We start from the raw sequence: 227,855 nt of genomic DNA on the forward strand, positions 1-227,855 counted from the left end.
CTGCTGCCCCGCCAGCAGACGCTGCGGGCCGTCGTCGACTGGTCCTGGGAGCTGCTGGACGAGGCCGAACGGGAGGTGCTGCGGCGGCTGTCGGTGTTCGCCGGCGGCTGCGACCTCGCCGCCGCCGAGGCCGTGTGCGGTCCGGCCGCGCTGGACGCGCTCGGCTCGCTCGTCGACAAGTCCCTTGTGGTGGCCGCCCCTTCGGACGGCGGGGAGATGCGCTACCGGCTCCTGGAGACCGTCGCCGAGTATGCGAGCGAGCGGCTCGACGAGAGCGGGCGACGGGCCGAGGCCGGACGCGCGCACCTCACGTACTACCGCGAACTCGCCCGCACCACCGACCAGTTGCTCCGCGGCCCGGGCCAACTCGCTGCCGTAGGACTGCTGGAGCGCGAGTACGAGAACCTGCGCACCGCCCTGCGGCTCGCCGTCGCCGAACGCGACGAGCAGGAGGGGCTCTGCCTGGTGCTGTCGCTGGGCTGGTACTGGCAGATGCGCGATCTGAAGATCGAGGCCCGCAACTGGTCCCGGGAGTTCATGGCCCTCGGCCCCGACCCGTTCCCCGAGCCCGCCCGCCCCGCACGGCCGGTGTGGCAGCGCTGCACGGACACGCCGCCGCCCTGGACCGGAGAGGTGCTCGAAGAGGCCCGGCGCGGTCTGCATCTGACCCATCTCGCCTGCATGGACACCGAGTTGGAGGCCTGGCAGAACCCGGCGGCGCAGGCGAAACTCCGGTCCATCGCCCAGACCTACGAGCCCGGCATGCCGCAGACCTGCCGCATCCCCGGCTCCCTGTGGCTCTTCGCGGTCATGCTCACCGGGGACATGGAGCGGCTGCGGCTGATCCTCGACGAGACCGTGCGCACCTCCCGCGGGACACCCGGATACGACTGGGAGCTCGCCGCGAGCCTGCAGTGGCGGGCCAACCTGTTCGCCCACCGCGTCGACTGGGAGGGCGACGCCCTCGCGGACGCCGACGAGGCCCTGGCGATCTACGAGCGCCTCGGTGACCTGTGGGGCACCGCCGAGGCGCTCGCCGCGCGGGCCGAGTCCCATGAGCGCAAGGGCCGTTGGGGCGAGGCAGCGGCCGACTACGAGGCCGGGATCGACCTCGCCGCCCGGCTCGGCGCCCGCGCCCAGCAGGCCGTGCTCAAGGCCCGGCTCGGCAGCGTCCTGATGGAGTCGGAGCCCGAGCGGGGGGAGCTGCTGCTGCGCGAGGTGCTCGCCTCCCACGACGGCGGCCACAACGAAGCGCTGCCCGCCGCCCGGCTCTTCCTCTCCGCCCGGCTCGCCCAGACCGGCCGGGTGGCCGAGGCACGCGAGCAGGTCCGGCTGCTGCGCGAGGAGTTCGGCATCTCCCACTTCATCATCTTCGACGCCTTCATCCTCGGCGCGGAGGCCCACGTGGAAGCGGCCGCCGGCTCCTTCGAAACCTGCCTCGACAAGATCCGCCAGGCCCTTGGCCGGGCCGAGGACCCGCTGTCCCAGGCCATCGCCCCGCACATGCGCGCCCAGTACCTGCACATCGCCGCGCTCGGCCTGGCCGGTGTCGGCGGCCGCGCCGCGGACGGAGCCCGCTGTCTCGCGGCCGGCGACGCGCTGCTACCGGCCGGCCGTGTCATGCCGACCTACGAGCGGGAGCCCCGCGAGCGGGCCGAGCGGCAGCTGCGTACCCTGCTCGGCGACGCGGCCTACGCCGCGGCGTACGACGAGGGCGCCGGTCTCTCCCCCGGGGAAGCCGCCGCCCTCGTCTGACTCTCGCCGCCGGCCGATGTCAGCTCTTCGTACGGAACTTGTGGATCGCCACCGGCGCCATCACCGCGGTGATCGCCACCGACCAGCCGATCGTCACCCACAGGTCGTGGGCGACGGGACCGCCCACCATCAGTCCGCGCGCGGCGTCCGCCAGCGTGGACAGCGGGTTGTAGTCGGTGAAGGTCTGCAGCCAGCCCGGCATCGAGGTCGTCGGCGCGAAGATCGACGAGCCGAACTGGAGCGGGAACAGCACCAGGAAGCCCATCGCCTGCACGGACTGCGCGCTCTTCATGACCACGCCCAGGGTGAGGAACACCCACATGATCGACGAGGCGAACGCGGTGGCCAGCGCGACGGTCGCGAACAGTCCCGGCCAGTTGGTGATGTCGAAGCCGACGGCCACGGAGACCAGCATCAGCACGGTCGTCGCGAACAGCATCCGCATCAGCTCGACGGAGATCTTCGCGAACAGCACCGAGCCGCGGCCGATCGGCAGCGACCGGAACCGGTCCATGACACCGGAGTTGAAGTCCTGGCTGAACCCGGTGCCGACGCCCTGGGAGAGCGTCATGCTCATCATCGCGATCATGCCGGGGATGACGTACTGGACGTACTGGTCCTGGCCGCCGCCCAGCGCCTGCCCGATCGAGCCGCCGAAGACGAACACGAACAGCAGGGTGAAGATGACCGGCATCAGCAGCGCGTCGGCCATCGACTCGGGGTCCTGGCGGATCCACAGCAGATTGCGGCGGATCAGCGCGCCGGTGTGCCGCAGATGCCCGCGCAGCGGGATCCGGACGTCGTCGGCGGACTTGGCGGAGCTGTCGGCAGTAAGGGTGGCGGCGCTCATACGGCGACCTCCTCGCGGGTCTCGGTGGGCACGGTGTCCTGCGGGGCACTGGCGCGGTGGCCGGTGAGGGACAGGAACACCTCGTCCAGGCTGGGCAGTTCGGTGGTGATGGCGGAGACCGTGATGCCGCGCGCGGTGACCGCGCCGACCACGGCGGTGAGCTGCTCGTCGCTGAGGATCGGCACCAGCAGGGAACCGGACTCCGGGTCGACGGTGGTGGTGGCCAGGCCGGTGATGCCGAGGCCGTCGAGGTGACCGGCGAGGGGCCGCAGCTGCAGCGGGTCGGCGGGGCGCACCCGCAGGGTCCGGCCGCCGACCTTCGCCTTCAGCTCCTCGATGCCGCCGCCCGCGATGACCTTGCCGCGGTCGACGACGGTCAGCTCGGAGGCGAGCTGCTCGGCCTCCTCCATGTACTGGGTGGTGAGCAGGACGGTGACCCCGTCGCCGACCATCCGCTTGACCTCGTCCCACACCTCGTTGCGGGTGCGCGGGTCGAGTCCGGTCGTCGGCTCGTCCAGGAAGAGCACCGCCGGGTGCCCGATCATGGAGGCGGCCAGGTCGAGACGGCGGCGCATACCGCCGGAGTAGGTGCTCGCCGGGCGCTTGGCGGCCTCGGTGAGCGAGAACCGCTCCAGCAGCTCGTCGGCCCGCCGACGGGCCTCCTTGCGGGGCAGGTCGAGCAGCCGGCCGATCATGTAGAGGTTCTCCCAGCCGGGGAGCTTCTCGTCGACGGAGGCGTACTGCCCGGTGAGCCCGATCACCCGGCGCAGCTGCCGCGGCTGCCGGACGACGTCGTACCCGGCGACCGTGGCGTGGCCGGAGTCGGGGGAGAGAAGGGTGGACAGGATCCGTACGAGGGTGGTCTTGCCGGCGCCGTTCGGCCCGAGCACACCCATCACGGTGCCCTCGCGCACATCCAGGTCGACGCCGTCCAGCGCCTTGGTCTCGCCGTAGTGCTTGACCAGTCCCCGCACGGACACGGCGATGTCGGCGCCGCTGCGGTGGTTGTCGATTCGCGTCATGCCGAGAACGGTGCCAGGGCCCACCGACAAACGACCTACAGGTCACCGACAGCCGCCTACAGGCCGCCTGCAAAACCGGCAGCCCGCCGATGGGGGAAGTCGGCGGGCTGCCTCTGTGCCGCTATGGCTCTAGTGGACGCTGTGCTCCTCCAGCGGGAACGTCCCGCCGACCACGTCCTCCGCGAACGCCTTCACCGCGTCGCCCATGACCGTGCGGAGGTCGGCGTACTGCTTCACGAACTTCGGCACCCGCCCGCCGGTCAGGCCGAGCATGTCGGTCCACACCAGCACCTGCGCGTCCGTCTCCGCGCCCGCGCCGATGCCGACCGTCGGGATGTGCAGCGTGCGCGTGACCTCGGCCGCGAGCTCCGCCGGGACCAGCTCCAGGACGACCGCGAAGGCACCGGCGTCCTGCACGGCCTTCGCGTCGCGCAGCAGCTGTGCCGCCGCCTCCTCGCCGCGGCCCTGGACGCGGTAGCCCATGGCGTTGACGGACTGCGGGGTGAGGCCGATGTGGGCCATCACGGGGATGCCGGACTCGACGAGGAGCCGGATCTGGTCGTACGAGCGCTCACCGCCCTCCAGCTTGACCGCGCCCACCCCGGCCTCCTTGACCATCCGGGTGGCCGAGCGCAGCGCCTGCACCGGGCCCTCCTGGTAGGTGCCGAAGGGCAGGTCGCCGACGATGAGCGCGCGGGACGTACCGCGGACGACGGCGGCCGAGAGCATGGTCATCTCGTCGAGGGTGACCGGCACGGTCGACTCGTAGCCGAGGTGGCAGTTGCCCGCGGAGTCGCCGACGAGCAGGACCGGGATGCCGGCCTCGTCGAAGACGCCGGCGGTCGCCGAGTCGTAGGCGGTGAGCATGGGCCACTTCTCGCCGCGTTCCTTGGCGAGGGCGATGTCGCGGACGGTGATGCGGCGGGTGCCCTTCCCCCCGTACAGCGCTTTGCTGCCGTCGGAGGGCTTAGTCGGGGCAGCCGGAAGCTGCGTCATGGCAACGGCTCCTTCAGTCATCTCGAGGCGCCCTGACGGCGTCCCCGGATCACCTCCATGGTGGCACCTCGTGTCACGCGCGGCCAGACCGGGTGACGGGACGTGGGTCACGCGTCGAGCGGTCCTCGTCCGCCGCCCTGGGCCGTTTCTTAAGGTCTCCGTAAAGAATTCCGATACGAGACGGTGCCGTATCGAAATAGGTCTAGTCTCGACCCTATGACTTCTCCTGCCGACCCCGCCCTGACCGGCCCCCGTATACCAGAGGCCGTGCACCGGCGCCGCTGGGCGATCCTCGGCGTGCTGATGCTGAGCCTGCTGATCGTGGTGCTCGACAACTCGATCCTGAACGTCGCGATCAAGACGATCTCGACCCCCGCCCCGACCGGCCTGGGCGCCACCCAGAGCGAGCTCGAATGGGCGATCAACGCCTACACCCTCGTCTTCGCGGGTCTGCTGTTCAGCGCCGGGCTCCTCGGTGACCGGCTCGGCCGCAAGCGGGTGCTGCTCGGCGGGCTCGCCGTCTTCGGCATCGGCTCCGCCCTCGCCGCCTCCTCCGGGTCGCCGGAGCAGCTCATCGCCTTCCGCGCGGTGATGGGGCTCGGCGCCGCCTTCGTGATGCCCGCCACCCTCGCCGTCCTCATGAACGTCTTCGAGCGCGAGGAGCAGCCCAAGGCGATCGGCATCTGGGCCGGCGGCGTCGGTCTCGCGATCGCCATCGGGCCGATCACCGGCGGTGTGCTCCTCGACCACTTCTGGTGGGGCTCGGTCTTCCTCATCAACGTGCCGATCGTGGTGCTCGCGCTCGCGCTGATGCTGTGGCTGGTGCCGGACTCCCGCGACCCCGACCCGGGACGCGTCGACCCCGTGGGCGTCGTCCTGTCGGTCGTGGGCCTGGTCCTGCTCGTCTACGGCATCATCAAGGGCGGCCAGCTCGCCGACTTCACGGACCCCAAGGTGCTGTCGACCATCGGCGCCGGTCTCGCCGTGCTCGTCGCGTTCGTGGTGTTCGAGAAGCGCAGCGACCACCCCTCCATCGACGTCACCTACTTCAAGAACAAGGTCTTCTCGGCCGCCATCGGCGCCATCGCGCTGGTCTTCTTCGCACTGATGGGCGTGACGTTCTTCTCCGTCTTCTACACCCAGAGCGTGCGCGGGTACTCGCCGCTGCAGACCGGTCTGCTGATGCTGCCGCTCGCCGCCGCGCAGATGATCTTCGCACCGCGGGCCCGGCTGGTGGTCGACCGGTTCGGCAACAAGGCCACCACCACCGCCGGGCTGCTGGTCATCGCCGCCACCCTCGCCGCGTTCGCCGCGTTCGAGGCGGACACCCCGATCTGGCTCCTGGAGGTCGTGTTCTTCCTCATGGGGGCCGGCATGGCGCACATCATGACCCCGGTCAGCGTCGTCATCATGCAGGCGCTGCCGCGCGAGAAGGCCGGTTCCGCGTCCGCGCTGAGCAACACCTTCCGGCAGCTCGGCGGCGCTCTCGGCATCGCCGTCCTCGGCTCGGTCCTCTCCACGGCCTACCGCAACGGCATCGAGGACAAGCTCGGCCTGCTCCCGGCCGGCGCCCGCCACGCCGCGGGCGAGTCCATCGAGGCCACCCTCGGCGTCGCCGAGAAGCTCGGCCCCCGGGGCGATGCGCTCATCGCCCCGGCCCACGACGCCTTCCTGCACGCCATGCACGTCACCGCTCTGTGGGGCGCGGGCGTCGCGGTGCTCGGCGCGGTCGTGTGCGCCGTGTTCCTGCCGGGCCGGCCGCCGGCCGGTGAGAAGGACGAGCAGGGGCGGGAGTTGGTGACGGCGGCGGAGTAGCCGGGCGCCCGTGTCAGTGGGGGGACAATCAGCTCGGACCACAGAAAGGGACGCAGCGACGTGACCAGCCTCGCCGAAGCCGGAGGCACCCTCCGCCCCACCACCCCCGCCCGCGGGCGCCCCCGCAGCGAAGCCGTCGAGCGGGCCATCGTCGAAGGGGTGATGAAGCTGCTGGAGGACGGGATCCCGCTCGCGGAACTGTCCATCGAGCGGATCGCCCGGACCGCCGGCGTCGGCAAGGCCGCCATCTACCGGCGGTGGAGCGGCAAGGAGGAGCTGTTCGTCGACGTCGTCCGGACCGCCGAGCCGCCGGACCCGCCGCTGCCCGGCACCTCCATGCGCGACGACATCGTCGTCCTGCTGGAGCAGCTGCGGCAGCGCGGGCTGGTCAGCCGTACCTCGGCGATCCTGCACAACGTCTACGCCCAGATGAAGCAGAGCCCGAAGATCTGGGCCTCCTACCACGACGCCGTCATCGCCCCCCGGCGCCGCGTCGGCCTCGAGGTCCTGCGCCGCGGCCGGGACAACGGCGAACTCCGCGCCGACCTCGACCTGGAACTCGTCAACGACCTGTTCGTCGGCCCGATGCTGGTGCGCGCCATCATGCGCCCGGACGACGACCTGCCCGAGGGGCTCTCCGAGCAGATAGTCGACGCCGTCCTGGAGGGTCTACGGCCCGTCAGCTCATCGTCCGTCAGTTCGCCGAGCCCGTAACCCCGATGTGCGCGTTTCGTCACAGAGGGCGCTTTCCGCTGCCGTGTCCGGAACCCCGAACGGCGACTTGTACGTCCTCGTGCGGGTACGGCCGTCATGGGACGGCAGGATCGGAACCGATCATCCCCTAGGGTCTTGAGTTACGTCGGGGGACGGACGGATGCACGGCAGGCAGTGAGGCGACGCGGTATGGCGCAGCAGGCGTACATGGAGGAGACGGACAACGGCGGCTCGGGGCCCGAGCGCCGGGGCTCCAGGTTCCGACGCCTGCTGGACAGACTGACCGGCCCCTGGCGCGGCGACCCCCGGATCTGGCGGCGCGGCCTCGTCCTCGCCGCCCTGGCCCTGGTCCTCGCGCTGATCATGCTGATGCACTCCCGCATCCCCAACGCCATCGGCAACCTCGGCAGCCTCACGGAGACCTTCCTGCCCTGGCTGGGCCTCTTCGTCCCGGTGCTGCTGGTCCTCGCCTTCGTACGGAAGTCGGCGACCGCCCTGATCGCGGTGATCCTCCCGGCGGTCGTCTGGCTCAACCTCTTCGGCGGGCTGCTCGGCGACAAGGCCGGCGCCGGCGGCGAGCTCACGGTGGCCACGCACAACGTCAACGCCGACAACCCCGACCCGTCCGACACCGCCCGTGACGTGGCGGCCTCCGGCGCGGACGTCGTCGCCCTGGAGGAGCTGACCTCCGCGGCGGTGCCGACGTACGAGAAGGCGCTGGCGGGGACGTACAAGTACCACTCGGTGCAGGGCACCGTCGGGCTGTGGAGCAAGTACCCGCTGAGCGGGGTCAAGCCGGTCGACATCAAGCTGGGCTGGACCCGGGCCATGCGGGCCACGGTGGCCACGCCCGAGGGGCGGGTCGCGTTCTACGTCGCCCATCTGCCCTCGGTCCGCGTGAAGATGGAGGCCGGGTTCACCGCCCGGCAGCGCGACAAGAGCGCCGACGCGCTGGGCGAGGCCATCGCCGACGAGCCGCTGGAGCGGATCGTGCTGCTGGGCGACCTCAACGGCACCATGAACGACCGCGCCCTCAACGCCGTCACCTCCCAGCTGCGCTCCACGCAGGGCGCGGCCGGCAGCGGGTTCGGCTTCAGCTGGCCGGCCTCGTTCCCGATGGCGCGCATCGACCAGATCCTGGTCAAGGGCGTCGAGCCGGAGAGTTCGTGGACCCTGCCGGAGACGGGCAGCGACCACCTCCCCGTGGCCGCCCGCCTGAAGGTGGACACCTCCTCGTAACCGTCTGGAATACTGGGCCTGCAAGGCTTTGTTCCGTAGGTGAACATAAGCACCCCGGAACAACCCTGAAAGGCCCTTCATGCCCCTCGCCCTGCTCGCCCTCGCCGTGGGCGCCTTCGGCATCGGCACCACCGAGTTCGTCATGATGGGCCTGCTGCCCGAGGTAGCGGACGACCTGCACGTCTCCCTCCCCACCGCCGGCCACCTGGTCTCGGCGTACGCGCTGGGCGTCGTCATCGGCGCCCCGCTGCTCGCCGCGGTCACCGCCCGCATGTCCCGCCGTACGGTCCTCATCGCGCTGATGGGGCTGTTCGTGGCCGGCAACGCGGCCTCCGCCTTCGCGCCGGACCACCACTGGCTGCTGGCCGCCCGCTTCCTCAGCGGCCTGCCGCACGGCGCCTTCTTCGGCGTCGGCGCGGTCGTCGCCACGACCATGGTCGCGCCCGAGCGCAAGGCCCGGTCGGTGTCGCTGATGTTCCTCGGGCTGACCGTCGCCAACATCGCCGGTGTGCCGGTCGCCACGCTCATGGGCCAGCACCTCGGCTGGCGGGCCACCTTCCTCGGGGTGAGCGCCATCGGCCTCGCCGCGATCGCGGCCCTGGCCGCGCTGATCCCGCACGACCGCGTGGCCCCCGCGCACGGTGGCCTGCGCGGCGAGCTCGCGGCCCTGAAGTCCCTTCCCGTCTGGCTGGCCCTCGGCACGACCGTCGCCGGGTTCGGCGCGCTCTTCGCCGCGTACAGCTACATCACGCCGATGCTCACCGACTCCGCCGGGTACGCCGACGCCAGCGTCACGCTGCTGCTCGCGCTGTTCGGCGTGGGCGCGACGGTCGGCAACCTGGTCGGCGGACGGCTGGCCGACCACGCGATGCGGGCGACCCTGTTCGGCGGCCTGGTCTCGCTGGTCGTGGTGCTCGGCGCGTTCCCGCTGCTGATGAGCACGCCGGTGAGCGCGGCCGTGGCGGTCGTCCTGCTCGGCGTCGCGGCCTTCGTCACCGGCTCGCCGCTCCAGCTGATGGTCATGGAGAAGGCCTCCTCGGCCCCCTCACTGGCCTCCTCCGCCAACCAGGCCGCCTTCAACCTGGCTAACGCCGGGGGCGCGTGGATCGGCGGCCTGGCCCTGGCCGCGGGCTTCGGGACCACCTCCCCGGCCCTGGCGGGGGCGGTGCTCGCCGTGCTCGGCCTGGGCGTGGCGGCAACAGCGGCCATGGTGGACCGCCGTCGCGCGACGGCGCCGGTGCCCGCACGGGAACGCGTCGTCGCGGGGCACGTACCCGACGGACTGGACGTGAGCCTCAGCCGCTGAGGCCCCGCGCTGGAGACGAGCCTCGGCCGCTGAGACCTCGCGGTGCCCGGCCGCGGCTCATCAGTCGTGGCGATACGCGGGCGGCACCCGCGCCCACACCTCCCGGCGCGCCGACCCACGTCAAGGGCGCTCCGTCGCCCCCGCCCTCAGTTCCCCGAAAGCTCCTCGAACCGCTCCAGATCCCGCAGCCACGCCCGTGCCGAACTGTCCGACGGCGCACGCCAGTCGCCGCGCGGCGACAGGGAGCCGCCCGCCGAGACCTTCGGGCCGTTCGGCATCGCCGAGCGCTTGAACTGGGCGAAGCCGAAGTAGCGGCGGCAGAAGACCCCCAGCCACTTGGCGATCTCCGGCAGGTCGTACGCCACCCGCTTGGCCTCCGGGAACCCCGGCGGCCACGCGCCGGCCTCCGCGTCCCGCCAGGCGTGCCAGGCGAGGAAGGCGATCTTCGACGGGCGGAAACCGTAGCGCAGGACGTGGAAGAGCGTGAAGTCGTGCAGCGCGTACGGGCCGATCTTCGACTCCGTCGACTGCATCTCCTCGCCCGGTACCAGCTCCGGGCTGATCTCCGTGTCGAGGATCGCGGTGAGCGTCTTGCCGGTCTCGTCGCCGAACTGGCCGCTGCTGACGACCCACCGGATGAGGTGCTGGATCAGGGTCTTCGGGACGCCGCCGTTGACGTTGTAGTGGCTCATCTGGTCGCCGACGCCGTACGTCGACCAGCCGAGCGCCAGCTCGGAGAGGTCACCGGTGCCGAGCACGATGCCGCCGCGCTGGTTGGCCAGCCGGAAGAGGTAGTCGGTGCGCAGGCCCGCCTGGACGTTCTCGAAGGTGACGTCGTACACCGGCTCGCCGGACGCGAACGGGTGCCCCATCTCCTGGAGCATCAGCCGCGCGGTCGGCGTGATGTCCAGCTCGGCCGCGGTGACGCCGAGGGACCGCATGAGGGCGTGCGCGTTGTCCTTCGTGTGGTCGCTGGTGGCGAAGCCGGGCAGCGTCCAGGCGAGGATGTCGCTGCGCGGGCGCCCGGCGCGGTCCATCGCGCGGGCGGCGACGATGAGCGCGTGGGTGGAGTCGAGGCCGCCGGAGACACCGATGACGACCTTCGAGCCGCCGATCGAGGCGAGCCGCTGCTGGAGGCCCTGGACCTGGATGTTGTAGGCCTCGAAGCAGTCCTGGGCGAGCCGGTCCGCGTCGGCGGGCACGAACGGGAAGCGCTCCAGACGCCGCCGCAGCCCCAGGTCGGTCAGCGGCGGGTCCAGCTCGAAGCCGACCGTGCGGAAGTCGCCGGTGCGCGCCGCGTGGGTACGGCGGTTGTCGTCGAACGTCCCCATCCGCAGCCGCTCCTGCCGCAGCAGGTCGAGGTCGACGTCGGCGACGGCGTGCTCGTCCCCGAGCGGGAACCGCTCGGTCTCGGCGAGCAGCACGCCGTTCTCGTAGATCATCGTCTGCCCGTCCCAGGACAGGTCCGTGGTCGACTCGCCCAGCCCCGCCGCGGCGTAGACGTACGCCGCGAGACAGCGCGAGGACGCCGAACGGCACAGCAGCTTGCGGTCCTCGGCCCGCCCGACCGTGATCGGGCTGCCGGACAGGTTGACCAGCACGGTCGCCCCGGCGAGGGCCGCCTCCGCGCTCGGCGGCACCGGCACCCACATGTCCTCGCAGATCTCGGCGTGCAGGACGAGACCGGGCACGTCCGACGCCTCGAAGAGCAGGTCCACGCCGAAAGGAACCCCGACCCCGCCCACCCGGATCGCACCGCCGCGCTCGTCGGCGCCGTCGCCGATCTGGCGGCGCTCGTAGAACTCGCGGTAGTTCGGCGGGTACGACTTCGGTACGACCCCGAGCACGCGGCCGCGGTGCACGATCACCGCGCAGTTGTAGACCCGGTTGCGATGCCGCAGCGGCGCCCCGACGACCAGCACCGGCAGGAGCCCCGCGGACCCCTCCACCACGGTCGCGAGCGCCGCCTCGACCTCGTCGAGCAGCGCGTCCTGGAGCAGCAGGTCCTCGATCGAGTACCCGCACAGCACCATCTCGGGAAAGACCGCGACCGCGACCCCTTCGTCCGAGCAGCGCCGCGCGTGGCGCAGCACCGCCTCGGCGTTGGCGGGCGGATCGGCGATGACGGTGTGGCCCGTACAGGCGGCGACACGCGCGAAGCCGTGCTGGTAGATCGACCGGAAGTTCAGCGGAGTCGGAGGCACGGCGTCCAGTGTAATCCGTTTAATCGTCAGAGCGACGCGATGGGGCGCGGGACGAGATCGTCCCGCGCCCCATGGGCTGCTGTGCCGGTCAGTGCAGCTTGTACGACTCCACATAGCCGTTCGCGGGCGTACCCACGCCGGTGACGGGGTCGTACCCCTTCACCGCGGCCAGCGAGCTGTCCTTGCCCAGCGACCGCACGGACGTCGCCAGACCGTCCGTCGCGTCAACGCCGTTCACGAAGTCGACGCGCGCCACCGCGAGCTCCGAACCCGTCGGGGTGTCGGTGACGTCGTGGTAGACCTTCGACCCGTACTTGGCGTAGATCGACGGGTTGGCGAAGCCGATCGCCTTGCCGCCGCGCGCCTCGGTGGCGAGCGCCTGCACGGCCGCGATGACCGGAGCCGCCAGCGACGTGCCGCCGATCCGGTACTCGCTGTACTTCTCCGAGCCGTCCGGGAAGGTCTGCGTCTGGCCGACCTTGAAACCGGTGTTCGGGTCGGCGATCGCGGAGATGTCCGGGACCACGCGGTTGCCGGTCGCGTTGTTGGCCTTCGCCAGCGCGTCCGGGACGACACCCTTCTGGTAGAAGGGCTCGGCGACCGTCTTGCTGGTGCCGCCGCCCGCACCCGAGGTGAACGCGCCGGGGAAGTTGGTCCAGCTCTTGCCGTCCGCGGACAGCGTGGCCTTCTCGGTGCCCCAGCCGGTCTCCCACAGGTACTTGTCGCCCTTGCCGACCGCCAGCGAGGTACCGCCGACCGCCGTCACCCACGCCGAGTTGGCCGGGGTGTCGACCTGCTTCGTCTGGGTGTGGGCGACCTCGTCGCCGTTGTCACCGGAGGAGAAGTAGAAGCCGATGCCCTCGACCGCGCCGAACTGGAAGACCTGGTCGTAGGCGGCCGCGAGGTCCGGCGTCTGGTTGGCCTCGATGTCGCCCCAGGAGTTGGAGACGATGTCGGCGAGGTGCTTGTCGACGACCTTGCTGAGCGCGTCCAGCAGGTCGTCGTCCATGCAGGACGCGCCGCCCACGTACGTGACCTGCGCGTCCGGCGCGACCGCGTGCACGGCCTCGACGTCGAGGGTCTCCTCGCCGTACCAGCCGGAGGCGTCGCACTCGTCGGGGCCCGTGTACCGGTAGTTCTTGGGCAGCACCTGCTTCAACTGGCCGGTCTTCCAGGCCGCGTCGCCGTGCTTCTTCGCGTAGGTGGCCGCGTCGTAGGCGATGGTCGGCGAGGCGAACGCGTCCGTGATGGCGACGCGCACCTTCTTGCCCGTGTACGTGCCGGCACCGTAGGCGGCACGCAGCTGCTTGCCGGTGTACCCCTTGACGGCGTACGGGATCTTCGTGCCGTACGCGTCCGGCAGCGTGGTCGCGATGTTGGAGCCGTAGTACGAGGAGAACGGCCCGGAGTTCTTGAACACGGCGCCGGGACCCGGCAGCTGGTCGGCCTTGGTCGCCTTGTGCGGAGCGTTGTCCAGGCCGGTGACGGTCAGGACGGCGCCGTTCAGGCTCTCCGGCGCGGACGCCGCCTTCGACGGCGCGCGGTAAGTCTTCGTGCCCTTGGCGTAGTTGTGCAGCTGGGTGCCGAACGCCTTCTCGGCGGCGGCCACGTCACCGGTGACGGAGACGTAGTGCTGCGTGACGCCGGTGACCTTCAGACCGGCCGCCGTCAGCCACGACTTGACGGCGGCGACCTGGGCCTTCGTCGCGCCGAAGCGGGACTGCGCCTGCCCGGCGCTCAGGTACTTGCCGTACGACGCCGAGGCCGGGTCGGAGACGGACTTCGCGTACGCGGCGAGGCCCGCCGCGTCCTTGCCCGCCAGATAGACGCGGGCCGAGACCCGCGAACTGTCGGCGGTGGCGCCCTTGTCCGCCTTCGCGGTGGCCCACGCGGGCTTGGTCCCGGCCAGCGTGTCACGGGCCGGGGAGTCCGAGGCGTGCGCTGCGGGTATGCCGAGCGCCAGCGCGCCGGCGATCATGGGCAGTGTCGCTGCCATGCTCACTCCGGCGCGCGTTCTGGCGCGGTTGGATCTCATGGAACCCCCTGGTTGCGGTTCGTCGCGAGTGGATCACTCGCCGGGGCAACTCTTTCGGCGAACCGTTCATGCCAGGGGAATACGAAACCCAAGAAGAACCCAATTAACCTAATGCCAAGGCCATTTGAGCGTTAACGGGCTATGAGGACCGAGGGGAAACCCTCTATGGACCGCCGCGGTTCCCCTGAAACCCCCTAGGAACGCGGCTTCGCGCCCCGCTCCTTGAGCATGTCCGTCATGAGATCGATCTCGGACTCCTGCGCGTTCACCATGCCCTGCGCGATGTCCTTCTCCACCTTCACCGTGCAGCGCGCGACACAGCCCTCGGCCATGTGGATGCCGCCCTTGTGATGGTCGGTCATCAGCTGCAGATAGAAGATCTCGGCCTGCTTGCCGCTGAGGGTGCCGAGTTTCTTCAGCTCGGTGTTGGTCGCCATGCCCGGCATCAGCGCGCCGTCCTTGCCGTCCGCCATGCCGCCCATGTCCATCCAGGTCATCGGCGGGTCCGAGGACACCTTCGGCAGCCCCCACAGATCGAGCCAGCCCAGCAGCATGCCGCGCTGGTTGGCCTGCGTCTGCGCGATGTCGAAGGCGAGCCGGCGCACCTCCTCGTCCTTGGTGCGGTCGCGCACGATGAACGACATCTCCACCGCCTGCTGGTGGTGCACCGCCATGTCCCGCGCGAAGCCCGCGTCCGCGGAGTCGGCGGTGGGCGTGGCCGCGGCGTCGTCGCCGTCCGCGACCGCGTAGGTGACCGCGCCGGCCGCGACGAGCGCGGCCGCCGCGGTCCCCGCGATCCAGCCGACCTGCCTCACTGCGCCTTACCGCCCGTGCAGACCGCGCCCTTCTCGGGCGTCTGCTCGCCCTGGACGTACTTCTCGAAGAACTTCGCCACGTTCGGGTCGTCCGCGCCGGTCACCGTCCGCTGGTGGCCCCACGCCGTCAGCATGATCGGGGCGGCCTGGCCCTCGTACGGGCTCATCAGCGTGTACGGCGTCGCCTTCACCTTCGCCGCGAGCTTGTCCACGTCGGACTTCTCGGCCTTGTCGGTGTACGTCACCCAGACCGCGCCGTGCTCCAGCGAGTGCACCGCGTTCATGTCGTCGAGCGGCTTGGTGTAGACGTCGCCGTTGCAGTTCTGCCAGACCGCGTTGTGGTCACCGCCGGCCGGGGGCGTCATCGGGTACTTCACCCGCTTGGTGACGTGCGTCTGGCTGAGCTTCGCCGACCACGTCTTCACGCCGTCCTTGCCGGTGGTCCAGTGGCCCGGGTTCTTCGAGTCGGAGGCGGTGCTGCTGTCGTCGTCCCGCGACTGCACGATGACGACGGCGCCGACGACGAGAGCGGCCACGACCGCGACGCTCGCCCCGATCGTGAGGATCCGGTTGCGGCGCTCGCGAGCCTGCTCGGCACGCCGCATCTCGGCTATGCGCGCCTGCCGCGCGGCGGATTCCTTCTTCTTGGCGGAGCCCATGGGGTTGTGTCCTTCAGGGGAAAGGGGGCCGGTCGGGTCCGCTGATCGTAATGGGGAAGGCGTGGTCTCTCGTAGGGCGGGCACAGGAATGGCCGAAGACCGGGTTCCGCCGGCGACCGGGGCGTGCCGGCTCACAGCATGCCCGGCATTACGTATACGGGTCCGAGCAGGCAAGATGGGCGGCAGAACAGTACACCTGTCGGACGTGAGGCGTTCAACCGGGCGTCGGCCTGCCGATCATGGTCCGCAACACGGATGAAATGGTGTTGTGGTGGGATGCTCAGGTGCCCAACCGTCTCTCGCGGGACCGGAGGCAGGCGGCCTGACCAGCAAGGATGGGGAAGCTAGATGGACAAGCAGCAGGAGTTCGTGCTCCGGACGTTGGAGGAGCGCGACATCCGGTTCGTACGCCTGTGGTTCACGGACGTGCTGGGCTTCCTCAAGTCCGTCGCCGTGGCTCCGGCCGAGCTGGAGCAGGCCTTCGACGAGGGCATCGGCTTCGACGGCTCCGCGATCGAGGGCTTCGCCCGGGTCTACGAGTCCGACATGATCGCCAAGCCGGACCCGTCGACGTTCCAGATCCTGCCCTGGCGCGCCGAGGCCCCCGGCACCGCCCGGATGTTCTGCGACATCCTGATGCCGGACGGCTCCCCGTCCTTCGCGGACCCCCGCTACGTCCTCAAGCGCGCCCTGGCCCGCACCTCCGACCTCGGCTTCACCTTCTACACGCACCCCGAGATCGAGTTCTTCCTCCTGAAGGACAAGCCCCTCGACGGCTCGCGCCCCACCCCGGCCGACAACTCCGGCTACTTCGACCACACCCCGCAGAACATCGGCATGGACTTCCGCCGCCAGGCGATCACCATGCTGGAGTCGATGGGCATCTCGGTCGAGTTCTCCCACCACGAGGGCGCGCCCGGCCAGCAGGAGATCGACCTCCGCTACGCCGACGCGCTCTCCACGGCCGACAACATCATGACGTTCCGCCTGGTCATGAAGCAGGTGGCGCTGGAACAGGGCGTCCAGGCGACGTTCATGCCGAAGCCGTTCTCGGAGCACCCGGGCAGCGGCATGCACACCCACCTCTCCCTCTTCGAGGGCGACCGCAACGCGTTCTACGAGTCGGGCGCCGAGTACCAGCTCTCCAAGGTCGGCCGCTCCTTCATCGCGGGCCTGCTGAAGCACTCCGCCGAGATCTCCGCGGTCACCAACCAGTGGGTGAACTCGTACAAGCGCATCTGGGGCGGCTCCGAGCGCACGGCGGGCGCCGGCGGCGAGGCCCCCTCGTACATCTGCTGGGGCCACAACAACCGCAGCGCCCTGGTCCGCGTTCCGATGTACAAGCCCGGCAAGACCGGCTCGGCCCGTATCGAGGTCCGCTCGATCGACTCCGGCGCCAACCCGTACCTGGCCTACGCCGTCCTGCTGGCGGCCGGCCTCAAGGGCATCGAGGAGGGCTACGAGCTCCCGCCGGGCGCCGAGGACGACGTCTGGGCGCTCTCGGACGCCGAGCGCCGCGCGATGGGCATCGAGCCCCTCCCGCAGAACCTCGGCGAGGCCCTGACCCTGATGGAGCGCAGCGACCTGGTCGCCGAGACCCTCGGCGAGCACGTCTTCGACTTCTTCCTGCGCAACAAGCGCCAGGAGTGGGAGGAGTACCGCTCCGAGGTCACGGCCTTCGAGCTGCGGAAGAACCTGCCGGTGCTGTAGGCGCAGGTCAGAGCGGTTTTCCTGCTGGTTCGGCGGATAGGGCCGACGGTCGCGGACCGTCGGCCCTATCGCGTCTCACTGACCCTGGGCCGTCTCTGGGCCGTCAGGCCCCGAATCGGTCCCCTCGTACAGGCCGTCCACGGCCTTCCGGGCCCGTGCGTCGCTGCTGGGCATGAGGTGCGTGTACACGCGGAGCGTGAACCCCGGATCGTTGTGTCCGAGGTAGTTGCTCAGCGCCTTGACGTTCTCGCCGACGTCCAGCAGGACCGAGGCATAGAAGTGCCTCAGGGCGTGCATGCCGTGTTCGCGGGCGGCCTGGTGGCGCTCACCCGGTTTCGGGGCGGGGATGACTCCAGCCGCGACGAGAGCGGGCTTCCAAGCGCGGTCGTTGAAGTCCGTACGCCGAACCGCACCTCTCCCATCGAGCCGGGTGAACAGCAACCGCTTCGTGACGGGCGGGCCGCCCACTCGGAGCCAGGGCAAGGTGATCTCCACTGGAGGGAACGCGTCCATGTGCTGCTTGAGGACGTGCGCCACGCGATCCGGCAGGGGGACGTCACGGAGCTTGTTGCGCTTCGGTGGGGCGAATACGAGACCCTCCTTCGTCACCTTCACCTGGTTCACGATGTGGAGCCATCCGGTGTCGAAGCTGATCTCATCGACGGGCAACCCGAAGATCTCCCCTTGCCGGAGTCCGCATCCGCCTCCGAGGTCGACGGTCGCGTGGAATCGCTCGGGCAGTGCTGCCCGCACGGCGAAGACACGCTCTGCGGTCCATGGCACGACCCGTCCACTTCCTGGTGCCGGTGGACGCACGGACTGTGCGTGACAGGGGTTCTTTGACAGGTGACCGTCGTCAACGGCTGCGTTGAAGATGGTCGCCACGCCGTTGTAGATCACGCGCCGGTACGACGACGCCTGTACGGCCCGTTCCAAAGCGCTCAGCCAGTCCCGGATGTTCTCCGGCTTGAACGAGCCGAGGGGGCGTGACCCCAGATAGGGAATTGCGTGGCCGCGGATTGCGGATTCCACGGACTCACGCGTGGTCATGTCGGTGGTCTGCGTGCTCAGCCACTTTTCGGCGTACTGGCGGAAGGTCACCCGGCTTGCGGCGGGGTCCACGTACTGGCCCCGCGACATGTCTGCTTCGATGTGAGCGAGCCACTGGTCGGCCAGTCGCTTCTGTCCGTCAGGGAACGACTTGCTCTTCTCGGTCCCGTCCGGACCGATGTAGCGGGCTCGGTAGCGGAGGCCCGCCCCGTAGCGGTCGGTTCGCACACGACGGGGTTTGCCGTTGGGGTCGGTTTCGGTCTTGTACCAGCGGTCTTGGATGTGGCCGGCCATGTGGCGGCGTTCCTCTCTCGACAGACAGCAGGGAGAGCCGTTGGTGACGGCTCTCCCTGCTATGTGCGGTGGGTGTTCAGCTACGCGGCGTTGCGGTCGGCGTCCTTGCGTCGGGTGACGTAGGCATGCACGTCGGCGGGGTCGTAGCGGAGGTGTTTGCCGATGCGGAAGCCGGGCGGGCCGGTGCGCTTCTTACGCCACTGGTAGACGGTCTCGATGGGTACCTCGAACATCTCGGCGATGTCGTCGGGGGTGAGGTACCGGTCGGGGAGGCCGCCTCGGAGAGTGGCGCGGGGGTCGTCACTGGCGGGGGCGGGCGCGCTCACTGAGTCCTCCACGGTTTGAGGCAGGGAGAGTTGGTCCCAGGGGCCGGGTGGGACCGGGCCTGTCCGAGGCTCGGATTTCTGCGTCATTGCGTCATCAACGTCATTCGCGCTTCTGACCAGCGGCTTTGTATGACGCAGCGGTTTGGGCGTGCGTCATCGGTGCGTCATGGGCTGCGTCATCGGTGACGCAGCCCATGACGCAGATGACGCAGGATGACGCAGGCGCGGCCGTCTGCGTCATGGTCGTTGCCGCAGGTCAGGGGCCGTTTTTCGGTCCGCATGACGCAGATGACGCAGCGTTTCTCTCTTAGGACAAAAAGAGGGGGTGGTTTCTGTTGCGGTGCGGCTTCAAGTGTGAAGAAGGAGCCGCTTCGCGGCGCGACCCTTGGGCGGCGTTCCGCCGAACAGCAAGAAGAGCACGCCTCGCCGGTGGTGCTCTTCTTGCTTGTCCGGGGGACGACGCTGCGGGAGCGTGGGTCAGAACATCGGCTTCTGGTCGTGCGGCGGCGGGGCCGCCGTGCGGGTCATTTCGAGGTAGCGGCCCTCAGCGGTGCGGCCGGAGTCGATGAGGACCCCGCGGGCGGCGAGCGTCGGCTGAAGCCGCTTGAGCCGGTCGGAGAGCACCTTGCCCGTGGTCGGCCACCCTCGGGGCAGCGGACGGCAGTCCTCGCCGCTGTAGAGGCCGCTGAGGAGGTGCAGCCACTCCGTGGACGTCATCCGCTGATCGGTGCCCGGATCGAGGCTGTCAGCGTGCCTGAGGACGGTCTGCGCAAGCAGGTCACCTTCGATGACGTCGTCGTTGAGGTCATCGAGACTGGCCCGGTAGGCCGTGAGCGCCCCCCAGCCGGTGGCGGCATCGAGCTGGGCGCACAGGTGCGCGAAGTCCGCCATCCGCAGATCGGTCGGGGTCTCCGCCTCCACCGCACGCACCTTGACCGTGAGGTCCAGGAGCGAGCCTAGGACCACGGGCAGCGCCTCCGCGTACTCCGCCCACAACTCCGCCTCCGTGCGCCGCACCTTGGGCCGTTCCAGCCGCAGCGGCAGCAGCCGTTCGGCGAGGTCGGGGCGGATCACGCCCACGTCGATACCGGTCAGCAGCAGCGGGCGGCGGTAGCCGACACGGAACACGTCGCCATCGGTCCACAGGGCCCGCTTGACGTTCTCCGCGCCGGTGACGATGCAGCACATGGCATCGGACAGGTCCGGGGTCATGTGGGAGAGGTTGTCCAGGGCGGTGACCCATCCGGCCGCCACCGCCGCGATCAGGTTCTCCTCATCCTTCGGAGCGCGGCGCAGGTCGCCGCTCATGCCCTCGATGATGCGGATGAGCATCCGGCCGCCGGTGGACTTGCCCGCCCCCTGCGGTCCGGTGAGGAACGGCGCAGGAACCGGCACCGATGGCCCGAGGCAGCCGATCAGCCACGCGATGGCCAGGCACTCGGCCTCCGCGTTGGCGAAGTTGCACAATCCCAGCAACAGGTCGAGGCCCTTGCCGTTGGTGCCCTTGGCCGGCAGGGGCAGCTCCCCGGTGAGCTGGGTACGCCGCCAGCACACCTCACGCGGATCGGGAACGGCGATGTCCCAGCCGGTGGGGTGGATACGGACCGACTGACCGTCGTCGCGGCCCAGGTCCAGCCACGTGGCCCCGTCGAAGCCGGGGGCCACGCGGATGTGCACGGGCTGCACGTCCTCGGTCAGCGCGAGCGCTTCGATCAAGTCCAACGCCTCCTTGAGTGCAGTTCCGTTGAACACGCCGACCCCGTCTTTGAACATGCCGACCATGAGTTCCTGGCGGTGGCTGCCGGTGGTGCCCTGGGAGCGCATCGGGCGTGCCACGGGGTGGCCGTTGCGCTGGGCGTACACGGTTCCGTCAGCGGTGCGGAAGTACCGGAAGTTGGCTTGCGCGTAGTCGGAGATGACCTTGCGTGCAGGGTCCTTCTCGTCGTCGGACATGCCTAAAGTCCCAACCTGGTACGGGCGTTGGTCCACGCGTCGGTGCAGTGCCGCGGGGTTTCGCCCTTGATCTGCGCGGCGGCGAACAGCCGGGCGATGTGGGCGTCGGTGAGGCAGCCGCAACGGCCATGGGCCGACAGCACCGCCAAGAAGGTGCGGTAGACGGTGTGGTGGATCGCGCTGCGCGCGGCCGTGATCTGCTGCTCCGCCATGGTGATGCCGCGTTCCAGGTAGGCGGGCGTGCGGTGGGGGCACGCCCCGTCCCCGCCCGGCACAGTGCCGGCGGGAGGCGTCGGCCGGATCGTCGGTGTCCTCGCGGTGAGCGCCCGGACGGCATCCGGCAGGGCCGCGATGCGGCCGGTGCCAGACCCGAGATAGCGGGCATAGGCCATGGACGACTTGATGTCCACGCCGGGCCGGACGCCGTTGCACGAGCGCATGACGCCTCGGTAGATCCAGTGCTGGCCGCGTGTGGTGGGCACGGTCCGGGTGGCGGGCAGGTTCCGCTGTGCCCATGCCACGGCGTCGGGGGTGTCGAGGTCAACGACGGTGAGGCGGGCGCCGCCCGGGTGGTAGCCCACGCCTGCCGCCTCCCGCCAGGCGCGCGCCCACACCGGGGAGGTGAGGACGTCGGGGTCGGTGGTGGCGGCGGCCCATGCGTGGCAGGGGGCCGGGCAGGTGCAAGGTCCCGCAGTCTTCATGTTCTGCCGTCCGCCGCACGCGTTGCGGATGCAGCCGGGGCAGTTGCCGACGGGCACCTTGCCGCGCCACAGCGGCAACACCGGCACGCCGGCGGAGGCGAGGTTCAGCGCGGTGCACAAGGGGGTGGTTTGGGCCGGTCGGCCCTCGCCGATGGACGCTCGTTGGGTCATGCTGGATGTCTCCTGCTCTCTTGGAGGGACGGGAGAACCGGGGCGGGCGCAGGCTTGTGGTGAGACGGCGCCCGCCTCGGGCGTATCTAGGCGATGTCGAGAGCGAGTTGGGCCGGTTCGTCATCCGCTGCTTCGGGCACGGTGGCAGCGAGCAGGGTGCGGTAGGCCAGTGTGGCCTGATGGATGACCACCCCGTTGCCGAGGATCTTGAGCTGGTCGGAGCGGGACAGGCCCAGGTCCGTGCCGGTGACCCAGCCGGGATCGGCGCCCATCATCCATTCCACGAACGCCGGGGACAGGCGGCGGTTGCCCTTAGTACCCGGCTCGGTCGGCTCCGGCGCGGGCCGTCCGAGGACGGCCTCCCACCGGTGGATGGCGGGCCCGTAGTCGGTGCCGTTGGTGGCCACCCACTGTCCGTCGAGCCGCACGGCCTGGCCGGGCAGGTAGTAGTTCCCGGCGCTGTCTCGCTGGTTGGGTCCACCGTGCGGCCCGTCCGACGCCTTCGGCGTGGGCAGCAGGTTGACCACTACCTCGTTGAGCGGGCGGGAGTTGGTGCCGATCAGGTTGGAGGCGCCCGACTTCCAGTCCCGCGCCGCCGGGGTGGGCAGCAGGGTGACGGCGGTGCGCAGGTTCATCCCGCCCTTCCGTTTGGGGGAAGTGCCGGGGCCGCCGGTGCCGTCGGCGGCGGCCGGGGTGGGCAGCAGCCTCAGGCCTCGGCCGGGGGCAGCAAGAAGACCACTTCGTCCTCCAGCGTGGGTCCGTGCCCGCCCGCCCTGCGCTTGTCCGGGTGCTGCGGTCCCCCGTTGCGGCCCAACTGGGAGGTGGGGGTCTTCAGCAGCGGGATACGCGACGGCGAACCAGCGGTCGCGGCGGTGGCAGGCTCCGACTTCGGGATCTCCAGCGCGTAGGCACATCCACCGCGCGTCATACCCGAGCGCGGCCAGGTCGGCGGCGACGACGTCGAGTCCCCGGGAGCGGAGGGCAGCGACGTTTTCCAGGAAGACGAGTCGGGGTCGAAGATGGCGAATGGCTCCGTGGGCGATGGTTTTCCACAGTCCCGAGCGGTCACCGGCGATCCCTCCCCGAGGTCCGGCGTTGGAGATGTCCTGGCAGGGAAATCCGGCCGTCAACGCCGCCGGACGGGGTACCGACGCGGCGAGCGCGGGCCAGTCGACGGCGGTGATGTCGCCCAGGTTGCGGGCGTCGGGCATGCGGGCGGCGAGCAGTCGGGAGGCGGCCGGGTCCTTCTCGCCGACCAGGGTCGTGGGTAAGCCGGTGACGGCTTCCACGGCCAGGTCCAACGCGGCGGAGCCGGTGCACAGGCTGATGTTGCCGCCCTCCGGCGGCACGGAGGGACGATGGGTCATGCTGTAGGTCTCCTGCTCTCTTGGAGGGACGGGAGAACCGGGGCGGGCGCAGGCTTGTGGTGAGACGGCGCCCGCCTCGGGCGTAGCTAGTGGTCCGGGTTGGGAAGCTCTGGCAGTCCGGCGCGTTCCAGCGCGACGGGGTCGTAGCCGGGCAGGGCGGCGCGGTGGATGAGGGCGGCGGCGAGCTGTTCGGCGTAGACGGCACCGGCTTGCGCGACCTCGACCTGTGCGGTGGCGCGGATGGTTTCCACGCGTTCGAGGTGGGCGTATTCCTCGCGTCGCTCGCTGGTCTCGCGCTGGTAGGCGACGGTTTCGCGGCGATCGGTGCGCCAGTAGCGGGCAGCGAGCCCGTAGGCGCCGGCGGTGGCCAGCGACCACAGCAGCAGCGGCAGGGGCAGGCCGTCGGCGTATCCGGCCACCCCGGCGAACGCGAGGGCGCCGGAGGCGGCGAACGCGGTGCCGACCAGGACGGTGTCGCCGGTGGCGTTGCCCGCGACCACGCCCGCGGCGGCGGCACCCATGGACAGGGCCGTCATGAGCACGGCGTTGCCGACGGAGTGTTCGGCGCCGTGGGCGTTCCAGATCCGGGCCAGGATCAGCACCGTGGAGGTGGCGAGCGCGGGCGCGGCCTTGGGCAGCGCGGCGGCCACCCAGTGCGGGGCAACGGTGTTGTCGTGCATGGGAGTTGTCCTCTCAGCCGAGCGAGGTCAGGAAGCGGGCGAAGGAGGCCACGAGGTCGCGGATGGGGCCGTAGGCGCCGGTCCCTGCGGTGAAGAACCCGAACAGGAACAGCACCACCGCAGCGCCCCCGTTGGCGGCGCGGGAGCGGACGGCGACGACGGAGGCGAGGGCGAACAGCAACACCGCGGAGAGATTCAGGGTCATCGCGACGCCTCCGAGCGCGGGGTGTCGGTGCCCGCGCGGTAGATGCGGGCCCACCGGTTGTAGAGCCAGCGGCCGATGCGTATGCGGCGGCCGGTGGCGTTGCAGCGGCGGCAGTCCTTGCCGCGCTTGAGGCGTCCCTTGCGGTCGGACTTCATGGCGAAGCCCCAGCCGGAGCACTTGCGGCAGGGGCCGAACGGCGACACCGCACACACCGACACGTAACAGAGCGTGATTCCGATGAGGAGGGTGATAGCGAGCAGGACAGGGGTCATCACGAGCCCTTCCAGGCGGTTTTCAGGGGTTTCCGCAGGTGGGCCGCTATCCGCTAGCGGCCTGATCAGAGTGGGTTTGGGGCGCTAGCGGGGCCGCTAACGTTAGCGGGGTGTGCCGCTAGCGCTAGCGGCCCCAGACGCTCAGCCCACGTCCCGGTTTCCGTCACGCTCCGCAATCGCGGCGACGATGTGGGAGCGGTCGATACCCCGCCGGTTGACCACCTTGCCGTTGACCCGGCGGCCCACCTGGATGGTGGAGATGCCGTGCGGCTTGAGCGCGGCAGCGAGAGCCTCGGGGTCCCAGCCGTCGTAGACCTCGGGCCGCAGTTCACCGAGCCGGGCGGCCACGGTCTCGGACCACACCTTGGGTTCGTCGGCCGGGACCACGGCGAGGATGTCTCGCAGCAGGTCATAGCCGCTGGTCGTCGGCTCCGGCTCGTCCCCCAGCGCGTACCCGGCGAGCGTGCCGGCGTCCTCGCGTGCCTTACGGGCTCGCAGGGCGACCCGTTCGGCGGTGGGAGCGTCCACGTACACGCTGCGGATGATGCGGGCGTCGGAGCCGTCGCCGACCAGGTAGGCGATGCCCTTGTCGGCCCAGGCGAACATGGTGGCGCGCACGCCCCGCTTGTAGGCGGAGGTGCCCAGGACCATGTCGTTCTCGGTCTGGCCCATCACCTTCATGCACACCCGCACGCCCGCGTTGGCGGAGATGCCGGTGGGCAGCGACTTGGCGTCCGGGCGCTGGGTGGCCAGCATCAGCACGATCCCGGTGGCAGGTCCCCGCTTGACCAGGTCGGTGCAGATCTCCTCGAACTCCTTGCCGTACTTGTCGTGCTCGAACCACACCTGGCACTCGTCCACGCAGATGACGATGGGGTGCAGTCCCAGACTCGGCTTGGACGCAAGCTCCGAGGTCACCTTCGACTCGGGGCAGATGTCCCGGGGCAGGGAGCGGATCACCTTGGCGCGGCGGCGCAGTTCACCGCGTACCTCGCGCATGTCGGCGATCGCGTACTCGATGTCTTCGTCTTCCTCGCCGGCGCGGTGGCGGTAGGAGACGTGCTCGCCGACCGGGTCGAGGTCGCCGGTGCCCTTCAGGTCGTAGGTGTGCAGCTCCGCGCGCGGGTCGAGGGCGGCGATGAGGGCGAACAGGCGCAGGAGGAACGTCTTGCCCATGCGCGGGATCGCACCGATGATCGCCGCGATGTACATGAACGTCAGGCCCACCCAGCGGCCCCGCTGGTCGGTGGAGAAGTCGACCGGCTTGAACAGATCCACCAGTCCCGACTTGGCCAGCGACCATGCGGGCTGGTTGGCCCGGTTCATGTCCTGATCTCCCACCCACAACACCAGGCGCCCGGTGTGCTCATCGGCCACCGCCTCCGGCCACACACAGCCCAGCGGGCGGCGCAGACCCGATGCGAGCCGCTCCCGGCGCTCGATGATGTCGGTGACGGTCACGCCGTAGGGGAGGTTGCCCTCGGCACGCCAGCCGGGGCCGTCGCGGGTGATCGGGGCGGTGAACTCGAAGCCGTCCCGGCCCTTGGCCTGCGCCTGATTGATGGCCGGGATGCCCAGCGAGCCGAGGGCCCGGAGCACGATGTCGGACGTGAGCTTGGTTGCCTTGGGGACTTCCACGGCGCGGTGGATGACCGGTGCGTCCGCCTTGCGGCCGGCGTAGCCGAGGGCGAGCACGACCGTGCCGACTGTGAACGCCTTCAGCCAGTCGGGGCCCAGCACGTACAGGGCGAGCGCGGCCCCCAGGCCGATGAACATGGCGAGCACCGTCACCAGAGTGCGCAGTCGGACGCGTCCGTCGCGCTGCCGCGACAGTTTCAGGTACTCGGCTGCGTCCTCGCGGCGCACCGCGGCGAGCCGGACCGGCTCACCCTCGCGGTCGGCGACCCACCGCATCACCCCGCCCACGAAGCGGGCGGCCCCGGTGGGTGCCTGGAAGGTGAGGCGGACGGCGTAGACCGGGGAACGCAGCGCGTGATAGCCCAGCGAATGGGCGTAGTGGCGGGCCACCCACCCGGTAGCGGTGCGTAGTTCGGAAAGCGAGCGCAGCCACACCGGCACGACCGCGCGGCGGCGGGCACCGGCGAGCCGCCCGAGGTAGCCCGGACCGGTCGCGGCCGGAGCCGACCCATCGACCATGACGCGGGCGGTCGGGTCGCCCGACTCGGCACCCGCCCCACTGTCGCGGGAGTCGGCCGACCGGTCGGCGGCGGGTCGGGCGGTCGGGTCGGCCGACTCGGTCCGGGCCGATCGTGCCTTGTCGAGGTCGACTACCTCGCCCCCCGGGTCGGGGCGGGAGTCGGCGGCCATCTCGGCTTCGAGTCGGTTGAAGAGTTCGTTGTCGTCGTCGGGGTGCTTCACTGAAGGTTCCTTCCAGATCTGCGGGAGGGGGCCCGGCCGAACGCTGTAGGAGGTGGGCGGTCGGGCCCGTAGACAGAGAATCGGTGCAGATAGGCCGTAGCTGGGCACGCAAAGTGCGTGCCTTGTAGGGCCGTTGAGGGGCGGCGGTCACCACCAACTGGACGTCTTCTTGGGCACGGGGTTGGGGCAGCCGTTGAGCATGTGGTCCACGCACGCCGGGCAGTCCTGCCGGGGCTTGAGCCTGCGGTGGATGCTGCGGTCGTGGGCGTGCTGCCAGCACTGCGGGCACTCGCCCGGCGGCGTCTGCTTGGCCGCCATGGTCACCACCAACTCGATGACTTCTTGGCGGCCTTGGCGGTGGCAAACTCGTCCACGACGCGCTGCCGCTCCTTCTCCAGCGCGCGCAGCTCCGACGTGAGCCGGTTCGTCACCGACTGCGTCAGCATCTCCAGCCTGCGTTCCGCGCGGGCGGGGCTCTTGCCCCGCGCCACCTTCAGCGAGCCTCCGGCGAGGGCGCCCATGATCTGTCGGCGCTCGGAGCCGGTCAGCGGCCACCACTCGTGCTTGCGCACCGCTTCGATCTTGTCCTGTGCGAGCCGGATGTCGCGGTCCAGGCGGCGGGTGTCGGGCTTGGGCATGGGTTCAACCCCTCTTTGAGAGTGCGGAGTTGGCGGGTGTGGTGGTGTCGGGGTAGGCGCAGAGCACGCAGCAGCCGAGGGAGGTCGGCAGGCAGTAGCTGTAGGTGATCCGGCAGATCGGGCAGGTGCGGCGGGCCAGCATCGCCAACGCGAGGGCGCCCCACTTGCGCGACGTCATCGGCCGCACCGGCTTGGCGAGGTCGACGCGGTAGAGGTAGGCGACCTGCACGCCCGTCTTGCGGCCCCGGTGGCAGCGCATCACCTGCGCGGCCACCGGCTGACCGCCGGGACGTAACCCGCGCTCGCGTAACTGGCGTCGGGTGGCGTAGCCGTCCGGGGCGAAGTGCCACGGATACGTGGGCACCCCGAACCGGGCGCCGGCGGGGTCGTAGCACTTGGCGTACGCGGCCATCAGGCTGCCTCAGCCGAGTCGTCAGACGGGCCCGCGTCGGTGACGGGGGTGTCGACCGCGTGCAGCGGGCGGCCCTCAGCACGCTCCGCCTTGAGGGTGTCGCGCAGGATGCGGGCGTTGGCCTGCGAGACGTGCACCGCAGTGCGGATACGGTCCGCGGTCAGCTCCCCGTCCGACCAGCCCTCGGTCTCCTTGCGCGCCTCGGTCAGCAGCTCCTCGAAGGTGCGCTGCGTCTTGGCCTTGCTCCTGGCGGGCCGCTTGCGCGGCGCCTTGGGCGCCTCGGCCTTCAGCTCCTGCGGGGCCTGCTCCGGCTCCGGCTCGGGGTCGACCGGCAGCGCGGTGGTGGGGGCGAGGTCGCCCATGCGCAGCATCACGCGCTCGCGCCGCGGGGTCTGCGAGCGCCACCGGCGGCCGTAGCGCTCGCGTAGGTCCGCGCGGGCCAACTGCCGCTCCTTCTCCCGCGCCAGCGCCTCGCTGTAGGAGGTGATCTCCCACAGCGTCATGCGCCGCCACAACGCGAAGGTGGAGGGGAAGGCGAGCAGCCAGCGGGAGAACCGGATCTTCTCCATGCGGCGGCCGGTGGCGGCGCCGATGCGCACGGCGTAGATGTGCGCGCCGATCTCGGAGAACACCACCCACAGCACCGGCATGGTGCCGTGCGCGACCCGGGCTGACAGGCTCTGTCCGGCGGCGATGTTCAGGCCGCAGGTGATCAGGGTGAGCACCCAGGGCACGAACCGCACCCAGGCGAGCGCCATGTCCATCCGGATCAGCAGCAGGTTGGCGACGGTGAACACCGGGATGGCCACGTCGATACCGACCGGCAGCATCCACGGCTCACCGAACCCCCACCGCAGCGCGGCAGCGGACACCGCGTCGAAGGAGGAGATCAGACCGAGCGCGCCGACCCCGGCCGCGGCGAGCGCACCGATACCGGCGAGCCCCATTTCCGGGCGGGTCAGCGGCGGCACCCCAGACGGCGCCGCCTCCGGGGTGGCGGGCGTCGTGGTCATGCCGCAACCCCCTTGCGGGCCGTGCGCCGGCGGCGGGCGGGGCGGGGCAGCGGGACAACGTCGACCAGGTCCGGGTGTTCCTCGATGACCTGCGCGGCCATCCGGATCAGGTCGTCGTACATCTCGGGGTGGTCGGCGAGGATGTCACGGGCGGCGTCCTCACGGGCCGCGCGCTCCATCTCGGTCTCGCCCTCGACCCCGAGCCAGAGTTCCGGTGGGGTGCCGAGCGCGAGTTCCGCGAAGTCCTCAGCAGTAACGGCCTGTTGACGGCCGATGTAGGCACGCATGAATGCTCCTGAAATGGGAGGGACGGAAGAGGGCCGCAGCAGACGCAGGCGTGTTGGTGAGACGGCGACTGCTGCGGAAGAACCCCAAGCCGCAGCGCGGGTGCGGAGAGTGCCCCGGCCGGGAGTCGAACCCGGCCTGCGACCATCGGGGCGGTGATACGAGGGGTCAGACGGTGGCAATGACCAGCGCGGCAACCAGCAGCCACAGGTGGTGGAAGGACTGGTCAAGGGCGTAGGCACCGGTGCCGATGTGCGGGTTGTCGTCGCGGCCGGCGCGCGGGCCCCGAGCCGGTAGAACCCGCCCAACCCGAGCACCTCAGCGAGCCGGGCCAGCGTGCTGCGCCGGTCCGCCCACCAATGCGTGAGCGCATCCACGCCCAGTCCCAGCACGGTGCCGAGGACCGACAGGCGCAGATCGAGCAGCCACGCAACCGGCAGCAGCACGGCCAGCTTGGTCAGCGTCAGGGTGGAGACGTGCCGGGCGTCGGCGAGGCGGCCGACCCAGCCGGGGCGGCCTTTGTTCGCGGACTGGTGGGAGGTCTGTACCCAGTGGTCACCCACGCTGTGAGCGACGTACAGGGCGACGAACACGGCGGCGAAGACGGCGCCTTCCATGGCGGTCACCGGCTCTCGTCGCGGGACTGGACCAGCTGGATGGCCAGACGGGCGAAGTGGGCGACCGCGTCGAAGTCAGCGAACGTCACGCCGTGCGCCTCGGCCGCCTGGATCATGTCCCGCAGCACCGATGCGGCATCCGCCTTCTGCGTGGGCGTCGGCTGGTAGCCGGGGCCGAACTCAGCGGCAGCAGACGCGATGCGCTCAGCGATGGAGTTCAGGTCGTGCTGGTCCATTACTGCTCCTCAGGTGGAGGGACGGGAAGGGCCGGAGCAGGCGCAGGCGTGGTGGTGAGACGGCGCCCGCCCCGGCAGAACCCCAGCCGCAACACGGCCAGGGGGAAGTGCCCCGGACCGGAGTCGAACCGGTCCTGCGACCATCGGGGCGGTGGCGGCTTCACCGGCCCGCCATTGGTAGCGGACCGGTCCCGAGCCGGTGAATCGGGTGCGTCATCGTCGCTGCTCTGACGCCAGCAGGCGGCCTGCACGAATCGGTGCAGGGTGGCGTGCCGCCGACGACATCACCCGGTCGTCGCGGGGGCGGTCTCACTCTTGCCGCCACGTGCGTTGGGGCCCCGCTGTACTTCCCCACACCCGAGACCGGGTGGCGCCTGCCAAGCGCGTAAGGGAGAACCGACGTCCATCACGGCGGTTTGCCCCCGGACCCTCGCCCTAGGCACCTACCGCGACCGCCGACTCTGCGTCAGCCCCGCACGATCACTATTCAGTTCTTCGTAGCGCTTGCTCCGGGCCTTGCCTCCGGGCGCTATTTGTGCAGGTCAAGCACTTACGAGTTCGGATGCCGAATCCCTTTCGGGCCTCACCTTCCGGCGTGACTTCAGATTGACCTAGGTCAATCTGACTGTCAAGAGGGTGCGGCAGAACAGCGTGAGATTGACCTAGGTCCGGTTACTCTCGGGGGCATGGATCAGAGCCTCGAAGCGCCCAAGTCCACGCCGACGGCCAAGGAGATCGCGGCGCAGTTCCGCGAGAAGATCACGGGCCCCGATCGCGAGTACGGCGCGGGGGACCGGCTCCCAGCAGCTCGCGCCCTTGCCAAGGAACTTGGCGTGCAGCTCATGACCGTTCAGAGCGCGTACGGCCAACTCCGCGACGAGGGGCTGATCCTCACTCAGCAGGGGCGCGGGACGTTCGTCCGAGACCCTGCCGCACCCCTCGGCACCGAGCCGGGCAGCAGCCCTGCTTTCGCGGCCTTGGCCGCAGAACTCAGCACGATCCATGACGCTCTCCGGTCACTCGGGGAGCGGCTTGACCGGCTTGAGAGGCTCGTGGGTAGCGAGACTCCACCGTCGCCGTGAGGTCATCCGCACGCCTCAGCAGGTCTTCGACCCTGAGGCGTGCCTCCCTCAAACTCGCTTTGATCAAAGCGAGTTCAGCAGGAGTCATGCATTCCAGCTCGCCGCTTCGCTCATTGATCCCTGGCATGGCAACGAGCATGTAGCCGTGAACGGCGGAGGACCCGGACAGAGTGTCCGGGTCCTCTTTCCTTGCAGCTCAGGAGGGTTGACGACTCGTCATTGAGTAGCTTCGTCCACGGCTTCCAGGACTGCCCCCCAGGGGAGTTCGCGCCCCGCTGGCGCCTCGCGCGGCTCGTACAACGGCCACACATCCGGGTCGTCGATGATGCGTACGCCCCCAGCTCGCAGGGTGTCGATGTGGTGCTGCCACGCGGGGTGGCGGGCGTGCGCCGCGTTCACCCGGGGGAAGACGACGACCGGCAACCCGAGGGTGCCGATTGCCTCGCCCACTTGAGTCAGAGCCTGGTTGTCCATCAGGCCCGTAGCGAGCTTGGCAACCATGTTGGCCGATGCGGGGGCTACGACGTAGCAATCAACCGGTGGGTGTGGTCGTGCCTCGCCAGGCAGGCGCGGTTCGTCGCGCACGGGCAGACCGGTCAGCTTCTCCAACCGCTCGACCTCGCCGCTCATCCGTAGCCACTGACCTGCGGTCGGCGTCAGGGTGACAGCCACCTGCCATCCGCGCTCCATCGCGGGCTCAACCAGACCAGTACGCAGCGCCTCCACGCCTCCGGCCGCCGACCCGACGACTCCGAGCACCCCACGCTTGCCTGAACTCACTGCACCGCCCTGCACCGTTGAGCCATCACGAACACCTCAGACGATCGCGAGCCGCCGGTGACAGGCGATTGCTTGATCAGGTCCCGCAGCGTCTCGCGCACCCTCGGATTGGTCCGTACGAGCTGCGGCGATGTGCGTTCGGCCGTGCGGAGTTCCGTGAACGCCTCATCGCCCTGTCCGCTGAGCGAGAGGGCGCGGGCGAAGTCGATGCGGTGCGACACGCTGCGTTCCTGCGGCATGTGGTCGACGTTGATCCGGCCGTGTTCCACCACGTACGACACGTTGTCGAGGTCCAGCTCAACCGACAGGCGGTGAAGCAGGACGTTCGTGGGACCGAAGCCGGTCTGCCAGTAGTTCTCATCCGAGCCGAGGTCATCCGCGAGTTCCTCGGCTCGGTCCAACAGGCCGGTTGCGGTGGGCCGGTCCTGGTGGCGAGCCGCTGCGACAGCCGCCCGCAGGTGGATCATCCCCAGCAGACTCAGCGCCGCAGGGTCGTTGTCGGTCACCTGAGACGAGAGCCACGCGGCGGCGGTGTTGCCCAATTCCAACGCGTCGTCGTACCGGCCGTTGGCCAGCAGGGCGTGCGTGCCGGACCGTGCGGCGGACGCCAGCACGAGAGGGTCGTCGGACTCGTCTGCGGCACGCATCGCACGCTCCGCAGCGAGCCATGAGATGTCCGACTCACCGATCTTCGCGAGGGTCGTCGCTGCGAGGTGATGGGTGCGGGCCGACACTGCCCAACAGTCGCTACGGTCTTCGCCGCGCCGTGCGGCTCGCTCCTCCAGCTCTTGCGCAGTCTGGAGGAGTGTGGGAAGCGCGGCGATGACGCTACCGAGTCGCCCACTCTGATAGTCGTTCCAGGCTTGCTCCACGCGCACGGCCACAGGCGCCGGCGTGGGGAGCTGCACCTCAGCCTCGGGGCCGAACAGCAGACGAGACAGCCGACGCGGGCTCATGAGCGCGTCGCGCACGGCCGGAACGTCGTCCTGCTGCTTCTCGTCCTCCATGAGGACGGTCTGACCGAGCAGATCCCCGAGGGGCACGCGCAGGATGCGCGACAGCTCCGCGAGCATGTCGATCCGGGGAGGCTTCCGGCGCCCCGTCTCGATCTTCGCCAACCAGTCGGTGCTACGCCCGACCAGACCGGCAAGCACCTCTTGCGTGTAACCGCGACGCTTCCGGTAGAAGGCGATACGTTCGCCGATGCTGAGGTGATCTCCAAGACCACGCATTGCGTGCTGCCTCCTGCGGGTGGTAGGGGCCTGTCTCACGGTACAGAGTCGGTGACGACGCAGGTAGTTGGCCCTGCTCGTCATCGGCCACGACAAGAATGAGCGGCTCATGGCGAAGGGACCCGGACACAGTGTCCGGGTCCCCCTGCCGTGAACTGTCGTCAAGCAGTGATCTTGCAGAACGGGTGTTCATTTTCGAGAGTCGGATCGCGAGAACTCGATACCGGCTGCCCGAATGTGCGGGATTGAGTAGGATGCCTACCTCGCTACGCGAAGGGGGCAGGCTGTTCATGGAAAATGTCACTATTCCCGAGGACCTAAGTGGTGGAGAAGCCGACCGGTTTGCACTTTCGATCGAGTCAATCACCCTCGAAAACGGTCTAACGGTCAGCCCGCCGCCGGTTGGCGTGACGGTAGTGGTTGGCGGAAATAATGTCGGCAAATCGACGCTGCTTAGGCAAGTTGCTAATCTTGCCGCACGTCAGCCTGGAAACCCTAGTGACATTGCACGCTGGCAGCTCGTTACCGACATTCGGTTTAATGCTTCCGGAGACGTCAAGGATCTGTGTGCATGGCTAATTGCGCAAGGGGGCGCGTTCACGCGAAACGGGATGCTTTGGTTCGGTGCGCCTGGACAGACTAACGTGCATGAACACAATGTGCGGCAATTCTTTGGCGATCGGCAGCGGGGGGTCGACAGACTTTCAACGCTAGCGGATACATTGCTGCTATTCTCGGACCCGTGGCAAAGAGCCGGTGTCATTCAGCCGCAAGAGATGAGAGAGAGTCTTGAAACTCCCTCGCGAAACGTAATGCATCGACTAGAGGAGTCGGTGCAAATGCTAAATGAAGTCCGGGAAATTTGTCGTGAGGTTTTCCGTATCGATTTGACGCTCGACACCTTGGCTCGAATGATTCAACTGCGCATCGGTAGAGTTACCACCCCTGCGCCGCCTGTCGATGCAGTTACTCCAGATTATCGAAAAGAGGTCGCAAGCCTTCCACCGCTAACGGAGCAGGGGGACGGGATCAAGAGCCTGATTGCTCTTATCCTGCCCCTCGTAACTGCTGAACAGCGTATTGTCATGATCGATGAGCCGGAAGCATTCTTGCATCCGCCTCAGGCCAGTGCGCTCGGTCGAATCTTGGGTCGCCTCGCCCGGGAGAAGGGAATTCAAGTAATCCTTGCGACTCACGACAAGAATCTCTTGACGGGACTCCTGGGTTCCGAGGCGGAAGTGTCTATTGTTCGCCTGGATCGGGGCATGGACGGCGGTTCACAGGCTCATCAGCTCGCGGTCGAAGATGTTCGGGACCTGTGGGGTGATCCTTTGTTGAGATATACGAACGCCCTGGATTCGCTGTTTCATCGGCTCACGATTGTTGCCGAGGCGGATCAAGACTGTCGGTTCTATGCGGCGGCGCTCAATGAATACGAGCCTCCGGCGGAGGTGCCGATTCCTCCAAGTGATGTACTGTTCATTCCCTCGTACGGTAAGGCGGCTATCTATAAGCTTGTCAGGGTGCTCAGGGCGATCTTTGTTCCCGTTGTCGCGGTACCCGATATCGATATTTTGAATGACGAATCCAACATCTCCCGGCTGGTTAGGGCGTATGGGGTGGACTGGGAGTCGCTGAAGTCTGACTATCAGGTGGCGACCCAACCCTTCAGGCAACCCCGAGGTTCGACAACTCTTGGGGATGTGATTGCGGCTGTGCAATCGGTTTTTGCAGGGAGGGAGATGGAAAATTATGATGCCGAAGCGAAGCGCGAGGTCCTCGCTCATCTTCGGGTGCAAGATAGTCCCTGGAGCCTGTTGAAGAAGTTCGGCGAGTCGGCATTCGAGGGCCAGGCGGCGGTAGCCGCAAAAAGGCTACTGGAGAATCTGGAAGAAGTCGGGATCGTGCTCGTCAGGGTTGGAGAACTGGAAAAGTTCGCTCCGGCGCTCGGCGTCGCCAAGGGGCCAGCCTGGTTGAACGCAGCGCTGGCAGCTGGGGCGCACCGCGAGCCGCCTGTGCGCGAGCACGTTAGACGCTGCCTATCCGTACTCGATGGGTCCGCAGAGTGACACCGGACTTGCCTCAGAAGTCCACACCGTCAAGCGATGGCAAGGTGGCCCTACCTCCAGATCCGGGCCGTCCGTGGGCCGTCGAAGGGTGGCCCACGGTGACCAACAACGACCAGTGACGACCCCTCGACCGCAGGTCACCGCAGCGCCGACGTCGATTGCGCGAGGTCGCCCCGACCCCCCGTCACTTCCTGCGCAACAAGCGCCAGGAGTGGGAGGAGTACCGCTCCGAGGTCACCGCGTTCGAGCTGCGGAAGAACCTGCCGGTGCTGTAGGCGCAGGCCGGCTACCCCTCTGCCAGTTGCGCCAGCACCTGGTGGAGGGGTTCCGTGGCCCTGCGGCGGTACTCCTGGATCGCCCAGCCGTTTCCGTCCGGGTCCTTGAAGTACATGAACGTGGCGCCGTCCTGGGGGCCGAAGGACTGCGGCTCGGTCACGTCCAGACCACGCGCGGTCAGCTCCTCGTACGCCGCCTTCGCGTCCGTCACGCACAGCTGCATGCCGTGGTACGTGCCCGGCTGCGGGGTTCCGGTCGGGACCTGGAGGCCGTCCACGAGCGCGATCGAACAGCCCGAGCCCGGCGGGGTCAGCTGGACGATCCGGACGCCGGGCATCACCTCGCCGTCGAGGTCCACGTGGAAACCGACCTTGTCCCGGTAGAACTCCTTGGCCCGGTCCACGTCGGTGACCGGCATGAGGATCACTTCGAGGCTCATGTTCACGGCAAGGCTCCCTCAGATGAATCGCCATCGCGTCTGACTGAACGGCTCCCCCTTACCGAAGCCGAAAACGGTGCGTGGCGCCACCGAAAAGACCAGAGCGCTCCCCCCGCCGTGGTGGAAGCTGCCGTCCCGCACGTCGAAGTGCCAGAACTCGCCGTACTTCGCCTCCCACGCGGCCGCCAGCGCGCGCAGCCGGCCGTCGTCGGCGACGCGCACCGCCTCGCCCTCCACGACCAGGTCGTACCCCTTGTCCCAGGTGTTCGTCCCGGTGGTCAGCACCACCTGCGGGTTCGCCGCGAGGTTCAGGGCCTTGCGCTCCTCGGGGCCGGTGCAGAAGTGCAGGGCGCCCTCCGACCAGACCGCGGGCAGGGGTGTCACATGCGGCCGCCCGTCCGGCCGTACCGTCGAGATCCAGAACAGCTCCGCCGACTCCAGCAGCGCCGTGGCCCGCGACCAGGGGACGGCCGTGGCGGTCGGGTCGCTGTAGCGCTCGTCCAGCCGGGTATCGGGTTCGTCGTGCGTCATGTCGTGAGTCATACAGGGCAGACCCCGTTCCGGCCCGGAACTCATCGGCGCTTCCCGCAGGCTCTGCGGTTAGGCTCGATCGCGGTAGATCACGCACATCCCGCAGATCACGCGGGTCGCGTACGACCTTGATCCGACGGGAGGGCCGGGGATGACGGCGCCGGGGCGCAGGAGCAGTACGTTCAGCAGGCTGCTCCGGCACGGATTCACCGATCCCTCCGCCGCCGAGCGGCTCCTGGACGGGCCGGAGCTGAGCGGCGTACGCAACGACCCGGTGCTGCTGGAGGCCCTCGGGGCCACCGCCGACCCCGACCTCGCGCTGCACGGCCTCGTCCGGCTTCTGGAGGCGCAGACCGACCGCGAGCTGCTCGACACGGTCATAGCGGCCAAGCCGCTGCGCGACCGGCTCCTTGGGGTGCTCGGCGCCTCCGCCGCGCTCGGCGAGCACCTCGCCCGGCACGCCGGGGACTGGCAGGCGCTCGTCATGTACGAGCCGCGCGATCTGCACCCCGGCGTGGAGGAGTTCGAACGCGGGCTCGCCGGGGCCGACGACCCGGTCTCCCTGCGCGTCGCCTACCGCCGCTGCCTGCTGTCCATCGCCGCCCGTGACGTGTGCGGCACCACCGATGTGGCCGAGACCGCCGCTGAGCTCGCCGACCTCGCCACCGCGACCCTGCGCGCCGCCCTCGCGATCGCCCGCGCCGCCGCCCCCGAGGACGCCGCCCTGTGCCGGCTCGCCGTCATCGCGATGGGCAAGTGCGGGGGCCATGAGCTCAACTACGTCTCCGACGTCGATGTCATCTTCGTGGGCGAGGCGGTCGACGGAGCCGACGAGGGCAAGGCCCTGCGCGCCGCCACCAAGCTCGCCTCGCACATGATGCGGGTCTGCTCCGAGACCACCGTCGAGGGCTCCATCTGGCCCGTCGACGCCAACCTCCGCCCCGAGGGCAGAAACGGTCCGCTGGTCCGCACGCTCTCCTCCCATCTCGCCTACTACCAGCGGTGGGCCAAGACCTGGGAGTTCCAGGCCCTCCTCAAGGCCCGCCCGGTCGCCGGGGACATCGAGCTCGGCGAGGAGTACGTCGCCGCCGTCGAACCCCTCGTCTGGAAGGCCGCCGAGCGCGAGAACTTCGTCGCCGACGTGCAGAAGATGCGCCGGAGGGTCGTCGAGAACATCCCCGTGGCGGAGATCGAGCGGGAGCTGAAACTCGGCCCCGGCGGACTCCGTGACGTCGAATTCGCCGTCCAGCTCCTCCAGTTGGTGCACGGCCGCGCCGATCCCTCGCTGCGCAGCGGCACCACCCTCGACGCCCTCCAGGCCCTCGCCGCCGGCGGCTACGTCGGCCGCGACGACGCCGTGCAACTCGACGACGCCTACCGCTTCCTGCGCTCCATGGAACACCGCATCCAGCTGTTCCGGCTGCGCCGCACCCACCTCGTCCCCGAGGACGAGGCCGACCTGCGCCGCATCGGCCGCTCCCTCGGCCTGCGCACCGACCCGGTCGCCGAGCTGAACCGCGAATGGAAGCGGCACAGCAGTGTCGTACGGCGCCTGCACGAGAAGCTCTTCTACCGCCCGCTGCTCGACGCCGCCGCCCAACTGGCGCCGGGAGAAGCCAGGTTGAGCCCGGAGGCGGCCCGGGAGCGACTGGTGGCGCTGGGGTACGCCGACCCCGCCTCCGCCCTGCGTCACCTGGAGGCCCTCGCCTCCGGCGTCACCCGCAAGGCCGCCATCCAGCGCACCCTCCTGCCCGTGCTGCTGGGCTGGTTCGCCGACTCCGCCGACCCGGACGCCGGACTGCTCAACTTCCGCAAGGTCTCGGACGCGTTGGGCAAGACCCCGTGGTACCTGCGGCTGCTCCGCGACGAGGGCGCCGCCGCGGAGAACCTCGCCCGGGTCCTGTCCGCCGGCCGCCTCGCCCCCGACCTGCTGATGCGCGCCCCCGAGGCGGTCGCGCTCCTCGGCGACGAGGAAGGGCTCGCGCCCCGCGACCGGGCCTCGCTGGAACCGGAGGTCCTCGCCGCCGTCCGCCGCGCGGACAGCGCCGAGCAGGCCGTCGCCGCGGCCCGTGGCGTACGCCGCCGCGAGCTGTTCCGCACCGCCGCCGCCGACATCGTCGGCTCCTACGGCACCGAGACCCAGCCCGTCGAGGCCGATCAGGGCGCCCTCGTCGACCGCGTCGGCGGCGCCGTCTCCGACCTCACCGCGGCGACCCTCGCGGGCACGCTCCGCGCGGTCGTCCGCGCCACCTGGGGCGACACCCTGCCCACCCGCTTCGCCGTCATCGGCATGGGACGCTTCGGCGGCCACGAACTCGGCTACGGCTCCGACGCGGACGTCCTCTTCGTCCACGAGCCGCGCAACGGCGTCCCCGAGCAGTCGGCTGCCGAGGCCGCGGGCAAGGTCGTCTCCGAGATGCGCCGCCTGCTGCAGCTCCCGAGCGCCGACCCGCCGCTGCTGATCGACGCCGACCTGCGCCCGGAGGGCAAGTCCGGGCCGCTGGTACGGACGCTGAAGTCGTACGAGGCGTACTACCGCCGGTGGTCGCTGGTCTGGGAGTCGCAGGCGCTGCTGCGGGCCGAACCCGTCGCCGGGGACGAGGAGTTGGGACGGCGCTTCATCGAGCTCATCGATCCGCTGCGGTACCCGGCGCAGGGGCTCGGGGAGGACGCCGTACGGGAGATCCGGCGGCTCAAGGCGCGGATGGAGTCCGAGCGGTTGCCCCGCGGCGCGGACCCGAAGCTGCACACGAAGCTCGGGCCGGGGGGTTTGTCCGACGTCGAATGGACCGTGCAGCTGCTTCAGCTGCAGCACGGCTGGGCCGAGCCGGGGCTCCGTACGACCCGTACGCGGGAGGCGCTGGCCGCCGCGTGTGCTGCCGGGCTCATCTCGGGTGAGGATGCCGAGATCCTGGACGAGGCCTGGGTGTTGGCCACGCGGGTGCGAAATGCCGTGATGCTGGTGCGGGGGCGGGCCGGGGACACGTTTCCCACCGAGCCGCGCGAACTGGCCGCTGTGGGGCGGTACTTGGGGTACGGGCCCGGGCATGCGGGGGACATGCTGGATGCGTATCGGAGGACCGCGCGGCGGGCTCGGGGTGTGGTGGAGACGTTGTTCTACGGGGCGTAGACCGTTTTCGGCTTGCGCGCCGTCGTGGTTGCTCGCGCAGTTCCCCGCGCCCCTGTGGGGCGCGTCATGGCGACGCCGACCAAAACCACTGCCATGCCTGCCAGCACCCTCAGCCCTACCTGCTCGTCGAGCAACAGTGCGCCCAGGCCTACCGACACGACGGGCAGCAAGTAGCCGACCGTCGCGGCTGTCGTCGGCCCTTCGTCCGCGATCAAGCGGTAGTTGAGGTAGAAGGTGACCCCCGTTCCCAGCACGCCCAGTGCCGTGACCGCGCCCAGCCCCACCAGGTCCGCGTCCACCGGCCCGGCCACCGGCGCCGACAGTGTCGCCCACCCCGTCGCCATCAGCATCTGCGCCGCCGACATCGCCATCGGCGCCCGTTTGTCGGTCAGTTTGCGGGCCATGTACGCGAACGCCACCGCGTAGCTCGCCGCCGCGCCCAGCAGGGCCAGCGCGGCCCAGCTCAGCAGGCCCGAGCGCTGCCAGGGCGCGAAGATCAGCACTGTACCGGCGAAGCCGGCGACCAGCCCGGTCAGGCGCAGCGGACGCAGTCCTCGGTCGGTGCCCAGCAGCACGCCGATCAGGAGCGACCACAGCGGGGTCGTGGCGTTCAGGACGCCCGCGATGCCCGAGTCGAGGTGCTGCTCGCCCACCGCGAACAGGGCGAACGGGATCGCGTTGCAGAACAGCGCGGCGATCACCAGATGCCCCCAGGTGGCGCGGGAGCGGGGGAGTCGCTGGCCGGCCGAGCGGGCCAGCACCAACAGGGTGACCGTCCCCAGGGCGCAGCGGACGATGGTGATCTGGGCGGGGGAGAGGCCGTGGTCCAGGGCCAGCTTGATCCAGAGGAACCCGGAGCCCCACAGGAGGGCCAGGGCGGCCATGCGCAGGGTGGAGGTGGGAGACATGGCTCTACGGTCGGGGAGCGGACGCGTGAGGACAAGTGAAGAGTTCTGCATGAGTCGTTAAGCTGTGCTACATGCTGGATGTGCGTCGCATGCAGGTGCTGCGGGCCGTGGTGAGCAGCGGGTCGGTGACGGGGGCCGCGGCGGTCCTCGGGTACACGCCGTCGGCCGTGAGTCAGCAGATCGCCGCGCTGGAGAAGGAGGCCCGGACCGAGCTGCTGGAGCGGGTCGGGCGCGGGGTGCGGCCGACGGCGGCCGGGCTGCTGCTGACCGAGTACGCCGACACCATCAGCCGCCAGGTCGCCGAGGCGGAGACGGCGCTGGCCGACCTGCTCGCGGGCCGTACCGGGCGGCTGGCGGTGCGGTACTTCGCCACCGCGGGTGCCTCACTCGTCGCCCCGGCGGTGGCGCGGCTGCGGGAGGAACACCCCGGGGTGCAGATCGAGCTGAAGCTGATCGACCCCGAGGACCCGCTGCCGGACGTCCGGGAGGGCCGGGCGGACCTGGCGCTGGTGGTGGGGCCGCGGAACCCCGCCCACGACGGCGTACGGCTGCTGCATCTGCTGGACGATCCGTACCTGGCCGTGCTGCCCGCCGGGCACCGGCTCGCGGACGTTTCCGACCTGGCGCTGTCCGACCTCGCGGCCGAGGCCTGGGTCGGCAGCGAATGGCCCGGCCCCTGTCTCGACGCCCAGCTGGCCGCCTGCGAGGCCGCCGGCTTCCGGCCGGGGTTCGTCGTCGAGAGCGAGGACTACGTCACCGCGCAGGGGTTCGTCGCGGCGGGGATGGGGGTGAGCCTGATCCCGAGACTGGGGCTGGGAGTGGGCGTCCGGCCCGGTGTGGTAGTACGCGAGCTGCGCGGCCCCCAGCCCTCACGCTCGATCCACGCGGCCGTACGCGAGACCGCGCCACCACAGCCCGCACTGCGGGCGTTCATCACGGCGATGCGGGCTGCCGCCGGGGCTGCTTGACGGGCGCCGGGACCAGCTGCGGCAGGCGGTACGGCAGTGCTCCGTACCAGAGCCGTGCCACCGTGAAACCGAAGGCCAGGCAGAGCATGCCGCCGACCGCGTCCAGCCAGAAGTGGTTGGCGGTGGCGACGATGACGACCAGGGTGGCCGCGGGGTACAGCAGGCCCAGGACCCGCACCCACGGCACCGACGCCAGCGCGAAGATCGTCAGACCGCACCACAACGACCAGCCGATGTGCATCGACGGCATCGCGGCGTACTGGTTGGACATGCTCTTGAGGTCGCCGGACGCCATCGAACCCCAGGTCTGGTGGACCACGACGGTGTCGACGAAGTCGCCGCCGTTCATCAGCCGGGGCGGGGCCAGCGGATACAGGTAGTAACCGACGAGGGCGACGGCGGTGGTGGCGAACAGGACCGTGCGGGTCGCCGCGTAGCGGCCGGGGTGGTAACGGAACAGCCACACCAGCACACCCAGCGTCACCACGAAGTGCAGCGTCGCGTAGTAGTAGTTCATGCCCACGATCAGCCAAGTCACCGAGTTCACGGCGTGGTTGACCGACTCCTCGACCGCGATCCCCAGGTCGTGCTCAACCCGCCAGATCCAGTCGGCGTTGCGCAGCGCCTCGGCCTTCTGCTCCGGGACCGCGTTGCGGATCAGTGAGTACGTCCAGTAACTCACCGCGATCAGCAGGATCTCGAACCAGAGGCGGGGGCGGCGCGGGGTGCGCAGGCGGCGAAGGAGGCTCCTGCCCGAATCGTCCGAGACAGGGTGCAGAACGGCCTCTTCGCGGCCTTCCACTGTTGTCACGGTCGAATCACCCATGGACACAGAGTCTGCCAGAAAAGCCCTTGCCCCCAGATCATCCCTCGGGCGGGTTCAGGACGCATGTTCTACGGCGGGACGAGACCCTCGTCTCCTCCCCGCGCAGGGCCCGGAACCCCGTTTTCTCCACCTCAGGAACGAGAACGCTCCCCACGGGACGAAACAGGCGCCGAAGCCGTCGAACCGCGCACCACCAGCTCGGGCATGAACACGAACTCACTGTGCGGCGCGGGCGTCCCGCCGATCTCCTCCAGCAGCGTCCGCACCGCGGCCTGGCCCATCGCCGGAACCGGCTTGCGGACCGTCGTCAGCGGCGGATCGGTGAACGCGATCAGGGGGGAGTCGTCGAAGCCCACCACCGAGACGTCCTGCGGCACTTCGAGGCCGAGCTGCCGGGCGGCCCGTATGGCACCCAGCGCCATCATGTCGCTCGCGCACACCACCGCCGTACAGCCCCGGCCGATCAACGCGGTGGCCGCGGCCTGACCGCCCTCCAGGGTGTAGAGCGAGTGCTGGACCAGCTCCGCCTCGACGGCCTCCGCCGACAGCCCCAACTGGTCCTGCATCGCCCGTACGAAGCCCTCGATCTTGCGCTGTACCGGCACGAACCGCTTCGGGCCGAGCGCGAGACCGATCCGGGTGTGACCGAGCGAGGCGAGATGCGTGACCGCCAGCGTCATCGCGGCGCGGTCGTCGGGGGAGATGAACGGCGCCTGCACCTTCGGCGAGAAACCGTCCACCAGCACGAACGGCACGCCCTGGCCGCGCAGCTGCTCGTAGCGCTGCATGTCGGCGGAGGTGTCCGCGTGCAGTCCGGAGACGAAGATGATGCCCGCCACGCCCCGGTCGACGAGCATCTCCGTGAGCTCGTCCTCCGTGGAACCGCCCGGGGTCTGGGTGGCCAGCACCGGGGTGTACCCCTGCCGCGTCAGCGCCTGCCCGATCACCTGGGCCAGCGCCGGGAATATCGGGTTCTCCAGCTCCGGGGTTATCAGGCCCACCAGGCCCTCACTGCGCTGCCGCAGGCGCACCGGGCGCTCGTAGCCCAGGACGTCGAGAGCGGCCAGCACGGACTGGCGGGTGGTGGCGGCGACGCCCGGCTTCCCGTTGAGGACGCGGCTGACGGTCGCTTCGCTGACCCCCGCTTGAGCAGCGATGTCGGCAAGCCGTGTGGTCACAGGGTTGGACTGTACCGGCCGACCCTCGCCTTGCACACCAATCGGACGCCGTGGGCGACCTGTTGACCGTCCCGGTCCGAGTTGCTGGGTCATCGCGCTCCCTCGTGAAAGTGATGGCAAGAGCTTGCAGAGTCTTGCACAGGGCGCTCTTTCCCGCTCCACCCCTGGAAACAAGCGTCTCACGGCGGTAGCCACGAGGTCACGCCCGGATAACGTCGATGACGTCTTGCACTTTTTTGCTGCAAGGTCTTTCGCAACGCTTACATCGCTGTTACGTTCGGCGACGCCCGGCGGCGGCAACGGCGCGGTCGGCAAGACGGTGAGGGCGGCTGACGGGGCCGGCCCTCACATCACGCGGGGAGCGGGCGGGACCGCCCCTCGCACCACACGGGCTTTCACCCTCAAGGAGAACTCATGCGGCGTGGCATAGCGGCCACCGCGCTGGTGGCGTCCCTCGCCCTCGCAGCGACGGCGTGCAACGGAGACGACAGCGGCAGCGACTCGAGCGGTCCGGTCACCATCACCTGGTGGGACACCTCCAACGCCACCAACGAGGCGCCGACGTACAAGGCCCTCATCAAGGAGTTCGAGGCCGCGAACAAGGACGTCAAGGTCAAGTACGTCAACGTCCAGTTCGACCAGGCGCAGAACAAGTTCGACACCGCCGCCGGCTCCAAGGGCGCCCCGGACGTGCTGCGCTCCGAGGTCGGCTGGACCCCCGCCTTCGCCAAGAAGAGCTACCTGCTGCCCCTCGACGGCACCGAGGCCCTCGCCGACCAGGCCAAGTTCAAGCCGAACCTGATCGAGCAGGCCAAGTACGAGGGCAAGACCTACGGCGTCCCGCTGGTCACCGACACCCTCGCCCTCGTCTACAACAAGGCCCTCTTCGAGAAGGCCGGCGTCGAGGCCCCCAAGACCTGGGACGACCTGAAGAAGGCCGCCGCCACCATCAAGGCCAAGACCGGCGTCGACGGCTACTGGGGCTCCACCCAGGCCTACTACGCCCAGTCCTTCCTCTACGGCGAGGGCACCGACACCGTCGACGCCGCCGCCAAGAAGATCACGGTCAACTCCGACGCCGCGAAGAAGGCGTACGGCACCTGGCTGAGCCTCTTCTCCGGCAAGGGCCTGCACAAGGCCGACACCACCGCCGACGCCTACGCCCACATCCAGGACGCGTTCGTCAACGGCAAGGTCGCCGCGATCATCCAGGGCCCGTGGGAGATCACCAACTTCTACAAGGGCTCCGCGTTCAAGGACAAGAACAACCTCGGCATCGCCACCGTCCCGGCCGGCTCCACCGGCAAGGCGGGCGCCCCGACCGGCGGCCACAACCTCTCGGTCTACGCCGGCTCCGACGCCGCCCACCAGAAGGCCGCGCTGAAGTTCGTCAACTTCATGACCTCCGCGAAGTCCCAGTCGACCATCGCGCTGAAGAACTCCACGCTGCCCACCCGTGACGACGCCTACACCGCCGAGGTCAAGGCCGACCCGGGCATCGCCGGCTACCAGGGCGTCCTCGCCGCCGCCCAGCCGCGCCCGGCGCTGCCCGAGTACAGCTCCCTGTGGGGCCCGCTGGACACCGAGCTGCCGAAGATCGCCGGCGGCAAGGAGTCCCTCGACAAGGGGCTGAGCAACGCCGAGACCGCCATCGCCAAGCTGGTCCCGGACTTCAGCAAGTAAGCCCCGAGCGGCCGCCGGATCCCCCGAAGCATGGGGGGAGGGATCCGGCGGCCATCGGCCTGTGAGCCGTACACGAGCCGTACACCCCTTGAACCTCCCAGAAGGTGTCGAACCATGACAGTCGCCATCGACCGCGCGACCGGCAAGCGCCGCGGTGACCGCGGGCCCCGGCCCGGGCTGGGCCAGCGCCTGAAGCGCGGATACCAGAAGCACTGGTACGCCTACGCGATGATCGCCCCCGTGGCGATCGTCCTCGGCGTCCTCGTGCTGTACCCGCTGGTGTACGGCCTCTACCTCACGCTCACCGACGCCAACAGCCTCAACACGGCGCGGACGATCGGCGTCAACCACATCGACGCCACCTACAAGTTCATCGGCCTCGACAACTACGCCGACATCCTCTGGGGCGACACCGCCTACGACCGCTTCTGGTCGCACTTCATCTGGACGATCGTGTGGACGGCCGCCTGTGTGGCCCTGCACTACGGCATCGGACTCGGCCTCGCCCTGCTGCTCAACCAGAAGCTGCGCGGCCGCACCTTCTACCGGCTGATCCTCATCCTGCCGTGGGCCGTGCCGACCTTCGTCACCGTCTTCGGCTGGCGGTTCATGCTCGCCGACAGCGGCATCATCAACAGCTTCCTGGGCAGCCTCCACCTGCCGGAACCGTCCTGGCTCGAGGACACCTTCTGGCAGCGGTTCGCCGCGATCATGGTCAACACCTGGTGCGGTGTGCCGTTCATGATGGTCTCGCTCCTCGGCGGACTGCAGTCCATCGACTCCTCGCTCTACGAGGCCGCCGAGATGGACGGCGCGAACGCCTGGCAGCGCTTCCGGTACGTCACCCTGCCGGGCCTCAGGTCCGTCAGCTCCACCGTCGTACTCCTCGGCGTGATCTGGACCTTCAACCAGTTCGCCATCATCTTCCTGCTGTTCGGCAACACCGCCCCCGACGCGCAGATCCTCGTCACCTGGGCCTACTACCTCGGCTTCGGACAGCAGCCACGTGACTTCGCCCAGTCGGCGGCCTACGGCATCCTGCTGCTGGCCATCCTGATCGTCTTCACCTCCTTCTACCGCCGCTGGCTGAACCGCAATGACCAGCAGCTCGCGATCTGAGGCAGGAGTCACCATGAGCACCTCAACCCCCTCCGAGATCAAGGCGGACCGCCCGGTGACCCCCCAGGTCCTCGAAGCCTCCCGGCCGCGCAAGGTCCGCGGCCGTGAGCAGCGCGGCCGCGCCGCCGCCCTCGCCTCCCACGGCATCCTGATCGTCGCGAGCCTGATCGCGCTGTTCCCGATCGCCTGGCTGGTCTATCTCTCCCTCGGCCCGGACAAGGACGACTACCTCCACCCCGGCGGCATCTGGGACAAGATGACGCTGGACAACTACTCGTTCGTCCTTCAGCACACCAGCTTCTTCGACTGGCTGAAGAGTTCGCTGATCGTCTCCCTCGGCACCACCGTCATCGGCGTGTTCGCTGCGGCCACCACCGGCTACGCGGTCTCCCGCATGCGGTTCCCCGGCTACAAGAAGCTCATGTGGGTGCTCCTGGTCACCCAGATGTTCCCGATCGCCGTCCTCATCGTGCCGATGTACCAGATCCTCGTCGACCTTCAGCTCGTCGACAGCTACCTCGGCCTCGTCCTCGTCTACTGCGCGACCGCGGTCCCCTACAGCGCCTGGCTGCTCAAGGGCTACTTCGACACGATCCCCTTCGAGATCGACGAGGCCGGCCGCGTCGACGGACTGACCCCCTTCGGCACGTTCTTCCGGCTGATCCTGCCGCTCGCCAAGCCGGGCCTCGCGGTCGCCGCCTTCTACAACTTCATCACCGCCTTCGGCGAGGTCGCCTTCGCCTCGACCTTCATGCTCAGCGACGACAAGTACACCTTCGCCGTGGGCCTGCAGAGCTTCGTCAGCGAACACGACGCCCAGCGCAACCTGATGGCCGCGACCGCGGTACTCATCGCCATACCGGTGTCCGCGTTCTTCTACCTCGTGCAGAAGAACCTCGTGGCCGGCCTCACGGCCGGCGGCACGAAGGGCTGACCGTCGGCCGGGGGTATCGCCCCCTCCAGACCCGAGGCGGCCGTGGTGTCCATCCGACCCCGCTGTCACCGCGGCCGCCTCGCATCACCTTCGTCTGCACACCTGACCCCATGACCCCGTTACGTATCAAGGACGCCATGAGCCAGCAGCACTCCGCCCTCGCCTCGGCCCCGACCCCCGCCCAAGTCAAGCGCGGCGACTGGTGGCGGGACGCGGTGATCTACCAGGTCTATCCGCGCAGCTTCGCCGACAGCAACGGCGACGGCATGGGCGACCTGGAGGGCATCCGCTCCCGACTTCCGTACCTGCGCGACCTGGGCGTGGACGCCGTGTGGCTCAGCCCCTTCTACGCCTCCCCGCAGGCCGACGCCGGCTACGACGTCGCCGACTACCGGGCCGTGGACCCGATGTTCGGCAACCTGCTGGACGCGGACGCGCTGATCCGCGACGCGCATGAACTGAGCCTGCGGATCATCGTCGACCTGGTCCCCAACCACTCCTCCGACCAGCACGAGTGGTTCAAGCGCGCCCTGCGCGAAGGCCCCGGGTCCCCCCTCCGCGACCGCTACCACTTCCGCCCCGGCAAGGGTGAGCACGGCGAACTCCCCCCGAACAACTGGGAGTCCATCTTCGGCGGCCCGGCGTGGACCCGGGTCACCGAACCCGACGGCACCCCCGGCGAGTGGTACCTCCACCTCTTCGCCCCCGAGCAGCCCGACTTCAACTGGGAACACCCCGCGGTCGGCGACGAGTTCCGCTCCATCCTGCGCTTCTGGCTGGACATGGGCGTGGACGGCTTCCGCATCGACGTGGCCCACGGCATGGTGAAGGCGGAGGGGCTGCCGGACATCGGCGGCGACGGCGACCAGCTGAAGTTGCTGGGCAACGATGTCATGCCGTTCTTCGACCAGGACGGCGTGCACGACATCTACCGTCAGTGGCGGCTCATCCTCGACGAGTACGCCGGCGAGCGCATCTTCGTCGCCGAGGCCTGGACCCCGACGGTCGCCCGCACCGCGAACTACGTCCGCCCCGACGAACTCCACCAGGCCTTCAACTTCCAGTACCTGGGCACTTATTGGGACGCGGAGGAGCTCCGCAAGGTGGTGGACCTCACCCTGGAGGCGATGCGCCCGGTCGGCGCCCCGGCCACATGGGTCCTCTCCAACCACGACGTCACCCGCCACGCGACCCGCTTCGCGAACCCGGCGGGCCTCGGCACCCAGATCCGCACGGCGGGCGACCGCGCCCTCGGCCTGCGCCGCGCCCGGGCGGCCACCCTCCTCATGCTGGCCCTCCCCGGTTCGGCGTACATCTACCAGGGCGAGGAACTGGGCCTGCCGGACGTCGTCGACCTCGCGGACGAGGTCCGCCAGGACCCCGCCTACTTCCGCGGCGCGGGCCAGGACGGCTTCCGCGACGGCTGCCGCGTCCCGATCCCGTGGACGCGCGAGGGTTCGTCGTACGGCTTCGGCACCGGCGGCAGCTGGCTTCCGCAGCCGGCGGAGTGGGCGGACCTGAGCGTGGAGGCCCAGACGGGCGTCGCGGGCTCCACCCTGGAGCTCTACCGCACGGCCCTCGCCGTCCGCCGCGCCGAACCCGACCTGGGCGCGGGCGACTCGGTGGAATGGCTCCGCGCCCCGGAGGGCGTACTGGCCTTCCGCCGCGGCGAGTTCGTCTGCGTGGCGAACACCACCGGCGAAGCGGTGACGACTCCGTCGTACGGCCGTGTGCTGCTCGCGAGCGGCGAGGTGACGGAGGCCGACGGCGAGACGAAGGTCCCGGCGGACACCACCGTGTGGTGGACGACGGCCTGAGCGGGAACACGGACGCCGGGTCCCCGCTGCCTTCGGGCGGCGGGGACCCGGCGTCTTGCCGGAGCTACTTCCAGGTGTCGACGGCCGTGTAGCCCGACGAACTGCCCGTGGTGTACGAGCGGTTGGTCCCGGACTCCCAGGTCACGTTCCCGGAGGCGTCCTTCTTGATGTACTTGTACGTGAAGGCCGTGCTCTTCGGCACGATCACCAGCTTGCTCCACGTCGGGTAGGACGCCGACGACAGCGGGATCGCCGCGCTCGTGTCCCATGAACCCAGGGAGGGGACGGAGCCGACGACGTAGACGTCGGTGCCCCAGTCGGTCGTGGCCGTGACGTCGAAGGTGACGTCGGTGGCGCTGGCGGTGGCCACGTTCCAGGAGCTGTTGACGGACAGGGCCGAAGTCGTGGTGGTGGCCGTTCTGTTGGCGTTGGACTCCCACGTCACGTTGCCGGCGCTGTCGCGCTTGATGAACTTGAACTCGAACGACGTGTTGATCGGGACGTCCACCGCGCCGGACCAGATCGGATACCCGGACGACGACAGCTTCACCGCCTTCGACGTGTCCCAGCCGCCCAGCGCCGCGATCGAGCCGACCACGTACACGTCCTGACCGGACGTCGTCGCCGCGTACTCGCCGAAGGTGGCCGTCACGGTCGGCGTGGAGCCGCCGTCGTCCTCGCAGGACGCCGTGCACGGTGTGAACTCACCGTCGTAGAAGGCGATCGCGCTCTTCGCCGGGATCGTGAGCGTCGCGCTGCCGCCCGACACCGTCACCGTCGTCGCCCCGTTGTCGATGACGTTGGTGTACGTCCCGTCGGCCAGGCCTGTCGCGAAGGTGTAGGTCGCCGCCGACGCACCGTTGTTGATCGCGATGTAGCCGGCGGTGCCACGGGAGAAACCGATCACGCTCGACGACTTCGTCGACCAGTGGGACACCGCCTCCGAGCCCACCGCGTTGTGCCACTTGACCATGCCGGTGACGGCGGTGTCCCGGTCGAGGCAGTACCAGCCGTGGGCGCAGTCCGTGTCGGTGACGAACCCGGCGGAGTTCGGCGGGCCTGGTCGCTCTGGGTGAACTCCCAGCCGGCATAGATGGTCGGCGTCGACCACTTGTAGGCCAGCTGGAAGAGGTTGGCGAGCTTGTACGCATCGCCGTCCTTGTAGGACATGTGCAGCCCGTTGCGCTCGGTGTCGTGGTTGGTCACGAAGGACACCGAGTTGGCGGGGGTGAGGATACCCGAGGAAGACAGCGACTCCAGGTCGCTGACGTTGCCCTGGAAGGCGGACTTCAGCTTGCTCGCGTAGGTGAAGTCGAGGACGTCGCCGGAGGCGTAGTAGTCCGAGGCCGCCGGGGTCGAACCCGGGTACACCTCCTGGAAGACGTACGGGTCCGCACCTGACGTCGTGTCGGTCAGCTTGGCCTCGATCGCCTGGAGGTCGGCGGTCGGGATGTGCTTGGCCGCGTCGACGCGGAAACCGTCGACGCCGAGGGCGAGTTGCTTGTTGAGGAAGCCCGCGATGCCGCTGCGGACGCTGTCGTTCTCGGTCTCCAGGTCGGGCAGGCCGAGCAGTTCGCAGTTCTGGACCTCGGTGAGGTTCGACCAGTCGTCGATGACGAGGTCGGAGTCGGAGCAGTCGTCCGACTGGTGGTAGTCACCCGGGTCCCAGTCGGGGGTGTCGTACTTGTCGGTGATCGTGGTGCCGTCGTAGCCGGTGCCGGTCTGCGCGGCGGTGTGGTTGATCACCGCGTCCGTATACACCTTGACGCCGGCGGTGTGGCAGGCGGAGACCATCGCCGCGAACTCGGACGCCGTACCGAAGCGGCTGTCGAGGTTGTAGGAGTACGGCTGGTAGGCGTCCCACCAGTAGTACGAGGACTGCTTGAGGGACTCGGCGGGCGGGGCCACCTGGACCGCCCCGTAGCCGTTCGGTCCGAGGACGCCGGTGCACTCGGCGGCGACCGAGTCCCAGTTCCACTCCCACAGGTTGGCGATGACATCGCCCGAGGTGGTGGCGTCGGCGTGGGCGGTCGCGGCGGGCAGGGCGGTGACACCGGCGAGCGCCAGGGCGCCGACCGCCAAGGCCCTCGTGGTACGGCTCAGCGCACCCGGTAGACAGGTCATGTGCGGCTCCAGGAGGGGGAATCGGGGAGGGGGGAGCTGGAGTCGATCAGAGGTCGGGGATTCAACAAGTCGTGAGCGTGCGGCAGTTGAGAAGGGCACGTCAAGAGAACCGGTGAAAGTTCTTTCTGTGAGTTTCAAGCCCCTTGCTGTAAACCTTTCGTCAGCGGTACGTTCACGCCGGCACCGGGCAAAGACGCCCGGCCGTCCCGCAAGGAGCCCCACGTGATATCGAGATGGTCAGCCGGCGCGTCCCTCACCGCGCTTGCCGCAGCAGCGGCCCTCGTCGCCCCCGCCACTCCCGCCGTCGCTTCCCCGCCCGGCACCAAGGACGTGACCGCCGTCCTGTTCGAGTGGAAGTTCGCCTCGGTCGCCAAGGAGTGCACCAGCACCCTCGGCCCCGCCGGATACGGCTATGTCCAGGTCTCCCCGCCCGCCGAGCACATCCAGGGCTCGCAGTGGTGGACGTCGTACCAGCCCGTCAGCTACAAGATCGCCGGTCGCCTCGGTGACGCCACCGCCTTCAAGAGCATGGTGGACACGTGTCACGCGGCCGGGGTGAAGGTCGTCGTCGACACCGTCGTCAACCACATGTCGGCGGGCAGCGGCACCGGTACGGGCGGGTCGTCGTACACGAAGTACAACTACCCCGGCCTGTACTCCTCCTACGACTTCGACGACTGCACAGCCACCATCAGCGACTACACCAACCGCACCAACGTCCAGAACTGCGAACTCGTCGGCCTCGCCGACCTGGACACCGGTGAGGAGTACGTCCGTTCGGCCATCGCCGGGTACATGAACAGCCTCCTCGGCTACGGCGTCGACGGCTTCCGCATCGACGCGGCCAAGCACATCCCGGCGACCGACCTCGCCAACATCAAGTCGCGCCTGTCCAACCCCTCCGTGTACTGGAAGCAGGAGGTCATCTACGGCAGCGGCGAGGCCGTCCAGCCCACCGAGTACACGGGCAACGGGGACGTCCAGGAATTCCGTTACGCCTACGACCTCAAGCGCGTCTTCAACAACGAGAACCTCGCCTACCTGAAGAACTACGGCGAGGGCTGGGGCTACCTGAACAGTGGCGTCGGGGGCGTCTTCGTCGACAACCACGACACTGAGCGCAATGGCAGCACGCTCAACTACAAGGACGGCGCGAACTACACCCTCGCCAACGTCTTCATGCTCGCCTACCCGTACGGCGCCCCGGACATCAACTCCGGCTACGAGTGGTCGGACACGGACGCCGGCCCGCCCAACGGCGGCACGGTGAACGCCTGTTGGCAGGACGGCTGGAAGTGCCAGCACGCCTGGCCCGAGATCATCCGCATGGTCGCCTTCCGCAACGCCGTGCGCGGCACGGCCGTCACCAACTGGTGGGACAACGGCGGCGACGCGATCGCGTTCGGGCGGGGCAGCAAGGGGTTCGTGGCGATCAACCACGAATCGGGCTCGCTGGGTCGTACGTATCAGACGTCTTTGCCAGCGGGGACGTACTGCGACGTGCAGGGGAACAGGACCGTGACGGTGAACTCCAGCGGGCAGTTCACAGCCACTCTCGGCTCCAACACCGCCCTCGCGATCTACGTCGGCAAGTCGAGCTGCTGAGCTTCGAAGCAACGGAGCAACACGGAGGCCAGTGAGGATTCGAACCGTCGTGTGATCGAAGGCGTTGGAACGCATGCGCTCATGGCGCGCATAATTTCGACCGGATGTGATCTTGGTGCGATAGATCGATTGCGCGCCCATACGGTGATCTGCATGAAGCTCCGGTACAACGTTCGTGTGTACCCGAGCGCCTCTCAGCGCGGCAGTCTGGCGAGGGCGTTCGGGTGCGCCCGCGTCGTGTGGAACGACGCCCTTCGACTGCGTCGTGACGCGTATGCGCAGGGTGTGCCCCGCCCGACGGCGGCTGAGCTGTCGAAGCGGGTTATCACCGAGGCCAAGAAGACTCCGGAACGGGCCTGGCTCGGTCAGGTGTCCGCCGTGGTGCTCCAGCAGTCGCTGCGCGATCTGGAGACCGCGTACAGCAACTTCTTCGCCTCGAAGAACGGCACTCGCAAGGGGCCGAGGATGGGCCCGCCGAAGACGAAGAAGAAGACCGCCCGGCAGACGATTCGGTTCACCGCGAACGCCCACTCCATCACCAAGAGCGGCAAACTTCGGCTGTCGAAGATCGGCGACGTCGAGGTGCGCTGGTCACGCAAGCTGCCCTCACAGCCGTCGTCGGTGACGGTCATCCAGGACCCGTCCGGACGGTACTTCGCCTCGTTCGTGGTCGAGGTGGACGACAAGCCTCTACCCGAGCTGGACATGGAGGAGACGGACACCGGGATCGACCTGGGCCTGTCCTCCTACGCCGTGCTGCGCGGCCGGAAGATCCTGTCCCCGAAGTTCTTCCGCCGCCAGGAACGCAAGCTCAAGAGAGCGCAGCGAGCCATGTCTCGTAAACAGAAAGGATCGAACAACCGGCGCAAGGCCAAGCAGACCGTCGCGAAGATTCATGCCCGCATCGCTGACCAGCGACGCGACTTCATCGAGCAGGAGACCACCCGCATCGTCCGCGAGAGCCAAGCGGTCTATGTAGAGGACCTGAACGTGAAGGGCATGGCCGCCCGCGGTGGCTGGCTCGGCAAGAGCGTCCTTGACCAATCCCTCGGCAGATTTGCCCGCACCCTGGAGGCCAAGTGCGCACGGTACGGGCGGACCTTCGTCAGGATCGACCGGTGGTTCCCCTCCACCCAGCTGTGCTCCCGCACCGGGTGCGGGCGACTTACCGGCCCCAAGGGCCGCGGGCAGCTGAACGTCCGCGTGTGGACGTGCACGGAGTGCGGAACCCAGCACGACCGAGATGAGAACGCCGAGGCGAATCTACGCGCCGCTGGACGGAAACGTGTCGCTGAGATGCGCCACGAGGCGGAGCGTCAAAACGCCTGTGGAGAGCACGTCAGACCTCGCAAGCCGGGGCAGCGCTCGTTGAAGCAGGAACCCACCCGAAGCCCAGCCGCTGCGCGCGGCGGGGCAGGCGGGAATCGCTCACGTTCACGTGGGTGAGGACGTCAATGCAACGTGCAGAACAACTTCCCTTGTTGAGAGTCTCGCTGAAGCGGCTCCTGAAATTTCTTACCGACAGTTTCAAGCCTCTTGCTGTAATGCTTACGGCGGCGATACGGTCGCGCGGGGTCGGACCCACCGAGAGCCGTAATCGCAAGGAGCCCATCTGTGATACCGAGATGGCCGACGCCGTCGAGGCGCCGTACCGCCCATGCCGGACGGGTCGCCGCGGTCACCGTCACCGCGCTGGCCGCAGCGCTCGTCCAACCCCTCGCGGCGCGGGCGGACACCCCGCCCCCGCCACCGTCCGACGCCAAGCTCGCCGCCGAGCCCGCCCGGCACGACTCCACGCGCGAGCAGTTCTACTTCGTGCTCCCGGACCGATTCGCCAACGGTGACACCGGCAATGACCGGGGCGGTCTGACTGGCACCCGCCTCACCACCGGGTACGACCCCACCGACAAGGGCTTCTACCAGGGCGGCGACCTCAAGGGCCTGACGAAGAAGCTCGATTACATCAAGGGGCTCGGCACCACCGCCATCTGGATGGCGCCGATCTTCAAGAACCAGCCCGTGCAGGGCACCGGGGCCAACGCCTCGGCCGGCTACCACGGGTACTGGATCACCGACTTCACCCAGGTCGACCCGCACTTCGGCACCAACAAGGACCTCGAGACCCTCATCTCCAAGGCGCACGCCAAGGGCATGAAGGTCTTCTTCGACGTCATCACCAACCACACCGCCGACGTCGTCGACTATGAAGAGAAGTCCTACGACTACCTCTCCAAGGGCGCGTTCCCGTATCTGACGAAGGACGGCAAGCCGTTCGACGACGCCGACTACGCGGACGGCACCCGGGACTTCCCCGAGGTCGACGCCGGCTCCTTCCCGCGCACGCCGAAGGCCGCCAAGAACAACAAGGTCCCGTCGTGGCTCAACGACCCGACGATGTACCACAACCGCGGTGACTCGACCTACGCGGGCGAGTCCACCACCTACGGCGACTTCTCCGGCCTCGACGACCTGTGGACCGAGCGTCCCGAGGTCGTCAGCGGCATGGAGAAGATCTACGAGAAGTGGGTGCGGGACTTCGACGTCGACGGCTTCCGGATCGACACCGTGAAGCACGTCGACATGGACTTCTGGACCCAGTGGGCCACCGCCCTCGACGCATACGCCGCCCGGCACGGCCGCGACGACTTCTTCATGTTCGGCGAGGTCTACTCCGCCGACACGTCGATCACTTCGCCGTACGTCACCCAGGGCCGCCTCGACGCCACGCTCGACTTCCCCTTCCAGGAGGCGGCCCGGCAGTACGCCTCCCAGGGCGGCAGCGCGCAGAAGCTGGCCTCCGTCTTCGGCGACGACTACAAGTACACGACGGACAAGGCCAACGCGTACGAGCAGGTCACCTTCCTCGGCAACCACGACATGGGCCGCATCGGGTACTTCCTGAACCAGGACAACCCGAAGGCGACCGATGCCGAGCTGCTGAAGAAGGACAGGCTCGCCAACGAGCTGATGTTCCTCAGCCGCGGCAACCCGGTCGTCTACTACGGCGACGAGCAGGGCTTCACCGGCTCCGGCGGCGACAAGGACGCCCGCCAGACGATGTTCGCGTCGAAGACCGCCGACTACCTCGACGACGACGAGATCGGCACCGACCGCACCCACGCGAGCAGCTCCTACGACACGAGCGCCCCGCTCTACCGGCAGATCAGCGCGCTCGCCAAGCTCCGCAAGGCCGACCCGGCCCTCACCGACGGCATCCAGACCGAGCGCTACGCGGCCGACGGCCCGGGCGTGTACGCCTTCTCCCGCACCGACGCCAGGACCGGCCAGGAGTACGTGGTCGCGTTCAACAACGCCGGTGAGGCCAAGTCGGCGACGTTCGGGGTCGGTTCGGCCGCCATGGCGTACCAGGGCATCTACGGCGGCGACGCGTCCGTGACGTCCGACGCCGGCAAGAAGCTCACCGTCACCGTCCCGGCCGGCTCCGCGATCGTCCTCAAGGCGGCGGCCAGGCCCGCCAAGGCGGCCACCGCGCCGACGATCACGCTCAAGGCCCCGGCCGCCGGCGCCACCGGCACCGTCGAGCTCGGCGCAGACGTCGACGGCGGCCGGCTCGACCGGGTCGTCTTCGCCGCCCAGGTCGGCAACGGCAAGTGGAAGACGCTCGGCTCCGCCGACCACGCCCCGTACAAGGTCACGCAGGCGATCGGCAAGGACGTACCGGCCGGAACCGCCCTGCGCTACAAGGCGGTTGTCGTCGACTCCCAGGGACGCACCGCGAGCGCCCTCGCCGCGTCCACCACCGGCACCCCGCCCGCCGAGGAGGTCCCCACCGCCTCCTCCCGCGACTACGCGATCGTCCACTACAAGCGCACGGACGGCGACTACGCCGACTGGGGCCTGTACGCCTGGGGCGACCTCGCGGACGGCGAGGCCACCGACTGGCCCGCCAGCCACCCGTTCACCGGCCGGGACGCCTACGGCGCCTTCGCCTACGTCAAGTTGAAGCCCGGCGCCTCCAACGTCGGCTTCCTCGTCATCGACAAGGACGGGAACAAGGACGTCTCCGCCGACCGCACGATCGACGTCACCAGGACCGGCGAGGTCTGGATCGAGCAGGGCAAGGCGGATGTCCTGACGGAGAAGCCGGACTATCCGGCGCAGGACAAGACCAAGGCCGTACTGCACTACCACCGCGCCGACGGGAACTACGACGGCTGGGGGCTGCACGTCTGGACGGGCGCCGCGAACCCCACCGACTGGTCGAACCCGCTGAAGCCGGTGAAGACTGACACCTATGGCGCGGTTTTCGAGGTACCGCTCACCGACGGTGCCACCAGCCTCAGTTACATCATCCACAAGGGCGACGACAAGGACCTCCCGTCCGACCAGTCGCTCGACCTCACCGCCAACGGCCATGAGGTGTGGCTGTTGAACGGCCAGGAGAAGTACCTGCTCCCGCAGCCCGCCGGTTCCGCGGCCGCCCTCGACCTGACCACCTCCAAGGCGGTCTGGATCGACCGGAACACGGTCGCCTGGAACGGCTCCGACGCCGCCGCCTCCACTCAGCTCCTCTACAGCCGCGACGGCTCGATCGCGGTCAAGGACGGGGCGCTGACCAGCGACGACGAGCGCTGGCTGCGGCTGACGAAGACCACCCTGACCGACGCCCAGAAGGAGAAGTTCCCGCACCTGAAGGCGTACATCGCCTGGACCGTCGACCCCCGTGACCGCGACCGGGTCCGCCAGGCCCTCAGCGGTCAGGTCGTCGCCTCCCAGCGGGCCGCGAACGGCGCCGTCCTCGCGGCGACCGGCGTCCAGATCTCCGGCGTCCTCGACGACCTGTACGCGGACACGGCGACGAAGGCGCATCTCGGGCCGACGTTCAGCAAGGGGCGTCCCACGCTCTCGGTCTGGGCGCCGACCGCGCAGTCCGTGAAGCTGGAACTCGACGGCTCCACCGTCGCCATGAAGCGCGACGCGAGGACCGGCGTCTGGTCCGTCACCGGCCCGAAGTCCTGGAAGGGCAAGGAGTACCGGTACGTCGTCAAGGTCTGGGCGCCCAGCGTCCGGAAGGTCGTCACCAACAAGGTCACCGACCCCTACTCGGTCGCCCTGACCACCGACTCCGCGCGCAGCCTCGTCGTCGACCTCGACGACAAGTCCCTGGCCCCGTCGGGCTGGACGTCGTACACCAAGCCGAAGGCCACCCCGCTCAAGGACGCGCAGATCCAGGAGCTGCACATCCGGGACTTCTCGATCGCCGACAGAACGGCGGACCATCCCGGTACGTACCTCGCCTTCACCGACAAGAACAGCGACGGCTCCCAGCACCTCAAGGAGCTGGCCAAGTCGGGCACGTCGTACGTGCACCTGCTGCCCGCCTTCGACATCGCGACCATCCCCGAGAAGAAGTCCGACCAGGCGACCCCCGACTGCGACCTCGCCTCCTATCCGGCCGACTCCGACAAGCAGCAGGAGTGCGTCGCGAAGACCGCCGCGAAGGACGCCTTCAACTGGGGCTACGACCCGTACCACTACACGGTCCCCGAGGGTTCGTACGCCACCGACCCGGACGGCACCGGGCGCACGGTCGAGTTCCGCAAGATGGTCAAGGCGCTCAACGACGACGGTCTGCGGGTCGTCATGGACGTGGTCTACAACCACACGGCGGCGAGCGGGCAGGCGGACACCTCCGTCCTCGACCGGATCGTCCCCGGCTACTACCAGCGGCTCCTCGCCGACGGTTCGGTCGCCAACAGCACCTGCTGCGCCAACACCGCGACCGAGAACGCGATGATGGGCAAGCTGGTCGTCGACTCGATCGTCACCTGGGCCAAGGAGTACAAGGTCGACGGCTTCCGCTTCGACCTCATGGGCCACCACCCGAAGGCCAACATCCTGGCGGTCAGGCGAGCGCTCGATTCCCTGACTCTCGCCAAGGACGGCGTCGACGGCAAGAAGATCATCCTGTACGGCGAGGGCTGGAACTTCGGCGAGGTCGCCGACGACGCCCGCTTCGTGCAGGCCACCCAGAAGAACATGGCCGGAACCGGCATCGCCACCTTCTCCGACCGCGCCCGTGACGCGGTCCGCGGCGGCGGGCCCTTCGACGAGGACCCGGGCGTCCAGGGCTTCGCGTCCGGCCTCTACACCGACCCCAACTCCTCCAAGAACAACGGCACGTCCGCCGAGCAGAAGGCCCGGCTGCTGCACTACCAGGACCTGATCAAGGTCGGGCTGAGCGGCAACCTCGCCCGGTACTCCTTCACCGACACCGATGGCAAGCAGGTCACCGGCGCCCAGGTCGACTACAACGGGCAGCCCGCCGGGTACGCGGACGCGCCCGGCGACGCCCTCGCCTACGCCGACGCGCACGACAACGAGTCGCTGTTCGACGCGCTGACGTACAAACTGCCCGCCACGACCAGCGCCGACGACCGCGCCCGGATGCAGGTCCTCGCCCTGGCGACGGCCACCCTCTCGCAGGGCCCGGCCCTCTCCCAGGCGGGCACCGACCTGCTGCGCTCCAAGTCCCTGGACCGCAACTCCTACGACAGCGGCGACTGGTTCAACGCCATCCACTGGAACTGCGCGGACGGCAACGGCTTCGGCCGGGGTCTGCCGATGGCCGCCGACAACGAGTCCAAGTGGTCGTACGCCAAGCCCCTGTTGGGCCAGGTGAAGGTCGGCTGCGAGCAGATCCAGGGGGCCTCGGCGGCCTACCAGGACCTGTTGAGGATCCGTACGACGGAGAACGTGTTCTCCCTCGGCACGGCCGCTCAGGTGCAGTCCACGCTGTCCTTCCCGCTGTCGGGGAAGGACGAGACGCCCGGGGTGATCACCATGGAACTCGGTGACCTGGTCGTGGTGTTCAACGCGACGCCACAGGCGCAGGAGCAGCGGGTGGCCGCGCTGGCCGGCACGGCGTACGCGCTGCACGAGGTCCAGGCGACGGGTGCGGACCCTACCGTCAAGCGGTCGTCCTACGAGCGGGTTTCGGGCACCTTCGCCGTTCCGGGGCGCACGGTGGCGGTGTTCTCCCGCAAGTCCTGACAACGGCATAACCTTGGTGGGGCAGACCCGGTCCGGGTCTGCCCCGCTGTGTGTCCAAGGGCTCTGAACACATGGATGTCGACGCAAACCCCACAGGCACGACCGTCATGGTCGTGGACGATACGGAAGCAAGCCGCTACGCGATGAGCACCCTGCTGAGCCGGGCGGGGCACCGCGTCGTGCCCGTCGCCAGCAGTGGCGAGGCGCTCGCCGAACTCGACGCACGGCGGCGCAAGGGCACCCTGCCGGACGTGGCCCTCGTCGACGTGGGCCTGCCCGACATGAGCGGCTTCGACCTGTGCCGCCGCTTCAAGGAGCGCCCGCACACCGCCGGGCTGCCCGTCGTGCACTTCTCCGCCGCCCAGGTGGCCCCGGTCGACTGCTGTGAGGGCCTGGACACGGGATCCGAGTCCTATCTGAAGGTGCCCGCCGAGCCCCTGGAGATCGAGGCGGTGGTCCGGGCCGCCGTGCGCAACGCACGGGTGCGGGCCGACGACCGGGCACTGGTACGACGGCTGACCCTGCTGTCGGAGACGATCGTCACCATCCAGGCGGCACGCTCCTTGCAGGAACTCACCGACGCGGCCGCCGAAGGCATCTCGCGGGTCACCGGCACCCCCGCCGTCGTCTTCGTCCTGGACCAGGAGGACCGGCTGTACCGGGGCCTGTCCCGGGACCGGGTACCGGTCGCCCTGCCGGACGACGGGTCCGACCGGACGGTGGCCGCACTGCTGCGGCGGCTCACCCGGGGGCAGGGCGGCGGGGTGCAGCTCACGACGGTGCCCGCACCGCTGTGGCCGGCCGGCTACTTCCGGCCCGGCGTCGAGCACGACGCCCGGCTGGCGCTCGTCCGCACCCAGGACGGCAGGGCCACGGTCTGCCTGGCCGCGCCCGCGCGCGGGATGCGGCGGATGGGCCCCGAGCGCGAGAGCCTGCTGGCCCAGCTGACCCAGGCGACCGCGTACGCCGCCGAACCGCTGCTCATGTACCAGGTGGAGCGGCATGTCGCCCTCACCCTCCAGCACAGCTTCCTGCCCCAGCCGCACCGGCTGCCCGAGCTGCCCGGCGTGAACGTCGTGGTCCGCTATGTGCCCGCGTCCACGGAGACCGAGATCGGCGGCGACTTCTACGCGGCGCTGAGCACCGGCGACGGTGTGCTCACCGCGGTCGGTGACGTCGTCGGGCACTCGCTGGACGCGGCGACCGTCATGGTGGAGATCCGGCACGCGCTGCGCGCCTACGCCGTCGAGGACAGCGACCCGTGCGTGCTCGCCGAGCGCCTCGACCGGATGCTCCAGCGCTACCACCCCGACCTCACGGCCACGGTCTGCATGGCCCTCGTGGACCCCGCCACCGGGCGCACCCAGGTGGCCAACTCGGGCCACATCCCGCCGCTGATCGTCCGCGACAACGGCAGCGCCGACTACGTCAAGGCGGCCGGACCGCTGCTCGGCATCGGCCTGCCCCACCCGCCCGTCACCGAGCTGTTCCTCGAACCCACCGACCGGCTCCTCATGGTCACCGACGGCCTGATCGAGACCCGCGGCACCGACCTCTCGGCCTCCATGGAACAGCTCCGCGCGGCCGCCGTCGGCTCCCTGCCCGGCCTGGACGCCCTGTGCGACACCCTCCTGGCCTCCTTCGGCCACGACCGCGAGGACGACATCGCGATGCTGGCGCTGCGGCTAGGCTGAGGCCCTCGGCCTAGAACAGGAGTACCCATGCCGCAGATCACCGTCGACTACTCCCGGACGATCACCCCCGCCTTCGACCGGGCCGGGTTCGCCCGGGCGCTGCACGAGGCGACGGTGGAGATCGCGGCGGCGAAGCCGGAGGCGTGCAAGACGCAGTTCCGGGCGAGCGAGGACACGGCCTTCGGATACGAGGACCCCGACGAGCTCGGCCACGCGGTCGTCCATGTCACCCTCGGTCTGCTCGCCGGACGCACCGAGGAGACCAAGGCGAAGCTCACCGAAGCCGTCCTGGAACTGCTGCGCAAGCACATCGAGGCCGACCCGGGCACCGTGCTGCACGCCTCCGCCGAGGTCCGTGACCTCGACGCCTCGTACCGCAAGTTCTAGGACGCCAGCGCGATCAGCCGGCCGACCAGGTCGGCGAACGGACCGTCGGTCGGCTCGTCGCGGAGCATGACGCGCATCAGCGCGCCCATCTCCTCGTCGTACGCGGCGCTGACCGCGGCGAGCGCCGCGAAGTCGTGCACCAGCTGCACCTCCAGCTCGCCGCGCGGGATGCGCCGGCCGTCCAGCCAGATCAGTGCCGTCGACTCGGCGAGCGAGATCCAGGAGCGGACGACCAGTTCCAGTCGCGCGGGCGGGTCGGTGATGCCCAGATGCGACAGGATCTGGTCGTACGCGGCCTGCCGTACGGAGTCGATGAGCGCGTTGGTCGCCGAGGAGCCGACCGCCGGGCCGCCGCGCATCAGGGCCGCGAAACCGGGCCCGTGCTCGTCCACGAAGTCGAAGAAGCGCCGCATGACCCGCAGCAGCCGCGACCCCAGCGGCCCTTCCTGCGGCTCCACGAACCGGCCCGCCAGATCGTCCGCCGCCCGCTTCAACGCGGCCTCGTACAGGCTGAGTTTGCCGGGGAAGTAGTGGTAGACCAACGGGCGCGAGATGCCCGCCGCGGCCGCTATCTCGTCGATGGACACGTCATCGGGCGAGCGCTGGCTGAACAGTTCGAGGGCGACGCCGATCAACTGCTGCCGCCGCTCCTCGACTCCCATTCTTCGCCGTACCCCGGTAGTCATGCGAACACCTTACCGATCGGATCCGGCCCGGAACGGGCCGGTCCGGCCATGGGTGTTCACATATCCAACACAAGCCGCTCACTTCGCGCCCGCGAAACGCAGATGAGCATCGAGTCATCGCGCTCGGCGTCGGTCAGCAACTCGTCCCGATGGTCCACCTCGCCCTCCAGGACCCGCTGTTGGCAGGTCCCGCAGAAGCCCTGCTCGCAGGAGTAGAGGGTGTTCGGCAGCTCCGCCCGGACGGCCGCGAGGACCGTGGAGTCCGCCGGGACCGTCAACGTCCGCCCGCTGCGGCGCAGTTCGAGCTCGAAGGCACCGCCCGGCGCGGCGGCCCGCGGCGTGAACCGCTCCGAGCGCACCTGCGGGAAACGCTCCTCGACCGCCGCCCTCAGCCCTTCCGGTCCGCAGCAGTACACGGCGGCGCCCTCGGGCACCTCCAGCGTGTCGAGGTCGGGCACCCCGGTCACGACGGTCACCCGGTCCAGCCGCTCCAGCTCCGCCAGGAACGGCATCGACTCCCGCGTCCGCCCGCAGTACAGCAGCCGCCAGTCGGCGCCCGCCGGCAGCGACCGCAGCATCGGCAGGACGGGGGTGATCCCGATGCCGCCCGCGACGAAGACGTACGACTCCGCCTCGACCAGCGGGAAACGGTTGCGCGGCCCGCGCACCTCGATCTCCATGCCCTCGGTGAGCTGCTCGTGCACCTCGCGCGAGCCGCCCCGCCCGTCCTCGACGAGCCGGGTCGCCACGGTGTACGAGGAGGTGTCCGCCGGGTCCCCGCACAGCGAGTACTGGCGCACGAGCCCCGACGGCAGCACCAGGTCGAGATGCGCACCGGGCTCCCAGCGCGGCAGGTCCCGCCCCTCCAGGCGCAGTTGGACGACTCCCTCGGCGACCTCCGCGCGCGCGGCCACCAGCAGCCGCAGCGCCCGCGACCGGGGCCGCCCGGAGACCGGCTCGTCCAGGGCGGGCATCGGCCACAGCGGCGAGACCCGGATACGGCGGCGCATGGTCCGCCGGGCGAGCAGCGCGGCCCCGGCGACGACCGCGACGGTGAGCGGCTTCGGCATCAGGCGGCACCCTTCTCGGCCGCCAGCGCAGCGGGGGACTGGGCGAGATAGGCGACCGCCTGCTCGGTGCAGCCCTCCTGGGAGGGGTGGTAGGCGCGGCTCAGATAGCGCGGTATCGACCGGAGCATGGCGCCGGTCCCGGGCAGCACACCCTGCCGCCCGCGGACGTAGAAGTCCTTGAAGCTCGCCCTGCCGTCGACGAGCGTCGGGTCGTTCTCCATGAAGAACCGCGCCCCGCGCTGCCACAGGAACACCAGCGTCGCGAAGGCCAGCGCCCAGGTGCGCACCCGGCGCCGGTAGCCGCCGTCCACGTGCATGAAGAGCTCGAAGGCGACCGACCGGTGCTCGACCTCCTCGGCGCCGTGCCAGCGCAGCAGGTCCAGCATGGTCGGATCGGCGCCCCGCCGGTCCAACTCCTCGGCGTTCAGCACCCAGTTGCCGAGGAAGGCGGTGTAGTGCTCGATGGCCGCGATGATCGCCACCCGCTCCATCAGCCACCACCGGCGCGGCCTGCCCGGCGGCAGTGTCCGGTCGCCGAGCAGCTTCTCGAAGAACCAGTCGATCTGCGCGGTGTACGGCGTCGGATCGAGGCCCAGCTCCTTCAGATGCGGCAGGACCTCGTCGTGCGCCTGGGAGTGCATGGCCTCCTGGCCGATGAACCCGATGACGTCCTCGCGCAGCCGCTCGTCCCGGATGAGCGGCAGCACCTGCCGGTAGACGTGCACGAACCAGCGCTCGCCGGCCGGCAGCAGCAGGTGGAGCACGTTGATGGTGTGGGCGGCGAAGGGATCACCGGGCACCCAGTGCAGCGGGGTGTCGTCCCAGGAGAAGGACACCTTGCGGGCCTTGAGGTGCACCCGGTCCTGCGTGTTAGACATGGCGTCAATGTACTGACGGGTAGGGCGGTCGGGAACCCCTGCGCGGCCTCTTGTTTACGTCAGTGTCAGCAAGCGGGTCTGTGAGCGGGTCTCAGCGCAGCCCGTTGATCGCCCGCCCGTCGGCCAGCGTCCCCTTCAGCCCGGCCTGCGCGCCTTCCTTCGCCTTCACGGCCAGCAGGTTCCCCTGTCCCGAGCCGCGCACCGCGCCCGTCGCGCTGATCGACGCGGTGTTCTTTCCGCCCGCCGCCAGCAGGTACCAGGAGCCCGACCCCGACTTCCACAGCACACCCGCCAGCACGTTCGGGTCGCGGGGGCCGCACGCCGGGACGTTCTCGGCCTGCGCCGCGACCGCCCCGTACGCCGAACCCGGAGTGCGGAACTGCGCCAGCGCGCGCGTCCCGCCGCCGCGCCAGGTCTCCGCGCGCGTGCACACCCAGTCCGCCGACCCGCCGGCCTCGGGCAGCTGCTGCTCGGCGTACGCCCACGCGTTCACCGTCCGTACGCCGGCCGAGCGCATCGCGCCCAGCGAGCAGGCGTACGGCGCCCAGGTGCGCAGCGCCTCCGCACCGGACGTCTCGTGCACCGCGCCGGGGCGGCCCGTGGTGAGGCGTGCCGGGACCAGTTCGCCGAGGTCGCTCATCAGGCGGGTGCCGGAGCGGTCCGTCAGCTGGAGCACGTTCCAGGACGTGCAGCCGCCGTTCTGCTGGGCCGGGCCCGCCAGCGGCGAGGTGACGCCCTTGGCCAGGGTCAGGTCCATCGCACCGGAGGCCGGCTTGAGCAGGTCGCGCTCGGCGGCCTTCTTCACCCAGGGCGCCAGCAGATAGCGGACGTTGCCGTCGGCCCGGCCCAGCACGACCGCGCTCGCCTCGGCCGGCGTGGCCCCGTCGACGCGCGCGAAGTCGAGGGCGGCGCCCTGGGTGCCGTCCTTCGGCTCGGCGTACCGGGCGATGCGCAGACCGTCGTAGAGGATCACCACGCGCGCGTTGTCGACGAGCCCCGCGTACAGCAGCTGTGGCGGGCCCGCCGGGCCGCCGGAGGGGGTGCCGGGGGTCGCGGAGACCTGGACGGTCTCGCCGGGGCGGGCCCAGACGGCGAGGGCGCGGCGCAGCAGCGCCGTGTCGTGGGCGAGTTCGCCGCGGGCGGGCCAGACGGAGAAGTCGTTGCGGGACGCGGCCTGCCAGGCGGTGGCCGGGACGCGGGTCAGGTTGGCGGGGTCGAGGGCGGCCTGCGCGGACGGGTTCTGCGCGTACGCGGGCGCGGCGGCGCCGTCGGGGCCCCAGCCGTCGCCCGGCAGACCGAGCAGCGCTCCGCACACGGCGACCGCCGCCGCGGCGGCGAGCACGGCCTTCATGTGCTGCCTGCGGCGCATCAGGTCGGTGGGGCGGGCCTGGAGCGAGCAGGGGTCGAACTCGGGGGAGTCCAGGAGGGCGTACTCGGCGGGTACTTCACCGGCCTCTTCCAGCGCCTCGTCCGGGTCCTCGACCCCGGCCTCGGTCAGCACCCGGCGGACGTCGCCGTCCGGGAGCCGCTCCAGACCGCGCAGGACGTAGGCGGCGCGGGCCTCGCCGGACAGCGCGGACAGCCGCTGGTCCAGGGCGAGTTCGTCGGCTCCGCCCGAGCGCGGGAAGAGCCTGAGACCCCACACCTGGGGGAGCAGCGGCGGGAGTTGGGAGCGCTTGGGCCAGGCCCGGAAGGTCAGTGGCAGGCCCGCCTCCAGTGCCGTACGCAGCACTTGGAGGCGGACGAAGGCGTACCCGGGATCGCCGTCGCGGCCGGTCGACTGGGCCGGGATGACCGGCGTCGAGGCCCGGCGGCGCGGCAGGGCGCGCTGGGTGAGGGCGTGCGCGGTCAGGACCCGCCGGTTGCGGCCGAGGCCCGGCGGCAGCACCAGGTAGGCCAGCCGGACCAGCCGTGGGTAGTGCTCGACGAGCGCGGCCTCGGCCTGTTCGACATCGACGAACGGCTCGGCGGAGGCGGACGGTGCGGGGCGCGGGGCGACATCCTGTGACTGCACGTTCAGCAGAACGAGCGAATCGTGCGTTGGTCACCGCCAACCGGGCGACTCAGTCGTCAGGGTCGACCAGTGCGCGCGCGTAGTTGGCCATCGAGCGCTGGTAGCGCGGCAGATGCGGGGCCAGTGCGCCAAGGACGAGCGACAGGCCCTCGCGGTCGCGGCCCAGGCTGGACAGGCACAGGGCGAGACACGCTCGTACGGCGTCGTCCAATTCGTCGGAGGGGCCGTCCAGTTCGGGCGTCAGGAGCTTGACGCCCTCCTCGGCCTGGCCGATGTTCCGCAGCGAGCTGGAGAGCTGGATCTTCGCGCGGCGCCCCTTGTAGCCGGACAGCCCCCGCGCCAGCGCCTCCCGGTACAGCGGGGCCGCCTTGTCCGAGTGACCTGTCGAGTCCCAGGCGCAGGCCTGCTCGAAGGGGCCGAGCGGGCTGTCGGCGGGGAGTTCGGCGACCAAGGCGTCGATCACCGCCCGGAAATCGGCGGCTCGCTCCTCCGGGTAGTCGTCGAAGGTGGCCCAGGCGGCCGTCACACGCTGTTCCCAGTTCTCGTTCACCGGCACACTTTCGCACAGGCGTGCCCACTGGGACAGCCGATTTGAGCGCAGCGTGCTCCCCGGCCGTATGGAAGGGGACGGGCACCCAGGCCCACGGGAAGGTTCCGGAGGAACAGATGAGGTTGACCCGACCGATGCTCGCGGCGACGGCAGCCGCGGCGGTCCTCGTGCTGGCGGGCTGCGGCTCCGGCGACGGTGACGACAAGGCCGCCGTGCCGCAGACGGCGAGCGGCAGCCTTGAGCACCTGGCCGCGGAGGTGGGCTGCAAGCCGACCATCCAGATCGACGCCGACGAACTCCGCCAGGCCTCGTGCCGCAAGAGCGCCGCCCACGGCAAGTTCCTGCTGGCCACCTTCGCCACCGACCGCGGCCAGCGCGAATGGATCGACGGGGCCAAGGACTACGGCGGTCACTACCTCGTCGGCCGCAAGTGGGTGGCCGTCGGCGAGACGAAGCAGGTGACGGCGACGCTGCGCAAGACGCTCGGCGGGGACATCGAGGAAGGCCAGGACCACAGCGCGCACTCCGGTCACTGAACCCGAAGAACACGAGAGAGCCGGCGGTGGGAATTCCACCGCCGGCTCTCTCGTGCGCTAGCTAGCTCACTGGCACCGCTGGCCGGTGTTGATGCAGTTGACCATCTTGTTCATCAGGTTCGTGGAGAAGAAGTTGATGAAGTCGTTGTGGTCGGTGATCGGCTTGTGGATGTTCTCAGGGAAGGTGTCCACCGCGTACGGCTGGATCACCTGGCCGTTCTGGAGCTTCGGGGCCGGAACGTTGTAGACCAGCCGGACCTGGAGCTGCGGGATCGCCTTGAAGCCGTTGGCGCAGGAGCCGTCGGCCTGGACGAACGCCACGTGCGTACGGTGGTTGGCGCTGTCGATGTTCTTGCCGTCCCAGCAGCTCTGGAAGTTGGTCGTGCGCACCACCTGGCTGCCCTGCGGGCAGATCGGGTACTTGTCGTGCAGCTGGACCTTGTTCTCGAAGCCGGTGCAGCTCCAGTTGACGTTGGCGTTCGCGTTGCCGTTGACGAAGGCCTTCGCGTCACCGGTGATGATGCGCAGGGCGGTCGGCATCGCGACGACGTTGCCCTTCTTGTTGCCGACGAACTTCAGCTGGGCCTTGACGGGCTGGAGGATCTTGCCGACGTTGCCCTCCTTGCCACCGCCGTCCCGGTTCTGGTCGAAGTCCTGCTGACCGTTCTGCAGGCGCAGCACCGGCCAGAAGTACGAGGACTTGTCGCCCTGGTTCTGGCACGTGGTCTGGGCCCCGGCCAGCTCCTGGTCGCTCGCGAACGCGTCGTTGCTCTGGTTGCCGACGTAGTCGTGCAGGTGGTGGGCGCCGTTGCTGACACCGGGCGCGACGATCACGTTGTCCGTGTTGTGGTTCTTGTTGCCGTTGGTGCCGCACTTCGTGATGAACACGCCGCGGGAGCCGGAACCACCGTTCGCGGGCAGGCCGTTCTGACCCACGCCGAGCTGCGCGTTGCCCTGCACCTTCGTGATGTCCACGAAGTCGGCGGCCGTCGGGCCGTTACCGCCCTGGCCGTTCTGCTGCTGGCCACCCTGCTGCTGGCCGCCTTGCTGTTGACCGCCCTGCTGCTGGCCACCGTTCTGCTGCTGGCCCCCGCCGTTCTGCTGCTGACCGCCCTGACCGGCGTTGGTCTGCGGCTGCGCGGCCGGGACTCCGGTGCAGGCGGCGAACTGCGACAGGTTCGCGACCTGTCCGCCGGCCCGCTGGATGTTGATCCGGATGCGGTCCAGCGCGGCGGACCGCTTTTCCTTCAGCGGGCCGAGGATCGCGTTCTGCACGAACCCGGGGTCGTTCGCCTGCGCCTGGCGCGTGGACGCCAGCCGGGCGTACGCCTCGGTGATCTGCTTGTCGAGGTTCGCCAGCTCCGTACTCACGCCGTTCCGGGCGCCGTTCGGGACATTCGTCAGCTTCTGACCGACGTCCGGGCACTGGATCGTGGCGATCTGCGCCCCGGCGGCCTTCACCTGGTTCTGCCCCGAGTTCGACTCGTGAGCCGATGCGTAGAAGTTCGCCCAGACAAGCCCGCCCCCACCGAGCGCTAGGGCTGCCGATCCCGCCACGACCTTGGTGGTCATCGACGTACGGCGTTTGCGATTGTTGCGTCCCATGGAACTCCTCTGACTTCCTTGCGGGGCTATCGAGGCGCCCGACAGGAGTGAAGCGGCGTCGTTCCATACGGACGTGGTCCCACGGGTGTTCACCCGTCTCTCATAAAAATCAGAGGATTACTCGACAGCCCTGCCACAACAGCCGCTTGAGCAGCGGAAGTTACAGAAAATCAGCGGCTGTTCACCGGCCCTGGTCCAGATAGGCGAGGACCGCGAGAACGCGCCGATTGTCGTCGTCCGACACCTCCAGGTCCAATTTGGCGAAGATGTTGGAGGTGTGCTTGGCAATGGCCCGTTCTGTGACGACGAGCTGTCCCGCGATCGCCGCGTTGGACCGGCCCTGCGCCATCAGGTCCAGCACCTCCAGCTCGCGCGGGGTCAGCCGGCCCAGCGGCTGGTCGGCTGCCGCGCGCCGGGTGAGCAGCTGCTGGATCACCTGCGGGTCCATCGCCGTACCGCCCGCCGCCACCCGGTGCACCGCGTCCACGAACTGCGCCGCGTCGAAGACCCGGTCCTTCAGCAGATAGCCCACCCCGCCGGTGCCGTCGGCGAGCAGCTCGCGCGCGTACAGCTGCTCGACGTGCTGCGAGAGCACCAGCACGGGCAGCCCGGGTCTGGCCCGCCGGGCCGCCAGCGCGCACTGCAGCCCCTCGTCGGTGTGCGTGGGCGGCAGCCGTACGTCGACCACGGCGACGTCCGGCTCCAGCTCGGCCAGCGCACGGGTGAGCTCGGGGCCGGACTCGACGGCGGCGGCGATCTCGAAGTCATGGGCTTCCAGCAGCCGGACCAGCCCGTCCCGCAGGAGGAACAGGTCTTCGGCTAGGACAACACGCAAGGGATCTCCATGGTGACCATGGTGGGACCGCCTGCGGGACTGCTGACGGCCAGGACGCCGTCGAATGTACCGAGCCGGCGCTCGACCCCGGCCAGCCCCGACCCGGCTCCGATCACCGCGCCGCCCTTGCCGTCGTCGGTGACGCTGATCCGCAGGGTGCCGTCCTCGTGGTGCAGGTCGATCCAGAGCCGCTGGGCGTCCGCGTGCTTCACGGCGTTGGTGAGGACCTCGCTCACCGCGAAGTACGCCGCCGACTCCACCGGCGCGTCCGCCCGCCCGGGCAGCTCCACCGTCACCTCGGCCGGCAGCGGCAGCCGCAGCGCCAACGCCCGTACGGCGTCGCCCAGTCCGCGCTCGGCGAGCACCGGCGGATGGATGCCGCGCACCAGGTCGCGCAGTTCGGCGAGGGCGTCGACGGATGACTTGCGGGCCTGCGCGAGCAACTCCTTCGCCTTCTGCGGGTCCTTGTCGAGGAGCAGCTCGATGGTGCCGAGGTCCATGCCCATGGCGACCAGCCGGGCCTGCGCCCCGTCGTGCAGGTCCCGCTCGATGCGCCGCAGTTCGGCCGCGGAGGTGTCCACGGCGTCCTGCCGGGTCTCCGTCAACACCCGTACACGTTCGGCGAGTTCGGCCTGGCTGGGGGTGAGCAGGGCGCGGGTCAGACGGAAGTGGGCGCGCAGCACGGGCGTGGAGAACTGCCGGAACAGCAGCAGGAGGACCAGCGCGAGCGCTCCGGCGCCGAACGCGGAGGCCTGCCCGGTGACCGGCACGAAGGCGTACCAGTACCCGTCCGGGAAGACCCGCCACAGCCCGGCGGCCAGCGCGAGCCCCTCCACCGGGTAGAGGACCAGCACGGCCGGCAGCAGCGCGGTCAGGAACCCCGCCGTCATGTCGACCGGCAGCCACCTCAGGTCCCGCCAGGTCGCCGGGTCACCCAGCATGCCGAAGGTGCGCCCCCAGGGGTTGGCGTTCGCCGGGAGCGGCCGGTACGCCGACGGGATCCGCACCCCGCCCCACTCGGCGGCCAGGACCCGGCGCCAGTCGGCGAACGCCCGTACCCCGGTCAGCACCCACGGGGTGGTGACGATCCCGACGCCGATCGGGATGAGCGCGATGGACACCAGCGACAGAACGAGGCACAGGACCGCACCCGGCAGCACGACCAACGCCAGCCCGAGCCCCCGCAACGCCGCCAGACCCGAGGTCCGTGCCCATGTACCGCCCCTGCCGTGCTGTGTCTCGATGCTCATGACAGCAGTCTCGCCGAGCCCCAGCACCGGGTCACGGGGCTTGGCCACCCGGTCAGGGGGTGGTGCCAGGTACACCCCCCGCCGCGCTGGCGAGCACCTTCGCCTCCACCGCCGGGGCGAGCCCCACCTCGGGCCGGTCCGGCCGCTGCGGGGCGGTGCCGCCGATCTCCCGCAGCCAGCTCCAGGTGTCGGCGACGGTCTCGGTGACCGGACGGCACTCCAGCCCCGTGCCCAGGGCCTTGGTGACGTCACCGGTGTGCAGGGCCGCATGCAGGTCGCTGCCCGGCGGCACCCACACCGGCAGCTGGGTCCAGGGCTCGATGCCCGCGTCGAGGACGACGTCCGGGTCGGTCCAGCGCAGCTCGGCGCCGGACCCGGTGACCTTCGCGCAGGCCTCCAGCAGGCCGCCCATGGTGGCGTGCCCGCTGGGCGAGACCAGGTTGTACGGCCCGCTCAACTCCCGCTCCACGGCGCCCAGTACCCACGCGGCGAGGTCACGGACGTCGATGTACTGGAGGGGCAGCTCCCGCGGCCCCGGGGCGAGCACTTGTCCGCCCCGCGCGATCCGGTTCAGCCACCACGGCAGCCGCCCGATGTTCTCGTAGGGGCCGAGGATCAGCCCCGCCCGGACGAGCAGCGAGCGGTCCGCGCCGAAGACCTCGGTCGCGGCCAGCTCGCCGCCCCGCTTGTCACGGGCGTAGTCACTCTGCCCGGCATCGGCCGAGGCGCCCTCCACCAGGGGCGCGTCCTCGGTCAGTCCGGCGGCCGGCGGCCATGCGTACACCGAGCGGCTCGACACATACACATACCGCCGGGCGCGCTCTTGCAGCAGCCGCGCCGCGTCCCGCACCGCCCGGGGGGCCGCCGACCAGGTGTCGACGACGGCGTCCCAGGTGTCCGTGCCGGCCAGGGCGGTGAGCCTGTCGGGCGCGGTGCGGTCGCCGTGCAGCGACCGCACCCCGGTCACGGGGGCGTGCCGTCCCCGGTGGAAGACGGTCACGTCCCAGCCGCGCCCGAGCGCCGCCTCGACGACGGCCCGCCCCACGAACTCCGTACCACCCAGCATCAGAAGCCTCATGGCGGAGACTCTGCCTGGTGCAAGGGGGCCGCGGAACGGGTCTCTGCCGTCAGCAGACAGCCTGCCGCGATGTCAGCGCCCGGCCGGCGGCGCGTACTTGTAGCCCACCCGGCGGATCGTCTGGATCGCCTGCCGGTGCTGGGCGCCCAGCTTGCGGCGGAGCCGGGCGATGTGGACGTCGACGGTGCGGCCGTCGCCCACGTGCCCGTAGCCCCACACGGTGGTGACCAGCTGGTCCCGGGTGTGCACCCGGTGCGGGTTGGCGACGAGGTGGGCGAGGAGCTCGAACTCCAGGTACGTGAGGTCGAGTTCGACGCCGTTCACCTCGGCGGTGCGCTGCACGGTGTCGATGCGGACGAGCGGTTCGTCGTCGCTCTCGGCATCCAGGGCGCCCAGGGCGCCGGGCGCACCGGTCACGGCCGGCTCGGTCGGCAGCAGCGGCTGCTGGTCGGCCGGGACGAGCACCAGGTAGCCGATCATCGGCGGCTGGCCCGGCAGCGTGGGCAGCGCGTGCTGTGGGGCGGGCAGCCAGGTGGCACCCGGCGGCAGGAAGTCCGCCACGTGCAGGACGTCGTCCGGGCCGACGGCCCTGAGCCGGTGCCGGGGGCCGGGCTCGGCCGGGGCGGTGCCGAGGGGGGCGGGAGACAGGGAACGAGTGGTCGCCATGAGGGTCAGCTCTTTCGCGCGAGGAGGTCGTCCGGGGGACGGGTCGTCCCAAGACGTGGATCGACTGCGCGCTGGCCGAAGGCCGGACGGGGTGTGTACGGCTTTAGAGGGCCCGCGCGTTCATCACGCGGCAACACACCCGGTCGAAGTCGTGGTGCTGACGGGAAGGCCAGAACGGCTCGAGGTCATGGCGACCTGTCGCGCTGGGGTTCTGGAAGCTGGCCATGCCCATATTGAAGCAGACACAGGCCCGCAACAGGACCCTCCTCTCACAGCTTGGACGCTTCCTTGACGCGAATCCGACGTTGCGTACGTCACCCCACCAGGCGTTTGCGCCAGTTCAGGGGCGTGACGGTGATGGCCCTGGACGGGTCACCGTCCCACTGGGTGGACAGTCCCGCGGCGTCGAGGGCGGCGACGACCGCACGGCCGACGTCGGCGGTGGTCTCGGCCGAGCCGTCGAAACCGCCGTAGAGCAGCGTCAGTCCGTGTCCGGCGGCGGCGCTCTCGGTGCACTGGGAGTGGAAGTAGACGAAGCCGCGATCGCCCTCGGCGCGCTCGGCGGCTATCTCTGCGGTGCCGCAGGTGCGGCAGCAGGTGAAGTTCTCCCGGGCGGTGATGCCGGTGGAGTTCAGGGCCTCGAAGGCCCGGGTGATGCGCTCGGGGTCGGTGGTGCCCTCCCAGGTGCGCTGTTCGGCCACCCGCTCCAGCCACAGCCGATCCACGAGCAGCCGCGCCTGCGCGGGGGAGACTGGACGGTCGTCGCCGTCGACGAGCCATTCCTCGGCGTCCTCGGTCAGCCTGCGGCGGTCGTCGTACCCGCACCGCAGCAGATCGCGCACCCGCGCCTCGACGTCCTCCCGCACCTCGTCGGGGAGTTCGGGCACGTCCTCCTGCTCCGTGTCGAAGTCGACCGGCGCCCAGGAGATCCCCGTGTCCCAGCCGTCCTCCGCACGCGCCCAGCCCGCCAGCACATCGGCGACGGGATCCGGGCCGGCGAGTTCCGCACGGAAGAAGGCGGTGCGGCTCGCCCGGTGCTCCACCTGATAGGCACCGCCGCTCTCGTGCCACACCTGCGCGAAGACGTCCGGCAGGTCCGGGACGCGCTGGATCACCAGCCAGCGGTCCCCGCTCGCCCCGATGCGGTGCACGAGCTCCCGCAACTCCCGCTCGCCCACGCCGGTGAGCGTCTCCCCGTACTCGGACATGACCTTGACGGCCAGACCCCCGTCGATCTCCATGCCCCCACCCTGACAGACCCCACTGACAACGCGCCGAGGGGCGCCCACCGCGGTCGGTGGGCGCCCCTCGGGAAGCTGCTGCGGGGATCAGATCTGGCCGGCCTTCTCCAGGGCGGTGCAGCAGGTGTCGACGATCAGGCGGGTCACGACGTACGGGTCGACGTTGGCGTTCGGGCGGCGGTCCTCGATGTAGCCCTTGCCGTCCTTCTCGACCTGCCACGGGATACGGACCGAGGCGCCACGGTTGGAGACACCGTAGGAGTACTCGTTCCACGGGGCGGTCTCGTGCAGACCGGTCAGGCGGTCGTCGATGCCGGCGCCGTAGTTCTTGACGTGGTCCAGCGGCTTGGAGCCCTCACCGAGCGACTCGCACGCGGTGATGATCGCGTCGTAGCCCTCGCGCATCGCCTTGGTGGAGAAGTTGGTGTGCGCGCCGGCGCCGTTCCAGTCGCCCTTGACCGGCTTCGGGTCCAGGGTCGCGGAGATGCCGAAGTCCTCGGCGGTGCGGTAGAGCAGCCAGCGGGCCACCCACAGGTGGTCCGAGACCTCGAGCGGGGACAGCGGGCCGACCTGGAACTCCCACTGGCCGGGCATGACCTCGGCGTTGATGCCGGAGATGCCGAGACCGGCCTTCAGGCAGTTCTCCAGGTGCGCCTCGACGACGTCACGGCCGAAGATCTCGTCGGCGCCGACACCGCAGTAGTAGCCGCCCTGCGGGGCCGGGTAGCCGCCCTTCGGGAAGCCGAGCGGGTAGCCGTCCTTGAAGAAGGTGTACTCCTGCTCGATGCCGAAGATCGGCGCCTGGGAGGCGAACTTCTCGGCGACCTCGGCCAGCGCGGCACGGGTGTTGGAGGAGTGCGGCGTGAAGTCGATGTCGAGGACCTCACACAGGACCAGGATGTCGTCGCCGCCGCGGATCGGGTCCGGGCAGGAGAAGACCGGCTTGAGCACACGGTCCGAGGAGTGCCCCTCGGCCTGGTTCGTGGACGACCCGTCGAAGCCCCAGATCGGCAGCTCCGCGCCCTTGGCGTCGTCCGCCAGGATCTTCGTCTTGGAACGGAGCTTGGCCGTCGGCTCGGTGCCGTCGATCCAGATGTACTCAGCCTTGAAGGTCACGGGCCACATCCTTCGGGGGTGGGTCTCTAGGCGCACTTGCGGGTGCTGCAGGGTGCTGCGGCGCTGCGGCACTGAAACGCCGCGCTTGATGTGCGCGAGCCTGTCAACAGGCGATTTCCCGGCCATTGCTCGAATGTGAACCCCGTGTTACCTGCTCGTTCTGTGGCGAGATTCACGCGGTGAGGGGCAGCGGCGACCGGAGACCGGCCCCGCAAGCAGGCCGCGCAGCCGGTGGCTCCGGCTCGTATGCGATGGGGTTGGCGGCTCGGTCCGTCCCTCGGGCCGACCCTCAGCCGGTCCTTCTGTCCACCCCTCAGCCGGTCCCTCAGTCCGTCCTCTCGGTCCACCCCTCAGCCGGTCCCTCAGTCCGTCCTCTCGGTCCGCCCTTCAGCCGGTCCCTCAGTCCGTCCTCTCGGTCCGCCCTTCAGCCGGTCCCTCAGTCCGGCCCCCCCGGTCCGCCCCCCGGTCCGCCCCCCGGTCCGTCCCTCAGTCCTCCTCGGCGGCCGCCTCCCGCACCCCGCTGAGGAACCCCCGGATCGCGGCCTTCTCCCGCTCGTCGTATGTCGCCAGCAGCCCCACGGTCCGGTCGATCAGCGGCCCGAAGAAGGCCCACCCGAGCTCGACCGCCGCCTCGCTCACCTCGATCACGACCCGGCGCCGGTCCCGCTCCCCGCGCACCCGCCGGACATGCCCCGCCCGCTCCAGCCGGTCGACCAGCGCGGTGGTGCCCGCCGAGTTCAGGCCGAGCGCCGCCCCGAGCCGCCCCGCCGTCATCTCCTCACGCGCGCGTCCGGCGTCCATGAGGGCGATCAGGGCCCGCACATCCGTCGGATGCATGGCATGGCGCTGCGCGAACCGGGCGCTGTGCAGGCCGAGTTCGACGGTGGCCGCGCGCAGCAGATGGACGATCTCCATCTCGGCCCCCGTAGGTGTCATGCCGCTCGTGCCGCTCATGCCACTCCTCGGCTATTGTCTCGTTCGTCGAACATCTCGCTCAACGAGATAATAGGGGAGGGCTCGATGAGCACGTACGACGACGGCGCTTTCCAGGCGGCCTACGACAAGGTCATGGCCAAGTGGCCCGCGGACCGGGAGGCGGTCCGGGTCCCCACGCCCTTCGGCACGACCCACGTCACGGTGTGCGGACCGGCCGACGCGCCCCCGCTCGTGCTGCTGCCCGGCGGGGGCGCGACCTCCGCGTCCTGGTACGCCCAGGCCGCCGAGCTGGCCCGCGGCCACCGCGTCCACGCCGTCGACCTGATCGGCGACGCGGGCCGCAGCGTCCCGGCCGCCGACCGTCACCCCCGTACGGTCGCCGACCTGGCGGCATGGCTGGACGCGGTCCTCGACGGCCTCGGCATCGAGGAGACGGACCTGGGCGGGCACTCGTACGGCGCCTTCGTCGCCCTGCACCACGCCCTGCACGCGCGCGTGCGTGAACCGGCGCGGGTGCGCAGCCTGTTCCTGCTGGACCCCACCCAGTGCTTCGCCGGATACCGCCCGGCGTATCTGCTGCACGCCCTGCCGATGCTGCTGCGGCCCGCGCCCCACCGCGTCCGGGCCTTCCTGAAGTGGGAGACCGGGGGAGTGCCGCTCGACCCCGACTGGCTCCGCCTCCAGGAGGCGGCCGCCGGCTTCCCCTCCGTCGCGAAGCCGGTGACCGGCCCGCGCCCGTCCGTCGACGCCCTGCGCGGGCTGGACATGCCGGTCCTGCTGCTCGTGGCCGCGAACAGCAGGACGCATGACACGTACAAGGTGACGGCCGGGGCGGGTGAACTGCTGCCGCGCGTCGAGACGGTGGTGGTTCCCGGTGTCTCGCATCACGCGCTGCCGCAGTCGGCACCCGCCGAACTGGGCCGCCGCCTCACGGAGTTCCTACGTCGTTGAACCTCACCCCACCTTCTCGATCACGGCGCGCCGGATCAGGAACTTGCCCGGTTCGCGGACCTGCTCGAAGGCGGCGTTGTTCAGCAGGGCACAGCTGCCCGAGACCGAAGTGACCTTCACCGTCGTGGACTTGTTGTTGTCCAGGTTGGTGACCTTCAGCGTCGTCCCCGCCGGGAACTGGTTGCTGGACGCGGCGGGCGCACCGCCCTCACCGGAGAGGGTGACGGTGGAGCCCTTGCAGACCTGCTGCCCGGAGGCGGCGGCACCGCCGTTTCCGGTGTTTCCCGCGGAAGCGGCCGGTGCGCTCGCGGCGGCACTGGGCGCCGCGCTCGGTGCGGCCGGAGCCGCCGGCTGCGCCGCCTGGGAGCCCTGAGCCGACTCCCCAACGGCGCACCCGGACGCCTTCTGCTGCACCTTGATCTGCTCGATGACCGCTTCCCGGTTGGCGATCCGGGCCGCCGACTGCGCGTCCGGATTGGCCCGTTGGCCGTCGATGAACTTCTGGTTGTTGCCGAGGGCGGTGGCGAGCCCCTGGCAGACGCCCGAGTCGGCCGCCTTGGTCTGCGGTTGCTGCGCCTGGGAGGCACTCGACGTGCTCGCCATGACGAAGGCCCCACCGCCCGCCACCGACGCCGCGCCCACGAACAGCGCGATCTTCTTGCCTGTACTGAGAGTTCTCCTACGCGACATGCGCGCCTCCTGAAGAGGTAGGGGAGCGTACGCCGCTATGTACGAGATACCGAACGAGGTTACTCAGCAGTTACAGGAGTCACCGAAGTAACGTACGTCACACCGAGTCCGGGTCCTCGTACGCGACGACGTTGTCGTCGGCGTACCGGAGAAGGTCCTCGGTCTGCTCGGTGAGCGTGGCCTCGTCCTGCTCCGAGCCGTCGCCCCACTGCCCGTTAGCGAACACGACGGACCGCACGGTCATCAGCCGCCGGAACACCCCGGCCGAGCCGGGCGGCACCGTCGGCAGCCCGGCCCCAGGCGGCGGATCGAGCGACACGACCTGATAGGTCACCGGGTCCATCGAGGCCATCGCGAACACCGACGAGGCGTCCTCGACGCGCCGGAAGCTCAGCACGGTCACCGTCACCTGCGAGCGCCGGTCGGAGTCGGTGAACAGCGCGGCGGTCAGCCGCTCGCACCCCTGGCCCTGCTCGATGAGTGCGGCCAGCTCCGGTGCCATGCCCTCGGCGCAGTCGGAGGTGGTGGCCAGGTCGACCCGCTCGTACCGGGAACCGTCGGACAGGCGCACGCTCTTCGCCGGGAAGGCCTGCTCCGGGCGGATGATCGGCCGGGAGAGCAACGAGGGCAGAGCGGACGGGGCGTCGGAGGGGAGGGAGACCGCGACGGACGGTACGGCCGGGGACGGCGCGATGGCGGACGGGGCGGTCGAGGACGAGGCGGCGGCCGCCGCGCCGTCCCCGCCGCCGTCCGTGTACAGCACGGCGCCCGCGGTGATCGCCGCGACCAGCACGAAACCCGTCCCCGCGGCCACCGCCCGCCGGGTGCGCCGGCGCCGGCGTATCCGCTCCTGTTCGATCACCCACTGGGTGTACGGGTCCGGGGCTCCGTGGGCCGCGTACGGCATTCCTTGATCACCGAAGGTCATGGCGGCGGAGGGTAACAGCGCGAAGGCCCTGAACTCCCGCCGCCGGACAAGCGGTTACCTACCGGGACAAGGCGTCCCGGACGGCCTCCTCGCTGCGGGCGACCACCGCCGTGCCGTCGTCCGCCGTGATGATCGGCCGCTGGATCAGCTTGGGGTGCTCGGCGAGCGCCTTGACCCACCGGTCCCGTGAAGTCTCGTCCCGGGCCCACTCCTTGAGCCCGAGCTCCTTGGCGACGGCCTCCTGGGTGCGGGTGATGTCCCACGGCTCGAGGCCGAGCCGGTCGAGCACGGCCCTGATCTCGTCCTCGCTCGGCACGTCCTCCAGATAGCGGCGGACGGTGTAGTCGGCCCCCTCGGCGTCGAGCAGGCTGAGCGCGCTGCGGCACTTGGAACAGGCCGGGTTGATCCAGATCTCCATGGGGTCAAAGGTACCCCTGAGGTCCCCTGAAAGCCCCTGTGGCCAGGGCCTTTTGTCAGTGCCGGGCGGTACACTAGAAGAAGTGTTCGAGGGTGTTGGGGGGCTGCCGAACCCCCCGTTTCCGACCCCCTCACCGCGACAGGAGGATGCCTGTGCCCGCTGCCGCTCTGAAGCCGTTGCCCACCCAGTCGACCGTCCAGCACCCGGTGTTGCTCGACCTGCCGTACACCCCCGTGGAGAAGCGCCCGCTGCCGCCGGGACGGCCACGCGAGTGGTACATCACGCACAACCGCCGCCTGAAGGCGATGCGGCTCGCCATCGCCCTGCTCGACTCGGGCGTCTACCTGCCGAACCAGGCGCGCAACGAGAAGATACGGAGCACGGCGGAGATGATCGGCGTACACCCGCCGTCGGACACGACGTGCCACATGGTGCGGGCGCTGATGCGTTACGCGCGGTGAGCCGTGGGGTGCCGGGTGCCGTGTCCCGCACGGCACCCGGCACCCGCCGCTCCCGGCCCCGCCGCGCCCGCGGCCCTACCCCGCCAACTCCCGCTCCAGCGGCGTCCGGAAGCGGGGTGTCACCCGGGTCGCCCCCACCCACCCGCGCAGCCGCTCCGCCTCCGCGGCGATGGCCGCCTTCGCCTCCCGCCCGACCCCGTCCTCGTCCAGCAGCCGCCAGACGATCTCGCCGTCGGGCCGCTGGGCCCAGCCGCCCACCACCCGGCCGTCCCACCACACGGTGGGTCCGACATTGCCGCTCCTGTCGAACAGCAGGGGCCGCAGACCGGGCGCGAGGAACCAGTCCCGCTGCTGCCAGCCCATGGCGGTCGGATCGAGAGCGGGCAGCAGAGCGGCCCAGGGCCGGTCGCCCCCCTCCACGGGCTCGGCGTCCCCCTGCGCCACATACCCGGTGCCCTCGTCGAGCGCCACGGCCTCCGCACCGGTCGCCGCCAGCGCCCGCCGGACGTCCGTCACCTTCCAGCCGGTCCACCACCTGAGGTCGTCCTCCGTGGCCGGTCCGCACGCCGTGAGCCAGTGCCGGAGCAGGGACGCCTGGGCCTCGGCCACGTCGAGTTCGGGATGCGGGGGAGCGGCCGCCCACCGGAACTGGCTCGAGGTCCAGGACCCCAGCGGCCGCCCCCGCACGACCTTCCCCTCCACCCCCAGCACCCTCAGCAGCCGGGTCGAGACGGTGTGGACACCCTCGTAGCTCTTCCCGGCGGCGTACACGAACTGCTCCCGCAACCGCGGCTCGTCCTGGGCGAGTTCGGCCGCGGTCGCCTGTCCGCGCCGCTCCAGCGCGGCCAGCGTGGCCGCCTCGACGTCCGCCAGCCAGACGGCGTCCGGCGCCCCCGCCCGGGCCATGTCCTTGACCAGAGAGGCCCGCTCACGCCCCGCCACGACCAGTCCGGTGGAGGCGTGCACGACCGCGGTCAGCTCCGCGGGGAACACGAACACCGTGTGCCGCATGCCGTGCATCCGCACCAGGGTCCGGTCCTCGTACAGCGCGCGCCCGGTCTCCTCGACGGTCTTGCCGGCGTCCGCCAGCCGGGCCCCGACGGCCAGGTACACGGTCGCCGGATCGGTGCCGTGCAGTGCGACGAGAGCCTCGGCGACCTCCTCGGGCCGCCCTGCTCGCGCACCCTCCGTCAGCCGGTGCCGCACGCCCAGCCGCTCCCGCCGCTCCGCCACCCCGATGTACCGCATCCGACCTGCCCTCCGCCCGCACACCACCGACGCCCCCATCCTGCCGAACCCCACTGACAACCGACCCCGGCCGCCTTGCCGCCGACGTCACTCCCCACCCCCGTCACCCGATCGCCGTACTCCACATGCGCCCGCCCCCCTCGCACGCTTCCCTGCGATCAGGAGGTGTCCGACACCAGGGACCAGCCGGCACGGCGAAATCGGGAGGCGCGATGCAGAGGCACGGCGGATGAGCGCCCCCGGCACCCCCGGAGCCCCGGGCGCCCCCGGCGTGGCCGGAACCTCCGCCGGCCCCGGCGACCGCGCGGCCCAAGGACGATCCGCCCGCAAACGCGTCCCCCGCTCCGCCCACGCCACCTGGAACCCCTCCCTCGACCGCCCCGACCCCGTCGCCGTCCTGGAACGGCAGGGCCGGGACCGCCTCCCGGAACTCCTGCCGATCAGATACGGCAGGATGTCGGCCTCCCCGTTCGCCTTCCTGCGCGGCGCCGCCGCCGTGATGGCCGCCGACCTCGCGTCCCAGCCCCACACCGGCCTCACCGTGCAGCTCTGCGGCGACGCCCACCTCCTCAACTTCGGCCTCTACGCCTCCCCGGAACGCACCCTCCTCTTCGACCTCAACGACTTCGACGAGACGTTCCCCGGTCCCTTCGAATGGGACGTCAAACGCCTCGCCGCGAGCGTCGTCGTGGCCGCCCGCGAGAACGGCCACAGCGAGGCCAAGGCACACCGGGCGGCCGTGGAGGCGACCGCCGCGTACCGCACGTCGATGCGCCGGCTCTCCCGGCTCGGGGAACTCGAGGTCTGGTACGAGCGCCTGGACGCCGACACCCTGCTCCCGCTCGTCCGCTCCACCCGCCACCGCCGCCGCGCCCAGTCGACCCTCACCCGGGCCCGCCGCCGCACCAGCCTCCAGGCCCTCGGCAAGCTGACCGAGGTCGTCGACGGGCGCCGCCGGATCATCCAGGACCCACCGCTCCTCGAACCGGCCGGCGTCCCCGACACGGCCGCCCTGCGCAAGATCTTCAGCGACTACCGCTCCACCCTCTCCGAGGAACGCCGTCTCCTCCTGGACCGCTACCGCTTCGTCGACGCCGCCCGCAAGGTCGTCGGCGTCGGCAGCGTCGGCACCCGCTGCTTCATCGTGCTGCTCGCCGGCCGGGACGCGGACGACCCGCTGTTCCTCCAGATCAAGGAGGCCCGGAAGTCCGTACTGGAGGAGCATCTGCCGAGCGGCCCGTACGACCACCCCGGGCACCGGGTCGTCGCCGGCCAGCGACTGCTCCAGGCCGCGAGCGACATCTTCCTGGGCTGGATGAGCGGACCGCAGGGGCGCGCCTACTACTGGCGGCAGCTGCGCGACATGAAGGGTTCGGCGGAGGTCGCCGGGATGAGCCCCGCGGAGCTCACCACGTACGCCCGCCTGTGCGGCACCGCCCTGGCCCGCGCCCACGCGCGTTCCGGCGACCGCATCGCCATCGCCGCCTACCTGGGCGGCGGGGACACCTTCGACCACGCGATCGCCGAGTTCGCCCGCTCCTACGCCGTCCAGACCACCACGGACCACACCACCCTGGGCGCCGCGATCGCCGCGGGCGTGGTGACGGCGGCACCGGAGGTGTGACCGCGGTCTCGGCGGCCCGTCCACCGACGGGAGCCGGGCGCACGCGTTCACGGCGGTTTCCCAGCGCAGGCCGTGGCGGCGCGGATGCTCCGGGGGAGCCGCGGATCGGTTGACGCAGGGGGGCCGGCCGGGCCGTGCGGGATGCTTCTCAGGCGTACCGCTCCAGCAACCCGCCCACATAAGCCTCCAGTCGCCCGCCCAGCACCTCCGGCGTCAGATCGCTCCGCCCCAGCTCGCGCCACGGCCCCGCCAGCTTCGCGGCGTCGGGGGCGTAACCGAGGGCGTCGAGCAGCCGCCAGTACAAGTGGTCGGCCCCGTCGGCGAGTTGCCGCCCGCCCCGCGCCTCGTACCGCTCCCGGAACGCCAGCCCGTGCTCCGGCCCGTGCAGCAGCGCGAGCGCCGTCGAGCAGTGCGCCACGTCCAGGTCGGCCGGCCCCCACGAGGTCTCCACCCAGTCGACGACCCCGCTGATCCGGCCCTCGGCGAAGAGCACGTTCCCCGGGTGGAAGTCCCGGTGCAGGAAGACCCCTTCGTACGCCGGCGGCTCGCGCCGGATGACATCCACGGCCCGCTCCCACATCGCGCCCTCCGGTACCCGCACCCGCTCGGGGGACGTCCACGCCTGATACGCCCGCGGCCGTTCCTCCGGTACGACCGCATGGACACGGGCGAGTTGTCCCGCCAGCAGGTCGAGGCGTCGTACGAGATCCTCCTCATCCTCCTCGTCCACCCGCACCCGGCCGGGCAGCCGGGTCATCAACAGGCTGGGATGATCGGCGAGTTCGGCGGTGGCGTCCACGGCGAGCAGTCCGGGCGCCGGGACGCCGTCCGCTCCGGCGAGCAGCGTGAGGATCGCCGCCTCGCGCGCGAGGAGCCCGGGTGCGTGGTGGCGGAAGAAGGGCTTCACGAAGGACCGCAGCACCAGCTCGGTGCCGTCGTCGAGGGTGAGTCCGCGCATCTGCGAGCTCCAACCGCCCGCCAGGAAACGGGTCGCGGCGACCCTGCGGCCCTCGGGGAGCTGCTCGGCCAGCCAGGCGCGGGTCGCGGTCCAGCCGTCGACCAGCAGCGCGTCGGCGAACTTCCGCAGGTCGTCCGGGTGATCGTGGAACCAGACCCCCAACCGGTGTCCGGCGTCCGGGAATTCGAGGCGGGTGAACCGCGACCGCGCGGCCAGCGCGTCCTGCACGGCCTCGGTCACCGCGGCCGGGATCACCGGATCGTGCCGCGGCACCGCCAGCACCGCCCGGCCCTCGTACGCCCGCAGCGTGTCGAGCGCGGGTGCCCCGCGCCAGCTGTCCGGGGTACGGATGATCTCGCTGAACCGCCCGTCGCCGTCCCCGAAGGGCACGTCCCACGCCTCGGCCGCGTACACCGCGGGCGAGCACAGGCCGAGCGCCGACACCCGCCGCCCGTAGTGCCGCAGAAGATCCGCGACCGTCTGCCCGCTCATGCTGAACCCGGCCAGGATCAGCGGACCGTCGGCCGGGACGCGCGCGTCGATCACCGCGGCGGCCTGCTCGAAGCGGCGGCGCAGGCTCAACTCGCCCAGCTCGCCGCTGCTTTCACCATGCCCGGAGAAGTCCAGGGCGAGCACACCGCAGCCCCGGCCGGCGAACTCCTCCAGCACCGGCGTCAGCCGCTCCGTGCTGCCGTTTCCGGCCCCGTGCAGTACGACGGCGGTGGCCCGCCCCGGACCACCGCCGCGCTGTACCCCGTTGAGCCGTTCGCCGTCATGACCGAGGGTGAAGGAGGAGAGCATGCCCTCATTCGATCACCCGCTGCCCCGTCGGCCGACTCCGGGCCGCGGGAAAAGGAGATGCACGCCGAGTTACGGACTCCCTACGCTGGACACCCGTTGCGGAGCCGTCACCTCTGCTTTCCGCAGGGCGGGCGTCACTCTGCGCGTTCGGCACTACTCTGCTGCACACCCACCCACGCACACGGAGGCCACCGATGGGCACCATCGTCATGGCCGGGACCGCAGTTCTGGTCGTCTTAGGATTCGGGAACCACCTCTACTGGCTCGCCGCCGTCGCCGTGCTGTTCCTGTACATGCAGTACGGGCGCGGGACGTCCGCCACCTCGTCCCGGGGCGGCGGCTCGTCGTCCGGCGGCGGGATGATGCCCAGCGACTACCGCGCCTACCGCGACCGCCGGGACAAGCAGGCCAAGTGGGAGCGCCGCTACCGTCGCGAGCGCCCCTTCGAGTCCCGCCGTCAGGAGCGCGAGAAGAGCAAGTGAGACCCGTACGGGTAACCCCTGGTCGGTGAGGTCACAGACCGGGGGCGCCCCACACCGGGAACCAGCGGCTCAGATCCTGTTCGAGCCGTAGATCGTCCGCGAGCGCGGCCTTCACCCGCAGCTCCAGCGCGTTGTCGCGCCGCTGCCCGCCGTCGGGCAGCGGCGCGAACGGGTAGAACGTGCCGCGCTTGTAGAGGTAGACCAGCGCGAGCGTGCGGCCCGCGTCGTCCCGGAAGCCCGCGAGCGAGCACAGCAGCTGCGGGCCGAAGCCGTTGACCTCCATCGAGGAGTTCACCGCGTGCAGATCGTTGACCAGCAGATGCAGCTGGTCGGGCGCGCGCTGTGACACCAGCCAGGAGTAGCCGTAGTCGTCCCGCCGCAGCTCGACCGGAGGGCCCTCGCGGTCGGTGTCCGCGTCCAGCAGCGCCTGCACCTCGCGGTGCGTCTGCTCGAACGCCGCGCCCTCGACGGTCGCGAAGCACACCGCACCGCTCCCGGACGGGGTGAACCCCACCGCGGCCTCCAACGTCACGGCCGCCGACGGCAGGGCGAAGAGCCGGTCGAGATCGGGCGCGACCGGCTTGGTGCGCCCGAGCAGGATGTCCAGCAGCCCCATCCGTTACTCCGGCTTCCCCGGGCGGGCCGCCTCGCCCAACTCGGCGGAGATCCGCCCCAGTTGATCGAGGCGCTGTTCCAGGGTCGGGTGGGTGGAGAAGTACCGCTCGATGCCGGGCTCCTTGCCGGTGGCCGGGGTGAAGTAGAAGGCGTTGAAGGCCTGCGCGGTCCGCAGGTCCTTGGTCGGGATCCGGGCGATGTCCCCGGACACCTTGGTCAGCGCGGAGGCGAGGGCCGAGGGCCGCCCCGTCAGCTGCGCCGCGGCCCGGTCGGCGGCCAGCTCCCGGTACCGGGACAGGGCCCTGATGAGCAGGAAGCTCAGCGCGTACACGGCCGCCGAGACGCCCATGACGGCGGCGAAGATCACGGCGGTGTTCTGGTCCTTCCGCCCGCCGAAGACCTGCGAGTAGAACGCGAACCGGACGATGAGCCCGGCGATGACCCCCAGGAACGAGGCAACCGTGATCACGGCGACGTCCTTGTGCGCCACATGCGACAGCTCGTGCGCGAGGACACCCTCCAGCTCGTCCTTCTCCAGCCGTCGCAGCAGCCCGTCCGTCACGCACACCACGGCGTGCTCGGGGTTGCGCCCGGTGGCGAACGCGTTGGGCATGTCCATGTGAGAGACGGCGACGACGGGCTTGGGCATGTCCGCGATGGCGCACAGCCGGTCGACGACCCCGTGCAGCTCGGGATACTCCTCCCGCTCCACGACCCGGCCCCGCATCGCGAACAGCGCGACCCGGTCGGAGAACCAGTACTGCGCCCCGAGCATCGCGGCGATCACGACCACGACCAGCACCCAGGACTTCAGCAGGACGATCAGCGCGCCCACGAAGACGACGTACAACAGCCCGAGCAGGAACAGCGTGACCGTCATCCGCACGGTCAGGCGCCGGTCGCTCCGGAAGCGGCTCTGCATCTGCATCACCCCGCAGTCAGGCACTCGTCCCGACTCCCAGTGTGCACCCGGCCCCACCATGAAGCGGTCGCGATCAGCCCTGGGACGGGCAAAGGCTCAAGCCGGAAGCCCCGCTTCCCACTTGCGCCGCTTCAGCACGTGGTCACTGAACAGCTCCCGACTCCGGTCCAGCAGCTCACCCACCTCGACCACCCCGTGGGGCACGTCCTCGGTCGGGTGCCAGCGCTGCACGGCCTGCCGGGCCGCGTGCCGCAGTGTGTCGTCCGGGTCGTCGATGAGCGCGACCGCGGCCCGCAGCCGTGCGAGACCGCTGTGCTCGTGAAGCAGCCGGAAGGCGGAGACCCGCACCGCCCGAGATCGTCCCGGCTCGAGCCGCCCCAGCAGCCACTCGTCGTCCAACGACCGCGCCGAGAGCACCAGCTCCCTCGTCGCCTCGCGCACCACCCCGGCGTCGGGATCGTCGAGCAGCGCCGTGAACCGCGCCACGTCCGTCACGTCCAGACTGCGCAGCCCCGCCACGGCCCGCGCCCGTACCGCCGCCACCGGGTGCGAGGTCAGCGCCCACAACACGGCCGCGTCCCCGCGCTCCCCGCACTCCGCGAGTCCGCTGACGACCCCCGGCGACACCTCCGCACCGGCACACCGCTCCCGGTACCAGGCCGCCGGATCACCCCCGTACTGCCGCACTACATACCGCGCACAGGCCCGCACCCGCCCCGCCCGGTCCCCGAGAAACCCAGCGGCCCGCTCGGGCATCCCGGCCCGCCGCAACGCGGTGACCCCGGCGGCCCGCGCCCGCGGATTGCGCGCGCCGAGCAGCGGTTCCAGTACGTCGTCCCGCGCCCCCTCCTGCGCCACGGCGGCCAGCGCGGCATCGGCGCACAGATCCTGTACGACGGTGTCGTCGTCGAGCGCGGCGGCACGGGCGAGCTCGGCGGGGGAGAGCAGACGGCTGCCGATGACGAGACGGTGGGCGTAGCGGCGTACGGCACGGTCGGTGTGCCGGCACAGCGGGTCGAGGACCTCGCGGGGCGCGGCGCCCAGCAGCGCGGTGGCCAGTTCGGCGGCGAAGCCGCCCCGCCCGCGGTGCCCCATGCGCAGGATCAGCGGTGCCAGCCGGGCCGCGCCCGCGGCGTCCAGCAGCTCCGCCAGCCGCTCCCGGGCACGCTCACGCACCTGGGGAACCCAGTCGGCACAGCGCACGACCACCAGCGGTAGCAGCGCCGGGTGCTCGCCGACCCGCTCCAGCGCGGACTGCCGGACCCGGCCGTCCCGGTGACACAGGCCGAGCGCCAGCTGCGACTCGGTGAGCCGGACGCCCCGGGGCAGCAGTCGCCGCTCCCGGCCCAGCACCTTCACGAGCAGCCGGCCGCTGTCGGTCCGCTCCCACGCGGACGTCCCCAAGCGCTCGCCCGGCGCCCGGGTCAGCGCCCGTGCCCCGGCGTCCAGCGCGGTCCAGCCGGCCGGGTCGGTCGTGTCGAACGCCTCCCGCAGGGAAGCCCCCTCCGCGAGCCGCACCGCCGCCGCGATCCCGTCCTCGATCTCCACACCCCTGCCCCTCCATGTCCGGCGAGCGTAAGCGACCGAACCGCGCAGGGGCGCGCGATTTACCTGCTCAGCGCCGCGCTCAGTACGGCGCCCGGAACCCGCTGTACCCCAGCAGCACGATGACGACCGCCACGATGCCGAACACGAGCGCCGCCGAGGCCCAGCCCGAGCGGGGGCGGGAGACGCCCTCCGGGTCGGCGCGGAACGGCTGGGGCTCCGGGGGGTTGTCCTTCCAGCGGGCGGCCAGCATCCGGGCCCTCGCCGAGGGCTCCTTGAGCTCGGCGGCGTCGGCCCAGCGGATGTCGAACTCCCGCTCCTCGTCGTCCCGTTCGGACATGTCCGTGACCCCCGTCAGCTTTCTTCGAACAGTAGTGCCCGAAACCATACGACGACGCCCCCATCCCCGGAAAACGGGGGTGGGGGCGCCGTCGTACGGACTACGCGTCGATCACACGTCGAAGTACAGCTCGAACTCGTGCGGGTGCGGACGCAGCTGCAGCGGAGCGATCTCGTTCGCGCGCTTGAAGTCGATCCACGTCTCGATCAGGTCGGACGTGAAGACGTCACCGGCGAGCAGGAACTCGTGGTCGCGCTCGAGGGAGTCGAGAACGGCCGGGAGCGAGGTCGGGACCTGCGCCACGCTCGCGTGCTCCTCGGGAGCCAGCTCGTAGAGGTCCTTGTCGATCGGCTCGGCCGGCTCGATCTTGTTCTTGATGCCGTCCAGGCCCGCGAGCAGCAGCGCCGAGAACGCCAGGTACGGGTTGCCGGAGGAGTCGGGCGCACGGAACTCGACGCGCTTGGCCTTCGGGTTGGAGCCCGTGATCGGGATACGCATGGCCGCGGAGCGGTTGCGCTGCGAGTACACCAGGTTGATCGGCGCCTCGAAGCCCGGCACCAGACGGTGGTACGAGTTCACCGTCGGGTTGGTGAAGGCGAGCAGCGACGGGGCGTGCTTGAGGATGCCGCCGATGTAGTAGCGGGCGGTGTCCGACAGGCCCGCGTAACCGGCCTCGTCGTAGAAGAGGGGCTGGCCGCCGGCCCACAGGGACTGGTGGACGTGCATGCCCGAGCCGTTGTCACCGAAGATCGGCTTCGGCATGAACGTCGCGGTCTTGCCGTTCTTCCAGGCCACGTTCTTCACGATGTACTTGAAGAGCTGGAGGTCGTCGGCCGCGGCGAGCAGCGTGTTGAACTTGTAGTTGATCTCGGCCTGGCCGGCGGTGCCCACCTCGTGGTGCTGGCGCTCGACCTGGAGGCCGGAGGCGGCGAGCTGGAGGGAGATCTCGGCGCGCAGGTCGGCGAAGTGGTCGACCGGCGGGGTCGGGAAGTAGCCGCCCTTGTAGCGGACCTTGTAACCACGGTTGTTCTCGACCGCACCGGTGTTCCAGGCGCCGGCCTCGGAGTCGATGTGGTAGAAGCTCTCGTTCGCCGAGGTGGCGAAACGGACGCTGTCGAAGACGTAGAACTCGGCCTCGGGACCGAAGTACGCGGTGTCGGCGATGCCGGTCGACGCGAGGTAGGCCTCGGCCTTCTTCGCCACGTTGCGCGGGTCACGGGAGTACTGCTCGCCCGTGATCGGGTCGTGGATGAAGAAGTTGATGTTCAGCGTCTTGTCACGGCGGAAGGGGTCGACCCGGGCGGTCGACAGGTCCGCGCGCAGCGCCATGTCGGACTCGTGGATGGCCTGGAAACCGCGGATCGACGAACCGTCGAACGCGAGCTCCTCGTCCGGGTCGAACGCCTCGACGGGCAGCGTGAAGTGCTGCATGACGCCCGGCAGGTCGCAGAATCGGACGTCGACGAACTTGACGTCCTCGTCCGCGATGAACTTCTTGGCCTCGTCGGCGTTCTGGAACATCCAGCTCCTCCTACTCCCGACGGTTCCGTGCCGGGGTGGTAGTTCGTTCGTGCGGCCAGTGCGGTGGCACACGCTGTGCCCGACCCTAGGGACGCGTGATTTCTCAGGCGTGACCCATTTGTTTCGCACAAGTTAACCGGATGCCTTCCGATCCACCCCACCTGTCCGTATCCCGAAACGCGGGCAGTACCGTGGACGCGTGGACAAGAGGGAAGCAATCGGATCGTGGCTCTCCGGCCCCCGTGCGGCCGCCGAGGAAGCCGGTGTGGACTTCGGATACCGCGGTCAGCAGCTGGGGCTGCCCGAGGAGGGGCCGGGCTCCATCGCCCGGCCGGGTCGGCGCCTGGGCGCCCTGGCCGTGGACTGGGGGATGAGCGTGTTGATTGCATCCCAATTGATCACTCAGGGCTACGAGACCCCGGCGACCTCGAACTGGGCGCTCCTGGTCTTCTTCGTGATGAGCGTCCTGACCGTCGGCACCATCGGCTTCACGCCGGGCAAGCGGCTCTTCGGCCTCCGGGTCGTCGAGGTGACCACCGGCCAGGTCAAGCCGCTGCGCGCCCTGCTGCGCTGCGTCCTGCTGTGCCTGGCGGTCCCGGCCCTGATCTGGGACCGCGACGGCCGCGGCCTGCACGACCGGCTGGCGGGCACGGTCGAGGTGCGGATCTGATTCCCGTTCTTCTACGGCTTCTTCTACGACGAAGAGGGCGCCCGGAGTGATCCGGGCGCCCTCTTTCGCGTACGACGTCGATCAGCGCGCCTTCGGGCCGCCCTTCGGCAGCTTCATGCCCTTCGGCATGGGCCCCTTCGGGAGCGGCATGTTGCTCATCAGGTCGCCCATCGCCCGCAGCCGGTCGTTGGTGGCGGTCACCTGGGGGCCGGTCAGCACGCGCGGCAGCTTGAGCATCGAGGTGCGCAGCTTCTTGAGCGGGATCTGGTCCTCGCCCGTGCCCACGATGAGGTCGTGCACCGGCACGTCCGCGACGATGCGGTTCATCTTCTTCTTCTCGGCGGCCAGCAGGGTCTTCACCCGGTTCGGGTTGCCCTCCGCGACGAGCACGATGCCGGCCTTGCCGACGGCCCGGTGCACCACGTCCTGGCTGCGGTTCATCGCCACCGCGGGGGTCGTCGTCCAGCCCCGGCCGATGTTGTCGAGGACGGCCGCGGCGGCGCCCGGCTGGCCCTCCATCTGCCCGAACGCGGCCCGCTCGGCCCGGCGCCCGAACACGATCGCCGTCCCGAGGAAGGCGAGCAGGAGGCCCAGGATGCCGAGGTAGATCGGGTGACCGATCAGGAAACCGAACGCGAGAAAGACACCGAGGATGAGGAGGAAGACGCCCGCGAGCACCAGGCCGATCTTCTTGTCGGCCCTGCGGGTCATCTTGTACGTCAGGGCGATCTGCTTCAGACGCCCGGGGTTTGCGGCATCCGCCGCGCTGTCACTTCTCGCCATGGCACGAAGTCTACGTGGCCCCGGGAGCGCCGACGACGGCAGTCTCCCGACAGCCGTCGGCGTCACGGACGGGAGGCGAGCGCCTTCTCCAGGACCTGCTGGGCCTCGACCCGGTCCTTGGCGCGGCGGCGGTCCTCCAGGACGGACGTCCAGGCGTTGCGGCGGGCGGTGCGCTGGCCGCTGCTCATGAGCAGCGACTCGACGGCACGGAGTGCATCGGTGAACGACGGGATGGCGGTGGCGCGTACGGGCGCGGCCTGCATGATGGAGGTCCCCCCTCAGGGATTGCGGCTCTGGTGAGTGGTGCACGGGCTGTACAACCAGGGTTACTGATTGGTGTTACCAGGGCGTGACCGACCGGTCAAACACCAATGAAGCCTTGATATGCGGCCCGAAAACGCTGACGCGGCCCTGATGAGGCCCCCATCTGCGGGGACATCCAGGACCGCGCCAATCGGCCACTACCGTGCGGTAGTTGCTTGTGCTCGGATTCACACGGAGTGAGTGGCACTCCGTGCCATCCAGTTGTTCTCCAGTGCGGCTCAGACGGCCTGCGAGGCGACGAACGAACCACGCTTCTCGACGGCCATCTGGTAGAGCCGGCCGGCCCGGTACGAGGACCGGACGAGCGGGCCCGACATGACACCCGAGAAGCCGATCTGCTCGGCCTCCTCCTTCAGCTCCACGAACTCGTGGGGCTTGACCCAGCGCTCCACGGGGTGGTGGCGCACGGAGGGCCGCAGGTACTGCGTGATGGTGACGAGCTCGCAGCCGGCGTCGTGCAGCTGCTGGAGCGCCTCGCTGACCTCCTCGCGGGTCTCGCCCATGCCGAGGATCAGGTTGGACTTGGTGACCAGGCCGAAGTCGCGGGCCTCGGTGATGACCTTCAGGGAGCGCTCGTAGCGGAAGCCGGGGCGGATGCGCTTGAAGATCCGCGGGACCGTCTCGACGTTGTGCGCGAAGACCTCGGGACGCGACTCGAAGACCTCCCGCAGCAGCTCCGGTACGGCGTTGAAGTCGGGGGCGAGCAGCTCGACCTTGGTGTGGCCGCCCTCGCGCTCCGCGGTCTGCTGGTGGATCTGGCGCACGGTCTCGGCGTACAGCCAGGCGCCGCCGTCCTCCAGGTCGTCGCGGGCGACGCCGGTGATGGTGGCGTAGTTCAGGTCCATGGTGACCACGGACTCGCCGACGCGGCGCGGCTCGTCGCGGTCGAGGGCCTCGGGCTTGCCGGTGTCGATCTGGCAGAAGTCACAGCGCCGGGTGCACTGGTCGCCGCCGATGAGGAAGGTCGCCTCGCGGTCCTCCCAGCACTCGTAGATGTTGGGACAGCCGGCTTCCTGGCAGACCGTGTGCAGCCCCTCGCTCTTCACGAGCTTCTGCATGGCCGTGTACTCGGGACCCATTTTCGCCCGGGTCTTGATCCACTCGGGCTTGCGCTCGATGGGGGTCTGGGCGTTCCGGACCTCCAGGCGCAGCATCTTGCGTCCGTCGGGTGTGACTGCGGACACATCGGCTCCCTGTAGCTTCGATTCTTCGGCGTACACCAGGGTACGCCCGTGTTTTGTACGGCCCTACAGCAGAGGCCAACCTCAGGACTCCGGGGGCCATTCCCCACCCTCAGGCGGTCGCCCGTTCGATCTCGCGAGGCTTCAGCTCCGCGTTCTCCAGCACGTCCCGCAGATGTCGCTCCACCACCGGCAGCACCTCGTCGATCGTCACGTCCCGGCCCAGCTCGTTCGCCAGGGAAGCGACGCCGGCGTCGCGAATGCCGCACGGGATGATCCGGTCGAACCACCGGTTGTCGGGGTTCACGTTCAGCGCGAAGCCATGCATCGTGACGCCCTTGGCGACCCGGATGCCGATCGCCGCGATCTTGCGGTCCTCGCGCCGCTGCCCGGCGTTGGACGGGGCGTACTCGGGCCCGTTCATCCGCGGGTCGAACTCGTCGTCGGTCAGCCGGGGGTCGAAGTCCAGCGACAGGCCGCCGAGCGAGGGGCGCTGCTCGACCGGGTCGCCGAGCACCCACACCCCGCTGCGCCCCTCTACCCGGCTGGTCTCCAGGCCGAACTCCGCGCAGGTGCGGATCAGGGCCTCCTCGAGACGTCGTACGTGCGCCACGACGTCCACCGGACGCGGCAGTTTCTGGATCGGGTAGCCCACCAGCTGGCCGGGACCGTGCCAGGTGATCTTGCCGCCGCGGTCCACGTCGACGACCGGCGTGCCGTCGAGCGGGCGTTCGTTGTCGGCCGTGCGCCGGCCGGCCGTGTAGACCGGCGGGTGTTCGAGCAGCAGGACGGTGTCGGGGACCTCGTCCGCGAACCGCGCCGCGTGCACCCGGCGCTGCTCGTCCCACGCCTCCTGGTACTCGACGGCGTCCGCGCCGAACCCCATACGGACGAACCGCAACTCACTCACGGCAAGCGCCTCCCTAGCACGACCGGCTGTCGTAAGGCACGAAACGTGCCTACGCCACTGTACGACTCGCCGTCGCGCGTCAGCCGTGCGGTCAATCCTCACACGATCGGATGAACGAACGTGGAAGTGTGCGATCGTCTGCTCACTCTCCGCTACATTCACGCCGTCCTATAGAGGCCAAAAGGGCTGCTCACCGGCAATCCGGGCAGGAGACACCACCGCAGATGACGGAACGACCCGCGCAGCGCACTCCCAACCGCCAGCTCGCCGCGCTCATCGCAGAAGCGGGGTTCTCCAACGCGGGACTCGCCCGTCGAGTGGACCAGCTCGGTCTGGAACACGGGCTTGATCTGAGATACGACAAGACATCGGTCACCCGGTGGCTGCGCGGCCAGCAGCCCCGCGGCACCACCCCCGCCCTCATCGCCGAGGTCTTCACCCGCCGCCTCGGTCGGCGCCTCAGCGCCCAGGACCTCGGTCTCGACGCCTGCGCGCCGGTCTACGCGGGCCTGGAGTTCGCGGCCACCCCCGAGGAGGCCGTCGACATCGTCAGCGGGCTGTGGCGCAAGGACTCCGGCAGCCACGCCGAGCTGCGCAAGATCGCCTTCACCCCGGCGGGCCTCGTCGTCCCCAGCCGCGACTGGCTGATCGGCCGGGCCGACGACAAGGTCGCCCGCGGTGAACCCCCGGCGCGCGTCCCCGCCCAGGGCCGCCCCGCCGTGCCCCGGCAGCGCGGCGCGGAACGCGGCCCCGGCCAGAAGGTCACGGGCGGCGACATCGCCGCGCTCCGCTCGGTCGGCGAGCTCTTCCGCTCCCTCGACAACATGTACGGCGGCGGCCACGCCCGCCAGGCCCTCGTGCGCTACCTGGAGCACGAGTGCGAGCCGATGCTGCGCGGCACCTACGGCGAGCAGACCGGCCGCCGGCTGTTCGCGGCCGCCGCCGATCTGACCAGGCTCGCGGGCTGGACGTCGTACGACATCGCGGCGCACGGGCTCGCGCAGCGGTACTTCGTGCAGTCGCTGCGGCTCGCGCAGGCCGCGGGGGACCGGGCGTACGGGTCGTACGTGCTGATCACGATGAGCCGGCAGGCCGTCTATCTCGGGCACGGGCGCGAGGCGGTGCAGCTGGCGCGGGTCGCCCAGCAGGGACTCGGGACCAACGCCCCGCCGGTCGTGCAGGCGCTGCTGCACGCCGTCGAGGCGCGTGGGCACGGCGTGCTCGGCGAGGTGCGCAACTGCACCGGCGCGCTCGTCCGTGCCGAGCGCGCTCTGGAGGCGGCCCGGCCCGGTGACGAAGTCCCTTACTGGGCCCGCTTCTTCGACGAGGCGCAGCTCGCCGACGAGTTCGGGCACGCGCACCGCGACCTCCAGCAGTTCCGCGCGGCGGCGCAGCACGCTGAGCGCTCGCTTCAGCTGCGGGCGCCTGCTTATGCCCGTAGTCGGCTTTTCTGCCGGGTGGTCCTTGCCTCCGCTCGTCTTGGCCTCGGTGAACTCGATCAGGCCTGCGCGCTGGGGGCGGAGGCCGCGAATGCCGCCGCCGAGATGCGGTCGGTGCGGGCGATCGAGTATGTGAGGGACTTCGAGCGGAGGCTGGAGCCGTACAAGGATGCCGCGCCGGTGAGGGGGTATCGGGACAAGGTGGCTGCGCTTGGGTAGTCGGCTGCGGGCTCGTTGTGGCTGGTCGCGCAGTTCCCCGCGCCCCTTTGCGGCGTCTAGGCGGCCCGTGTTGCCGGGAGCGGGTCCGCCCTGTGCATCGAACCCCGTGCGCCGAGATCCGTCAGGATCGCCGTCGTCGCCCGGTGCGCCGAATGCAGCGCCCCCTGGACCGTGCTCGTGTCCCGGTGGTCGCCGCAGACGTACAGGCCCGCCAGGAGGCGTACCGGCCGGCGCAGGTCGTGGGGGGCCCGCATGGTCGGTACCGCCTCCGGGGTGTGATGGACGGCGAGGGTCTCCCAGCGGGTCGTCGACATGCCGTAGAGGCGGGCCAGGTGCATGCGTACGGCGGTCTCGACGTCCGGCGGGGGCGGGCCGAGGACCGTCGAGGAGATCAGGGCGCGGCCCGCGGGGGCGCGGCTCGGATCCACCTGGCTGACCACCGCCGTGTGGGCCACCGGGCCGCCGCGGTCCGCGTCCAGCAGCAGCGCGGCGCCGGTCGCCGGCGGCTCGTCGGTGGTGTGATGGACCACCGTCACCTGGTGGAAGTCCGGTACGCGCAGCCCCGGCAGCAGCTCCGCGGCGGCGCGCGCGTCGGTCGCCAGGAGGACCGCCCGGCAGCGGAACTCGCCGTGTTCGGCGGTGGTCACCGTGTTCGTCGAGACCGAGGTGACCCGGACCCCGGTGTGCACCGTCCCCGGCGGCAGCGCGCGTGCCAGCAGCTCCGGCAGGACCTCCGCCCCGCCCTCCGGCACACACAGCCGCCCGCCCGCGAAGGAGCGCAGCGCGAGGTCCGCGCAGCGGCTGGACGTGGTCAGCTCCGGGTCGCACAGCAGGGCGGCGAGCAGCGGCCGCAGGAACCCGTCGATCGTGCGGGCGGGCAGACCGCGGGCGGCGAGACCCCGGGCGGCGGGGAGTTCGGGGCGGGCGAGGAGGCGTTCGACGGGGGCGTTCGCGATCCGGGCCAGCGCGGCGCCGAGGCGGGCCTGGTCGACGGCGGTGCCCAGCGGGGCGGTGCCGCCGCGGGGGAGCGCTGTCGGGCGCGGCGCCGGGCGGGGGGCGCTCGCCAGGGCGCGTACGGCGTGCAGTGCGCCCCGCGCGCTCCTCGTGCTCCGTACAGCGCCTCCCGTGATGCTCCCGGGGGCGCTCCTGGTGTTCGCCGGGGTGGCGCCCGCGCGATGGTGGCGTCCGTCGCTGTGCAGCAGGACACCGGGGGCGAAGGGCCGCAGCACCAGCCCGTCGAGCCCCGGTGTCAGGCGCAGTTCGGGATACGCCGTGGACAGCAGCTGCCCGATGCGGTCGAGCCGGAAGCCGTCGACCTTCTCCGTCGACATACGGCCCCCCACACCGTGGGCGGCCTCCAGGACTGCGGTCGTCACTCCTGCGCTGGTCAGCCGATGTGCCGCGGAGAGCCCGGCGACCCCGGCTCCCACGATCACGACGTCCGCCTGGTACGCGGGCTCAAGCACGTGCCCCTCCTCGAGGTTGCGCGGCCGGTGGAGACGTCATGCCCCCAACTGGCTCCGGGGATACCCGAGTTCGGCTCGAGGTTAAGGCCGTGATCGGTCAGGGACAGTCGCGCATGAACAGGGCACGGTCGCACGGCGGTCGCATACGGTCACACCGCGGCCTTCAAGGCCCCCTCGATCTCCGGGAACGCGAAGGTGAACCCCGCCTCCAACAGCCGCTTGGGCACCACCCGTTGACTCCCGAGGACGTCCCCGGCCATCTCGCCGAGCACCGTCCGCAGCACCGGCGCCGGCACTGCGAACACCGTCGGCCGGTGCAGCACGCGCCCCATCGCCTCGGTGATCTCCCGGTTGGTCAGCGGGGTCGGCGCGGTGAGGTTGAACGGCCCGGACAGCCCGTCGGTGTCGACGAGATACCGGATCGCGGCCACCTCGTCGTGCAGCGCGATGAACGACCAGTACTGCCGCCCGTCGCCCAGCCGCCCCCCGAGCCCGGCCCGGAACAACGGGAACAGCCGCCCCCAGGCCCCGCCGCCACGCGCCACCACCAGCCCGGTCCGGGTGAACACCGTCCGGACGCCGGCCTCCTGGGCCGGAGCCGCGGCGCCCTCCCACTCCACGCACACCTCGGGCAGGAAACCGTCGCCGGGCGGCGCGCTCTCGTCCACGACCCGGTCGCCGGTCTCGCCGTAATAGCCCATCGCGCTGCCGTTGACGAAGACCCGCGGCGGCACGTCGAGGGAGGCGACGGCCTTCGCGAGCGCCGCCGTGCCCTGCACCCGGCTGGACCGGATACGCGCCTTGTACGCCTCCGTCCACCGCCGGTCCCCGACCCCGGCTCCCGCGAGATTGACCACGGCGTCGCACCCGGCGAGCCCGGCCGCGTCCACCTTCCCGGCCTCGGGATCCCAGCGCACCTCGCCCTCCCCGCGCGGCTCCCGCCGCACGAGCCGCACCACCTCATGTCCGTCCGCCGTGAGGGACCGCACCAAAGCACTGCCGATGAGACCGGACGCACCGGCCACCGCGATTCGGGAAGGCTGCATGCGGCCCATTCTGCGCCCGGGGCCCCCGAAAAACCCCTCGCCGCGAGGCGGCCCCGCCCCCGTAGGCTGACCGTCATGTCCGAGCCGTACATACGCCGAGCCCTGCCCGCCGACGAAGAGGAGCTGGGGCGTCTCGACCGCGCGACCTGGTCGCCGCTGCACGCGGTGATGCCCGAACCGCAGCCGCCCTACGGGCCGTTCTTCGACGAGCGGAACAGCCCCGAGGACCACCTGGTCGCCGTACTCGACGGCCGCGTCGTCGGCTACGTCCGCCTGGCCTTCCCCACCCCGCTCGCCGCGAACGCCCACGTCCGCCAGATCCAGGGCCTGGCCGTCGCCGAGGAGGCCCGCGGCCGGGGCGTCGGCCGGGCGCTGATCCGCGCGGTCACCGAGGAGGCCCGCCGCCGCGGCGCCCGCCGCCTCACCCTCCGCGTCCTGGGCCACAACACCCCGGCTCGCAAGCTCTACGAATCCGAGGGCTTCGTCGTCGAAGGGGTGCTGCCGGAGGAGTTCCTGATCGACGGCGGGTATGTCGACGACGTGTTCATGGGCCGCAGCCTCTGAGGCTCAGCGGCACCCGGTTCAGCAGTCCCTGACCTGGTCGGCCTCGGCGGCGTCGCGGCGTCGGCGGACGACGACGTAGAGCGCGGCCCCGGCCACCAGCAGGGAGATCAGGAAGAAGACGGGCAGTGTCATGGGCCCAGGGGTACGCCCGCGCGGGCGCCCGGCCATGGCATTGGCCCGTACGAGGGCGCCGTCATCGCGTGTGGCGGAAGGCGCGTCACGACGTGATCAGCTCGCCCGTGTCCACCGGCGCCGTCGCGTTCGCCGCGCGCTCGGCGTCCGCGGCCACCTCGTCGGCGGTGAGGACGTACCCCGTCTCGTCGTCCGACGTCGACCGGGCGAAGACCACGCCGTACACCTTGCCGTCCGTGGTCAGCAGCGGTCCGCCGGAGTTGCCGGGCCGGACGGTGGACCGGATCGAGTAGATCTCGCGGGTCACGCTCGCGTCGTTGTAGATGTTCTGGCCGTGCGCCTGGACTCGGTTCGCCACCGTGGCCGCCTGGAGGTCGAGGTCGCCGTCCTGCGGATAACCGGCGACCACCGCGGAGTCCCCGCGCGAGGCGCTGTCGTCGAACTTCAGCACCGGCGCCTGCAGCCCCGGCACGTACAGCACGGCCACGTCCTTGTCCGGATCGAAGAGCACGACCTGTGCCTCGTACGACCTGCCGACCCCGCCGATCCGCACGCTCGGCTGGTCGATGCCCGCCACCACGTGCGCGTTCGTCATCACGTGCTCCGGCGCGTACACGAAGCCGCTGCCCTCGCGGCCCTGGGTGCCGGAGGCGCCCTCGATCTTCACGGTGCTGACCTTGGCGGCGGTCGTCGCGGCCTTGGTGACGCTGTCGCCGGTGGGCTTGGCGACCCGGGCCGTCGACTCGTTCTCGAACGGGTTGAAGACCTGGGGGAAGCCCGCCTCGGTCAGCGCGGACGTGGCCCGCGAGAACCAGCCCGGTGTGGTGTCCGGCATCGCGTCCTGCACCGCGCCCAGCAGCCGCGAGTCCCGGATCGACGACGTGAGCAGCGCCGACGAGGACGCGCCCAGCACGCTCGCCGCCACCCACGCCACGATCAGCACGGCCACCGAGTTGGCGGCGGCCCCGCCGATCCCGTCGGCGACCCGGAGCGGCCCCTTGTCCAGCTCCCGGCGCAGCCGCAGCGCCAGCCGCCCCGCCAGTTCATGCCCCACCACGGCCGGGACCAGCACCGTCAGCACCGCGGTCACCGTCGCCGACGTACTGCCCGGGGTCACCAGGTCCATCATCCAGGGCAGCACCCACACCCCGATGACCGCGCCGCCGACGAACCCGGCGAAGGAGACGCAGCCGGCCATGAGGCCGCGCCGGTAGCCGGATGCCGCGTAGGCCAGGACGACCAGCACCAGCACGATGTCGAGCAGATCCACGGAGCCGCCTTTCTCTCGGACCCCTTATTACGGGCGGGACGGGCCCGGTGATCAGCACGCCCGCGCGCGTGGCACCGGAACAGGCCACGCGCGCGTGCACACGATGTCCGTGCACCCGGAGAAACGCCCCGGACCTGGACGATGGTTCCACCGGGTGGCACACCACACATCGCGGGCGCGGCGGATCGGGCCGAGAGTGGGACCATGCGTGTCCGAAGAGCACGGGGGATGCGAAGAGGCCGCCGACCGGTCCGAATACGGACCGGGCCGCCGTGGCGAAGCCGCCGCGCGCTGCTCCTGCTGTCCTGCCTGCCCGGCCTCGCGGCCGTGGTGGCCCTGGTCCTGTGCGCGACCGGCGTCGAACGCCGTGCCGAGGCCCGTTCCGGGCGCGCCCTCGCGGCCCGCCCGGCCGCCTCGCACCACGCGCCGAGGCCGCACATCGTGCCGCGCTCGGTGTGGGCGACGGGCACGGGGGAGGCGAACAGCGTCGCCCGGACCCCGCCCCCCGCGCGCTACGACGACAAGGTCGTCGCCGTCTTCATCCACCACACCGACTCGCCCAACGACTACGACTGCGCGGACGCGCCCCGCATCATCCGCTATCTCGCGGCCGGCCAGACCGGCGTCCGGGACTGGGACGACATCGGCTACAACTTCCTCGTCGACCGCTGCGGCACGATCTACGAGGGCCGCGCGGGCGGCGTCGACCGCCCGGTCACCGGCGCCCACACCCAGGGCTTCAACCACCGCACCAGCGGCATCGCCGCCCTCGGCACCTTCACGGCGGGGGTCCGGGTCCCGGCGGCTATGGCGCACGCGATCGCCGCCCTGGCGGCCTGGAAACTGGGCCTGGCGGACGTCGACCCGCGCGCGCGGGTCACGCTCCGGTCGAGCAACAGCTACAGCCGCTACCCCACCGGCACCACCGCCGCGCTCCCGGCCGTCGCCGGCCACAACGAGGGCTACATGACCAGCTGCCCCGGCGCCGCCCTCACGGCCGAACTCCCCGCCATCAGGAACGAGGCGGCCCGCCTCCAGGGCAGGCGCACCCCGTCACCGACGCCCGAGCCAGACCCGCACCGCTCGCTGTAGGACGGCCCCCTGGCTGCCCACCGGCCGCTCCCACTCGCCGAGGTACTCCACGACCCGCCCACCGGCCCCGGTCTTGAACAGCAGCCGCCCCAGCAGCTTGTTCTCGGTCAGCACCGGCGTGACGGACCGCAGGTCGTACGTCTGGGCACCCGCCGCCCGCGCGTCGTTGAGCATCCGCCACAGCAGGGCGCTGCTGGGCCGGAGCTGACGCCCCTGACGCCCGGAGGCGGCGTACGAGTGCCAGCTCCTCGACCCGACGTTGATCATCAGCGCGGCGGACAGCACGACCCCGTCGTACTCGGCGAGATACAGCCGCACCTGGTCGTCGTCCAGGGCGTTGAGCGCCTTCCACAGGCCCCGGAAGTAGTCCGGCGGCCGGGCCCTGAAGCCGTCGTGGGCGGCGGTCGCGGCGTAGAGGCGGTGGAAGTCGGGCAGGTCGGCCGCCGTTCCCCAGCCCACCCGGACCCCCGCCCTCTCCGCGGTCCGCAGCGCCTGCTCCCAGTGCGGCGCGAGGCCCGCGCGCAGCTCGTCCACCGACCGCCCGGCGAGCGGCACCCGGCACCCGTACCGCGGCTGCCCCGGCCCGAACCCGTCCGCTTCCTGCGCGCACCGCCGCCATCCGAGCCGCTCCAGCCGCGCCCCGGCGTCCAGCGCGAACCCGTCCACCCCGTCCGCGGGCACCTCCCGCAGATGCCGTACCGCCGGGTCGGCGACCCCCGCCGCGACGGTGCCCGGCTCCCAGTGCCGTACCACCAGCGGCGGCCCGATCCGCAGCGAGAAGGCGCCGCGCTTCTCCACGTGCGCGACCAGCGGATCGAGCCAGGGTTCGAGACGCGACCGCCAGTCGATCGACGGCCCCTCCGGGACGTACGCGAGAGAGCGGCGGGTCCCGGGCAGCGGCCGGTACAGCACGAGCGCCGCCGCCAGGAGCACGTCGCCCTCGAACCAGCCCACGCTCTCCGCCTGCCAGTCGGGCTTCACATCGCCCCACTCGGGGATCTGGAGATGACTGACGTCAGGGTGCAGCCGCAGGTGGGCGAGATGCTCCTCGCGCGATATCTCCCGCACGTACGGGCTGGTCATGGGCAGGGCGCTCCTGTTCGGGGGCGGCCACGGTACGCCGCGTGCCACGTCACGGGTCAAGAGACCGGAGGTGAACCTTCCGGGCGGGCTCCGTGAGGCCGGTCACCGGGCCGCCGGCCGCGCGGACACCGGGCCGTTCACAGACTTCTCGCAGCCGGCTCAACGGCCACCCCGAAACAACCTCCCTACCGTCGAGGCACACGCACTGACCGGAGGTGGGGAAGATGAACAGCAGTCACAGCGGCACCAGGACGTCCCGCGGCCCCTGGGCGGCGCTCTGCGCGGCCGTGGCGGTCGTCCTCGGGCCCGCCGCCGTCACGGCCTCCGCGCTCGACCAGGCCAACGCCGCACCGATGCACCACGTGGTCCTGAAGGCGGACCAGACCCAGGCCTACATCCCGACGGACAGCACGCGCAGGCGCACCGCGGACGTCAGCCCCTGAACCGCTCCCACAGCTTCGGATACCGCTCCGCGAGCGCCGCCTCGTCCTCGAAGTCGAGCGGTGTGCCCGCCGGCTCCGGTGGCGCCGGCGGGATGCCGAGGTCGGGGGCGACCACGCCGGTGAGCTGCTCGTACGCCTCGTCCGCCGCGTAGCCGAGCTCCTCGCCGTCCCCGTCGATCTCCTCGTCGAAGTCGCCGAGCAGGTCGGCCAGCGAGTCGGGGGCGTGCACGGCACCCTCGTACACCTCACGGCCCTGCCCGATCAGCCAGCAGCGGAAGAAGTCGAAGGCGTCGTCGCTGGCCCCGTCCAGCAGCAGCCAGGCGGCGCCCCACAGATCCCAGGTGTACGCGCGGTTGTAGCGGGCCTCGAAGTGACGGGCGAAGTCGAGGACCATCTCCGGGTCCAGTTGGAGGAGTCTGTCGACGAGCAGGTCGGCCTGCTCCTCGGGGTCGCCCTCGGCGGCCTCGCGGGTGGCGTCCACCAGCTCCCAGAACTCCGTCTCGTCCATCACGGGTCCAGCATCGGCCCTGCGCGGGTGGGGCGCACGTGGAGTGCGGCGGATTGTTATGTCCCGTACAGGCGCCCCAGGCGCTGCGCGTCCGCGGCGAAGCGCGCCCGCAGGCTCTCCGGAGCCAGCACCTCCACCTCCGGCCCCAGGCTCGCGAGCTGGGAGTGCGCCACCTCCTCGGACTCCACGGGCACGGTCACCGTCACCCAGCCCTCCGCGTCCGGCGCCGCGGCCCGCGCCAGCGCCTCCCGCACGGAGAGCCGGTCCAGGACGTGCGGCAGCACGCGCACGCCGTCCGGGGACAGCCGTACGACCACTTCCGCCCGCAGGATGGCCCGCGCGAACTGGGCGGCCCGCTCCTCCCAGAACTCCGGCAGCCCGAAGCCCGCGTCGCGGTCGAAGCGATCGCCGGTGGGCTCCACCGCCGTGAACCGGTCGATCCGGTACACCCGGAACGCTCCGGAGGCTTGCGGCACCCGCGCGCACAGGTACCAGACGCCCGCCTTCAGCACGAGCCCGTACGGCTCCAGCTCCCGCTCCACCTCCGCCTCGCCCTTGCGGTAGCGCGCGACGACCCGCCGGTCGTCCCACACCGCGTCCGCGACGGCGGGCAGCAGCTCGGGCGTCTTCGGCTCGCTCCACCAGGTCGGGGCATCGAGGTGGAAGCGCTGGGCGGCCGAACGCGAGGCGTCCCGCAGGGAGGGCAGCAGCGCCGCCGACACCTTCAGCCGGGCCGCCGAGGCCGCGTCCTCCAGGCCCATCTCCCGCAGCGCCCCCGGCAGCCCGGACAGGAACAGCGCCTCCGCCTCACCGCGGTGCAGGCCCGTGAGGCGGGTCCGGTACCCGCCGATCAGCCGGTACCCGCCGGCCCGCCCCCGCTCCGCGTACACCGGCACCCCCGCCTCGGACAGCGCCTGCGCGTCCCGGGTGACGGTCCGCTCCGACACCTCCAGCTCCTCGGCGAGCTCGGCGGCGGTCATGGAGGGGCGGGACTGGAGGAGGAGCACCATCTTGATCAGGCGGGCGGCACGCATGGGGCCCATCATGCAACGAGGCCCCCGCCTCAGCGGGGGCCTCGTCACTTACCGAGCATCACTCTCCGGGCGGCTACAGCCCGTACTTCTCGCGCGCTTCCTTCACCGCCGTCGCCTTGACCTCGCCGCGGCGGGCCAGCTGGGCGAGCGCGGCCACGACGATCGACTCGGCGTCGACACCGAAGTGGCGGCGGGCCGCCTCGCGGGTGTCGGAGAGGCCGAAGCCGTCCGCGCCCAGCGACGACCAGTCCTGCTCGACCCACTGCGCGATCTGGTCCGGGACCTGGCGCATGTAGTCGGAGACGGCCAGGACCGGGCCCTCGGCGCCGTGCAGCGCCTGACGGACGTACGGCACCCGCTCCTCGCCGCGCAGCAGGGCCGCGTCGGCCTCCAGCGCGTCACGGCGCAGCTCGGTCCAGGACGTCGCCGACCAGACGTCGGCCGCCACGCCCCACTCCTCGGCCAGCAGCCGCTGCGCCTTCAGAGCCCAGTGGATCGCCGTGCCGGAGCCCAGCAGCTGGATGCGCGGGGCGTTGGCCGCGGCCGCGTTCAGGCCCGCCGACTCCGCCGTGTTGAAGCGGTACAGCCCCTTGACGATGCCCTCGTCGATGCCGAGGCCGGACGGCTTGGCCGGCTGCGGGAGCGGCTCGTTGTAGACCGTCAGGTAGTAGAAGACGTTCGGGTCCTCACCCGGGGCCGCCTCGCCGTACATCCGGCGCAGACCGTCCTTGACGATCGTGGCGACCTCGTACGCGAACGCCGGGTCGTACGTCAGGGACGCGGGGTTGGTCGCCGCGATGACCGGCGAGTGGCCGTCCGCGTGCTGGAGACCCTCACCCGTCAGCGTCGTACGACCGGCCGTCGCGCCCACCAGGAAGCCGCGGCCCAGCTGGTCGCCGAGCTGCCACATCTGGTCGGCCGTGCGCTGCCAGCCGAACATCGAGTAGAAGATGTAGAACGGGATCATCGCTTCGCCGTGCGTGGAGTACGCGGTGGACGCGGCGATGAAGTCGGCCATCGAACCGGCCTCGGTGATCCCCTCGTTGAGGATCTGGCCGTTCTTGGCCTCCTTGTAGTACATCAGCTGGTCGCGGTCGACCGGCTCGTACGTCTGGCCCTTGGGCGAGTAGATGCCCAGGGACGGGAAGAGGCTCTCCATACCGAAGGTGCGCGCCTCGTCGGGGACGATCGGCACCCAGCGCTTGCCCGTCTCCTTGTCGCGGACCAGGTCCTTGATGAGGCGGACGAAGGCCATGGTGGTGGCCACGTTCTGGGAGCCGGAGCCCTTGTCGAAGGAGGCGAAGGCCTTCTCGGCGGGGGCGGGCAGCGGGGCGAGCGCGTGCGTGCGGCGGGCCGGGGCCGGGCCGCCGAGGGCCGCGCGGCGCTCCTGGAGGTAGCGCACCTCGGGGGAGTCGGCGCCGGGGTGGCCGTAGGGCACGACACCGTCGACGAAGTCGCTGTCCGAGATGGGCAGCTCGAGAAGATCACGCATCGTCTTGAACTCGTCCACCGTCAGCTTCTTCATCTGGTGGTTGGCGTTCTTCGACGCGAAGCCCTCGCCGAGCGTGTGGCCCTTGACCGTCTGGGCCAGGATCACCGTCGGGGCGCCCTGGAACTCGACGGCGGCCTTGTAGGCGGCGTACACCTTGCGCGCCTCGTGGCCACCGCGGGAGAGGTGGAAGCACTCCAGGATCTTGTCGTCGCTCAGCAGCTTCGCCATCTCGGCGAGCGCCGGGTCCTTGCCGAAGAAGTCCTGGCGGATGTAGGCGGCGTCGCGGGTCTGGTACGTCTGGACCTGCGCGTCCGGTACCTCGCGCAGCCGGCGTACGAGCGCGCCGGTGGTGTCGAGCTGGAACAGCTCGTCCCACGCCGAGCCCCACAGCGTCTTGATGACGTTCCAGCCGGCGCCGCGGAACTGGGCCTCCAGCTCCTGCACGATCTTGAAGTTCGCGCGGACCGGGCCGTCGAGGCGCTGCAGGTTGCAGTTGATGACGAAGGTGAGGTTGTCGAGACCCTCACGCGAGGCCAGTGCGAGGGCCGCCGTCGACTCCGGCTCGTCCATCTCGCCGTCACCGAGGAACGCCCAGACGTGCGAAGCGGACACGTCCTTGATGCCGCGGTTGGTGAGGTACCGGTTGAAGCGCGCCTGGTAGATGGCGGAGAGCGGACCGAGACCCATGGAGACGGTCGGGAACTCCCACAGCCAGGGCAGGCGGCGCGGGTGCGGGTACGACGGGAGGCCGTTGCCGCCGGACTCGCGGCGGAAGTTGTCGAGGTGCGCCTCGTTCAGGCGGCCGTCGAGGAAGGCGCGGGCGTAGATGCCGGGGGAGGCGTGGCCCTGGATGTAGAGCTGGTCGCCGGAACCGTCGGCTTCCTTGCCCTTGAAGAAGTGGTTGAAGCCGGTCTCGTAGAGCCAGGCCGCGGAGGCGAAGGTGGCGATGTGGCCGCCGACGCCGTACTTGCTGCCCCGGGTCACCATGGCGGCCGCGTTCCAGCGGTTCCAGGCGGTGATCCGGGCCTCCATCTCCGGGTCACCGGGCAGGCCCGGCTCCGCGGAGGTGGGGATGGTGTTGACGTAGTCGGTCTCGAGGAGCTTCGGCAGCGCGATGCCGTTGCCCTCCGCCCTCTCCAGCGTGCGGCGCATCAGGTACGCGGCACGGTGCGGGCCGGCAGCCTTGGCGACCGCGTCCAGGGAGGCCTGCCATTCGGCGGTCTCCTCGGGGTCCCGGTCGGGGAGCTGGTCGAGCTCGCTCGGCTGGATGGCGTTGGGGTCGGTCATGTCGCCGCCTTCCTCAGTCGAAGGGGGTTCCCTCATCGGTAAGGGTTCGGGGGTGCCCTTGGTCTTTGGCAGGACAGGGCTTGAGCTTCGGTGGAAGCCCGGCGGGCCCCGGTGGAGGCCCGTCGGCGACTGTAACTCCCTGATCGATGATCGATCAAAGGGTTGAGTGGCAAAACCTCTCGAAACCGAGAAAGTAGGCACGGGGTGCCTCCGGCGGTGGCACGGGGTGACCTGTGTTGGCGCCGGTTTTCGCAGGTGAGCGGGGGTGTGCTCGGGTGGTTTCGCGGTAGGGGGTGCGGGTGTCAGTGCGTTGGCGGGTGCGGGTGCGTCGTGGTTGGTCGCGCAGTTCCCCGCGCCCCTGGGTGGGCTGCCCTACTCCCCCTCATGCCGCGGGGCGCAGCCCAGCACATGCGCCTTCACCAGCTCGGCGATACGCGGATCCCGGCGCCGAAACGCCTGCACCAGCTCCTCGTGCTCCTCCGCGTACGACTGCTGCACCGTCCCCAGCCAGCGGATCGACAGGGCCGTGAACACCTCGATGCCCAGCCCCTCCCAGGTGTGCAGCAGCACCGAGTTGCCCGCCGCTCGGACCATCTCCCGGTGGAACCCCACCGTGTGCCGCACCTGCGCCGTGCCGTCCGACTCCCGGTCCGCCTCGTACAGCGCGGCGACATGCGGCTCCAGGGCCGAGCAGTCGCTCGCCAGCCGCTCCGCCGCCAGCTCCGCCGCGATCGCCTCCAGACCGGCCCGGACCGGGTAGCTCTCCTCCAGGTCGGCCGCCGTCAGGTTCCGCACCCGCACGCCCTTGTTCGGCGCCGACTCGATCAGCCGCAGGGACTCCAGCTCGCGCAGCGCCTCCCGCACCGGCGTCTGGCTGACCTCCAGCTCGGTCGCGATCCGACGCTCGACGATGCGCTCGCCCGGCTTCCAGCGCCCGCTGACGATCCCCTCCACGATGTGCTCGCGGATCTGTTCGCGCAGCGAGTGGACGACGGGCGCGGTCATGAGTGCTCCTTAAAGAGGGGCCGCCCATCGGCCCCGGGGGCGTTTGACGTTTAGACAATAAGGCCGCAAGCGCTTCCGGGAGGGGCGCACGGGGGCGCTTTCCCGCAGGTGAGACGAGACTTACACGCTCACAGGCCGACTCGCCCTGTAAAGCCCCGTACCGGAGCGGCCCCGGAGGCGTCACCGCCGTGTCACCGGAGGAACCCCGGCAGGCCGCTTCCCCGTCGCGGTCGGCATGGGGTGCCCGTGCGGGGCGCCCTCGCACCATCGGGGGATGGCATGAACAAGCGAGGACGGCGCGGAGCGCTGCGCTGGACGGCCGCGGCGGCCGTGATCGGCGCGATCGTCGGCATCACCGGCTGCCAGCAGACGGCACCCCGGGCGAAGGCGGCGGCCACGCCCGGCAGCACCGAGGCGATCACCAACATGGCGGGCGGCGGCCAGGCCGGCGGCGCCTGCGTCTTCGTCAAGCCGGACGGGGCCCAGAAGTTCGGCCACGTCGGCTGGGGCTTCCGGGTCACCGGCACGGACCAGTGGGTCTACGGCGCCGTGGAGAACCCCACCAACAAGCTCTACACCCCGCCGGGCGGCGACATCGGCGCCTGGCACGCGCAGGGGTCGTACGACCGCATGCTCAGCGACATGTCCCGGGACGCCCACTACCCCGGCAAGTCGACGCACCCCTACAGCCGTTACCGCTGTGTCGCGTCCTCGACCAGTGACGTGAACGCGGCCTGGGCGATGATCCGCACGGTCGAGAGCCGCGGCTTCCTCGTCGGCTTCGACCGCAGGACCGGCGAGCTCACCTCGCGCGACTGCCTCGACGCCACCTACGACGTCCTGAAGGCCTACCGGACCCGGCACCTGACCTACTCGCCCCGGCTCAACGTCCCGAACGTGTGGGTCGAGACCCTGTGGGCCTGGAGCGACCGCACGCTGACGCCCCGCTGAAACGCCGGTGCCCCCGCCCGGAAAGCTCCGGACGGGGGCACCGTACTGGCACTGAAGAGCCTTACAGGCCGAGCTCGACCTCGAACTCGCCCGCCTCCAGGATCGCCTTGACCGCGGTCAGGTAACGGGCCGCGTCGGCGCCGTCCACCAGACGGTGGTCGTAGGAGAGGGTCAGGTAGGTCATGTCGCGGACGCCGATGACCGTGCCCTCCTCGGTCTCGATCACGGCGGGACGCTTGACCGTCGCGCCGATGCCGAGGATCGCGACCTGGCCCGGCGGCACGATGATCGTGTCGAAGAGCGCACCGCGCGAACCGGTGTTGGAGATGGTGAAGGTCGCGCCGGACAGCTCGTCGGGCGTGATCTTGTTGGCGCGGACCTTGCCGGCCAGCTCCGCCGTGGCCTTCGCGATGCCGGCGATGTTGAGGTCGCCCGCGTGCTTGATGACCGGGGTCATCAGGCCCTTCTCGGAGTCCACCGCGATACCGATGTTCTCGGTGTCGAAGTAGGTGATCGTGCCTTCGCCCTCGTTGATCTTGGCGTTGATCGGCGCGTGCGCCTTCAGCGCCTGGGCCGCGGCCTTGACGAAGAACGGCATCGGGGAGAGCTTGACGCCCTCACGGGCCGCGAACGCGTCCTTGGCACGGGCGCGCAGCTTCATCAGCCGCGTGACGTCGACCTCGACGACCGAGGACAGCTGCGCCTGCTCGTGCAGCGCCTTGACCATGTTGTCGCCGATGACCTTGCGGATGCGGGGCATCTTGACGGTCTGGCCGCGGAGGGGGGAGGCCTCCAGGGTCGGCGCCTTCTTGGCGGCGGGGGCGGCCGGGGCTGCGGCGGCCGGAGCCGGGGCAGCAGCGGCGGTCTTCGCGGCCTCGGCGGCGGCGATGACGTCCTGCTTGCGGATACGACCGCCGACGCCGGTGCCCTTGACGGAGGCCAGCGCGACGCCGTGCTCGGCGGCGAGCTTGCGCACCAGCGGGGTCACGTAGGCGCCGTCGTCACCGGAGGTCGCGGCCGGAGCCGGAGCCGGGGCCGCGGGGGCGACCGGAGCCGGCGCGGCCGGCGCGGGGGCCGGGGCGGCCGGAGCCGCGGGGGCGGCGGCGGCCGGAGCGGCACCCGGGGCGCCGATGACGGCGAGCTTGGCGCCGACCTCGGCGGTCTCGTCCTCGCCGACCGTGATCTCGAGGAGCACACCGGAGGTGGGCGCCGGGATCTCGGTGTCGACCTTGTCCGTGGAGACCTCGAGCAGCGGCTCGTCGGCCTCGACGGAGTCGCCGACCGACTTCAGCCAGCGGGTGACGGTGCCCTCGGTGACGGACTCGCCGAGCGCGGGCAGGACGACGTCCGTGCCCTCGGCACTGCCGCCGCCGGTGGCGGCCTCGGCGGTGGGAGCGGGCGCCGGGGCGGCCTGCTCGGTGGACGGGGCGGCAGCGGCCGGCTCCGGAGCCGCAGCGGGCTCGGGGGCGGGCTCGGCGGCCGGGGCCGGGGCGGCGGCGGGGGCGCCGGTGCCGTCGTCGATGATGGCCAGCTCGGCGCCGACCTCGACGGTCTCGTCCTCGGCGACCTTGATGGAGGACAGGACGCCGGACACGGGGGAGGGGATCTCGGTGTCGACCTTGTCGGTCGACACCTCGAGCAGCGGCTCGTCGGCCTCTACTCGCTCACCCTCGGCCTTCAGCCAGCGGGTGACAGTGCCCTCGGTGACGCTCTCGCCGAGCGCCGGAAGGGTTACGGAAACCGCCATGGTTTCGGTTGCTCCTTACGAATTGCGGAAGTCTGTGTCGTCGCGGAGTCGCGGAGTCGCGTGCGCTTCGTCGACCGAGGGTCAGTCGTGAGCGTGCAGCGGCTTGCCGGCCAGCGCCAGGTGGGCCTCGCCGAGCGCCTCGTTCTGCGTCGGGTGGGCGTGGATGAGCTGGGCGACCTCGGCCGGCAGCGCCTCCCAGTTGTAGATCAGCTGGGCCTCGCCGACCTGCTCGCCCATGCGGTCGCCGACCATGTGGACGCCGACCACGGCACCGTCCTTGACCTGGACGAGCTTGATCTCGCCCGCGGTCTGGAGGATCTTGCTCTTGCCGTTGCCCGCCAGGTTGTACTTCAGAGCGACGACCTTGTCCGCACCGTAGATCTCCTTGGCCTTGGCCTCGGTGATACCGACGGAGGCGACCTCCGGGTGGCAGTAGGTCACGCGGGGGACACCGTCGTAGTCGATCGGGACGGCCTTGAGGCCGGCCAGACGCTCCGCAACCAGGATGCCCTCGGCGAAGCCGACGTGCGCGAGCTGGAGGGTCGGGACCAGGTCACCGACGGCGGAGATGGTGGGGACGTTCGTCCGCATGTACTCGTCGACCAGGACGTAGCCGCGGTCCATCGCGACGCCCTGCTCCTCGTAGCCGAGACCGGCGGAGACCGGGCCGCGGCCGACGGCCACCAGCAGAACCTCGGCCTCGAACTCCTTGCCGTCGGCCAGGGTGACCTTGACGCCGTCGGCGGTGTACTCGGCCTTCGAGAAGAAGGTGCCCAGGTTGAACTTGATGCCGCGCTTGCGGAACGCGCGCTCGAGCAGCTTGGAGGAGTTCTCGTCCTCGACCGGGACGAGGTGCTTCAGGCCCTCGATGACCGTGACGTCGGCGCCGAAGGACTTCCACGCCGAGGCGAACTCGACGCCGATGACACCGCCGCCGAGGATGATCGCGGACTTCGGCACGCGGTCCAGGACGAGGGCGTGGTCCGAGGAGATGATGCGGTTGCCGTCGATCTCCAGGCCCGGCAGCGACTTCGGCACGGAGCCGGTCGCGAGGAGCACGTGGCGCCCCTGGATGCGCTGGCCGTTCACGTCGACGGAGGTCGGGGAGGAGAGCCGCCCCTCACCCTCGATGTACGTCACCTTCCGGGAGGCGACAAGTCCCTGGAGACCCTTGTACAGGCCGGAGATGACACCGTCCTTGTACTTGTGGACCCCGGCGATGTCGATGCCCTCGAAGGTGGCCTTGACACCGAACTGCTCGCTCTCGCGGGCCTGGTCGGCGATCTCGCCCGCGTGGAGCAGGGCCTTCGTGGGGATGCATCCCCGGTGCAGGCAGGTGCCGCCGACCTTGTCCTTCTCGATCAGGGCGACGTCCAGGCCCAGCTGCGCCCCGCGCAGGGCCGCGGCGTAACCGCCACTACCACCGCCGAGGATCACTAGGTCGAAAACGGTGCTGGCGTCGTTCGCCACGTCACGTCCTCCATGCATGTGCGCCTACGCCGGTCTGCGGTGACCGGTCGGCGGCTGGTGTCCGGCCGCTCTTTCTTCGGCCCTGTGGTGGGGCCCTGTCCTGCCGAGCCCCATCTTCGCACTTGTCCGGAGGGAACGAGACGCCGGGCCGGGGTGTGAGACACCACACGCTCACATGTGAAGAGACGGCAAGGTGAGGTGCGTAAGGGGCGCGGGGAACTGCGCGACCAGCCCCCACGCCCCTGCAGACGCCACACAACCGATGGCACCGAGCTACTGGGCGAACATCACCCCAGGTCACCCGCAGCGGTCAGCTCCGCAAGCCGCACCAACGTACGCACAGCGGTACCCGTACCCCCCTTGGGCGTGTACCCGAACGGCCCACCTTCGTTGAACGCGGGTCCGGCGATGTCGAGGTGCGCCCAGGTGATTCCCTCGCCCACGAACTCGCGCAGGAACAGCCCGGCGACCAGCCCGCCACCCATCCGCTCACCCATGTTCGCGATGTCCGCGGTCGGGGACTCCATGCCCTTGCGCAGGTGCTCCGGCAGCGGCATCGGCCACGCCGGCTCGCCGACCTCCTCCGCGGCCTCGTGCACGGCCGTACGGAACGCGTCGTCGTTGGCCATGATCCCGTACGTCCGGTTGCCCAGCGCCAGCATCATCGCCCCGGTCAGCGTCGCCACGTCGACGATCGCGTCCGGCTTCTCCTGCGACGCCGCCCACAGTGCGTCGGCCAGCACCAGCCGCCCCTCGGCGTCGGTGTTGAGGACCTCGACGGTCTTGCCGCTGTACATCCGCAGCACGTCACCCGGGCGCACCGCGGACCCCGACGGCATGTTCTCGGCGAGCGCCAGCCAGCCGGTGACGTTCACGTCGAGACCGAGCCGCGCGACCGCGACGACGGCGGCGAAAACGGCCGCCGCACCGCTCATGTCGCACTTCATCGTCTCGTTGTGACCGGCCGGCTTCAGCGAGATGCCGCCCGAGTCGTACGTGATGCCCTTGCCGACCAGCGCGAGGTGCTTCTTCGCCTTGGAGGAGGTGTACGACAGCTTCACCAGCCGCGGCTTCGCCTCGGAACCGCCGCCGACGCCCAGGATGCCGCCGTAACCGCCCTTGACCAGCGCCTTGTCGTCGAGCACCTGCACCTTCAGGCCGTGCTCCTTGCCCGCGGCCTGCACGATGGCGGCGAAGGCCTCCGGGTACAGGTCGTTCGGCGGGGTGTTGATCAGGTCTCGAGCGCGGTTCAGCTCCTCCGAGACCGCGAGGGCACGCTCGACGGCCGCCTTGTAGGCGCGGTCGCGGGGCTTGCCGCCCAGCAGGGCCACCTCGGCGAGCGGCGCCTTGCCCTTCTTCGGGTCCTTGCCGTTCTCCTTGTACGCGTCGAAGGAGTACGCGCCCAGCAGCGCGCCCTCGGCGATCGCACCGGCGTCCGCGGCGTCCGTCACCGGCAGTGCGAACGCGGCCTTCTTCGAGCCGTTCAGCGCGCGGGCGGCCGTACCGGCGGCCCGGCGCAGCGCCTCGGCGTCGAAGGAGGAGTCCTTCTCGGGCTCCGGGCCGAGACCCACGGCCACCACGAGCGGCGTCTTGAAACCGGAGGGCGCGGGCAGCTTCGTCACCTCGCCCTCGGCACCGGAGGCGCCGAGGGTCTCCAGGACGCCGGCGAGCTTGCCGTCGTAGGCCTTGTCCACGGCTTCGGCGCCGGGGGCGACGACCAGGCCCCCGGACCGGGATGCAGCGCCCTTGGCGACACCGATCACGATCGCGTCGGCCCGCAGGCCGGGCACCGCGGCGGTGCTGAGAGTGAGAGCAGTCACGGTGGTGAAATCTCGCTTCCGATGTGAAGTTCCAGTGGTCGAGCGGGTGGGTCGACCGGGCCCGACAGCCGACCCTAGATCTGACTGAGGGGGCGGCATCGACCGGGGCCTTCACCCCGTCGATGAACACCCGGAACGAGCCTACGCGCGTGGCGCGGTTTCGCTCATTCCTACGGGCGTTCACCTGTGGGTGGCGTCGTGGCCGCTTCTCGGCTCTCACACCCCGTCACCTCAGCCACACTCGCTGTGTTCCGGCGGACGCTCTGTTCGCCGCTTTGCATCATTTCCACGGATCCTCCCCGGATTGCCCGCAAAAGGGCCGCACGAGGATCTTCTGGGGGGAAGGACACCCGATGGCGCACAGTGCGCACAGATGGAAGGCCGTCGCCGCCGTCTCCACGGCGGCGGGACTGATGGCGCTGGGCCTGGGGGCGCCCGGTGCCACCGCGGCGACGACACCGCGCATCGATCTGAAGGTGCTGGTCGTGGACAACGGGGACAGCCCCGTCCAGGCCATCACCGCTCAGCTCAGGAACACCGGCATCCCGTACACCACCGTCGACCTGAACGACGCGAACCGCCCCGCCATCACGGCAGCGTTCCTCGCCGACACCGTCAACGGCACGCCCCGGGCCCGGTACCAGGGCGTCGTGCTGCCCAACGAGGCCCCGTTCGGGGCCGGTTCGGCGGAGCAGACCGCGCTGGAGACGTACGAGAAGACGTACGGCATCCCGCAGGTCGACGCCTACACCTGGGCGAACCCGGAGGTGGGCCTGGACTACAGCGCGTACTCGGGGACGCTGGACGGCCGGACGGCGGACGTCACCACGGCGGGCAGGGCGGGCTGGTTCGGCTATCTCGACGGGGCCGTCACCTTCGAGGACAACTCGGCCTCGACGCAGGAGAGTTACGGCTTCGTCGCCACTCCCCGCACCGGCTTCACCAGCTATGTCGACGTGCCCGTGCCGGGCGGCACCGGCCGCGGCAGTCTGATCGGCGAGTACGCGCACGACGGCCGCCGCGAACTCGTCGTGACCTTCGCCTACAACCAGTACCAGCAGCAGTTCCGGGTGCTGGCCCGCGGCATCGTGGAGTGGCTGACCCAGGGCGTGCACCTGGGACAGGCCCGCAACTACTTCGAGGTCCACGTCGACGACGTCTTCGCCCCCGACAGCCGCTGGGACACCGCACACAACTGCACCCCGGGCGACTTCACCTGCCCCGGCGGCGACGGCGCGGGCACCGTGCCGATCCGGATGACCGCCGCCGACGCCCAGTACGCGGCGCAGTGGCAGCAGGAGCACGGCTTCAAGCTGGACATGGTCTACAACGCCGGTTCCGGCGAGGAGTGGAAGACCGAGAACGGCGGCACCGACGCGCTCGCCGCCCAACTGCTGGCCGACAAGGCCAAGTACCGCTGGATCAACCACACCTACACGCACAAGTTCCTCGGCTGCGTCCAGGACACCACCAGCGTGCCGTGGAGCTGCGCCAAGAACGCCGACGGCAGCACCCGGTACCTGAGCCGCGCCGAGATTTCCGCGGAGATCGGCGACAACTACAACTGGGGCGTCGGCAAGGGCCTCCCGCTCAACCGCGCCGAACTCGTCACCGGCGAACACTCGGGCCTGCGCACCCTGCCCCAGCAGCCCGACGACAACCCCAACCTCGCGGGCGCGCTCTCCGCGAACGGCGTCAAGTGGACCGCCTCGGACAACTCCCGTGAACCCGAGCAGCGTTCGGTCGGCAGCGGCGCCCTCACCGTGCCGCGCTACCCGATGAACGTGTACTACAACACCGGCACCGACGCGGAGATGGCCGACGAGTACAACTGGATCTACACCTCGGCGGCCGACGGCGGCAGCGGCCTGTGCGAGAACAACCCCTCTTCCACCTGCCTGCCCGCGCCGCTCGACACGGCCACCGGCTACCGGTCGTACATCGTCCCGCAGGAGGCCCGCACCGCCCTCGGGCACGCGATCTCGGGCGACCCGCGCCCGCACTACGCCCACCAGTCCAACCTGGCCGAGGACCGCACCCTCTACCCGGTCCTGAACAAGGTGCTGGCCGACTACCAGGCCCTGTTCGCCGACGACACCCCGCTGGAGAACCTGGCCCAGGCCGCCATCGGCACCGAGCTCCAGCGCCGCGCCGCCTGGCAGGCCGCGCTGGCCTCCGGCAAGGTCACGGCGTACCGCGTCGGCAACACGGTGACGATCACGGCCCCGAGCGGGACGCAGATCCCGGTGACGGCACCGGAGGGCACGAAGCAGCAGCTTCTTCTCGGTACGACCACCTTCGGTACGGCGTATGCGGGCAGGCGCTCGGCCTGGGGGACGCCTGCGGCACTGCAGTCGGCGTTGACTCTGAAACTGCCGTAAGCGGCAACGCCCACAGGGGCGCGGGGAACTGCGCGACCGGCCACGACGAACCCGCAGTCGGGGTCCGGTCCGCAGTCCCCCACCACATCCGCATAACAGGGGGGAACACGCGCGGCTATGCGAACGGGCCGTCACGTCACCATGCTCACCGAAGGCACCTACCCTCACGTCCACGGCGGCGTCAGCACCTGGTGCGACCAGCTGGTCAAGGGCATGCCGGAGGTCGACTTCCACATCCTGTCGCTCACCGGCAGCGGCCGCGAACCCGTGACCTGGGAGTTGCCGCCGAACGTCTACCGCCACACCTCCGTCCCCACCTGGGGCCCGCGCCCTGGCCGCAGGTCGGCCCCGACGGGCAGGGCGAGGCGCCGCTTCCTCGACTCCTACGAGCGTTTCCTGCTCGCCTTCCTGGACCCGGCCACCGGGGACCACCACGACTTCGGCGACGCCCTCTACGACCTGGCCCGACTCGCCCGCGACGGACGGCTGCCGGCGGCCCTGCGCACGGAGCCGGCCCTGCGTTCCCTGATGTGGATCTGGACGATGCCGCACCTGCCCACGGCCGCCGCCCGCCCCACGGTCCACGACGCCCTCACCGCCACCGACCTCCTCGAACACGCCCTGCGCCCCCTGGGCGTGCGCATCCCGGAGGACTCGGTGGCGCACGCCGTGAGCAGCGGCCTGGCCACCCTGCCGGCCCTCGCCGCCCACGCCCTCGACGGGGTGCCGTTCCTCCTCACCGAGCACGGCATCTACCTCCGCGAGCGCTACCTCGGCTACCGCTCCGACGCCCAGCGCTGGCCCGTGAAGGCGTTCATGCTCGGCTTCTACCGCGAGCTCAACTCCCTCGGTTACCGGGCCGCCGACCTGATCACCCCCTGCAACCAGTACAACCGCCGCTGGGAGGAGCGCGGCGGCGCCGACGCCGACAAGATCCGCACCGTCTACAACGGCGTCGACCCGGCCGCCTTCCCGCACGCGGGACCCGAACCCGAGGTCCCCACCCTCACCTGGTGCGGCCGCGTGGACCCCATCAAGGACCTGGAGACCCTGATCCGCTCCTACGCCATGGTCCGCGCCGAACTCCCGGAAACCCGCCTGCGGTTGTTCGGACCGGTCCCCCCGGGCGGCGAGGACTACAGGACCCGCCTGGAGAAGCTGGCCGCCGAACTCGGCGTCACCGACGGCCTCACCTTCGAGGGCCGCATCAGCGAGGTCTGGCGCGCCTACGCCGCCGGCCACGTGGTGATGCTCTCCTCCATCTCCGAGGGCTTCCCGTTCTCCATCATCGAGGCCATGTCCTGCGGCCGTACGACGGTGTCGACGGACGTCGGCGGGGTGCGCGAGGCCGTCGGCGACACGGGCCTGGTGGTCCCCCCGAGGGAACCGGAGAAGATGGCGGCAGCGGCCCTGACCCTGCTCAAGGACGACGAACGCCGCCTGAAGCTGGGCGAGTTGTCCCGCCAGCGCGTGATCGACCGCTTCACGCTGCGCCGCTCGGTGGACGCCTTCCGCACGATCTACCAGGAACTGGCAGGCCTGCCCGAGGTGTACGAGCCCACGATCGAGACCGTCACCGACTGGACCCTCGAACTGCGCGACCCCTGGTACGCGGCGGTCGCGACGGACGGAACCGACTGGTGAGCGGCTCGATCTGGCTCCCCCCGGGCGCCCGCCCCGCCACCATCCCCGCCATCCCCGGGCAACGCACCACGCCCAGCTGGGCCGGCCCCGACCCCATCGACGAACTCGCCGCCCGCCTCGACGACTTCGTGGCGGCGGCGGTCCACCCCGACGAGATCGCCGCGCTCCTGGAGTCCGACGGCCTGTCGGACGACCAGATACGCGAGCGGTACGGCGTGAAGAACTCCTTCGCGCTGGCCGAGGAGCTCTACGAACGCGTCGCCCGCCGCCACCCCGAGCCGGCGACCCCACTCCAGGACCCGTGGCGGGTGAGCCTGCTGACCTGCCTGCTCCGGGGCGTGCTCTTCGCCCTCCCCGGCCTCGCCTACGTACTCGGCGCGGCAGCCCCGCTCCCTCTCCTGGCAAGCGCCCTGACCGGCTGGACCTGGAACCAGGGCCTGGCCCATCGGGCGTACACCTGGCTGGGGTTGGGAGACGAGAGAGCAGCGAAGCGCAGCCTGCTGCTGGGGGCGCCGACGGGGGTGGCGCTGGGTGCGCTGGTGGCGTGGCTGGTGTCGGGCCTGGCAGACGGGGCTGTGCTCTTCGCGGCGGGCCAGTCCGTGTACCTGGGGGCATCGACGATCCTGCTGGTACGGGCTCGTGAACGAGCATTGCTGCTGGCCCTGTCGCCCATGGCGGCAGGAGCAATGCTGACCCTGCTGCATCCCATCCCGAGCGCAGCGAGACTCATCCTGCTATTGGGCTCCCTGTTGGCTGTGACGATCCTGGGGCTGCTTGAAGTCATGCCTCGGGGCAACGCTGCCAAGGGGCGCGGGGAACTGCGCGACCAGCCACAACGCACCCGCAGCCGCCGCACAACATCCGGCCCCCCGCTCCTAGGGTCTTTCCCCTACGCCCTGTTCGGCCTGGCCACCGGCACTTTGGTCCTCCACGCAGCCCTCGCCGACACCCTCACCGCCCTAGTCCTCACCCTGAGCATGGGCCCCGCCGAATACCTCCTCCACCGCCTCCGAAGCACCACCCTCACCGCCCTGCGCTCCACCACCACCCCAACTGCCTTCCGCCGCACCACCACCCGCACTCTCCTGCACTGCCTCACCGCCTACCTCCTCACCCTCCTCGCCCTGGCCCTGGCCACCGGCATCAGCCCGGCACCCCTGCTGCTCCTCGGCGCAGTCCTGTGGACGGCCCTGCTGCTCCAGTCCTTCGGCGCGATCGTCACCACGACGGCGATCTGCTGCACGGCGGCCCTGACCCAGACACTCGCCCTGCTGACCGCCCTGACCGTGTACGCGACCGCCGCCACGGCCCAAGCGGCCCTGGCCTGCGCCCTGTTGGGGAAAGCGACCGCCCACCGATGACGAACCTCCTGCTCCCGTACTACGAGCACCCGTCCGTCCGCCCCCGGGAATGGGACGCGGTCATCGCAGCGGCCCCCCACCTCTACGCGGTCGTCCTCAACCCGGCGAGCGGCCCGGGCGACCACCCCGACGAGGCCTTCGCGGAGTTGGCCACCCGGCTGAAAGCCGCCGGCGTACGCACACTCGGCTACGTCGACACCGCCTACGCCCGCCGCCCCCACACCGACGTCGTCCGCGACCTCGCCCACCACCACGACTGGTATGCCACGGACGGCGTCTTCCTGGACCAAGTGGCCACAGGTGAAGCCGAGTTCCCGTACTACCGCCGCCTCGCGACAGCGGTCCCCGGCACCCTCGCCCTCAACCACGGCACCGCCCCGCACCCCTGCTACGCCCGCATCGCCGACGTCCTCGTGACGTTCGAGGGCCCCTGGACGTCGTACCTCCACCTGGGCCCACCGAAGTGGCGCGGCGGCACCGGCGTACGGCTCTGCCATCTCGTCCACGGCGTCCCGCGTGGCGCGGATCTCGCGGTGCACGGGGCGGATCTGTACTGCGGGGTGCCCGGGATGGGTGATCATCCTTGGGGTACGTTGCCCCACGCTCTGGAGCCCGCTCAGTGAAACGCCTTCTGTGGCTGTTCCCCGTCCTCCTCCTCGCCGCCTGCACCACGGCCCAGGACGGAAAGCCGAGCCCCCGTTGGCAGCCGACGCCCGGCCTGGCCTGGCAGTGGCAGCTGAGCGGCAAGACGATCGACACCTCCGTCGACGTCCCGGTCTACGACATCGACGGCTTCGACCAGCCCAAGGCGACCGTGACCGCCCTGCACCGCGAGGACCGCAAGGTGATCTGCTACCTCTCCACCGGCGCCTGGGAGGACTGGCGGCCCGATGCGAAGAAGTTCCCGAAGTCGGTGATCGGCCGCGGCAACGGCTGGGAGGGCGAGCGCTGGCTGGACGTCCGGCAGGTCGATGTCCTCGAGCCGCTGATCGCCGCCCGCATGGACATGTGCCGGGACAAGGGCTTCGACGCGGTGGAGCCGGACAACATGGACGGCTACAAGAACCGCACGGGCTTCGCCCTCAAGGCCTCCGACCAGCTCCGCTACAACCGCCTGGTCGCGAAGCTCGCCCATGACCGGGGCATGGCGGTGGGCCTGAAGAACGACCTCGACCAGATCCCGCAGCTGGTGGACGACTTCGACTTCGCGGTCAACGAACAGTGCGCCCAGTACGACGAGTGCGAGGCCAACACCCCGTTCATCAAGGCGGGGAAGGCCGTGTTCCACGTGGAGTACGAGCTGCCGACGAGCGCGTTCTGCGCACAGTCGCGCCGGCTGAAGCTGAGCTCGATGGCGAAGAAGTACGAGCTGGGGGTGTGGCGCCGGGCCTGTTAGGTACCGAGGCTGAGGACGACCAGCGCCGCCGTCGCCGCGGTCTCCGCCAGCCCCCCGAACACGTCCCCGGTGATCCCGCCGAAGCGGCGCGTGCAGTGCCGCAGCAGCAGCTCGGAGGCGGCAAGGGCGACGACCACGGCGACGACAGGGCCGTAGCTCCCCGTCAGCAGCCCACCCGCGCCCGCCGCCACCAGCACCGCCACGGCGACCCCGACCGCACCCGCCACCGGCACCACCCCCGCCACCGCCGCCCCCAGCCCCTCCGGCCGGGCGGCCGGCACCCCGGTACGGGCCGCCAGGGTCAGCGCGAGCCGCGCGACGACCGCCGCGACGACGGTGGCCACGGCGCCCCGGGCCCATGAGTCGTCGTAGGCCCGGGCCAGCGCGGCCACCTGGCCCAGCAGCACGAAGACCAGGGTGATCACCCCGAACGGCCCGATGTCCGACTGCTTCATGATCCGCAGCGCGTCCTCCGCGGGCTTGCCGCTGCCGAGTCCGTCGGCGGTGTCGGCGATGCCGTCGAGATGCAGGCCCCGGGTCAGTACGGCCGGTACCGCGGCCGAGCCGACCGCGGCGAGCAGCGCCCCCGAGCCCAGCCACAGCAGCGCGAGCCCGACGCCCGCCGCGAGCCCGCCGATCACCACACCCACCAGCGGGGCGCACAGCATGCCGCCGCGCGCCGCCTCCCGGTCCCAGCGGCTCACCCGGACGGGGAGCACACTCAGGGTGCCGAAAGCGAAACGAAGGCCATCGAGACGGCCGTGGAGCTGCGGGGACGTGGACACGCCCGGAAGACTAGCCCGACCACCACCCCCGCCCGGCAGCCCCACCCCCGGGTCCTCGTGGCCCGGCCATCGCGCCGGTCCGGCAGCTCGCCCGCGGGTCTTCGTGGCCGGTCGCCGCAAACGTCCTGCAGACCGCCCCGGGTCCTCGTGGCCCGGCCATCGCGCCCGCCCGGCAGCCCGCCCCCCGGGTCCTCGTAGCCCGGTCGCCGCACCCGCCAGGCACCCCCTCCCTCCCTGTCCGAGACTGGGCCCATGGGCCACTGGCTGCACCGCAACATCGTCGAACCCGGCAAGCTGCCCCTGCTCCTGGCCCTGACCGCGTTCGTCGTCACCTTCCTCGTCACCCGGGTCATCACCCGGCTCATCCGCGCGGGCAAGGGGCCGTTCGGCAACATCAGCTCCGGCGGGGTGCACATCCACCATGTGGTGCCCGGCGTGATCCTGACCGTTCTCGGAGGCTTCGGGGCGGTCGCGAGCGGCCGGCACGGCTTCGGGTCGGCGGCGTTCGCGGTGGTCTTCGGGGTCGGCGCCGGTCTGGTGCTGGACGAGTTCGCGCTGATCCTGCACCTGGACGACGTGTACTGGACGGAGGAGGGGCGCAAGAGCGTCGAGGTGGTCGTCCTCACGGCGGCGCTGGTGGGGCTGATGCTGTCCGGGTTCTCGCCGTTCGGGGTCAACGACATGAGCCAGGACGAGCTCAAGGACCGCGGCAGCGTCATCTCGACCGTCTTGGTCAACTTCCTCTTCGCCCTCGGTGTGCTCCTCAAGGGCAAGACCCGGATGGCGATCTTCAGCGTCGTCGTCCCGTTCGTCGGCATCATCGGGCTCGTCCGCCTCGCCCGGCCCGGCTCACCCTGGGCCCGCCGCCTCTACCGCCGCCGCCCGCGCGCCCGCGCCAAGGCCATCCTGCGTGCCTACCATCACGACCGCCGCTGGGCGGGCCCCCGCCGCCGCCTCGAGGACCTGATCGGCGGCAAACCCGACCCGGACCCCGCACTCGACGCCGGCCGCCGGTGACGGTGCCGCAGGGCCGACACCCCGCACAGCGCCAGCACCGCCACGATCGCCGCCAGATGCTCCTTGCCGGCGAGGTTGTCCTTCAGCACCACCTCGACCACCATCGCGACGATCACCACGCCCGCGGTGACGTACGCCCGGTACCGCCACCCCAGGAACACGGCCAGCCCCACCACCGCCGCCGACGGGCCGGTGTCGACGACCAGGGCGTCCGAGGCGGGCAGGCCGAACGGGCTGTCGGGGCCCAGCCAGATGCCGACGCGCGCATACAGCGTGCCGGCCAGCGTGGCGACGTACGCGATGACGAGCGTGCGCCACCAGCCCAGACAGATCTCCGCGATGCCGAAGACCAGCAGGATCTGGGCGAGCGCGCCCCAGACGGGGAGGTCGAGGGCGGGGACGAACAGCGACAGGGGAGTGCGGAGCAGGGCCAGCCAGAGCGGGTCCTCGGCCCGTACCGCCCCTACGTCCTCGACGAAACGGAAGCCCCACGACTGGTTGTGCACGAGGTGCAGCACCGCCGTCAGACACACCGCCCCGACCGTCATCGGCGCCGCCCGCCACCGCCGCCGCACCAGCGGCCCGCGCACGGCGGCGTACAGCGGCCCCCATTCGGTACGGGCCCAGCGGGCGAGTGTCGTCATCTGTGCTTCTCCAGGTGTGTCCGGTGCAGCCCCGGCAGCTCCAGGAACCCCTCCGCGCGCGCCGAGGCGAGCCCGATGCGCGGCAGGTCCGCGCTCTTCTCGAAGAGCAGGAACCGCGGCTCCCAGATGGGCCGGTACTTGGCGTTGGCGCGGTACAGGGACTCGATCTGCCACCAGCGCGAGAAGAAGCTGAGCAGCGACCTCCACAGCCGCAGCACCGGTCCCGCACCGAGCCGTCCACCACGTTCGAAGACCGACCGGAACATCGCGAAGTTGAGTGAGACCTGAGTGATCCCGATCTCGCGGGCCCGCCGCAGCAGTTCGATCACCATGAACTCGACCAGTCCGTTGTCGGAGTCCCGGTCCCGTCGCATGAGATCGAGCGACAGCCCGTGCGGCCCCCACGGCACGAACGACAGCAGCGCCCGCAACCCGCCCTCGGCGTCCGTGCATTCGAGCATCACGCAGCGCCCGTCCCGGGCGTCCCCGAGCCGCCCCAGCGCCATGCTGAAGCCGCGCTCGGTGGCCCCGTCGCGCCAGTCGTCGGCCCGCTCGACCAGCGCGGCCATCTCCGCGGCCGGAATCTCCTCGTGCCGCCGGATCCGCACCGTGTACCCGGCCCGTCGCACCCGGTTGTGGGCCTGCCGCACGGTCCGCATGGCCCGCCCCTCGAGGGTGAAGTCGGCGACCTCCACCAGCGCCTCGTCCCCGAGCTCCAGCGCGTCGAGCCCGTGCCGCGCGTACACGGTCCCCGCCTCCTCGCTCGCCCCCATCACCGCCGGGATCCACCCGTGCGCCCGGGCCTCGGCCAGCCACGGCTCAATGGCACCCGGCCAGGCCTCCGGATCGCCGAGCGGATCTCCGGAGGCCAGGGAGACACCTCCCACGACGCGATAGGCGACGGCGGCCTTGCCGCTCGGCGACCAGACGACACTCTTCTCCCGGCGCAGCGCGAAGTAGCCCAGCGAGTCCCGCTCGCCGTGCCGGTCGAGCAGCTCCCGCAGCCTCTTCTCGTCGTCGTCGGTGAGCGGGTCGACGGCACGGCGGGAGCGGAAGGCGGCGTAGAGGACGGCGAGGAGGAGAACCGTGCTGAGCCCGTTGACGGTGACGTCGACCCAGTTGGGGGTGGCGATGCCGGGGGAGCGGAAGTCGGTGATGGAGACCAGGCGCAGGGTGCCGTAGCGCCAGCAGGCGGCGAAGGTGGAGCGCCGCTCGTTGGTCACCGTCACCAGCAGCGCCGCCAGCAGTGAGGTGGCGAGCAGCCCGCCCGCGCCGACGGCGGCGGCCAGCTTCGGGTTGGTCCGGTCACCCTTGGCGTAGAACTCCCGCCGCCCGAGCACCAGCGTGCCCACGAAGGCGGCGGTCAGGCCCAGCGACACCCAGTTCTGCGGGTGCCGCCGGATCTCCGGGAACACCATGGCGAACGCCAGCAGCGCGAGGAACGCCCCGCTCAGCCCGAGGTTGAGCAGCCATGCGGCCCGCTTGCGGCGCCGCATGGTGATCGCCAGGAACGCCGTGAAGACCCCGGAGGCGAAGCCGGCGGTCAGCAGATACGGCGTGAACAGATCCTGCTGGTTGTGCCGCCGTACGTCCTGCCCCAGGGACACCCACACCGCACTGAGGAAGTTGACGAACGCGACGAGCCGGAGGTACCAGACGGCAAATCGGGCGTATCCCATGAATTGGGATCATAAAAGTATCCCCCGTCGCAACGGCGCTCAGCCACGGCGGCGGATCCCGGCGGTGCCGAACCGGCCCGGGCCTACTCCTCCTTCTCCGGCTCGTCCTCCGGCTCCTCCTCGACCGCCGGCTTCTCGGGCAGCTCGGCCGCCAACGCCGCCGCGGCCTGCACCAGCGGCAGCGCCAGCAACCCCCCGGCGCCCTCTCCCACCCGCACCCCGTGGTCGAGGAGCGGTTCAAGGGCCATCCGGTCCAGCGCCTTCGCCTGCCCCGGCTCCCCGGAGTCGTGCGCCGCCAGCCACCAGTCCGGCGCCCGGAAGGCGATCCGCTGCCCGACCAGCGCACAGGCGGCGACGACCACGCCGTCCAGGATCACCGGCAGCTTCCGCACCGCGGCCTGCAACAGGAACCCGGTGATCGCGGCGAGGTCGGCGCCGCCGACGGTCGCGAGGAGCTGCAGCTGATCGCCCAGCACCGGCCGCGCCCGCCGCAACGCGTCCCGGATCGCCGCGCACTTGCGCATCCACGTCAGGTCGTCGATCGCGAGCCCGCCCCGCCCCGTCACCACCGACGCGTCGGTCCCGCACAGCGCGGCGATGAGCACGCCCGCCGCCGTGGTCCCGCCGACGCTCACATCGCCGAGCACCACCAGATCCGTACCGGAGTCGGCCTCCTCGTCGGCCACCGCCATCCCGGCCCGGAACGCCGCCTCGGCCTCCTCCGGGGTCAGTGCGTCCTCGATGTCGATACGTCCGCTGCCGCGCCGCACCCGATGCCGTACGACGTCCTCCGGCAGCGTCTCCGGGTCGGTGTCCAGCGCCAAGTCGACGACCCGCACCGGGACCCCGAGCCGCCGGGCGAGCACCGACACCGGCCGCCCGCCCTCCAGCACCTCGCGCACCAACTCCCCGGCGCTGCCCGCCGGTCGGGCCGAGACGCCGAGCTCGGCGATGCCGTGGTCGCCGGCGAAGAGCACCACCCGCGGTCGTTCGACCGGCCGTACCGGCACGGCGGACTGCGCGGCGGCCAGCCACTCACCCAGGTCATCGAGGCGGCCCAGCGATCCGGGCGGCACGATCTGGCGCTCGCGACGCGCCTCGGCGTCGCGGCGCACCCCGCCGTCGGGGCGCTCGATCAGATCGGAGAAGTCGTCGAGATTAAGCGAGCTCATTCGCCGAACAGTACCGGCACCGGTCGAACAGGACGGCGGCACAGGGGCACCACGCACACCTCACGTCGTTGCTCCCAAGATCGAGATCCCATACGTTCCGTTTTGCAGCGGAATGTCGTATGCCTCAGGGAGCCCTCATGAAACGCCTGCGCGCCCGACTCGCCGACCTCGACCGCAGACGCCGCCACCGCTCCACGGCCCGCGCGATGCTGCGCCTGAACCCCGAACCGGAGAGCTGGCTGGACGTCGGCACCGGCGAGGCCCATTTCCCGGCCGAGGCCAAGGCGTTCTTCCCGTACACCTCCTTCGACGGCCTCGACACGACCACGGCCGTGCTGGTGGCCCGCGAGGCGGAGCGCCTGGAGGAGGCCTACCTCGGCACCCCGGCGGCCCCGCACCTCAGCAAGGCCCTGACCGCCCGCTACGACGTGATCAGCGTCCTGAAGCCGGTCGCGGAGCTCGGCGCGGTCCTGGCGTTCCTCCGCCCGGGCGGCCATGTGCTGGTGGAGACCGAGGGAGCCACCGACGCGCTCCGCGGGGAACTCGAGGCCGCGCACTGCACGATCCTCCCCAGTACCCGGCACCCCGCCCTCGACCGCCTGGCGAGGACGACGCGCGTGATCGCCCGCAGGCAGTCGCGGCCCTCAGCCCCGTAGCACCAGCGCCTGCCCCGCCACCACCAGCAGCACCTGCTCGCACTCCGCGGCGAACGCCGCGTTCAGCCGCCCGAGTTCGTCCCGGTAACGGCGTCCGGACGCGGTGGCGGGCACGATCCCCGACCCCACCTCGTTCGACACGGCGACGACGGTCCGCCGGGTCGCCCGCACCGCGTCCGTCAACTCCCGCACCCGCTTGCGCAGCGCCCGTTCCCCGCCCCCGGCCCACTCCGCGTCGTCCCACGCCCCGACGGCGTCCATCGCGTCCGTCAGCCACAGCGACAGACAGTCGATCAGCAGCGGCGGCCCCTCGCCGGCGAGCAGCGGCACCAGGTCGCAGGTCTCGGTCGTACGCCAGGAGTTCGGCCGCCGCTCCCGGTGCGCGGAGACCCGCGCCGCCCACTCGCCGTCCCCGTTCCGGGTCCCGCCGGTGGCCACGTACAGCACCTCGGGGAAGGCCTCAAGGCGCCGTTCGGCCTCCACCGACTTCCCGGACCGCGCCCCGCCCAGCACCAGCGTCCGCCGGGGCACATCCGGTACGTCCTCGTAGGCGCCGACGGTCAGCGTCGTCCCGTCGGGCACGGCCCGCGCGCCCGCCGCCGCGAGCCGGCGCCGCAACTCGCCGCCCGGCGGCACGTCGTGGTCCAGATGCACGGCGACGACATCGGTGGTCGGCCCCACGGCCCCCACCGCCCGCAGCCTGGCCAGCGCGTCCGGCCGCCCCACGACATCGGCGAGGACCATGTCGTAGACGTCCTTGCCGTTCTCCTCCAGCCCCGCCGGAGCGCCCCCGGGCGGCAGATACAGCAACCGGTGCCCGTCCGGGCCGGTCACCGCGTACCCGGTGCCGGGCGCGTCCATCGCCACCGCCCGCACCCGGTGCCCCGTCAGCAACGCCAACTCCCGCCCGTCCGGCACCCGGCCCGGCTGCGGCAGCCCCGCCGGCACCTCCACGGCGGGCCCGTCGTGCGGATGCGACAACAGCACCTGCCGTACGCCGCCGAGCGAATGCCCGGCCCGGGCGGCCGCGAAGGCGACACCGGGCGTGAGATCGAGCATGAGCGCCCCGTCGACGAGCAGCGCGGTGGCGGCACGGGCGTCGCCACCGAGCGCGACGGCACACGAGGAACAGGGGCAGGAGGGCCGGGGCAGCCCCGAGGGCCCGCCGGTACCGAGCAAAGTCACGTCCACAGGACAGATTTTCGCCGGTAACTTCTGATCATGCGCGCGCTGCATGCCCCCACGCAGCCGCGGACAACCGAATAGGCTCTGAAACGCAGTCACACCTGGGAGGCGTACATGGCGGCATGGACGTGGCGATTCGAGAAGGCCGACGGGACGGAGGTCCAGCCCGCGGTGCAGCCCGAGGAGTTCACCACGCAGGGGGATGCCGAGTCCTGGGTCGGTGAGTACTGGAAGGACCTCGCCGAGGGCGGCGCGGATCAGGTGCACCTCTTCGAGGACGACACCAAGATCTACGGTCCGATGAGCCTGCACGCCGAGGAGGCGTAGGACCTGGAAAAAGAAGGGGGGCGGCCTGCTCGGGCCGCCCCCCTTCTCACTGCTCGCCCAGCGTCACTTCCACCGTCTTCTCGTCCCCGTCCCGCGTGTACGTCACCGACGTCTTGTCACCCGGCGCATCCGACGCCAGCGCCTCGGAGAGGGACGTGATCGTGGTGATGTCGGTGTCACCCAGCTTGGTGATGATGTCGCCGGGCTCCAGGCCGGCCTTGTCCGCGGCCCCGCGGCTCTTCACCTCGACGACGGCCACGCCCGCGGCCTGGAAGCTGTCGTCGACGACCGTGCGCCCGGTGATGCCGAGCGCGGCCCGGCCCGAGTCGGTGACCTTGCCGTTCGCGACGATCTGGCCGGCGACCGTCTTCACCATGGACGCGGGGATGGCGAACCCGATCCCGGGCGCCGCGCTGTTGCCGAAGTTGGGGTCGGTCGCGGCGAGCGTCGGGATGCCGATGACCTGCGCGTCGAGGTTGACGAGCGCGCCGCCGCTGTTGCCGGGGTTGATGGCCGCGGAGGTCTGCACCATGTTGCCGATCGTCGCGCCCGTACCGCCGTCCGAGCGGCCCTCGGTGACGGTCCGCCCGGTCGCCGAGACGATGCCCTGCGTCACGCTGGACGACAGTCCGAGCGGCGAGCCCATGGCCAGCACGATCTGGCCGACCTGGACCTTCGAGGAGTCCGCGAACGTCGCCGCCTTCAGCCCGCCCGGCACCTTGTCCAGCTTGATGACGGCGAGGTCCTGCTCCGGGTAGGAGTAGACGAGCTTCGCCGACAGGGTGTTCTCGTTGTTGGCGGTGGTCACCTGGAAGGTCTTGTCGTTGCCGACGACGTGCGCGTTGGTGACGATGTGTCCCTTGTCGTCGTAGACCACCCCGGAGCCCAGGTCACCCGAGGCCTGGATCTGCACGACCGACGGCAGGACCTCCCTGATGACCCGCTGGTAGTCGTCCTGGAGATCGCTGTCGACGGCGGGGGCGGCGGCCTGGGTGGTGGGGTCCTGTCGCTCGCCGGAAGAACCGGAGGAACCGGAGCCGGAGCATCCGGCGAGCAGCGCGACGGAACAGGCGAGCGCGGCGAAGGGCGTGACAAGGCGTAGGGCACGGCGGCGGTAAGCGTCCATGCCCCGAGTCTCACTTCAGGGTGAATGTCCGGCTTGCGCTGTACACCCGAACGGGCGCCTGAGCCGCTGTACATCCGAACGGGCGCCTCGGCCGCCGTACATCCGAACGGGCTTCGTCAGCCCCGTACCCCGCACAGGTGCAGCAGCGCCGCGACCGCCCGGTACGGATCGGTCCGCCCGGCCCGCTCCTCGGCCGCCAGCAGCGACTCCAGGTCGGCCGGGATCTCCGCCCCGTCCACCGCGGTGTCCGTGAACACCCGTACGCCGTACCAGGCCTGGAGCGGCGCCCCGATCCCGGCGAGCGTCGCGGTCAGCGCGGCGAGCCGGTCGGCGCGTACGTCGAGGCCGAGACGGTTGGTGTACGAGACGGTGTCGAAGGAGGCGAGAGCCGTCGCCCAGTCACCGGACAGCCCCGGCCGCATGGCCAGCGCGTCCGCGTTGCGCACCAGCAGCGACACCAGCCCGCCCGGCGCGAGCATCCGCCCGAGGCCCGCCAGCAGGGCGTCCGGCTCCTCGACGTACATCAGCACGCCGTGGCACAGCACCACGTCGAAGCTGCCGGGCAGGAAGTGCACCCCGGTGTCCCGGCCGTCGCCCTGGACCAGCCGCACCCGCTCCCGGATGCCCTCCGGCTCACCCGCCAGGGACTCCCGGGCCGCGGCGAGCATCGTCGCGTCCTTCTCGACGCCGGTCACCTGGTGACCGGCCCGGGCCAGCCGCAGCGCCTGTGTGCCCTGGCCCATGCCCACGTCGAGCACGCGCAGCCGCTGCCCGACCGGGAAACGTCCCGCTATCTGCTCGTCGAGCTGCCGGGCCACCAGCTCCTGTCGTACGACGTCCCGCAGTCCGCCCAGCTTGTTCAGCCAGGCCTCCGCGCCCCCGGTGAACGGCGTTGTGCTCAGGGCCGCTCTCCGCGCTTGACCTGCGGCTTGGGCAGCCGGAGCCGGCGCATCTGGAGGGAGCGCATGAGGGCGTAGGCCACCGCGCCCTTCCGGTTGTGGTCCGGGAAGCGCTCGGCGAGCCGCTTCTTCAGGCGGAAGGCGGTGAGGATCGAGTCGAGCACGATCAGCACGATCACGACGAGCCACAGCAGCAGCGCGATGCTCTGCAGCGCGCCCACCTGCACCATGCTCAGCACGAGGATGATCACGGCCATGGGCAGGAAGAACTCCGCCACGTTGAACCGCGAGTCGATGGTGTCGCGCGCGAACTTGCGGACCGGGCCCTTGTCACGGGCGGGCAGATACCGCTCGTCACCGCCGGCCAGCGCCTGGCGCTGCTTCTCCATCGCGGCACGACGCTCGTCGCGCTGCCGCTTGGCGGCGTCCTTGCGCGTCATCGACGTGTTGGCGACGCTGCGGCGCTGGGACTGGGCCTCACTCCGCTTGGGAGTGGGCCGACCCTTGGGGGCCTGCGGATCGCGGGGCTGCTTGGAGTCGGTCACCGGGGCCTGGGCGGCGGTGGCCTTCTCTTCCTTGGTGGCACGGCTTCGGAACACAAAACCCAAGGGTACGGGGTGCCCGGGGTTGGACCCCAGCCCGGTGGGGAACGATCCGGCAACACCAGTCGTCATGCAGGGGGACAGAGGGGACGTCCGGTGGCCGACCGCTCACCCTGAAGGTCACCTACTCCTCACGCCGGAGCAAGGCCTGAGGCAGTCGTCCTTGGGGATGAGCGCATCCGTCCCCGAACAGTGCGTCAATGGATGCAGGGCCCGTACTGTGGGTTCTGTCGCAGAGCTGGAGCTGGAAGTCCGTCAGAAGGGGGCGCGCGAAGCCCATGAGCGGTGTCATGAAGCGTATGGGGATGATCTTCCGCGCGAAGGCGAACAAGGCCCTTGACCGGGCCGAGGACCCGCGCGAAACCCTCGATTACTCGTACCAGAAGCAGCTGGAGCTGCTCCAGAAGGTCCGCCGCGGGGTGGCCGACGTGGCCACGTCCCGCAAGCGCCTGGAACTCCAGCTCAACCAGCTGCAGTCGCAGTCCTCCAAGCTGGAGGACCAGGGCCGCAAGGCGCTCGCGCTCGGCCGTGAGGACCTCGCCCGCGAGGCGCTGTCCCGCCGGGCCGCCCTCCAGCAGCAGGTCACGGACCTGGAGACCCAGCACGCGACGCTGCAGGGCGAGGAGGAGAAGCTCACCCTGGCGGCCCAGCGGCTCCAGGCCAAGGTCGACGCCTTCCGTACGAAGAAGGAGACCATCAAGGCCACGTACACCGCGGCCCAGGCCCAGACCCGCATCGGCGAGGCCTTCTCCGGCATCTCCGAGGAGATGGGCGACGTCGGCATGGCCATCCAGCGTGCCGAGGACAAGACCGCCCAGCTGCAGGCCCGCGCGGGCGCGATCGACGAACTCCTCGCCTCCGGCGCCCTCGACGACCAGTCCGGCATGCACAAGGACGACATCCAGGCCGAGCTGGACCGGCTCTCCGGTGGTACGGATGTAGAGCTGGAACTGCAGCGCATGAAGGCCGAGCTGGCCGGAGGCTCCTCCTCCCAGCAGGCCATCGAGGGTGGCCCGAGCCAGTCGCAGTCCCAGCAGCAGCCGCAGGACACCCCGCGCTTCGACAAGCAGTGACGGACGGCGGGGCCCACGCCTAGGAGGGCGACATGATCGTACGGATCATGGGGGAGGGGCAGGTGAGGCTGGCCGACGGCCACCTCACCGAGCTGAACAAGCTGGACGACGAGCTGTTGGCCGAGATGGAGAACGGCGACGGCCCCGGCTTCCGCCGCACCTTCGACGCCCTCCTGGCCAAGGTCAGGGAGCTCGGCGAGCCGGTGCCGGACGACTCCCTGGAACCCTCGGACCTGATCCTCCCGTCGCCGGACGCGACGCTGGACGAGGTCCGGGAGATGCTCAGCGACGACGGGCTGATCCCGGGTTAGAGGGCCACTTTTCAGCCGACAGTAAACGGGTGGCGGGTGGGCACAGGCCGGGGGTCTGGGGGCGGAGCCCCCGGTGCGGGCACGACCGACGCCGGGCAAGGCGACAGCAAACCTACAGGTGGCCCCCGTTCCGCCCCCGGCACGGCACCCGTACCTTGGCAGACGTGAGCACCGTCGACCGCATCCGGCACCAGCTGAAGGCGCACCCCATGGCGCTGGACGCCCTCCTCGCGATCGGCGTCCTCGCCTGCATGGTGGCCGGCTCCTTCGTGGACCCGCACGGCCCCGACGGAGTCACCTGGGGCATCCGCACCCCGGACCCGCTCAGTCTCGTCCTCATCGGCCTCAGCGCCGCCGCGCTCGTCTTCCGCCGCCGCGCCCCCATCACGGTCCTCGCCCTCACCGGCACCTTCTCGATCGTCGAGTGCGTCACCGGCGACCCCCGCGCCCCCGTCGCCATGTCCGCGGTGATCGCCCTCTACACCGTCGCCTCCACCACCGACCGCCCCACCACCTGGCGGGTCGGCCTGCTCACGATGACCGTCCTCACCGCCGCCGCCATGCTCGGCGGCCCGCTGCCCTGGTACGCCCAGGAGAACCTCGGCATCTTCGCCTGGACCGGCATCGGCGCCACCGCGGGCGACGCGGTCCGCAGCCGCCGCGCCTTCGTGCAGGCCATCCAGGACCGCGCCGAGAAGGCGGAACGCACCCGCGAGGAGGAGGCCCGCCGCCGGGTCGCCGAGGAGCGGCTGCGGATCGCCCGCGATCTGCACGACGTCGTCGCCCACCACATCGCCCTGGTCAACGTCCAGGCGGGCGTCGCCGCGCACGTCATGGACAAGCGGCCCGACCAGGCCAAGGAGGCGCTGTCCCATGTGCGCGAGGCCAGCCGCTCCGCGCTCAACGAACTCCGCGCCACCGTCGGCCTGCTCCGGCAGTCCGGCGACCCCGAGGCCCCGACCGAGCCCGCTCCCGGCCTCGACCGCCTCGACGAACTCGTCGGCACCTTCCGCAGCGCCGGGCTGCATGTCGAGGTCGCCCGCGCCGACGCCGGCACCGTCCTGCCCGCCGCCGTGGACCTGGCCGCCTACCGGGTCATCCAGGAAGCCCTCACCAACGTCCAGAAGCACGCGGGCGGCGAGGCCAAGGCCGAGGTCAGCGTCGTCCGCGTGGGACCGAACATCGAGATCACCGTCCTCGACAACGGCGCCGGCGACGGCGACGACCCGGCGGACGGCGGCGGGCACGGGCTGCTCGGCATGCGCGAGCGCGTCACCGCCCTGCGCGGCACCCTCACCACCGGTCCCCGTTACGGCGGCGGCTTCCGGGTCCATGCGATCCTGCCCGTCAAGACCCGCGGCCGCGACGCCGCCGACCCCGTATGACCGACCCGCGGAACTCAGGCACACCCCGCGGCAGTTGTCGTAGCACCGAGCTTTCCGCCGCGACCGGGACCCCCGCCGCGATCCGGCGTCTCGCCGCAACCGAACCCCCTGCCGCAGAGGACCCCGTATGACCATCCGCGTCCTGCTCGCCGACGACCAGGCCCTGCTGCGCAGCGCCTTCCGGGTGCTCGTCGACTCCGAGCCCGACATGGAGGTCGTGGGGGAGGCCTCCGACGGGGCGGAGGCGGTGCGGCTGGCCAAGGAGGAGCGGGCCGACGTCGTGCTGATGGACATCCGGATGCCCGGCACCGACGGCCTCGCCGCCACCCGCATGATCAGCGAGGACCCGTCCCTCGCCCAGGTCCGTGTCGTCATCCTGACGACGTTCGAAGTCGACGACTACGTGGTGCAGTCGCTGCGGGCCGGCGCCTCCGGCTTCCTCGGCAAGGGCAGCGAGCCCGAGGAACTGCTCAGCGCGATCCGGATCGCGGCCGGCGGCGAGGCGCTGCTGTCCCCGGCCGCCACCAAGGGCCTCATCGCCCGCTTCCTCGCCCAGGGCGACGGCGCCGACGAGAGTGCCGACCCCGCCCGCACCGCCCGCCTGGAGGCACTGACCGTGCGGGAGCGCGAGGTGCTCGTCCAGGTCGCCGGCGGGCATTCCAACGACGAGATCGCCGAGCGGCTGGAGGTCAGCCCGCTGACCGTGAAGACGCACGTCAACCGGGCCATGGCGAAACTGGGCGCGCGGGACCGGGCGCAGCTGGTGGTGATCGCCTACGAATCGGGGCTGGTACGTCCGAGGGTGGAGTGAACTCCACCCCGGCGTACTGCGGCCGGAGTATGCGCCGGATAAGGAAATGGACCTGGGGGCTACGAAACACCCGTCCCACAGGACACAGGGTGTAGGGGCCACTTCTGCCGCTCACAGAATTGAGATCCCTGACCCATGTCCTGGCTGTCGAAGTTCAGCCTCGCCCAGCGTGCCCTGATAGGCCTGATGTCGATCATCGCGCTCGCCTTCGGCGCGATCGCGATCCCCCAGCTCAAGCAGCAGCTGCTGCCCTCCATCGAGCTGCCCATGGTGTCCGTGCTGGCCCCTTACCAGGGCGCTTCCCCGGACGTCGTCGAGAAGCAGGTCGTCGAGCCCATCGAGGACAGCCTCGAAGCCGTCGACGGCATCGAGGGCGTCACCTCGACGGCCAGTGAGGGCAACGTCGTGATCATGGCGTCCTTCGACTACGGCCCCGACACCAAGCAGCTCGTCGCCGACGTCCAGCAGGCCGTCAACCGGGCCCGCGTCCAGCTCCCGGACTCCGTGGACCCGCAGGTCATCGCCGGTTCCACGGACGACATGCCGACCGTCGTCCTCGCCGTCACCTCCGGCAAGGACCAGCAGGCCCTCGCCGACCAGCTCGACAAGACGGTCGTGCCGGAGCTGAAGTCGATCGACGGCGTCGGCCAGGTCACCGTCGACGGCGTCCGCGACCTCCAGGTCACCGTCACCCCGGACGACGCCAAGCTCGCGAAGGCCGGTCTCACCTCGGCCGCCCTCGCCCAGGCCCTCCAGGCGGGCGGCGCGACCGTCCCGGCCGGTTCCTTCGACGAGGACGGCGCGAACCGCACCGTCCAGGTCGGCGGCGGCTTCACCTCGGTCGCGCAGATCCAGGACCTGATGGTCACCGGTACGCCCGGAAGCAAGCCCGTGCGCCTCGGTGAGGTGGCCGCCGTCAAGCAGGAGGAGGCCGCCGCCGACTCGATCACCCGCACCGACGGCAAGCCCAGCCTCGCCGTCATGGTCACCATGGACAAGGACGGCAGCGCGGTCTCCATCTCCGACGCCGTCGAGGACAAGCTGCCCGCCCTGCGCAAGGACCTCGGAAGCGGCTCCGAGATCACCGTCGTCTCCGACCAGGGACCGGCGGTCGCCAAGGCCATCGAGGGCCTGACCACCGAGGGCGCGCTCGGCCTGCTCTTCGCGGTGCTCGTCATCCTGGTCTTCCTGGCGTCCGTCCGCTCCACCCTCGTCACGGCGGTGTCCATCCCGCTGTCGGTGGTGCTGGCGCTGATCGTCCTGTGGACGCGCGACCTGTCCCTGAACATGCTCACGCTGGGCGCGCTGACCATCGCCATCGGCCGGGTCGTCGACGACTCGATCGTGGTCCTGGAGAACATCAAGCGCCATCTCGGCTACGGCGAGGAACGCCAGGACGCCATCCTCAAGGCGGTCCGCGAGGTCGCCGGCGCGGTCACCTCCTCCACCCTCACCACGGTCGCCGTGTTCCTGCCGATCGGCCTGGTCGGCGGCATGGTGGGCGAGCTGTTCGGCTCCTTCAGCCTGACGGTGACGGCCGCGCTGCTCGCGTCCCTCGTGGTCTCGCTGACGGTCGTCCCCGTCCTGTCGTACTGGTTCCTGCGCGCCCCGAAGAACACCCCCGAGGACGCGGAGGAGGCCCGCCGCCTCGCCGAGGAGAAGGAGGCGAGGAGCAGGCTCCAGCGGCTCTACGTCCCCGTCCTGCGGTTCGCGACCCGGCGCCGCCTGACCAGCGTGCTGATCGCGGTCGTCATCCTCATCGGCACGTTCGGCATGTCCGGGCTGCTGAAGACGAACTTCTTCGACCAGGGCGAGCAGGAGGTCCTCACCGTCAAGCAGGAGCTGAAGCCCGGCACCAGCCTGGCCGCGACCGACGAGCAGGCGAAGAAGGTCGAGAAGCTGCTCGCCGACACCGAGGGCGTCAAGGACTACCAGGTCACCATCGGCTCGTCCGGCTTCATGGCCGCCTTCGGCGGCGGCACCGACACCAACCAGGCCTCCTACTCGGTGATGCTGGACGACTCGGCCTCCTCCGACGACGTCCAGGACAGCATCGAGGCCGGACTGAAGAAGCTCGACGGCATCGGTACGACGACCATCGCGGCCGGCGACGGCTTCGGCAGCCAGGACCTGAGCGTCGTCGTGAAGGCGGCCGACGCGAACGTCCTGCGCGAGGCGTCCGAGGAAGTGCGCAAGACCGTGGCCGGGTTGGACGACGTCACCGACGTCACCAGCAACCTCGCCGAGAGCGTCCCGCGCATCTCGGTGAAGGCCAACTCCAAGGCGGCCGCGGCCGGTTTCAACGACCAGACGCTCGGCCAGGCCGTCGCCCAGGCGGTCAAGGGCACCACCGCCGCCAAGGCGATCCTCGACGACACCGAGCGCGATGTCGTCATCCGGTCGGCGAAGCCCGCGCGGACGCTGGACGAGCTGCGGAACCTGAAGCTGGGCCCGGTGAAGCTGGGTGACATCGCCACGGTGAAGCTGGTGGACGGCCCGGTGTCGATGACCCGGATCGACGGTCAGCGCGCGGCGACCATCACCGCCAAGCCGACCGGCGACAACACGGGCGCGGTGAGCCAGGACCTCACGTCCAAGCTCGACGCGCTGAAGCTCCCGGCGGGCGCCACGGCCGAGATCGGCGGTGTCACCTCCGACCAGGACAGCGCGTTCAAGAACCTGGGCCTGGCGATGCTCGCGGCGATCGCGATCGTCTTCATGCTGCTGGTGGCGACGTTCCGGTCACTGGTCCAGCCGCTGATCCTCCTCGTCTCCATCCCGTTCGCGGCGACGGGCGCGATCGGCCTGCTGATCCTCACCGGTACCCCGATGGGCGTCCCCGCGATGATCGGCATGCTGATGCTCATCGGCATCGTGGTGACGAACGCGATCGTGCTGATCGACCTCATCAACCAGTACCGCAGGCAGGGCTATGCCACGGTCGACGCCGTCATCGAGGGCGGCCGCCACCGGCTCCGCCCGATCCTGATGACGGCCCTGGCGACGATCTTCGCCCTGCTCCCGATGGCCCTCGGGGTCACCGGCGAGGGCGGCTTCATCGCCCAGCCGCTGGCCGTCGTCGTGATCGGCGGTCTGATCACCTCGACCCTGCTGACCCTGCTCCTGGTCCCGACGCTCTACACGATGCTGGAGCTCCGCAAGGAGCGCCGCGCGAAGAAGCGGGCCCTGAAGCGGGAGAAGAAGGCGGAGGCACCGGCCCAGCCGGAACCCGCGGGAGTGTGAGCGTCCCGTAGGAGGGCGGCCGGGCGACCGGCCGCCCTCGCTGTTCCCGTGCGTATTCTGTGGCCTCGAACTGCCGTGCGCAGGAAGGGGTATGCGGTCGTGCCACTGCACAAGGACGACCCGAAGTCGGTCGGCGGGTACAAGCTGGTCGACCGGCTCGGCTCCGGCGGCATGGGCGTCGTCTACTGGGGCAGATCGCGCTCGGGCCGGGACGTCGCCGTCAAGGTGGTGCACGCCCAGTACGCGGAGGACAAGGTCTTCCGCGCCCGCTTCCGCCAGGAGATCGAGGCCGTCCGCAAGGTCAGCGGCGCCTTCACCGCACCCGTGGTGGACGCCGACCCGGAGGCGGTACGGCCCTGGATGGCGACCCAGTACGTCCCGGGCAGCTCCCTCGCCGAACGCATCCGCGACCACGGCGCCCTCAAGGGACCCCAACTGCGGCGGCTGGCCCTGGGGTTGGTGGAGGCGCTCCAGGACATCCACCGCGCCGGAGTGGTCCACCGCGACCTCAAGCCCGCCAACGTCCTGATGGCCGAGGACGGCCCCCGCGTCATCGACTTCGGTATCTCCCGCGCCGCCGAGAACCACCAGACCCTCACCGAGACCGGCCAGATGATCGGCACCCCGCCGTTCATGTCCCCGGAGCAGTTCACCGACGCCCGGACGGTCGGCCCCGCCTCGGACGTCTTCTCACTCGCCGCGCTCCTCGTCTTCTCGGCCACCGGCCGCGGCCCCTTCGACGCCGACAGCCCGTACCTGACCGCGTTCCGGGTCGTCCACGAGCCACCCGGACTGGACGGCGTCCCCGAGCAGTTGCGCGCGGTCCTGGAGCGCTGCCTGGTCAAGAACCCCGCCGAACGGCCCCCACTGGACGTCCTGGCCAAGGAGTTCGCCGAGGCCCTGCCCGAGCCGGACCTCCTGGACCCGGACACCACGACCCTGAGCCTGGGCGATCTGCGCACCGTCGAGGAGACGTACGGCGGGACCGGCTCGGCCGCCGCGACGACGAGCGGGCGTCGCCGGCGCAGGCTCCGCCCCCTGCTGGTGGCGGCCGGCGCGGTCGGCGCACTGGTCCTGGGGGCGCTCGGGTACGCGCAGTTCGGGGCCGCGGACCACGCGCCGGCGGAGAGCGACGACCCGGGTTCCCGGTGGGCGGCGCCGCCCGACGGCTGGCAGCCCTGGCGGACCACGGTGACCGAGCCGGCGCGCTGGGGCGAGATCCAGCCGCTCGGCACGGCGGGCGGTGCGGTCGGCGACGCCTCCTGCCTGCGCAGCGACGACGCCGTCTACTGCGCCGGCGCCCAAGTGCTCCCCGAGCGTCTGGACGCGCGCACCGGCAAGACACTCTGGCGCGCCTCCCTGGCCTCGACGGGCACCACGAAGACCGGCACCACGAAGACCGGCAGCACGAAGGAGACCTACGACGCCTCGATCCTCGGTGTGCACGACGGCGCGGTGCTGATCCGGCAGTCCGTGGCCGGCGTGGACTCCTCACGGGCCACGGTCCATGTCATCGCCCTCGACGTGCAGCGCGGCGACGAGCTGTGGCGGCGCGAGGTGAACGACCAGAACGCCCAGCTGATCATGGATCGCGGGATCGTCCTGACCGTCGACCCCGGCGGCAGGATCGTCACGGCCCGCGACCCGCGCACCGGCCTGGACCGCTGGACCAGCGAGCTGCCGTCCGGCAGCAACTGCGCGTTCCTGACGGTCGGCACCGCCCTGTACGAGCACTGCTTCCCGCAACGGGGCGGCACCGACGCGCAGCTCCTGCGCCTGGACCGGTCCGACGGCTCGGTGGTCAAGCGCATCGAGACGCCGTACGACAGCGGTGTGGCCGGCACGGTGGAGGGCCTGCTGGCGGTGCTGCCCGCGAACCGCAGCGGCCCGGACGCTCTGGAGGACGCGACCTTCAGCGAGGTCCTGCTGATCGAACCGGACACCGGCAAGCGCACCACGATCAAGCTGACGAAGACCTACACGGGCTCCACGGCCCTGGCGGGCGGCACTCTGTGGATCACCGAGGTCGACGGCCGGGTGTCCGCCGTGAACCCGCTGACCGGCAGACCGTCGTGGCAGACGAGCACCATCGTGGAGAACTCGGGCCCGCCCACGTACGACCCCGAGACCCGGACCGTCTTCGTGGCCAGCCCCAGCGGCCGGGTGGCCGCGCTCGACGCCCGCACCGGCGAGAACCTGTGGGAGACGGGCCCCCACGCCCAGAAGATCTCCGACAGCGGCACGACCAAGGCCCAGGTGCTGCTGTACGGCGGCGCGCTGGTCGCCGTCACCCCGGACGGCACGGTCTTCGGCCTCGACCCCTCAGACCCCTCAGACCCCGAGGAGGACTCCTCCTCGGGGTGATCACCGGGGGTTACGGCAGCGCCAGCATCCGCTCCAGCGCGAGCTTCGCGAACGTCTCGGTCTCCTTGTCGACCTCGATGCGGTTGACGAGCTTGCCCTCGGCGAGCGACTCCAGGGTCCACACCAGGTGGGGCAGGTCGATGCGGTTCATGGTCGAGCAGAAGCAGACCGTCTTGTCGAGGAAGACGATCTCCTTGCCCTCGGGCGCGAACCGGTTGGCGAGCCGGCGTACGAGGTTCAGCTCGGTGCCGATGGCCCACTTGGAACCGGCCGGGGCCGCCTCCAGCGCCTTGATGATGTACTCGGTCGAACCGACGTAGTCCGCCGCCGCCACGACCTCGTGCTTGCACTCGGGGTGGACCAGGACGTTGACACCCGGGATGCGCTCGCGCACGTCGTTGACGGAGTCGAGCGAGAACCGGCCGTGCACCGAGCAGTGGCCGCGCCACAGGATCATCTTCGCGTCCCGCAGCTGCTCGGCGGTCAGGCCGCCGTTCGGCTTGTGCGGGTTGTAGACGACACAGTCCTCCAGGGACATGCCCAGGTCCCGGACGGCGGTGTTGCGGCCGAGGTGCTGGTCGGGCAGGAAGAGCACCTTGTCGCCCTGCTCGAAGGCCCAGTCCAGCGCCCGCTTGGCGTTCGACGAGGTGCAGATCAGACCGCCGTGCTTGCCGGTGAACGCCTTGATGTCGGCCGAGGAGTTCATGTACGACACCGGCACGACCTGCTCGGCTATGCCCGCCTCGGTCAGCACGTCCCAGCACTCGGCGACCTGCTCGGCGGTGGCCATGTCGGCCATCGAGCACCCGGCCGCGAGGTCGGGCAGCACGACCTTCTGGTCGTCGCTCGTCAGGATGTCCGCCGACTCCGCCATGAAGTGCACACCGCAGAACACGATGTACTCGGCCTCCGGGCGCGCGGCCGCGTCCCGGGCCAGCTTGAAGGAGTCGCCCGTGACGTCGGCGAACTGGATGACCTCGTCGCGCTGGTAGTGGTGGCCGAGGACGAAGACCTTGTCCCCGAGCTTCTCCTTGGCCGCGCGGGCACGCTCCACCAGGTCCGGGTCGGACGGCGAGGGCAGGTCGCCGGGGCACTCCACACCCCGCTCGCTCTTCGGGTCGGCCTCACGGCCGAGGAGCAGCAGGGCGAGGGGCGTCGGCTGTACGTCGAGCTCCTGGGTCTGGGCGGTGGTCACGACACGCACCCTTTCTACTTTTCGTCGTTCTGACGTTATCTATCATAACCCGGTTCACGTCACTTTGACGATGGTCATTGCGTCGATGTGACATGAATCCCGACGCGGCATTTTCCGCCGCCTGTCAGGTGTGCGAGCATGAAGAGGACGCCGGAAAAACGGCGCCCGGCCCGGAATGAATCCGCGGCCTTGCCGGTTGCACCAGTCGGCAAGCAGTCTCCGTACAACCCGGGAGAGATGTAGATGTCCGTATCGGACGAGACCAGCACCGTCACCGACGGCATCATCCTGTCCGACGCCGCCGCGGCGAAGGTCAAGGCCCTGCTCGACCAGGAAGGCCGTGACGACCTGGCCCTGCGTGTCGCCGTCCAGCCCGGTGGCTGCTCCGGCCTGCGCTACCAGCTCTTCTTCGACGAGCGCTCGCTCGACGGTGACGTCGTCAAGGACTTCGACGGCGTGAAGGTCGTCACCGACCGCATGAGCGCCCCGTACCTGGGCGGCGCGTCCATCGACTTCGTCGACACCATCGAGAAGCAGGGCTTCACGATCGACAACCCGAACGCGACGGGCTCCTGCGCCTGCGGCGACTCCTTCAGCTAAGCCCCACGGCTGAAGAACCGAACAACGCGAAGGCGGCGGCCCCCTCCGACAGGGCCGCCGCCTTCAGCTGTTCTCCGGGACTTCGGATCTACCGTGCCCCGGACGTCCCCGGGAGCCGGGCCCCCGCCTTCTCCAGCGGGATCTGCTCGCCGCCCGAGCCGACGACCTTCCGGTCACCCAGCGGCGCGTCCAGCCGCACGCTCTGGTGGTACACCTTGGCGATCATGATGCAGACCTTGTCGGGCCAGGGTGTCTCGGTCACCGTGACGGTCACCTGGTCCGGGCCCTCGACCGCGGCCGCCTTGTAGTCGGCGCAGACACCCCCCTTGAAGCTCACCGTGAGTTCGTTGCCGTCGGCCGTGTAGCCGTCCACCTGCACGTCCTTCGTGGCCGGCGCCGCGGTCGGCTCGTCGGAACCCGGTCCGGTCGGGCGCGGGCTCGGTGGAGCGGTCGGCTCACCGCTCGGCTCCGCGGACGGTGTCGCCGCGGCGATGTACTTCGGGTCGACCGCCGGATACGTCACCGTGAACGCGTCCTGCGCCCCCGCCGCCTTCACCTCGAACAGCCAGGACGGCACCAGCGTCTGCCGAGCGTCCACATACTGCGCGGCGAGACCGAACACGGCCTTCTCGACGGTGATGGTGTCCTGCTTCGGCGTACCGGGCGTGCCGGACGAGGCCCCGCAGGGCGCCTCGAGCCGGTCCTTCAGCGGTACGGGACTGGCGCAGCCGCCGATCCCCATCCGATGGTCGGCCGCGGGCCGCGCGTTCATCAGCTCCAGCGCCTTCTCCGCACCCACGACGGGGTACGTGTCCCCCTTCACCGGCGCCTTCAGCTGCCCGCTGCCGCCGACCACCTCGCCCTGCACGTTGACCACGACGCCGGTCGTCCAGCCGTGCGTCGGCAGCCCGCCCACCACCGGATCGGCGTTCACCACCCGCTGGGCGCCCATGACCTGGCTCGCGTCGATCTTCGCGTCGTCCTGCCCGACCGCCTTCAGGACCGGTGCCGCCGCCTTCTCGGCGACGTCCTCGCTCACCGGGTCGTCGGCCGGGGCGGCGGGGTCGCTCGCGCACACCGTCTCGCTCTTGCAGTCGTCGGTGCCGGGCGCGTACCGGTGGAAGGTCCAGGTTCCCGGCGCGAACTGGTTGACCTGGAGACTCGGCCCGGCGGCGTCCTGCCCGCCGACCTTCCAGGCCTTCCCCTCCAGGACCGGCGTCCCGCTCACCCCGAGCGCCTCGGCCAGCCGGGCCACCTCGTCCTTGGTGACCTCGCCGGTCGCCCGGTACACGGGCGCGGAGTCGGGGCCGTCGGGGAGCGTGCCGGCGGCCTCGTAGGTCACGCCGTACGGGTTCGGCTCACCGGGTGCGATACCGCCGGTGCCGCCGCCGTCGGTGTAGCCGTCCAGATGCAGCGGCGGGGGAGTGTCGTCGCCGGGCGCCCCGGACGTCGTGCCACCGTCGCCCGAGCCGCTCGCGGCGCCGGTGGCGAGATACGCCCCGCCCCCGCCGACGAGCAGCACGGCGGCGGCGACGGAGGCGATGAGCACGGGGGAGCGGCGCCGGGTGGGGTGCTCGGTGTCGTCCCGATCCGCCGTGGCCGCGACGACCGGCTCATGAGGATCGCCGGCGGCCTCCTCGGCATCCGACTCCGTCGACTCCGTGGCCTCGGCAGCGGCCTCCGCGACTTCGCCGGCCTCCTCGGCGACCGACTCGGAGCCCTCGCCGGTCTCACCCGTGACCGCCTCAGAACCCTCGCCGGTCTCCTCCGTGACCGCCTCAGAACCCTCGCCAGTCTCCTCGGCGACCGCTTCAGAGGTCTCGCCGGCCTCCTCGGCAGCCTCATCGGCGCCCGTGTCCCTGTCGACGACCTCGGCGTCGTCGTTGTCGGGTCGCTCGGTGTTCACCGCATTCGCTCCTTCGGCCGCGCAGCTGTCCCTGTGACCCTGACCCGGCCCTGTCAAAACGGTGAGCCGGTGGGGTCGTATCCCGCATCCCCTTTACGGGGGACAGCGATGGGACGCAGCGGGGGAGCGCGCGGTTCCCTTCAGAGCGCCGGGCTCAGTCTCCGTAGTCCGACATCGCGTCCAGCAGCCGGGCGGACTTCGTCGGCACCTTCACCCCGTGGATGAGGGAGGGGGAGACCGGGAGGGAGGCGACCCGGTCGGGGGCGGCCCAGTGCGGGACCATCCGGGCGCAGTCACCGCGCAGCGACGCCAGGTCGCCGTCGAGGTCGGCCGGAGCGGGGGCGGGGGCCTTGAGGTTCGTCATAACGGCACCGTATGCACGCCGACGCCTGCGAAGAAAGATCTACTATCGGGTAGTTTTGGCGGCTTCAGAGCCCCGCGCGGACCGGGTAGCGTGAACTGTCAATCCAGTTTCTCCCCACAGGAGAGTCCACGCCGTGCGCATCGCAGTCACCGGCTCCATCGCCACCGACCACCTCATGACCTTCCCCGGCCGCTTCGCCGACCAGTTGGTCGCGGACCAGTTGCACACGGTCTCGCTCTCCTTCCTGGTCGACAACCTCGACGTCCGCCGCGGCGGCGTCGGCGCGAACATCGCGTTCGGCATGGGGCAGCTGGGCACCGAGCCGATCCTGGTCGGCGCCGCAGGCTTCGACTTCGACGAGTACCGGGCGTGGCTGGACCGCCACGGCGTCGACACCGCCTCGGTCCGTATCTCCGAGACCCTGCACACCGCCCGGTTCGTCTGCACCACCGACGCCGACCACAACCAGATCGGCTCCTTCTACACCGGTGCGATGAGCGAGGCCCGCCTCATCGAGCTCAAGACCGTCGGCGACCGCGTCGGCGGCCTCGACCTGGTCCTCATCGGCGCCGACGACCCGGAGGCGATGCTCCGCCACACGGAGGAGTGCCGCTCCCGTGCCATCCCCTTCGCCGCCGACTTCTCCCAGCAGATCGCCCGCATGAACGGCGACGAGATCCGGGTCCTGCTGGAGGGTGCCACGTACCTCTTCTCCAACGAGTACGAGAAGGGCCTCATCGAGTCCAAGACCGGCTGGAGCGACGAGGAGATCCTCGCCAAGGTCGGCCACCGGGTGACCACCCTCGGCGCGCGGGGCGTCCGGATCGAGAAGGCCGGCGAGGAGCCGGTCGTCGTCGGCTGCCCGGAGGAGGACCGCAAGGCCGACCCGACCGGCGTCGGTGACGCCTTCCGTGCCGGGTTCCTGTCGGGCCTGGTCTGGGGTGTCTCGCTGGAGCGGGCGGCCCAGGTGGGCTGCATGCTGGCGACCCTCGTCATCGAGACCGTAGGCACCCAGGAGTACCAGCTGCGCCGCGGCCACTTCATGGAGCGCTTCACCAAGGCGTACGGCGACGAGGCCGCGGCCGAGGTCCAGAAGCACCTGGCGTAAGGCCTTAGGAGGTCCGGCGGACGAGGTAGGCAGTTCCCTGGTCCGCCGGCTCCTCACCCACGTACTCCTGCTCCCGCATCTCGCACCACGCCGGGATGTCGAGACGGGCCGCCTCGTCGTCCGACAGCACCCGCACGAGCCCGCCCACCGGCACCTCGCCGATGACCTTGGCCAGTTCGATGACCGGGATCGGGCAGCGCTTGCCGAGGGCGTCGACGAGCAGCTCGTCCTCGTGCACCACCGCGGTCGGCGTGGGCGCGCCCAGCTTCTCCCGTACGCCGTTCACCACCCCCGGCAGCACGGCGAGAAACCGCTCCACGTCCTCGGCCGCGGTCCCCGCCGGCAACGAGACCCGCACATTCCCCTCACTCAGCACCCCCATCGCCTTCAGCACATGGCTGGGCGTCAGCGTGCTGCTCGTACAGGACGAACCGGAGGAAACGGAGAACCCCTCCCGGTCCAGCTCGTGCAGCAAGGTCTCCCCGTCGACATAGAGACAGGAGAAGGTGACGATCCCCGGCAGCCGCCGCTCCGGATCGCCGACCACCTCCACATCCGCGACGAGCTGAGGCACCCGCGCCCGGATCCGCTCCGTCAGCTCCCGCAGCCGTACCGCCTCTTGAGCCGCGTCGGCCCGCACGGCCCGCAGCGAGGCCGCCGCCGCGACGATCGCGGGAAGGTTCTCGAAGCCGTAGCCCCTCTCGTCCACCGGCCCCTGAGCGGCGAACCGCACCCCCTTCCGGACGACCAGCAGCCCGACTCCGGCGGGCCCACCCCATTTGTGCGCACTGCCCGCGAGAAGCGACCAGGGCCCCTCGACCGCCCCCCAGGCCAACGACTGCGCCGCGTCCACCAGCAAGGGCACCCCGGCCGCCCGACACAGCTCGGCCACCTCGGCCACGGGCTGCTCGGTCCCCACCTCATGGTTGGCGGACTGGAGACAGGCGAGCGCGGTGTCCGGACGGAGCGCGTCGGCGTAGCCGGAGGGAGCGACCCGCCCCCCGCGGTCGACCGTCACCTGGGTGACCGAACCGCCCTCTTTCTCGTGCAGTTCGGCCGAATGGAGCACGGAGGAATGTTCAACGGCTGACACGATCAGGTGACGTCCCACGCGCCGCCGCCCGGCCAAGGCGCCCGCGATGCCGCTGTGTACGGCATGAGTCCCTGAAGGGGTGAAGCGCAGTTCGTCCGTCCGGCACCCGACAGCCTCGGCAGCGGCCTCCCGGGCGGCATCGAGCAACATCCGGGCCCTACGCCCTTCCCGGTACAACCGCGAAGGGTCAGCCCACCCCTCGTCCAGGGAGGCCAACAGCGCCTGACGGGCTACGGAATGGAGCGGAACACTGGATGCCGCGTCGAAATAAGACACACGGCAACGCTAACCCCCCAGGGGCGCGGGGAACTGCGCGATCAGCCCAAACCAACCCGCAGCCGCCAATCCAGCGAACCACCCCGCCCACTAGGCACCCCTCCCCGCGAACCCCCAGAACGCGTCGGCTAGGGTTTGGTCCGCATAAACATCCAAACCCCTGCCCGACGCAGGGCGGCGACCGACCACCGAGTAAGGCAGGCCGCAGCCAACACGCGCGGGCGAGACTCTCGGGAAGGCGCTACGTGAGTCCCAACGGCTCCGACCGCTCGCCGCGGCGCCCGATGCGGCGGAAGCTGCTGCAGGCAATGACCGCGGGCCTGGTCCTGGCGACCGCCACCGGTTGCACATACAAGGACTTCCCCCGCCTTGGTATGCCCACCCCGACCACGGAAGAGGCTCCGCGGATCCTCTCCCTGTGGCAGGGCTCCTGGGCTGCCGCGCTGGCCACCGGCGTGCTGGTGTGGGGCCTGATCCTGTGGAGTGCTTTCTTCCACCGGCGCAGCCGCACGAAGGTCGAAGTTCCTCCGCAGACCCGGTACAACATGCCCATCGAGGCGCTGTACACCGTGGTCCCGCTCATCATCGTCTCGGTGCTGTTCTACTTCACGGCCCGCGACGAGTCGAAGCTCCTCAGCCTCGACAAGAAGCCCGACGTCACTGTGAACGTGGTCGGCTTCCAGTGGAGCTGGGGCTTCAACTACATCGAGAACGTCGACGGTTCCACCGGCGACGCGAAGACCGACAAGAACCTGGACGCCATTCCGGACCGGTTCAAGAAGGACTTCCCGGCGAACGCCGGCGGTGTCTACGACGTCGGTACGCCCGGCACGCGGAACCCGCAGACCAACAACCCGGGTCCCACGCTGTGGCTGCCCAAGGGCAAGACGGTCCGCTTCGTGCTCACCTCGCGTGACGTCATCCACTCCTTCTGGGTGGTGCCGTTCCTCATGAAGCAGGACGTCATCCCGGGCCACACCAACTCCTTCCAGGTGACCCCCAACAAGGAGGGCACCTTCCTGGGCAAGTGCGCCGAGCTCTGCGGCGTCGACCACTCCCGGATGCTGTTCAACGTGAAGGTCGTCTCCCCCGAGCGCTACGAGCAGCACCTCAAGGACCTCGCCAAGAAGGGGCAGACCGGTTACGTTCCCGCGGGCATCGAGCAGACCGCCCACGAGAAGAACCGGGAGACGAACAACCTGTGAGCATCCTCAACGAACCCCAGGGTGCCGCGGCAGCTGAGGGACACTACTCAGACGAGCTGCCGGTCCGGCGCAAGCAGCCCGGCAACGTCGTGATCAAGTGGCTCACCACCACTGACCACAAGACGATCGGGACGCTGTACCTCGTCACGTCGTTCGCGTTCTTCTGCATCGGTGGCGTGATGGCGCTGCTCATGCGCGCCGAGCTCGCCCGGCCTGGTCTGCAGATCATGTCGAACGAGCAGTTCAACCAGGCGTTCACGATGCACGGCACGATCATGCTGCTGATGTTCGCGACGCCGCTGTTCGCCGGCTTCGCGAACTGGATCATGCCGCTCCAGATCGGCGCCCCCGACGTCGCCTTCCCCCGCCTGAACATGTTCGCCTACTGGCTGTACCTGTTCGGCTCGCTCATCGCGGTCGGCGGCTTCCTCACCCCGCAGGGCGCGGCCGACTTCGGCTGGTTCGCCTACAGCCCGCTCTCCGACGCCGTCCGCAGCCCGGGCGTCGGCGCCGACATGTGGATCATGGGTCTGGCCTTCTCCGGCTTCGGCACCATCCTCGGCTCGGTCAACTTCATCACCACCATCATCTGCATGCGCGCGCCGGGCATGACCATGTTCCGCATGCCGATCTTCGTGTGGAACGTGCTGCTGACCGCCGTCCTGGTCCTGCTCGCCTTCCCGGTCCTCGCGGCCGCGCTGTTCGCCCTGGAGGCGGACCGCAAGTTCGGCGCCCACGTCTTCGACGCCGCCAACGGCGGGGCCCTGCTGTGGCAACACCTCTTCTGGTTCTTCGGCCATCCAGAGGTGTACATCATCGCGCTGCCGTTCTTCGGCATCATCTCCGAGGTCATCCCGGTCTTCTCCCGCAAGCCGATGTTCGGCTACATGGGTCTGATCGGCGCCACGATCGCGATCGCCGGCCTGTCGGTGACGGTGTGGGCCCACCACATGTACGTCACCGGCGGTGTGCTGCTGCCGTTCTTCTCCTTCATGACGTTCCTCATCGCCGTTCCGACCGGCGTGAAGTTCTTCAACTGGATCGGCACGATGTGGAAGGGCTCGCTGTCCTTCGAGACACCGATGCTCTGGGCCACCGGCTTCCTCATCACCTTCACCTTCGGTGGTCTGACCGGTGTCATCCTGGCCTCGCCGCCGATGGACTTCCACGTGTCCGACTCGTACTTCGTGGTGGCGCACTTCCACTACGTCGTCTTCGGCACCGTCGTCTTCGCGATGTTCTCCGGCTTCCACTTCTGGTGGCCGAAGATGACCGGCAAGATGCTCGACGAGCGCCTCGGCAAGATCACGTTCTGGACGCTGTTCATCGGCTTCCACGGCACGTTCCTCGTCCAGCACTGGCTGGGCGCGGAGGGCATGCCGCGGCGTTACGCCGACTACCTGGCGGCCGACGGCTTCACGGCCCTGAACACGATCTCGACGATCAGCTCGTTCGTGCTCGGCGCGTCGATCCTGCCGTTCCTCTACAACGTGTGGAAGACGGCCAAGTACGGCAAGCCGGTCGGCGTCGACGACCCGTGGGGCTACGGCCGTTCGCTCGAGTGGGCGACGTCCTGCCCGCCGCCGCGGCACAACTTCCTCACCCTGCCCCGTATCCGCAGCGAATCCCCGGCGTTCGACCTGCACCACCCGGAGATCGCCGCTCTCGACCAGCTCGAGAACGCGCCTCACGGTGAGAAGGCGCTCGCTGGTGGCAAGGAGGCCGGCAAGTGAAGATCCAGGGCAAGATGTTCATGTGGCTGAGCGTCTTCGTCCTCGCCATGGCGGTCGTCTATGGCGTGTGGTCGAAGGAGCCGGCCGGTACCACGGCCCTCTTCCTGGCCTTCGGCCTGTGCATCATGGTCGGCTTCTACCTGGGCTTCACGGCCCGGCGGGTCGACGCGGGCGCGCAGGACAACAAGGAGGCGGACGTCGCGGACGACGCCGGCGAGGTCGGGTTCTTCAGCCCGCACAGCTGGCAGCCGCTGTCCCTGGCGATCGGTGGCGCGCTCGCCTTCCTGTCGATCGCGATCGGCTGGTGGCTGATGTACTTCTCCGCGCCGCTGATCCTGGTCGGCCTGTGGGGCTGGGTCTTCGAGTACTACCGCGGTGAGAACCGCACCCAGTAGCACGGCCTGAGCTCAACGAGAGCCCGGACACTCCGTCAGGAGCGTCCGGGCTCCCGCTTTTGCAGCAGCCTTGCAGCAGCCCCGATGGCCGGATGCAGCAGTATCCGTCCCTCGTACGAGTTACTCGCCGCGCCGCTGCTGACGAACGTTCCTAGCGTGAAGTACATGAGCCACACTCCGCGCACGCGCACCGTTCTCTCCTGCACCTTGCTGGTGCTCGCCGTCACCGCGGGCGCCACCGCCTGCAGCAGCGACGGCAACCCGCTGTCGGCGGCGCCGTACGACGCGGCGGACCAGATCTCCTTCAACGGCCCCTCCGGCGACGGCAAGAAGGCCGACCCGGACAAGCCCCTGGAGGTCACCGCCGAGGACGACGACGGGCGCATCACCGACGTCACGGCCATGGACGCCACGGGACGCCATGTGGCGGGCGAACTGTCCGCCGACGGCACCCGGTGGCACAGCACCACCCCGCTGGCCGCCAGCGCCCACTACACGGTCCGGGTGAGCACCGAGGACGAGGACGGGGCGCCCGGCCGCCGGGTCCTCGCCTTCGACACCGGCAAGCCCACCACCAAGAAGCGCCTGAAGGTCACCTTCGGCCCCAAGGCGGGCAAGTACGGCGTTGGCCAGCCCATCACGGCCAAGCTGAACAAGCCCGTCAAGGACAAGGCACAGCGGGCCGTCGTCGAGCGCGCCCTCAAGGTCGACTCGATGCCCGCCACAGAGGGCGCCTGGTACTGGGTGGACGACAAGGAACTCCACTACCGCCCCAAGGAGTACTGGCCCGCCCACGCCACGATCCAGGTCCGCAGCAACCTGGACGGAGTGAAGATCAGCGACCGCTTGTGGGGCGGTCGGACGAAGCCCCTCAGGCTGACCACCGGGGACCGCATCATCGCGGTGACGGACGCCTCGTCACACAGCATGACGGTCTACAAGAACGGCGAGGTGATCAAGGAGCTCCCGGTCACCACCGGCAAGCCCGGCTTCGACACCCGCAACGGCGTCAAGGTCGTCCTCGGCAAGGAGTACTTCGTACGGATGCGCGGCACCAGCATCGGCATCGCCGAGGGCTCGTCCGAGTCGTACGACCTGCCGGTCTACTACGCGACCCGGGTCACCTGGAGCGGCGAGTACGTGCACGCCGCCCCCTGGTCGGTCGGCTCCCAGGGCTACGAGAACGTCAGCCACGGCTGCACCGGCATGAGCACCGGCAACGCCGAGTGGTTCTTCGACACCGTCCACGAGGGAGACGTGGTGAAGGTCGTCAACTCGAACGGCGACACCATGGAGACCTTCGGCAACGGCTTCGGCGACTGGAACCTCAAGTGGAACAAGTGGCGCAAGGGCAGCGCCCTGACCGCCGGCACCCCTGAGGCCCCCAGCGCCGAGCAGCGGGCCCGACTGCGGCCGGAGAGCGTCTAGAGGCCGCTTCTCAGGCTTCCCCTGAGGCTCCTGGACCATCCCGCCGCCCAGGCCCCTTCAGGCGCTCAGGGCCCGCTTCTGGCGCAGCAGGGAGGCCAGTGCCGAGGCGAACTCCACCGGGTCCACCGGGTGCGTCACAGCGCTCTCGGCGCGGCTCCAGGTGGCCAGCCAGGCGTCCTGCGGGCGGCCGATCAGCAGCAGCACCGGCGGGGAGTTGAAGACCTCGTCCTTGATCTGGCGGCACAGCCCCATGCCGCCCATCGGTACGGCCTCGCCGTCCAGCACACAGACGTCGATCCCGCCCCGGTCCAGCTCCTTGAGCACCGCCGCAGGCGTGGCGCACTCCACGAACTCGACCACCGGGACGTCCGGAGCCGGCCGCCGGCCGGTCGCGAGCCGTACCTGCTCGCGGGTGTTGGCGTCGTCGCTGTAGACCAGCACCGTGGCGGTCGCCTGCATGCTTCCTCCGTGACATCAGCGTCGTACGGACAGAACAGTTGCCGCGGATGCTACTCCCTTGAACAGCGCGTCAACACCCGCTGGAACATGCCTGCGATGGGCCATCCGGGCAGTACACACGGTGCGAACACTCCGAACGGCACCCCCCGGAGTGAGGGCGGGATAAGCGACCGACATAATGTCGGTCGTGGCGACAGCAACGACAGTAGAAACCGGGCACGCGCACCCGTCGGTCAATCGGCCGAACCTCACCAGCGTCGGAACCATCATCTGGCTGAGTTCCGAGCTGATGTTCTTCGCGGCCCTCTTCGCGATGTACTTCACCCTGCGATCGGTGACGGGTCCTGATCACTGGAAGGAAATGGCCGAGAGCCTGAACTTCCCGTTCTCGGCCACCAACACCACGATCCTGGTGCTCTCCTCCCTCACCTGCCAGCTCGGCGTGTTCGCCGCCGAGCGCGGTGACGTGAAGAAGCTCCGGGGCTGGTTCATCGTCACCTTCATCATGGGTGCGATCTTCATCGGCGGTCAGGTCTTCGAGTACACCGAGCTGGTCAAGAAGGACGGGCTCTCGCTCTCCTCCGACCCGTACGGCTCGGTCTTCTACCTGACCACCGGCTTCCACGGCCTGCACGTGACGGGCGGTCTCATCGCCTTCCTGCTGGTCCTCGGCCGCACCTACGCGGCGAAGAGGTTCACTCACGAGCAGGCGACGGCCGCCATCGTCGTGTCCTACTACTGGCACTTCGTCGATGTCGTCTGGATCGGCCTCTTCGCCACGATCTACATGATCAAGTAGTCGGGGCCCGTTCCCGAGCGCTTCCACGAGAAGCGCACTTCCAGAAGCATCGACGCAGAAGATCCTGACACCGGGGTAATCCGTGAAAAAGCTCTCCGCACGACGACGCCATCCGCTGGCGGCGCTCGTCGTCCTACTCCTCGCGCTGGCGGCCACTGGGGGGCTGTACGCCGCGTTCGCGCCCGCGGACAAGGCGCAGGCCGATGAAACCGCCCAGTCCCTCACCATCGAGGAGGGCAAGAAGCTCTACGCCGTGGGCTGCGCCAGCTGCCACGGCACCGGTGCTCAGGGCACCACCGACGGGCCGAGCCTCGTGGGTGTCGGCTCCGCGGCCGTGGACTTCCAGGTCGGCACCGGCCGTATGCCGGCCCAGCAGCCGGGCGCCCAGGTCCCGCGCAAGAAGGTCATCTACACGCAGGCCGAGATCGACCAGCTCGCCGCGTACATCTCCTCGCTGGGCGCCGGTCCGGTCGTCCCGACGAAGAACCAGTACAGCCCGGAGGGCGCGGACATCGCCAAGGGTGGCGAGCTGTTCCGCACCAACTGCGCGCAGTGCCACAACTTCACCGGCAAGGGCGGTGCGCTGACGCACGGCAAGTTCGCGCCGAGCCTCGAGGGTGTCGACCCGAAGCACATCTACGAGGCCATGCAGACCGGCCCGCAGAACATGCCGTCGTTCCCCGACACCACGCTGTCGGAGCAGAACAAGAAGGACATCATCGCGTACCTCGACGCGGTCAACGGTGACGACACCGAGAGCCCCGGTGGCCTCGAGCTGGGCGGCCTCGGTCCGGTCAGCGAGGGTCTCTTCGCGTGGGTGTTCGGACTCGGTGGCCTGATCGCGATCGCCGTCTGGCTCGCCGCTCGGACCGCAAAGGCCAAGAAGTCATGAGTAGCCAAGACATTCCAGAAGAGAACCTGCCCGCAGAGCAGGACGCCCACGGCGCGGTAGGCGTCGCGGACGACAAGGACCCCTTCGCCGACCCCGGCCTGCCGCCGCACGAGCACCGGGTCCAGGACATCGACGAGCGGGCCGCCAAGCGGTCCGAGCGTGTGGTGGCCATGCTGTTCACGCTGTCGATGCTGGCCACGATCGGCTTCATCGCGGCGTACGTCGGCGTCCCGCACGACAAGGCGATCTACGTCTTCCCGATCGGGCACATCAACGCGCTGAACTTCTCGCTCGGCCTGACCCTCGGCGTCGCCCTCTTCTCGATCGGCGCGGGCGCGGTCCACTGGGCCCGCACCCTGATGTCCGACGTGGAGATGGTCGACGAGCGTCACCCGATCGAGGCGCCTCCCGAGGTCCGCGCGAAGGTCATGGAGGACTTCAAGCAGGGCACCAAGGAGTCCGTGATCGGCCGTCGCAAGCTGATCCGCAACACCATGCTCGGCGCGCTCACCCTGGTGCCGCTCGCCGGTGTCGTGCTGCTGCGCGACCTCGGCCCGCTGCCCGGCACCAAGCTGCGGCACACCATGTGGCGCAAGGGCCTCCAGCTCGTCAACATGAACACGAACGAGCCGCTGCGTCCCGAGGACGTCGCGGTCGGTTCGCTCACCTTCGCCAAGCCCGAGGGCCTGGAGGAGCACGACGAGGAGTTCCAGACCGAGATCGCCAAGGCCGCCCTGATGATCGTCCGGATCCAGCCGGACAACATCAAGGACAAGCGCGAGCTCGAGTGGTCGCACGACGGCATCGTGGCGTACTCGAAGATCTGCACCCACGTCGGTTGCCCGATCTCCCTGTACGAGCAGCAGACGCACCACGTGCTGTGCCCGTGCCACCAGTCCACCTTCGACCTCTCCGACGGTGCCCGGGTGATCTTCGGCCCCGCTGGTCACGCCCTGCCGCAGCTGCGCATCGGTGTGAACGAGGAGGGTTACCTCGAGGCGCTCGGCGACTTCGAGGAGCCCGTCGGTCCTGCTTTCTGGGAGCGCGGATGAGCACCAACGAGAACAACGAGTCCTCCCGCCCCCGCGGGAAGGCCCCGGCCGGCGAGAAGCTCGCCGACTGGGCTGACGGCCGGCTCGGGATCTACTCCCTGGCCAAGGCCAACCTGCGCAAGATCTTCCCCGACCACTGGTCGTTCATGCTGGGTGAGATCTGCCTCTACAGCTTCATCATCATCATCCTCACGGGTGTGTACCTGACGCTGTTCTTCCACCCGTCGATGAACGAGGTGGAGTACCACGGCAGCTACGTCCCGCTGCAGGGACAGCTGATGTCCGAGGCGTTCAACTCGACCATGCACATCTCCTTCGATGTGCGCGGTGGTCTGCTGATCCGGCAGATCCACCACTGGGCGGCGCTGATCTTCCTCGCCGGCATGTTCGTGCACATGATGCGCGTGTTCTTCACCGGTGCGTTCCGCAAGCCGCGTGAGGTCAACTGGCTGTTCGGCTTCCTGCTGTTCGTCCTGGGCATGTTCACCGGCTTCACCGGTTACTCGCTCCCGGACGACCTGCTCTCCGGCACCGGTGTCCGCTTCATGGAGGGCGCGATCCTGTCCGTGCCGATCGTCGGCACGTACCTGTCGTTCTTCCTGTTCGGCGGCGAGTTCCCGGGCGGCGACTTCGTGGCCCGCTTCTACTCGATCCACGTCCTGCTGCTGCCGGGCATCATGCTCGGCCTCGTGGTGGCCCACCTGATCCTGGTGTTCGTCCACAAGCACACGCAGTACGCGGGCCCCGGCAAGAACAACAACAACGTCGTCGGCATGCCGCTGTTCCCGGTGTACACCGCCAAGGCCGGAGGCTTCTTCTTCCTGGTCTTCGGTGTCATCGCGGCCATCGCGGCCATCGCCTCGATCAACCCGATCTGGTCCATGGGCCCGTACCGTCCGGACCAGGTGTCCACGGGCGCCCAGCCCGACTGGTACATGGGCTTCTCCGAGGGCCTGATCCGTGTCATGCCGGGCTGGGAGATCAACTTCTGGGGCCACACGCTCGTCCTGGGCGTGTTCATCCCGCTGGTGATCTTCCCGCTGGTCCTCGTCGCGATCGCGGTCTACCCGTTCATCGAGGCCTGGGTCACCGGCGACCGCCGCGAGCACCACATCCTGGACCGCCCGCGCAACGCCCCGACCCGCACGGCGTTCGGCGTCGCGTGGATCACCTGGTACATGGTGCTGCTCGTCGGTGGTGGAAACGACCTGTGGGCCACCCACTTCCACCTGTCGATCAACTCGATCACCTGGTTCGTCCGTGTGGCGTTCTTCGTCGCGCCGGTGCTCGCGTTCATCGTCACCAAGCGGATCTGCCTCGGCCTCCAGCGCCGCGACAAGGACAAGGTGCTGCACGGCCGCGAGTCCGGCATCATCAAGCGCCTGCCGCACGGTGAGTTCATCGAGGTGCACGAGCCGCTCAGCCAGGACGCGCTGCACACGCTCACCGCGCACGAGCAGTACAAGCCGGCCGAGATCGGCCCGACGGTCGACGAGAACGGCGTCGAGCGCAAGGTGAAGGGCTCCGAGAAGCTGCGCGCCAAGCTGAGCGAGGCGTACTTCGGCGAGGAGTCGCAGATCGCCAAGCCCACCGTCGAGGAGTACAAGGAGATCACGAGCGGCCACGGCCACCACTGATCGCTGCGCTCGCCACGCGCACTGAAGGGCCCCCGTCCGGTCTTCGGACGGGGGCCCTTCGCCGTGTCCTGAGCTGGATAGGGTGGGGGTCAAACATCTGTTGAAGCAGGTCCTACGACACCCAGGAGCGGCCTTATGAGCGCTGTGACCCCCGCTGGAGGCGACACCGCGGCGGGCCGTTCCTGGCCCGGGGTGCTGAACGCCCTGCTGTACGGGCAGGACCAGAGCGCCGACGCCACCGCCTGGGCGATGGACAAGATCATGCGCGGTGAGGCGACCGACGCGCAGATCGCCGGGTTCGTGGTGGCCCTGCGGGCCAAGGGCGAGACGGTCGAGGAGATCACCGGCCTCGTCCAGGCGATGTACGAGCACGCCAACGTGATCGAGGTGTCCGGGCGGACCGTCGACATCGTCGGCACCGGTGGCGACGGCGCCAAGACGGTGAACATCTCCACGATGTCCTCCCTCGTGGTGGCCGGCACCGGAGCGAAGGTCGTCAAGCACGGCAACCGCGCGGCCTCGTCGGCGTCGGGTTCCTCGGACGTGCTGGAGAAGCTGGGCGTCAACCTCGACCTCACCCCGAAGCGGGTGGCCGAGGTCGCCGAGGAGGCCGGCATCACCTTCTGCTTCGCCATCAAGTTCCACCCGGCGCTGCGTCACGCGGGCGCCGCCCGCGGCCAGTTGGGCATCCGCACGGTGTTCAACGCCCTCGGCCCGCTGACCAACCCGGCGAAGGTCAAGGCGCAGGCGGTGGGTGTCGCCGATCCGCTGATGGCGCCGATCGTCGCCGGGGTGTTCGCCGAGCGCGGCAACTCCTCCCTGGTGTTCCGCGGCGACGACGGCCTCGACGAGCTGACGACCACGGCCACCTCCCGGGTGTGGATCGTCCGCGACGGCAAGGTCACCGAGGAGGCCTTCGACCCGCGTGACGTCGGCATCGAGCTGGTGCCGGTGGAGGCGCTGCGCGGCGGTGACCCGGCGTTCAACGCGGAGGTCGCGCGCCGGCTGCTCGACGGTGAGACGGGTCCCGTCCGGGACGCGGTCCTGCTGAACTCGGCGGCCGCTCTGGTGGCCCTGGAGCCGGGCTCGGGGACGCTGGCGGAGCAGCTGCGGGCCGGCATGGACCAGGCCGCCGAGTCGATCGACTCGGGCGCCGCCAAGCAGACCCTCGACCGCTGGGTGGCGGCCAGCAACCGGTAGTCGTGTGGTGCGTCGTCCCGCGATCCGGACACGGGTTGCGGGCCGACGATCACATCGCGTACGTTCCTGTACCAGGTCATGAGTGACAGTCATGAGGCCCCGGCCGACTGTCCGGCAACCCTCCGTCCGTGGCGGGGTGCCCCGGGTGAAGACCAGGCCGTAGGCAGCGAGGTCTACGGCAAGCGCGGGCCCCTCTCGAAACCAGGGGTCCTGGTCCTTCGAGGGAGTCTTCCGTGAGCAAGCGAATGCGATAGGGCTGCTGAGCCCCGCCTCCGCGCACCCTTCTTCTCTTCACCGCATGCCCTGCTTCGGCATGCCCTCTCACGGGAGTTCCCCATGTCCGTCTCCACCGCTGCCGCCGCCCAGACCATTTGTGCCCCCCTGCCCGTTCTCGGCCGAGATGTCACCGTCCCGCTCGTCACCGGTGGCGAGGTCACCTACGCCGCCCTCGACTACGCCGCCAGTGCGCCGGCCCTCCAGCGGGTGTGGGACGACGTGGCGGCGTACGCGCCCTACTACGGCAGCGTCCACCGTGGTGCCGGGTACCTCTCGCAGCTGTCGACCGACCTGTTCGAGAACGCCCGCAGGACCGTCGCCGAGTTCCTGGGCTGCCGCGAGGGCGACCAGGTCGTCTTCACCCGGTCCACCACCGACTCCCTCAACCTGCTCGCCGCCGCGCTGCCCGCCGACTGCCAGGTCTTCGTCTTCGAGACCGAGCACCACGCCTCCCTGCTGCCCTGGCGCGGCGCCCGCGTCACCTACCTCAACGCGCCCCGCACCCACCAGCAGGCCGTGGAGACCCTGGAGAAGGCCCTCGCCGACCGCGACCCGTACGGCCCCGCCCTGGTCTGCGTGACCGGCGCCTCCAACGTCACCGGCGAGCTGTGGCCGGTGCGCGAACTGGCCGCCGCCGCCCATGCGCACGGCGCCCGGATCGTCCTCGACGCCGCCCAGCTCGCCCCGCACCACGCGGTGTCCGTCGCCGACCTCGACGTCGACTGGGTCGCCTTCTCCGGCCACAAGCTGTACGCCCCCTTCGGCTCCGGCGTCCTCGCCGGCCGCGCCGACTGGCTGACCGCCGCCGAGCCCTACCTCGCGGGCGGCGGCGCCAGCCGCAAGGTCACCCGGCGCGAGGACGGCGGCGTGGACGTGGAGTGGCACGAGAGCGCGGCCCGCCACGAGGCCGGCTCCCCGAACGTCATCGGCGCCTACTCCATCGCCTCGGCCTGCAAGGCGCTGACCGAGGCCGGCTTCGACACCCTGGTCGCCCGCGAGCAGCACCTGATCGAGAAGGTGCGGGAGGGCCTGGCGGACGTCCCCGAGGTCCGCGTCCTCTCCCTCTTCGGCGACGACGCCCCCCGTGTCGGTGTGATCTCCTTCGTCGTCGAGGGCTGGAACAGCTCCCACTTCGCCGCCGCGCTCTCCGCCGAGTACGGCATCGGCGTCCGCGACGGCCTCTTCTGCGCCCACCCCCTCGTCCGCACCCTGCTCGGCAGCGACCCGCAGATCCAGGGGGAGTGCGGCGCCCCCGAGGCCGCGCCCGGCGAGAAGTCCCTCAACGCCATCCGCGTCAGCTTCGGCGCGGGCACGCCGGACGAGCACGTGGAGCGGTTCGTGAACGCGGTGCGCGAACTGGTCAGTAACGGTGCGAAGTGGCAGTATCGGACCGAGGAGGGGCGCTGCGTCCCGGCTGTTTGATGACCGTGTGGATCTCCAGCTGGCGTGGGCTGCCGACGATCATCCGCAATGAGACCGTGTCAAGTCGGCGTAGCCGTCAGTGCCAGTCCTCGGTTCCTCTATCCAGCCACTTGCCACTATGCAGTGGCCGGCGGTTTGGGTGACTGAGACCGGCCCTGCGTAGGTTCCATACGTCCCGTTATCAACGTCGGACTTGTCTGTGGAGCAGAGCGGAACAGTACTACTGTCACGGCAGCGCCCCACAGCCGCCTCCATGTTCGACTTACCGCTGAATCCCGGCGACCTATAGGTGACGGCGCAGTTTGTGCCGCCGTTCGCGCTGCTGTAATAGACGAGAAGAGTGCCGTACCGGAACCCGCTGTCATTGGTCACGACGGGGATGCTTTCGATTAGGCTGCCAGGGCATCCGAAGTCCCCAGCTTGCGCCGGGGGTGCCAGCACGAGTCCTCCGGCGACCAGGCATGAAACAGCGGCTGCTCGACTTGCGTACTTCCAGACCGTGCGCACAGCTCCTCCTCGGGAACAACAACAGGTGTTCGAAGGGTAGTGCGTCACTCCACTGCAGTGAAGATCTTGAGTCGTCTTCGTCAAGAGGTTGATCCAGGTCAGGAATCCAGCCCGATCGCGAACGCCGCCTCAAGATCGTGCTGGGAGTATGTGCGGAATGCGACGTGGGTATCGGTCGCCTCGACGCCCTGGATCTTGCTGATGCTGCCGGGGATGACTTCCGCGAGGTCGTCGTGCCGTCGGACACGGACCATCGCGATTAGATCGTAGGTGCCGGTGACGGAGAAGACCTCACTCACACTGTCCAGCGAGGCGATCTCCTCGGCGATCTCGGGGATCCGGTCCACACTGGTCTTGATCAGGACGATTGCTGTGATCACGGCTGGTTCTGCTTCCTTGTCCTCGAGCATTGGCGCTCGGATCGGATGGTTCGCTCTCCGCCCGAAAGGCTGGAGTCCTGGACCGGCAGTCTGGTCCGTCGGCGATCGGCCCGTTCCTGGATGATCTGCTTCACCCGCGCATGCGAGGTGTGCAGGGTGATGTCGGGGTCACCGTCTCGTTCCAGGACGTTGATCGCTGCCGCGTGGTCTGCCTGCCACACTGCCCCGCACTGAGTGCAGTGAAGTCGGTCCCCTTTGCGCGTGCCGAGGATCCGGCAGCAGGGGGCGACTTGTGAAGTGTAGGCCGCGTTGACCAGCGTCAGCGCAGAACCTCTGCGCTCCGACACGCTGTTGAGTGCCTCAGCTGTGACGCCTTTGGTCCACATCGCGAGGCGGCGGTTGGTGTCCTTGCCGAGCTTCTTCCGCGGTGGGAAGCTGCGGGTCAGGTCCTCGGCGACGATCTGCTGCGCTTTGTCCAGGACCTGATGTACCGCAGTGAAGGTGACCGACCGGACACGGGCTTCGAACGAGCGGCGGCGGTGGCTGCGTTTGGCCGTGCCTAGGTTATTGGCTTCGATCCGTTCAGCTTTCGCTGTATCTCCCGACTTGCGGGCTTTCTCTGCGATGAAGCGGATCTTGGCTCTGCGAGCGTTCTTGGTCTTGAGGAAGTCCGACTCGGCTCTGAGCAGCCCGCCGAGGGCGGTCCCGTAGTGGCTGCCTTCGGAGTCGGTGAGGACTTCTGTGTACCCCTTGTCCAGCCCCGTCTTTGCTGTGCCGCACGGTCGCTGTGAGGACCGTAGTGTGCAGTCGTCGATGGTGTAGTGCACCTCGACCCGGTTGTTTCGCAGGATGAGCCGCAAGGTGCCAGTGGGGGCAACCCTGGTGTTCAGAGGGATCCTCACTGCGCTGCGACGCTCCAGCCCAGGCACCGAGAGCCAGATGTCGCCGTCCTCTACGAGGGCGTACGTGCGGTAGTCGTCGGAACGAACCACAATTTGGTTCATTGTGTGGTTCTGGCCGCGTCGCCAGTGGTGGCGCATCTGCCGGGCCAGGTACGGGTCGTTGGCCCACTGGTCGCGTTTCAATGCTGTGAAAAGGCGCTTCCGCTCCGTCTGGTCGGCGGTGTGGCGCCGGATAGCTTGCCGAACCTTGACTTTTGCTGCCTCGCGGGTCGCCCTGATGCTGACGACTGCGTCCCGCACGGTCTCCTTCCACGAGTTAGCCAGTACGCCGAAGGTGTCACTGGTGCCGTCCTTCATCCACTGGTCGCGGATCGTGCGGTCGGACACCCCCACACCTGCGAGGGCGCCATAGCGGCGCCATACGAGCGAGCGCACTCGACCGAGCCGTTCGGCTTGCTTGACGAGTTGGTCGTACTTACAGGCGTTGAGGTTCTTGCTGTAGGCGATGCGAGTGACCTTCATTGGCTGCCGCCAAGTTCGGCCTTGAGCTCCTTCTCGTAGCGGTTCAGAAGCCGCAGGCGGCGAGAGAAGGTGCGCATGATCACCAGCAGGTCTTCGGTCAGCTCCTGTCGCGGAGACAGTAGCTCGCTGTTCGCGGACACGATCTCGCAGCCGTGCCGGTCGGCGAGGTACTCGATGAACTCGAATCCGAACCGGGCTAGGCGGTCCTCGTGGGCGATGACCAGTCGGCTGATCTCGCCGGCTTCGATTCGGTCCATCAGACGGCAGAACTCTCGGCGGTGCAGGTTCATCCCGGTGTCGATCTCGCTGATCCACTCATCCACTGCGATGCCAGCGCCGAGGCAGAAGAGTTCCATCGCCTTGACTTGCGATTCCAGATCGCTCTTCTGGCCCGGTGAGGAGACTCGGCAGTACACGACGGTGGAGCGGCGGGAGGCGTCGAAGCCAGGATTCAGGGCGGCGAGCACATCGGAGTCGTCGAAGTATCGCTGCCCGGATGCGGAGCGCTTGACCGTGATCCGGCCCTCACGCTCCCAACGGCGAACAGTCGAAACGGACCGTCCGATCCGGGTGGCGAACTCGCCAATCCGATATTTCCTGTGCATGACGAGCAAGAGTAGATAGGAGTGAGCAGAAAAGCAACCTCTATGTATGATCTCCGCTTCGGATTGGCGCCGCATTGGTAGCACGGCCGAAACGCACCCACGCGAAGGCGAAGCCCAGGCCGAAGCCCACCAGGTGCGCCAGATACGCCACCCCGGGCCCGTTCGGCGCCCGGCCCGCCGCCAGCCATTGCAGGGCTGCCCAGAAGGGCAGCACCACCCAGGCCGGGAAGCGCAGCGGGAGGAAGAAGAGGAACGGCAGCAGGCTTGTCACCCTGGCCCCGGGGAACAGGTAGAGAAACGCTCCGAGCACGGCTGAGATCGCCCCGGAGGCTCCCACCAGCGACTGGTCGGAGTCGGAGTTCGCCGCCGCGTACCCCAGCAGCGCCAGATAGCCGCAGCCGACGTAGAACAGCGTGAACTGGACGCGGCCCATCCGTTCCTCGGTCAGCACTCCGAAGACATAGAGGAAGAGCATGTTGCCGAGGAGGTGGACCCAGCTGCCGTGCACGAACAGGGCTGTCGCGGGGGTCAGGGCGGCGCGGGCCGAGCCTTCGAACAGTTCTGCGGGGACCACCCCCCAGCGGTGGAAGTAGGCCCGCTGGGCGGCCAGCAGTTCGTCGCCGGTGCCGTAGGCCGGATTCAGGCCGGCCGCCGGGCCGATCAGGAACAGCAGACAGCACAGGGTGATCAGGCCGTAGGTGACCGGTGCCGACCCCCACAACGACCTGCTCGCGCCACGGACCGTCACCCTCCAGTTGCTGATCATGAACACAGAGCATGACGTAACGGGACGCAACCGAACAGACCGCCTCGCCGCCGGGTGGGCGATGTGGACGGCCGAGCGACGAGTACCCGCCAGGCCGTAGGGTTACGAGCCACACGCACCGGGACCGGTGTGTCGCGGACAGTAGAAGACCTAGCAGGAAAGAGCACAGGCACGATGACGGTTCCCCTGCCGACCGCCTCGACGCGGTGGCGCTGCACCCTCTGCGGCAACCTCACGCGGTTCGACGTGACCCGCTCGTCGAAGGTCGTCGAGTACGTCCACCTCGACCTGGCCGGTGAGCCGAAGGTCGAGGAGCGCGAGGTGGTCAGTGAGACCATCGAGTCGGTGCGCTGCCGCTGGTGCAACGCCGTGGATCAGGTGGAACTCGTGGACAGGCCGGGCGCCGGCTCCTGAGGGAGCGGGCTCCGCACACAGGTTGGGGTGTTGACGGATGGTGGAGTCACAAGGCGGGGGGCCGGGCGACGGCGCCGCTGAGGTGCTCGACCGTCCGCTGCCCGACGGGGTGCGCCGTCGTGTCGTACAGATCGTGTCCGACGGCTTCGGCGGCCTGACCGTAGGTGAACTGCCCGCACAGCTCAGACAGTACGCGCGGTTCGCGCCGAACCGGCGGGCCAAGTTCGCCGGCAACGCGATGGCGGCGGCGCTGGAGACCGATCCGCTGTTCCGGCAGCGGATCGGCGAGAAGTTCAGAGAGGCCCAGCCGGAGCTCTCCGGCGCTCTCGACACCGGCTCGCCGCCCCCGGCCGCGGATCCGCTCGACGTGGCGGCCGCGGCCTATGTTCTGCGCCCCACGGGCTGGGTGAAGCTCGTGACCGCGGCCGGCGAGGAGGCCCAGCGGGCCGACGCCGAGCGCGCGGACGAGGAGAGCCGCGTCGAGCTGGAGCGGCTGCGCGAGGAACTGGTGGCGGCCCGGGAGCAGACCCGGACCGAGACCGAGCGGCTGCGCACCGAACTGGAGTCGGCGAAGAAGGAAGCCGAATCGCTTCACCGCAAGCTGCGCGCCGCCCTCAGTGACGTCAAGCGCGGCGAGGCGGCGCTGCGCAAGCTGCAGGGCGAGATGGACGCCGTGCGCGCCGAGGGGCAGACGCAGGTGTCCGCCGCCGAGGTCGAGACGCGGCGGCTCAAGGCCCGGCTGAGCGAGGCCGAGGCGGCCCTGGAGGCGACGCGCAGGGCGGCGCGGGAGGGACGCAGTGTCGAGGACATGCGGGTGCGGCTGCTGCTGGACACCGTGCTCGACGCGGCTCAAGGGCTGCGCCGGGAGCTGGCCCTGCCGCCCGTGTCCGTACGGCCCGCGGAGACCGTCGACGCGGTCGAACCGGGACGAATGACGCCGAAGGACATCGCCGCGCGGGCCCTGTCCGAGCACGATCCGGCCATCCTGGACCAGCTACTGGCCCTGCCGCAGGCCCACTTGGTGGTCGACGGCTACAACGTCACCAAGACCGGCTATCCGCAGATGCCGCTGGAGAAGCAGCGGCTGCGGCTGCTCGGTCAGCTCTCGCAGCTCGCGGCGCAGACCGGGGCGGAGGTCACCTGTGTCTTCGACGGCGCCGAGCTGGCCGCGCCGGTGCTGCTCGCGCCGCCGCGCGGGGTGCGGGTGCTGTTCTCCAAGCCGGGTGTCACGGCCGACGAACTGATCCGCCAGCTGGTGCGCGCCGAGCCGCCGGGCCGGCCCGTCATCGTCGCCTCCACCGACCGCGAGGTCGCCGACGGGGTGGCCAAGGCGGGGGCCAGGCCTGTCGCTTCGGCGATGCTTTTGAAGCGCCTGTCCTAAACATCGAACTTGTGCGCTCATTGCCCGAATTGGCGGGATCGTCACGCAACGTAGTGTCAAACGGGCATTACCGCACGTGAGTTGTGTGTAAAGAATGCAGTCCGTGACCGATTTTTTCGCGTGAGGATTTGAACTGATCACAAGAAGGTCACTAGGGTCTGGGCTCGAACCTCCGAACGGGTGATCACTCACAAGAAGGAGCTCACCTCCGTGGCGTCCCACCGTCGACCCAAGCAGCCGAGCCGCACGCGCGTGACCGTGCTGACCACCGCTGCTGCCGCCGCCGTCGCGCTGAGCGCCAACGCCGCCAACGCGGCACCGAGCGAGAAGCCCAGCAAGGACGAGGTCAAGTCCAAGGTCGACAAGCTCTACGAGGAGGCCGAGCAGGCCACCGAGAAGCTCAACGGCGCCAAGGAGAAGCAGGAGAAGCTCCAGAAGGAGATCTCGGCCATCCAGGACACCGTGGCCCGCGGCCAGGAGGAGCTCAACGGGCTCCGCGACTCCATGGGGCTCGCGGCCGCCGCCCAGTACCGCACCGGCTCCATAGACGCCTCCCTGCAGCTCTTCCTGTCGTCCAACCCGGACGACTACCTGGACAAGGCCTCCACGGCCGACCAGTTGAGCGCCCAGCAGGTCGAGGCGCTGAAGAAGATCCAGGAGAAGCAGCGCGAGCTCGCGCAGGAGCGTGCCGAGGCCTCCGAGAAGCTCAAGGACCTCTCCTCCACCCGGACCGAACTGGCCAAGAAGAAGAAGGAAGTCCAGGGCAAGCTCGCCGAGGCGCAGAAGCTGCTCAACACGTTGACGGCCGCCGAGAAGGCCGCCCTCGCCGCCGAGGACGCGCGCGCCAGCCGCTCCGCCAGCGAGCGCGTGAACCTCGGCGACACCCCGCCGGCCTCCAACTTCGCCGCCGCCGCCTTCCGGGCCGCCCAGTCCCAGCTCGGCAAGCCCTACGTCTACGGCGCCACGGGCACCGCCTCCTACGACTGCTCGGGCCTGACCTCCTGGGCCTACGCCCAGGCCGGCGTCTCCATCCCACGCACCTCCCAGGCCCAGGCCAACGCCGGCACGAAGATCTACTCGCAGAGCCAGCTCAAGGTCGGCGACCTGGTCATCTTCTACGGCGACCTGCACCACGTCGGCCTCTATGCCGGCAACGGCCAGGTGATCCACGCCCCGCGCACCGGCACGGTCGTGCGCTACGAGTCGATCGGCAACATGCCGTTCCAGTTCGGCGTCCGGATCTGATCACCCTCCAGGATCACCTTCAAGATCACGACACCCGCCGCCCGTTCGGGCGAATCGCGGCGACGTGAACTGACCCCGTGCCCCGCCACTGACCTGCGTCGGTGGCGGGGTGTCACGTTGTGTGGCCGTGGAGGTCTTTGGAAGCGCCCTTGTCGCGGGGCTACTGTCGGCCGCGTTTCCTGTCCGCCAGCGGAAGGGGTGCGGCTCCTCGTGAGGTCCCATCGCCGCCTTGCATCGACTTCGTCCGGGTTCGACCGGGGCGCCAGCGCCGCGCTCTGCGTCCTGACCGCCACCGCCGCGGCCCTCGGGGCCGTACCGGCCACGGCCGCCCCGCACGACGACACCCGTGCCGAGGTGGACCGCCTCTACGAGGAGGCCGAGAAAGCGACCGAGGCCTACAACAAGGCCGACGAACGCGCCGACTCGCTGAAGAAGCAGGTCGGCACCGCGCAGGACCGGATCGCCCGGCAGCAGGACCGCATCAACGCCATGCGGGAGACGCTCGGTTCGCTGGCCGGCGCCCAGTACCGCTCCGGCGGCCTCGACCCGTCCCTCGCCCTGCTCTTCTCCGACGACCCGGACGACTACCTCGACAAGGCCGCCGCCCTCGACCGGATCACCGCCCATCAGGCCGGTGAGCTCAAGGACCTCCAGTCGGCGATGCGCAAACTCGCCCAGGAGCGCGCGGAGGCGGCCGGTCAGCTGGCCGAGCTGGAGAAGAGCCGCAAGGCCGTCGCGAGCCACAAGAAGACGGTCGAGAAGAAGCTCGCCCAGGCCCGCCGGCTGCTCAACTCCCTGCCGTCCGAGGAACGCGCCGCCTACGACCGGGCCTCCCGCTCCGGCCGCGACGAGATGCCCGACCTCAGCGGCGCGCTGCCGCCCAACGCCCGGGCCGCCGCCGCGGTCGCCGCGGCCCGCGCCGCGCTCGGCAAGCCGTACGTCTGGGGCGCGACCGGCCCCTCCGGCTTCGACTGCTCGGGCCTGATGGTGTGGTCGTACCGGCATGCCGGCGTCTCCCTGCCGCGCACCTCGCAGGCCCAGCGCCACGCGGGCCGGCAGGTCCCGCTCTCCCAGGCGCAGCCCGGTGACCTGGTCACCTACCGGGGTGACGCGAGCCATGTCGGCATGTACGTCGGCAACGGCCAGGTGATCCACGCCCCCTACCCCGGCGCCCCCGTCCGCTACGACCCGGTGGGCATGATGCCGGGCGCGACGGTCACCCGGGTGTGACCCGGCCCTCTGCCCCGGCCCTCTGACCCTGGCGCCGCTCCCGCCGTACGATCGTGAAATGGCTGGTCGAAGGCGGGCGTCGAGACACGGGACACTCGCGCTGTGTCTGCTGCTCGTCTCCCTGGTGGCCTGTGGGGGAAAGCCGGGGACCGGGACCGCCAAGGCCGATGTCCAGGAGCTGCTCGACCAGCGGTCGGCGGCCGTGCTCGACCGGGACCGGGCGGCGTTCATGCAGACGGGCTCGCTGGACTGGTTCGAGAACGCCCGGGGCGTGCCGTTCGCGGCGTGGGCGTACCGGTTGACGGGGCTCCACCAGGACGGCGCCGAGGCCACCGCGGACGTCGAGCTCAAGTACCGCATACAGGGCTACGACAACGCGCCCGTGACCGTCGGTCGCACGCTCACCCTCAGCCTGGACGCGGGCGGCGAGTGGTACGTCGACCGGGAACAGCCCGCGAAGAAGTCCGCCCAGCAGCTGTGGGACCAGGGCGAGGTGGACATCGTCCGCGGCAGGCACAGCCTCGTCCTCGGTGTCGGGCGGTCGAGCGCGGCGCTGCACACCTACGCCGATCTCGCCGACCGTGCCGTTCCGGCGGTGTCGGCGGAGTGGGGCACGGACTGGACCCGGCACGTCGTCGTGCTCGTACCGACGTCGCTGGAGGGCATGGCGGGGCTGCTGGGGTCACCCGCCTCCGCGTACCGCGGGATCGCCGCCGTCACCACCGGTGAGACGGGCGCCCCGGCGCGCGCGCCCGCGGACCGGATCATCGTCAACCCCGACGCGTACAGCGTCCTCGGCAGCGTCGGCAAGCAGGTCGTGCTCACCCACGAGACCACCCATGTCGCCACCCGCGACCACACCACCGCCGCCACACCCCTGTGGCTGTCCGAGGGGTACGCGGACTGGATCGGTTACCTCGGCTCCGGCCGGTCGCCGGTCCAGGCCGCGCCGGAGCTGTGGCGGGCCGTGACCGAGGGGCGGGCGCCGAAGGCGCTGCCCGCGGACGCGGACTTCGGGTTCAGCGGCGACGCGACGAAGCTGGCGGAGGCCTACGAGAGCGGCTGGCTGGCCTGCCGGATGATCGCCGACCGGTGGGGCACCGACCGGCTGCGGGCGTTCTACCAGGCCGTGGGCGCCCACAAGCAGCGCGCCGGGGCGGTCGAGGACGCGCTGAAGACCGTGCTCGGCACGGACCTGGACGACTTCACGGCCCGGTGGCGGGACTATCTGCGGGATCAGCTCGGCTGAGCCGCTCGACGGCCTCCTCCAGCCAGGTGCGTTCCGCCTCTCCGGTGGCCCGCGCGACCCGCAGCATGCCCTCCCGGAACAGGTCCGCCGCCTCCTCCGCGCGCACGGGTCTGCCCTCGTCGTAGAAGAAGCTCGTGGGCGTGTCGAGGAACTCCAGGCGGCGGCGGAGCACCGCGGCCTGTTCGCGGCGGTCCGGGAGGTGGCGCAGGAACGTCAGGACCGTGTTGAAGCGGACCTGGTCGGAGATCTCCACCGGCTTGGGGTGGCGCAGGCGCTCCAGGAGGTCCGCGCGGCCCGTGTCGGTGAGGGAGAGCATGCGCCGCGGGGCCGCGCTCGCGCCCGGCTCGGTGTGCTCGTCGAGCTTGCCCGCCTTGATCAGCCGGGTGATGGCCGGATAGAGCGCGCCGTCGCTGACCGGGCGGACATGGCCGCTGAGCGCCTTGATGCGCTCCTTCAACTCATAGCCGTGCAAGGGCTCTTCGGCCAGGAAACCCAGGATCGACAGCTCCAGCACGCCGATTCCTCCTTGTGGTCGTCGTGACGCCATGGTACCTCTTATCGAGCTACCTCGAAACGAGGTAGCTCGTTTCGAGGGGGTTGGTGTGGTCATGGACAGTCATCGGCGTCGGCTCGTCGCGCTCGCCCGTCCCGTCTACTTCTCGCTGCTCGCCTCCGTGGCCGCCGGGATCATCAACACCGTCTGGGTCTCCCGGCTCGGCGGACCGGCGGTGGCGGCCGTCGCCGTGGCGACCAATGCCGAGAACGTCCTGCTGGGGGTCGCTCTCGTCTTCGGCTCGGGCACGACCGTGCTGGTGGCGCATGCCAGGGGCGCCCGGGACCCCGGGGCGGTACGGGCCGCCGTGCGCGGGGGCTGGGCGGTGTTCGGGGTGATCACGCCGGTGGTCGTGGCGGGCGGGTATCTGCTGCGGGAGCCGCTGGCGCGGCTGGTCCTCGGCGGGGGCGCGGCGCTGCCGCTCGCCGTCGGGTACTTCGCGATATCGATGCCGGGCATCGCCGTGTTCTTCGCCCAGCAACTGGTCGACGGGATCCTGAAGGGTACGGGGGACACCAGGACGCCGATGCGGCTCGCGCTGCTCGCCAACGGGCTGATCCTCGTCTGCGACCCGGTCTTCATCCACTTCTACGGCGTCCAGGGCGCCGCCGCCTCGACGGTGCTGTGCCGGGGCTTGGCGTTGGGGGCGGGACTGCTGGCTCTGCGGTGGAACGCGCTGCTGCGTACCGCCTTCGGACCCGGGATCGCCTTCCGGCGCGTGCCGCGCACCGGGCCGCTCATGGCCGCCCTCCGGAGGGTCCTGCGCACCGGGCTGCCCATGGCCGCCGACTTCACCGTGCGGCAGGGCGGGACGCTGGTGCTGGTCGGGATCGTGGCGCGGGTCGGAGTGACGGCCGTGGCCGCGTACGCCATCGCGTACAAGGTCCTGTACGTGGCCACCATGGGCTTCTACGCGGTCCGGCAGGCAGCCTCCATCCACACCGCGCATCTGCTGGGCGCGGGCCGGGACGCGCGGCGGGCGATCGGGCGGGAGGCGGTCGTGGTGTCCGGCGCCTTCGGAGCGGCCGCCGCTGTGCTCTTCGCCGTGACCGCGCCCTGGATCATGGCCGCCTTCGGCGCCGGGGGCGACGTCGCCGCCGAGGGGGTGCTGTTCCTGCGCTGCGCCGGGCCCTATCTGCTGCTGATGGCCTGCTTCATCGCGCTGGGCGGCGTCTTCGAGGGGAGCGGGGGCGCGCCGGTGCTGCTGAGGGTGACGCTGCTCGGTACGGCGGTCCAACTGCCGTTGGCGTACGGGCTGTCCGGGCTGGGGCTGCCCGGGGTGTGCCTCGCCATGGCGTCGGCCATGGCGGTGCAGTGCGCGGTGGTGGGCGTGGTCCTCGGGCGGTCCCGGCGTCAGGAGGTGACCGAGGTCTCCGACGGCTCCTCCGTGGCCCGTGCCGGCTGAGGCTCCTCGCGGCCCTCGGCGGGCGCGGTCACCGTGGCCCGCCACAGCCGGACGCCCGCCAGTACGGTCGCGGCGACGAGCAGGCCGTTGCGGAGGAAGAGGAGGGTGACGCCGAGGCGGTCGCTGGCGACGACGTTGGCGAAGTAGACCGGGAACTCCAGGACCGTCACGAAGGAGGCCACCAGGACCAGCAGCGCGGGTCCTGTCATCCGGCTCGCCCGGAAGCACAGGCAGACCGCCGCGAGGCCGATCAGCCACACCATGTACTGCGGGCTGATCACCCGGCTCGTGGTCGTGAACAGCAGCACCGCCACGAACGCCGCGTCCGCCGCGGTGTGCGCCTCGAAGCGGGTCGCGACCAGCCGCCACAGCAGCAGCCAGCCGAAGGCGATGCCGGTCAGGGCGAGCGCGGCGGTGCTGACGACGTTCACCCACGGGCCGAGGAATTCCACCGAGCCGTAGTTCAGCAGCACCTGGCCGTCCCAGCCGTACTGCCGGGCCACATGGAAGACCAGCGAGCCCAGCGACTCCACCTCGGTGCCCCGGTCGGCCTGGAAGGTCAGGAACGCGAAGGAGCCGGGCATGGTCACCGCGAACAGGGCCGCGAGCCCGGCCGCCGTGACCGCCGCCGACATCCAGACCCCGCGCCTGCGGGCGGCCACCAGCAGCAGCACCGGCCACACCTTGAGCATCGCCCCGAAGCCGATCAGGGCGCCCGTCACCCGCGGATGCCGGGCGCCCGCGAGCAGCGCGGCCACGGCGACGGCGGTCACCATCACGTCGTAGCGGGCGTACACGGTCGGGCCGAGCAGCGGGACGCCCACCACCCACACCCAGGCGCCGCGCAGGCTCCGGCCGGGGCGCAGGCCCGCGTACAGCAGCAGGGAGAAGACCACCAGGTCGGCGAGGAAGGCGAGGACGAAGAACGCGGTCGCGTACGGGAGGAACGGCAGCAGCGCGGGGGAGAGGATCGCCAGCGCGGCGGCCGGCGGGTACTGCCAGGTGACGTCGTCCTGCGGGAAGGTGCCGGTGCGCAGCACGTCGTACCAGCCCTGGTAGATCACCGACACGTCGCTCGTGACGTCCGGGCCGGGGAAGACGTACACCTTCAGGACGAACAGGAGCAGCAGCAGCCGTGTCAGGCCCCAGGCCGCCAGCAGTCCCGCCGGAGACCGCCTCGCACCCGCAATGTCCACCGGAGCCCCTGTTCGCGCGTTGCCGTCTGTGCCGTGATTGAGATGGCCATGATGTCCCGACCTGCTGTGAGGGTGCCATAAACGCGGCCGTGACCGGCTGTGAGGGGGTCGTGGGGCAGCGGTGGCCGCGCCGTTGGATAGGGTCGGCGGCGATGCGCACGACGATGTCCAAGACCCTGATCGTCACGAACGACTTCCCGCCCAGGCCAGGCGGTATCCAGGCGTTCCTGCACAACATGGCGCTGCGCCTCGATCCCGAGCGGCTCGTGGTCTACGCGTCGACCTGGAAGCGGGGCCGGGAGGGCGTAGAGGCCACGGCCGCCTTCGACGCCGAGCAGCCCTTCACCGTCGTACGCGACCGTACGACGATGCTCCTGCCGACGCCCGCGGCCACGCGTACGGCGGTCGGACTCCTGCGGGAACACGGCTGCACGTCGGTGTGGTTCGGGGCGGCGGCGCCGCTCGGGCTGATGGCGCCCGCGCTGCGGAAGGCCGGGGCCGAACGGCTGGTGGCCACGACCCACGGGCACGAGGCGGGGTGGGCGCAGCTGCCCGCCGCGCGCCGGCTGCTGCGCCGGATCGGCGAGGGCACGGACACGATCACCTACCTCGGCGAGTACACGCGGTCGCGGATCGCCGGCGCGCTGACGCCCGAGGCGGGATCGCGGATGGTGCAGCTGCCGCCGGGGGTGGACGAGAAGACCTTCCATCCGGGGTCGGGCGGTGCGGTCGTGCGGGCGCGGCTCGGGCTGACCGACCGGCCGGTGGTGGTGTGCGTCTCGCGGCTGGTGCCGCGCAAGGGGCAGGACACGCTGATCCTGGCGATGCCGCGGATCCTCCTCAAAGAGCCCGACGCCGTGCTGCTGATCGTCGGCGGGGGGCCGTACGAGAAGGAGCTGCGCAGGCTGGCGCGCGAGACCGGGGTCGCCGGCTCCGTCCGGTTCACCGGGGCCGTGCCCTGGTCCGAGCTGCCCGCGCACTACGGCGCCGGGGACGTGTTCGCGATGCCGTGCCGGACCCGGCGGGGCGGGCTCGATGTGGAGGGGCTCGGGATCGTCTATCTGGAGGCCTCCGCGACCGGGCTGCCGGTCGTCGCCGGGGACTCCGGCGGGGCGCCGGACGCCGTGCTCGACGGGGAGACCGGCTGGGTCGTACGGGGCGGGTCCGTCGAGGACTGCGCCGAGCGGATTCTCGCGCTCCTGGGCGACGCGGAGCTGCGGCGGCGGATGGGGGAGCGGGGGCGGGCCTGGGTCGAGGAGAAGTGGCGCTGGGACCTGCTGGCAGAAAAGTTGAAGACGTTGCTCTAGCCGTCTAGGCGGAACCGAATAATCCGCCCATGCTGCGCGCATGGCAACAAAACTGATGCAGCGTCAGCTGACGAGACGTCACATCCTGGGCATGGTGGCCCTTCAGACCGCCGCCGCGTCCGGTCTCACCCGCATCGGTCTGGAGTCGGCGTCGGCCGTGGAACCCGCCGCCGTCGACAACGCCCCGGCCATCGTGGTCGGTTCGGGCTACGGCGCCGCCGTGGCCGCCCTCCGCCTCGGCCAGGCGGGCATCCGCACGCTCATGATCGAGATGGGCCGGCTCTGGAACACCGCCGGCTCCGACGGCAAGATCTTCTGCTCCACCGCCGCCCCGGACCAGCGCTCCATGTGGTTCCGCACCCGCACCGAGGCACCGCTGGCCACGTTCCTGTGGCTGGACGTCGTCAACAAGGACATCAGCCCCTACCCCGGCGTCCTGGACCGGGTGCACTTCGCCAACATGTCGGTGTTCGTGGGCCGGGGTGTCGGCGGCGGCTCGCTGGTCAACGGCTGCATGGCGGTGACCCCGCTCAAGTCGTACTTCGCCGAGCAGTTCCCGACCGTCGACGCCGACGAGATGTACGCGACGTACTTCCCGCGCGCCAACTCCATGCTCGGCGTCAACACCGTCGACCCGGCCTGGTTCGAGTCGACGGAGTGGTACCGCTTCACCCGGATCTCCCGCAAGCACGCCCAGAACACCGGCCTGAAGACCACCTTCGTGCCCAGCACCTACGACTTCGCCTACATGCAGAAGGAGGCCGCCGGCACGGCGACGAAGTCGGCGCTCGCCCAGGAGGTCATCTACGGCAACAACCACGGCAAGAAGAGCCTCGACAAGACGTACCTCGCCGCCGCGCTCGGCACCGGGAACGTCACCATCACCACCATGGAGCGGGTCAGGGCCATCAGCCGGGCGAGCGACGGTTCGTACGTCCTGACCGCCGACCGCATCAACGACGCCGGCACGGTCGTCGAGACCAAGCAGTACAGCTGCACCTACCTGTTCCTCGGCGGCGGCAGCCTCGGCACCACCGAACTCCTCGTCCGCGCCCGCGACACCGGCACCCTGCCCGCCCTGAACGCGAGCGTCGGCGCCGGGTGGGGGCCCAACGGCAACACCATGCTCGGCCGGGCCAACCACCTGTGGGACACGGTCGGGGCCAACCAGTCGACCATGCCGGTCATGGGCATCGACGACTGGGCCAACACCGCCAACCCCGTCTTCGCCGAGATCGCCCCGCTGCCCACGGGACTCGAGCACTGGGTCAGCCTCTATCTGGCGATCACCAAGAACCCGCAGCGGGCCGCGTTCACCTACGACAGCGCCACGGACGGCGTGAAGCTGGGCTGGACCGCGGCCCAGAGCGCGGTGTCCTCGGGGATGGCGAAGAAGCTCTTCGACCGGATCAACGCGGCGAACGTGACCATCTACCGCAGCGATCTGTTCGGCACCCCCAGCCGGACCTTCGCCGACGACTTCACCTACCACCCGCTGGGCGGCTGCGTGTTGGGCAAGGCCACCGACAACTACGGCCGGGTGAAGGGGTATCCGAGGCTGTACGTCACCGACGGCTCGCTCGTGCCCGGGTCGATCGGTGTCAACCCGTTCGTGACGATCACCGCGCTCGCGGAACGGACGATGGCGCGGGTCCTCGTGGAGGACACCGCGCCATAAGTCTCGTACCGCTGGTCAACAGGCTTACTACTTCTGGTAGATCGCCTCGATCTCGTCCGCGTAGTCCTTCGCCACCACGTTGCGCTTGAGCTTCAGGGACGGCGTCAGGTGGCCCGACTCCTCCGTGAACTGGGAGGACAGAATGCGGAACTTCCGCACCGATTCCGCCTTCGACACCGCGGCGTTGCCGTCGTCGATCGCGGCCTGGACGGCAGCGTTCAGGTCCGCGTCCCCGGCCAGCGACGCCGCGGTGGAACCCGCCGGCTTGCCGTGCTCGGCCGCCCAACGGCCCAGGAACTCCTCGTCGATGGTGACCAGCGCGCCCACGAAGGGCCGTCCGTCGCCGACGACCATGCACTCCGCGATCAGCGCGTGCGCGCGGATCCGGTCCTCGATCACGGCCGGGGCGACGTTCTTGCCGCCTGCCGTGACGATGATCTCCTTCTTGCGACCGGTGATCCTCAGGTAGCCGTCCTCGTCGAGGGTGCCGATGTCACCGGTGTGGAACCAGCCGTCGGCCAGCGCCTCGGCGGTCGCGGCCTCGTTGTTCCAGTAGCCCTTGAACAGGTGCTCGCCGTGCAGCAGCACCTCGCCGTCGTCGGCGATGCGGACCACCGAGCCGGGCAGCGGCTGACCGACCGTGCCGATCTTCTGCCGGTCCCAGGGGTTGAAGGCGGTGGCCGCGCAGGACTCGGTGAGGCCGTAGCCCTCCAGGACCGTGAAGCCGATGCCGCGGAAGAAGTGGCCGAGCCGCTCACCCAGCGGGGCGCCGCCGGAGATGGCGTACTCGCCCTTGCCGCCGAGGACCGCGCGCAGCTTGCTGTAGACCAGCTTGTCGAAGGTCTTGTGCTTGATCTTCAGACCGAGGGACGGGCCCGACGGGGTGTCCAGCGCCTTGCTGTACGCGATCGCGGTGTCGGCGGCCTTGTCGAAGATCTTGCCCTTGCCGTCCGCCTGCGCCTTCGCGCGCGCCGAGTTGTAGACCTTCTCGAAGACGCGCGGCACGCCCAGGATCAGCGTCGGCCGGAAGGAGGCCAGCTCGTCGGTGAGGTTCTTGATGTCCGGGACGGTGCCCAGCTTGATCGGCGCCATCATCGGCGCGACCTGCACGAGCCGTCCGAAGACGTGCGCGAGCGGCAGGAAGAGCAGCACCGAACACTCGCCGGTGCGGAACAGCGGGCGCAGCCGCTCCACGACGTTGCCGCACTCCGCGAAGAAGCTGCGGTGGGTCAGCACACAGCCCTTGGGGCGACCGGTCGTCCCCGAGGTGTAGACGATGGTCGCCGGGTCGTCCGCCTTCGCCAGCGAGCTGCGCTCCTCGACGGCCGCGTCGCTGATGTCCTGGCCGGCCCGGCCCAGCTCCGCCACACCCCCGCCCTCGATCTGCCAGACGTGCTTGAGGGCGGGCAGCCGGTCACGCACCGACTCCACGGCAGCCGCGTGGTTGTCCAGCTCGACGACGCAGGCGGTCGCGCCGGAGTCGGCGAGGATCCACTGGATCTGCTCCGGCGAGCTGGTCTCGTACACCGGCACGGTGACCGCGCCCGCGCACCAGATCGCGAAGTCGAGCAGCGTCCACTCGTAGCGGGTCCGCGACATCAGGCCCACCCGGTCGCCGGGCTGCACACCCGAGGCGATGAGGCCCTTGGCGGCCGCGTGCACCTCCGCGAGGAAGGTCGTGGCCGTCACGTCCTGCCAGGCGCCGTCGACCTTGCGGGCGATGACGGCGACGTCGGGATGCTGCGCGGCGTTTCTGCGGACGATGTCGGTGAGGTTTCCGTCCGCAGGGACCTCGTACAAGGCCGGAAGGCTGAACTCGCGCAAGACTGCTGCTCCTAATAAGGCGCCGGCGCCACGACGTTGTGCGATGCGACGGTGCGGTCCAAGGCTCGGGCAGGTGCTCAGGCTTCCTTGCGTGGTGGCAGCCACGTGTCTTCGCATGGTTGCAGCCACTGGTTGAAATCCCGAGCACGACTGGACTGCCCGGACGTTACCCGCCGGTATGGCGTCTCCGACAGGGGGTCCCGGCGAGATGTTCGCTGCGTCACACGGATTGGTGTTTCTCAGCGCAGAGTAGTCGAGGCGTCTGATGACTGGCCAGTAACCGCAGGTCCGGCCGCCACTGTTCACGTATGCCGCACACGCCTACCCTTGATCGCCATGGCACCCTCACCGCCCCGAAACCGCAGGACACGCGTCCATGTGGTCAGCGACGTGCACGGCAACGCCCGTGACCTGGCCGCCGCCGGCGAGGGCGCGGACGCCCTGATCTGCCTGGGTGACCTGGTCCTCTTCCTCGACTACGCCGACCACTCCCGCGGCATCTTCCCCGACCTGTTCGGCACCGAGAACGCCGACCGGATCGTCGAGCTGCGCACCGCCCGCCGCTTCGAGGAGGCCCGCGAGTTCGGCGCCCGGCTGTGGGCCGGGATCGGCACGGACCGGGCGAGCGCCATCGAGAAGGCCGTACGCAAGCAGTACGCCGAGCTGTTCGCCGCGTTCCCGACACCGACGTACGCCACCTACGGCAATGTCGACATGCCGTCCCTGTGGGCGGAGTACGCCGGACCGGGCACCACGGTCCTCGACGGCGAGCGCGTGGAGATCGGCGGCCGCGTCTTCGGCTTCGTCGGCGGCGGTCTGCGCACCCCGATGCGCACCCCGTACGAGATCAGCGACGAGGAGTACGCGGCCAAGATCGAGGCGGTCGGCGAGGTCGACGTGCTGTGCACGCACATCCCGCCCGAGGTGCCCGAGCTGGTCTACGACACCGTTGCGCGCCGCTTCGAGCGGGGCAGCCGGGCGCTGCTGGAGGCGATCCGGCGCACCCGGCCCCGGTACGCGCTGTTCGGTCACGTCCACCAACCGCTCGTGCGCCGGATGCGGATCGGGGCGACCGAGTGCGTCAACGTCGGGCACTTCGCGGGGAGCGGACGGCCGTGGGCGCTCGAATGGTGAGGGACCCGTGACGCCCGCGGGGTGACGGGCGGTGAAGTCGGCCGCTCACGTGCGCGGTAGCCTTCACGCTGCACACACGTGCGCACGCTTCATGACCTACCGGCCCGCATCTGGAGGAGCCACGGCGATGGCGGAACACACCAGCTCGAGCATCACGATCGAGGCGGCACCGGCCGACGTCATGGCGGTGATCGCCGACTTCGCCCGCTACCCGGACTGGACCGGCGAGGTGAAGCAGGCGGAGGTCCTCGCGACGGACGCCGCCGGCCGCGCCGAGCAGGTACGGCTCGTCATGGACGCCGGCGCCATCAAGGACGACCAGGTGCTCGGCTACACCTGGACCGGGGAGAACGAGGTCTCCTGGACGCTGGTGAAGTCCCAGATGCTGCGCCAGCTGGACGGCTCGTACATCCTCAAGGCCACCGGCACCGGCGCGACCGAGGTCACCTACCTCCTGACCGTCGACGTCAAGATCCCGATGCTGGGGATGATCAAGCGCAAGGCCGAGAAGGTCATCATCGACCGGGCGCTCGCCGGGCTGAAGAAGCGGGTGGAGTCCGGAGCGGAATAGGGATTTGCCGCGTGGGGATCTACCGTTCACTCCCATGCGCACCCTCCTGATCACCGGTCCCGGCGGCAGCGGTCGTACGACCCTTGCCGCCGCCACCGCCCTCGCCGCCACGCGCGCGGGTGAGCGGACCCTCCTCCTCAGCGGCGACCGGACCGACACCCTCGGCGCGGTCCTGGGCGTGGCCACGGGGCCGGTGCCCGTCGAGGTCCGGGAGGGGCTCACCGCCTGGCGGCCCGACGCGACCGCCGGTTTCCGCGACGACCTCGCCGGCTTCCAGGAGCGCGCCTCCTCCGTCCTCGACCTGCTCGGCGCCGCCCGCCTCGACCCCGAAGAGGTCACCCCGCTGCCCGGCGCCGAGGAGCTCACCCTCCTGCGTGCCCTCAGGGACGCGGCCCTCTCCGACCGCCACGACCTGCTCGTCGTGGATCTGCCGCCCACCCCGCAGGCCCTCGCCCTCCTCGCCCTCCCCGAGGAACTGCGCCGCTATCTGCGCCGGCTGCTGCCGCCCGAACGGCAGGCCGCGCGGGCGCTCCGGCCCGTGCTCGGACGGCTGGCCGGGGTGCCGATGCCCTCGGAGTGGCTGTACGAGACCACCGCGCGCTGGGACCTGGAGCTCGCCGCCGTCGAGGCCGTCATCGCCGACCGCGACACCGTCGTACGCCTCGTCGCCGAACCCGGTCCCGCCGGGGCCGACGCCGTGCGCGACGCCGGCCTCGGGCTCGCCCTGCGCGGGCTGCGGCCCGAGCACCTGATCGCCAACCGGGTCCTGCCCGACGTGCCCGCCGACAACTGGCTCGCCGGGCCCGTCGCCCAGCAGCGCAAGACGCTGGAGGAGTGGCGGGAGACGTACGAGGTCGTGGAGATCGCCCACGCCGGACGGGACCCGCGCGGCCTCGACGACCTCGGCGCACTCGTGGTGCCCGGCGCGCCGGAGGCCTCCTCCCGCGTCGAGTGGCCGGTCGTCGACCGGCTGGCCGAGGACGGCGTGCTGGTGTGGCACGTGCCGCTCCCCGGCGCGATACGGGACCAGCTGGACCTCATCCGGCGTGGGGACGAACTCGTTGTCGCCGCCGGGCAGTTCCGGCGGATCGTGCCGCTGCCGTCCGCGCTGCGCCGGTGCACGGTCGCCGGGGCCGCGCTGCGGGACGGGGAGCTGCGGGTCCGGTTCGCGCCGGACCCGGATCTCTGGCCGCAGACCCCGTGAATCCGGACCCGGATCTCTAGCCGCAGACCCCGTGAATCCGGTGCGGCCGTTCGGGTAACGTCGTAAGGACGCAACGCAGTCAGGAGTCCGTCATGAGCGAAGAGCTCCGCCCGTCAGACGCCGCTTCGGAGCGCGAGGCCGAGGCTGACGAGGTGCGGGCCACCGACGCCGACGCGTGGGCGACGGCGTGCGCCGAGGACCTCGCGGCGGAGAAGGCCCGTCGCCGCGCGAGCTACGGCCCGCCGCCCGGCTCGGCCGCCGAGGAACTGCGCAAGCTCGTCGACGCCGTCACCGACAAGCTGTCCTCGATCCAGTCGCCGCTGTTCGGGGCGGTCGCCGGACCGGCCGCCCAGCAGGTGGTGCAGCAGGTCGTCCAGCAGGCCAAGGCCGCCGTCGAGCCCGTCATCGAACGCAACCCGGACGTCTTCGACCACCTGGCAGCGGCCGGCACCGAACTGCTGGCCGCCTACCGCTCCGCGGTCCAGGCCCAGGAACAGCGCTGGACCCAGCGGGACGCCAAGCCCCGGGAAGGCGGCGAGGAGGCCGGTCCGGGGGAGCGCATCGACCTGGACTAGAGCCCCCTCGGGTACGGTGGGCCGTAGCGGGGCTCGACCGAAACTGAGGGATTCATGGGACTCACCATCGGCGTCGACATCGGCGGCACGAAGATCGCGGCCGGCGTGGTCGATGAGGAAGGCAACATCCTCTCGACCTTCAAGGTGCCGACCCCGGGCACGCCCGAGGGCATCGTGGACGCCATCGCCTCCGCCGTCGAGGGCGCACGCGCAGGTCACGAGATCATCGGCGTGGGCATCGGAGCCGCCGGTTACGTCAACCGGCAGCGCTCCGAGGTCTACTTCGCGCCCAACATCGACTGGCGCAACGAGCCGCTGAAGGAGAAGGTCGAGGCCCGCGTCGGCCTCCCCGTCGTCGTCGAGAACGACGCCAACGCGGCCGCGTGGGGCGAGTACAAGTTCGGTGCCGGCAAGGGCCACCGCAACGTCATCTGCATCACGCTCGGCACCGGCCTCGGCGGCGGCATCATCATCGGCAACAAGCTGCGCCGCGGCCACTTCGGCGTCGCCGCCGAGTTCGGCCACATCCGCATGGTGCCGGACGGGCTGCTGTGCGGCTGCGGCTCGCAGGGCTGCTGGGAGCAGTACGCCTCCGGCCGCGCCCTCGTCCGGTACGCCAAGCAGCGCGCCAACGCCACCCCCGAGCGCGCCGAGGTGCTGCTCGCTCTCGGCGACGGCTCGCCCGAGGGCATCGAGGGCAAGCACATCTCCGTCGCCGCCCGGCAGGGCGACCCGGTCGCCGTCGACTCCTACCGCGAGCTGGCCCGCTGGGCCGGCGCCGGCCTCGCCGACCTGGCCTCCCTCTTCGACCCGTCCGCCTTCATCGTCGGCGGCGGCCTCTCGGACGAGGGCGAACTGGTCCTCGACCCGATCCGCAAGTCCTACAAGCGCTGGCTGGTGGGCGGCAACTGGCGCCCGGTGGCGGACGTGATCGCGGCCCAGCTGGGCAACAAGGCCGGGATGGTCGGCGCGGCGGACCTGGCAAGGGAACCCGACCCGATCATGTAAACAGGCGGTTGGGTGATGTCCCTCAGGGGCGCGGGGCTGTGTATATGTGCGGCTCCGCCGCGTGGGCGCGACAAGCCACGACGGCGGGCCATTCGCACATACACCTCGCGCCCCGAGCTAGGGGGCGCAAAAATCAACGCCATGGCACCTGACGATTCCGCCCTCGTCCGAGTCCTCAGCTACAACGTCCGCTCACTCCGCGACGACACAACCGCCCTCGCCCGAGTCATCAAGGCCTGCGCACCGGACCTCGTCCTCGTCCAAGAAGCCCCCCGCTTCTTCCGCTGGCGCAAGAAACTCGCCCGCCTGGCCCGCGCGGCCGACCTCGTCATCCTCACCGGCGGCGCCACAGCCGCGGGCCCGGCGATCCTCTGCGACCTCCGCGCCACCGTGGAGCGCACAGAAGACGTCCTCCTCCCGCTCACGCCGGCGCAGCACCGCCGCGGCTTCGCGACCGCCGTCGTGCGGTTCGGCAATGCCCGCCTCGGCGTACTCAGCTGTCACCTCAGCCTCCAGAAGGACGAGCGCTACGAGCAGGCCGGCATGCTCCTCGACCGCGTCGCCGGCATGGGCGTCGAGCACGCCGTCGCGGGCGGCGACCTCAACGAGCGCCCCGGCGGCCGTACGTTCCGCCGCCTCTCGGAGAGCCTTCAGGACTGCTGGGCGGTGGCCCCCGACGGCGGCGAGCACACCTGGGTCCACAGCGAGCCGCATCAGCGCATCGACGCGATCTTCGCGACGAAGGGCATCGAGGTGCTCGGCTGCGGGGTGCCGCTGCATCTGCCCGAGACAGACCTGAGGGCGGCCACGGACCACCTCCCGGTCCTGGCCACCCTCAGAGTTCCCGCCAACTAGACGACGGCTCCCCGGCCGGGGTCGTCGTCCTCGTCCTCGTCCGTCCGCATCCGCATCACCAGCGTCGCGAAGCCGCCCAGGAAGCCGCCGATCCCGATCGTGGCGAGCCACCAGGTCATGTCCCAGCGGAGCAGGACCGCCAGCAGCAGGAGCAGCGGACCGCCCAGCACCGCGAGCCACGCGAACTTGGCCGTGGTGTCGGCGTCCGGCAGCGGGGGCGGCTCCGGCGGGACGAAGTGACCCTCGTCGTCCTCGTCGAAGTCGTCCTCGGTCGGTTCCGGCGTCGTGTAGTCGCGCGGGCCGACGCCGGGCGCGAAGGCGACGGAGCTGCCCAGCGGCTTGGCCGGGGCGGGCTTCTCGTCCGCCTTCGGCTTCTCGGCTGCCGGGGCGGTGCCGCTGTCGGTGTCGTTGGTCTCCGGCTCCAGCAGGGCCAAGTCCTCCACCGACTTGAACGGCTTGGCGCCCGGCGGGTCCGGCGGCTCCTCGCCGTACCCGGCGACGATCGCCTCCCAGGCGGCGGCCTCGTCGAAGGGGACGTGCTGCTCCTCCGGGCCGAGACCGTCGCGGTCATCGCGGTCGTCGCGGTTCTCCCGGTCCTCGCGGTCCGAGTCGTACTCAGCCACGTACGGCCGTCCCTTCCTTGCTGCCGGAGCCGGCGGCGAGCCGGCCGATGAACGCGGAGCTCTCCTCGAAGATCCGCTCCGCGTCATGGTCCAACGTCGCCACGTGATAGCTCTGTTCCAGCACGATCTCCGATACGTCCGTCGACGACACCCGGCTCAGCACGCGCGCGGAGTCGGCGGCCGGCACGACATGGTCCTCGGCGCTGCGCAGCAGCAACAGCGGCTGGGTGACCTGCGGCAACTCGCCGTCGGCCAGCCGGAAGAAGGCCCGCAGGGAGTGCGCGGCGTGCAGCGGAACCCGGTCGTAGCCCAGTTCGTGCCGGCCCTCCTTGGCGATGTCATCGGCGATGCCCGGCGTCGACCGCAGGAGATGACGGGCCACCGGAAGGGCGTACGGCGCGAGGCCGTGCATACGGTTCGCCGGGTTGACGACGATCACGCCCCGCACCGCGTCGCCGTGCTTCGCCGCGAGGCGCAGGGCGAGCGCGCCGCCCATCGACAGGCCGCCCACGAACACGGCGGAGCAGCGCTCGGTGAGGGCGCGCAGCTCGCGGTCCACCTCGGCGTACCAGTCCTGCCAGCCGGTGAGCTGCATGTCCTCCCAACGGGTGCCGTGGCCCGGCAGCAGGGGCAGCGACACCGTCAGGCCGCGCTCGGCGAGGTGCTCCGCCCAGGGGCGCAGCGACTGCGGGGAACCGGTGAAACCGTGGCAGAGGAGGACACCCGTCTCCCCGCCCTCATGGCGGAACGGCTCGGCTCCAGGGAGGACCGGCACCTTCGGTCTCCTGTTCATGGGGTCGGTTGCGTGTTCATGGGATCGTGCGCAGGTACTTCACCGTACGCGACCGCACTGACACCGACCAGGGTCGTCGGCTCCTTCGACGGTGCTCCGGGTTAAGGTCTGATCGACAGACACAGGAGGCACTCGGTTGTTGTACGGAACGATGAAGGTCGCCATCGGAGGGCCGCTGAAGGTCGCCTTCAGGCCCTGGGTGGAGGGCGCCGAGAACATCCCGGCCGAGGGCCCCGCGATCCTGGCGAGCAACCACCTCTCCTTCTCGGACTCCTTCTTCCTGCCCGCGGTCCTGGACCGCAAGGTCACCTTCATCGCGAAGGCCGAGTACTTCACCACGCCCGGGGTGAAGGGCCGTCTGACGGCCGCCTTCTTCAAGGGCGTCGGCCAGCTCCCCGTGGACCGCTCCGGCGCGCGCGGCGCGGGCGAGGCGGCCATCAAGAGCGGCATCGAGGTCCTGGAGCGCGGTGAGCTGTTCGGGATCTACCCGGAGGGCACCCGCTCGCCCGACGGCCGCCTCTACCGGGGCAAGCCGGGCGGCCTCGCGCGCGTGGCGCTCGCCACCGGCGCGCCGGTCATCCCGGTCGCCATGATCGACACGGAGAAGATCCAGCCGCCGGGCAAGGTGATGCCCAAGCTCATGCGGCCGGGCATCCGCATCGGCAAGCCGCTGGACTTCGGCCGGTACCACGGCATGGAGCACGACCGTTTCGTGCTGCGCGCGGTGACCGACGAGGTCATGTACGAGATCATGAAGCTCTCCGGCCAGGAGTACGTCGACATCTACGCGACCGCCGCCAAGCGGCAGATCGCGGAGGCGGCCAAGGCCGAGAAGGAAGCCGAGAAGGCGGCGAAGGCCGCCCTCACGCAGGCTGAGAAGGAACGCTCCGGGTCCTAGCGGGCTCCTGGGGGACGGGTGGGGGAGACATGGCCAGGCGTGAGCGTGTCATGAGGATGTCGGTCGAACTGCCGCTGTGGCGTGCGCTGACCGGCTACCGGGTGCTGACCATGCTGTACGCGGTGGGCCTGTTCGCCACGCAGTACGACGACTACGACCGCCCCGGCATCGCCATCGGCTACTTCGTCGTCCTGTGCGTGTGGACCCTCGCCACGCTGCCCCGTGTCCAGAACGAGGCGGCCTGCACCAAGCGCTTCCTCGCCGCCGACCTGACGATCGCCCTCACCGGCATCGTGCTCACCCCGCTGGTCGTCAACGACGCGCACATCGACAGCGGCGGCCCGACCCTGCCGTCGATATGGACGGCCGGCTCGGTCCTCGCGTTCGCCATCAAGGGCGGCTGGCGCTGGGCCGCGTTCGCCTCCACGCCGGTCGCCGTCGCCAACCTCATCGAGCGCGGTGCCCCGGCCCGGGACACCATCCACAACGTGATCCTGGTCTGGGTCGCCTCCATCGCCATCGGCTACGTCGTCGAGGTCGCCCGCGCCTCCGAGCGCACCCTCGCCCGCGCCCTGGAGATCGAGGCGGCGACCAGGGAGCGGGAGCGGCTGGCCCGGGACATCCACGACAGCGTGCTCCAGGTGCTGGCCATGGTGCAGCGGCGCGGCGCCGTCCTCGGCGGCGAGGCGGCCGAGCTGGGCCGGATGGCGGGCGAGCAGGAGGTGGCGCTGCGCACCCTGGTCTCCGGCGGGCTGACGCGGGTCTCCTGGGCGTCCGAGGACGCGGCCCTGGGCGCGGTCGTACGGGCCGTCGACGAGCCGGAGCCCGAGGGTCCCGTCGATCTCCGCGCCCTGCTCGCCCCGTTCGCCGCCGCCAAGGTCAGCTTCGCCGAGCCCGGTGCGCCGGTGGAGCTGCCCCCGGCCGCCGCGCGGGAGCTGGCCGCCGCGGTGGGGGCCACCCTGGACAACGTACGCAAGCATGCGGGGGAGCAGGCGCGCGCGTGGATCCTGGTCGAGGACGAGCCCGACGAGGTGATCGTGACCGTACGGGACGACGGGCCGGGCATCCCGGAGGGGCGGCTCGCCCAGGCCGAGGGTGAGGGGCGGATGGGGGTCGCCCTGTCCATCCGGGGGCGACTGCGCGACCTCGGCGGCAGCGCCGAGCTGATCTCGGTGCCCGGGCAGGGCACGGAGGTCGAACTGAAGGTACCGAAGGCTTCACGGGGGAAGGCAGGACAGCGATGAGTGAGCAGCAGGGCCCGATCAAGGTGATGGTGGTCGACGACCACCCGATGTGGCGCGACGCGGTCGCCCGCGACCTGGGCGAGTCCGGCTTCGAGGTGGTGGCCACCGCGGGCGACGGCGACCAGGCGGTACGCCGGGCCAAGGCGGCCGGACCCGATGTGCTCGTGCTCGACCTGAACCTGCCGCTCAAGCCCGGCGTCCAGGTCTGCAAGGAACTCGTCGGCCACAACCCGGCGTTGCGGGTCCTGGTGCTGTCCGCCAGCGGCGAGCACGCCGACGTGCTGGAGGCCGTGAAGTCGGGCGCGACCGGCTATCTGCTGAAGTCGGCGTCCACGGAGGAGCTGCTCGACGCGGTGCGCCGGACGGCGGTCGGGGACCCGGTGTTCACGCCGGGCCTCGCCGGTCTGGTCCTCGGTGAGTACCGCCGCCTCGCCTCCGAGCCCGCGCCCGCCGCCGACGCCGACCAGCCCAAGGCGCCCGAACTGACCGACCGCGAGACCGAGGTGCTGCGCCTTGTCGCCAAGGGCCTGAGCTACAAGCAGATCGCCGAGCGCCTGGTCATCTCCCACCGCACGGTCCAGAACCACGTCCAGAACACCCTGGGCAAGCTCCAGCTGCACAACAGGGTGGAGCTGGTCAGGTACGCGATAGAGCGCGGCCTGGACGACGAGTAGACAGACCGTCGGGTTTGCCGACGAGCGAACCAACCGACGAGTAAACCAACCGACGAGTAAACCAACCGCCCATGGATTCACCGGAATTGCCCTTCCCGCCCATCCCTGTGTGACCTGGATCACCATTAGCGTGGCCTTCACCAGGCAACCGCGGCGAAGGGACATTTCCATGCGGGTCGGAGTACTGACCGGAGGCGGCGACTGCCCCGGGCTCAACGCCGTCATCCGGGGCATCGTCCGCAAGGGCGTGCAGGAGTACGGCTATGACTTCGTCGGCTTCCGGGACGGCTGGCGCGGGCCCCTGGAGGGCGACACCGTCCGCCTCGACATCCCCGCCGTGCGCGGCATCCTGCCCCGCGGCGGCACCATCCTCGGCTCCTCGCGGACGAACCCCCTGAAGCAGGAGAACGGCATCCGCCGGATCAAGGAGAACCTCGCCAAGCTGGAGGTCGACGCGATGATCGCGATCGGCGGCGAGGACACCCTGGGCGTGGCCGCACGGCTCACCGACGAGTACGGCGTCTCCGTCGTCGGCGTACCGAAGACCATCGACAACGACCTGTCCGCCACCGACTACACCTTCGGCTTCGACACCGCGGTCGGCATCGCCACCGAGGCCATCGACCGGCTGCACACCACCGCCGAGTCCCACATGCGGGTCCTGGTCTGCGAGGTGATGGGCCGGCACGCCGGCTGGATCGCCCTGCACTCCGGCCTCGCCGGCGGCGCCAACGTCATCCTCATCCCCGAGCAGCGCTTCGACCTCGACCAGGTGTGCGCCTGGATCACCTCCCGCTTCAAGGCGTCGTACGCCCCGATCGTCGTCGTCGCCGAGGGCGCCATGCCGAAGGACGGCGACATGGTCCTCAAGGACGGGTCGCTGGACTCCTTCGGGCACGTCCGGCTGTCCGGGGTCGGCGAATGGCTCGGCAAGGAGATCGAGAAGCGGACCGGCAAGGAGGCCCGCACCACCGTGCTCGGGCACATCCAGCGCGGCGGCACCCCCAGCGCCTTCGACCGCTGGCTCGCGACCCGCTTCGGCCTGCACGCCATCGACGCCGTACGGGACGGCGACTTCGGGAAGATGGTCGCGCTGCGCGGCACCGACATCGTCCGCGTGCCGATCTCGGACGCCACGGCCAAGCTGAAGACGGTCGACCCGGAGCTGTACGCGGAGGTGGGGGTGTTCTTCGGCTGACCACCCCGGCCGGACCCGGACCCCGAACGCCGTCGCGGTTTCCGTGGCGGCGTTCGGCATGTGCGGGGACGCGCTCACGGAGCGCCTCCGCGGGGGTCTGTGAGATATTCGCCAGGACCAGACAAATCCGGCGTACCCCCGGAGGGCCGCGTGGAGATCCTCGCGTTCGGTGTCCAGGCCGACGAGAAGCCCCTGATCGAGCGGGCCTTCCGGGGCCACCACGAGGTCCGCTGCCTGGACGTCTTCCTCAACGAGGACACCGCCCCCATCGCGGCCGGCTACGAGGCCGTCTCCACCAGCGTCAACGCCGACCTCGGCCCGCGCGTCCTGGAGGTCCTCGCGGCCGGCGGCACCCGGATGATCGCCCAGCGCTCCACCGGCTTCAACAACATCGACCTCAAGGTCGCCGAGCGGCTCGGCATGACCATCGCCCGCGTCTCGTACTACTCGCCGTACTCCGTCGCCGAGTTCGCCTGGACCCTCGCCATGGCCGTCAACCGGCGGATCGTCCGCGCCTCCACCCGCACCCGCGACTTCGACTTCCGCCTCGACGGTCTGATGGGCCGCGACCTGCACGGCCGCACCGCGGGCGTCCTCGGCACCGGCAAGATCGGCGAGGCCTTCACCCGGATCGCCCACGGCTTCGGCATGAAGCTGCTCGGCTGGGACATCGCCGAGAACCCCGCCTGCCTGGAACTCGGCATGAAGTACGTCCCCAAGGAGCAGCTCCTCGCCGAGTCCGACCTGGTCACCCTGCACGTCCCGCTGATGCCGGAGACCAGGCACCTCATCGACGCCGCCGCCCTGAGGGCGATGCGGGACGACGCGATCCTGGTCAACTCCAGCCGCGGCGGCCTCATCGACACCGCGGCCCTCGTCACCGAACTGCGCGCGGGCCGCTTCGCGGGCGTCGGCCTCGACGTGTACGAGGCGGAGGCGGGCCTGTTCTTCCTCGACAGGTCCCTGGAGGCCATCGAGGACGACACCCTGGCCCGCCTGGTCACCTTCCCGAACGTCCTGGTCACGTCCCACCAGGCGTACTACACCGGGGACGCCGTCGGCCAGATCGTCGACGCCACGGTGCGCAACGTCCTCGACTACAAGGCCGGCCGCCGCTCGGAGAACGTGCTCGTGCCACGCAGCTGAGCCGTCAACTCCCGTACGATCGCGGCCCCGTTCAGCGTCAGCACCGACTCCGGGTGGAACTGCACACCGGCGAAGCCCGGTCCGCGCAGCGCGTGCACCTCGTACGACCCACTCCGGCTCACCTCGACCTCGTGCGCGGCCAGCTCGGCCGCCGTCTCGTCGTCGCAGCGCGCCACGAAGCTGTTGTAGAAGCCGACGGTCTCCTGGCGCCCGAACAGGTCGACCGTCGTCTGCGCCCCCTGGTACGGCACCTCCTTGCGTACGATCTCCAGGCCCAGCTCCGCCGCGATCAGCTCGTGGCCGAGGCAGACGCCGAGCACGCCGTGCCGGTGCTCCCGGATGACACGGGCGGCGAGGTCGCGCAGGAAGCGCATCTTGGGGTCGGTCAGGTCGGAGGGGTCGCCGGGGCCGGGGCCGAGGACGACCGGGCCCTCGTGGGCGAGGACCGCCTCGCGCAGACCGGGCTCGTCGTAGCGCCGGACGGTCACCTCCAGCCCACTGGAGCGCAGGACGTGCGCGAGCATCGCGGTGAAGGTGTCCTCGCCGTCGACGACGAGCGCGTGACCCTCCAGCTCCTGAGTCCGCTCCTGCATCCGCAGCCAGAACGGCGCGAGGGAGGAGCGGCGCCCGTCGAGCGCGGCCCGCACCCGGGGGTCGTCGAACAGCCTCGGGCGCGCCTCCTCCGCACGCGGGCGTGACGGTCGTACACCCAGCGCCGCCAGCACTCCCGCCGCCTTCGCGTGCGTCTCGGCCACCTCGCTCGCCGGGTCCGAACCGCGGACGAGGGTGGCACCGACCGGGACGCGCAGGCGACCGTCGGCGGAGATGTCGGCGGTGCGGATCAGGATGGGGGAGTCGAGGGTCTGGGCGCCCCCCGAGTCCCGGCCGAGCAGGGCCAGCGCGCCCGCGTAGTAGCCGCGCCCGCCGACCTCGTGCCGCTCGATGACCCGGCAGGCGTTCTGCACCGGGGAGCCGGTGACGGTCGCCGCGAACATGGTCTCCCGCAGCACGTCCCGCACATCCAGAGAGGACTTCCCGCGCAGCTCGTACTCGGTGTGCGCGAGGTGGGCCATCTCCTTCAGGCGCGGTCCGATCACCACTCCGCCCATGTCGCCGACCGTGCACATCATCTTGAGCTCCTCGTCGACCACCATCGACAGCTCCTCGATCTCCTTGCCGTCGGCGAGGAAGCCGAGCAGGTGCTCGGGGGTGGGGCCCTCGGCGGGATAGCGGTACGTCCCGCTGATCGGGTTCATCACGACCGTGCCGCCGGACATCCGCACATGCACCTCGGGGCTGGCGCCGACGAGGGTGCGGTCGCCGGTGTGGACGACGAAGGTCCAGTAGGCGCCCCGCTCACCGACGAGGAGCCGCCGGAACAGGGCGAGCGCGTCCTCGCGGGAGAACCCCGGGATCTCGCCCTCGTACGTCCGCCGGATCACGAAGTTCGCGCCCTCGCCCCGCCCGATCTCCTCGCGCAGCACCCGGCCGACGATCTCGCCGTACTCCTCGTCGGCGACGTCGAAGCCGCCGTTCTGGACGCGGACGTCATGGGCGGGGAGCTGCGCCAGGGCGTCCGGCAGGGCCAGCGTGTGCGTCTCCTCGGGGACCAGCACCGTCAGGGGTGTCCCGTCGTCCCGCACGTCGAAGCCGCGCTCGCGGATCTGCCGGAAGGGGACGAGGGCGAGGCCCTCGTCGGGGAGGTCGGCGAGGCGGTCGTACGAGGAGACCGGGCCGAGGAACACCTCGACGGTGTTCTCGTCATGGCCCGGTGTGCGGCGGCGCAGCAGGGCGAACGGGCGGTCGTCGTGCACGAGCTGTGTCAGGTCCATGGTTCCTCAGCTGTCGATGACGTCGATGTGAGGAACGACCCCGGAAACACCGAAGGCCGCCCCTCGGGCGGCCTTCGCGAAGTCTTGTGCGCGCGATTCAGTGGGCCGCCGGATGAGCGGTCCACCACCAGTTCTGGGTCGAGTGCGCGAACATGCGACGCACCTTACCCCATGTCCGTTCTCTGTACTGCGTGTCTCATTTGTTGGGCATGCGCCGGGAGCCGTGACACGACCCCGTAATGTTGAGGCCGTGACCGTGAACGCTAAGACCAGCGCGAGCGCTGGCAACACCTGGCGAGAACTGCCCGCGGCGCAGCAGCCCGAGTACCCCGACCCCGAGGCTCTGCGCGCAGTCGTTGCGGAGCTGGAGTCGTATCCGCCGCTCGTCTTCGCGGGCGAGTGCGACCAGCTGCGCGCCCGGATGGCGGCCGTCGCCAAGGGAGAGGCGTTCCTCCTCCAGGGCGGCGACTGCGCCGAGGCCTTCGACGCCGTGTCCGCCGACCACATCCGCAACAAGCTCAAGACCCTGCTCCAGATGGGCGCCGTGCTGACGTACGCCGCCTCGGTGCCGGTCGTGAAGGTCGGCCGGATCGCCGGCCAGTACTCCAAGCCGCGCTCCAAGGGCACCGAGACCCGCGACGGCGTGACCCTGCCGACCTACCGCGGCGACTCGGTCAACGGCTTCGACTTCAACGAGAAGGCCCGCGTCCCGGACCCCGAGCGTCTGAAGCGGATGTACAACGCCTCCGCCTCCACGCTCAACCTGGTGCGCGCCTTCACCACCGGCGGCTACGCCGACCTGCGCCAGGTGCACGCCTGGAACCAGGACTTCGTGAAGTCGTCCCCCTCCGGCCAGCGCTACGAGCAGCTCGCCCGGGAGATCGACAACGCGCTGAACTTCATGCGGGCCTGCGGGACCGACCCGGAGGAGTTCAAGACGGTCGAGTTCTACTCCTCGCACGAGGCGCTGCTCCTGGACTACGAGTCGGCGCTCACCCGCGTCGACTCCCGCACCGGGCACCTGTACGACGTCTCGGCGCACATGGTGTGGATCGGTGAGCGCACCCGGCAGCTGGACCACGCGCACATCGAGTTCGCCTCGAAGATCCGCAACCCGATCGGCATCAAGCTCGGCCCGACCACCACGGCCGAGGAGGCGCTGCAGTACATCGAGCGCCTCGACCCCGAGCGCGAGCCCGGCCGGCTCACCTTCATCGTGCGCATGGGCGCGGACAAGGTCCGCGACAAGCTGCCCGAGCTGGTCGAGAAGGTCACCGCCTCCGGCGCCACGGTCGCCTGGGTGACCGACCCGATGCACGGCAACACCTTCGAGGCGGCCTCGGGTCACAAGACCCGCCGCTTCGACGACGTGCTCGACGAGGTCAAGGGTTTCTTCGAGGTCCACAAGGCCCTCGGCACCCACCCGGGCGGCATCCACGTGGAGCTCACGGGCGACGACGTCACCGAGTGCGTGGGCGGCGGCGACGAGATCTTCGTCGACGACCTGCACCAGCGCTACGAGACGGCCTGCGACCCCCGGCTGAACCGCAGCCAGTCGCTCGACCTGGCCTTCCTCGTCGCGGAGATGTACAGGGACCAGTAAGGGTTTCGCCTGTTACAGGGACATGACGTGGGGCGCGGATCACATACGATCCGCGCCCCACTCCTCTTTTGCGGCTCCCACAGGGCGGGTAAGGTTAGGTTAGCCTCACCGATCAACGGGGATGGCAAGACCGATCAATCCCCTCGGGAGGTGGCCCGCGTGTACGTCTGCAGTTGTTTCGGGGTCACCGAGCAGCAGGTGAAGAAGCACGCGGAGGCCGGTGCCTGCACCCCTCGCCAGATAGCTTCCGCCTGCAAGGCGGGCACGGACTGTGGTTCCTGTGTGCGCCGTATCCAGGCGATCCTGGGCCGGGGCGCCTGTCCGCGACGCGAGCTGGCCGACCAGGGCATGCCGGTTCTCGCCAAGGTGTCCGAGGCCGAGGTGTCCGAAGTCGAGGTGTCCGAAGTCGAGGTGCTGGAAGAGGCTGCCTAGCCGCTCGCGGCTCAGCTCTCCGGCTGCTCGATCAGCTGGGCGATGTACAGCGCCTCGCCGAGCTTCTCCAGGAGTTCCAGCTGGGTGTCGAGGTAGTCGATGTGGTGCTCCTCGTCCTCCAGGATCGACTCGAAGATGTTCGCCGACGTGATGTCGCCCTTGGCGCGCATCACCTCGATCCCGCGCTTGAGGCGGTCGATCGCCTCGACCTCGATCTGCCGGTCCGCCTCGAACATCTCCTTGACCGTCTGTCCGACCCGGACATGGAACAGGCGCTGGTAGTTCGGCAGCCCCTCCAGGAACAGGATCCGGTCGGTGAGCACCTCGGCGTGCTTCATCTCGTCGAACGACTCGTGGCGGGTGTACTTCGCGAGCTTCGTCCAGCCGAAGTTCTCCTGCATCTTCGCGTGCAGGAAGTACTGGTTGATCGCGGTGAGCTCGCCGGTGAGCTGCTCGTTGAGGAATTCGATGACCTCGGGGTCGCCCTGCATCGCAGAGGCTCCTTCCAAAGGGGGAACTGGCAGGTTGCGGGCCGCATCCTTGCACCGTCACCGAAGATCGTCCAGTAAGTCTTCGCTTAGTAAGTAAGTACAGGCTTAGTCCGGTTTGAGATGAATCGGGATGGGGTTGGTCAGGTGCACCGTCCCTGGTCTGTCAGGATGGAGTCATGGGTCAGCCGGTGGAGCGCGAAAGTGGAGAAGCGGCACATTCCGAGCTACCGCCGGGGCAGCGACTGCAGCGTGGCTGGCCCGTCACCCACTACGGGCCGGTTCCCAAGTTCCGGCCCGAGCGCTGGGAGTTCCGGGTCTTCGGCGCCACCGCGGACGGCGAGAAGCGCTGCTGGAACCACGAGGAGTTCACGGCCCTGCCGCACACCTCCGTCGTGGCGGACCTGCACTGCGTGACGAAGTTCAGCATGCTCGGCGCCGAGTGGGGCGGGGTCCCCGCCCGGACCGTCCTGGAGATCGCCCCGCCCGCACCGGATGTCACCCATGTGATGGTGTGGGCCGAGTACGGCTTCAGCTCCAACCTGCGCCTCGCGGACTTCGCCGCCGAGCGCACCATCTTCGCCACCCACAAGGACGGCGAACTGCTGACCGCCGAGCACGGCTTCCCGCTCCGTCTGGTCGTCCCCCATCTGTACGCCTGGAAGGGGCCCAAATGGGTCCGTGGCGTCGAGTACATGACCGCCGACCGCCGCGGCTTCTGGGAGGAACGCGGCTATCACAACATCGGCGACCCGTGGAAAGAGCAGCGGTACTCCTATCAGGAGGAGCCGGGGGACGGGCCCGAGGCGTAGGTGCCCCGGTCGGCGATGCTGGTGGACTACCGCGTCAGTGGTGCTGGTGCACCACCGCGTGCCCCTTGCCCCGGCCGATCATCCACTTGTTCACCGGCACGGTGACGACGAACGCGATGGCCAGTGAGATCGCCAGCGCGCCCCAGAACAGCAGGTCGGCCAGTTCCGCGTCCATCGCGCCCGGCCAGAGCACGATCACCCCGTTGTCGACCAGTTCCATCACGGCGATGGACAGGGTGTCCGCGGCCAGCGCCACCCGCACGGCGGCCCGGAAACCGAGACCGGAGCGCAGGACGCCGCGCAGGGTGAGCGAGTAGCCGAAGAAGAACGCCAGGACGATCGCGAGGATCGTCGTCGGCAGGTTCCCCCAGCCGAGCGCGGTGCCGATGACCATGCCGAGCACTTCGCCGATGGCGCAGCCGGTGAGGCAGTGGAGGGTGGCCTGGACGGCCATGGACCAGCTGCTGCCGGGGGCCTGGTGGCTCTCGTGCCGGTGGTGAGCGTGTTCCGTGTGCGCCTCGTGCTGCATGAGTGCCCCCAACGTCAGGTGACGGTTCCTGCTTCGAGCAAGAACCGTATACCCCCCAGGGGTATTCCGTCACGGATTACGCGTCGCGAAGTTTCTTCAGTCGCTCCACGTCCGCGGCATGACCTTCCTTCCCGCCGGGTGTCTCGATGATCAGCGGTACGCCTGCCGTGGCCGGGTGGGTCATCAGTGCCCGGAACGGGTCCTCGCCGATGTGGCCGGCGCCGATGTTCTCGTGCCGGTCCTTGTGGGCGCCGACGACGTCCTTGGAGTCGTTGGCGTGGATCAGCTTCAGTCGTCCCTCGCCGACGGTGTCGACCAGCAGGTCGAGAGTCTGGTGCATGCCGGACGGACCGGTCAGATCGTGTCCGGCCGCGAAGATGTGGCAGGTGTCGAGGCAGATCCCCAGCTTGGGGTGGGCGTCCAGGGCCTCGAAGTACGGTCCGAAGTCCCAGGTGCGCGAGCACAGCGAGGCGCCCTGTCCGGCGGTCGACTCCAGGAGCAGGAACGGGTCGTCGTCGTGGGTGAGTTCGTCGAGCAGCGGCAGCATGTGTTCCCGGACCTGCTTCAGGGCCACGGACCGGTCCCGTCCGCCGGTCGCGCTGCCCGTGTGCACGACCACGCCGAGCGCCCCGATCTCCCGCCCGCGCCGCAGCGAGTGCCGCATGCTCTCCACCGACTTCTCCACGGTGGCCTCGGTGTGCGAGCCGAAGTTGATCAGGTACGGGGCATGCACGTACGCCGGGATCGACTCCGCCGCGCACGCCGCCCGGAACTCCTCGTCCTGCCGCGGGTTGCCGGCGGGGGTGGCCCAGCCGCGCGGGTTGGCGACGAAGACCTGCACGGTCTCGGCCTCGAGGTCACGGGCGTAGGACAGTCCGACGGAGTTCAGACCGCCGGCCACGGGGACGTGGCCGCCGACGGGGTTGCGCTGAGTCATCACCCATTCAGGGTGTCATGCGCGGGGGAGTGCCCCGTCGCCGGTCCTGGACCGTCGCTGAAGCCTCCCGTCGGCGGTCCAGGGGCGGTCCAGGATCCTGTCTCAGCGGATCTCGATCGTGATCGTCGAGCCCTTGGGCGCGGTGTCGCCGCCGTCCACGGACTGGCTCTTGACGGTGTCGCCGAACAGCCCGAGGAGTCCGCGGTCCTCGTCGACCTCGAACCCGGCGCCCTCCAGCGCGGCCTTAGCGTCGTCGACGCTGTCGCCGACCACGTCCGGGACCTCGACCATCTCGGGGCCCTTGGAGATCGTCAGAGTCACGGTGTCGCCCTCGGCGGCCTCGCTGCCCTCATCCGGCGTCTGGGCGGCCACCTGGCCCTTGTCGAACTCGGAGTTGACCTGCTCGGTGGCGACCTTCACCTTCAGGCCCGCCTCCGTCAGATCCGCCTTGGCGTCCTCCAGGCTCTCACCGGTGACGTCCGGGACGTCGACCGGGCTGCCCTTGCTGACGACCAGGGCCACGGCCGTACCCGCGTGGAGCTTGTTGCCGGCCTCGGGGTCGGTGCGGATCACGAAACCCTTGATGACGTCGGAGCTGAACTCCCGGGTGACCATGCCCGGTTCCAGACCGTCGTTCTTCAGCCGGAGCCGCGCCTTGTCCAGCCGGTAGCCCTTGAGATCGGCCAGCTGCACGGTCTCGGGGCCGTCGGAGACGGTCAGTGTCACCGAGTCGTTGTTCCGTATGCGGGTGCCGACCTCCGGGTCCGAGTTGATGACGCGGCCCCGCTTCACGGTGTCGCTGAAGGCGTGCTTCACCTTGCCGACGTCGAGACCCTCCTGGGAGAGCCGCTCCCGCGCCTGCGCCTCGGTCTTGCCGATCAGCGCCGGGACCTTGGTGAACTGGCCGGAGTTGATGTACCAGACGCCGGCGCCGACACCGAGGATCAGCAGGAGCGCGACGACGATCGCGAGCGGCCCGCGCGGAACGCCCGAGCGGCGGCGCCGGGGCGGCGGGGGCGGCGGCGTCGCGAACACGCTGGTGCGGTTGAGCGCGGCCTCGTCGTCCCCGTCGACCGGCAACGGCCGCGGCACCGTCAGCGAGCGCGGGATCACACTCGTGCGGTCCTCGGTGTTGTCGTGCTCGGTGGTCAGCGCCTGCGGCGGTACGGCGTCCAGCTGGTCGGCGCTGAGGGCGGCACGCGCCTCGCGGACCTGGGCGAGCATCGCCACGGCGTCGTGCGGGCGGACGTCCGGGGTGCGGGCGGTCGCCGAGGCGACCAGCTCGTCCAGCCCGAACGGCAGGCCCGGCACGATCGCCGAGGGCGGCGGGACGTCCTCGTGCAGGTGCTTGTAGAGGACGATCGCGGGGGAGTCGCCGTCGTGCGGCTTCTCGCCGGTCAGCATCTCGTAGAGCACGACACCGCACGCATACACGTCGACCCGGGCGTCGGCGGCACCCGGCTGCTCGATCTGCTCGGGCGCGAGATAGGAGACGGTGCCGAGCACGGCACCGCTGGTGTTGGTCACGGTGTCGACCGAGCGGACCAGCCCGAAGTCGGCGACCTTGACCCGGCCGTCGTCCCCTATGAGGACGTTCTCGGGCTTCATGTCCCGGTGCACGAACCCGGCGCGGTGCGCGGCGCCGAGCGCGGCCAGCACCGGCTCCAGGATGTCGAGCGCGGCCCGCGGCTGCAGCGCCCCGCGGTCGCGCAGCACGTCCCGCAGGGTGCAGCCGGCGACGTACTCCATGGCGAGATAGACGTACGACCCGTCGGTGCCCTGGTCGAAGACCTGCACCACGTTGGGGTGGGCGAGCCGGGCGACGGACTTGGCCTCGCGGATGAAGCGGTCGACGAAGGTGGCGTCGGCAGCGAGGCCCGGGTGCATCACCTTCAGGGCGAGCACGCGGTCGAGGCGGGTGTCCAGGGCCCGGTAGACCGTGGCCATCCCGCCGACGGCGATCCGCGCTTCCACGCGGTACCGGCCGTCGAGCACCTGCCCGACCAGAGGGTCCTGAAGGGTCGTATCCACGCAGGTGAGTGTACGAGCCGTGACTGACAGGGCCGGGGGTTCGGGTGAGATCGGGGCGGGACTGAAGCCGAGCTGTGACGGACCTCGCACCCGCTCCCGAATCTCATCGAACGTACGTTCAGAATGCCGGGCGTTCCGGGTCGAGACGCGCCAACCCCTCGGTGGGGGAGGACGCTTCGGCGAAGTGGCGCTTGGGAATCCGGCCCGCCCGGTGGGCCAGCCGGCCCGCCTCGACCGCGTGCCGCATCGCGTGCGCCATCAGCTCCGGCTCATGGGCGCGCGTCACCGCCGAGGCGAGCATCACACCCGAGCAGCCCAGCTCCATCGCGAGCGCCGCGTCCGACGCCGTACCCGCCCCGGCGTCCAGGATCACCGGCACGCGCGCGTGCTCGACGATCAGCTGGAAGTTGTGCGGGTTGCGGATGCCGAGCCCGGAGCCGATGGGGGAGCCCAGCGGCATGATCGCCGCGCAGCCCACGTCCTCCAGCTTCCGGGCCAGCACCGGGTCGTCGTTGGTGTACGGCAGTACCGTGAAGCCGTCGTCGACCAGGGTCTCCGCAGCCTCCAGGAGCTCGATCGGGTCCGGCAGCAGGGTCCGCTCGTCGGCGATGACCTCCACCTTGATCAGGTCCGTGCCGAGCGCCTCGCGCGCGAGGCGGGCCGTCAGCACCGCCTCACCGGCCGTGAAGCAGCCGGCCGTGTTCGGCAGCACCTGGATGCCGAGCTCGGTCAGCACGGACAGGACCGAGCCGTGCACGGTCGGGTCGACGCGCCGCATCGCGACGGTCGTGAGTTCCGTGCCCGAGGCGATCAGCGCCCGCCTCAGCACATCCAGGCTGGGCGCCCCGCCCGTGCCCATGATCAGCCGGGACGAGAACGCCGTACCGCCGAGGATGAAGGGATCGTCGGCCATGGGTCAGCCTCCTTGGACGGCGGTCAGGACCTCGACGCGGTCCCCCTCGGAGAGGGACGTCGACGGCCACTGCGCGCGCGGGACGACGGTTTCGTTGAGGGCGGCGGCCACTCCGGAGGGTGCCGGGGTGAGGGCGCGCACGACGGTGTCGAGGGCCGTGCCGGGGGCGAACTGGCGCGGCTCCCCGTTGACGGAGATGTTCATGCGGGCTGCTCCGTGAGGTGCTTCGTGAATCGCCTGGGGGTGAAGGGGCGGGCCTCGTCCGGGAGTTCACCGGTGGTCAGGGCGTGGGCCATGGCATCGCCGGTGACCGGCGTCAGCAGCACGCCGTTGCGGTAGTGGCCGGTGGCCAGCAACAGCCCCGGCAGCTCGGTCGGGCCGAGCAGGGGCGCGTTGTCGGGGGAGCCGGGGCGCAGCCCCGCGCGGGTCTCCGTCAGCGGCAGCTCGGTGATGCCGGGGACCAGTTCGTGCGCGTCGCGCAGCAGCTCGTACACCCCGCCCGCGGTCACCGTCGTGTCCCAGCCCTGCTCCTCGCTGGTCGCCCCGATCACCAGCTCGCCGTTCTCCCGCGGGACGAGATAGACGTGGCTGCCGCGCACCACGGCCCGCACGGTCCGGCTCAGGAACGGCGCGTACCGCTGAGGCACGGTCAGCCGCAGCACCTGCCCCTTCACCGGACGCACCGGCGGCAGCACGGCCTGGGGGACCCCCGCGAGACGTCCGCTGAGGCTGCCCGCCGCCAGCACGACCTGCCCCGCGCCCAGCCGCGTACCGCCGGTCGTGGTGACGCCTGCGGCCCGGTCCCGCACGACGTCGAGCCGCTCGGCCCAGTCGCGGTGGAACACCACGCCCGCCCGCTCGCAGGCGGCCAGCAGCGCCCTGGTCAGCCGCCGGGGGTCGATCTGGTGGTCGCCGTCCACCCGCAGCCCGCCGCGCACGCCCGGCGCGAGCATCGGCTCCAGACGCCGGCACTCACGCCCCGACAGCCACTCGGACTCCAGCCCCGACTGCTGCTGCAGGGCGTGCAGTTCGCGCAGATGGGCGCGGTCGTCGGCGTCCAGGGCGACGGCGAGCGTGCCGCAGCGGCGGTGGCCGAGGTCGAGCCCGGTCAGGTCGGTCAGCTCGGCCGCGAAACCCGGATAGCGGCGGGCCGAGGCCAGGTTCAGGCCGAGCAGGGTCTGCTCGCCGTAATGGAGTTCGGTGACGGCGGCGAGCATGCCGGCCGCCACCTGGGCGGCCCCGCCGCCCGGTTCGGGGTCCACGACAGCCGTGGCGAAACCGCGCTGCGCGGCCCGCCAGGCCGTGACGAGGCCGATGATTCCGCCCCCGACGACGAGGACGTCTGACGTACGTGAGGACATGGGCGTCCAGCCCCTCCCTTCGCCGGCATGACCCGGATCAGGTTCGTACGGTCGGAGGCCGCCAGCCTCCCTCTCAGCCCGGTGCGTCCGGGCTCCCGCGAGTGCTCTACGTTGGCCACCCTAGCCCGACGTCGTATGTCTCAGTAAGGGAGCCTCTCTCGGTGGCACGCTCGCTCGACGGTCTCGTCCTCGCCCCGGTCGCCGACCAAGCGCCAGGTCAGGTGGGGACCCGGACCCGGTTCACCTACCACGAGAAGGACGGCGAGATCTGGGCCGAGTACGCCGGTGGCGATGTCGTCCGCGGGCACCTGGTGGGCACGCGCGCGGGCGACCGGCTCGACTTCCGGTACGTGCAGCTGAAGCACGACGGGACGACGTCGAGCGGGCACTGCGTGTCGACGGTCGTGGAGCTCGCGGACGGGCGGGTGCGCCTTGAGGAGCGCTGGGAGTGGGAGTCGCAGCCCGGCAGCGGGACCAGCGTTGTGGAGCAGGTCACTGTGCAGGGCTCCTGACTGACAAATTGTCAGTTGTCTATGGTGATCAGGTGAGCGACGAGACGGAGACGCAGGCGCGGCGGCGTGTGGTCGTGGTCGGCGCTGGCATGGCCGGCGTACAGACCGCGGTGGCCCTGCGCGAACAGGGCTTCACCGGCACGGTGACGCTGATCGGCGCGGAACCCCACCAGCCCTACGACCGGCCGCCGCTGTCCAAGGCGGTGCTGCTCGGCAAGGCCGAGGGCTCCGCCTTCGACGTCGACTTCGAGGCGCTCGGCATCGAACTGCGGCTCGGCCTCGAGGTGCTGGGCGTCCGCCCGGCCGACCACGAACTGGACACCGAGGGCGGTCCGGTGCCGTACGACGTCCTGGTCCTCGCCACCGGCGCCGAACCGATCCGGCTGCCCGGCACGGAGGGCGTCCCCGGCGTCCATCTGCTGCGCACCCTCGACGACGCCGAACGGCTGCGCCCGGTGCTCGCCCGGCAGCACGACATCGTGGTCGTCGGCGCGGGCTGGATCGGCGCCGAGTTCGCCACCGCCGCGCGCGACGCGGGCTGCGCGGTGACCGTCGTCGAGGCCGCCGACCGGCCGCTCGCGGGGGCGCTGCCCGCGGAGGTGGCCACGCCGATGGCGGCCTGGTACGCCGACGCCGGGGCCGAACTGCGCACGCACGCGCGCGTGGCCCGCGTCGAGCCCGGTGAGGTCGTCCTCGACGACGGCTCCCGGCTGCCCGCGGACGCGGTCGTGGTCGGCATCGGCGCCCGCCCGGCCACGTCCTGGCTCTCCGGCTCGGGTATCGGCCTCGGCGCGCACGGAGAGGTCGTGGCCGACGCGGCGCTGCGCACATCGGTCCCGGACGTGTACGCCGTGGGCGACTGCGCGTCCTTCCCCTCCGGGCGCTACGGCGAGCGCCTGCTGGTCCACCACTGGGACAACGCCCTCCAGGGGCCGCGCACGGTGGCGGCCAACATCATCGGCGAGACGCCGTCGGTCTACGACCCGGTGCCGTACTTCTGGTCCGAGCAGTTCGGCCGTTTCGTCCAGTACGCCGGCCATCACCCGGCCGCCGACACGGTCCTGTGGCGCGGGGACCCGTCCGGACCGGCCTGGGCGGTGTGCTGGCTGCGGGAGAACCGGCTGGTCGCGCTGCTGGCGGTGGGCCGGCCGCGGGATCTGGCCCAGGGGCGGCGCCTGATCGAGGCGGGGACGGCGCTCGACACCGGGTTGCTGTCGGATCCCGGCCGGCCGCTGAAGGCGGCGGTCGTCTAGGCGATGGTCCAGCGGAAATGTCGAGGTGGGAGCCGTTTCGGGCGGCCCCGGCTTCCGACTGTCAGTGCGGGATGGCAGGCTTGATTCCGTGACCGAGATTGACGCAAAGATCGATGCTCTCGTCCCCGCCTGGCTCACCCTCCCCGACATCGCAGAAATGCTGGACGTCGAGGTGACGCGTGTTCGGCAGCTGGTCAAGGAGGGCCAGCTCATCGCCGTACGCCGAGGTGAGAACCGCGCACTGCACGTCCCCGCCGCCTTCATCGACGGGGCCGAGCAGAAGGTCGTCAAGGGCCTCGCCGGGACCTTGACCCTTCTGAGGGACGACGGCTTCACCGACGAAGAGATGCTGGAGTGGCTCTTCACCCCGGACGACAGCCTGCCCGGCACCCCGGCCCAGGCCCTGAGCGAGAACCGCGGCACGGAGGTGAAGCGCCGCGCCCAGGCGCTGGCCGTCTGAGTCGAACGCTGTCCAGCCCCAGGAGCCGTCTGCCGTAGCTGCGAGGACATGTCCCTACGCAGCTGCGGGCAGTCGTGCCGCTGGGGCGGCGGCCCACCCGGCGCGGCGACGGCCAGGTCTGTGCGGTAGCTGTGGGCGGTCGTGTCGCTGGGCGCAGTCCCACGCGAGCGGCGGCAGTCAGGCCTCCGCCATAGCTGCGGGCAGTCGTGCCGCAGGGCGGCACGGGTGGGCGCAGCGGCACCCCGCCAACGCGGGTGAGTGACACCCTCCCCGGCCCGCGCGCCCCACCACGGCGTACCGGCATGCCCCCGCCCCGACCCACCTGTGGTTCACTACCGCCCGCCAAGGCCGACCGCACTCGTCCACGGCCCGCACGCCACCGACACCGGGGGACCGAACATGACCGCCGCAACCGACGCCGCCCGCACCACCCGCGCCCAGCTCGCCGACGCCCGCGTCTACCTCTGCACGGACGCCCGCAAGCGCCAGCGCGACCTCCCGGAGTTCCTCGACGCGGTCCTGGCCGGCGGCGTCGACATCGTGCAGCTCCGCGACAAGGGCATGGAGGCCGCCGAGGAGCTGGAGCACCTCCAGGTCTTCGCCGACGCCTGCGCCCGCCACGGCAAGCTCCTCGCGGTCAACGACCGGGCCGACGTCGCCCACGCGGCCCAGGCCGACGTACTCCACCTCGGCCAGGGCGACCTCCCGGTCCCCGCGGCCCGCGCGATCCTCGGCGACGACGTCCTCATCGGCCGCTCCACCCACGCGGAGCAGGAAGCGGAAGCCGCGGCGGTCCAGGACGGCGTCGACTACTTCTGCACCGGCCCCTGCTGGCCCACCCCCACCAAGCCCGGCCGCCACGCCCCCGGCCTCGACCTGGTCCGCCACACCGCCGGCTTGCGCACCGACCGCCCCTGGTTCGCCATCGGCGGCATCGACCTCGGCAACCTCGACGAGGTGCTGGAGGCGGGCGCCGACCGCGTCGTCGTCGTACGGGCCATCACGGAGGCGACCGACCCCGGCGCGGCCGCCGCGGAGTTCGCCAACCGCCTGCGCCGGCGGTGACCAGCCACATCGGGAGCCCCCGATGGACGAAAACTGTCCGAGGGGTGGACAACAAATCGACAAAACGGGCAAATTTCCGCGATCTGGTTGGGTGACCAGCGCCCCCTGGCTAACCTGCCGGTATGGCCCTCGGAACCGCATCCACCAGGACGGACCGCGCACGCACCGTGCGCGACATCCTCGCCACCGGTAAAACCGCGTACTCGTTCGAGTTCTGGGCTCCGAAGACGGAGAAGGGCGAGCGGAACCTGTGGAACGCGCTGCGGAGGGTCGAGGCGGTGGCCCCCGACTTCGTCTCCGTGACGTACGGCGCCGGCGGCTCCACCCGCGCCGGCACCGTCCGCGCCACCGAGCAGATCGCCGCGGACACCACGCTCACCCCGGTCGCCCACCTCACCGCGGTCAACCACTCGATCGCCGAGCTGCGCAACATCATCGGCCAGTACGCCGACGCCGGGATCCGCAACATGCTCGCCGTGCGCGGCGACCCGCCCGGCGATCCCATGGGCGACTGGGTGCCGCATCCGCAGGGCCTGACGTACGCGGCCGAACTGGTCCGGCTCATCAAGGAGTCGGGTGACTTCTGCGTCGGCGTCGCCGCCTTCCCGGAGATGCACCCGCGCTCCGGCGACTGGGACACGGACGTCGAGCACTTCGTCGACAAGTGCCGCGCCGGCGCCGACTACGCCATCACGCAGATGTTCTTCAAGCCCGAGTCCTACCTTCGCCTCCGCGACCGCGTGACCGCCGCCGGCTGCGCCACCCCGGTCATCCCCGAGGTGATGCCGGTCACGAGTGTGAAGATGCTCGAACGACTTCCGCAGCTCAGCAACGCGTCGATCCCGTCCGTCCTGAAAGAGCGGATCCTCACAGCAAAAGACGATCCGGCCGCTGTACGCTCCATCGGTATCGAATTCGCCACCGAGTTCTGCGCGCGGCTGCTGGCCGAGGGAGTGCCCGGACTGCACTTCATCACGCTCAACAACTCCACGGCGACGCTGGAAATCTACGAGAACCTGGGCCTGCACCACCCACCGCAGGCCTAGACCGGCCGCACGGATATACGACACACTGCGTAGCGGTCACTGGGAGAGGGGCGTACATGGGCTGGACGGTCCTCTACATCGCGTTCGGCATCGTCGCGCTGTGGTTGCTCGGCGAGGTGCTGCTCCAGTACAAGGCGCGGCTGCGCTGGCGGCTGCTCGCCTTCGCGGGCTTCCTCGGCGTCGTCCTCGGCGTGCTGATCCCCTCGGTCATCGTCATCGGGCTGGGCGCCATCGCCTTCGCGATCGGCCAGACGTACGTCACGCTCTCCTTCCGCCGCGGCTTCGAACAGGGCTGGGCGGTCAATCCGCCGGCCGCCCTGGGCGGCCTGACCGGCGGCAAGCGCCCCCGCCGTGAACGCGGTCGCGAGGAGCCCACCCTGGAGGTCTCCGACCTCGAGGCGTCGGACGCCGACTACGGCGACGAGGCCAACTACCGTCAGGAACAGGCCGGTTACGGCGACGACTACGACCGCGACGACGTGTTCACGCCCGCCCGCCCCGCCGCGGCGGCCGAGACCACCGCGGTCTACGAGCCCCAGCCGATGCCGGACGACACCGGCTCCTACGGCATATACGGCGACACCCCCTACCCGGCGGCCACCGGCGACGGCACCTACGCCGGCCAGGACCAGTACGCGACGGCCGCCCAGGGCGCCGACCAGAGCTATTCCTACGACGGCTACACCGGCTACGACCAGCAGCAGTACGGCTACGACATGGCCGGACAGCAGCAGTACGCCGCCTACTCCGACCCGTACATCGGCACCCAGACCTACGGCGGCGTCGGCTACGACACCTCGTACGGCGGCCAGCAGAGCTACGGCCAGCAGGCGTACGGCCAGGACCAGTACGGCAACGCGACCTACGGCGGCGAGACCCCGGCCGGCGGCGTCTGGGTCCCGCAGCAGCGGTCCGACGACTCCTACGGCGGCGAACTCCCGCCGGAGCAGCAGTACCCCTACCAGGGCAACGGCCAGCAGGGGAACGGCTACGACGAGCAGTACCGGTTCTGACGCCGAGGGGCGCTCGGCGCGCGGGTCACTGAGAGCCCCGGAAGTCCGGTCCCTCCACGATCAGTCCGGCGACCAGCGCCCCTGACATCCCGGCGTGCGGAAGACCGCCGCCGGGATGCGCCCAGCCACCCACCCGGTACAGCCCCGGCAGCGGGGTCGTGTTGGCCGGGTGCAGGAAACGGCCCTCGCCGGCGGCCAGCGCGGGGGCGGGTACGGCGCCGAACGAGGCGCCGGTCTCGGCCTCGGTGTGCTCGGGTGTACGCACCTCACGCCACATCAGCCGCTCGCGCAGCCCCGGCACGGCCGCCTCCGCCGCTGCCGCCATGAGGTCGGCGAACCGGTCGTCGGTCGCGTCGACACCCCAGTCGGCCCGGGTCGGCACCGTGGCGGACAGCACCACCGACTCGAAGTCTCCCGCGGGGTGCAGCGTGGGATCATCCGGCCGCAGCACCGTCACGGTGGGACGTGCCGGCTCACCGCGCGCGGAGTCGAGGAACGCCAACTCGGCTGCGCGGTCCGGGGCGTGCACCACCGTGCGATGGACCGCACCGGCCTCCCGCGCGCCGCGCAGCGCCAGCAGCACCGTGAACCTCCCCGGCCGGTCCGCCGCCGGGCCAGGCCGCACCCCGCCATCGCCGTACAGCGGATGCTCCGTCAGTCCGGCGAGCCGGGCCGGGTCCACGCCCGCCACGACATGGTCCGCCTCCGCCACACCGCCGTCGGCGAACTCGACCCCGGCCGCCCGGCCGTCCTTCTCCATCACCCCGGTGACCTCGGCGCCGAAGTGGAACTCCACCCGGCGCGCCACACACCGCTCGTACACCGCGCGCGCCAACTCCCGCAGGCCGCCGCGGACATACCAGGTCCCGAAGGCATGCTCCAGGTACGGCAGCACCGCTGCGCTCGCCGGGGCGGCGCTCGGGTCGAGGCCGTACGCCAGTGCGTAGCCGTCCAGCAGCGCGGCCAGCCGGGGATCGCGCAGCTCCCACGCGCCGATCTCGGCGAGCAGTCCGGCGCGGCGGGTGCGCAGGAGCTTCTTGTGCGGGACCGACGGGTAGGGCTCGCGCTCGGCCAGCACCGACCAGTTGGGCCACAGCGGCTCCTCCAGGAGCGGCCGGCGCGTGCGGTCCCAGGCCTCGCGGGCCCGGACCAGGAAGTCGCCCCAGCGGTCACCGGCGCCCGCACCGAGCGACTCGTTCAGCGCGGCCACCACGCCCGCGCGGGACGCGTTCGGCAGCGAGACATCCGTGCCGTCCGCGAAGAGATGCCGCGACGACGGGTCGACCTGGGTCAGCTCGACGACCGACTCCAGCGGCTCCTTGCCGGTCTTGATGAACAGGTCGCGGTAGACGGCGGGCAGCGGCAGCAACCCCGGGCCGGTGTCGAAGGCGAAGCCGTCGCGCTCGAAGCGGCGCACCGCACCGCCGTACGTCTCCGTACGCTCGTACACCGCCACCCGGTGGCCCGCGACGGCCAGCCGGGCAGCGGCCGCCATCGCGCCCATCCCGGCGCCGATCACCGCAATCCGTGCCATGCCCGCGACTTTATCGGCCGCCACTGACAGCTCCGGTGACAGGTGGGGTCACCAGCCCGGCGGCGCCCCCGAGCGGCCCGCGAGCCGCTTCTCCTCCCGGCGCTGGGCCCTGCGCCGCAGGAACCGCCGGATGCGGGAGATGAGGAAGATCAGTATCACCAGCCCGCCGATGAGCAGCACGGCCGCGATGATCGCCGCCGCCTGCGGGTGGAAGATCGCGAAGGTGACGAGGCCGGCGACGCCGAGATCCTCGGCCAGGCTCACGATCACGTTGCTGAGCGGCTCCGGCGAGGTGTTCACCGCCATCCGCGTCCCGGCCTTGACCGCGTGGCTGGCCAGCGCCGTCGAACCGCCGACCAGGCCCGCGACCGCGTCGTTGAGCGAGCCGCTCTGGCCGGCCAGCACCGCGCCGACCCAGGCGCCCGCGGCGGGCCGGATCAGCGTGTGCACGGAGTCCCACGCCGAGTCGACGTACGGGATCTTGTCCGCGACGGCCTCGCACAGGAACAGCAAGCCCGCTGTGACGAGGACCTCAGGGCGCTGCAAGGTCTCGGGGACGTCGTCGCTCAGCCCGGTCGCGCCGAAGACGCCGAGCAGCAGCACGACGGCGTACGCGTTGATTCCGCTGGCCCAGCCGCTGGTGAAGACGAGAGGGAGTACCGACACGGAGGCGATCGTAACCAGTCGGCGACGGGGCGTCCTGGGCCTGAGTGCGCAGCTCTGAGTATCCGTACCTAGGGGGCGAGATGAGTACGCGCGCGGATGGGGCCCGACCTGCGTGAACGAGAGAGTGGAGCCACGGAGAAGGGAACGGCTCCGGCACCGGCGACACGGGGCGCCGGAACGGAGCCGCCCCGGATCCGCTCCTTCCGCCGGCGGAAGTCGGCGGGAGCGAGGCACGGGGGCCCGGGGGAACGACCGAACGGGGGTCCAACGGGGGGACGGGGGAAACGGGGGAGCACGAGAGAGCGCCGGTTCGAGGTGGCCCGCGGGGGACGCGGCCACAGCGGACCGGCGCTTTCGTGTCTACGCGCGCGTACCGCTCACCCGGCCCTGCAACAGCCGCGACAGCGCCGAGTGGACGTCGTCCAGCGAGCGCTCCGGCTGGAACGCCTTCCAGTCCAGCGCGGCCACCAGCACCATGCCGACGAGCGCCGAGGCGGTCAGGGAGACATCGATCGCCTCATGGAACTCGCCGCCCTCGACGCCCTCGCGCAGCACGTTCTCGACGACCGCCACCGCCTGCTGACGGACCACCATGAGCGTGGACTGCCAGGCCCGGTTGGTGCGCCACAGCTCGGCCACGTACAGCTGCGTGAAGGCCGGGTAGCGGTCGATGAAGACCAGACCGGCCCGGATCATCGCGTCCAGGGCGTCCGTCTTGCTGCCGCCCGCCGCGGCCGTCCGCTCCGCCGCCTCCTTGAGGGAGGCGGTGAGGAGTCCCACGCCGTGCCGCAGCAGCTCCTCGAAGAGGACGGACTTGCTCGCGAAGTTGTAGTAGACGGTGCCCTTCGCGACCCCGGCCCGCTCGGCGATCTCGTCGACCGTGGTGGCGGAGAAGCCCTGCTCCGCGATGAGGGTGACGGCCGCCTCGTAGAGCTTCTGGCGGGTGGCCTCGCGGCGCGTGCTGCCGCTGCTGCTTTCCATGGCCCTGATTGTCACAGCTGCCGGCTCCGGGGAGGTCGTCGAGGTCACAGGCTCAGCTCCGGGTGCAGTCGGTCGAGGGTCCACACCTGGCGGCGGCGGGCCGACAGCGCGGTCAGCGCGAGCGCGCCCGCGGTGAACGCGACGAGCACCACGCACGCGTGCCACACCGGACCGAGCCCACCGCCCGTGATGAGCCGGCGCAGCGCCTCGACGACGTAGCTCATCGGCAGGAAGGGGTGGATCGCGTTGAAAAAGCCCGGGCTGGTCTGCACGGGGTACGTGCCGCCCGCGGACGTCAGCTGGAGCATCAGGAAGGCCAGGACGAGGATGCGTCCCGCCGCCCCGAAGCGGGCGTTGAGCCACTGCACGATCGCCGCGAAGCACGCCGTGACCAGGAACAGGAAGCCCACGGTCCCGGCCGCCCGCACCATCTGCAGGCCGATCGCCCAGTGCAGCACCGACATCAGGGCGACGGTCTGGAGCACCCCGACCGCCACCACCGGCAGCCAGCCGGCCAGCGCGATCCGCCAGGCGGGGGCGCCCGCCGCGAGCGCGCGCCGGTTCATCGGCGCCACCAGCATGTACGCCACCATCGCGCCCACCCACAGGGACAGCGGGATGAAGTACGGGGCGAAGCCGGTGCCGTAGTTGGGCGCCTTGTGCAGGTCGCGGGAGGCGAGCTGGACCGGGTCGGCCATGACCCCGGTGCGTTCGTCGCGGTCGGCCTTGTCGTAGTCGGGGATCCGGCCCGCGCCGTCGTGCAGTCCGTCGGAGAGCTTGCCGGTGCCGTCGACGAGCTTGAACATGCCGCCGTTGAGATCCTCGGCGCCGGTCTTGAGCTTGCCGACACCCTCGTCCAGGTCACCGGCGCCGGTCTTGGCGGTGCCGAGGCCCGTGTGGAGGGTCTTGGCGCCCGCGGCGACCTTGCCCGCGCCCTCGTTCAGCTTGTTGATCTTGGAGACGGCGTCGTCGAGGTCCTCGGACAGGTTCGGCGCCCGGTCGGCGAGGGCCTGGGCCTGCTTCTGGAGGGTCGCCAGGTTCTTGTCGAGCGTCTTCAGGTCGCCGTCCTGGTCGTCCACGAGGGTGTTCAGGTCGTCCGCGATGGTGGCCACGTCGGCGGCGGCCTCCTTGGCCTTCTTCAGGTCGGCGCAGGCCCCGTCCGGCAGTACGGGGTCCGTGCAGCGCGCCTTGTAGACGTCGTCCAGGGTGTCGGAGGCCTTGTGGGCGCCCTTGGCGGCGACAGGGGCCGTCTTCACCAGGGTGTCGAGGTTGGCGCGGATCGCCCCGGCGGAGTCCGCGACGAGCTGGGCGGTGTCGCCGATCGTCTTCTCGTTGTCCTTCAGGAACGGGCCCACCTTGTCCGCGACCCCGTTGACCTTGTCGGCCAGCGTCTGGGTGCCCTCCGCGACCTGTGCCGAGCCGTCCTGGAGGTCGCCCGCGCCCTTGTCGAGCTTCTTGAGCCCCTTGGACAGCTTGCCGCTGCCGCTCTTGGCGTCCGTCAGCCCGTCGGCGAGGTCCTTGGAGCCCTTCTCGGCCTTGGCCGTGCCGGTCTCCAGCTTGTCGGCGCCCTTGGCGGCCTTGACGGTCGCGCCGTGGATGTCGGAGAAGGAGATGAAGATCTGGTCCAGGAAGGACCGCGACGCCTTCGTGGACGCGGCCTGACGGACCTCACTGAAGACCGTGCGGGAGATCTGGCCGACGATGTAGTTGTTCGCGTCGTTGGTCCTGACCTGGAGCGCGCCCGTCTCGGGGGAGTCGCCCGCACTGGAGGCGATCCGTGCGCTGAAGTCGGCCGGCATGGTCAGCGACAGGTAGTACGTGCCGTCCTCGACGCCCGCGCGCGCGTCGGCGGCGCTCACCTCGTGCCACTCGAAGGTGTCGCTGTCGAGCAGCCCCTTGGTGATGTCGTCCCCCGCGGTGATCTTCTTCCCGTCGGCGGTCGCCCCCTTGTCGTCGTTCACCAGCGCCACCGGGATGCGGTCGAGCCGGCCGTACGGGTCCCAGAACGACCACAGGTACAGGGCGCCGTAGAGCAGCGGCAGCACCAGCAGCGCCACCAGGGCGGCGCGCGGCAGCTTGCCCCGCCCGAAGCGCCGCAGCTCAAGCGCGGCCAGTCGCGGCGAGCGCATCGGTCCCCTCCTTCTGTCCGGTCTGCTGTCCGGTGGAGATCGTCAGAGCGTCCTCCGGTGCCTCGCTGCACACCGCCACGACCGTGGTCCCGGCCTCGGCGAGCGACCTCAACAGGCCCCAGGCCTCGGCCCGTTCGGCATCCGACAGCTTCAGATCGACGTCGTCGACGCCGAGCAGCTTCGGACGCCCGATGAGCGCGAGCGCGAGGGACAGCCGCAGTCCCTCCAGCCGCTCCAGATCGCGTACGGCGGTCCGCGAGCCCTTGGGCAGGGCCTCGGGGTCGAGACCGGCGGCGGTCAGGGCGGCGTCGATGCGCAGCCTCGCCTCGTTCGCGCCCTCCGCGCGGGGCCGCAGCAGGGCGCGCAGGGAGTCCCCGAACCGGCGCTGGAGCAGGGCCCGCTCCCGCAGGTGCTCCCCGACGGTGAGGGCCGGGTCGAGGTCGGTGACGCCGGCGACATGCGCGACGGCGCTCATCCGCCGCACCGCCCCGAGCTGCTTCGGCAGCCGCGCCCCGCCCACGGTCGCGGTCCCCTCGGTGGCCTTCATCCGCCCGGTGAGCGCGAGCAGCAGACATGTACGGCCGGTCCCCGACGGGCCCTCGACCGCGACGAGCGACCCCGGCTCGGCCGCGAAGGTGATCCCGCGGAAGGCCCACCCCCGCGGTCCCTTGAGCCCGAGGCTCTCGGCTGCGACGGCGATTCCGTCCACAGCCCACCCCCTGAGTGTGTGGCAGGTTTTTGAACTGACTGGTCAGTGCAAAAGTAACCCGAACCTTCGATCGAAGCAAAAGCGCAGGTCAGAACGGATTGTCAGTGCCATACCTCACGATGGGCACATACGGCCACAACGCCGTCACGCAGACGACAGGAGGTTCGTCATGGCCAGCTATCACGCAGCAGCCGCCCGTCGGCGCCGCGCCACCGGCCCTGCCCCCTCACTGACCGGACCGGCGAGCGACGTACACCCCGTGCTGCGCCGGACCACGGCCCCGCCCGCCGCCCTCGACCTGCTCGCCCAGGCCCGCGCCGGACTCGACGAGGCCGCCGTCCTGGAAACACCGAACGAGCGCTATGCGACGGCGCATCTCGCCGCCCTGCGCACCGCCGCCGCCGTGCTCGCCGCGCGAGGCCGCCCGGAGCCCACGCCCCGACGCCGCGCCAAGATCCGGAGCGCCTGGGAAGTGCTCCCCGAGATAGCGCCCGAGCTCGCCGAGTGGAGCGCGCTCTTCGCCGCCGGGGCCCGGCGCCGCGCCCGGGCCGAGGCCGGCATCCAGGGCGCGGCCTCCCGCCGGGACGCCGACGACCTCATACGCGACGTGGCGATGTTCCTGCGCCTCGTCGAGCGGATGCTGGTCCTCCAGCCGGTCCTGCCCCAGCCCCGCCAGGACGCCGACCACCCGGACCCCGACGACCACCCAGGGAGCAGGGACATGCCGGACGCGGGGTGACGGGGGCGTCATCGGGGGGCGCCGTGGGGCGGCGCCGTCCGGCGTATGAGACGTCCCCCCGGCCCCCGCCCCGTGGTGACCGGGTGAGGCAACGGAGGCAATAGGGTGGAGGCGCCTGAAGCCCTTCGCCCGCCGTAGCCCGGGCGGGGAGGGTGCCCGTTCGCTCCGCCGCGCAAGAGGCGGTGCCGCGCCGAGGAGTCAACTGTCGTGTCGGACCCGCTGCGACCCCGCGCCTCCCTCCGTACCGCCGTGGTCTGGGAGGTCCTCCAGGAGGCTCTCGAACGACGGGTCAAGGCCACGGGCCGGGAGTCCCTGGACGTGCTCGACACCGGGGGCGGCAGCGGCAACTTCGCCGTGCCCGTCGCCCGCCTCGGCCACCGGGTCACCGTCGTCGACCCCAGCCCCAACGCGCTCTTCGCCCTGGAGCGCCGCGCCGCCGAGGCCGGCGTGGCCGACCGGGTCCAGGGCGTCCAGGGCGACGCCCACGGCCTCTTCGACGTGGTCGAGCGCGGCAGCTACGACGCGGTGCTGTGCCACGGTGTCCTGGAGTACGTCGACGACCCCGCCGAAGGGGTGCGCAACGTGGTCGCCGCGCTGCGCTCCGAGGGCGTCCTCAGCCTCCTCGCGTCCGGCCTCGGCGGCGCCGTGCTGGCCCGCGCCCTCGCCGGCCACTTCAAGGAGGCCAAGCAGGCCCTCGCCGACCCGAACGGCCGATGGGGCGCCGGGGACCCCGTGCCGAGGCGTTTCACCGCCGAGCAGCTCACCGCGCTGGTCGAGGGCGCGGGCCTGGAGGTCGGCGCCGTGCACGGCGTACGGGTCTTCGCCGACCTGGTCCCCGGCGTGCTGGTCGACACCGAGCCCGGCGCCCTGGAGGCGCTGCTCAAGCTGGAGGAGGCGGCGGCCGAGCTCCCCGCCTTCCACTCCGTGGCCACCCAGCTTCATGTGCTCGGCGAGACGCGGACGACCTCCTGAGGCCCGGGTGCCCCGTCCTGGTGCCGCGCTGATCAGGGACTTGGGTGCAGATGGAGTACGCCACAGGCCCCCCGATCGGGCGCCCAGCGCCGTATGATCGAGGGAGACCGCCCGGCATGACGGGTCGGCCACTGGGGAATGGAAGATTCAGTGGCCGGGACGTTCATGGCGGAATCCGGTTGGCCAATTGGCGTAGAGGGGCGGGTTTCACGGGGGCGATTCCCTGCCTATCCTGAAGGGACCCCCCGGGTCGCCCCGGCGACTGCACGATGAGGAGGACTCCGTGCCGCTCTCGGAGCACGAGCAGCGAATGCTCGAGCAAATGGAGCGAGCGCTGTACGCCGAAGATCCCAAGTTCGCGACAGCGCTTGAGGGAAGCGGGCTGCGCACGTACACCCGGCGACGGGTGTACCAGGCGGTCGCGGGCTTCCTCGTGGGTATCGCGCTCCTCATGGCAGGAATGGTCGCCAAGCAGGTCTGGCTCAGCGTGGTGGGCTTCCTCGTCATGCTGGGTTGTGCGGTACTCGCCGTGACCGGCTGGCGCAAGGCCCCCAAGCCGGGCGAGCAGCCCTCGGCAGGTGGACCGCACGCCCGCCGTCAGCCACGGCAGAAGCGCTCCATGATGGACCGCATCGAGCAGCGCTGGCAGCGGCGTCGCGACGAACAGGGCGGCCAGTAGCTCGACCAGAAGCCGATGAGGGGGTGACCGCCTGCCGGGCGGTCACCCCCTCACGCATGCCCTCGTCCAGGCCCCTGGCTCCCGCTCCTCCCGAGCCCACGCGAGCGCCTGAAAACAGCGGCGGACACAGCTGAGGCCCCGATCCATATCCCACGGACCGGGGCCTGTGCCGTGACGCGTGCCCTCCGGCCTCAGCTCTGCTGGCCGGACGGTCTGCGCAGGGTCGGCCGGGCCGCCGCCACCCGCGCTGTGACGCCGCTCCACCACTCCGAGACGGCCCACACCACCCGGACGGTGGAACGGGGGGCGAAGGCCGCGCGCAGCTGGGTGCTCCGCGGCGCCGTACCGCGCAGCCCGGCGATCGCCCGCCGGACGTCCTCCGCGAGCCCCGCCACCGGACGCGGCCGCGGCGCGTAGAGAACCTGCTCCACCGCTTCGGCCACACGATGCACCGAGGCCGCCGCCTCGGGTTCGAGATGCCCCAGCCGGACGATCCGGGCCGCCGCCTTGCGGGGGGTCTGCGACCCGTCCGGCACCATCCCGAAGTCCCAGGCCGTGTCGGTCAGTTCCAGCCAGACCGCCAGGGTGTGCAGCGCGGCGTCCGCCTCGGTCCGGCCGTGCGCCCCCAGGCGTACCGCCCGGGTCCGCATCCGCCACAGCGCGGGCGACAGCGGGATCGCCAGGGCGGCGAGACCGCCGAGCGCCCAGGCCAGCAGGACGTACCACTTCGGACCGTCGTCGTCCGTGGTGAGCGCGGCCGCCGCGGACTCGCTCGGGCACGCCTCCAGCTTCTTCTGCTCCGCCGTGCAGCTCTCGCTCGCTGAGGGGGCGGCGGAAGGCGCCGCGCTCGCCGACTGCGTCGGCCGGCCGGTGTCCGGCAGGTTGTTGCCCGGGGTCTCCGTCTGCGTGTACTCGGGCTGCGTCCCCCGGGTCGGGGTCGGCTCGAAGCGGGTCCAGCCCACCCCCTCGAAGTACAGCTCCGGCCACGCGTGGGCGTCCTTCAGCCCCACCGACACCGAACCGTCGCCCTGCGGCGTACCCGGCGCGAAGCCCACCGCGACCCGGGCCGGGATGCCGAGACTGCGGGCCATCGCGGCCATCGCGAAGGAGAAGTGGACACAGAAGCCCTGCTTGTTCTGCAGGAACCGGGCGATCGCCTGCGAGCCGCTGCCCGCCTGCACCTGGGTGTCGTACTGGAAGCCCCCGGTCACCGTGAAGTACTCCTGGAGCTTCACCGCCTCGTCGTAGTGGTTCGCGGAGCCGGCGGTGACCTCACGAGCGGTCTTGGCGACGATGGCGGGCAGGGACTTCGGCAGCTCGGTGTACTCGCGCTTCAGGGCCGTGGGCGGCTCCGGCGCCGTGGCGAGCTGCTCGGCCGTCGGCCGCACGTCCAGGCTCCTGACCGTGTACGTCGCCCCGCGCGTGGTCTGGCCGTGGTCCCCGACCAGCGTCATGCCCTCGGGTTCGTAGCGCCACTTCCCGTTGATGTCCACGCCGCTCGGCGGATACGGCATCGGCAGCCAGTCCTGCTGGTACCAGTCGGCCGCCGAGACCCGCGTCGTGATCTCGGCCCGCCGCACGTCGGCACCGAGGCCGAGCGGGGTGGGGAACTCGTCCGGAACCTTCTCGATGCTGCGCTTGGACGGCTTCCACGTGGTGCCGTCGAAGTCATCCAGGGAGACGATCCGCAGGTACTGGCTCGCGGCCGCCTCGGGGTTGGAGCGCACGGACAGGACCTGGCGGTCGTCGTCCGCGTTGAGGTTGTCGCGCAGGGACACCAGGGGGTTCACCGCGGAGATCGTGCCCCCGCTGCCGTTCCCCGCGCCCGCGCCCGCCCCCACGCCGTCCAGGAGGCCGCCGCTCATCGAGGGCAGGGCGACCGGCACCACGAGGGCCAGCCCGAGCGCGACCGCGCCGATGCGCCGCCCCGTGCGGACCGGGGCCACCACACCGGACTCCGCGCCGGGAGTGCGCGGTGCCCCGCCGAAGACCCGCCCCCACTGCGAGAGCCGGTCGCGTCCCTCGGCGAGCAGCAGCGTCAGATAGCCGGCCGCCGCGACCACGAACCACAGCCAGTCGGCGCCGCCGTCGGACAGCCCCGCGGCCACCGAGTACAGCGCCAGCAGCGGCAGCCCGGCCGGAGCCGCGCTGCGGAAGGTCACCGCGAGGGTGTCCACCGCGAGCCCGATGACCAGGACGCCACCGATGATCATCAGCCGGATGCCGGCCGACTCCAGCGGCGCCGGAATCGCGTACCGCGCGATGTCGTCGCTGCCCTGCTGGAGCAGGTCGGCGAAGTGCCGGAAGGCCTCGGGGCCGGGGACGATCCCGGCGACCGCCTGCTCCCGGGCGAAGACAAGGGTCAGCATCACCAGCGTGACCAGCGCCTGCGAGGCCACGGTCAGCGGCCGGGCCAGCGGCACCCGCCGGGTCGCCGCGCCCACCAGGGACTGGATGCCCAGCAGGAAGGCCGCCTGAATGATCCAGGTGGCCGGTTCGACCAGGGGCAGCAGGGCGCAGGACGCCATCAGGGTGGCCGCCCAGGCGCACAGCGCCAGCCGTGCCCGCCCGCTCATGCCGGTGCCCCCTCGCTGCCCACGCCACTCGCCACACCGAGACCGGTGCGCTCCCGGTCCGCCTGGCGCCACAGCTCGGTCAGAGAGGCGCCGCGCGGCACGCGCAGCGCCGTCCAGCCCGCCTCGCGCAGCATCCGCAACCGCTCCTCGCTCCTGTCCAACGGCCCGGCCACATCGGTCGGTTCCCGCCCCCAGCTCGCGCTGTCCAGCAGGAAGGCGACCGCCCCGCCGCTGCGCTGGCGCATCTTGGCGGCGACCGTGGCCTGTTCCTCGTCGAGGTCGCCGAAGAAGGCGACCAGCAGCCCTTCGTTTCCGCCGCGCAGCACGTCGTACGCGCGTGACAGGCCGGTGCCGTTGGAGTGGTCGATCACCGCGAGGGTGTCCATCATCAGGCCCGCCGCGTCCGCCGACTCCTGGTTGGCGCCGGCGAACCCGTCCGCGCCCTCGCCGGGCACCGAGCTGCCGGTGTCCGTCAACAGCCGTACGGAGAAGCCGCGTTCCAGCATGTGGACCAACGCCGACGCGGTGCCCGAGACGGCCCACTCGAACGCCGAGTCGGGGCCCGCGCCGTGGAAGGCCAGACCCCGGGTGTCGAGCAGCACCGTGCAGCGGGAGCGCTGCGGCTGCTCCTCGCGGCGCACCATCAGCTCGCCGTAGCGGGCGGTGGAACGCCAGTGCACCCGGCGCAGGTCGTCGCCGTAGCGGTACCCGCGCGGGATGACGTCGTCCTCGCCGGCCAGCGCGAGCGAGCGCTGCCGCCCGTCGCCGTACCCCTTCGCCTCGCCGCTGAAGCGGACCGGCGGCAGCGGCTCCACGCGCGGGATCACCGTCAGGGTGTCGTACGACGAGAAGGACCGGGTCAGCTCGCACATGCCGAACGGGTCGGTCAGGCGCAGCTGGAGCGGGCCCAGCGGGTAGCGGCCGCGCAGGTCGGAGCGGACCCGGTAGGACACCTCGCGGCGGCCGCCCGCCTCGACCCGGTCGAGGACGAAGCGGGGGCGCGGGCCGAGCACGTAGGGCACCCGGTCCTGGAGCATGAGCAGGCCGGTGGGCAGCCGGGAGACGTTGTCCATCCGCAGATGGACGCGGGCCTCGCTGCCCGCCGGCACGCGCGCGGGGGAGAGCCGGCGGGTGCCGGCGACCCGGTAGCGGGTGCGGTACAGGACGGTGGCGCAGACCAGGGGCAGCACGGCCAGCAGCAGGCCGACCCGCAGCAGATCGCTCTGCCCCAGGACGTACGCGCAGATGGCGGCGGCGATGCCCGCGGCCAGGAAGGACCGGCCGCGGGTGGTCAGGCCGGCCAGCGCGGTGCGCACCCCGCCCTTGTCGCCCCGGTCGGCCTCCGCGTGGCCCGGCCCGGCGGCGGTGGTCATCCAAGCCTCCGCGGCGGCTGCTGGCCGTAGCCCTGCGTGCCGTGGCCGAGGCCCAGGCCGCCCTGCTGCTGGGGCACCGGGGTGCGCTGCAGGATCTCCTGCACGACCTGCTCGGAGGTACGCCGGTTCAGCTGGGCCTGGGCGGTCGGCAGCAGGCGGTGGGCCAGGACGGCGACGGCGAGTGCCTGCACGTCGTCCGGCAGCGCGTACTCCCGGCCGCTGAGGGCGGCCGACGCCTTCGCCGCGCGCAGCAGGTGCAGCGTCGCGCGCGGGGAGGCGCCGAGTCTGAGGTCGGGGTGGGTGCGCGTGGCGGCGACCAGGTCGACGGCGTAGCGCCGGACCGGGTCGGCGACATGGACGCCGCGGACGGCGTCGACCAGCTTCACGATGTCGTGCGCGTGGGCCACCGGCTGGAGGTCGTCCAGGGGGTTCACCCCGCCGTGCACGTCGAGCATCTGCAGCTCGGCCTCCGCGCTGGGGTAGCCGATGGAGACCCGGGCCATGAAGCGGTCGCGCTGGGCCTCCGGCAGCGGGTAGGTGCCCTCCATCTCGACCGGGTTCTGCGTGGCCACCACCATGAAGGGGCTGGGCAGCTCGTAGGTCTGCCCGTCGATGGTGACCTGCCGCTCCTCCATGGACTCCAGGAGCGCGGACTGCGTCTTCGGCGAGGCGCGGTTGATCTCGTCGCCGATCACGATCTGCGCGAAGATCGCGCCCGGCTTGAACTCGAAGTCCCGGCGCTGCTGGTCCCAGATCGAGACACCGGTGATGTCCGACGGCAGCAGGTCGGGCGTGAACTGGATACGCCGCACCGAGCAGTCGATGGACCGCGCCAGTGCCTTCGCCAGCATGGTCTTGCCGACGCCGGGGACATCCTCGATCAGAAGATGCCCCTCGGCGAGCAGCACGGTCAGCGAAAGCCGTACGACCTCGGGCTTGCCCTCGATCACACCCTCCACCGAACTGCGGACTCGCTCCACAGTGGCAGTCAGATCAGTGAGGCTCGCTCGATCGTCATAGGTCGTCACCCGGCCCTCCTCGGCCCGTTCTTTCTCCGGGCCGACGCTCTGCGTTGCGGACCGGCCCACCCCGAATCACGGACACCACGCGGAAATGGTTCCGCGCGACGTCCATCCCCGCATTCTTGCTGCCGTTACCGATTCGTGTCACTCGCCTGTGGACAACTGCCTGCGATTTGTCAGGGCTTGCGACCCTTTGGGTAGCCCGCAACCGGAAATCAACAGCAGAACGACAGCTTCGGAGGGCGGCCCACCAGGATCAGGCGGGGTCGATCTCGCGCAGCAGACCGGTCTTCACGTCGAAGACGAAGCCGCGCACGTCGTCGGTGTGCAGCAGGAACGGGTTGGTGCGCACCCGTTGCATGGACTGGCGTACGTCCTGGTCGACGTCCCGGAAGGACTCCACGGCCCAGGCCGGGCGCTGGCCGACCTCCATCTCCAGCTCGGTGCGGAAGTCCTCGGTGATCGCCTCCAGACCGCAGCCGGTGTGGTGGATCAGCACGATGCTGCGGGTGCCCAGCTTGTGCTGGCTGATGGTGAGGGAGCGGATCACGTCGTCGGTGACCACACCGCCCGCGTTGCGGATGGTGTGACAGTCACCGAGCTCCAGGCCGAGTGCGGCGTGCAGGTCGAGACGGGCGTCCATGCACGCCACGACGGCCACGTGCAGAACGGGGCGGGCGTCCATGCCGGGGTCGGTGAACGCGGCGGCGTACCGCTCGTTCGCGGCGACGAGCCGGTCGGTGACGGCGCCGGTACGTATGGCGCCTTCGGATGCGGTGGCGGCGGATGCAGAAGTCGTCATGGTGACGACGTTACTGGTCACAGCTGGTCCGGTCCTCCGGTGAGAAGGGAAAAAGGCCGTCATCACGCTCTCTTTGTGAGGTAAGCCACAGGGGTGGCGGGGTACGCCCGAGCGGGTGATTTCCCGCCGTCGGACGCCTCGACCCGATGCCCCGCCGCGACGCGCAGGCCGGTTGATTGACCGCGAGACACCGTGGACTAAAGTGGCGCGAAGCGGGAGGCGAGGTCTCCCTGCTGGCATGAATTCCCCAGGAGAAACCGGCGCAGTCACCGGATCTCCCCACGCGCGCGGCGCGTACGTACGGCTCGGCCTCCTCCCGCTCCCGGCCGGCTGACGCTTCCGGCGCCGGCAGGCCTCCCCTTCACGAGCGGGCGGGGACCCGGCGGTGCGTACGGCCCGCCGGACCTGAGAGGGCCCCTTGAGCAACACGCGACATGTCCCGGTGATGCTCCAGCGCTGCCTGGACATGTTGGCCCCCGCCCTGCGGGCCCCCGGAGCGGTCGTCGTCGACTGCACCCTCGGTCTCGGCGGCCACAGCGAGGCCCTCCTCCAGCAGTTCCCCGAGGCCCGCCTCGTCGCCCTCGACCGCGACAAGGAGGCCCTGCGCCTGTCCGGCGAGCGCCTCGCGCCCTACGGCGAGCGCGCGACGCTCGTCCACGCGGTCTACGACGAGCTTCCGGAGGTTCTCGAGCGACTCCGCATCCCGCACGTCCAGGGCGTCCTGTTCGACCTCGGCGTCTCCTCCATGCAGCTCGACGAGGCCGACCGCGGCTTCGCCTACGCCCAGGACGCCCCGCTCGACATGCGCATGGACCAGACGACCGGCATCAGCGCCGCCGAGGTCCTCAACACCTACCCGCCGGGCGAACTGGTGCGGATCCTGCGGGCGTACGGCGAGGAGAAGCAAGCCAAGCGGATCGTGGCCGCGATCGTGCGCGAGCGCGAGAAGGAGCCGTTCAGCAACAGCGCGCGGCTCGTCGAGCTGATCCGGGACTCCCTGCCGCAGGCCGCGAAGCGCACCGGGGGCAACCCGGCCAAGCGCACCTTCCAGGCGCTGCGCATCGAGGTCAACGGCGAACTCTCCGTCCTGGAGCGGGCGATCCCGGCCGCCGTGAAGGCCCTCGGCGTCGGCGGACGGATCGCCGTGCTGTCGTACCACTCGCTGGAGGACCGGCTGGTGAAGCAGGTGTTCGCGGCCGGCGCCGCCAACACCGCGCCCCCCGGCCTCCCGGTGATCCCCGAGCAGTACCAGCCGCGGCTCAAGCTGCTCACGCGCGGTGCCGAACTTCCCACCGAGGAAGAGGTCGCCGAGAACCGGCGGGCCGCCCCCGCGAGACTGCGTGGCGCCGAGCGGATCAGGGCGGACATCGAGTGAGGAGCGGAGTGAGCAGGAAACCCGAACTGAGGGGGCGGGCGGCTCGGCTCGCGCGGCTCTTCCCACCCCATTCCGGCTCCGGCCGGCCCGGTTCCGGCCAGGCCGCCCGCACCCCCTTCGTGCTCCTCGTCGTGCTCCTTCTGGGCGGCGGCCTCATCGGGCTCCTGGTGCTGAACTCCGCGCTCAGCGAAGGGTCGTTCAAACTCGATGACCTGCAGAAGGAGACCAAGAGCCTCACCGACCAGGAACAGGCCCTCCAGCGCGACATCGACGCCTACTCCGCCCCCGACGCCCTCCAGCGCCGCGCCCGCGAGCTCGGCATGGTCCCCGGCGGAGACCCGGCCTTCCTCGACCCGAACGGCACCGTCAGGGGCGTCCCGAACGCCGCCGCGGAGCAGTCCGCGGTCCAGGTCGTACGGCCCCCCGAGGCGATGCCCGTCCCGGCCGCGTCCCCGACGCCCACGGCCGCAGCCACCGCCACGGCCGCAGCCACCGCCACCCCCGCAGTCACGCCCTCCACCGAACCGTCCTCCGCGACCCCGACCCCCGGCAGGTGACGGAAGTGTCCGACAGGGAACCGCCGCGCCGCCGTGTGCCCGGACCCGCCAGGCCCGCCCCCGACGGCCGCCGGCGCCCCGCCGGCCCCGGCGCCCGCCCGGCCCGCCGCCCGGCGGCGCCCCGCCCCGCGGCGCGCGCCACGGCCCCGCGCCAGATCCGGCTCGGCAGCCCCCGGCCCCGGCTGCGCATGGTCAGCCTCGGCCTCACCCTCGTCCTGATCGCCTTCGCGGTCCGGCTCCTCCAGGTCCAGGCCGTCGACGCGAGCACCTACGCCGCCAAGGCCGAGCAGAACCGGTACGTCGGCTACACCCTGACCGCCGAGCGCGGCCAGATCACCGACCGCGCCGGCGTGGCCCTCGCGACCAGCGTGGACGCGTACGACATCACGGCCGACCCCACGCTCTTCAAGCGCAAGCAGCTCAAGATCGACGACGGGCCCGAGCAGGCCGCCGCGCTGCTCGCCCCGATCCTCGGGCAGGAGCAGGCCGACCTGACCCGCAAACTCCGCACCAAGGGGCAGTACGTCAAGCTCGCCGGACGGCAGACGCCGCAGGTCTGGAAGCAGATCAAGGACCTCAAGAGCGCGCTCGCGACGAAGGCCGAGGACGGCACCGGGGTCAACGTCCTCGCCGGTGTCTTCGCCGTCGCCACCAGCAAGCGCGTGTACCCGAACGGCGATCTCGCCGCCGGGATACTGGGCTGGGTCAACGCCGACGGCAAGGGCGGCGGCGGGATCGAGCAGAAGCTGAACACACTGCTGTCCGGCAAGGACGGCAAGATCCGCTACGCCCAGTCCGGCGGCCGGCAGGTCCCGACCGCGGGCTCCACGGAGACGCCCGCCGTGCCCGGCAGCGACGTCGAGCTCACCATCGACCGCGACATCCAGTGGGCCGCGCAGAACGCCATCACCGAGCAGGTACGCAAGTCCAAGGCGGACCGCGGGTACGTGATAGTGCAGGACACGAGGACCGGCGAGATCCTCGCGATGGCCAACTCGCCCGGCTTCGACCCCGGTGACCTCTCCCAGGCCGACCCCGGCACCCTGCACAACTGGGCCGTGGAGGACGCCTACGAGCCCGGCTCCACCGCCAAGGTCATGTCGATGGCCGCCGTGCTGGAGGAGAACGTCGCGACGCCGCTGACGCACGTCACCGTGCCGAACCGGCTGCACCGCGGCGACCGGCTCTTCAAGGACGACGTCGACCACAAGACCTGGTACCTCACGCTCAACGGCGTGCTCGCCATGTCCAGCAACATCGGCACCATCCTGGCGACCGGCCAACTCGGCAAGACCCAGGCCCAGTCCAACCGGGTCCTCTACTCCTACCTGCGCAAGTTCGGCCTCGGCAGCTACAGCGGCCTGGACTTCCCCGGCGAGACGAAGGGCATCCTCGCCGCGCCCCAGGACTGGTCGACCTCGCAGCAGTACACGATTCCTTTCGGCCAGGGTGTCTCCCTCAACGCGATGCAGGCCACCTCCGTCTACTCGACGATCGCCAACGGCGGCGTCCGCGTCGAACCCACTCTGGTGCGCGGCACGCAGGGACCCGACGGACGCTTCGCCCCTGCCGCGAAGCCCAAGAAGTCAAGGGTGATCAGCGAGAAGACGGCGAAGACCCTCGCCCAGATGCTGGAGTCGGTCGTGGACGACGAGGCGGGCACCGGCGCCAAGGCGCGCATTCCGGGGTACCGGGTCGCAGGCAAGACGGGTACGGCCAACCGTGTGGATCCGGCCACCGGCAGGTACCGCGGCTACACCTCGTCGTTCGCCGGGTTCGCGCCCGCCGACAGCCCCCGCATCACCGTGTACTGCGCGATCCAGAACGCCACCAAGGGCAGTTACTTCGGCGGCCAGATCTGCGGCCCCGTCTACAAGCAGGTCATGGAGTTCGCCCTGAAGACCCTCCAGGTCCCCCCGACGGGAACCAAGTCCGCCTCCCTTCCCGTCACCTTCACACCCTGATCAGTACGAGCAGCCAGGAACCACCTCGTGACAACGATCACTCCCGATCCCGGGAACCAGAGCACGTCCGCGCCCTCACTTCGCTCCGGAGCGGGGGTGACCGGTACGCTCACCGCCGTGCCACACGCTGATCAGTCCCAAACCACCCAGAAGGGCCATCCCGTGACATATCCGGGACCGCCCCGGCCGGTCCGGGTCTCCGCAACACCCCTCGCGGAACTCGCCGATCAGCTGGGTGCCGCGCAGCCGGACAGCACCGCCGAGGTCACGGGCATCACCCATGACTCGCGCGCGGTCCGCCCCGGCGACCTGTACGCCGCCCTCCCGGGCGCCCGCCTGCACGGCGCCGACTTCGTCACCCAGGCCGCCGGCCTCGGCGCGGTCGCCGTGCTCACCGACCCGACCGGCGCCGAGCGCGCCGCGGCGACCGGTCTGCCGGTCCTGGTCGTGGACGACCCGCGCGCGCGGATGGGCGAACTGGCGGCCACCATCTACGGCCACCCGGGCCGCGACCTGCTCCAGATCGGCATCACCGGCACCTCCGGCAAGACCACCACCGCCTACCTCGTCGAGGGCGGCCTGAAGACCAAGAACAACACCGGTCTGATCGGCACGGTCGAGATGCGGATCGGCGACGAGCGCATCAAGTCCGAGCGCACCACCCCCGAAGCCACCGATCTCCAGGCCCTGTTCGCGGTCATGCGCGAACGCGGCGTCGAGGCCGTCGCGATGGAGGTCTCCAGCCACGCCCTGGTCCTCGGCCGGGTCGACGGCTGCGTCTTCGACATCGGCGTCTTCACCAACCTCAGCCCGGAACACATGGAGTTCCACTCCGACATGGAGGACTACTTCCGGGCCAAGGCACAGCTCTTCACGCCGGAACGCAGCAGACTCGGCGTCGTCAACCTCGACGACGAGTACGGCCGCCGCCTCGTCCACGAGGCCACGGTCCCGGTCGTCACCTTCTCCGCCGAGGGCCACCCCGACGCCGACTGGCGCGCGGAGAACGTCCAGGTGGGTCCGATGGACTCGACGTTCACCGTGATCGGCCCCGACGGCGAGCGCATCCACGCCAGGTCGCCGCTGGCGGGCCCCTTCAACGTGGCCAACACCCTCGCCGCGATCGCCGCCCTCGCCGCCGCCGGGCTCGACCCGCAGACCGCCGCCGACGGGGTCGCCGCGGTACCGGGCGTGCCGGGGCGCCTGGAGCGCGTGGACGCCGGACAGCCGTATCTCGCGGTCGTGGACTACGCCCACAAGACCGACGCCGTCGAGTCCGTCCTCAAGGCGCTGCGCAAGGTCACCGAGGGCAGCCTGCACGTCGTGCTCGGCTGCGGCGGCGACCGGGACCGCACCAAGCGCGCGCCGATGGGCGCCGCCGTGGCACGGCTCGCCGACACCGCCGTACTGACCTCCGACAACCCCCGCTCCGAGGACCCCCTCGCGATCCTCGCAACCATGCTCGAGGGCGCGGCGTCCGTGCCAGTACACGAGCGCGGCGAGGTCCAGGTCTTCGAGGACCGGGCCGCCGCGATCGCCGCAGCCGTCGCCCGAGCACGGCCCGGAGACACCGTGCTGGTCGCGGGCAAGGGCCATGAGCAGGGCCAGGACATCGCCGGGGTGGTCCGTCCCTTCGACGACCGCCAGGTGCTTCGAGAAGCCATCCAGAAGACCCAGGGATGAACTTGTGATCGCCCTCTCTCTCGCCGAGATCGCCTCAGTCGTCGGCGGGCAGACGCACGACATACCGGATCCGTCCGTCCAGGTCACCGGGCCGGTGGTCCGGGACTCGCGAGAAGTGGAGCCCGGCAGTCTCTTCGTCGCCTTCGTCGGCGAGCGCGTCGACGGCCACGACTTCGCGGCGCAGGTCGTCGAGGCGGGCGCGGCCGCCGTGCTGGCGTCGCGCCCCGTCGGCGTGCCCGCGATCGTCGTGGACGACGTCCAGACCGCGATCGGCGCCCTCGCGCGTGAGGTCGTACGACGGCTCGGCGCGACCCTCGTCGCCCTGACCGGCTCGGCCGGCAAGACCAGCACCAAGGACCTCATCGCCCAGGTGCTCCAGCGCAAGGCGCCGACCGTGTGGACGCCGGGCTCGCTCAACAACGAGATCGGGCTCCCGCTGACCGCCCTGTCCGCCACCGCGGAGACGCAGTTCCTCGTGCTGGAGATGGGCGCCCGCGGCATCGGCCACATCCGCTACCTCGCCGAACTGACGCCCCCGAAGATCGGCCTCGTCCTCAACGTCGGCACCGCCCACATCGGCGAGTTCGGCGGCCGCGAGCAGATCGCGCAGGCCAAGGGCGAGCTCGTCGAGGCACTTCCGGAGGACGGTGCGGCGATCCTCAACGCCGACGATCCTCTCGTACGGGCCATGGCATCCCGTACGAAGGCGAAGGTGATCCTTTTCGGAGAGTCCGACGAAGCGGACGTACGCGCCGAGAACGTGAGACTCACGGACACGGGACAGCCGGCCTTCAGGCTTCGCACACCCTCCGGTGACAGTGACGTGACCATGCGCCTGTACGGTGAGCACCACGTGTCGAACGCGCTCGCCGCGGCCGCCGTCGCCCATGAGCTGGGCATGTCCGCGGAAGAGATCGCCACCGCGCTCTCCGAGGCGGGCTCCCTCTCCCGCTGGCGGATGGAGGTCACCGAGCGCCCGGACGGCGTGACCGTCGTCAACGACGCCTACAACGCCAACCCCGAATCCATGCGGGCCGCACTGCGCGCGCTCGTGGCCATGGGCCGGGGGCGGCGGACCTGGGCGGTGCTCGGCAAGATGGCCGAGCTCGGGGACGAGGCGCTCGCCGAGCACGACGCGGTCGGACGGCTCGCCGTCCGGCTCAACGTCAGCAAGCTCGTCGCGGTCGGGGGCAGGGAAGCGTCCTGGCTGCAACTGGGCGCATATAACGAGGGTTCGTGGGGTGAGGAGTCGGTGCACGTGTCCGACGCACAGGCGGCGGTCGACCTGTTGCGCAGCGAGCTGCGCCCGGGGGACGTCGTTCTCGTGAAGGCGTCCCGTTCGGTCGGTCTGGAGAGCATCGCCGCTGCGCTGCTCGCGACCGGTGCCGAGGGTGAGGTTTCCGCCCGATGATGAAGCAGATCCTGTTCGCAGGAGTCATTGGTCTGTTCCTGACCCTGGTCGGCACCCCGCTGCTGATCAAGCTGCTGGCCCGCAAGGGCTACGGCCAGTACATCCGCGACGACGGCCCGCGCGAGCACGCCAGCAAGCGCGGTACCCCGACCATGGGCGGTATCGCCTTCATCCTGGCGACGGTCGCCGCCTACTTCCTGTCCAAGATCATCACCGGCTACCCGCCCACCTACTCGGGCCTGTTGGTGCTCGGCCTGATGGTCGGCATGGGTCTGGTCGGCTTCCTCGACGACTACATCAAGATCGTCAAGCGGCGCTCGCTCGGTCTGCGGGCCAAGGCGAAGATGGCCGGCCAGCTGATCGTCGGCATCAGCTTCGCCGTGCTCGCCCTGATGTTCCCGGACGCCCGCAACAACACCCCGGCCTCCGACAAGCTGTCGTTCATCACGGACTTCGGCTGGAAGATCGGCCCGGTGCTGTTCGTGATCTGGGCGCTGTTCATGATCCTCGCCATGTCGAACGGCGTGAACCTGACGGACGGTCTGGACGGTCTGGCGACCGGCGCCTCCGTGCTCGTCTTCGGCGCCTACACGTTCATCGGCGTCTGGCAGTTCCAGGAGTCCTGCGCCAACGCGGGCACCCTGACCAACCCCAACGCCTGTTACGAGGTACGCGATCCGCTCGACCTCGCCGTCATCGCCTCGGCGCTGATGGGTGCCTGCCTCGGCTTCCTGTGGTGGAACACCTCGCCGGCCAAGATCTTCATGGGCGACACCGGTTCGCTCGCCCTCGGCGGTGTCCTGACGGGTCTGGCGATCTGCTCCCGCACGGAGCTGCTCGTGGCCATCATGGGCGGCCTGTTCGTCCTCATCACCATGTCGGTGGTCATCCAGGTCGGCTCGTTCCGGATGACCGGCAAGCGGGTCTTCCGGATGGCGCCGCTCCAGCACCACTTCGAACTCAAGGGCTGGTCCGAGGTCCTCGTGGTGGTCCGCTTCTGGATCATCCAGGGCATCTGTGTGATCGTCGGCCTGGGTCTCTTCTACGCGGGATGGGCAGCAGAAAAGTGACCTCCACGGTGTCCGCGGACTTCCAGGGCAAGCACGTCACGGTCGCCGGACTCGGCGTCTCCGGCATCCCGGCGGCCAAGGTGCTGCACGCGCGCGGGGCGCTCGTCACGGTCGTCAACGACGGCGACGACGCACGCGCGCGTGAGCAGGCCGCCGAGTTGGAGGCGCTCGGCATCACCGTCCGCCTCGGCGACGGCCGGACTCTGCCCGAGGGCACCGAACTCGTCGTCACGTCACCCGGCTGGAAGCCCGGCAGCCCGCTGTTCGAGGCGGCCCGGGAGGCCGGAGTCGAGGTATGGGGCGACGTCGAGCTCGCCTGGCGCCTGCGCGGCCCCGACGCGGCTCCCTGGCTCGCGATCACCGGCACCAACGGCAAGACCACGACCACCCAGATGCTCGCGTCCATCCTGAAGGCGGCGGGCCTGCGCACGGCGGCCGTCGGCAACATCGGGATCTCGGTGCTGGACGCGGTGCTCGGCGAGGAGCGGTACGACGTCCTGGCCGTGGAGTTGTCGAGCTACCAGCTCCACTGGGCGCCCTCCGTACGCGCCCACTCGGCGGCCGTGCTGAACCTCGCCCCGGATCACCTCGACTGGCACGGCTCCATGGAGGCGTACGCGCGCGACAAGGGCCGCGTCTACGAGGGCAATCGCGTCGCCTGCGTCTACAACGTGGCCGACAAGGCCACCGAGGACCTGGTCCGCGAGGCCGACGTCGAGGAGGGCTGCCGGGCCATCGGCTTCACCCTCGGCTCGCCCGGGCCCTCCCAACTCGGCGTCGTGGACGGCATCCTGGTCGACCGCGCCTTCGTGGAGAACCGGCAGAAGAACGCCCAGGAACTCGCCGAGGTCTCCGACGTCAATCCGCCGGCCCCGCACAACATCGCCAACGCCCTTGCGGCGGCGGCCCTCGCGCGTGCCTTCGGGGTGCCTGCCAAGGCCGTACGGGACGGTCTGCGGGCCTTCACCCCGGACGCCCACCGCATCGCGCACGTGGCCGACGTGGACGGCGTCGCCTACGTCGACGACTCCAAGGCCACCAACACCCACGCCGCGGAAGCCTCGTTGGCGGCGTACGAGTCCATCGTGTGGATCGCCGGCGGGCTCGCCAAGGGGGCCTCCTTCGACGAGCTGGTCGCCAAGTCGGCAAAGCGACTTCGGGGCGTGGTGCTGATCGGCGCCGACCGTGCCCTGATCCGCGAAGCCCTCGCGCGACACGCGCCGGAAGTACCCGTCGTCGACCTCGACCGGACCGACACTGGGGCGATGCTCCAGGCGGTGACGGAAGCGAAGCGGCTGGCTCAGCCCGGCGACACGGTGCTGCTGGCCCCGGCCTGCGCCTCCATGGACATGTTCACCAACTACAACAAGCGCGGTGACGCGTTCGCGGAGGCGGTTCGCGAACTCGGCTCCTGACCGACGTAGCGGAGGCTCTGATGCCCAGCAGCCGTACCGGCCGACCGCCCGTGCAGCGGACCGTCAGACGTCCCGCCGCCTCCCGGACCGTGCGCGACAATCCCGTACGACAGCTCTACCTGCGCGCGAAGAAGGCCTGGGACCGGCCGCTGACCGCGTACTACCTGATCCTCGGCGGCAGCCTGCTGATCACCGTGCTGGGGCTGGTGATGGTCTACTCGGCCTCTCAGATCAAGGCGTTGCAGATGTCGCTGCCAGGCTCGTACTTCTTCCGCAAGCAGCTGCTGGCCGCGGCGATCGGCGCCGC

The 227,855-nt window shown here is 70.6% G+C and carries 204 protein-coding genes, 1 pseudogene and 2 riboswitches (1 of these 207 running past the window's edge); of the genes and pseudogenes, 96 read left to right on the top strand and 109 right to left on the bottom strand.

What is annotated here, in order from left to right; translation table 11 throughout:
- Positions 1–1,755: ATP-binding protein (locus ACFUO4_RS15420; protein WP_383484455.1), on the top strand; the 1,755-nt coding region annotated here is incomplete at its 5' end.
- A 19-nt stretch (positions 1,756–1,774) separates the two neighbouring features.
- Here the strand turns inward: ACFUO4_RS15420 and ACFUO4_RS15425 are convergent.
- The 3 genes from ACFUO4_RS15425 to panB all read right to left on the bottom strand — a co-directional run bounded on the left by ACFUO4_RS15425 (position 1,775) and on the right by panB (position 4,623).
- Complete coding sequence (locus tag ACFUO4_RS15425) at positions 1,775–2,605, bottom strand: ABC transporter permease (protein WP_383484458.1); 831 nt, start codon at positions 2,603–2,605, stop codon at positions 1,775–1,777.
- Positions 2,602–3,627, bottom strand: coding sequence for an ATP-binding cassette domain-containing protein (locus tag ACFUO4_RS15430; RefSeq protein ID WP_079306464.1), 1,026 nt, complete (start codon positions 3,625–3,627; stop codon positions 2,602–2,604). Before ACFUO4_RS15430 ends, ACFUO4_RS15425 begins: the two co-directional genes overlap by 4 nt.
- Before the next feature lie 129 nt (positions 3,628–3,756).
- The gene (gene panB, locus ACFUO4_RS15435) at positions 3,757–4,623 is read right to left on the bottom strand and encodes a 3-methyl-2-oxobutanoate hydroxymethyltransferase (RefSeq protein ID WP_383484461.1); all 867 of its coding nucleotides are present in this window, start codon (positions 4,621–4,623) and stop codon (positions 3,757–3,759) included.
- A gap of 216 nt (positions 4,624–4,839) precedes the next feature.
- Between panB and ACFUO4_RS15440 the strand changes: the two genes are divergently transcribed.
- The 4 genes from ACFUO4_RS15440 to ACFUO4_RS15455 all read left to right on the top strand — a co-directional run bounded on the left by ACFUO4_RS15440 (position 4,840) and on the right by ACFUO4_RS15455 (position 9,697).
- Positions 4,840–6,438, top strand: coding sequence for an MFS transporter (locus ACFUO4_RS15440; protein WP_383484464.1), 1,599 nt, complete (start codon positions 4,840–4,842; stop codon positions 6,436–6,438).
- 60 nt (positions 6,439–6,498) lie between these two features.
- Positions 6,499–7,152, top strand: coding sequence for a TetR/AcrR family transcriptional regulator (locus ACFUO4_RS15445; protein ID WP_383484467.1), 654 nt, complete (start codon positions 6,499–6,501; stop codon positions 7,150–7,152).
- 189 nt (positions 7,153–7,341) lie between these two features.
- On the top strand, positions 7,342–8,391 hold the full coding sequence (locus tag ACFUO4_RS15450; RefSeq protein ID WP_079306468.1) for an endonuclease/exonuclease/phosphatase family protein: 1,050 nt from the start codon (positions 7,342–7,344) through the stop codon (positions 8,389–8,391).
- 79 nt (positions 8,392–8,470) lie between these two features.
- A complete protein-coding gene (locus ACFUO4_RS15455) occupies positions 8,471–9,697 on the top strand; it encodes an MFS transporter (RefSeq protein ID WP_383484470.1) in 1,227 nt (408 codons plus the stop codon).
- A gap of 146 nt (positions 9,698–9,843) precedes the next feature.
- Here the strand turns inward: ACFUO4_RS15455 and ACFUO4_RS15460 are convergent, their stop codons facing one another.
- The 4 genes from ACFUO4_RS15460 to ACFUO4_RS15475 all read right to left on the bottom strand — a co-directional run bounded on the left by ACFUO4_RS15460 (position 9,844) and on the right by ACFUO4_RS15475 (position 15,410).
- Positions 9,844–11,886, bottom strand: a complete 2,043-nt coding sequence (locus tag ACFUO4_RS15460; RefSeq protein ID WP_383485708.1) for an NAD(+) synthase — start codon at positions 11,884–11,886, stop codon at positions 9,844–9,846.
- 103 nt (positions 11,887–11,989) lie between these two features.
- The gene (locus tag ACFUO4_RS15465; RefSeq protein WP_383484473.1) at positions 11,990–13,936 is read right to left on the bottom strand and encodes a protease pro-enzyme activation domain-containing protein; all 1,947 of its coding nucleotides are present in this window, start codon (positions 13,934–13,936) and stop codon (positions 11,990–11,992) included.
- Between the two features lie 194 nt (positions 13,937–14,130).
- The gene (locus tag ACFUO4_RS15470) at positions 14,131–14,751 is read right to left on the bottom strand and encodes a DUF305 domain-containing protein (protein WP_383484476.1); all 621 of its coding nucleotides are present in this window, start codon (positions 14,749–14,751) and stop codon (positions 14,131–14,133) included.
- Positions 14,748–15,410 carry a DUF3105 domain-containing protein gene (locus ACFUO4_RS15475; RefSeq protein ID WP_079306474.1) on the bottom strand — a complete coding sequence of 221 codons (663 nt, stop codon included), beginning with the start codon at positions 15,408–15,410 and terminating at the stop codon, positions 14,748–14,750. The genes ACFUO4_RS15470 and ACFUO4_RS15475 overlap by 4 nt, the downstream gene beginning before the upstream one ends.
- A 348-nt stretch (positions 15,411–15,758) precedes the next feature.
- On the opposite strand from ACFUO4_RS15475, the gene ACFUO4_RS15480 reads away from it, so the two are divergent.
- Positions 15,759–17,120: a glutamine synthetase family protein gene (locus ACFUO4_RS15480; protein WP_079306476.1), complete on the top strand. Its 1,362-nt coding sequence runs from the start codon at positions 15,759–15,761 to the stop codon at positions 17,118–17,120.
- Positions 17,121–17,195: 75 nt separating this feature from the next.
- Here the strand turns inward: ACFUO4_RS15480 and ACFUO4_RS15485 are convergent, their stop codons facing one another.
- The 15 genes from ACFUO4_RS15485 to ACFUO4_RS15555 form a co-directional block, all read right to left on the bottom strand.
- Entirely contained in the window at positions 17,196–18,464 is a 1,269-nt protein-coding gene (locus ACFUO4_RS15485) for a tyrosine-type recombinase/integrase (RefSeq protein WP_383484480.1), read from the bottom strand.
- 80 nt (positions 18,465–18,544) lie between these two features.
- A complete protein-coding gene (locus ACFUO4_RS15490; protein WP_383484483.1) occupies positions 18,545–18,790 on the bottom strand; it encodes a helix-turn-helix domain-containing protein in 246 nt (81 codons plus the stop codon).
- 477 nt (positions 18,791–19,267) lie between these two features.
- A complete protein-coding gene (locus ACFUO4_RS15495; RefSeq protein ID WP_383484486.1) occupies positions 19,268–20,743 on the bottom strand; it encodes an ATP-binding protein in 1,476 nt (491 codons plus the stop codon).
- A gap of 2 nt (positions 20,744–20,745) precedes the next feature.
- Positions 20,746–21,615 carry a bifunctional DNA primase/polymerase gene (locus ACFUO4_RS15500; RefSeq protein WP_383484489.1) on the bottom strand — a complete coding sequence of 290 codons (870 nt, stop codon included), beginning with the start codon at positions 21,613–21,615 and terminating at the stop codon, positions 20,746–20,748.
- A gap of 86 nt (positions 21,616–21,701) precedes the next feature.
- Entirely contained in the window at positions 21,702–22,982 is a 1,281-nt protein-coding gene (locus ACFUO4_RS15505) for a DNA cytosine methyltransferase (RefSeq protein WP_383484492.1), read from the bottom strand.
- Between the two features lie 86 nt (positions 22,983–23,068).
- Complete coding sequence (locus ACFUO4_RS15510) at positions 23,069–23,662, bottom strand: hypothetical protein (protein ID WP_383484495.1); 594 nt, start codon at positions 23,660–23,662, stop codon at positions 23,069–23,071.
- A gap of 13 nt (positions 23,663–23,675) precedes the next feature.
- On the bottom strand, positions 23,676–23,867 hold the full coding sequence (locus tag ACFUO4_RS15515; protein WP_383484497.1) for a hypothetical protein: 192 nt from the start codon (positions 23,865–23,867) through the stop codon (positions 23,676–23,678).
- The gene (locus ACFUO4_RS15520; protein WP_383484500.1) at positions 23,864–24,139 is read right to left on the bottom strand and encodes a hypothetical protein; all 276 of its coding nucleotides are present in this window, start codon (positions 24,137–24,139) and stop codon (positions 23,864–23,866) included. The genes ACFUO4_RS15515 and ACFUO4_RS15520 overlap by 4 nt, the downstream gene beginning before the upstream one ends.
- A gap of 141 nt (positions 24,140–24,280) precedes the next feature.
- Complete coding sequence (locus tag ACFUO4_RS15525; protein WP_383484503.1) at positions 24,281–26,518, bottom strand: cell division protein FtsK; 2,238 nt, start codon at positions 26,516–26,518, stop codon at positions 24,281–24,283.
- 147 nt (positions 26,519–26,665) lie between these two features.
- Positions 26,666–26,836 (bottom strand): pRL2-8, encoded by a 171-nt coding sequence (locus tag ACFUO4_RS15530; protein WP_383484506.1) that lies wholly within the window; start codon positions 26,834–26,836, stop codon positions 26,666–26,668.
- Positions 26,837–26,838: 2 nt separating this feature from the next.
- The gene (locus tag ACFUO4_RS15535) at positions 26,839–27,156 is read right to left on the bottom strand and encodes a hypothetical protein (protein ID WP_383484508.1); all 318 of its coding nucleotides are present in this window, start codon (positions 27,154–27,156) and stop codon (positions 26,839–26,841) included.
- A gap of 4 nt (positions 27,157–27,160) precedes the next feature.
- Positions 27,161–27,568 carry an RRQRL motif-containing zinc-binding protein gene (locus ACFUO4_RS15540; protein ID WP_383484511.1) on the bottom strand — a complete coding sequence of 136 codons (408 nt, stop codon included), beginning with the start codon at positions 27,566–27,568 and terminating at the stop codon, positions 27,161–27,163.
- Positions 27,568–28,581: a DUF2637 domain-containing protein gene (locus tag ACFUO4_RS15545; RefSeq protein ID WP_383484514.1), complete on the bottom strand. Its 1,014-nt coding sequence runs from the start codon at positions 28,579–28,581 to the stop codon at positions 27,568–27,570. Before ACFUO4_RS15545 ends, ACFUO4_RS15540 begins: the two co-directional genes overlap by 1 nt.
- Positions 28,578–28,868, bottom strand: coding sequence for a hypothetical protein (locus tag ACFUO4_RS15550; RefSeq protein ID WP_383485711.1), 291 nt, complete (start codon positions 28,866–28,868; stop codon positions 28,578–28,580). Before ACFUO4_RS15550 ends, ACFUO4_RS15545 begins: the two co-directional genes overlap by 4 nt.
- A gap of 620 nt (positions 28,869–29,488) precedes the next feature.
- The gene (locus ACFUO4_RS15555) at positions 29,489–29,719 is read right to left on the bottom strand and encodes a hypothetical protein (RefSeq protein WP_383484518.1); all 231 of its coding nucleotides are present in this window, start codon (positions 29,717–29,719) and stop codon (positions 29,489–29,491) included.
- 686 nt (positions 29,720–30,405) lie between these two features.
- Here ACFUO4_RS15555 and ACFUO4_RS15560 point away from each other — a divergent pair.
- Complete coding sequence (locus ACFUO4_RS15560) at positions 30,406–30,801, top strand: GntR family transcriptional regulator (RefSeq protein WP_383484521.1); 396 nt, start codon at positions 30,406–30,408, stop codon at positions 30,799–30,801.
- A 216-nt stretch (positions 30,802–31,017) separates the two neighbouring features.
- Here ACFUO4_RS15560 and ACFUO4_RS15565 read toward each other — a convergent pair whose 3' ends face one another.
- Together ACFUO4_RS15565 and ACFUO4_RS15570 are read right to left on the bottom strand one after the other, a co-directional pair.
- The gene (locus ACFUO4_RS15565; RefSeq protein ID WP_383484524.1) at positions 31,018–31,527 is read right to left on the bottom strand and encodes a flavoprotein; all 510 of its coding nucleotides are present in this window, start codon (positions 31,525–31,527) and stop codon (positions 31,018–31,020) included.
- 50 nt (positions 31,528–31,577) lie between these two features.
- On the bottom strand, positions 31,578–32,813 hold the full coding sequence (locus ACFUO4_RS15570) for a helix-turn-helix domain-containing protein (protein WP_383484527.1): 1,236 nt from the start codon (positions 32,811–32,813) through the stop codon (positions 31,578–31,580).
- Positions 32,814–33,103: 290 nt separating this feature from the next.
- Here ACFUO4_RS15570 and ACFUO4_RS15575 point away from each other — a divergent pair, with 290 nt between their 5' ends.
- Together ACFUO4_RS15575 and ACFUO4_RS15580 are read left to right on the top strand one after the other, a co-directional pair.
- Positions 33,104–34,882 (top strand): AAA family ATPase, encoded by a 1,779-nt coding sequence (locus tag ACFUO4_RS15575; RefSeq protein WP_383484530.1) that lies wholly within the window; start codon positions 33,104–33,106, stop codon positions 34,880–34,882.
- A gap of 188 nt (positions 34,883–35,070) precedes the next feature.
- Positions 35,071–35,157 (top strand): annotated as a pseudogene (locus ACFUO4_RS15580) (glutamine synthetase); the annotation flags it as partial.
- 11 nt (positions 35,158–35,168) lie between these two features.
- On the opposite strand, the gene ACFUO4_RS15585 reads toward ACFUO4_RS15580, so the two are convergent.
- Both ACFUO4_RS15585 and ACFUO4_RS15590 read right to left on the bottom strand, forming a co-directional pair.
- On the bottom strand, positions 35,169–35,603 hold the full coding sequence (locus ACFUO4_RS15585; RefSeq protein ID WP_079306508.1) for a VOC family protein: 435 nt from the start codon (positions 35,601–35,603) through the stop codon (positions 35,169–35,171).
- A gap of 12 nt (positions 35,604–35,615) precedes the next feature.
- Positions 35,616–36,128 carry a pyridoxamine 5'-phosphate oxidase family protein gene (locus tag ACFUO4_RS15590; protein WP_079306576.1) on the bottom strand — a complete coding sequence of 171 codons (513 nt, stop codon included), beginning with the start codon at positions 36,126–36,128 and terminating at the stop codon, positions 35,616–35,618.
- A 151-nt stretch (positions 36,129–36,279) separates the two neighbouring features.
- Between ACFUO4_RS15590 and ACFUO4_RS15595 the strand changes: the two genes are divergently transcribed.
- Positions 36,280–39,258, top strand: coding sequence for a bifunctional [glutamine synthetase] adenylyltransferase/[glutamine synthetase]-adenylyl-L-tyrosine phosphorylase (locus ACFUO4_RS15595; protein WP_383484534.1), 2,979 nt, complete (start codon positions 36,280–36,282; stop codon positions 39,256–39,258).
- Here ACFUO4_RS15595 and ACFUO4_RS15600 read toward each other — a convergent pair.
- The gene (locus ACFUO4_RS15600) at positions 39,246–40,166 is read right to left on the bottom strand and encodes a DMT family transporter (RefSeq protein WP_383484537.1); all 921 of its coding nucleotides are present in this window, start codon (positions 40,164–40,166) and stop codon (positions 39,246–39,248) included. The two genes, ACFUO4_RS15595 and ACFUO4_RS15600, sit on opposite strands and share 13 nt — an antisense overlap.
- Positions 40,167–40,237: 71 nt before the next feature.
- Between ACFUO4_RS15600 and ACFUO4_RS15605 the strand changes: the two genes are divergently transcribed.
- Entirely contained in the window at positions 40,238–41,134 is an 897-nt protein-coding gene (locus ACFUO4_RS15605; RefSeq protein ID WP_383484540.1) for a LysR family transcriptional regulator, read from the top strand.
- Here the strand turns inward: ACFUO4_RS15605 and ACFUO4_RS15610 are convergent.
- Positions 41,100–41,960, bottom strand: a complete 861-nt coding sequence (locus tag ACFUO4_RS15610; protein ID WP_383484543.1) for a phosphatase PAP2 family protein — start codon at positions 41,958–41,960, stop codon at positions 41,100–41,102. The genes ACFUO4_RS15605 and ACFUO4_RS15610 overlap by 35 nt on opposite strands.
- Positions 41,961–42,091: 131 nt before the next feature.
- Positions 42,092–43,138, bottom strand: coding sequence for a LacI family DNA-binding transcriptional regulator (locus tag ACFUO4_RS15615; protein ID WP_383484547.1), 1,047 nt, complete (start codon positions 43,136–43,138; stop codon positions 42,092–42,094).
- Between the two features lie 414 nt (positions 43,139–43,552).
- On the opposite strand from ACFUO4_RS15615, the gene ACFUO4_RS15620 reads away from it, so the two are divergent.
- The 4 genes from ACFUO4_RS15620 to ACFUO4_RS15635 all read left to right on the top strand — a co-directional run bounded on the left by ACFUO4_RS15620 (position 43,553) and on the right by ACFUO4_RS15635 (position 48,691).
- On the top strand, positions 43,553–44,821 hold the full coding sequence (locus ACFUO4_RS15620) for an extracellular solute-binding protein (protein ID WP_383484550.1): 1,269 nt from the start codon (positions 43,553–43,555) through the stop codon (positions 44,819–44,821).
- A 114-nt stretch (positions 44,822–44,935) separates the two neighbouring features.
- The gene (locus ACFUO4_RS15625) at positions 44,936–45,940 is read left to right on the top strand and encodes a carbohydrate ABC transporter permease (RefSeq protein ID WP_079306516.1); all 1,005 of its coding nucleotides are present in this window, start codon (positions 44,936–44,938) and stop codon (positions 45,938–45,940) included.
- Between the two features lie 13 nt (positions 45,941–45,953).
- Positions 45,954–46,874, top strand: coding sequence for a sugar ABC transporter permease (locus tag ACFUO4_RS15630; protein WP_079306518.1), 921 nt, complete (start codon positions 45,954–45,956; stop codon positions 46,872–46,874).
- A gap of 137 nt (positions 46,875–47,011) precedes the next feature.
- Complete coding sequence (locus ACFUO4_RS15635; protein WP_383485714.1) at positions 47,012–48,691, top strand: glycoside hydrolase family 13 protein; 1,680 nt, start codon at positions 47,012–47,014, stop codon at positions 48,689–48,691.
- A 64-nt stretch (positions 48,692–48,755) separates the two neighbouring features.
- Here ACFUO4_RS15635 and ACFUO4_RS15640 read toward each other — a convergent pair whose 3' ends face one another.
- The gene (locus tag ACFUO4_RS15640; RefSeq protein ID WP_383484555.1) at positions 48,756–49,664 is read right to left on the bottom strand and encodes a carbohydrate-binding module family 20 domain-containing protein; all 909 of its coding nucleotides are present in this window, start codon (positions 49,662–49,664) and stop codon (positions 48,756–48,758) included.
- Complete coding sequence (locus ACFUO4_RS15645; RefSeq protein ID WP_383484558.1) at positions 49,595–50,815, bottom strand: alpha-amylase family glycosyl hydrolase; 1,221 nt, start codon at positions 50,813–50,815, stop codon at positions 49,595–49,597. Before ACFUO4_RS15645 ends, ACFUO4_RS15640 begins: the two co-directional genes overlap by 70 nt.
- Before the next feature lie 222 nt (positions 50,816–51,037).
- Between ACFUO4_RS15645 and ACFUO4_RS15650 the strand changes: the two genes are divergently transcribed.
- From ACFUO4_RS15650 to ACFUO4_RS15670, 5 genes are all read left to right on the top strand, one after another.
- Entirely contained in the window at positions 51,038–52,420 is a 1,383-nt protein-coding gene (locus tag ACFUO4_RS15650; RefSeq protein WP_383484566.1) for an alpha-amylase family protein, read from the top strand.
- 51 nt (positions 52,421–52,471) lie between these two features.
- Complete coding sequence (locus ACFUO4_RS15655) at positions 52,472–53,866, top strand: RNA-guided endonuclease InsQ/TnpB family protein (RefSeq protein WP_383484569.1); 1,395 nt, start codon at positions 52,472–52,474, stop codon at positions 53,864–53,866.
- Between the two features lie 168 nt (positions 53,867–54,034).
- Entirely contained in the window at positions 54,035–59,434 is a 5,400-nt protein-coding gene (gene pulA / locus ACFUO4_RS15660) for a pullulanase-type alpha-1,6-glucosidase (protein ID WP_383484572.1), read from the top strand.
- Between the two features lie 107 nt (positions 59,435–59,541).
- The gene (locus tag ACFUO4_RS15665) at positions 59,542–61,128 is read left to right on the top strand and encodes a SpoIIE family protein phosphatase (RefSeq protein ID WP_383485717.1); all 1,587 of its coding nucleotides are present in this window, start codon (positions 59,542–59,544) and stop codon (positions 61,126–61,128) included.
- 27 nt (positions 61,129–61,155) lie between these two features.
- The gene (locus ACFUO4_RS15670) at positions 61,156–61,515 is read left to right on the top strand and encodes a 5-carboxymethyl-2-hydroxymuconate Delta-isomerase (protein ID WP_383484575.1); all 360 of its coding nucleotides are present in this window, start codon (positions 61,156–61,158) and stop codon (positions 61,513–61,515) included.
- Here ACFUO4_RS15670 and ACFUO4_RS15675 read toward each other — a convergent pair.
- The 5 genes from ACFUO4_RS15675 to ACFUO4_RS15695 all read right to left on the bottom strand — a co-directional run bounded on the left by ACFUO4_RS15675 (position 61,512) and on the right by ACFUO4_RS15695 (position 66,731).
- Complete coding sequence (locus ACFUO4_RS15675; protein WP_383484578.1) at positions 61,512–62,201, bottom strand: TetR/AcrR family transcriptional regulator; 690 nt, start codon at positions 62,199–62,201, stop codon at positions 61,512–61,514. The genes ACFUO4_RS15670 and ACFUO4_RS15675 overlap by 4 nt on opposite strands.
- Before the next feature lie 56 nt (positions 62,202–62,257).
- Positions 62,258–63,271: a PDR/VanB family oxidoreductase gene (locus ACFUO4_RS15680; RefSeq protein WP_383484581.1), complete on the bottom strand. Its 1,014-nt coding sequence runs from the start codon at positions 63,269–63,271 to the stop codon at positions 62,258–62,260.
- Positions 63,271–64,149, bottom strand: coding sequence for a metal-dependent hydrolase (locus tag ACFUO4_RS15685; RefSeq protein WP_079306532.1), 879 nt, complete (start codon positions 64,147–64,149; stop codon positions 63,271–63,273). Before ACFUO4_RS15685 ends, ACFUO4_RS15680 begins: the two co-directional genes overlap by 1 nt.
- Before the next feature lie 91 nt (positions 64,150–64,240).
- Positions 64,241–66,163 (bottom strand): hypothetical protein, encoded by a 1,923-nt coding sequence (locus ACFUO4_RS15690; protein WP_383484584.1) that lies wholly within the window; start codon positions 66,161–66,163, stop codon positions 64,241–64,243.
- A gap of 49 nt (positions 66,164–66,212) precedes the next feature.
- The gene (locus tag ACFUO4_RS15695) at positions 66,213–66,731 is read right to left on the bottom strand and encodes a tetratricopeptide repeat protein (protein WP_383485720.1); all 519 of its coding nucleotides are present in this window, start codon (positions 66,729–66,731) and stop codon (positions 66,213–66,215) included.
- 98 nt (positions 66,732–66,829) lie between these two features.
- Here ACFUO4_RS15695 and ACFUO4_RS15700 point away from each other — a divergent pair, with 98 nt between their 5' ends.
- Positions 66,830–67,249 carry a hypothetical protein gene (locus ACFUO4_RS15700; protein ID WP_079306534.1) on the top strand — a complete coding sequence of 140 codons (420 nt, stop codon included), beginning with the start codon at positions 66,830–66,832 and terminating at the stop codon, positions 67,247–67,249.
- 66 nt (positions 67,250–67,315) lie between these two features.
- Here the strand turns inward: ACFUO4_RS15700 and ACFUO4_RS15705 are convergent, their stop codons facing one another.
- The 8 genes from ACFUO4_RS15705 to ACFUO4_RS15740 form a co-directional block, all read right to left on the bottom strand.
- Positions 67,316–68,854 carry a DUF1996 domain-containing protein gene (locus tag ACFUO4_RS15705; RefSeq protein WP_383484588.1) on the bottom strand — a complete coding sequence of 513 codons (1,539 nt, stop codon included), beginning with the start codon at positions 68,852–68,854 and terminating at the stop codon, positions 67,316–67,318.
- A gap of 181 nt (positions 68,855–69,035) precedes the next feature.
- Positions 69,036–69,689, bottom strand: coding sequence for a response regulator transcription factor (locus tag ACFUO4_RS15710; RefSeq protein ID WP_079306536.1), 654 nt, complete (start codon positions 69,687–69,689; stop codon positions 69,036–69,038).
- Positions 69,674–70,939, bottom strand: a complete 1,266-nt coding sequence (locus tag ACFUO4_RS15715; protein ID WP_383484592.1) for a sensor histidine kinase — start codon at positions 70,937–70,939, stop codon at positions 69,674–69,676. The genes ACFUO4_RS15710 and ACFUO4_RS15715 overlap by 16 nt, the downstream gene beginning before the upstream one ends.
- Before the next feature lie 52 nt (positions 70,940–70,991).
- A complete protein-coding gene (locus ACFUO4_RS15720; RefSeq protein WP_383484595.1) occupies positions 70,992–72,017 on the bottom strand; it encodes an SDR family oxidoreductase in 1,026 nt (341 codons plus the stop codon).
- A gap of 72 nt (positions 72,018–72,089) precedes the next feature.
- Positions 72,090–72,683: a winged helix-turn-helix domain-containing protein gene (locus ACFUO4_RS15725; RefSeq protein ID WP_383484598.1), complete on the bottom strand. Its 594-nt coding sequence runs from the start codon at positions 72,681–72,683 to the stop codon at positions 72,090–72,092.
- A gap of 314 nt (positions 72,684–72,997) precedes the next feature.
- The gene (locus ACFUO4_RS15730) at positions 72,998–73,924 is read right to left on the bottom strand and encodes a DUF6891 domain-containing protein (protein WP_383484601.1); all 927 of its coding nucleotides are present in this window, start codon (positions 73,922–73,924) and stop codon (positions 72,998–73,000) included.
- A gap of 87 nt (positions 73,925–74,011) precedes the next feature.
- Positions 74,012–75,040 carry a glutamine synthetase gene (glnII, locus tag ACFUO4_RS15735; RefSeq protein WP_079306544.1) on the bottom strand — a complete coding sequence of 343 codons (1,029 nt, stop codon included), beginning with the start codon at positions 75,038–75,040 and terminating at the stop codon, positions 74,012–74,014.
- A gap of 486 nt (positions 75,041–75,526) precedes the next feature.
- Complete coding sequence (locus ACFUO4_RS15740; RefSeq protein WP_383484604.1) at positions 75,527–75,994, bottom strand: MarR family transcriptional regulator; 468 nt, start codon at positions 75,992–75,994, stop codon at positions 75,527–75,529.
- A gap of 66 nt (positions 75,995–76,060) precedes the next feature.
- Between ACFUO4_RS15740 and ACFUO4_RS15745 the strand changes: the two genes are divergently transcribed.
- Positions 76,061–76,927: an alpha/beta fold hydrolase gene (locus ACFUO4_RS15745; RefSeq protein ID WP_383484607.1), complete on the top strand. Its 867-nt coding sequence runs from the start codon at positions 76,061–76,063 to the stop codon at positions 76,925–76,927.
- Positions 76,928–76,930: 3 nt separating this feature from the next.
- Here the strand turns inward: ACFUO4_RS15745 and ACFUO4_RS15750 are convergent, their stop codons facing one another.
- The 3 genes from ACFUO4_RS15750 to ACFUO4_RS15760 all read right to left on the bottom strand — a co-directional run bounded on the left by ACFUO4_RS15750 (position 76,931) and on the right by ACFUO4_RS15760 (position 78,963).
- Positions 76,931–77,617 (bottom strand): hypothetical protein, encoded by a 687-nt coding sequence (locus ACFUO4_RS15750; protein WP_383484610.1) that lies wholly within the window; start codon positions 77,615–77,617, stop codon positions 76,931–76,933.
- Between the two features lie 97 nt (positions 77,618–77,714).
- Positions 77,715–78,545, bottom strand: a complete 831-nt coding sequence (locus ACFUO4_RS15755; protein WP_383484613.1) for a hypothetical protein — start codon at positions 78,543–78,545, stop codon at positions 77,715–77,717.
- Positions 78,546–78,603: 58 nt separating this feature from the next.
- On the bottom strand, positions 78,604–78,963 hold the full coding sequence (locus ACFUO4_RS15760) for an arsenate reductase family protein (protein WP_383484616.1): 360 nt from the start codon (positions 78,961–78,963) through the stop codon (positions 78,604–78,606).
- A gap of 152 nt (positions 78,964–79,115) precedes the next feature.
- On the opposite strand from ACFUO4_RS15760, the gene ACFUO4_RS15765 reads away from it, so the two are divergent.
- The gene (locus tag ACFUO4_RS15765; RefSeq protein ID WP_383484619.1) at positions 79,116–79,424 is read left to right on the top strand and encodes a hypothetical protein; all 309 of its coding nucleotides are present in this window, start codon (positions 79,116–79,118) and stop codon (positions 79,422–79,424) included.
- Positions 79,425–79,499: 75 nt separating this feature from the next.
- Here ACFUO4_RS15765 and ACFUO4_RS15770 read toward each other — a convergent pair whose 3' ends face one another.
- Entirely contained in the window at positions 79,500–80,672 is a 1,173-nt protein-coding gene (locus ACFUO4_RS15770; RefSeq protein ID WP_383484622.1) for a winged helix DNA-binding domain-containing protein, read from the bottom strand.
- Positions 80,673–80,901: 229 nt separating this feature from the next.
- Between ACFUO4_RS15770 and ACFUO4_RS15775 the strand changes: the two genes are divergently transcribed.
- Entirely contained in the window at positions 80,902–82,296 is a 1,395-nt protein-coding gene (locus ACFUO4_RS15775; RefSeq protein ID WP_383484624.1) for a DUF2252 domain-containing protein, read from the top strand.
- Positions 82,297–82,444: 148 nt separating this feature from the next.
- On the opposite strand, the gene ACFUO4_RS15780 is transcribed toward ACFUO4_RS15775, so the two are convergent.
- The gene (locus ACFUO4_RS15780) at positions 82,445–84,055 is read right to left on the bottom strand and encodes an alpha/beta fold hydrolase (protein WP_383484627.1); all 1,611 of its coding nucleotides are present in this window, start codon (positions 84,053–84,055) and stop codon (positions 82,445–82,447) included.
- A 194-nt stretch (positions 84,056–84,249) separates the two neighbouring features.
- On the opposite strand from ACFUO4_RS15780, the gene ACFUO4_RS15785 reads away from it, so the two are divergent.
- A complete protein-coding gene (locus ACFUO4_RS15785) occupies positions 84,250–84,537 on the top strand; it encodes a hypothetical protein (RefSeq protein WP_383484630.1) in 288 nt (95 codons plus the stop codon).
- Between the two features lie 31 nt (positions 84,538–84,568).
- On the opposite strand, the gene ACFUO4_RS15790 is transcribed toward ACFUO4_RS15785, so the two are convergent.
- The 5 genes from ACFUO4_RS15790 to glnA form a co-directional block, all read right to left on the bottom strand.
- Positions 84,569–85,153, bottom strand: coding sequence for a hypothetical protein (locus ACFUO4_RS15790; RefSeq protein ID WP_383484633.1), 585 nt, complete (start codon positions 85,151–85,153; stop codon positions 84,569–84,571).
- A gap of 3 nt (positions 85,154–85,156) precedes the next feature.
- On the bottom strand, positions 85,157–86,080 hold the full coding sequence (htpX, locus tag ACFUO4_RS15795; protein WP_383484636.1) for a zinc metalloprotease HtpX: 924 nt from the start codon (positions 86,078–86,080) through the stop codon (positions 85,157–85,159).
- Between the two features lie 90 nt (positions 86,081–86,170).
- Entirely contained in the window at positions 86,171–87,616 is a 1,446-nt protein-coding gene (locus tag ACFUO4_RS15800; protein ID WP_383485723.1) for a hypothetical protein, read from the bottom strand.
- 85 nt (positions 87,617–87,701) lie between these two features.
- A complete protein-coding gene (locus tag ACFUO4_RS15805; RefSeq protein WP_383484639.1) occupies positions 87,702–87,959 on the bottom strand; it encodes a hypothetical protein in 258 nt (85 codons plus the stop codon).
- 111 nt (positions 87,960–88,070) lie between these two features.
- Complete coding sequence (gene glnA / locus ACFUO4_RS15810; protein WP_059191344.1) at positions 88,071–89,480, bottom strand: type I glutamate--ammonia ligase; 1,410 nt, start codon at positions 89,478–89,480, stop codon at positions 88,071–88,073.
- A 199-nt stretch (positions 89,481–89,679) separates the two neighbouring features.
- Between glnA and ACFUO4_RS15815 the strand changes: the two genes are divergently transcribed.
- A complete protein-coding gene (locus ACFUO4_RS15815) occupies positions 89,680–90,150 on the top strand; it encodes an RDD family protein (RefSeq protein ID WP_383484642.1) in 471 nt (156 codons plus the stop codon).
- Positions 90,151–90,231: 81 nt separating this feature from the next.
- Here ACFUO4_RS15815 and ACFUO4_RS15820 read toward each other — a convergent pair whose 3' ends face one another.
- The 4 genes from ACFUO4_RS15820 to lipB all read right to left on the bottom strand — a co-directional run bounded on the left by ACFUO4_RS15820 (position 90,232) and on the right by lipB (position 93,348).
- A complete protein-coding gene (locus ACFUO4_RS15820) occupies positions 90,232–90,933 on the bottom strand; it encodes a DUF4191 domain-containing protein (protein WP_079312872.1) in 702 nt (233 codons plus the stop codon).
- A 62-nt stretch (positions 90,934–90,995) separates the two neighbouring features.
- A complete protein-coding gene (locus ACFUO4_RS15825; protein WP_079312874.1) occupies positions 90,996–91,196 on the bottom strand; it encodes a hypothetical protein in 201 nt (66 codons plus the stop codon).
- A gap of 279 nt (positions 91,197–91,475) precedes the next feature.
- The gene (gene lipA, locus ACFUO4_RS15830; protein ID WP_079312876.1) at positions 91,476–92,441 is read right to left on the bottom strand and encodes a lipoyl synthase; all 966 of its coding nucleotides are present in this window, start codon (positions 92,439–92,441) and stop codon (positions 91,476–91,478) included.
- 109 nt (positions 92,442–92,550) lie between these two features.
- Complete coding sequence (gene lipB, locus ACFUO4_RS15835) at positions 92,551–93,348, bottom strand: lipoyl(octanoyl) transferase LipB (RefSeq protein WP_079312878.1); 798 nt, start codon at positions 93,346–93,348, stop codon at positions 92,551–92,553.
- Between the two features lie 224 nt (positions 93,349–93,572).
- Between lipB and ACFUO4_RS15840 the strand changes: the two genes are divergently transcribed.
- Positions 93,573–95,006: a regulator gene (locus tag ACFUO4_RS15840; protein ID WP_079312880.1), complete on the top strand. Its 1,434-nt coding sequence runs from the start codon at positions 93,573–93,575 to the stop codon at positions 95,004–95,006.
- Between the two features lie 56 nt (positions 95,007–95,062).
- Here ACFUO4_RS15840 and ACFUO4_RS15845 read toward each other — a convergent pair whose 3' ends face one another.
- Both ACFUO4_RS15845 and ACFUO4_RS15850 read right to left on the bottom strand, forming a co-directional pair.
- Positions 95,063–96,472, bottom strand: a complete 1,410-nt coding sequence (locus ACFUO4_RS15845; protein WP_383484648.1) for an NAD(P)/FAD-dependent oxidoreductase — start codon at positions 96,470–96,472, stop codon at positions 95,063–95,065.
- Positions 96,473–96,621: 149 nt separating this feature from the next.
- Positions 96,622–97,518, bottom strand: coding sequence for a TIGR01777 family oxidoreductase (locus ACFUO4_RS15850; protein WP_179143565.1), 897 nt, complete (start codon positions 97,516–97,518; stop codon positions 96,622–96,624).
- Positions 97,519–97,593: 75 nt separating this feature from the next.
- On the opposite strand from ACFUO4_RS15850, the gene ACFUO4_RS15855 reads away from it, so the two are divergent.
- Positions 97,594–98,082, top strand: a complete 489-nt coding sequence (locus tag ACFUO4_RS15855; protein WP_383484651.1) for a GNAT family N-acetyltransferase — start codon at positions 97,594–97,596, stop codon at positions 98,080–98,082.
- A 217-nt stretch (positions 98,083–98,299) separates the two neighbouring features.
- Here ACFUO4_RS15855 and ACFUO4_RS15860 read toward each other — a convergent pair whose 3' ends face one another.
- Positions 98,300–99,484, bottom strand: a complete 1,185-nt coding sequence (locus ACFUO4_RS15860; protein WP_079311917.1) for a MarP family serine protease — start codon at positions 99,482–99,484, stop codon at positions 98,300–98,302.
- A 228-nt stretch (positions 99,485–99,712) separates the two neighbouring features.
- On the opposite strand from ACFUO4_RS15860, the gene ACFUO4_RS15865 reads away from it, so the two are divergent.
- Entirely contained in the window at positions 99,713–100,576 is an 864-nt protein-coding gene (locus tag ACFUO4_RS15865; protein ID WP_383484654.1) for a peptidoglycan recognition protein, read from the top strand.
- Here ACFUO4_RS15865 and ACFUO4_RS15870 read toward each other — a convergent pair.
- On the bottom strand, positions 100,538–101,659 hold the full coding sequence (locus tag ACFUO4_RS15870) for a lipid II:glycine glycyltransferase FemX (protein WP_383484657.1): 1,122 nt from the start codon (positions 101,657–101,659) through the stop codon (positions 100,538–100,540). The genes ACFUO4_RS15865 and ACFUO4_RS15870 overlap by 39 nt on opposite strands.
- Before the next feature lie 224 nt (positions 101,660–101,883).
- On the opposite strand from ACFUO4_RS15870, the gene ACFUO4_RS15875 reads away from it, so the two are divergent.
- The gene (locus ACFUO4_RS15875) at positions 101,884–102,102 is read left to right on the top strand and encodes a hypothetical protein (RefSeq protein WP_079311927.1); all 219 of its coding nucleotides are present in this window, start codon (positions 101,884–101,886) and stop codon (positions 102,100–102,102) included.
- On the opposite strand, the gene ACFUO4_RS15880 is transcribed toward ACFUO4_RS15875, so the two are convergent.
- The 4 genes from ACFUO4_RS15880 to ACFUO4_RS15895 all read right to left on the bottom strand — a co-directional run bounded on the left by ACFUO4_RS15880 (position 102,092) and on the right by ACFUO4_RS15895 (position 107,428).
- Positions 102,092–102,610 carry a DUF4240 domain-containing protein gene (locus tag ACFUO4_RS15880; protein ID WP_079311918.1) on the bottom strand — a complete coding sequence of 173 codons (519 nt, stop codon included), beginning with the start codon at positions 102,608–102,610 and terminating at the stop codon, positions 102,092–102,094. The two genes, ACFUO4_RS15875 and ACFUO4_RS15880, sit on opposite strands and share 11 nt — an antisense overlap.
- A 56-nt stretch (positions 102,611–102,666) precedes the next feature.
- Positions 102,667–103,644 (bottom strand): helix-turn-helix transcriptional regulator, encoded by a 978-nt coding sequence (locus tag ACFUO4_RS15885; protein ID WP_383484660.1) that lies wholly within the window; start codon positions 103,642–103,644, stop codon positions 102,667–102,669.
- A 73-nt stretch (positions 103,645–103,717) separates the two neighbouring features.
- Positions 103,718–106,423, bottom strand: coding sequence for a pyruvate dehydrogenase (acetyl-transferring), homodimeric type (aceE, locus tag ACFUO4_RS15890; protein ID WP_383484663.1), 2,706 nt, complete (start codon positions 106,421–106,423; stop codon positions 103,718–103,720).
- A 372-nt stretch (positions 106,424–106,795) separates the two neighbouring features.
- Positions 106,796–107,428, bottom strand: a complete 633-nt coding sequence (locus ACFUO4_RS15895; RefSeq protein WP_079311920.1) for a GntR family transcriptional regulator — start codon at positions 107,426–107,428, stop codon at positions 106,796–106,798.
- A gap of 279 nt (positions 107,429–107,707) precedes the next feature.
- On the opposite strand from ACFUO4_RS15895, the gene ACFUO4_RS15900 reads away from it, so the two are divergent.
- Positions 107,708–108,379: a hypothetical protein gene (locus ACFUO4_RS15900; protein WP_383484667.1), complete on the top strand. Its 672-nt coding sequence runs from the start codon at positions 107,708–107,710 to the stop codon at positions 108,377–108,379.
- Positions 108,380–108,440: 61 nt separating this feature from the next.
- On the opposite strand, the gene sucB is transcribed toward ACFUO4_RS15900, so the two are convergent.
- From sucB to ACFUO4_RS15915, 3 genes are all read right to left on the bottom strand, one after another.
- Positions 108,441–110,126: a 2-oxoglutarate dehydrogenase, E2 component, dihydrolipoamide succinyltransferase gene (gene sucB, locus ACFUO4_RS15905; protein WP_383484670.1), complete on the bottom strand. Its 1,686-nt coding sequence runs from the start codon at positions 110,124–110,126 to the stop codon at positions 108,441–108,443.
- An 81-nt stretch (positions 110,127–110,207) separates the two neighbouring features.
- Entirely contained in the window at positions 110,208–111,596 is a 1,389-nt protein-coding gene (gene lpdA / locus ACFUO4_RS15910; RefSeq protein WP_059191323.1) for a dihydrolipoyl dehydrogenase, read from the bottom strand.
- Between the two features lie 287 nt (positions 111,597–111,883).
- Entirely contained in the window at positions 111,884–113,416 is a 1,533-nt protein-coding gene (locus ACFUO4_RS15915; protein ID WP_383484673.1) for a leucyl aminopeptidase, read from the bottom strand.
- A 353-nt stretch (positions 113,417–113,769) separates the two neighbouring features.
- On the opposite strand from ACFUO4_RS15915, the gene ACFUO4_RS15920 reads away from it, so the two are divergent.
- From ACFUO4_RS15920 to ACFUO4_RS15940, 5 genes are all read left to right on the top strand, one after another.
- A complete protein-coding gene (locus ACFUO4_RS15920; protein ID WP_383484676.1) occupies positions 113,770–115,797 on the top strand; it encodes a hypothetical protein in 2,028 nt (675 codons plus the stop codon).
- A 117-nt stretch (positions 115,798–115,914) separates the two neighbouring features.
- Complete coding sequence (gene pelF, locus ACFUO4_RS15925; RefSeq protein ID WP_128112364.1) at positions 115,915–117,441, top strand: GT4 family glycosyltransferase PelF; 1,527 nt, start codon at positions 115,915–115,917, stop codon at positions 117,439–117,441.
- Positions 117,438–118,802 (top strand): hypothetical protein, encoded by a 1,365-nt coding sequence (locus ACFUO4_RS15930; protein WP_383484680.1) that lies wholly within the window; start codon positions 117,438–117,440, stop codon positions 118,800–118,802. The genes pelF and ACFUO4_RS15930 overlap by 4 nt, the downstream gene beginning before the upstream one ends.
- Entirely contained in the window at positions 118,799–119,425 is a 627-nt protein-coding gene (locus ACFUO4_RS15935) for a spherulation-specific family 4 protein (RefSeq protein ID WP_383484683.1), read from the top strand. Before ACFUO4_RS15930 ends, ACFUO4_RS15935 begins: the two co-directional genes overlap by 4 nt.
- Positions 119,422–120,198 (top strand): endo alpha-1,4 polygalactosaminidase, encoded by a 777-nt coding sequence (locus tag ACFUO4_RS15940; RefSeq protein WP_383484686.1) that lies wholly within the window; start codon positions 119,422–119,424, stop codon positions 120,196–120,198. Before ACFUO4_RS15935 ends, ACFUO4_RS15940 begins: the two co-directional genes overlap by 4 nt.
- On the opposite strand, the gene ACFUO4_RS15945 is transcribed toward ACFUO4_RS15940, so the two are convergent.
- Positions 120,195–120,983: an adenosylcobinamide-GDP ribazoletransferase gene (locus tag ACFUO4_RS15945; RefSeq protein ID WP_383484689.1), complete on the bottom strand. Its 789-nt coding sequence runs from the start codon at positions 120,981–120,983 to the stop codon at positions 120,195–120,197. The genes ACFUO4_RS15940 and ACFUO4_RS15945 overlap by 4 nt on opposite strands.
- A gap of 252 nt (positions 120,984–121,235) precedes the next feature.
- Here ACFUO4_RS15945 and ACFUO4_RS15950 point away from each other — a divergent pair, with 252 nt between their 5' ends.
- Entirely contained in the window at positions 121,236–122,000 is a 765-nt protein-coding gene (locus ACFUO4_RS15950; RefSeq protein ID WP_383484692.1) for a hypothetical protein, read from the top strand.
- Here ACFUO4_RS15950 and ACFUO4_RS15955 read toward each other — a convergent pair.
- The 3 genes from ACFUO4_RS15955 to cobT form a co-directional block, all read right to left on the bottom strand.
- On the bottom strand, positions 121,904–122,644 hold the full coding sequence (locus ACFUO4_RS15955; RefSeq protein ID WP_179143341.1) for a hypothetical protein: 741 nt from the start codon (positions 122,642–122,644) through the stop codon (positions 121,904–121,906). The two genes, ACFUO4_RS15950 and ACFUO4_RS15955, sit on opposite strands and share 97 nt — an antisense overlap.
- Positions 122,641–124,323: a phosphatidylglycerol lysyltransferase domain-containing protein gene (locus ACFUO4_RS15960; RefSeq protein ID WP_383484696.1), complete on the bottom strand. Its 1,683-nt coding sequence runs from the start codon at positions 124,321–124,323 to the stop codon at positions 122,641–122,643. The genes ACFUO4_RS15955 and ACFUO4_RS15960 overlap by 4 nt, the downstream gene beginning before the upstream one ends.
- A gap of 83 nt (positions 124,324–124,406) precedes the next feature.
- Positions 124,407–125,495, bottom strand: a complete 1,089-nt coding sequence (cobT, locus tag ACFUO4_RS15965; RefSeq protein WP_383484699.1) for a nicotinate-nucleotide--dimethylbenzimidazole phosphoribosyltransferase — start codon at positions 125,493–125,495, stop codon at positions 124,407–124,409.
- A 137-nt stretch (positions 125,496–125,632) separates the two neighbouring features.
- Here cobT and ACFUO4_RS15970 point away from each other — a divergent pair, with 137 nt between their 5' ends.
- On the top strand, positions 125,633–126,151 hold the full coding sequence (locus ACFUO4_RS15970; RefSeq protein WP_383484702.1) for a methyltransferase domain-containing protein: 519 nt from the start codon (positions 125,633–125,635) through the stop codon (positions 126,149–126,151).
- On the opposite strand, the gene ACFUO4_RS15975 is transcribed toward ACFUO4_RS15970, so the two are convergent.
- The gene (locus ACFUO4_RS15975; protein ID WP_383484705.1) at positions 126,140–127,342 is read right to left on the bottom strand and encodes a bifunctional adenosylcobinamide kinase/adenosylcobinamide-phosphate guanylyltransferase; all 1,203 of its coding nucleotides are present in this window, start codon (positions 127,340–127,342) and stop codon (positions 126,140–126,142) included. The two genes, ACFUO4_RS15970 and ACFUO4_RS15975, sit on opposite strands and share 12 nt — an antisense overlap.
- Before the next feature lie 108 nt (positions 127,343–127,450).
- Here ACFUO4_RS15975 and ACFUO4_RS15980 point away from each other — a divergent pair, with 108 nt between their 5' ends.
- Entirely contained in the window at positions 127,451–127,663 is a 213-nt protein-coding gene (locus tag ACFUO4_RS15980) for a hypothetical protein (RefSeq protein ID WP_079308729.1), read from the top strand.
- 46 nt (positions 127,664–127,709) lie between these two features.
- On the opposite strand, the gene ACFUO4_RS15985 is transcribed toward ACFUO4_RS15980, so the two are convergent.
- The 3 genes from ACFUO4_RS15985 to ACFUO4_RS15995 all read right to left on the bottom strand — a co-directional run bounded on the left by ACFUO4_RS15985 (position 127,710) and on the right by ACFUO4_RS15995 (position 130,362).
- A complete protein-coding gene (locus tag ACFUO4_RS15985; RefSeq protein WP_079308728.1) occupies positions 127,710–128,789 on the bottom strand; it encodes a S1C family serine protease in 1,080 nt (359 codons plus the stop codon).
- 116 nt (positions 128,790–128,905) lie between these two features.
- Positions 128,906–129,607: a bifunctional 2-polyprenyl-6-hydroxyphenol methylase/3-demethylubiquinol 3-O-methyltransferase UbiG gene (locus ACFUO4_RS15990; RefSeq protein WP_079308727.1), complete on the bottom strand. Its 702-nt coding sequence runs from the start codon at positions 129,605–129,607 to the stop codon at positions 128,906–128,908.
- A gap of 80 nt (positions 129,608–129,687) precedes the next feature.
- Positions 129,688–130,362, bottom strand: coding sequence for a DUF3043 domain-containing protein (locus ACFUO4_RS15995; RefSeq protein WP_079308726.1), 675 nt, complete (start codon positions 130,360–130,362; stop codon positions 129,688–129,690).
- Between the two features lie 233 nt (positions 130,363–130,595).
- On the opposite strand from ACFUO4_RS15995, the gene ACFUO4_RS16000 reads away from it, so the two are divergent.
- The 6 genes from ACFUO4_RS16000 (at position 130,596) to ACFUO4_RS16025 (ending at position 139,477) form a co-directional block, all read left to right on the top strand.
- On the top strand, positions 130,596–131,363 hold the full coding sequence (locus tag ACFUO4_RS16000; RefSeq protein WP_383485727.1) for a PspA/IM30 family protein: 768 nt from the start codon (positions 130,596–130,598) through the stop codon (positions 131,361–131,363).
- Positions 131,364–131,395: 32 nt separating this feature from the next.
- A complete protein-coding gene (locus ACFUO4_RS16005; protein WP_079308724.1) occupies positions 131,396–131,674 on the top strand; it encodes a hypothetical protein in 279 nt (92 codons plus the stop codon).
- A 164-nt stretch (positions 131,675–131,838) separates the two neighbouring features.
- On the top strand, positions 131,839–133,059 hold the full coding sequence (locus ACFUO4_RS16010; RefSeq protein ID WP_383484711.1) for a sensor histidine kinase: 1,221 nt from the start codon (positions 131,839–131,841) through the stop codon (positions 133,057–133,059).
- A gap of 127 nt (positions 133,060–133,186) precedes the next feature.
- On the top strand, positions 133,187–133,870 hold the full coding sequence (locus ACFUO4_RS16015; RefSeq protein WP_079308723.1) for a response regulator transcription factor: 684 nt from the start codon (positions 133,187–133,189) through the stop codon (positions 133,868–133,870).
- Positions 133,871–134,005: 135 nt separating this feature from the next.
- Complete coding sequence (locus tag ACFUO4_RS16020; RefSeq protein WP_383484714.1) at positions 134,006–137,113, top strand: efflux RND transporter permease subunit; 3,108 nt, start codon at positions 134,006–134,008, stop codon at positions 137,111–137,113.
- A 99-nt stretch (positions 137,114–137,212) separates the two neighbouring features.
- Positions 137,213–139,477: a PQQ-binding-like beta-propeller repeat protein gene (locus ACFUO4_RS16025; RefSeq protein ID WP_383484717.1), complete on the top strand. Its 2,265-nt coding sequence runs from the start codon at positions 137,213–137,215 to the stop codon at positions 139,475–139,477.
- A 10-nt stretch (positions 139,478–139,487) separates the two neighbouring features.
- On the opposite strand, the gene nadA is transcribed toward ACFUO4_RS16025, so the two are convergent.
- On the bottom strand, positions 139,488–140,672 hold the full coding sequence (gene nadA / locus ACFUO4_RS16030; protein ID WP_079308739.1) for a quinolinate synthase NadA: 1,185 nt from the start codon (positions 140,670–140,672) through the stop codon (positions 139,488–139,490).
- A 243-nt stretch (positions 140,673–140,915) separates the two neighbouring features.
- On the opposite strand from nadA, the gene ACFUO4_RS16035 reads away from it, so the two are divergent.
- Positions 140,916–141,272 carry an iron-sulfur cluster assembly accessory protein gene (locus tag ACFUO4_RS16035; protein WP_030794551.1) on the top strand — a complete coding sequence of 119 codons (357 nt, stop codon included), beginning with the start codon at positions 140,916–140,918 and terminating at the stop codon, positions 141,270–141,272.
- Positions 141,273–141,360: 88 nt separating this feature from the next.
- Here ACFUO4_RS16035 and ACFUO4_RS16040 read toward each other — a convergent pair whose 3' ends face one another.
- Positions 141,361–143,178 carry a hypothetical protein gene (locus ACFUO4_RS16040; protein WP_383484720.1) on the bottom strand — a complete coding sequence of 606 codons (1,818 nt, stop codon included), beginning with the start codon at positions 143,176–143,178 and terminating at the stop codon, positions 141,361–141,363.
- A gap of 154 nt (positions 143,179–143,332) precedes the next feature.
- Positions 143,333–143,542, bottom strand: coding sequence for a hypothetical protein (locus tag ACFUO4_RS16045; protein WP_126271448.1), 210 nt, complete (start codon positions 143,540–143,542; stop codon positions 143,333–143,335).
- Between the two features lie 133 nt (positions 143,543–143,675).
- Between ACFUO4_RS16045 and ACFUO4_RS16050 the strand changes: the two genes are divergently transcribed.
- Entirely contained in the window at positions 143,676–144,650 is a 975-nt protein-coding gene (locus ACFUO4_RS16050; protein WP_079308720.1) for a carbohydrate kinase family protein, read from the top strand.
- Positions 144,651–144,654: 4 nt separating this feature from the next.
- Here ACFUO4_RS16050 and ACFUO4_RS16055 read toward each other — a convergent pair whose 3' ends face one another.
- Positions 144,655–146,019 carry a cysteine desulfurase/sulfurtransferase TusA family protein gene (locus tag ACFUO4_RS16055; protein ID WP_383484725.1) on the bottom strand — a complete coding sequence of 455 codons (1,365 nt, stop codon included), beginning with the start codon at positions 146,017–146,019 and terminating at the stop codon, positions 144,655–144,657.
- A 245-nt stretch (positions 146,020–146,264) separates the two neighbouring features.
- Here ACFUO4_RS16055 and coxB point away from each other — a divergent pair, with 245 nt between their 5' ends.
- From coxB to ACFUO4_RS16075, 4 genes are all read left to right on the top strand, one after another.
- Positions 146,265–147,224, top strand: coding sequence for a cytochrome c oxidase subunit II (gene coxB, locus ACFUO4_RS16060; protein ID WP_079308718.1), 960 nt, complete (start codon positions 146,265–146,267; stop codon positions 147,222–147,224).
- Positions 147,221–148,957, top strand: coding sequence for a cytochrome c oxidase subunit I (gene ctaD, locus ACFUO4_RS16065; protein WP_079308717.1), 1,737 nt, complete (start codon positions 147,221–147,223; stop codon positions 148,955–148,957). The genes coxB and ctaD overlap by 4 nt, the downstream gene beginning before the upstream one ends.
- Positions 148,954–149,352: a cytochrome c oxidase subunit 4 gene (locus ACFUO4_RS16070; protein WP_079308716.1), complete on the top strand. Its 399-nt coding sequence runs from the start codon at positions 148,954–148,956 to the stop codon at positions 149,350–149,352. Before ctaD ends, ACFUO4_RS16070 begins: the two co-directional genes overlap by 4 nt.
- A gap of 165 nt (positions 149,353–149,517) precedes the next feature.
- A complete protein-coding gene (locus ACFUO4_RS16075) occupies positions 149,518–150,780 on the top strand; it encodes an Ig-like domain-containing protein (RefSeq protein WP_079308738.1) in 1,263 nt (420 codons plus the stop codon).
- Positions 150,781–150,837: 57 nt separating this feature from the next.
- On the opposite strand, the gene ACFUO4_RS16080 is transcribed toward ACFUO4_RS16075, so the two are convergent.
- Entirely contained in the window at positions 150,838–151,239 is a 402-nt protein-coding gene (locus ACFUO4_RS16080; RefSeq protein ID WP_059197597.1) for a hypothetical protein, read from the bottom strand.
- Positions 151,240–151,417: 178 nt separating this feature from the next.
- On the opposite strand from ACFUO4_RS16080, the gene ACFUO4_RS16085 reads away from it, so the two are divergent.
- The 6 genes from ACFUO4_RS16085 (at position 151,418) to ACFUO4_RS16110 (ending at position 158,517) form a co-directional block, all read left to right on the top strand.
- Entirely contained in the window at positions 151,418–152,038 is a 621-nt protein-coding gene (locus tag ACFUO4_RS16085) for a heme-copper oxidase subunit III (protein WP_079308715.1), read from the top strand.
- An 82-nt stretch (positions 152,039–152,120) separates the two neighbouring features.
- Positions 152,121–152,930: a c-type cytochrome gene (locus tag ACFUO4_RS16090; protein ID WP_079308714.1), complete on the top strand. Its 810-nt coding sequence runs from the start codon at positions 152,121–152,123 to the stop codon at positions 152,928–152,930.
- Complete coding sequence (locus ACFUO4_RS16095; RefSeq protein ID WP_079308713.1) at positions 152,927–153,982, top strand: ubiquinol-cytochrome c reductase iron-sulfur subunit; 1,056 nt, start codon at positions 152,927–152,929, stop codon at positions 153,980–153,982. The genes ACFUO4_RS16090 and ACFUO4_RS16095 overlap by 4 nt, the downstream gene beginning before the upstream one ends.
- Positions 153,979–155,619 (top strand): cytochrome bc complex cytochrome b subunit, encoded by a 1,641-nt coding sequence (locus ACFUO4_RS16100; protein ID WP_079308712.1) that lies wholly within the window; start codon positions 153,979–153,981, stop codon positions 155,617–155,619. The genes ACFUO4_RS16095 and ACFUO4_RS16100 overlap by 4 nt, the downstream gene beginning before the upstream one ends.
- 135 nt (positions 155,620–155,754) lie before the next feature.
- The gene (gene trpD / locus ACFUO4_RS16105) at positions 155,755–156,819 is read left to right on the top strand and encodes an anthranilate phosphoribosyltransferase (protein ID WP_383484733.1); all 1,065 of its coding nucleotides are present in this window, start codon (positions 155,755–155,757) and stop codon (positions 156,817–156,819) included.
- 74 nt (positions 156,820–156,893) lie between these two features.
- A riboswitch (SAM riboswitch) is annotated at positions 156,894–157,010 on the top strand.
- Positions 157,011–157,155: 145 nt separating this feature from the next.
- Positions 157,156–158,517: an aminotransferase class V-fold PLP-dependent enzyme gene (locus ACFUO4_RS16110; RefSeq protein ID WP_383484736.1), complete on the top strand. Its 1,362-nt coding sequence runs from the start codon at positions 157,156–157,158 to the stop codon at positions 158,515–158,517.
- A gap of 605 nt (positions 158,518–159,122) precedes the next feature.
- Here the strand turns inward: ACFUO4_RS16110 and ACFUO4_RS16115 are convergent.
- The 4 genes from ACFUO4_RS16115 to ACFUO4_RS16130 are packed head-to-tail and all read right to left on the bottom strand — an operon-like array spanning position 159,123 to position 162,199.
- The gene (locus ACFUO4_RS16115) at positions 159,123–159,404 is read right to left on the bottom strand and encodes an Lrp/AsnC family transcriptional regulator (RefSeq protein ID WP_079308737.1); all 282 of its coding nucleotides are present in this window, start codon (positions 159,402–159,404) and stop codon (positions 159,123–159,125) included.
- On the bottom strand, positions 159,401–160,828 hold the full coding sequence (locus tag ACFUO4_RS16120) for a zinc ribbon domain-containing protein (RefSeq protein WP_128112096.1): 1,428 nt from the start codon (positions 160,826–160,828) through the stop codon (positions 159,401–159,403). The genes ACFUO4_RS16115 and ACFUO4_RS16120 overlap by 4 nt, the downstream gene beginning before the upstream one ends.
- The gene (locus ACFUO4_RS16125) at positions 160,825–161,433 is read right to left on the bottom strand and encodes an IS607 family transposase (protein WP_079308736.1); all 609 of its coding nucleotides are present in this window, start codon (positions 161,431–161,433) and stop codon (positions 160,825–160,827) included. The genes ACFUO4_RS16120 and ACFUO4_RS16125 overlap by 4 nt, the downstream gene beginning before the upstream one ends.
- Positions 161,434–161,473: 40 nt before the next feature.
- A complete protein-coding gene (locus ACFUO4_RS16130; protein WP_079308735.1) occupies positions 161,474–162,199 on the bottom strand; it encodes a rhomboid family intramembrane serine protease in 726 nt (241 codons plus the stop codon).
- Between the two features lie 174 nt (positions 162,200–162,373).
- On the opposite strand from ACFUO4_RS16130, the gene ACFUO4_RS16135 reads away from it, so the two are divergent.
- The 5 genes from ACFUO4_RS16135 to ACFUO4_RS16155 all read left to right on the top strand — a co-directional run bounded on the left by ACFUO4_RS16135 (position 162,374) and on the right by ACFUO4_RS16155 (position 167,718).
- Positions 162,374–162,613, top strand: a complete 240-nt coding sequence (locus tag ACFUO4_RS16135) for a hypothetical protein (RefSeq protein ID WP_037719539.1) — start codon at positions 162,374–162,376, stop codon at positions 162,611–162,613.
- Positions 162,614–162,650: 37 nt separating this feature from the next.
- Positions 162,651–163,994 (top strand): NYN domain-containing protein, encoded by a 1,344-nt coding sequence (locus ACFUO4_RS16140; RefSeq protein WP_079308711.1) that lies wholly within the window; start codon positions 162,651–162,653, stop codon positions 163,992–163,994.
- A gap of 210 nt (positions 163,995–164,204) precedes the next feature.
- Positions 164,205–165,239, top strand: coding sequence for an NlpC/P60 family protein (locus tag ACFUO4_RS16145; protein WP_383485730.1), 1,035 nt, complete (start codon positions 164,205–164,207; stop codon positions 165,237–165,239).
- A 210-nt stretch (positions 165,240–165,449) separates the two neighbouring features.
- A complete protein-coding gene (locus ACFUO4_RS16150) occupies positions 165,450–166,469 on the top strand; it encodes an NlpC/P60 family protein (RefSeq protein ID WP_383484744.1) in 1,020 nt (339 codons plus the stop codon).
- Positions 166,470–166,527: 58 nt separating this feature from the next.
- Entirely contained in the window at positions 166,528–167,718 is a 1,191-nt protein-coding gene (locus ACFUO4_RS16155) for a hypothetical protein (RefSeq protein WP_383484746.1), read from the top strand.
- Here the strand turns inward: ACFUO4_RS16155 and ACFUO4_RS16160 are convergent.
- On the bottom strand, positions 167,675–168,232 hold the full coding sequence (locus ACFUO4_RS16160) for a PadR family transcriptional regulator (protein ID WP_079308710.1): 558 nt from the start codon (positions 168,230–168,232) through the stop codon (positions 167,675–167,677). The genes ACFUO4_RS16155 and ACFUO4_RS16160 overlap by 44 nt on opposite strands.
- Positions 168,233–168,326: 94 nt before the next feature.
- Here ACFUO4_RS16160 and ACFUO4_RS16165 point away from each other — a divergent pair, with 94 nt between their 5' ends.
- Positions 168,327–169,676: an MATE family efflux transporter gene (locus tag ACFUO4_RS16165; protein ID WP_383484750.1), complete on the top strand. Its 1,350-nt coding sequence runs from the start codon at positions 168,327–168,329 to the stop codon at positions 169,674–169,676.
- Here the strand turns inward: ACFUO4_RS16165 and ACFUO4_RS16170 are convergent.
- Entirely contained in the window at positions 169,625–170,872 is a 1,248-nt protein-coding gene (locus ACFUO4_RS16170) for a glycosyltransferase 87 family protein (protein ID WP_383484753.1), read from the bottom strand. The two genes, ACFUO4_RS16165 and ACFUO4_RS16170, sit on opposite strands and share 52 nt — an antisense overlap.
- A 164-nt stretch (positions 170,873–171,036) precedes the next feature.
- On the opposite strand from ACFUO4_RS16170, the gene ACFUO4_RS16175 reads away from it, so the two are divergent.
- Together ACFUO4_RS16175 and ACFUO4_RS16180 are read left to right on the top strand one after the other, a co-directional pair.
- Positions 171,037–172,179, top strand: a complete 1,143-nt coding sequence (locus ACFUO4_RS16175; protein WP_383485733.1) for a glycosyltransferase family 4 protein — start codon at positions 171,037–171,039, stop codon at positions 172,177–172,179.
- Positions 172,180–172,270: 91 nt separating this feature from the next.
- A complete protein-coding gene (locus tag ACFUO4_RS16180) occupies positions 172,271–173,857 on the top strand; it encodes a GMC oxidoreductase (RefSeq protein WP_383485736.1) in 1,587 nt (528 codons plus the stop codon).
- A 27-nt stretch (positions 173,858–173,884) separates the two neighbouring features.
- Here the strand turns inward: ACFUO4_RS16180 and ACFUO4_RS16185 are convergent, their stop codons facing one another.
- Positions 173,885–175,681, bottom strand: a complete 1,797-nt coding sequence (locus tag ACFUO4_RS16185) for an AMP-dependent synthetase/ligase (RefSeq protein WP_383484756.1) — start codon at positions 175,679–175,681, stop codon at positions 173,885–173,887.
- 336 nt (positions 175,682–176,017) lie between these two features.
- On the opposite strand from ACFUO4_RS16185, the gene ACFUO4_RS16190 reads away from it, so the two are divergent.
- From ACFUO4_RS16190 to ACFUO4_RS16215, 6 genes are all read left to right on the top strand, one after another.
- Positions 176,018–176,815, top strand: coding sequence for a metallophosphoesterase (locus ACFUO4_RS16190; RefSeq protein WP_079308708.1), 798 nt, complete (start codon positions 176,018–176,020; stop codon positions 176,813–176,815).
- Between the two features lie 127 nt (positions 176,816–176,942).
- A complete protein-coding gene (locus ACFUO4_RS16195) occupies positions 176,943–177,386 on the top strand; it encodes an SRPBCC family protein (protein ID WP_079308707.1) in 444 nt (147 codons plus the stop codon).
- Between the two features lie 34 nt (positions 177,387–177,420).
- Positions 177,421–178,590, top strand: a complete 1,170-nt coding sequence (locus tag ACFUO4_RS16200) for an ArsA family ATPase (RefSeq protein ID WP_383484761.1) — start codon at positions 177,421–177,423, stop codon at positions 178,588–178,590.
- A 92-nt stretch (positions 178,591–178,682) separates the two neighbouring features.
- Positions 178,683–179,165, top strand: coding sequence for a DUF5304 domain-containing protein (locus ACFUO4_RS16205; protein WP_383484763.1), 483 nt, complete (start codon positions 178,683–178,685; stop codon positions 179,163–179,165).
- A gap of 54 nt (positions 179,166–179,219) precedes the next feature.
- Positions 179,220–180,173: an ROK family glucokinase gene (locus ACFUO4_RS16210; protein WP_059197577.1), complete on the top strand. Its 954-nt coding sequence runs from the start codon at positions 179,220–179,222 to the stop codon at positions 180,171–180,173.
- A 141-nt stretch (positions 180,174–180,314) separates the two neighbouring features.
- Positions 180,315–181,028 (top strand): endonuclease/exonuclease/phosphatase family protein, encoded by a 714-nt coding sequence (locus ACFUO4_RS16215; RefSeq protein WP_383484766.1) that lies wholly within the window; start codon positions 180,315–180,317, stop codon positions 181,026–181,028.
- On the opposite strand, the gene ACFUO4_RS16220 is transcribed toward ACFUO4_RS16215, so the two are convergent.
- Both ACFUO4_RS16220 and ACFUO4_RS16225 read right to left on the bottom strand, forming a co-directional pair.
- Positions 181,025–181,651 (bottom strand): hypothetical protein, encoded by a 627-nt coding sequence (locus ACFUO4_RS16220; RefSeq protein ID WP_079308705.1) that lies wholly within the window; start codon positions 181,649–181,651, stop codon positions 181,025–181,027. The two genes, ACFUO4_RS16215 and ACFUO4_RS16220, sit on opposite strands and share 4 nt — an antisense overlap.
- Positions 181,644–182,426 carry a carboxylesterase gene (locus ACFUO4_RS16225; protein ID WP_079308704.1) on the bottom strand — a complete coding sequence of 261 codons (783 nt, stop codon included), beginning with the start codon at positions 182,424–182,426 and terminating at the stop codon, positions 181,644–181,646. Before ACFUO4_RS16225 ends, ACFUO4_RS16220 begins: the two co-directional genes overlap by 8 nt.
- Positions 182,427–182,595: 169 nt before the next feature.
- Here ACFUO4_RS16225 and ACFUO4_RS16230 point away from each other — a divergent pair, with 169 nt between their 5' ends.
- From ACFUO4_RS16230 to ACFUO4_RS16250, 5 genes are all read left to right on the top strand, one after another.
- Positions 182,596–183,342 (top strand): 1-acyl-sn-glycerol-3-phosphate acyltransferase, encoded by a 747-nt coding sequence (locus ACFUO4_RS16230; protein ID WP_079308703.1) that lies wholly within the window; start codon positions 182,596–182,598, stop codon positions 183,340–183,342.
- A gap of 29 nt (positions 183,343–183,371) precedes the next feature.
- Positions 183,372–184,586 (top strand): MacS family sensor histidine kinase, encoded by a 1,215-nt coding sequence (gene macS, locus ACFUO4_RS16235; protein ID WP_079308702.1) that lies wholly within the window; start codon positions 183,372–183,374, stop codon positions 184,584–184,586.
- Positions 184,583–185,260 carry a response regulator transcription factor gene (locus tag ACFUO4_RS16240; RefSeq protein WP_059197571.1) on the top strand — a complete coding sequence of 226 codons (678 nt, stop codon included), beginning with the start codon at positions 184,583–184,585 and terminating at the stop codon, positions 185,258–185,260. Before macS ends, ACFUO4_RS16240 begins: the two co-directional genes overlap by 4 nt.
- 169 nt (positions 185,261–185,429) lie before the next feature.
- Complete coding sequence (locus tag ACFUO4_RS16245) at positions 185,430–186,458, top strand: 6-phosphofructokinase (RefSeq protein ID WP_079308701.1); 1,029 nt, start codon at positions 185,430–185,432, stop codon at positions 186,456–186,458.
- Positions 186,459–186,608: 150 nt separating this feature from the next.
- Positions 186,609–187,604: a 2-hydroxyacid dehydrogenase gene (locus ACFUO4_RS16250; protein WP_383484773.1), complete on the top strand. Its 996-nt coding sequence runs from the start codon at positions 186,609–186,611 to the stop codon at positions 187,602–187,604.
- Here the strand turns inward: ACFUO4_RS16250 and ACFUO4_RS16255 are convergent.
- A complete protein-coding gene (locus tag ACFUO4_RS16255) occupies positions 187,556–189,436 on the bottom strand; it encodes an anthranilate synthase family protein (protein WP_383484776.1) in 1,881 nt (626 codons plus the stop codon). The two genes, ACFUO4_RS16250 and ACFUO4_RS16255, sit on opposite strands and share 49 nt — an antisense overlap.
- A 97-nt stretch (positions 189,437–189,533) precedes the next feature.
- Positions 189,534–189,590: a trp operon leader peptide gene (locus ACFUO4_RS16260; RefSeq protein ID WP_071528813.1), complete on the bottom strand. Its 57-nt coding sequence runs from the start codon at positions 189,588–189,590 to the stop codon at positions 189,534–189,536.
- Between the two features lie 96 nt (positions 189,591–189,686).
- Here ACFUO4_RS16260 and ACFUO4_RS16265 point away from each other — a divergent pair, with 96 nt between their 5' ends.
- Positions 189,687–191,039: a class II 3-deoxy-7-phosphoheptulonate synthase gene (locus ACFUO4_RS16265; protein WP_079308698.1), complete on the top strand. Its 1,353-nt coding sequence runs from the start codon at positions 189,687–189,689 to the stop codon at positions 191,037–191,039.
- Positions 191,040–191,189: 150 nt separating this feature from the next.
- Positions 191,190–191,471, top strand: coding sequence for a bacterioferritin-associated ferredoxin (locus tag ACFUO4_RS16270; RefSeq protein ID WP_383484779.1), 282 nt, complete (start codon positions 191,190–191,192; stop codon positions 191,469–191,471).
- Positions 191,472–191,482: 11 nt separating this feature from the next.
- Here ACFUO4_RS16270 and bfr read toward each other — a convergent pair whose 3' ends face one another.
- Positions 191,483–191,962 (bottom strand): bacterioferritin, encoded by a 480-nt coding sequence (bfr, locus tag ACFUO4_RS16275; RefSeq protein ID WP_079308696.1) that lies wholly within the window; start codon positions 191,960–191,962, stop codon positions 191,483–191,485.
- Positions 191,963–192,138: 176 nt separating this feature from the next.
- Here bfr and ACFUO4_RS16280 point away from each other — a divergent pair, with 176 nt between their 5' ends.
- A complete protein-coding gene (locus tag ACFUO4_RS16280) occupies positions 192,139–192,771 on the top strand; it encodes a sulfite oxidase-like oxidoreductase (RefSeq protein ID WP_079308695.1) in 633 nt (210 codons plus the stop codon).
- A 34-nt stretch (positions 192,772–192,805) separates the two neighbouring features.
- On the opposite strand, the gene ACFUO4_RS16285 is transcribed toward ACFUO4_RS16280, so the two are convergent.
- The 6 genes from ACFUO4_RS16285 to thiO all read right to left on the bottom strand — a co-directional run bounded on the left by ACFUO4_RS16285 (position 192,806) and on the right by thiO (position 198,542).
- Entirely contained in the window at positions 192,806–193,300 is a 495-nt protein-coding gene (locus ACFUO4_RS16285) for a DUF4396 domain-containing protein (protein WP_383484783.1), read from the bottom strand.
- A gap of 76 nt (positions 193,301–193,376) precedes the next feature.
- Positions 193,377–194,237, bottom strand: a complete 861-nt coding sequence (locus ACFUO4_RS16290; protein WP_383484786.1) for a deoxyribonuclease IV — start codon at positions 194,235–194,237, stop codon at positions 193,377–193,379.
- A 102-nt stretch (positions 194,238–194,339) separates the two neighbouring features.
- Entirely contained in the window at positions 194,340–196,268 is a 1,929-nt protein-coding gene (gene pknB / locus ACFUO4_RS16295) for a Stk1 family PASTA domain-containing Ser/Thr kinase (protein ID WP_383484789.1), read from the bottom strand.
- 118 nt (positions 196,269–196,386) lie between these two features.
- Positions 196,387–197,181, bottom strand: coding sequence for a thiazole synthase (locus ACFUO4_RS16300; RefSeq protein ID WP_383484792.1), 795 nt, complete (start codon positions 197,179–197,181; stop codon positions 196,387–196,389).
- Between the two features lie 3 nt (positions 197,182–197,184).
- On the bottom strand, positions 197,185–197,385 hold the full coding sequence (thiS, locus tag ACFUO4_RS16305) for a sulfur carrier protein ThiS (protein ID WP_079308693.1): 201 nt from the start codon (positions 197,383–197,385) through the stop codon (positions 197,185–197,187).
- Complete coding sequence (thiO, locus tag ACFUO4_RS16310; RefSeq protein WP_383484796.1) at positions 197,382–198,542, bottom strand: glycine oxidase ThiO; 1,161 nt, start codon at positions 198,540–198,542, stop codon at positions 197,382–197,384. The genes thiS and thiO overlap by 4 nt, the downstream gene beginning before the upstream one ends.
- A riboswitch (TPP riboswitch) is annotated at positions 198,540–198,651 on the bottom strand. (Overlaps the previous gene by 3 nt.)
- A 52-nt stretch (positions 198,652–198,703) precedes the next feature.
- Between thiO and ACFUO4_RS16315 the strand changes: the two genes are divergently transcribed.
- From ACFUO4_RS16315 to ACFUO4_RS16340, 6 genes are all read left to right on the top strand, one after another.
- Entirely contained in the window at positions 198,704–199,054 is a 351-nt protein-coding gene (locus ACFUO4_RS16315; RefSeq protein ID WP_079308692.1) for a hypothetical protein, read from the top strand.
- An 89-nt stretch (positions 199,055–199,143) separates the two neighbouring features.
- The gene (locus ACFUO4_RS16320) at positions 199,144–200,307 is read left to right on the top strand and encodes an NAD(P)/FAD-dependent oxidoreductase (protein ID WP_383485739.1); all 1,164 of its coding nucleotides are present in this window, start codon (positions 199,144–199,146) and stop codon (positions 200,305–200,307) included.
- 88 nt (positions 200,308–200,395) lie between these two features.
- Complete coding sequence (locus ACFUO4_RS16325) at positions 200,396–200,767, top strand: Rv2175c family DNA-binding protein (protein ID WP_079308691.1); 372 nt, start codon at positions 200,396–200,398, stop codon at positions 200,765–200,767.
- 399 nt (positions 200,768–201,166) lie between these two features.
- Positions 201,167–201,832 carry a thiamine phosphate synthase gene (gene thiE / locus ACFUO4_RS16330; protein WP_383484801.1) on the top strand — a complete coding sequence of 222 codons (666 nt, stop codon included), beginning with the start codon at positions 201,167–201,169 and terminating at the stop codon, positions 201,830–201,832.
- A gap of 122 nt (positions 201,833–201,954) precedes the next feature.
- A complete protein-coding gene (metF, locus tag ACFUO4_RS16335; RefSeq protein ID WP_079308689.1) occupies positions 201,955–202,878 on the top strand; it encodes a methylenetetrahydrofolate reductase [NAD(P)H] in 924 nt (307 codons plus the stop codon).
- Between the two features lie 56 nt (positions 202,879–202,934).
- Complete coding sequence (locus tag ACFUO4_RS16340) at positions 202,935–203,891, top strand: hypothetical protein (RefSeq protein ID WP_383484805.1); 957 nt, start codon at positions 202,935–202,937, stop codon at positions 203,889–203,891.
- A gap of 25 nt (positions 203,892–203,916) precedes the next feature.
- Here ACFUO4_RS16340 and ACFUO4_RS16345 read toward each other — a convergent pair whose 3' ends face one another.
- The 5 genes from ACFUO4_RS16345 to ACFUO4_RS16365 form a co-directional block, all read right to left on the bottom strand.
- The gene (locus ACFUO4_RS16345; RefSeq protein ID WP_383484808.1) at positions 203,917–205,425 is read right to left on the bottom strand and encodes a phytoene desaturase family protein; all 1,509 of its coding nucleotides are present in this window, start codon (positions 205,423–205,425) and stop codon (positions 203,917–203,919) included.
- Between the two features lie 48 nt (positions 205,426–205,473).
- Positions 205,474–206,091: a DUF4126 domain-containing protein gene (locus ACFUO4_RS16350; RefSeq protein WP_383484811.1), complete on the bottom strand. Its 618-nt coding sequence runs from the start codon at positions 206,089–206,091 to the stop codon at positions 205,474–205,476.
- A gap of 360 nt (positions 206,092–206,451) precedes the next feature.
- A complete protein-coding gene (locus ACFUO4_RS16355; protein ID WP_079308686.1) occupies positions 206,452–207,072 on the bottom strand; it encodes a TetR/AcrR family transcriptional regulator in 621 nt (206 codons plus the stop codon).
- Positions 207,073–207,116: 44 nt separating this feature from the next.
- Complete coding sequence (locus tag ACFUO4_RS16360) at positions 207,117–209,201, bottom strand: YhgE/Pip family protein (RefSeq protein ID WP_383484814.1); 2,085 nt, start codon at positions 209,199–209,201, stop codon at positions 207,117–207,119.
- A complete protein-coding gene (locus ACFUO4_RS16365) occupies positions 209,173–209,910 on the bottom strand; it encodes an ATP-binding cassette domain-containing protein (RefSeq protein ID WP_383484817.1) in 738 nt (245 codons plus the stop codon). Before ACFUO4_RS16365 ends, ACFUO4_RS16360 begins: the two co-directional genes overlap by 29 nt.
- A 169-nt stretch (positions 209,911–210,079) precedes the next feature.
- On the opposite strand from ACFUO4_RS16365, the gene ACFUO4_RS16370 reads away from it, so the two are divergent.
- The 3 genes from ACFUO4_RS16370 to ACFUO4_RS16380 all read left to right on the top strand — a co-directional run bounded on the left by ACFUO4_RS16370 (position 210,080) and on the right by ACFUO4_RS16380 (position 212,300).
- Positions 210,080–210,649: an SAV_6107 family HEPN domain-containing protein gene (locus tag ACFUO4_RS16370; protein WP_059197542.1), complete on the top strand. Its 570-nt coding sequence runs from the start codon at positions 210,080–210,082 to the stop codon at positions 210,647–210,649.
- A gap of 207 nt (positions 210,650–210,856) precedes the next feature.
- Positions 210,857–211,621, top strand: a complete 765-nt coding sequence (locus ACFUO4_RS16375) for a methyltransferase (RefSeq protein WP_079308682.1) — start codon at positions 210,857–210,859, stop codon at positions 211,619–211,621.
- Between the two features lie 283 nt (positions 211,622–211,904).
- Positions 211,905–212,300, top strand: a complete 396-nt coding sequence (locus tag ACFUO4_RS16380) for a DUF3040 domain-containing protein (RefSeq protein ID WP_079308681.1) — start codon at positions 211,905–211,907, stop codon at positions 212,298–212,300.
- Between the two features lie 191 nt (positions 212,301–212,491).
- Here ACFUO4_RS16380 and ACFUO4_RS16385 read toward each other — a convergent pair whose 3' ends face one another.
- The 4 genes from ACFUO4_RS16385 to ACFUO4_RS16400 form a co-directional block, all read right to left on the bottom strand.
- Positions 212,492–214,876, bottom strand: coding sequence for a DUF3488 and DUF4129 domain-containing transglutaminase family protein (locus ACFUO4_RS16385; RefSeq protein WP_383484822.1), 2,385 nt, complete (start codon positions 214,874–214,876; stop codon positions 212,492–212,494).
- Positions 214,873–216,249: a DUF58 domain-containing protein gene (locus ACFUO4_RS16390; protein ID WP_383484825.1), complete on the bottom strand. Its 1,377-nt coding sequence runs from the start codon at positions 216,247–216,249 to the stop codon at positions 214,873–214,875. Before ACFUO4_RS16390 ends, ACFUO4_RS16385 begins: the two co-directional genes overlap by 4 nt.
- Positions 216,246–217,277, bottom strand: coding sequence for a MoxR family ATPase (locus ACFUO4_RS16395; protein WP_097262927.1), 1,032 nt, complete (start codon positions 217,275–217,277; stop codon positions 216,246–216,248). Before ACFUO4_RS16395 ends, ACFUO4_RS16390 begins: the two co-directional genes overlap by 4 nt.
- A gap of 250 nt (positions 217,278–217,527) precedes the next feature.
- On the bottom strand, positions 217,528–218,136 hold the full coding sequence (locus ACFUO4_RS16400) for a beta-class carbonic anhydrase (RefSeq protein WP_383484828.1): 609 nt from the start codon (positions 218,134–218,136) through the stop codon (positions 217,528–217,530).
- A 355-nt stretch (positions 218,137–218,491) separates the two neighbouring features.
- On the opposite strand from ACFUO4_RS16400, the gene rsmH reads away from it, so the two are divergent.
- From rsmH to ftsW, 8 genes are all read left to right on the top strand, one after another.
- Entirely contained in the window at positions 218,492–219,448 is a 957-nt protein-coding gene (gene rsmH / locus ACFUO4_RS16405) for a 16S rRNA (cytosine(1402)-N(4))-methyltransferase RsmH (protein ID WP_079311110.1), read from the top strand.
- Positions 219,449–219,456: 8 nt separating this feature from the next.
- A complete protein-coding gene (locus ACFUO4_RS16410; protein WP_383484832.1) occupies positions 219,457–220,005 on the top strand; it encodes a septum formation initiator family protein in 549 nt (182 codons plus the stop codon).
- A 5-nt stretch (positions 220,006–220,010) separates the two neighbouring features.
- Positions 220,011–221,969, top strand: a complete 1,959-nt coding sequence (locus ACFUO4_RS16415) for a peptidoglycan D,D-transpeptidase FtsI family protein (RefSeq protein WP_383484835.1) — start codon at positions 220,011–220,013, stop codon at positions 221,967–221,969.
- Positions 221,970–222,131: 162 nt separating this feature from the next.
- Positions 222,132–223,652 (top strand): UDP-N-acetylmuramoyl-L-alanyl-D-glutamate--2,6-diaminopimelate ligase, encoded by a 1,521-nt coding sequence (locus ACFUO4_RS16420; protein WP_383484838.1) that lies wholly within the window; start codon positions 222,132–222,134, stop codon positions 223,650–223,652.
- A gap of 4 nt (positions 223,653–223,656) precedes the next feature.
- Positions 223,657–225,063 carry a UDP-N-acetylmuramoyl-tripeptide--D-alanyl-D-alanine ligase gene (murF, locus tag ACFUO4_RS16425; protein WP_079311109.1) on the top strand — a complete coding sequence of 469 codons (1,407 nt, stop codon included), beginning with the start codon at positions 223,657–223,659 and terminating at the stop codon, positions 225,061–225,063.
- Complete coding sequence (gene mraY / locus ACFUO4_RS16430) at positions 225,060–226,133, top strand: phospho-N-acetylmuramoyl-pentapeptide-transferase (RefSeq protein ID WP_179143513.1); 1,074 nt, start codon at positions 225,060–225,062, stop codon at positions 226,131–226,133. Before murF ends, mraY begins: the two co-directional genes overlap by 4 nt.
- Positions 226,115–227,548 (top strand): UDP-N-acetylmuramoyl-L-alanine--D-glutamate ligase, encoded by a 1,434-nt coding sequence (murD, locus tag ACFUO4_RS16435; protein ID WP_179143512.1) that lies wholly within the window; start codon positions 226,115–226,117, stop codon positions 227,546–227,548. Before mraY ends, murD begins: the two co-directional genes overlap by 19 nt.
- A 20-nt stretch (positions 227,549–227,568) precedes the next feature.
- Positions 227,569–227,855 carry the start of a putative lipid II flippase FtsW gene (ftsW, locus tag ACFUO4_RS16440; protein ID WP_383484843.1) on the top strand. Its footprint extends 1,078 nt past the window's final position, so only the first 287 of its 1,365 coding nucleotides appear in the window; the start codon lies at positions 227,569–227,571; the stop codon falls past the right edge of the window.

Source organism: Streptomyces sp. NPDC057280 (assembly GCF_042668605.1).
In the GTDB taxonomy this organism is placed as follows: Bacteria; Actinomycetota; Actinomycetes; order Streptomycetales; family Streptomycetaceae; genus Streptomyces.

Excerpts from the sequence above, each read along its gene's own strand:
- ACFUO4_RS15770 (WP_383484622.1), bottom strand. The coding sequence starts at position 80,672 with ATGCGGTACATCGGGGTGGCGGAGCGGCGGGAGCGGCTGGGCGTGCGG.
- ACFUO4_RS15680 (WP_383484581.1), bottom strand. The coding sequence starts at position 63,271 with ATGCCGAAGCCGCTCACCGTCGCGGTCGTCGCCGGGGCCGCGCTGCTC.
- ACFUO4_RS16000 (WP_383485727.1), top strand. The coding sequence starts at position 130,596 with ATGATCTTCCGCGCGAAGGCGAACAAGGCCCTTGACCGGGCCGAGGAC.
- ACFUO4_RS16320 (WP_383485739.1), top strand. The coding sequence starts at position 199,144 with ATGGCCGGCGTACAGACCGCGGTGGCCCTGCGCGAACAGGGCTTCACC.
- ACFUO4_RS15485 (WP_383484480.1), bottom strand. The coding sequence starts at position 18,464 with ATGGCCGGCCACATCCAAGACCGCTGGTACAAGACCGAAACCGACCCC.
- ACFUO4_RS15750 (WP_383484610.1), bottom strand. The coding sequence starts at position 77,617 with ATGTCGCGTAGGAGAACTCTCAGTACAGGCAAGAAGATCGCGCTGTTC.
- ACFUO4_RS15740 (WP_383484604.1), bottom strand. The coding sequence starts at position 75,994 with ATGAGCGGCACGAGCGGCATGACACCTACGGGGGCCGAGATGGAGATC.
- ACFUO4_RS16155 (WP_383484746.1), top strand. The coding sequence starts at position 166,528 with ATGGCTGGTCGAAGGCGGGCGTCGAGACACGGGACACTCGCGCTGTGT.
- glnA (WP_059191344.1), bottom strand. The coding sequence starts at position 89,480 with ATGTTCCAGAACGCCGACGAGGCCAAGAAGTTCATCGCGGACGAGGAC.
- ACFUO4_RS16165 (WP_383484750.1), top strand. The coding sequence starts at position 168,327 with ATGGACAGTCATCGGCGTCGGCTCGTCGCGCTCGCCCGTCCCGTCTAC.
- ACFUO4_RS15725 (WP_383484598.1), bottom strand. The coding sequence starts at position 72,683 with ATGGCGACCACTCGTTCCCTGTCTCCCGCCCCCCTCGGCACCGCCCCG.
- ACFUO4_RS15995 (WP_079308726.1), bottom strand. The coding sequence starts at position 130,362 with ATGACGACTGGTGTTGCCGGATCGTTCCCCACCGGGCTGGGGTCCAAC.
- ACFUO4_RS15475 (WP_079306474.1), bottom strand. The coding sequence starts at position 15,410 with ATGGGCTCCGCCAAGAAGAAGGAATCCGCCGCGCGGCAGGCGCGCATA.
- ACFUO4_RS15675 (WP_383484578.1), bottom strand. The coding sequence starts at position 62,201 with ATGACTACCGGGGTACGGCGAAGAATGGGAGTCGAGGAGCGGCGGCAG.
- ACFUO4_RS16210 (WP_059197577.1), top strand. The coding sequence starts at position 179,220 with ATGGGACTCACCATCGGCGTCGACATCGGCGGCACGAAGATCGCGGCC.
- ACFUO4_RS15425 (WP_383484458.1), bottom strand. The coding sequence starts at position 2,605 with ATGAGCGCCGCCACCCTTACTGCCGACAGCTCCGCCAAGTCCGCCGAC.
- ACFUO4_RS15545 (WP_383484514.1), bottom strand. The coding sequence starts at position 28,581 with ATGACCACGACGCCCGCCACCCCGGAGGCGGCGCCGTCTGGGGTGCCG.
- ACFUO4_RS15780 (WP_383484627.1), bottom strand. The coding sequence starts at position 84,055 with ATGCTCTCCTCCTTCACCCTCGGTCATGACGGCGAACGGCTCAACGGG.
- ACFUO4_RS16080 (WP_059197597.1), bottom strand. The coding sequence starts at position 151,239 with ATGCAGGCGACCGCCACGGTGCTGGTCTACAGCGACGACGCCAACACC.
- ACFUO4_RS15430 (WP_079306464.1), bottom strand. The coding sequence starts at position 3,627 with ATGACGCGAATCGACAACCACCGCAGCGGCGCCGACATCGCCGTGTCC.
- ACFUO4_RS15590 (WP_079306576.1), bottom strand. The coding sequence starts at position 36,128 with ATGACGCACGACGAACCCGATACCCGGCTGGACGAGCGCTACAGCGAC.
- ACFUO4_RS15705 (WP_383484588.1), bottom strand. The coding sequence starts at position 68,854 with ATGGGACGCAACAATCGCAAACGCCGTACGTCGATGACCACCAAGGTC.
- ACFUO4_RS15760 (WP_383484616.1), bottom strand. The coding sequence starts at position 78,963 with ATGGAGATCTGGATCAACCCGGCCTGTTCCAAGTGCCGCAGCGCGCTC.
- ACFUO4_RS16180 (WP_383485736.1), top strand. The coding sequence starts at position 172,271 with ATGGTGGCCCTTCAGACCGCCGCCGCGTCCGGTCTCACCCGCATCGGT.
- ACFUO4_RS15950 (WP_383484692.1), top strand. The coding sequence starts at position 121,236 with ATGGGCCACTGGCTGCACCGCAACATCGTCGAACCCGGCAAGCTGCCC.
- ACFUO4_RS16200 (WP_383484761.1), top strand. The coding sequence starts at position 177,421 with ATGCGCACCCTCCTGATCACCGGTCCCGGCGGCAGCGGTCGTACGACC.
- ACFUO4_RS15640 (WP_383484555.1), bottom strand. The coding sequence starts at position 49,664 with ATGGTCAAGTGGCACAACGCGGTGGGCTCGGAGGCGGTGTCCCACTGG.
- ACFUO4_RS16400 (WP_383484828.1), bottom strand. The coding sequence starts at position 218,136 with ATGACGGCCTTTTTCCCTTCTCACCGGAGGACCGGACCAGCTGTGACC.
- pelF (WP_128112364.1), top strand. The coding sequence starts at position 115,915 with ATGCGAACGGGCCGTCACGTCACCATGCTCACCGAAGGCACCTACCCT.
- ACFUO4_RS15530 (WP_383484506.1), bottom strand. The coding sequence starts at position 26,836 with ATGGCGGCCAAGCAGACGCCGCCGGGCGAGTGCCCGCAGTGCTGGCAG.
- murD (WP_179143512.1), top strand. The coding sequence starts at position 226,115 with ATGGGCAGCAGAAAAGTGACCTCCACGGTGTCCGCGGACTTCCAGGGC.
- macS (WP_079308702.1), top strand. The coding sequence starts at position 183,372 with ATGGCCAGGCGTGAGCGTGTCATGAGGATGTCGGTCGAACTGCCGCTG.
- ACFUO4_RS15605 (WP_383484540.1), top strand. The coding sequence starts at position 40,238 with ATGCTGGATGTGCGTCGCATGCAGGTGCTGCGGGCCGTGGTGAGCAGC.
- ACFUO4_RS16045 (WP_126271448.1), bottom strand. The coding sequence starts at position 143,542 with ATGACGAACCTCAAGGCCCCCGCCCCCGCTCCGGCCGACCTCGACGGC.
- ACFUO4_RS16205 (WP_383484763.1), top strand. The coding sequence starts at position 178,683 with ATGAGCGAAGAGCTCCGCCCGTCAGACGCCGCTTCGGAGCGCGAGGCC.
- ACFUO4_RS16095 (WP_079308713.1), top strand. The coding sequence starts at position 152,927 with ATGAGTAGCCAAGACATTCCAGAAGAGAACCTGCCCGCAGAGCAGGAC.
- ACFUO4_RS15570 (WP_383484527.1), bottom strand. The coding sequence starts at position 32,813 with ATGCGTGGTCTTGGAGATCACCTCAGCATCGGCGAACGTATCGCCTTC.
- panB (WP_383484461.1), bottom strand. The coding sequence starts at position 4,623 with ATGACGCAGCTTCCGGCTGCCCCGACTAAGCCCTCCGACGGCAGCAAA.
- ACFUO4_RS15645 (WP_383484558.1), bottom strand. The coding sequence starts at position 50,815 with ATGACCTGTCTACCGGGTGCGCTGAGCCGTACCACGAGGGCCTTGGCG.
- cobT (WP_383484699.1), bottom strand. The coding sequence starts at position 125,495 with ATGAGCTCGCTTAATCTCGACGACTTCTCCGATCTGATCGAGCGCCCC.
- ACFUO4_RS15610 (WP_383484543.1), bottom strand. The coding sequence starts at position 41,960 with ATGGGTGATTCGACCGTGACAACAGTGGAAGGCCGCGAAGAGGCCGTT.
- ACFUO4_RS16035 (WP_030794551.1), top strand. The coding sequence starts at position 140,916 with ATGTCCGTATCGGACGAGACCAGCACCGTCACCGACGGCATCATCCTG.
- mraY (WP_179143513.1), top strand. The coding sequence starts at position 225,060 with ATGATGAAGCAGATCCTGTTCGCAGGAGTCATTGGTCTGTTCCTGACC.
- ACFUO4_RS15450 (WP_079306468.1), top strand. The coding sequence starts at position 7,342 with ATGGCGCAGCAGGCGTACATGGAGGAGACGGACAACGGCGGCTCGGGG.
- ACFUO4_RS15870 (WP_383484657.1), bottom strand. The coding sequence starts at position 101,659 with ATGACCAGCCCGTACGTGCGGGAGATATCGCGCGAGGAGCATCTCGCC.
- ACFUO4_RS15560 (WP_383484521.1), top strand. The coding sequence starts at position 30,406 with ATGGATCAGAGCCTCGAAGCGCCCAAGTCCACGCCGACGGCCAAGGAG.
- ACFUO4_RS15745 (WP_383484607.1), top strand. The coding sequence starts at position 76,061 with ATGAGCACGTACGACGACGGCGCTTTCCAGGCGGCCTACGACAAGGTC.
- ACFUO4_RS15720 (WP_383484595.1), bottom strand. The coding sequence starts at position 72,017 with ATGAGGCTTCTGATGCTGGGTGGTACGGAGTTCGTGGGGCGGGCCGTC.
- ACFUO4_RS15775 (WP_383484624.1), top strand. The coding sequence starts at position 80,902 with ATGAGCGCCCCCGGCACCCCCGGAGCCCCGGGCGCCCCCGGCGTGGCC.
- ACFUO4_RS15480 (WP_079306476.1), top strand. The coding sequence starts at position 15,759 with ATGGACAAGCAGCAGGAGTTCGTGCTCCGGACGTTGGAGGAGCGCGAC.
- ACFUO4_RS15595 (WP_383484534.1), top strand. The coding sequence starts at position 36,280 with ATGACGGCGCCGGGGCGCAGGAGCAGTACGTTCAGCAGGCTGCTCCGG.
- ACFUO4_RS16300 (WP_383484792.1), bottom strand. The coding sequence starts at position 197,181 with ATGGCCGACGATCCCTTCATCCTCGGCGGTACGGCGTTCTCGTCCCGG.
- ACFUO4_RS15520 (WP_383484500.1), bottom strand. The coding sequence starts at position 24,139 with ATGACCCCTGTCCTGCTCGCTATCACCCTCCTCATCGGAATCACGCTC.
- ACFUO4_RS16130 (WP_079308735.1), bottom strand. The coding sequence starts at position 162,199 with ATGATCAGCAACTGGAGGGTGACGGTCCGTGGCGCGAGCAGGTCGTTG.
- ACFUO4_RS15575 (WP_383484530.1), top strand. The coding sequence starts at position 33,104 with ATGGAAAATGTCACTATTCCCGAGGACCTAAGTGGTGGAGAAGCCGAC.
- metF (WP_079308689.1), top strand. The coding sequence starts at position 201,955 with ATGGCCCTCGGAACCGCATCCACCAGGACGGACCGCGCACGCACCGTG.
- ACFUO4_RS16390 (WP_383484825.1), bottom strand. The coding sequence starts at position 216,249 with ATGACCACCGCCGCCGGGCCGGGCCACGCGGAGGCCGACCGGGGCGAC.
- ACFUO4_RS15880 (WP_079311918.1), bottom strand. The coding sequence starts at position 102,610 with ATGGACGAGACGGAGTTCTGGGAGCTGGTGGACGCCACCCGCGAGGCC.
- ACFUO4_RS16230 (WP_079308703.1), top strand. The coding sequence starts at position 182,596 with ATGAAGGTCGCCATCGGAGGGCCGCTGAAGGTCGCCTTCAGGCCCTGG.
- ACFUO4_RS16215 (WP_383484766.1), top strand. The coding sequence starts at position 180,315 with ATGGCACCTGACGATTCCGCCCTCGTCCGAGTCCTCAGCTACAACGTC.
- ACFUO4_RS15465 (WP_383484473.1), bottom strand. The coding sequence starts at position 13,936 with ATGAGATCCAACCGCGCCAGAACGCGCGCCGGAGTGAGCATGGCAGCG.
- ACFUO4_RS16370 (WP_059197542.1), top strand. The coding sequence starts at position 210,080 with ATGGCCAGCTATCACGCAGCAGCCGCCCGTCGGCGCCGCGCCACCGGC.
- ACFUO4_RS16085 (WP_079308715.1), top strand. The coding sequence starts at position 151,418 with ATGTCGGTCGTGGCGACAGCAACGACAGTAGAAACCGGGCACGCGCAC.
- ACFUO4_RS15495 (WP_383484486.1), bottom strand. The coding sequence starts at position 20,743 with ATGTCCGACGACGAGAAGGACCCTGCACGCAAGGTCATCTCCGACTAC.
- ACFUO4_RS16345 (WP_383484808.1), bottom strand. The coding sequence starts at position 205,425 with ATGGCACGGATTGCGGTGATCGGCGCCGGGATGGGCGCGATGGCGGCC.
- ACFUO4_RS16240 (WP_059197571.1), top strand. The coding sequence starts at position 184,583 with ATGAGTGAGCAGCAGGGCCCGATCAAGGTGATGGTGGTCGACGACCAC.
- thiS (WP_079308693.1), bottom strand. The coding sequence starts at position 197,385 with ATGAACATCTCCGTCAACGGGGAGCCGCGCCAGTTCGCCCCCGGCACG.
- ACFUO4_RS16255 (WP_383484776.1), bottom strand. The coding sequence starts at position 189,436 with ATGGACCTGACACAGCTCGTGCACGACGACCGCCCGTTCGCCCTGCTG.
- ACFUO4_RS15685 (WP_079306532.1), bottom strand. The coding sequence starts at position 64,149 with ATGTCTAACACGCAGGACCGGGTGCACCTCAAGGCCCGCAAGGTGTCC.
- ACFUO4_RS15970 (WP_383484702.1), top strand. The coding sequence starts at position 125,633 with ATGAAACGCCTGCGCGCCCGACTCGCCGACCTCGACCGCAGACGCCGC.
- ACFUO4_RS15820 (WP_079312872.1), bottom strand. The coding sequence starts at position 90,933 with ATGGCGAGAAGTGACAGCGCGGCGGATGCCGCAAACCCCGGGCGTCTG.
- ACFUO4_RS15515 (WP_383484497.1), bottom strand. The coding sequence starts at position 23,867 with ATGACCCTGAATCTCTCCGCGGTGTTGCTGTTCGCCCTCGCCTCCGTC.
- ACFUO4_RS16120 (WP_128112096.1), bottom strand. The coding sequence starts at position 160,828 with ATGAAGGTCACTCGCATCGCCTACAGCAAGAACCTCAACGCCTGTAAG.
- ACFUO4_RS15625 (WP_079306516.1), top strand. The coding sequence starts at position 44,936 with ATGACAGTCGCCATCGACCGCGCGACCGGCAAGCGCCGCGGTGACCGC.
- ACFUO4_RS15630 (WP_079306518.1), top strand. The coding sequence starts at position 45,954 with ATGAGCACCTCAACCCCCTCCGAGATCAAGGCGGACCGCCCGGTGACC.
- ACFUO4_RS15875 (WP_079311927.1), top strand. The coding sequence starts at position 101,884 with ATGAACAGCAGTCACAGCGGCACCAGGACGTCCCGCGGCCCCTGGGCG.
- ACFUO4_RS15755 (WP_383484613.1), bottom strand. The coding sequence starts at position 78,545 with ATGACCTTCGGTGATCAAGGAATGCCGTACGCGGCCCACGGAGCCCCG.
- ACFUO4_RS15715 (WP_383484592.1), bottom strand. The coding sequence starts at position 70,939 with ATGAGCATCGAGACACAGCACGGCAGGGGCGGTACATGGGCACGGACC.
- ACFUO4_RS15730 (WP_383484601.1), bottom strand. The coding sequence starts at position 73,924 with ATGGAGATCGACGGGGGTCTGGCCGTCAAGGTCATGTCCGAGTACGGG.
- ACFUO4_RS15895 (WP_079311920.1), bottom strand. The coding sequence starts at position 107,428 with ATGACCGCGCCCGTCGTCCACTCGCTGCGCGAACAGATCCGCGAGCAC.
- ACFUO4_RS15825 (WP_079312874.1), bottom strand. The coding sequence starts at position 91,196 with ATGCAGGCCGCGCCCGTACGCGCCACCGCCATCCCGTCGTTCACCGAT.
- ACFUO4_RS16100 (WP_079308712.1), top strand. The coding sequence starts at position 153,979 with ATGAGCACCAACGAGAACAACGAGTCCTCCCGCCCCCGCGGGAAGGCC.
- ACFUO4_RS15980 (WP_079308729.1), top strand. The coding sequence starts at position 127,451 with ATGGCGGCATGGACGTGGCGATTCGAGAAGGCCGACGGGACGGAGGTC.
- ACFUO4_RS16360 (WP_383484814.1), bottom strand. The coding sequence starts at position 209,201 with ATGCGCTCGCCGCGACTGGCCGCGCTTGAGCTGCGGCGCTTCGGGCGG.
- ACFUO4_RS15785 (WP_383484630.1), top strand. The coding sequence starts at position 84,250 with ATGGGCACCATCGTCATGGCCGGGACCGCAGTTCTGGTCGTCTTAGGA.
- ACFUO4_RS15955 (WP_179143341.1), bottom strand. The coding sequence starts at position 122,644 with ATGACGACACTCGCCCGCTGGGCCCGTACCGAATGGGGGCCGCTGTAC.
- ACFUO4_RS15500 (WP_383484489.1), bottom strand. The coding sequence starts at position 21,615 with ATGACCCAACGAGCGTCCATCGGCGAGGGCCGACCGGCCCAAACCACC.
- ACFUO4_RS16385 (WP_383484822.1), bottom strand. The coding sequence starts at position 214,876 with ATGAGCGGGCGGGCACGGCTGGCGCTGTGCGCCTGGGCGGCCACCCTG.
- ACFUO4_RS15510 (WP_383484495.1), bottom strand. The coding sequence starts at position 23,662 with ATGCACGACAACACCGTTGCCCCGCACTGGGTGGCCGCCGCGCTGCCC.
- ACFUO4_RS15900 (WP_383484667.1), top strand. The coding sequence starts at position 107,708 with ATGAACAAGCGAGGACGGCGCGGAGCGCTGCGCTGGACGGCCGCGGCG.
- trpD (WP_383484733.1), top strand. The coding sequence starts at position 155,755 with ATGAGCGCTGTGACCCCCGCTGGAGGCGACACCGCGGCGGGCCGTTCC.
- ACFUO4_RS15620 (WP_383484550.1), top strand. The coding sequence starts at position 43,553 with ATGCGGCGTGGCATAGCGGCCACCGCGCTGGTGGCGTCCCTCGCCCTC.
- ACFUO4_RS16190 (WP_079308708.1), top strand. The coding sequence starts at position 176,018 with ATGGCACCCTCACCGCCCCGAAACCGCAGGACACGCGTCCATGTGGTC.
- ACFUO4_RS15700 (WP_079306534.1), top strand. The coding sequence starts at position 66,830 with ATGAGGTTGACCCGACCGATGCTCGCGGCGACGGCAGCCGCGGCGGTC.
- ACFUO4_RS15855 (WP_383484651.1), top strand. The coding sequence starts at position 97,594 with ATGTCCGAGCCGTACATACGCCGAGCCCTGCCCGCCGACGAAGAGGAG.
- ACFUO4_RS16125 (WP_079308736.1), bottom strand. The coding sequence starts at position 161,433 with ATGCACAGGAAATATCGGATTGGCGAGTTCGCCACCCGGATCGGACGG.
- ACFUO4_RS15505 (WP_383484492.1), bottom strand. The coding sequence starts at position 22,982 with ATGACCCATCGTCCCTCCGTGCCGCCGGAGGGCGGCAACATCAGCCTG.
- ACFUO4_RS16075 (WP_079308738.1), top strand. The coding sequence starts at position 149,518 with ATGAGCCACACTCCGCGCACGCGCACCGTTCTCTCCTGCACCTTGCTG.
- ACFUO4_RS15670 (WP_383484575.1), top strand. The coding sequence starts at position 61,156 with ATGCCGCAGATCACCGTCGACTACTCCCGGACGATCACCCCCGCCTTC.
- ACFUO4_RS16290 (WP_383484786.1), bottom strand. The coding sequence starts at position 194,237 with ATGACTCAGCGCAACCCCGTCGGCGGCCACGTCCCCGTGGCCGGCGGT.
- ACFUO4_RS15440 (WP_383484464.1), top strand. The coding sequence starts at position 4,840 with ATGACTTCTCCTGCCGACCCCGCCCTGACCGGCCCCCGTATACCAGAG.
- ACFUO4_RS16015 (WP_079308723.1), top strand. The coding sequence starts at position 133,187 with ATGACCATCCGCGTCCTGCTCGCCGACGACCAGGCCCTGCTGCGCAGC.
- ACFUO4_RS15805 (WP_383484639.1), bottom strand. The coding sequence starts at position 87,959 with ATGTCCGAACGGGACGACGAGGAGCGGGAGTTCGACATCCGCTGGGCC.
- ACFUO4_RS15935 (WP_383484683.1), top strand. The coding sequence starts at position 118,799 with ATGACGAACCTCCTGCTCCCGTACTACGAGCACCCGTCCGTCCGCCCC.
- ACFUO4_RS16140 (WP_079308711.1), top strand. The coding sequence starts at position 162,651 with ATGGTGGAGTCACAAGGCGGGGGGCCGGGCGACGGCGCCGCTGAGGTG.
- htpX (WP_383484636.1), bottom strand. The coding sequence starts at position 86,080 with ATGCAGATGCAGAGCCGCTTCCGGAGCGACCGGCGCCTGACCGTGCGG.
- thiO (WP_383484796.1), bottom strand. The coding sequence starts at position 198,542 with ATGTCCTCACGTACGTCAGACGTCCTCGTCGTCGGGGGCGGAATCATC.
- ACFUO4_RS15550 (WP_383485711.1), bottom strand. The coding sequence starts at position 28,868 with ATGCGTGCCTACATCGGCCGTCAACAGGCCGTTACTGCTGAGGACTTC.
- ACFUO4_RS16285 (WP_383484783.1), bottom strand. The coding sequence starts at position 193,300 with ATGCAGCACGAGGCGCACACGGAACACGCTCACCACCGGCACGAGAGC.
- ACFUO4_RS15540 (WP_383484511.1), bottom strand. The coding sequence starts at position 27,568 with ATGGCCGCGTACGCCAAGTGCTACGACCCCGCCGGCGCCCGGTTCGGG.
- sucB (WP_383484670.1), bottom strand. The coding sequence starts at position 110,126 with ATGGCGGTTTCCGTAACCCTTCCGGCGCTCGGCGAGAGCGTCACCGAG.
- ACFUO4_RS16355 (WP_079308686.1), bottom strand. The coding sequence starts at position 207,072 with ATGGAAAGCAGCAGCGGCAGCACGCGCCGCGAGGCCACCCGCCAGAAG.
- ACFUO4_RS15555 (WP_383484518.1), bottom strand. The coding sequence starts at position 29,719 with ATGGACCAGCACGACCTGAACTCCATCGCTGAGCGCATCGCGTCTGCT.
- ACFUO4_RS15635 (WP_383485714.1), top strand. The coding sequence starts at position 47,012 with ATGAGCCAGCAGCACTCCGCCCTCGCCTCGGCCCCGACCCCCGCCCAA.
- ACFUO4_RS15665 (WP_383485717.1), top strand. The coding sequence starts at position 59,542 with ATGGTCGTGGACGATACGGAAGCAAGCCGCTACGCGATGAGCACCCTG.
- ACFUO4_RS16280 (WP_079308695.1), top strand. The coding sequence starts at position 192,139 with ATGGGTCAGCCGGTGGAGCGCGAAAGTGGAGAAGCGGCACATTCCGAG.
- ACFUO4_RS15920 (WP_383484676.1), top strand. The coding sequence starts at position 113,770 with ATGGCGCACAGTGCGCACAGATGGAAGGCCGTCGCCGCCGTCTCCACG.
- ACFUO4_RS15790 (WP_383484633.1), bottom strand. The coding sequence starts at position 85,153 with ATGGGGCTGCTGGACATCCTGCTCGGGCGCACCAAGCCGGTCGCGCCC.
- ACFUO4_RS15535 (WP_383484508.1), bottom strand. The coding sequence starts at position 27,156 with ATGCCCAAGCCCGACACCCGCCGCCTGGACCGCGACATCCGGCTCGCA.
- aceE (WP_383484663.1), bottom strand. The coding sequence starts at position 106,423 with ATGACCGACCCCAACGCCATCCAGCCGAGCGAGCTCGACCAGCTCCCC.
- ACFUO4_RS16195 (WP_079308707.1), top strand. The coding sequence starts at position 176,943 with ATGGCGGAACACACCAGCTCGAGCATCACGATCGAGGCGGCACCGGCC.
- ACFUO4_RS15455 (WP_383484470.1), top strand. The coding sequence starts at position 8,471 with ATGCCCCTCGCCCTGCTCGCCCTCGCCGTGGGCGCCTTCGGCATCGGC.
- ACFUO4_RS15960 (WP_383484696.1), bottom strand. The coding sequence starts at position 124,323 with ATGGGATACGCCCGATTTGCCGTCTGGTACCTCCGGCTCGTCGCGTTC.
- ACFUO4_RS16245 (WP_079308701.1), top strand. The coding sequence starts at position 185,430 with ATGCGGGTCGGAGTACTGACCGGAGGCGGCGACTGCCCCGGGCTCAAC.
- ACFUO4_RS16340 (WP_383484805.1), top strand. The coding sequence starts at position 202,935 with ATGGGCTGGACGGTCCTCTACATCGCGTTCGGCATCGTCGCGCTGTGG.
- ACFUO4_RS16005 (WP_079308724.1), top strand. The coding sequence starts at position 131,396 with ATGATCGTACGGATCATGGGGGAGGGGCAGGTGAGGCTGGCCGACGGC.
- ACFUO4_RS15865 (WP_383484654.1), top strand. The coding sequence starts at position 99,713 with ATGCGAAGAGGCCGCCGACCGGTCCGAATACGGACCGGGCCGCCGTGG.
- ACFUO4_RS16110 (WP_383484736.1), top strand. The coding sequence starts at position 157,156 with ATGTCCGTCTCCACCGCTGCCGCCGCCCAGACCATTTGTGCCCCCCTG.
- ACFUO4_RS15840 (WP_079312880.1), top strand. The coding sequence starts at position 93,573 with ATGACGGAACGACCCGCGCAGCGCACTCCCAACCGCCAGCTCGCCGCG.
- thiE (WP_383484801.1), top strand. The coding sequence starts at position 201,167 with ATGACCGCCGCAACCGACGCCGCCCGCACCACCCGCGCCCAGCTCGCC.
- ACFUO4_RS15885 (WP_383484660.1), bottom strand. The coding sequence starts at position 103,644 with ATGCGTGCCGCCCGCCTGATCAAGATGGTGCTCCTCCTCCAGTCCCGC.
- ACFUO4_RS16135 (WP_037719539.1), top strand. The coding sequence starts at position 162,374 with ATGACGGTTCCCCTGCCGACCGCCTCGACGCGGTGGCGCTGCACCCTC.
- ACFUO4_RS16020 (WP_383484714.1), top strand. The coding sequence starts at position 134,006 with ATGTCCTGGCTGTCGAAGTTCAGCCTCGCCCAGCGTGCCCTGATAGGC.
- ACFUO4_RS16175 (WP_383485733.1), top strand. The coding sequence starts at position 171,037 with ATGTCCAAGACCCTGATCGTCACGAACGACTTCCCGCCCAGGCCAGGC.
- ACFUO4_RS15600 (WP_383484537.1), bottom strand. The coding sequence starts at position 40,166 with ATGTCTCCCACCTCCACCCTGCGCATGGCCGCCCTGGCCCTCCTGTGG.
- ACFUO4_RS15985 (WP_079308728.1), bottom strand. The coding sequence starts at position 128,789 with ATGGACGCTTACCGCCGCCGTGCCCTACGCCTTGTCACGCCCTTCGCC.
- bfr (WP_079308696.1), bottom strand. The coding sequence starts at position 191,962 with ATGCAGGGCGACCCCGAGGTCATCGAATTCCTCAACGAGCAGCTCACC.
- ACFUO4_RS15850 (WP_179143565.1), bottom strand. The coding sequence starts at position 97,518 with ATGCAGCCTTCCCGAATCGCGGTGGCCGGTGCGTCCGGTCTCATCGGC.